The 225,978-nt window shown below is 59.2% G+C and carries 221 protein-coding genes (1 of these 221 only partly in view); 91 read left to right on the top strand and 130 right to left on the bottom strand.

Features of this window, described 5'->3' with window-relative positions; all coding sequences use genetic code 11:
- Positions 1-97 precede the first annotated feature (97 nt).
- Complete coding sequence (locus tag C4J94_RS08970; protein ID WP_057722697.1) at positions 98-1,396, top strand: serine/threonine protein kinase; 1,299 nt, start codon at positions 98-100, stop codon at positions 1,394-1,396.
- Complete coding sequence (locus tag C4J94_RS08965; protein WP_124385829.1) at positions 1,389-2,177, top strand: VacJ family lipoprotein; 789 nt, start codon at positions 1,389-1,391, stop codon at positions 2,175-2,177. The genes C4J94_RS08970 and C4J94_RS08965 overlap by 8 nt, the downstream gene beginning before the upstream one ends.
- A 55-nt stretch (positions 2,178-2,232) precedes the next feature.
- On the opposite strand, the gene C4J94_RS08960 is transcribed toward C4J94_RS08965, so the two are convergent.
- The 7 genes from C4J94_RS08960 to C4J94_RS08930 form a co-directional block, all read right to left on the bottom strand.
- Positions 2,233-3,147 carry a DUF808 domain-containing protein gene (locus C4J94_RS08960; protein ID WP_124385828.1) on the bottom strand — a complete coding sequence of 305 codons (915 nt, stop codon included), beginning with the start codon at positions 3,145-3,147 and terminating at the stop codon, positions 2,233-2,235.
- A 46-nt stretch (positions 3,148-3,193) separates the two neighbouring features.
- Positions 3,194-4,480 (bottom strand): histidine-type phosphatase, encoded by a 1,287-nt coding sequence (locus tag C4J94_RS08955; protein ID WP_124385827.1) that lies wholly within the window; start codon positions 4,478-4,480, stop codon positions 3,194-3,196.
- A 66-nt stretch (positions 4,481-4,546) separates the two neighbouring features.
- Entirely contained in the window at positions 4,547-5,824 is a 1,278-nt protein-coding gene (locus tag C4J94_RS08950; RefSeq protein ID WP_124385826.1) for a histidine-type phosphatase, read from the bottom strand.
- A gap of 16 nt (positions 5,825-5,840) precedes the next feature.
- Complete coding sequence (locus tag C4J94_RS08945; protein WP_177413445.1) at positions 5,841-6,524, bottom strand: oligogalacturonate-specific porin KdgM family protein; 684 nt, start codon at positions 6,522-6,524, stop codon at positions 5,841-5,843.
- 139 nt (positions 6,525-6,663) lie between these two features.
- Entirely contained in the window at positions 6,664-8,034 is a 1,371-nt protein-coding gene (locus tag C4J94_RS08940; RefSeq protein ID WP_124385824.1) for an MFS transporter, read from the bottom strand.
- A gap of 62 nt (positions 8,035-8,096) precedes the next feature.
- Positions 8,097-8,921, bottom strand: coding sequence for an inositol monophosphatase (locus C4J94_RS08935; RefSeq protein ID WP_124385823.1), 825 nt, complete (start codon positions 8,919-8,921; stop codon positions 8,097-8,099).
- A 147-nt stretch (positions 8,922-9,068) separates the two neighbouring features.
- The gene (locus C4J94_RS08930; protein ID WP_256657667.1) at positions 9,069-10,085 is read right to left on the bottom strand and encodes a LacI family DNA-binding transcriptional regulator; all 1,017 of its coding nucleotides are present in this window, start codon (positions 10,083-10,085) and stop codon (positions 9,069-9,071) included.
- A 143-nt stretch (positions 10,086-10,228) separates the two neighbouring features.
- On the opposite strand from C4J94_RS08930, the gene C4J94_RS08925 reads away from it, so the two are divergent.
- Positions 10,229-10,834, top strand: coding sequence for a TetR/AcrR family transcriptional regulator (locus C4J94_RS08925; RefSeq protein ID WP_124385822.1), 606 nt, complete (start codon positions 10,229-10,231; stop codon positions 10,832-10,834).
- Positions 10,835-10,966: 132 nt separating this feature from the next.
- Here the strand turns inward: C4J94_RS08925 and C4J94_RS08920 are convergent, their stop codons facing one another.
- On the bottom strand, positions 10,967-11,407 hold the full coding sequence (locus C4J94_RS08920; protein ID WP_124385821.1) for a heme-binding protein: 441 nt from the start codon (positions 11,405-11,407) through the stop codon (positions 10,967-10,969).
- A 256-nt stretch (positions 11,408-11,663) separates the two neighbouring features.
- On the opposite strand from C4J94_RS08920, the gene gcl reads away from it, so the two are divergent.
- The 9 genes from gcl to C4J94_RS08875 all read left to right on the top strand — a co-directional run bounded on the left by gcl (position 11,664) and on the right by C4J94_RS08875 (position 22,461).
- Positions 11,664-13,439, top strand: coding sequence for a glyoxylate carboligase (gene gcl / locus C4J94_RS08915; RefSeq protein WP_034118907.1), 1,776 nt, complete (start codon positions 11,664-11,666; stop codon positions 13,437-13,439).
- Positions 13,440-13,449: 10 nt separating this feature from the next.
- On the top strand, positions 13,450-14,232 hold the full coding sequence (hyi, locus tag C4J94_RS08910) for a hydroxypyruvate isomerase (RefSeq protein ID WP_124385820.1): 783 nt from the start codon (positions 13,450-13,452) through the stop codon (positions 14,230-14,232).
- 85 nt (positions 14,233-14,317) lie between these two features.
- Positions 14,318-15,208: a 2-hydroxy-3-oxopropionate reductase gene (locus C4J94_RS08905; protein WP_124385819.1), complete on the top strand. Its 891-nt coding sequence runs from the start codon at positions 14,318-14,320 to the stop codon at positions 15,206-15,208.
- Positions 15,209-15,415: 207 nt separating this feature from the next.
- Positions 15,416-16,696 (top strand): glycerate kinase, encoded by a 1,281-nt coding sequence (locus C4J94_RS08900; protein WP_124385818.1) that lies wholly within the window; start codon positions 15,416-15,418, stop codon positions 16,694-16,696.
- Entirely contained in the window at positions 16,686-18,101 is a 1,416-nt protein-coding gene (gene pyk / locus C4J94_RS08895; RefSeq protein ID WP_124385817.1) for a pyruvate kinase, read from the top strand. Before C4J94_RS08900 ends, pyk begins: the two co-directional genes overlap by 11 nt.
- Before the next feature lie 105 nt (positions 18,102-18,206).
- Complete coding sequence (locus C4J94_RS08890) at positions 18,207-19,082, top strand: urea transporter (RefSeq protein WP_124385816.1); 876 nt, start codon at positions 18,207-18,209, stop codon at positions 19,080-19,082.
- A 31-nt stretch (positions 19,083-19,113) separates the two neighbouring features.
- Positions 19,114-19,938 (top strand): ion transporter, encoded by an 825-nt coding sequence (locus C4J94_RS08885; RefSeq protein WP_124385815.1) that lies wholly within the window; start codon positions 19,114-19,116, stop codon positions 19,936-19,938.
- 96 nt (positions 19,939-20,034) lie between these two features.
- Positions 20,035-21,039 carry a sulfate ABC transporter substrate-binding protein gene (locus tag C4J94_RS08880; protein ID WP_124385814.1) on the top strand — a complete coding sequence of 335 codons (1,005 nt, stop codon included), beginning with the start codon at positions 20,035-20,037 and terminating at the stop codon, positions 21,037-21,039.
- 225 nt (positions 21,040-21,264) lie between these two features.
- Complete coding sequence (locus C4J94_RS08875; protein ID WP_124385813.1) at positions 21,265-22,461, top strand: MFS transporter; 1,197 nt, start codon at positions 21,265-21,267, stop codon at positions 22,459-22,461.
- Here the strand turns inward: C4J94_RS08875 and C4J94_RS08870 are convergent.
- The 13 genes from C4J94_RS08870 to ccmA form a co-directional block, all read right to left on the bottom strand.
- Positions 22,458-22,862 (bottom strand): type II toxin-antitoxin system HicB family antitoxin, encoded by a 405-nt coding sequence (locus C4J94_RS08870; RefSeq protein WP_124361956.1) that lies wholly within the window; start codon positions 22,860-22,862, stop codon positions 22,458-22,460. The genes C4J94_RS08875 and C4J94_RS08870 overlap by 4 nt on opposite strands.
- A gap of 11 nt (positions 22,863-22,873) precedes the next feature.
- Complete coding sequence (locus tag C4J94_RS08865) at positions 22,874-23,062, bottom strand: type II toxin-antitoxin system HicA family toxin (protein ID WP_065901605.1); 189 nt, start codon at positions 23,060-23,062, stop codon at positions 22,874-22,876.
- Between the two features lie 158 nt (positions 23,063-23,220).
- A complete protein-coding gene (gene phnN, locus C4J94_RS08860) occupies positions 23,221-23,787 on the bottom strand; it encodes a phosphonate metabolism protein/1,5-bisphosphokinase (PRPP-forming) PhnN (RefSeq protein WP_124385812.1) in 567 nt (188 codons plus the stop codon).
- Between the two features lie 288 nt (positions 23,788-24,075).
- The gene (locus C4J94_RS08855; RefSeq protein WP_124385811.1) at positions 24,076-24,471 is read right to left on the bottom strand and encodes a hypothetical protein; all 396 of its coding nucleotides are present in this window, start codon (positions 24,469-24,471) and stop codon (positions 24,076-24,078) included.
- Between the two features lie 15 nt (positions 24,472-24,486).
- Positions 24,487-25,671 carry a c-type cytochrome biogenesis protein CcmI gene (gene ccmI / locus C4J94_RS08850; RefSeq protein ID WP_124385810.1) on the bottom strand — a complete coding sequence of 395 codons (1,185 nt, stop codon included), beginning with the start codon at positions 25,669-25,671 and terminating at the stop codon, positions 24,487-24,489.
- Complete coding sequence (locus C4J94_RS08845) at positions 25,664-26,137, bottom strand: cytochrome c-type biogenesis protein (RefSeq protein ID WP_124385809.1); 474 nt, start codon at positions 26,135-26,137, stop codon at positions 25,664-25,666. The genes ccmI and C4J94_RS08845 overlap by 8 nt, the downstream gene beginning before the upstream one ends.
- A complete protein-coding gene (locus tag C4J94_RS08840; RefSeq protein WP_124385808.1) occupies positions 26,134-26,670 on the bottom strand; it encodes a DsbE family thiol:disulfide interchange protein in 537 nt (178 codons plus the stop codon). The genes C4J94_RS08845 and C4J94_RS08840 overlap by 4 nt, the downstream gene beginning before the upstream one ends.
- On the bottom strand, positions 26,667-28,652 hold the full coding sequence (locus C4J94_RS08835; protein WP_124385807.1) for a heme lyase CcmF/NrfE family subunit: 1,986 nt from the start codon (positions 28,650-28,652) through the stop codon (positions 26,667-26,669). Before C4J94_RS08835 ends, C4J94_RS08840 begins: the two co-directional genes overlap by 4 nt.
- Before the next feature lie 3 nt (positions 28,653-28,655).
- Positions 28,656-29,105, bottom strand: coding sequence for a cytochrome c maturation protein CcmE (ccmE, locus tag C4J94_RS08830; RefSeq protein ID WP_124385806.1), 450 nt, complete (start codon positions 29,103-29,105; stop codon positions 28,656-28,658).
- A complete protein-coding gene (ccmD, locus tag C4J94_RS08825; RefSeq protein WP_124385805.1) occupies positions 29,102-29,278 on the bottom strand; it encodes a heme exporter protein CcmD in 177 nt (58 codons plus the stop codon). The genes ccmE and ccmD overlap by 4 nt, the downstream gene beginning before the upstream one ends.
- Positions 29,275-30,030 (bottom strand): heme ABC transporter permease, encoded by a 756-nt coding sequence (locus C4J94_RS08820; protein ID WP_124385804.1) that lies wholly within the window; start codon positions 30,028-30,030, stop codon positions 29,275-29,277. Before C4J94_RS08820 ends, ccmD begins: the two co-directional genes overlap by 4 nt.
- 84 nt (positions 30,031-30,114) lie before the next feature.
- On the bottom strand, positions 30,115-30,783 hold the full coding sequence (gene ccmB, locus C4J94_RS08815; RefSeq protein WP_124385803.1) for a heme exporter protein CcmB: 669 nt from the start codon (positions 30,781-30,783) through the stop codon (positions 30,115-30,117).
- Positions 30,780-31,415 (bottom strand): cytochrome c biogenesis heme-transporting ATPase CcmA, encoded by a 636-nt coding sequence (gene ccmA, locus C4J94_RS08810; RefSeq protein WP_124385802.1) that lies wholly within the window; start codon positions 31,413-31,415, stop codon positions 30,780-30,782. Before ccmA ends, ccmB begins: the two co-directional genes overlap by 4 nt.
- A gap of 200 nt (positions 31,416-31,615) precedes the next feature.
- Here ccmA and C4J94_RS08805 point away from each other — a divergent pair, with 200 nt between their 5' ends.
- On the top strand, positions 31,616-33,193 hold the full coding sequence (locus C4J94_RS08805) for a flagellar hook-length control protein FliK (RefSeq protein WP_124385801.1): 1,578 nt from the start codon (positions 31,616-31,618) through the stop codon (positions 33,191-33,193).
- Positions 33,190-33,519 (top strand): EscU/YscU/HrcU family type III secretion system export apparatus switch protein, encoded by a 330-nt coding sequence (locus C4J94_RS08800; RefSeq protein WP_124385800.1) that lies wholly within the window; start codon positions 33,190-33,192, stop codon positions 33,517-33,519. The genes C4J94_RS08805 and C4J94_RS08800 overlap by 4 nt, the downstream gene beginning before the upstream one ends.
- Positions 33,520-33,631: 112 nt before the next feature.
- Here C4J94_RS08800 and C4J94_RS08795 read toward each other — a convergent pair whose 3' ends face one another.
- The 4 genes from C4J94_RS08795 to moaB form a co-directional block, all read right to left on the bottom strand.
- Entirely contained in the window at positions 33,632-33,880 is a 249-nt protein-coding gene (locus tag C4J94_RS08795; protein WP_124385799.1) for a CsbD family protein, read from the bottom strand.
- 165 nt (positions 33,881-34,045) lie between these two features.
- Positions 34,046-34,315, bottom strand: a complete 270-nt coding sequence (locus C4J94_RS08790) for a hypothetical protein (RefSeq protein ID WP_164485610.1) — start codon at positions 34,313-34,315, stop codon at positions 34,046-34,048.
- A 129-nt stretch (positions 34,316-34,444) separates the two neighbouring features.
- Positions 34,445-35,632, bottom strand: coding sequence for a gephyrin-like molybdotransferase Glp (gene glp / locus C4J94_RS08785; protein ID WP_124388943.1), 1,188 nt, complete (start codon positions 35,630-35,632; stop codon positions 34,445-34,447).
- A 22-nt stretch (positions 35,633-35,654) separates the two neighbouring features.
- Entirely contained in the window at positions 35,655-36,194 is a 540-nt protein-coding gene (gene moaB / locus C4J94_RS08780) for a molybdenum cofactor biosynthesis protein B (protein ID WP_010211803.1), read from the bottom strand.
- Positions 36,195-36,270: 76 nt separating this feature from the next.
- Here moaB and mobA point away from each other — a divergent pair, with 76 nt between their 5' ends.
- Both mobA and C4J94_RS08770 read left to right on the top strand, forming a co-directional pair.
- Entirely contained in the window at positions 36,271-36,873 is a 603-nt protein-coding gene (gene mobA / locus C4J94_RS08775) for a molybdenum cofactor guanylyltransferase MobA (RefSeq protein ID WP_124385797.1), read from the top strand.
- Between the two features lie 79 nt (positions 36,874-36,952).
- Complete coding sequence (locus C4J94_RS08770; protein ID WP_003189935.1) at positions 36,953-37,174, top strand: YgdI/YgdR family lipoprotein; 222 nt, start codon at positions 36,953-36,955, stop codon at positions 37,172-37,174.
- Positions 37,175-37,227: 53 nt separating this feature from the next.
- Here C4J94_RS08770 and C4J94_RS08765 read toward each other — a convergent pair whose 3' ends face one another.
- The 4 genes from C4J94_RS08765 to C4J94_RS08750 form a co-directional block, all read right to left on the bottom strand.
- The gene (locus C4J94_RS08765) at positions 37,228-38,118 is read right to left on the bottom strand and encodes a pseudouridine synthase (protein ID WP_124388942.1); all 891 of its coding nucleotides are present in this window, start codon (positions 38,116-38,118) and stop codon (positions 37,228-37,230) included.
- Between the two features lie 73 nt (positions 38,119-38,191).
- A complete protein-coding gene (locus C4J94_RS08760) occupies positions 38,192-38,527 on the bottom strand; it encodes a transcriptional regulator (RefSeq protein ID WP_124385796.1) in 336 nt (111 codons plus the stop codon).
- Between the two features lie 74 nt (positions 38,528-38,601).
- Positions 38,602-38,838 (bottom strand): glutaredoxin family protein, encoded by a 237-nt coding sequence (locus C4J94_RS08755; RefSeq protein ID WP_124385795.1) that lies wholly within the window; start codon positions 38,836-38,838, stop codon positions 38,602-38,604.
- Positions 38,839-38,907: 69 nt separating this feature from the next.
- Positions 38,908-40,116, bottom strand: coding sequence for an ammonium transporter (locus C4J94_RS08750; RefSeq protein ID WP_124385794.1), 1,209 nt, complete (start codon positions 40,114-40,116; stop codon positions 38,908-38,910).
- Positions 40,117-40,462: 346 nt separating this feature from the next.
- Here C4J94_RS08750 and C4J94_RS08745 point away from each other — a divergent pair, with 346 nt between their 5' ends.
- The 7 genes from C4J94_RS08745 to C4J94_RS08715 all read left to right on the top strand — a co-directional run bounded on the left by C4J94_RS08745 (position 40,463) and on the right by C4J94_RS08715 (position 48,101).
- Positions 40,463-40,777: a YqjD family protein gene (locus tag C4J94_RS08745; protein WP_124385793.1), complete on the top strand. Its 315-nt coding sequence runs from the start codon at positions 40,463-40,465 to the stop codon at positions 40,775-40,777.
- Between the two features lie 4 nt (positions 40,778-40,781).
- A complete protein-coding gene (locus C4J94_RS08740; protein ID WP_124385792.1) occupies positions 40,782-41,171 on the top strand; it encodes a phage holin family protein in 390 nt (129 codons plus the stop codon).
- Entirely contained in the window at positions 41,168-41,509 is a 342-nt protein-coding gene (locus C4J94_RS08735; RefSeq protein WP_124385791.1) for a hypothetical protein, read from the top strand. The genes C4J94_RS08740 and C4J94_RS08735 overlap by 4 nt, the downstream gene beginning before the upstream one ends.
- Positions 41,510-41,680: 171 nt before the next feature.
- A complete protein-coding gene (locus C4J94_RS08730) occupies positions 41,681-43,012 on the top strand; it encodes a deoxyguanosinetriphosphate triphosphohydrolase (RefSeq protein WP_124385790.1) in 1,332 nt (443 codons plus the stop codon).
- Between the two features lie 166 nt (positions 43,013-43,178).
- On the top strand, positions 43,179-43,565 hold the full coding sequence (locus tag C4J94_RS08725) for a response regulator (RefSeq protein ID WP_124385789.1): 387 nt from the start codon (positions 43,179-43,181) through the stop codon (positions 43,563-43,565).
- 265 nt (positions 43,566-43,830) lie between these two features.
- Positions 43,831-44,457 (top strand): response regulator transcription factor, encoded by a 627-nt coding sequence (locus tag C4J94_RS08720; RefSeq protein ID WP_124385788.1) that lies wholly within the window; start codon positions 43,831-43,833, stop codon positions 44,455-44,457.
- An 8-nt stretch (positions 44,458-44,465) separates the two neighbouring features.
- Positions 44,466-48,101 carry a transporter substrate-binding domain-containing protein gene (locus C4J94_RS08715; protein ID WP_124385787.1) on the top strand — a complete coding sequence of 1,212 codons (3,636 nt, stop codon included), beginning with the start codon at positions 44,466-44,468 and terminating at the stop codon, positions 48,099-48,101.
- A gap of 31 nt (positions 48,102-48,132) precedes the next feature.
- Here C4J94_RS08715 and C4J94_RS08710 read toward each other — a convergent pair whose 3' ends face one another.
- On the bottom strand, positions 48,133-48,615 hold the full coding sequence (locus C4J94_RS08710) for a GAF domain-containing protein (RefSeq protein WP_124385786.1): 483 nt from the start codon (positions 48,613-48,615) through the stop codon (positions 48,133-48,135).
- On the bottom strand, positions 48,612-49,502 hold the full coding sequence (locus tag C4J94_RS08705) for an ATP-binding protein (RefSeq protein ID WP_124385785.1): 891 nt from the start codon (positions 49,500-49,502) through the stop codon (positions 48,612-48,614). Before C4J94_RS08705 ends, C4J94_RS08710 begins: the two co-directional genes overlap by 4 nt.
- A 165-nt stretch (positions 49,503-49,667) precedes the next feature.
- On the opposite strand from C4J94_RS08705, the gene C4J94_RS08700 reads away from it, so the two are divergent.
- Positions 49,668-51,980 (top strand): response regulator, encoded by a 2,313-nt coding sequence (locus C4J94_RS08700; protein WP_124388941.1) that lies wholly within the window; start codon positions 49,668-49,670, stop codon positions 51,978-51,980.
- Here C4J94_RS08700 and C4J94_RS08695 read toward each other — a convergent pair.
- Complete coding sequence (locus C4J94_RS08695; RefSeq protein WP_124385784.1) at positions 51,973-52,458, bottom strand: glutathione peroxidase; 486 nt, start codon at positions 52,456-52,458, stop codon at positions 51,973-51,975. The genes C4J94_RS08700 and C4J94_RS08695 overlap by 8 nt on opposite strands.
- Before the next feature lie 125 nt (positions 52,459-52,583).
- A complete protein-coding gene (msrB, locus tag C4J94_RS08690; protein ID WP_124385783.1) occupies positions 52,584-52,976 on the bottom strand; it encodes a peptide-methionine (R)-S-oxide reductase MsrB in 393 nt (130 codons plus the stop codon).
- Between the two features lie 203 nt (positions 52,977-53,179).
- On the opposite strand from msrB, the gene C4J94_RS08685 reads away from it, so the two are divergent.
- Positions 53,180-54,391: a pyridoxal phosphate-dependent aminotransferase gene (locus C4J94_RS08685; RefSeq protein ID WP_065885153.1), complete on the top strand. Its 1,212-nt coding sequence runs from the start codon at positions 53,180-53,182 to the stop codon at positions 54,389-54,391.
- 304 nt (positions 54,392-54,695) lie between these two features.
- Complete coding sequence (gene htpX / locus C4J94_RS08680) at positions 54,696-55,583, top strand: protease HtpX (protein ID WP_124385782.1); 888 nt, start codon at positions 54,696-54,698, stop codon at positions 55,581-55,583.
- A gap of 56 nt (positions 55,584-55,639) precedes the next feature.
- On the opposite strand, the gene C4J94_RS08675 is transcribed toward htpX, so the two are convergent.
- The gene (locus tag C4J94_RS08675) at positions 55,640-56,296 is read right to left on the bottom strand and encodes a thiopurine S-methyltransferase (protein ID WP_124385781.1); all 657 of its coding nucleotides are present in this window, start codon (positions 56,294-56,296) and stop codon (positions 55,640-55,642) included.
- A 103-nt stretch (positions 56,297-56,399) separates the two neighbouring features.
- On the opposite strand from C4J94_RS08675, the gene C4J94_RS08670 reads away from it, so the two are divergent.
- Positions 56,400-57,167: a class III extradiol ring-cleavage dioxygenase gene (locus C4J94_RS08670; RefSeq protein WP_124385780.1), complete on the top strand. Its 768-nt coding sequence runs from the start codon at positions 56,400-56,402 to the stop codon at positions 57,165-57,167.
- Positions 57,168-57,256: 89 nt separating this feature from the next.
- Here C4J94_RS08670 and C4J94_RS08665 read toward each other — a convergent pair whose 3' ends face one another.
- A complete protein-coding gene (locus C4J94_RS08665) occupies positions 57,257-58,930 on the bottom strand; it encodes a DEAD/DEAH box helicase (protein WP_065885148.1) in 1,674 nt (557 codons plus the stop codon).
- A 422-nt stretch (positions 58,931-59,352) separates the two neighbouring features.
- Here C4J94_RS08665 and C4J94_RS08655 point away from each other — a divergent pair, with 422 nt between their 5' ends.
- The gene (locus tag C4J94_RS08655; RefSeq protein WP_124385779.1) at positions 59,353-60,144 is read left to right on the top strand and encodes a crotonase/enoyl-CoA hydratase family protein; all 792 of its coding nucleotides are present in this window, start codon (positions 59,353-59,355) and stop codon (positions 60,142-60,144) included.
- A 101-nt stretch (positions 60,145-60,245) separates the two neighbouring features.
- Here the strand turns inward: C4J94_RS08655 and C4J94_RS08650 are convergent, their stop codons facing one another.
- A complete protein-coding gene (locus C4J94_RS08650) occupies positions 60,246-61,001 on the bottom strand; it encodes a spermidine synthase (protein WP_124385778.1) in 756 nt (251 codons plus the stop codon).
- A gap of 125 nt (positions 61,002-61,126) precedes the next feature.
- Here C4J94_RS08650 and C4J94_RS08645 point away from each other — a divergent pair, with 125 nt between their 5' ends.
- Positions 61,127-62,473: a class II 3-deoxy-7-phosphoheptulonate synthase gene (locus C4J94_RS08645; protein WP_124385777.1), complete on the top strand. Its 1,347-nt coding sequence runs from the start codon at positions 61,127-61,129 to the stop codon at positions 62,471-62,473.
- Positions 62,474-62,568: 95 nt separating this feature from the next.
- On the opposite strand, the gene C4J94_RS08640 is transcribed toward C4J94_RS08645, so the two are convergent.
- Entirely contained in the window at positions 62,569-63,798 is a 1,230-nt protein-coding gene (locus C4J94_RS08640; RefSeq protein WP_124385776.1) for a winged helix-turn-helix domain-containing protein, read from the bottom strand.
- Positions 63,799-63,843: 45 nt separating this feature from the next.
- Positions 63,844-64,047 (bottom strand): DUF1127 domain-containing protein, encoded by a 204-nt coding sequence (locus tag C4J94_RS08635; protein WP_256657665.1) that lies wholly within the window; start codon positions 64,045-64,047, stop codon positions 63,844-63,846.
- Between the two features lie 97 nt (positions 64,048-64,144).
- On the opposite strand from C4J94_RS08635, the gene C4J94_RS08630 reads away from it, so the two are divergent.
- The gene (locus C4J94_RS08630; protein ID WP_124385774.1) at positions 64,145-64,999 is read left to right on the top strand and encodes a LysR family transcriptional regulator; all 855 of its coding nucleotides are present in this window, start codon (positions 64,145-64,147) and stop codon (positions 64,997-64,999) included.
- Here the strand turns inward: C4J94_RS08630 and C4J94_RS08625 are convergent.
- A complete protein-coding gene (locus C4J94_RS08625; protein ID WP_124385773.1) occupies positions 64,989-65,738 on the bottom strand; it encodes a sulfite exporter TauE/SafE family protein in 750 nt (249 codons plus the stop codon). The two genes, C4J94_RS08630 and C4J94_RS08625, sit on opposite strands and share 11 nt — an antisense overlap.
- Positions 65,739-65,847: 109 nt before the next feature.
- Here C4J94_RS08625 and C4J94_RS08620 point away from each other — a divergent pair, with 109 nt between their 5' ends.
- The 4 genes from C4J94_RS08620 to C4J94_RS08605 all read left to right on the top strand — a co-directional run bounded on the left by C4J94_RS08620 (position 65,848) and on the right by C4J94_RS08605 (position 69,136).
- The gene (locus tag C4J94_RS08620; RefSeq protein ID WP_124385772.1) at positions 65,848-66,798 is read left to right on the top strand and encodes a LysR family transcriptional regulator; all 951 of its coding nucleotides are present in this window, start codon (positions 65,848-65,850) and stop codon (positions 66,796-66,798) included.
- Positions 66,799-66,877: 79 nt separating this feature from the next.
- Positions 66,878-67,330 carry a MarR family winged helix-turn-helix transcriptional regulator gene (locus C4J94_RS08615; RefSeq protein ID WP_124385771.1) on the top strand — a complete coding sequence of 151 codons (453 nt, stop codon included), beginning with the start codon at positions 66,878-66,880 and terminating at the stop codon, positions 67,328-67,330.
- Positions 67,331-67,672: 342 nt separating this feature from the next.
- Positions 67,673-68,092: an organic hydroperoxide resistance protein gene (locus tag C4J94_RS08610; protein WP_010176159.1), complete on the top strand. Its 420-nt coding sequence runs from the start codon at positions 67,673-67,675 to the stop codon at positions 68,090-68,092.
- A gap of 27 nt (positions 68,093-68,119) precedes the next feature.
- Positions 68,120-69,136, top strand: a complete 1,017-nt coding sequence (locus C4J94_RS08605; protein ID WP_124385770.1) for an alpha/beta hydrolase — start codon at positions 68,120-68,122, stop codon at positions 69,134-69,136.
- Positions 69,137-69,201: 65 nt separating this feature from the next.
- Here C4J94_RS08605 and C4J94_RS08600 read toward each other — a convergent pair whose 3' ends face one another.
- Complete coding sequence (locus tag C4J94_RS08600) at positions 69,202-69,774, bottom strand: elongation factor P (RefSeq protein ID WP_017734414.1); 573 nt, start codon at positions 69,772-69,774, stop codon at positions 69,202-69,204.
- A gap of 49 nt (positions 69,775-69,823) precedes the next feature.
- Positions 69,824-70,957 carry an elongation factor P maturation arginine rhamnosyltransferase EarP gene (earP, locus tag C4J94_RS08595; RefSeq protein WP_124385769.1) on the bottom strand — a complete coding sequence of 378 codons (1,134 nt, stop codon included), beginning with the start codon at positions 70,955-70,957 and terminating at the stop codon, positions 69,824-69,826.
- 133 nt (positions 70,958-71,090) lie between these two features.
- Between earP and C4J94_RS08590 the strand changes: the two genes are divergently transcribed.
- Positions 71,091-71,462, top strand: coding sequence for a hypothetical protein (locus C4J94_RS08590; protein WP_124385768.1), 372 nt, complete (start codon positions 71,091-71,093; stop codon positions 71,460-71,462).
- Positions 71,463-71,464: 2 nt separating this feature from the next.
- Positions 71,465-71,947 (top strand): GreA/GreB family elongation factor, encoded by a 483-nt coding sequence (locus C4J94_RS08585; RefSeq protein ID WP_124385767.1) that lies wholly within the window; start codon positions 71,465-71,467, stop codon positions 71,945-71,947.
- A 31-nt stretch (positions 71,948-71,978) separates the two neighbouring features.
- Here the strand turns inward: C4J94_RS08585 and cysB are convergent, their stop codons facing one another.
- From cysB to C4J94_RS08560, 5 genes are all read right to left on the bottom strand, one after another.
- Positions 71,979-72,953, bottom strand: a complete 975-nt coding sequence (gene cysB / locus C4J94_RS08580; protein ID WP_124361903.1) for an HTH-type transcriptional regulator CysB — start codon at positions 72,951-72,953, stop codon at positions 71,979-71,981.
- Between the two features lie 97 nt (positions 72,954-73,050).
- The gene (locus tag C4J94_RS08575) at positions 73,051-73,554 is read right to left on the bottom strand and encodes a universal stress protein (RefSeq protein WP_124385766.1); all 504 of its coding nucleotides are present in this window, start codon (positions 73,552-73,554) and stop codon (positions 73,051-73,053) included.
- 66 nt (positions 73,555-73,620) lie between these two features.
- Positions 73,621-74,538, bottom strand: a complete 918-nt coding sequence (locus tag C4J94_RS08570) for a 5'-nucleotidase (protein ID WP_124385765.1) — start codon at positions 74,536-74,538, stop codon at positions 73,621-73,623.
- A 15-nt stretch (positions 74,539-74,553) separates the two neighbouring features.
- Complete coding sequence (locus C4J94_RS08565) at positions 74,554-75,516, bottom strand: putative 2-dehydropantoate 2-reductase (RefSeq protein WP_124385764.1); 963 nt, start codon at positions 75,514-75,516, stop codon at positions 74,554-74,556.
- Positions 75,513-75,899, bottom strand: a complete 387-nt coding sequence (locus tag C4J94_RS08560; RefSeq protein ID WP_124385763.1) for a thioredoxin — start codon at positions 75,897-75,899, stop codon at positions 75,513-75,515. The genes C4J94_RS08565 and C4J94_RS08560 overlap by 4 nt, the downstream gene beginning before the upstream one ends.
- On the opposite strand from C4J94_RS08560, the gene C4J94_RS08555 reads away from it, so the two are divergent.
- Both C4J94_RS08555 and C4J94_RS08550 read left to right on the top strand, forming a co-directional pair.
- Complete coding sequence (locus C4J94_RS08555) at positions 75,898-76,332, top strand: PilZ domain-containing protein (RefSeq protein WP_124385762.1); 435 nt, start codon at positions 75,898-75,900, stop codon at positions 76,330-76,332. The two genes, C4J94_RS08560 and C4J94_RS08555, sit on opposite strands and share 2 nt — an antisense overlap.
- A 131-nt stretch (positions 76,333-76,463) precedes the next feature.
- Positions 76,464-77,540: a 3-deoxy-7-phosphoheptulonate synthase gene (locus C4J94_RS08550; protein ID WP_124385761.1), complete on the top strand. Its 1,077-nt coding sequence runs from the start codon at positions 76,464-76,466 to the stop codon at positions 77,538-77,540.
- Between the two features lie 74 nt (positions 77,541-77,614).
- Here the strand turns inward: C4J94_RS08550 and C4J94_RS08545 are convergent, their stop codons facing one another.
- A complete protein-coding gene (locus C4J94_RS08545; protein WP_003233387.1) occupies positions 77,615-77,896 on the bottom strand; it encodes a GNAT family N-acetyltransferase in 282 nt (93 codons plus the stop codon).
- Positions 77,897-78,507: 611 nt separating this feature from the next.
- Between C4J94_RS08545 and oprI the strand changes: the two genes are divergently transcribed.
- Positions 78,508-78,759, top strand: coding sequence for an outer membrane lipoprotei OprI (oprI, locus tag C4J94_RS08540; protein ID WP_003172710.1), 252 nt, complete (start codon positions 78,508-78,510; stop codon positions 78,757-78,759).
- Positions 78,760-79,021: 262 nt separating this feature from the next.
- On the opposite strand, the gene C4J94_RS08535 is transcribed toward oprI, so the two are convergent.
- The 3 genes from C4J94_RS08535 to C4J94_RS08525 form a co-directional block, all read right to left on the bottom strand.
- Positions 79,022-79,987, bottom strand: a complete 966-nt coding sequence (locus C4J94_RS08535; RefSeq protein ID WP_124385760.1) for a L,D-transpeptidase family protein — start codon at positions 79,985-79,987, stop codon at positions 79,022-79,024.
- A gap of 81 nt (positions 79,988-80,068) precedes the next feature.
- Entirely contained in the window at positions 80,069-80,362 is a 294-nt protein-coding gene (locus tag C4J94_RS08530) for a hypothetical protein (RefSeq protein WP_057722836.1), read from the bottom strand.
- A 58-nt stretch (positions 80,363-80,420) separates the two neighbouring features.
- Positions 80,421-81,026 carry an arylesterase gene (locus tag C4J94_RS08525; RefSeq protein WP_124385759.1) on the bottom strand — a complete coding sequence of 202 codons (606 nt, stop codon included), beginning with the start codon at positions 81,024-81,026 and terminating at the stop codon, positions 80,421-80,423.
- 10 nt (positions 81,027-81,036) lie between these two features.
- Here C4J94_RS08525 and C4J94_RS08520 point away from each other — a divergent pair, with 10 nt between their 5' ends.
- Complete coding sequence (locus C4J94_RS08520; protein WP_065885127.1) at positions 81,037-81,720, top strand: ABC transporter ATP-binding protein; 684 nt, start codon at positions 81,037-81,039, stop codon at positions 81,718-81,720.
- Positions 81,720-84,230, top strand: coding sequence for an ABC transporter permease (locus C4J94_RS08515; RefSeq protein ID WP_124385758.1), 2,511 nt, complete (start codon positions 81,720-81,722; stop codon positions 84,228-84,230). The genes C4J94_RS08520 and C4J94_RS08515 overlap by 1 nt, the downstream gene beginning before the upstream one ends.
- Positions 84,231-84,277: 47 nt before the next feature.
- On the opposite strand, the gene greB is transcribed toward C4J94_RS08515, so the two are convergent.
- Together greB and C4J94_RS08505 are read right to left on the bottom strand one after the other, a co-directional pair.
- A complete protein-coding gene (gene greB / locus C4J94_RS08510) occupies positions 84,278-84,751 on the bottom strand; it encodes a transcription elongation factor GreB (RefSeq protein ID WP_124385757.1) in 474 nt (157 codons plus the stop codon).
- Between the two features lie 125 nt (positions 84,752-84,876).
- Complete coding sequence (locus C4J94_RS08505) at positions 84,877-85,881, bottom strand: hypothetical protein (protein WP_124385756.1); 1,005 nt, start codon at positions 85,879-85,881, stop codon at positions 84,877-84,879.
- 240 nt (positions 85,882-86,121) lie between these two features.
- On the opposite strand from C4J94_RS08505, the gene C4J94_RS08500 reads away from it, so the two are divergent.
- The 3 genes from C4J94_RS08500 to C4J94_RS08490 are packed head-to-tail and all read left to right on the top strand — an operon-like array spanning position 86,122 to position 89,525.
- On the top strand, positions 86,122-87,048 hold the full coding sequence (locus C4J94_RS08500) for an ABC transporter ATP-binding protein (protein WP_124385755.1): 927 nt from the start codon (positions 86,122-86,124) through the stop codon (positions 87,046-87,048).
- Positions 87,045-87,770 carry an ABC transporter permease gene (locus C4J94_RS08495; protein ID WP_124385754.1) on the top strand — a complete coding sequence of 242 codons (726 nt, stop codon included), beginning with the start codon at positions 87,045-87,047 and terminating at the stop codon, positions 87,768-87,770. Before C4J94_RS08500 ends, C4J94_RS08495 begins: the two co-directional genes overlap by 4 nt.
- Positions 87,771-87,785: 15 nt before the next feature.
- Positions 87,786-89,525, top strand: coding sequence for a Gldg family protein (locus C4J94_RS08490; RefSeq protein ID WP_124385753.1), 1,740 nt, complete (start codon positions 87,786-87,788; stop codon positions 89,523-89,525).
- Between the two features lie 15 nt (positions 89,526-89,540).
- On the opposite strand, the gene C4J94_RS08485 is transcribed toward C4J94_RS08490, so the two are convergent.
- From C4J94_RS08485 to C4J94_RS08475, 3 genes are all read right to left on the bottom strand, one after another.
- A complete protein-coding gene (locus C4J94_RS08485) occupies positions 89,541-89,849 on the bottom strand; it encodes a class I SAM-dependent methyltransferase (RefSeq protein WP_124385752.1) in 309 nt (102 codons plus the stop codon).
- Between the two features lie 255 nt (positions 89,850-90,104).
- Positions 90,105-90,539: a DoxX family protein gene (locus C4J94_RS08480; RefSeq protein WP_124385751.1), complete on the bottom strand. Its 435-nt coding sequence runs from the start codon at positions 90,537-90,539 to the stop codon at positions 90,105-90,107.
- Positions 90,540-90,642: 103 nt separating this feature from the next.
- On the bottom strand, positions 90,643-92,064 hold the full coding sequence (locus tag C4J94_RS08475) for a transglycosylase SLT domain-containing protein (RefSeq protein WP_124385750.1): 1,422 nt from the start codon (positions 92,062-92,064) through the stop codon (positions 90,643-90,645).
- A 236-nt stretch (positions 92,065-92,300) separates the two neighbouring features.
- Between C4J94_RS08475 and C4J94_RS08470 the strand changes: the two genes are divergently transcribed.
- The 5 genes from C4J94_RS08470 (at position 92,301) to C4J94_RS08450 (ending at position 100,536) form a co-directional block, all read left to right on the top strand.
- Entirely contained in the window at positions 92,301-93,107 is an 807-nt protein-coding gene (locus tag C4J94_RS08470; RefSeq protein WP_124385749.1) for a TatD family hydrolase, read from the top strand.
- 96 nt (positions 93,108-93,203) lie between these two features.
- The gene (locus tag C4J94_RS08465; RefSeq protein WP_124385748.1) at positions 93,204-94,685 is read left to right on the top strand and encodes a methyl-accepting chemotaxis protein; all 1,482 of its coding nucleotides are present in this window, start codon (positions 93,204-93,206) and stop codon (positions 94,683-94,685) included.
- Positions 94,686-94,883: 198 nt separating this feature from the next.
- Entirely contained in the window at positions 94,884-99,662 is a 4,779-nt protein-coding gene (locus C4J94_RS08460) for an RHS repeat-associated core domain-containing protein (RefSeq protein WP_256657664.1), read from the top strand.
- The gene (locus C4J94_RS08455) at positions 99,659-100,045 is read left to right on the top strand and encodes a hypothetical protein (RefSeq protein WP_124385747.1); all 387 of its coding nucleotides are present in this window, start codon (positions 99,659-99,661) and stop codon (positions 100,043-100,045) included. The genes C4J94_RS08460 and C4J94_RS08455 overlap by 4 nt, the downstream gene beginning before the upstream one ends.
- 128 nt (positions 100,046-100,173) lie before the next feature.
- On the top strand, positions 100,174-100,536 hold the full coding sequence (locus tag C4J94_RS08450; protein WP_124385746.1) for an Mpo1-like protein: 363 nt from the start codon (positions 100,174-100,176) through the stop codon (positions 100,534-100,536).
- 3 nt (positions 100,537-100,539) lie between these two features.
- Here the strand turns inward: C4J94_RS08450 and C4J94_RS08445 are convergent, their stop codons facing one another.
- The 3 genes from C4J94_RS08445 to C4J94_RS08435 all read right to left on the bottom strand — a co-directional run bounded on the left by C4J94_RS08445 (position 100,540) and on the right by C4J94_RS08435 (position 102,513).
- On the bottom strand, positions 100,540-101,337 hold the full coding sequence (locus tag C4J94_RS08445; protein ID WP_124385745.1) for an acyl-CoA thioesterase II: 798 nt from the start codon (positions 101,335-101,337) through the stop codon (positions 100,540-100,542).
- Positions 101,338-101,426: 89 nt separating this feature from the next.
- A complete protein-coding gene (locus C4J94_RS08440) occupies positions 101,427-102,188 on the bottom strand; it encodes a CHAD domain-containing protein (protein ID WP_124385744.1) in 762 nt (253 codons plus the stop codon).
- A 46-nt stretch (positions 102,189-102,234) separates the two neighbouring features.
- Positions 102,235-102,513 (bottom strand): hypothetical protein, encoded by a 279-nt coding sequence (locus C4J94_RS08435; protein WP_124385743.1) that lies wholly within the window; start codon positions 102,511-102,513, stop codon positions 102,235-102,237.
- A 217-nt stretch (positions 102,514-102,730) separates the two neighbouring features.
- On the opposite strand from C4J94_RS08435, the gene C4J94_RS08430 reads away from it, so the two are divergent.
- Positions 102,731-103,768 (top strand): patatin-like phospholipase family protein, encoded by a 1,038-nt coding sequence (locus C4J94_RS08430; protein WP_124385742.1) that lies wholly within the window; start codon positions 102,731-102,733, stop codon positions 103,766-103,768.
- A gap of 115 nt (positions 103,769-103,883) precedes the next feature.
- On the opposite strand, the gene C4J94_RS08425 is transcribed toward C4J94_RS08430, so the two are convergent.
- The 6 genes from C4J94_RS08425 to kdpF all read right to left on the bottom strand — a co-directional run bounded on the left by C4J94_RS08425 (position 103,884) and on the right by kdpF (position 111,998).
- A complete protein-coding gene (locus C4J94_RS08425) occupies positions 103,884-104,573 on the bottom strand; it encodes a response regulator (RefSeq protein ID WP_124385741.1) in 690 nt (229 codons plus the stop codon).
- Between the two features lie 129 nt (positions 104,574-104,702).
- Positions 104,703-107,354 (bottom strand): sensor histidine kinase KdpD, encoded by a 2,652-nt coding sequence (locus C4J94_RS08420; protein WP_124385740.1) that lies wholly within the window; start codon positions 107,352-107,354, stop codon positions 104,703-104,705.
- A 145-nt stretch (positions 107,355-107,499) separates the two neighbouring features.
- Complete coding sequence (kdpC, locus tag C4J94_RS08415; RefSeq protein WP_124385739.1) at positions 107,500-108,045, bottom strand: potassium-transporting ATPase subunit KdpC; 546 nt, start codon at positions 108,043-108,045, stop codon at positions 107,500-107,502.
- 86 nt (positions 108,046-108,131) lie between these two features.
- The gene (gene kdpB / locus C4J94_RS08410) at positions 108,132-110,195 is read right to left on the bottom strand and encodes a potassium-transporting ATPase subunit KdpB (RefSeq protein WP_124385738.1); all 2,064 of its coding nucleotides are present in this window, start codon (positions 110,193-110,195) and stop codon (positions 108,132-108,134) included.
- A 9-nt stretch (positions 110,196-110,204) separates the two neighbouring features.
- Positions 110,205-111,899: a potassium-transporting ATPase subunit KdpA gene (gene kdpA, locus C4J94_RS08405; protein WP_124385737.1), complete on the bottom strand. Its 1,695-nt coding sequence runs from the start codon at positions 111,897-111,899 to the stop codon at positions 110,205-110,207.
- Between the two features lie 9 nt (positions 111,900-111,908).
- Positions 111,909-111,998 (bottom strand): K(+)-transporting ATPase subunit F, encoded by a 90-nt coding sequence (gene kdpF / locus C4J94_RS08400; RefSeq protein ID WP_003218754.1) that lies wholly within the window; start codon positions 111,996-111,998, stop codon positions 111,909-111,911.
- Between the two features lie 412 nt (positions 111,999-112,410).
- Between kdpF and eat the strand changes: the two genes are divergently transcribed.
- Together eat and C4J94_RS08390 are read left to right on the top strand one after the other, a co-directional pair.
- A complete protein-coding gene (gene eat / locus C4J94_RS08395) occupies positions 112,411-113,775 on the top strand; it encodes an ethanolamine permease (protein WP_124385736.1) in 1,365 nt (454 codons plus the stop codon).
- A 111-nt stretch (positions 113,776-113,886) separates the two neighbouring features.
- Positions 113,887-114,054: a DUF2897 family protein gene (locus tag C4J94_RS08390; protein ID WP_110623306.1), complete on the top strand. Its 168-nt coding sequence runs from the start codon at positions 113,887-113,889 to the stop codon at positions 114,052-114,054.
- A 55-nt stretch (positions 114,055-114,109) separates the two neighbouring features.
- Here C4J94_RS08390 and C4J94_RS08385 read toward each other — a convergent pair whose 3' ends face one another.
- The 3 genes from C4J94_RS08385 to C4J94_RS08375 all read right to left on the bottom strand — a co-directional run bounded on the left by C4J94_RS08385 (position 114,110) and on the right by C4J94_RS08375 (position 116,080).
- On the bottom strand, positions 114,110-114,958 hold the full coding sequence (locus tag C4J94_RS08385) for a DUF1989 domain-containing protein (RefSeq protein ID WP_124385735.1): 849 nt from the start codon (positions 114,956-114,958) through the stop codon (positions 114,110-114,112).
- Positions 114,959-114,972: 14 nt separating this feature from the next.
- Positions 114,973-115,617, bottom strand: a complete 645-nt coding sequence (locus tag C4J94_RS08380) for a GntR family transcriptional regulator (protein ID WP_124385734.1) — start codon at positions 115,615-115,617, stop codon at positions 114,973-114,975.
- A gap of 130 nt (positions 115,618-115,747) precedes the next feature.
- A complete protein-coding gene (locus C4J94_RS08375; RefSeq protein ID WP_124385733.1) occupies positions 115,748-116,080 on the bottom strand; it encodes a ComEA family DNA-binding protein in 333 nt (110 codons plus the stop codon).
- Positions 116,081-116,534: 454 nt separating this feature from the next.
- Between C4J94_RS08375 and C4J94_RS28000 the strand changes: the two genes are divergently transcribed.
- A complete protein-coding gene (locus C4J94_RS28000) occupies positions 116,535-117,083 on the top strand; it encodes a DapH/DapD/GlmU-related protein (RefSeq protein ID WP_124385732.1) in 549 nt (182 codons plus the stop codon).
- 95 nt (positions 117,084-117,178) lie between these two features.
- Here the strand turns inward: C4J94_RS28000 and C4J94_RS08365 are convergent, their stop codons facing one another.
- The 24 genes from C4J94_RS08365 to mtnA form a co-directional block, all read right to left on the bottom strand.
- Positions 117,179-119,173, bottom strand: a complete 1,995-nt coding sequence (locus C4J94_RS08365; protein WP_124385731.1) for a nucleoside-diphosphate sugar epimerase/dehydratase — start codon at positions 119,171-119,173, stop codon at positions 117,179-117,181.
- 73 nt (positions 119,174-119,246) lie between these two features.
- A complete protein-coding gene (locus C4J94_RS08360) occupies positions 119,247-120,428 on the bottom strand; it encodes a DegT/DnrJ/EryC1/StrS aminotransferase family protein (RefSeq protein WP_124385730.1) in 1,182 nt (393 codons plus the stop codon).
- A 45-nt stretch (positions 120,429-120,473) separates the two neighbouring features.
- Positions 120,474-121,487: a ketoacyl-ACP synthase III gene (locus C4J94_RS08355; protein WP_124385729.1), complete on the bottom strand. Its 1,014-nt coding sequence runs from the start codon at positions 121,485-121,487 to the stop codon at positions 120,474-120,476.
- A gap of 4 nt (positions 121,488-121,491) precedes the next feature.
- Complete coding sequence (locus C4J94_RS08350) at positions 121,492-122,142, bottom strand: NeuD/PglB/VioB family sugar acetyltransferase (protein ID WP_124385728.1); 651 nt, start codon at positions 122,140-122,142, stop codon at positions 121,492-121,494.
- Positions 122,139-122,906 carry an SDR family NAD(P)-dependent oxidoreductase gene (locus tag C4J94_RS08345; protein WP_124385727.1) on the bottom strand — a complete coding sequence of 256 codons (768 nt, stop codon included), beginning with the start codon at positions 122,904-122,906 and terminating at the stop codon, positions 122,139-122,141. Before C4J94_RS08345 ends, C4J94_RS08350 begins: the two co-directional genes overlap by 4 nt.
- On the bottom strand, positions 122,903-123,985 hold the full coding sequence (locus C4J94_RS08340) for a 3-oxoacyl-ACP synthase III family protein (protein ID WP_124385726.1): 1,083 nt from the start codon (positions 123,983-123,985) through the stop codon (positions 122,903-122,905). The genes C4J94_RS08345 and C4J94_RS08340 overlap by 4 nt, the downstream gene beginning before the upstream one ends.
- Positions 123,986-124,028: 43 nt before the next feature.
- Positions 124,029-125,063 carry a Rieske 2Fe-2S domain-containing protein gene (locus C4J94_RS08335; RefSeq protein ID WP_256657663.1) on the bottom strand — a complete coding sequence of 345 codons (1,035 nt, stop codon included), beginning with the start codon at positions 125,061-125,063 and terminating at the stop codon, positions 124,029-124,031.
- Between the two features lie 127 nt (positions 125,064-125,190).
- On the bottom strand, positions 125,191-125,403 hold the full coding sequence (locus tag C4J94_RS08330) for an acyl carrier protein (protein WP_124385725.1): 213 nt from the start codon (positions 125,401-125,403) through the stop codon (positions 125,191-125,193).
- The gene (locus tag C4J94_RS08325) at positions 125,400-126,020 is read right to left on the bottom strand and encodes a sugar transferase (RefSeq protein WP_124385724.1); all 621 of its coding nucleotides are present in this window, start codon (positions 126,018-126,020) and stop codon (positions 125,400-125,402) included. The genes C4J94_RS08330 and C4J94_RS08325 overlap by 4 nt, the downstream gene beginning before the upstream one ends.
- Positions 126,021-126,023: 3 nt before the next feature.
- Positions 126,024-126,926, bottom strand: a complete 903-nt coding sequence (locus C4J94_RS08320; protein WP_124385723.1) for a glycosyltransferase — start codon at positions 126,924-126,926, stop codon at positions 126,024-126,026.
- Complete coding sequence (locus tag C4J94_RS08315) at positions 126,923-127,975, bottom strand: hypothetical protein (protein ID WP_124385722.1); 1,053 nt, start codon at positions 127,973-127,975, stop codon at positions 126,923-126,925. Before C4J94_RS08315 ends, C4J94_RS08320 begins: the two co-directional genes overlap by 4 nt.
- On the bottom strand, positions 127,976-128,677 hold the full coding sequence (locus tag C4J94_RS08310) for a hypothetical protein (protein ID WP_124385721.1): 702 nt from the start codon (positions 128,675-128,677) through the stop codon (positions 127,976-127,978).
- 379 nt (positions 128,678-129,056) lie between these two features.
- Positions 129,057-130,334, bottom strand: a complete 1,278-nt coding sequence (locus C4J94_RS08305) for a Wzz/FepE/Etk N-terminal domain-containing protein (RefSeq protein ID WP_177413443.1) — start codon at positions 130,332-130,334, stop codon at positions 129,057-129,059.
- 421 nt (positions 130,335-130,755) lie between these two features.
- Positions 130,756-130,992, bottom strand: coding sequence for a lipopolysaccharide assembly protein LapA domain-containing protein (locus C4J94_RS08300; protein WP_124385720.1), 237 nt, complete (start codon positions 130,990-130,992; stop codon positions 130,756-130,758).
- Between the two features lie 24 nt (positions 130,993-131,016).
- Entirely contained in the window at positions 131,017-131,313 is a 297-nt protein-coding gene (gene ihfB / locus C4J94_RS08295; protein WP_003189779.1) for an integration host factor subunit beta, read from the bottom strand.
- A 132-nt stretch (positions 131,314-131,445) separates the two neighbouring features.
- Complete coding sequence (locus C4J94_RS08290) at positions 131,446-131,730, bottom strand: hypothetical protein (RefSeq protein WP_124385719.1); 285 nt, start codon at positions 131,728-131,730, stop codon at positions 131,446-131,448.
- Positions 131,731-131,890: 160 nt separating this feature from the next.
- Positions 131,891-133,576: a 30S ribosomal protein S1 gene (gene rpsA, locus C4J94_RS08285; RefSeq protein ID WP_057722913.1), complete on the bottom strand. Its 1,686-nt coding sequence runs from the start codon at positions 133,574-133,576 to the stop codon at positions 131,891-131,893.
- Positions 133,577-133,695: 119 nt separating this feature from the next.
- On the bottom strand, positions 133,696-134,385 hold the full coding sequence (gene cmk / locus C4J94_RS08280) for a (d)CMP kinase (protein ID WP_005786302.1): 690 nt from the start codon (positions 134,383-134,385) through the stop codon (positions 133,696-133,698).
- A complete protein-coding gene (locus C4J94_RS08275) occupies positions 134,382-136,592 on the bottom strand; it encodes a bifunctional prephenate dehydrogenase/3-phosphoshikimate 1-carboxyvinyltransferase (RefSeq protein ID WP_256657717.1) in 2,211 nt (736 codons plus the stop codon). The genes cmk and C4J94_RS08275 overlap by 4 nt, the downstream gene beginning before the upstream one ends.
- Before the next feature lie 28 nt (positions 136,593-136,620).
- Complete coding sequence (gene hisC, locus C4J94_RS08270) at positions 136,621-137,733, bottom strand: histidinol-phosphate transaminase (RefSeq protein ID WP_124385717.1); 1,113 nt, start codon at positions 137,731-137,733, stop codon at positions 136,621-136,623.
- A 9-nt stretch (positions 137,734-137,742) separates the two neighbouring features.
- On the bottom strand, positions 137,743-138,837 hold the full coding sequence (pheA, locus tag C4J94_RS08265) for a prephenate dehydratase (protein WP_003172650.1): 1,095 nt from the start codon (positions 138,835-138,837) through the stop codon (positions 137,743-137,745).
- On the bottom strand, positions 138,837-139,922 hold the full coding sequence (gene serC / locus C4J94_RS08260) for a 3-phosphoserine/phosphohydroxythreonine transaminase (protein ID WP_124385716.1): 1,086 nt from the start codon (positions 139,920-139,922) through the stop codon (positions 138,837-138,839). The genes pheA and serC overlap by 1 nt, the downstream gene beginning before the upstream one ends.
- Positions 139,923-140,164: 242 nt before the next feature.
- Positions 140,165-142,819 (bottom strand): DNA gyrase subunit A, encoded by a 2,655-nt coding sequence (gene gyrA / locus C4J94_RS08255; protein ID WP_124385715.1) that lies wholly within the window; start codon positions 142,817-142,819, stop codon positions 140,165-140,167.
- A gap of 424 nt (positions 142,820-143,243) precedes the next feature.
- Positions 143,244-144,314 (bottom strand): S-methyl-5-thioribose-1-phosphate isomerase, encoded by a 1,071-nt coding sequence (mtnA, locus tag C4J94_RS08250; RefSeq protein ID WP_124385714.1) that lies wholly within the window; start codon positions 144,312-144,314, stop codon positions 143,244-143,246.
- Between the two features lie 109 nt (positions 144,315-144,423).
- Between mtnA and C4J94_RS08245 the strand changes: the two genes are divergently transcribed.
- The 4 genes from C4J94_RS08245 to C4J94_RS08230 all read left to right on the top strand — a co-directional run bounded on the left by C4J94_RS08245 (position 144,424) and on the right by C4J94_RS08230 (position 148,120).
- Entirely contained in the window at positions 144,424-145,755 is a 1,332-nt protein-coding gene (locus tag C4J94_RS08245; RefSeq protein WP_124385713.1) for a TRZ/ATZ family hydrolase, read from the top strand.
- A 64-nt stretch (positions 145,756-145,819) separates the two neighbouring features.
- The gene (gene ubiG / locus C4J94_RS08240) at positions 145,820-146,518 is read left to right on the top strand and encodes a bifunctional 2-polyprenyl-6-hydroxyphenol methylase/3-demethylubiquinol 3-O-methyltransferase UbiG (protein WP_124385712.1); all 699 of its coding nucleotides are present in this window, start codon (positions 145,820-145,822) and stop codon (positions 146,516-146,518) included.
- A 4-nt stretch (positions 146,519-146,522) separates the two neighbouring features.
- Positions 146,523-147,194, top strand: coding sequence for an N-acetylmuramic acid 6-phosphate phosphatase MupP (gene mupP, locus C4J94_RS08235; RefSeq protein WP_124385711.1), 672 nt, complete (start codon positions 146,523-146,525; stop codon positions 147,192-147,194).
- Between the two features lie 185 nt (positions 147,195-147,379).
- Complete coding sequence (locus C4J94_RS08230) at positions 147,380-148,120, top strand: YciK family oxidoreductase (RefSeq protein WP_124385710.1); 741 nt, start codon at positions 147,380-147,382, stop codon at positions 148,118-148,120.
- A gap of 137 nt (positions 148,121-148,257) precedes the next feature.
- Here C4J94_RS08230 and C4J94_RS08225 read toward each other — a convergent pair whose 3' ends face one another.
- Genes C4J94_RS08225 through C4J94_RS08200 form a run of 6 tightly spaced genes read right to left on the bottom strand, consistent with a single transcriptional unit; the run spans position 148,258 to position 154,415 of the window.
- A complete protein-coding gene (locus tag C4J94_RS08225) occupies positions 148,258-149,772 on the bottom strand; it encodes an ABC transporter substrate-binding protein (protein ID WP_124385709.1) in 1,515 nt (504 codons plus the stop codon).
- Positions 149,754-150,773 (bottom strand): ABC transporter ATP-binding protein, encoded by a 1,020-nt coding sequence (locus C4J94_RS08220; RefSeq protein ID WP_124385708.1) that lies wholly within the window; start codon positions 150,771-150,773, stop codon positions 149,754-149,756. Before C4J94_RS08220 ends, C4J94_RS08225 begins: the two co-directional genes overlap by 19 nt.
- Positions 150,770-151,726, bottom strand: a complete 957-nt coding sequence (locus C4J94_RS08215) for an ABC transporter ATP-binding protein (RefSeq protein WP_124385707.1) — start codon at positions 151,724-151,726, stop codon at positions 150,770-150,772. The genes C4J94_RS08220 and C4J94_RS08215 overlap by 4 nt, the downstream gene beginning before the upstream one ends.
- The gene (locus C4J94_RS08210; protein ID WP_124385706.1) at positions 151,723-152,580 is read right to left on the bottom strand and encodes an ABC transporter permease; all 858 of its coding nucleotides are present in this window, start codon (positions 152,578-152,580) and stop codon (positions 151,723-151,725) included. The genes C4J94_RS08215 and C4J94_RS08210 overlap by 4 nt, the downstream gene beginning before the upstream one ends.
- The gene (locus C4J94_RS08205; protein ID WP_124385705.1) at positions 152,577-153,524 is read right to left on the bottom strand and encodes an ABC transporter permease; all 948 of its coding nucleotides are present in this window, start codon (positions 153,522-153,524) and stop codon (positions 152,577-152,579) included. The genes C4J94_RS08210 and C4J94_RS08205 overlap by 4 nt, the downstream gene beginning before the upstream one ends.
- A gap of 3 nt (positions 153,525-153,527) precedes the next feature.
- Positions 153,528-154,415: a proline iminopeptidase-family hydrolase gene (locus C4J94_RS08200; protein ID WP_124385704.1), complete on the bottom strand. Its 888-nt coding sequence runs from the start codon at positions 154,413-154,415 to the stop codon at positions 153,528-153,530.
- 183 nt (positions 154,416-154,598) lie between these two features.
- Here C4J94_RS08200 and C4J94_RS08195 point away from each other — a divergent pair, with 183 nt between their 5' ends.
- Both C4J94_RS08195 and C4J94_RS08190 read left to right on the top strand, forming a co-directional pair.
- Complete coding sequence (locus C4J94_RS08195) at positions 154,599-155,363, top strand: LuxR family transcriptional regulator (protein WP_124385703.1); 765 nt, start codon at positions 154,599-154,601, stop codon at positions 155,361-155,363.
- A 92-nt stretch (positions 155,364-155,455) separates the two neighbouring features.
- Positions 155,456-156,388, top strand: a complete 933-nt coding sequence (locus C4J94_RS08190; protein WP_124385702.1) for a proline iminopeptidase-family hydrolase — start codon at positions 155,456-155,458, stop codon at positions 156,386-156,388.
- 167 nt (positions 156,389-156,555) lie between these two features.
- On the opposite strand, the gene C4J94_RS08185 is transcribed toward C4J94_RS08190, so the two are convergent.
- Positions 156,556-158,058, bottom strand: a complete 1,503-nt coding sequence (locus C4J94_RS08185; protein WP_124385701.1) for a nucleobase:cation symporter-2 family protein — start codon at positions 158,056-158,058, stop codon at positions 156,556-156,558.
- 158 nt (positions 158,059-158,216) lie between these two features.
- Here C4J94_RS08185 and C4J94_RS08180 point away from each other — a divergent pair, with 158 nt between their 5' ends.
- Positions 158,217-159,050: a nucleoside-binding protein gene (locus C4J94_RS08180; protein WP_124385700.1), complete on the top strand. Its 834-nt coding sequence runs from the start codon at positions 158,217-158,219 to the stop codon at positions 159,048-159,050.
- A 145-nt stretch (positions 159,051-159,195) separates the two neighbouring features.
- Here C4J94_RS08180 and punC read toward each other — a convergent pair whose 3' ends face one another.
- Positions 159,196-160,374 carry a purine nucleoside transporter PunC gene (gene punC, locus C4J94_RS08175; protein ID WP_124385699.1) on the bottom strand — a complete coding sequence of 393 codons (1,179 nt, stop codon included), beginning with the start codon at positions 160,372-160,374 and terminating at the stop codon, positions 159,196-159,198.
- 122 nt (positions 160,375-160,496) lie between these two features.
- On the opposite strand from punC, the gene punR reads away from it, so the two are divergent.
- Positions 160,497-161,411, top strand: a complete 915-nt coding sequence (punR, locus tag C4J94_RS08170; RefSeq protein WP_124385698.1) for a DNA-binding transcriptional activator PunR — start codon at positions 160,497-160,499, stop codon at positions 161,409-161,411.
- Between the two features lie 120 nt (positions 161,412-161,531).
- On the opposite strand, the gene C4J94_RS08165 is transcribed toward punR, so the two are convergent.
- Positions 161,532-162,701 carry an aspartate aminotransferase family protein gene (locus C4J94_RS08165; protein WP_124385697.1) on the bottom strand — a complete coding sequence of 390 codons (1,170 nt, stop codon included), beginning with the start codon at positions 162,699-162,701 and terminating at the stop codon, positions 161,532-161,534.
- 103 nt (positions 162,702-162,804) lie between these two features.
- Between C4J94_RS08165 and C4J94_RS08160 the strand changes: the two genes are divergently transcribed.
- Positions 162,805-163,710, top strand: a complete 906-nt coding sequence (locus C4J94_RS08160; protein WP_124388937.1) for a LysR family transcriptional regulator — start codon at positions 162,805-162,807, stop codon at positions 163,708-163,710.
- Here the strand turns inward: C4J94_RS08160 and C4J94_RS08155 are convergent.
- The gene (locus tag C4J94_RS08155) at positions 163,707-164,330 is read right to left on the bottom strand and encodes an HAD family phosphatase (protein ID WP_124385696.1); all 624 of its coding nucleotides are present in this window, start codon (positions 164,328-164,330) and stop codon (positions 163,707-163,709) included. The two genes, C4J94_RS08160 and C4J94_RS08155, sit on opposite strands and share 4 nt — an antisense overlap.
- Positions 164,331-164,537: 207 nt before the next feature.
- Between C4J94_RS08155 and C4J94_RS08150 the strand changes: the two genes are divergently transcribed.
- On the top strand, positions 164,538-165,740 hold the full coding sequence (locus C4J94_RS08150) for an anthrax toxin-like adenylyl cyclase domain-containing protein (protein ID WP_124385695.1): 1,203 nt from the start codon (positions 164,538-164,540) through the stop codon (positions 165,738-165,740).
- Between the two features lie 60 nt (positions 165,741-165,800).
- Here C4J94_RS08150 and fabV read toward each other — a convergent pair whose 3' ends face one another.
- On the bottom strand, positions 165,801-166,994 hold the full coding sequence (fabV, locus tag C4J94_RS08145; RefSeq protein ID WP_124385694.1) for an enoyl-ACP reductase FabV: 1,194 nt from the start codon (positions 166,992-166,994) through the stop codon (positions 165,801-165,803).
- Positions 166,995-167,269: 275 nt separating this feature from the next.
- On the opposite strand from fabV, the gene C4J94_RS08140 reads away from it, so the two are divergent.
- The 4 genes from C4J94_RS08140 (at position 167,270) to C4J94_RS08125 (ending at position 170,433) form a co-directional block, all read left to right on the top strand.
- The gene (locus C4J94_RS08140) at positions 167,270-168,094 is read left to right on the top strand and encodes an aspartyl/asparaginyl beta-hydroxylase domain-containing protein (RefSeq protein ID WP_124385693.1); all 825 of its coding nucleotides are present in this window, start codon (positions 167,270-167,272) and stop codon (positions 168,092-168,094) included.
- A 148-nt stretch (positions 168,095-168,242) separates the two neighbouring features.
- Positions 168,243-169,616, top strand: a complete 1,374-nt coding sequence (gene ppnN, locus C4J94_RS08135) for a nucleotide 5'-monophosphate nucleosidase PpnN (protein ID WP_124385692.1) — start codon at positions 168,243-168,245, stop codon at positions 169,614-169,616.
- 167 nt (positions 169,617-169,783) lie between these two features.
- Positions 169,784-170,041 (top strand): AbrB/MazE/SpoVT family DNA-binding domain-containing protein, encoded by a 258-nt coding sequence (locus C4J94_RS08130; RefSeq protein WP_124385691.1) that lies wholly within the window; start codon positions 169,784-169,786, stop codon positions 170,039-170,041.
- Positions 170,038-170,433, top strand: a complete 396-nt coding sequence (locus tag C4J94_RS08125) for a PIN domain-containing protein (RefSeq protein WP_124385690.1) — start codon at positions 170,038-170,040, stop codon at positions 170,431-170,433. Before C4J94_RS08130 ends, C4J94_RS08125 begins: the two co-directional genes overlap by 4 nt.
- A gap of 128 nt (positions 170,434-170,561) precedes the next feature.
- Here C4J94_RS08125 and C4J94_RS08120 read toward each other — a convergent pair whose 3' ends face one another.
- The gene (locus C4J94_RS08120; protein WP_124385689.1) at positions 170,562-170,891 is read right to left on the bottom strand and encodes a YXWGXW repeat-containing protein; all 330 of its coding nucleotides are present in this window, start codon (positions 170,889-170,891) and stop codon (positions 170,562-170,564) included.
- A 131-nt stretch (positions 170,892-171,022) separates the two neighbouring features.
- Positions 171,023-171,922, bottom strand: coding sequence for a DMT family transporter (locus tag C4J94_RS08115; RefSeq protein ID WP_124385688.1), 900 nt, complete (start codon positions 171,920-171,922; stop codon positions 171,023-171,025).
- Positions 171,923-172,020: 98 nt separating this feature from the next.
- Here C4J94_RS08115 and C4J94_RS08110 point away from each other — a divergent pair, with 98 nt between their 5' ends.
- Positions 172,021-172,869 (top strand): LysR family transcriptional regulator, encoded by an 849-nt coding sequence (locus tag C4J94_RS08110; protein WP_124385687.1) that lies wholly within the window; start codon positions 172,021-172,023, stop codon positions 172,867-172,869.
- Here the strand turns inward: C4J94_RS08110 and C4J94_RS08105 are convergent.
- Positions 172,866-173,762, bottom strand: a complete 897-nt coding sequence (locus tag C4J94_RS08105; RefSeq protein ID WP_124385686.1) for a LysR family transcriptional regulator — start codon at positions 173,760-173,762, stop codon at positions 172,866-172,868. The genes C4J94_RS08110 and C4J94_RS08105 overlap by 4 nt on opposite strands.
- 99 nt (positions 173,763-173,861) lie before the next feature.
- Between C4J94_RS08105 and C4J94_RS08100 the strand changes: the two genes are divergently transcribed.
- Positions 173,862-174,533, top strand: a complete 672-nt coding sequence (locus C4J94_RS08100) for an NADPH-dependent F420 reductase (RefSeq protein WP_124385685.1) — start codon at positions 173,862-173,864, stop codon at positions 174,531-174,533.
- A gap of 64 nt (positions 174,534-174,597) precedes the next feature.
- On the opposite strand, the gene mqo is transcribed toward C4J94_RS08100, so the two are convergent.
- Entirely contained in the window at positions 174,598-176,244 is a 1,647-nt protein-coding gene (gene mqo / locus C4J94_RS08095; RefSeq protein ID WP_124385684.1) for a malate dehydrogenase (quinone), read from the bottom strand.
- A gap of 481 nt (positions 176,245-176,725) precedes the next feature.
- On the opposite strand from mqo, the gene C4J94_RS08090 reads away from it, so the two are divergent.
- Positions 176,726-177,913, top strand: a complete 1,188-nt coding sequence (locus C4J94_RS08090) for an MFS transporter (protein WP_124385683.1) — start codon at positions 176,726-176,728, stop codon at positions 177,911-177,913.
- A 100-nt stretch (positions 177,914-178,013) separates the two neighbouring features.
- On the opposite strand, the gene C4J94_RS08085 is transcribed toward C4J94_RS08090, so the two are convergent.
- Entirely contained in the window at positions 178,014-178,232 is a 219-nt protein-coding gene (locus tag C4J94_RS08085) for a hypothetical protein (RefSeq protein ID WP_124385682.1), read from the bottom strand.
- 146 nt (positions 178,233-178,378) lie between these two features.
- A complete protein-coding gene (locus C4J94_RS08080; protein WP_124385681.1) occupies positions 178,379-178,744 on the bottom strand; it encodes a DUF6124 family protein in 366 nt (121 codons plus the stop codon).
- A 386-nt stretch (positions 178,745-179,130) separates the two neighbouring features.
- On the opposite strand from C4J94_RS08080, the gene C4J94_RS08075 reads away from it, so the two are divergent.
- The 3 genes from C4J94_RS08075 (at position 179,131) to C4J94_RS08065 (ending at position 181,484) form a co-directional block, all read left to right on the top strand.
- Positions 179,131-179,346, top strand: coding sequence for a hypothetical protein (locus C4J94_RS08075; protein WP_124388936.1), 216 nt, complete (start codon positions 179,131-179,133; stop codon positions 179,344-179,346).
- Between the two features lie 248 nt (positions 179,347-179,594).
- Positions 179,595-180,821 carry an AAA family ATPase gene (locus tag C4J94_RS08070; RefSeq protein WP_124385680.1) on the top strand — a complete coding sequence of 409 codons (1,227 nt, stop codon included), beginning with the start codon at positions 179,595-179,597 and terminating at the stop codon, positions 180,819-180,821.
- Between the two features lie 3 nt (positions 180,822-180,824).
- Entirely contained in the window at positions 180,825-181,484 is a 660-nt protein-coding gene (locus C4J94_RS08065) for an HNH endonuclease (RefSeq protein WP_124385679.1), read from the top strand.
- A gap of 367 nt (positions 181,485-181,851) precedes the next feature.
- Here the strand turns inward: C4J94_RS08065 and C4J94_RS08060 are convergent, their stop codons facing one another.
- Positions 181,852-182,802, bottom strand: a complete 951-nt coding sequence (locus C4J94_RS08060) for a helix-turn-helix transcriptional regulator (protein WP_124385678.1) — start codon at positions 182,800-182,802, stop codon at positions 181,852-181,854.
- A 185-nt stretch (positions 182,803-182,987) separates the two neighbouring features.
- Here C4J94_RS08060 and C4J94_RS08055 point away from each other — a divergent pair, with 185 nt between their 5' ends.
- The 4 genes from C4J94_RS08055 (at position 182,988) to tal (ending at position 185,837) form a co-directional block, all read left to right on the top strand.
- Complete coding sequence (locus tag C4J94_RS08055; RefSeq protein ID WP_124385677.1) at positions 182,988-183,230, top strand: CopG family ribbon-helix-helix protein; 243 nt, start codon at positions 182,988-182,990, stop codon at positions 183,228-183,230.
- Complete coding sequence (locus tag C4J94_RS08050; RefSeq protein WP_043047475.1) at positions 183,220-183,504, top strand: type II toxin-antitoxin system RelE/ParE family toxin; 285 nt, start codon at positions 183,220-183,222, stop codon at positions 183,502-183,504. The genes C4J94_RS08055 and C4J94_RS08050 overlap by 11 nt, the downstream gene beginning before the upstream one ends.
- Before the next feature lie 84 nt (positions 183,505-183,588).
- A complete protein-coding gene (gene dusA, locus C4J94_RS08045; RefSeq protein ID WP_124385676.1) occupies positions 183,589-184,575 on the top strand; it encodes a tRNA dihydrouridine(20/20a) synthase DusA in 987 nt (328 codons plus the stop codon).
- 335 nt (positions 184,576-184,910) lie between these two features.
- The gene (gene tal / locus C4J94_RS08035) at positions 184,911-185,837 is read left to right on the top strand and encodes a transaldolase (RefSeq protein WP_076950308.1); all 927 of its coding nucleotides are present in this window, start codon (positions 184,911-184,913) and stop codon (positions 185,835-185,837) included.
- 198 nt (positions 185,838-186,035) lie between these two features.
- Here the strand turns inward: tal and rssC are convergent, their stop codons facing one another.
- Together rssC and rssB are read right to left on the bottom strand one after the other, a co-directional pair.
- Entirely contained in the window at positions 186,036-186,518 is a 483-nt protein-coding gene (rssC, locus tag C4J94_RS08030) for an anti-sigma factor antagonist RssC (RefSeq protein ID WP_010212025.1), read from the bottom strand.
- A complete protein-coding gene (gene rssB / locus C4J94_RS08025) occupies positions 186,518-187,699 on the bottom strand; it encodes a two-component system response regulator RssB (protein WP_124385674.1) in 1,182 nt (393 codons plus the stop codon). The genes rssC and rssB overlap by 1 nt, the downstream gene beginning before the upstream one ends.
- Positions 187,700-187,975: 276 nt before the next feature.
- Between rssB and C4J94_RS08015 the strand changes: the two genes are divergently transcribed.
- Positions 187,976-188,272 carry a PilZ domain-containing protein gene (locus C4J94_RS08015; RefSeq protein ID WP_124385673.1) on the top strand — a complete coding sequence of 99 codons (297 nt, stop codon included), beginning with the start codon at positions 187,976-187,978 and terminating at the stop codon, positions 188,270-188,272.
- A gap of 62 nt (positions 188,273-188,334) precedes the next feature.
- Here the strand turns inward: C4J94_RS08015 and C4J94_RS08010 are convergent, their stop codons facing one another.
- The gene (locus tag C4J94_RS08010; protein WP_124385672.1) at positions 188,335-189,024 is read right to left on the bottom strand and encodes a VacJ family lipoprotein; all 690 of its coding nucleotides are present in this window, start codon (positions 189,022-189,024) and stop codon (positions 188,335-188,337) included.
- 196 nt (positions 189,025-189,220) lie between these two features.
- Here C4J94_RS08010 and C4J94_RS08005 point away from each other — a divergent pair, with 196 nt between their 5' ends.
- On the top strand, positions 189,221-189,829 hold the full coding sequence (locus tag C4J94_RS08005) for an HAD family phosphatase (protein ID WP_124385671.1): 609 nt from the start codon (positions 189,221-189,223) through the stop codon (positions 189,827-189,829).
- Positions 189,830-189,940: 111 nt separating this feature from the next.
- Entirely contained in the window at positions 189,941-190,207 is a 267-nt protein-coding gene (locus tag C4J94_RS08000) for a DUF4404 family protein (protein ID WP_124385670.1), read from the top strand.
- Between the two features lie 136 nt (positions 190,208-190,343).
- Here the strand turns inward: C4J94_RS08000 and queF are convergent, their stop codons facing one another.
- Positions 190,344-191,174 carry an NADPH-dependent 7-cyano-7-deazaguanine reductase QueF gene (gene queF, locus C4J94_RS07995; RefSeq protein WP_124385669.1) on the bottom strand — a complete coding sequence of 277 codons (831 nt, stop codon included), beginning with the start codon at positions 191,172-191,174 and terminating at the stop codon, positions 190,344-190,346.
- A 66-nt stretch (positions 191,175-191,240) separates the two neighbouring features.
- On the bottom strand, positions 191,241-191,753 hold the full coding sequence (locus C4J94_RS07990) for a plastocyanin/azurin family copper-binding protein (RefSeq protein ID WP_124385668.1): 513 nt from the start codon (positions 191,751-191,753) through the stop codon (positions 191,241-191,243).
- 269 nt (positions 191,754-192,022) lie between these two features.
- Between C4J94_RS07990 and C4J94_RS07985 the strand changes: the two genes are divergently transcribed.
- Both C4J94_RS07985 and C4J94_RS07980 read left to right on the top strand, forming a co-directional pair.
- Entirely contained in the window at positions 192,023-192,703 is a 681-nt protein-coding gene (locus tag C4J94_RS07985; protein WP_124385667.1) for a heavy metal response regulator transcription factor, read from the top strand.
- A complete protein-coding gene (locus C4J94_RS07980; RefSeq protein ID WP_124385666.1) occupies positions 192,700-194,055 on the top strand; it encodes a heavy metal sensor histidine kinase in 1,356 nt (451 codons plus the stop codon). The genes C4J94_RS07985 and C4J94_RS07980 overlap by 4 nt, the downstream gene beginning before the upstream one ends.
- Positions 194,056-194,170: 115 nt before the next feature.
- Here C4J94_RS07980 and C4J94_RS07975 read toward each other — a convergent pair whose 3' ends face one another.
- Genes C4J94_RS07975 through C4J94_RS07965 form a run of 3 tightly spaced genes read right to left on the bottom strand, consistent with a single transcriptional unit; the run spans position 194,171 to position 197,416 of the window.
- Positions 194,171-195,415 (bottom strand): lipoprotein-releasing ABC transporter permease subunit, encoded by a 1,245-nt coding sequence (locus C4J94_RS07975; protein ID WP_124385665.1) that lies wholly within the window; start codon positions 195,413-195,415, stop codon positions 194,171-194,173.
- A gap of 59 nt (positions 195,416-195,474) precedes the next feature.
- Entirely contained in the window at positions 195,475-196,158 is a 684-nt protein-coding gene (gene lolD / locus C4J94_RS07970) for a lipoprotein-releasing ABC transporter ATP-binding protein LolD (RefSeq protein ID WP_164484517.1), read from the bottom strand.
- A gap of 7 nt (positions 196,159-196,165) precedes the next feature.
- Entirely contained in the window at positions 196,166-197,416 is a 1,251-nt protein-coding gene (locus tag C4J94_RS07965; protein ID WP_124385664.1) for a lipoprotein-releasing ABC transporter permease subunit, read from the bottom strand.
- A gap of 94 nt (positions 197,417-197,510) precedes the next feature.
- Here C4J94_RS07965 and C4J94_RS07960 point away from each other — a divergent pair, with 94 nt between their 5' ends.
- Both C4J94_RS07960 and C4J94_RS07955 read left to right on the top strand, forming a co-directional pair.
- Positions 197,511-198,089 (top strand): PilZ domain-containing protein, encoded by a 579-nt coding sequence (locus C4J94_RS07960; protein WP_124385663.1) that lies wholly within the window; start codon positions 197,511-197,513, stop codon positions 198,087-198,089.
- A 44-nt stretch (positions 198,090-198,133) separates the two neighbouring features.
- Entirely contained in the window at positions 198,134-198,856 is a 723-nt protein-coding gene (locus tag C4J94_RS07955; protein ID WP_124385662.1) for a glycerophosphodiester phosphodiesterase family protein, read from the top strand.
- Positions 198,857-198,898: 42 nt separating this feature from the next.
- On the opposite strand, the gene sthA is transcribed toward C4J94_RS07955, so the two are convergent.
- Positions 198,899-200,293 (bottom strand): Si-specific NAD(P)(+) transhydrogenase, encoded by a 1,395-nt coding sequence (gene sthA, locus C4J94_RS07950; RefSeq protein ID WP_003189670.1) that lies wholly within the window; start codon positions 200,291-200,293, stop codon positions 198,899-198,901.
- 215 nt (positions 200,294-200,508) lie between these two features.
- Here sthA and C4J94_RS07945 point away from each other — a divergent pair, with 215 nt between their 5' ends.
- Entirely contained in the window at positions 200,509-201,042 is a 534-nt protein-coding gene (locus C4J94_RS07945) for a chalcone isomerase family protein (RefSeq protein WP_124385661.1), read from the top strand.
- 170 nt (positions 201,043-201,212) lie between these two features.
- Here the strand turns inward: C4J94_RS07945 and C4J94_RS07940 are convergent, their stop codons facing one another.
- Positions 201,213-202,676 carry a glyceraldehyde-3-phosphate dehydrogenase gene (locus C4J94_RS07940; protein ID WP_124385660.1) on the bottom strand — a complete coding sequence of 488 codons (1,464 nt, stop codon included), beginning with the start codon at positions 202,674-202,676 and terminating at the stop codon, positions 201,213-201,215.
- 340 nt (positions 202,677-203,016) lie between these two features.
- Here C4J94_RS07940 and mfd point away from each other — a divergent pair, with 340 nt between their 5' ends.
- The 3 genes from mfd to C4J94_RS07925 are packed head-to-tail and all read left to right on the top strand — an operon-like array spanning position 203,017 to position 209,744.
- On the top strand, positions 203,017-206,466 hold the full coding sequence (gene mfd / locus C4J94_RS07935; RefSeq protein ID WP_124385659.1) for a transcription-repair coupling factor: 3,450 nt from the start codon (positions 203,017-203,019) through the stop codon (positions 206,464-206,466).
- Between the two features lie 11 nt (positions 206,467-206,477).
- Positions 206,478-207,044, top strand: a complete 567-nt coding sequence (locus C4J94_RS07930) for a CsiV family protein (protein ID WP_124385658.1) — start codon at positions 206,478-206,480, stop codon at positions 207,042-207,044.
- Positions 207,045-207,053: 9 nt separating this feature from the next.
- Positions 207,054-209,744 (top strand): DEAD/DEAH box helicase, encoded by a 2,691-nt coding sequence (locus tag C4J94_RS07925; protein WP_124385657.1) that lies wholly within the window; start codon positions 207,054-207,056, stop codon positions 209,742-209,744.
- A 112-nt stretch (positions 209,745-209,856) separates the two neighbouring features.
- Here C4J94_RS07925 and C4J94_RS07920 read toward each other — a convergent pair whose 3' ends face one another.
- From C4J94_RS07920 to C4J94_RS07910, 3 genes are all read right to left on the bottom strand, one after another.
- Positions 209,857-213,144, bottom strand: a complete 3,288-nt coding sequence (locus C4J94_RS07920) for a DEAD/DEAH box helicase (protein ID WP_124385656.1) — start codon at positions 213,142-213,144, stop codon at positions 209,857-209,859.
- A 116-nt stretch (positions 213,145-213,260) separates the two neighbouring features.
- Complete coding sequence (gene nagZ, locus C4J94_RS07915; RefSeq protein ID WP_124385655.1) at positions 213,261-214,271, bottom strand: beta-N-acetylhexosaminidase; 1,011 nt, start codon at positions 214,269-214,271, stop codon at positions 213,261-213,263.
- A gap of 135 nt (positions 214,272-214,406) precedes the next feature.
- Positions 214,407-215,114 (bottom strand): TetR/AcrR family transcriptional regulator, encoded by a 708-nt coding sequence (locus C4J94_RS07910; RefSeq protein WP_124385654.1) that lies wholly within the window; start codon positions 215,112-215,114, stop codon positions 214,407-214,409.
- 263 nt (positions 215,115-215,377) lie between these two features.
- Between C4J94_RS07910 and lexA the strand changes: the two genes are divergently transcribed.
- Positions 215,378-215,986 (top strand): transcriptional repressor LexA, encoded by a 609-nt coding sequence (gene lexA, locus C4J94_RS07905; RefSeq protein WP_017137423.1) that lies wholly within the window; start codon positions 215,378-215,380, stop codon positions 215,984-215,986.
- Between the two features lie 10 nt (positions 215,987-215,996).
- Positions 215,997-216,470, top strand: coding sequence for an SOS-induced cell division inhibitor SulA (gene sulA / locus C4J94_RS07900; protein ID WP_065886339.1), 474 nt, complete (start codon positions 215,997-215,999; stop codon positions 216,468-216,470).
- 23 nt (positions 216,471-216,493) lie between these two features.
- Here the strand turns inward: sulA and C4J94_RS07895 are convergent, their stop codons facing one another.
- The 7 genes from C4J94_RS07895 to C4J94_RS07865 all read right to left on the bottom strand — a co-directional run bounded on the left by C4J94_RS07895 (position 216,494) and on the right by C4J94_RS07865 (position 224,936).
- A complete protein-coding gene (locus tag C4J94_RS07895) occupies positions 216,494-216,727 on the bottom strand; it encodes a hypothetical protein (RefSeq protein WP_124385653.1) in 234 nt (77 codons plus the stop codon).
- Positions 216,728-216,790: 63 nt separating this feature from the next.
- Positions 216,791-217,312 (bottom strand): DUF6586 family protein, encoded by a 522-nt coding sequence (locus C4J94_RS07890; RefSeq protein ID WP_124385652.1) that lies wholly within the window; start codon positions 217,310-217,312, stop codon positions 216,791-216,793.
- Positions 217,313-217,504: 192 nt separating this feature from the next.
- A complete protein-coding gene (gene topA, locus C4J94_RS07885; protein WP_124385651.1) occupies positions 217,505-220,126 on the bottom strand; it encodes a type I DNA topoisomerase in 2,622 nt (873 codons plus the stop codon).
- Positions 220,127-220,240: 114 nt separating this feature from the next.
- Positions 220,241-220,477 (bottom strand): DUF1653 domain-containing protein, encoded by a 237-nt coding sequence (locus C4J94_RS07880; RefSeq protein WP_124385650.1) that lies wholly within the window; start codon positions 220,475-220,477, stop codon positions 220,241-220,243.
- 96 nt (positions 220,478-220,573) lie between these two features.
- Complete coding sequence (gene fadA, locus C4J94_RS07875; protein WP_124385649.1) at positions 220,574-221,749, bottom strand: acetyl-CoA C-acyltransferase FadA; 1,176 nt, start codon at positions 221,747-221,749, stop codon at positions 220,574-220,576.
- A gap of 29 nt (positions 221,750-221,778) precedes the next feature.
- On the bottom strand, positions 221,779-223,926 hold the full coding sequence (gene fadB / locus C4J94_RS07870; RefSeq protein ID WP_124385648.1) for a fatty acid oxidation complex subunit alpha FadB: 2,148 nt from the start codon (positions 223,924-223,926) through the stop codon (positions 221,779-221,781).
- 572 nt (positions 223,927-224,498) lie between these two features.
- Complete coding sequence (locus tag C4J94_RS07865; protein ID WP_124385647.1) at positions 224,499-224,936, bottom strand: hypothetical protein; 438 nt, start codon at positions 224,934-224,936, stop codon at positions 224,499-224,501.
- Positions 224,937-225,041: 105 nt separating this feature from the next.
- Between C4J94_RS07865 and C4J94_RS07860 the strand changes: the two genes are divergently transcribed.
- Complete coding sequence (locus C4J94_RS07860; RefSeq protein ID WP_124385646.1) at positions 225,042-225,482, top strand: universal stress protein; 441 nt, start codon at positions 225,042-225,044, stop codon at positions 225,480-225,482.
- A 118-nt stretch (positions 225,483-225,600) separates the two neighbouring features.
- Here the strand turns inward: C4J94_RS07860 and C4J94_RS07855 are convergent, their stop codons facing one another.
- Positions 225,601-225,978 carry the end of an ATP-binding cassette domain-containing protein gene (locus C4J94_RS07855; RefSeq protein ID WP_124385645.1) on the bottom strand. It continues 1,545 nt past the right edge of the window, so only the last 378 of its 1,923 coding nucleotides appear in the window; its start codon lies beyond the right edge, outside the window; its stop codon occupies positions 225,601-225,603.

Raw genomic sequence — 225,978 nt, 5'->3', positions numbered from 1 at the left:
TTCCGACTTTTCGTGCCGAGGGCTGGCACTTCGGTGGCAACGCGGTGGTCATAGCCTGCGAATTTCATTCAGCACCTTTCCTCTTAGGGATCAAGTCATGCTCCGTTCCTTGCGCTGTGCTGCCTTGCTGGGCAGCCTTTTTTTGAGTGCGTCAGCACTGGCCGTCGATATCGACCAGGCCAGCTATGGCTACCCTTTGACCAATCCGTTCGAAGCGACCATCGCCACCACGCCGCCCGATCTTCGGCCAACCTTGCCGACCGACGACGAGATCAATCAGTCCGACTACACCTTGAACATGCGTCCCGAGCGCGAGTTCAGCCTGCCGGACAACTTCTGGGCGGTGAAGAAACTCACCTACCGCATCGCCAAGCAGGACCGCGCCGCGCCGCTGATCTTCCTGATCGCCGGCACCGGTGCGCGGTTTGACAGCAGCATCAACGAATACCTGAAGAAGCTGTATTACCAGGCCGGCTACCACGTGGTGCAGCTGTCGTCACCGACCAGCTTCGACTTCATCAGCGCCGCTTCGCGCTTCGCCACCCCGGGTATCACCCAGGAAGACGCCGAAGACATGTACCGTGTGATGCAGGCCGTGCGCGCGCAGAACGCCTCGCTGCCGGTGACCGACTTCTACCTCACCGGCTACAGCCTGGGCGCGCTGGATGCGGCGTTTGTCAGCAAGCTCGACGAAACCCGTCGCAGCTTCAACTTCAAGAAAGTGCTGCTGCTCAACCCGCCGGTCAACCTCTACACCTCGATCACCAACCTCGACAAGCTGGTACAGACCGAGGTCAAGGGCATCAACAACACCACCACCTTTTATGAACTGGTGTTGAGCAAGCTGACCCGCTACTTCCAGCAAAAGGGCTACATCGACCTCAATGACGCCCTGCTCTACGACTTCCAGCAATCCAAGCAGCACCTGACCAACGAACAGATGGCCATGCTGATCGGCACCTCGTTCCGCTTCTCCGCCGCCGACATCGCCTTCACCTCGGACCTGATCAACCGTCGCGGCCTGATCATCCCGCCCAAATACCCGATTACCGAAGGCACCAGCCTCACGCCGTTCCTCAAGCGTGCCCTGCAATGCGACTTCGACTGCTACCTCACCGAACAGGTGATCCCGATGTGGCGCGCCCGTTCCGACGGTGGCAGCCTGCTGCAACTGGTGGACCAGGTAAGCCTGTATGCACTCAAGGATTACCTGCACGCCAGCCCGAAGATCGCCGTGATGCACAATGCCGACGACGTGATCCTGGGCCCGGGCGACCTGGGTTTCCTGCGTAAAACCTTCGGCGATCGCTTGACCGTCTACCCGCTGGGCGGCCACTGCGGCAACCTCAATTACCGCGTCAACGCCGACGCCATGCTGGAGTTCTTCCGTGGCTAAATATCTTCTGCTGCTTGCCGCACTGATGTGCGCAGGCGTGGCCAATGCCGACAACAGCAAGGCCCATGAACCGGTCAAGGTCGATGCCGACGGTTTCAAGGAACCGTTGACCAAACTCAAATTCAACGCAGGCCTGGACCAGCGTGAATTCGAGCGCTCATCGCTGACCGCGCTCAACGTCTACGACCCGTTGGAGTCGTGGAACCGCCGCGTGTACCACTTCAACTATCGCTTCGACCAATGGGTGTTCCTGCCGGTAGTGGACGGTTACCGCTACGTCACACCGAGCTTCCTGCGCACCGGCGTCAGCAACTTCTTCAACAACCTGGGCGACGTGCCCAACCTGTTGAACAGCCTGCTGCAACTCAAGGGCCATCGTTCCCTGGAGACCACCGGCCGCTTGCTGGTCAACACCACCATCGGCATCGCCGGCCTGTGGGACCCGGCCACCGCCATGGGCCTGCCGCGCCAGAGCGAAGACTTCGGCCAGACCCTGGGTTTCTACGGCGTGCCGGGCGGCGCCTACCTGGTGCTGCCGATCTTTGGTCCGTCGAACGTACGCGACACCGGCGGCTTGCTGGTGGACTACACCGCCGAGTCGCAGATCAATTTCCTCAACGTGTCCGAAGTCAGCTCCAACCACCCGGAAGTGTGGGCCCTGCGCGCGGTGGACAAGCGCTACCAGACCAGCTTCCGTTACGGCCAGATGAACTCGCCGTTCGAGTATGAAAAGGTGCGCTATATCTACACCGAATCGCGCAAGTTGCAGATCGCCGAGTAAATAAAAGGCGAAAAAAAGGCCATTCAATCGAATGGCCTTTTTTATACGCGCGGGTTTATGCCCTGAGCGCTTTCCAGCCCTTGCCGGCCACGCTGACCACGGCCAGCACAACAGCGCCGGCAATTATCCCCGCCACCGCGTTCAGCAGCGTCGGCATCAACCATGCCAGCCCACCGACACTCTGGCTGACGCTTTCAATCCAGTGATGCACCGCCGGCACGCCGTGGGTCAGAATCCCGCCGCCGACCAGGAACATCGCCGCCGTGCCGATCACCGACAGACTCTTCATCATGTACGGCGCCGCGCGCAAAATCACACCGCCGATGCTGCGCGCCACCTGGCCGGGTTTCTGCACCAGCCACAGGCCCAGGTCATCCAGCTTGACGATGCCCGCCACCAGGCCATAGACGCCGATGGTCATCACAATCGCGATACCCGACAGCACAACCACCTGTTGCATCAAGGGTGCATCCGCCACGGTGCCCAGGGTGATCGCAATGATCTCGGCCGAGAGGATGAAATCAGTACGGACCGCGCCTTTGATCTTGTCCTTTTCGAAGGCCACCAGGTCTGTCGCCGGGTCGGCCACCGCTTCGGCCAACTGCGCATGTTCAGCCTGATCGTCAGCCTTGCTGTGCAGAAACCTGTGGGCGAGTTTTTCGAAACCTTCGAAACACAGGTAGGCGCCGCCCAGCATCAGCAACGGCGTGACCGCCCACGGCGCAAACGCGCTGATCAGCAAGGCCGCCGGCACCAGGATCAGCTTGTTGAGAAACGAGCCCTTGGCCACCGCCCACACCACCGGGATCTCCCGCTCGGCGCGCACACCGGAAACCTGCTGGGCGTTGAGGGCCAAGTCATCGCCGAGCACGCCAGCGGTCTTCTTGGCGGCTACCTTGGTCATCAGCGCGACGTCATCCAGGACGGCCGCGATGTCGTCGATCAATACCAATAAGCTGCTTCCTGCCATGTGCCATTCCTCGAAAAGTTTCGCCGAGGATAGGAGGCTGGCGCCGTTATGGATAGTGGTACGGCGTCAGCGCGCTGCGATCAATGTTTCGGTCCAGCCGTTGCAACGCACTGGCCAAGGGGCACAGCACCCCCACTGAGGGGTGAACGCAGCCCTCAGCCCCAGCCATATCGGCGTGCAGCGGCGGCTGGGCCGCGGTCAGCGGCGTCAACTGGCGAATCTGGTCCAGGGACTGCGCCTCGAACGCCACGCGCAGGAAGTAGCGGCCGGTCGCGACCTGCTTGTAGCGCTCCAATTGCAGGCTGCCCACTGGCGGGATATTGCCCTCCAGGTAATCGCCCAGGGTCCAGCGAAAACCCAGCAGCGTGCGCAGGTAGGAAATGTTGGTGTCATGCGCTACCAGCAAGGTGAAGCGCGCGTCAGGCGGCATGCCCAGCGGGTCGTCAATGGCCTGGGGCGTGCCTTGTTTGAGCGCCAGGGAAATCTGGTTCATCAGCTGCGAACCGCCACGGCTGGCGATGTAGAGGTTGTCGTTGATGAAGTCGTACTTGGCCTTGGTCAGCGTGGTCAGTTGGGACACCTGCTGCGCACTGCGCCCGGCGCCAAAAGCAACCTGGTCCAGCGGCAAGCCTTCGCTGTACTCCAGGCGGAAGGTCTCGCCGAGGTTGGCCTGGGTGTTCAAGCCCTTGATCGCCAGGCGACCGTCTTCGTCCTGGATCAATTGCCAGGGCTCGTCGGCGTAGGCGCACGGGTTGGAGGCGGCGCAGATGACCTTGCGCAACTGCTGTTCTGCATCGTGGTAGCGGGCTTGAGCGCCGGCCACGCTGCCGCCCATGCGCGCCAGTACGCTGTCTTCGGCGCGCTGAAGGTCCAGACGGGCGAAGGGCATTTTGTCGGCCTGGAACAGCGCATCCTGGTCGCCGTGCACCACGCTCGGTTGCAACCCACAGCCAGGGAACAGGCCATCGAGCAGCGCCGAAGCCGTGGCCCGGGTACGTTGCAGAGGGCTGGCGCGCACATACACTTGGCCAGGCGCCGGGCAGCCGTTGGACAGCAGCCCGGCGGCGCGTAGCACTTGGCCGCGGTAACGGCCCATCTCCACCGCTGCGGCATAACCGTGGCCGGTGAGGTTTCCATCCGCCACCGACCAGTTGGGCAGCGCGCGCCCGGTAACCTTGGCCAGTTTCGCACCGTCGGTGGGTGGACGCACGCCGTGGCGGCTGACCTGCACCACCTTGTCCAGCACAAAGCCGTCGACGGGTTCGGCCTGGGCCTGCAGCGAAACCAGGCTGGCCAGCAGCAACGGGGTAAAGCGTAAGAAACAAGCAAACATAACGGTGTCCTGTGTCGGGTCTACGCCGGGCCATTCCCGCCCGCGAGCGGGAACGGCCGCGCCGGGTCAAGGGTAGCGGTAAGCCGTCAGCGCCGTGCGGTCGATGGCACGGCCGGTGCGCTCGACGAACTGCGCCATGGGGCACAGCGTGCCAACGGGGGTGTGCTGGCAGCCAGGTTGATCGAAGTCGACCTGCAACGGCGGATGCTCAGTATCCAGACGTTGCAAGGCGCGTATCTGGTCCATGCCCTGGGTGATAAACCGCGTGCGGATAAAGCGCTCGCCGGTCTCGGTGTCACGGTAGCGCTCGAACGCCAGGGTGCCGGTGGGCGGGATATTACCCGGCTGGTATTCACCCAACTGCCAGGTAAACCCGAGCATGGTGCGCAAGTGCGAGATATTGGTGTCATGGGCCACCAGCATCAACAGGCGCGCCGGCGGCGGGTTTCCCAACGGATCGTTTTTCTCCCAGGGCGTGCCCTGCTCCAGGGCCAGCACGATCTGGTTCATCAACTGCGAGCCGCCACGGCTGGCGATGTGCGGCGTGTCATTGACGAAATCGTATTTGGCCCGGTGCAGGCGCCCCAGGGCCGAGACCTGTGCGGCGTCCCGCGCATGGCCGAAGGCGACATCGGCCAGGGGCATGCCCTCGCTGTATTGCAGGCGAATGGTTTCGGCCATCGACGACGCCTTGTCCAGGCCCTTGATCTTGAACCGCCCACCATCGCCCTCCTTCAAGACCCACGGCGTGTCGAAGAACGGACAGGCCTTGCCGGCTTCGCACACCGCGTTTTTCAGGCGCTCCAGGTCCGGGCGCAGACGCTCCTGGGCGGCGTGCAGGTCGCCGCCCAGGGCTTGCAGGATCTGCGCCTTGGCGACGGCCGGGTCGACCTTGGCAAACGGCATTTCATCGGTCTGGAACAGCGGGTCCGGCTTGCTGCGGGCCAAGGCCTTTTCACCGCAGCCGGGAAACATGCCGTCGAGCAGCGCGGCGGCGGTGGAGCGCGTGCGCTGCTTGGGGCTGGCCACAACGACCAGGCTGCCCGGCGGCGCACAGCCGCTGGCCAGCAGGCCGGCATTGCGGTAATACGCGGCCTGCCAGGCGCCCATGTAACTGGCCGCCAGGTAGCCGTGGCCGGTCAGCTCGCCGTCCTGCACCAACCATGGCGTCCAGGCGCGACCGGTGGCCTTGACCAGCTTGTCGCTATCGGTGGGCGAGCGCACGCCATGGCGGCTGACCTGCACGGCTTTTTCCAGCACGTAATGGTTGGTTTCGCCAGCCTGCAGGCCGGTGCATAGCGTCAACATGGCCAACGCCAGGCCCGTACGATTGAGTAGGGTCATGCTCGGGTTCCTTTCATCAGAATTCGTAGGAGAAGCCCACGCGATAGCGGGCCTGGCGCTGGTCAGTGTCTTTGTCGACATACACGTCGGCCACTTCCAGGTAGGGCGTCAGGCGTTTGGTCAGTTTGTATTCCAACAACAGCTTGTTGCTGTAGTTCTTGCGCGTGCCGTCGAAGACAATCTGGTTGCTGTAAATCTGCTTGCGCCCGACCCCAACCGATAACAGGCCGAACTTGTACTTGGCGCCCAGCTCGACCGCGTCGTCGTGCTTGTCGGCCTTGCCGGTTTCGTCATACCGCGTGAGCTTGTGGTAATAGCCCGGCGTAATGGAGAACTTCTCGGTGAGGGCATAGGACACTTTCAGCGACGGCTTATAGGACTTCTTATCCTTGCCGTCGGCGTAGGTGAACTTGGGCTTGAGTTTCCACTGGGCGCCCAGCTTGTGGCTGTACTTGACCTTGGCTTTGAGTTCGTCCTTGGTCAGGCGGGAAAACGCCTTGCCGGGTCCGCCATCGCTGTCAGGCGCAGTGGCCATCACGGCTTCGAAGGAAAAGGCCAGGCCATTGTCCAGGGCTTGGGTCAGCATCACTTTGTCTTTATGCTCACGCTCCACTTCGGAGTACTGGTGCTGGTAATCCAGCTCCAGCGCCTGGGTGGTGGTGGAGGCAATCACCAGGCCGATAAACGAGTATCGCCTCAATACTTTCCCACAATGTCCAGCGCTCAACTTCCTCATATTTTCACCTGTTATTTTTATTGTGGATGACGACAACTTTGCTGTTTTACGCGCGCAGCGGTACCGCTTCCGATGACTCGGAACTGTTGAAACCAAAGGGTGATCAGTTCGTTAACGGCGTATCGACCAGAGGCCGTTGTTTTCGCTTACGGCGGTGAACCTGCCCGGAAAACAACGCGGTCATCAGCACTGAAATCAATGAGGCGCCCAGCCAGAACAGCGACAGGGTATGAAAGTCGTACAGCTTGCTGCCGTCTTGGGCCAGGGTCGTGCCGTGCTCGATCAGCACTCCGGTGAGAATCTCGCCCGCCGCCGCCCCGGCGTAGCTGGCAATGCCGATCATGCCCAGCGCCGCACCGGCTGCACTTTTAGCGGCAATGTCCACGGCCATCAGGCCGCCGAGGAAACACAGCAGCGCACCCATGGACAGGCCGAACAGCATCATCGCCGCCGCGTCCAGCCAGTAGTGGCCACCGGGCAAAAACAGGAACATCCCCAACGACGCGCTGTTCGTCAAACCAAACAGGATCGCCAGGCCATGGCGCCGGCCGCTGAAGAAGCGGTCGGAGATCAGCCCGCTCAGGCCCGTGCCGACGATGCCGAACACACCGGTGATGGAGATCAGCGCCGAGGCCGACAGCGTGTTGTAGCCCTTGGCGTTTTCCAGGAAGAACACCCCCCAGGAAATCACCGCATACCGGCCGATGTACATCAGGCATGAAGCCAGGGCCAGCAGCCACAGCGCCGGGTTTTTCAAGAGTGCCAGTTGCGCGCCCCACTTGCCGACGGTCTTGAGCAGCACTTCCTCGCGGCCGCCGTCCACTTCAGGAAAGCCCGCGCTCTGCGGCGAGTCAGCCATGAACAGGTAGATCAGCAACATGCCAAGCACGCCCATGGCGGTCGCCAGGAAGTAGCCGTATTGCCAGCCCCAGGTCACGATCACGGCCGCGACGGCGATGTAGGTCAGCGCCTCGCCCAGACTGTGGGCAATCGACCAGAAGCCATAGAAGGTGCCGCGTTCCTTGTCGGCATACCAGCGCGACAACGACACCACGCACGGCCCCACGCCCATGGACTGGGCCCAACCGTTCAGGCCCCAGGCCAGGGTGAGAATGACCGCGTTGGTGGTCAGGCCCATGCAGGCGTTGACCACCGCACTGATCAACAACCCGAGCATCATGAAACGTCGCACATTGGCATGGTCAGCCAGAAAACCATTGACCAGCTTGCCCACCGCATAGGTAAAGAACAACGCCGAACCGATCATGCCCAGTTGCGTGGGGCTCAGCAGGTTCTGGCCCACCAGCGCTGGCTTGGCCACATTGAAAGACAACCGGCATACGTAGAACAGCGCGTAGCTCAAGGACATGGATAAAAAGGTCAGCCAGCGCACCCGGCGAAAACGTCGCCCATCGGGGTCGGCCACCAGGGGCCGCGCGGGCGCGGCGTGGAACAAGGACAGCAGGGATTTCATGGCGGACAGTCTCCTATTGTTATTATTCGCTGTACGTTGAAACACGGGATCGTGAAACGGGCTCAGGCCTCCAGTGACGGGCCGATCAATTCGGCCAGTTGCGGGTACACCTGGGGGCTGGCCACCAGCAACGGATTGCCGCCGAGCAAGCCATCGCCGCGCAGGAAATCACTGCAACGGCCGCCGGCTTCACTGACCAGCACCAGGCCTGCCGCACAATCCCAGCTATTGATATGGGTTTCGTAGTAGCCCACCAGGCGCCCGGCCGCGACGTAGGCGATCATCAACGCGCCGGAGCCGTTACGGATAAACATGCCGCCGCCCTCCAGCAAGCCACTCAGGAACGGGATGAAATGCTCCTTGCCGCGCCGATGGGAGGTGCCGACACCGGTCACGCCGTAGCGAATATCCGCAGCCGGGCTGACCCGGATTGGCGTGTCGTTCACAAAGGCGCCCAGGCCGCGGCAAGCGTGGAACAGCTCGTTGTGATTGGCGTCGGCCACGGCACCGAGCCAGGGTTGGCCGTCCACCAGCAAACCGATGGACACACACCAGGTGTGCAAGCCATTGACGAAGCAACTGGTGCCGTCGATGGGGTCCACGACCCACACACACCGCGCCTGCAAGCCGGCGGCACCGCCCTCCTCCCCTACAAAACCATCCTCGGGAAACTGCTCGGCCAGGCGTGCCTTGATAAACGCCTCCAGCTCGCGGTCGGCGATGCTGACCACGTCCTGGGGCACCGAATCCTTGTGCTCGACGTTCAGTTGCTCGCGCTGCTGGTAATACGTCATGCCACGCTGCGCGGCTTCCATCGCGACCTGACGCACCAATGCGTAACGCGCTGCCAGGTGATCCAGGTCCGGTAACGTCTGTGCTTGAGTCATAAAGCCTGCCTTCAACGCAGATTGCACACGTGTGCAATCAACTGGGAAAAAAAAAGTGAAGGCCTGCCCTTTTGCAGAAGTCAGCCACTCACCACTGCCACCCATACAACACGAAATAAATTTTCACTTCAATACAATATTGAAATTTTATTTCTGAAACTTCGTGGTGCCACGCTCGATCAAGGTGACCGGCACCGGCTCGAACTCTTTGATGCGCGTGAAATTCTCGCCCCGTGAAACAATGGCGCTGACCGCGCGTTGCGCCAGTTGCACGCTGTCCTGACGCACGGTGGTCAGGTCATAGGCCAGTTGCGCGGCCTGGGCAATATCGTCGAAGCCAATCACCTGCACCTGTTGCGGTACCTGGCGGTGCAACGTATAGCGCAGTGCATCCATGGCCCCGAGCGCCAGCATATCGGTGGCGCAGAAAATCCCATCCGGCCCATCCCCCTGACTGAAGAGTGCCAACAAGGCTTGCAGGCCGCCCTGATAACCGGGGGTTTCATTGAACACCGTCTGCACCTCGACGCCGGCCTCGGCCAGGCACTCGGAGAACCCCAGCCAACGTTCGCGGCTGCTGAAGTTGTGCTCGCCCTGACCGATGAACGCCAGGCGCCGCGCCCCGCCCCTGAGCAAGGCTTCGGCGGCCATGCGCCCGCCGGCGCGGTTATCGCTGCCCACCACTTCGGCCCCCGGCAATTCATGGCCGCGATTGATCATCGCCACCGGGATCTGTCGGTCCAGGTAATGCTGGACCACCGACAATGGCGGCGAAGCCGAGGTCAGGATCACCCCGGCAATCTGGTAGCTGAGCAGCGCATGCAACGACTGTTCAAGCTGCGCCGGGTCGTCGGCATTCATCAGCAACGGCATCAAGCCCCGACGGCTGAGGCTATGGGCGATGGGGCTCAAGAGGCTGGCACGAAAGGCACTGTCGAAACCGGCGGTGACCACGCCGACGAAGTTGCTGCTGCCTTTGTTCATGGTGCGGGCAATCATGTTGACCTGATAGCCCAGAGCCTTGGCCGAAGCCAGCACCTTCTCCCGCGTCGCCGGGGCCACACTGGCGCCAGCGGTAAATGTGCGCGACACCGCCGAACGCGAAACGCCGGCATGCCGGGCCACATCCAGGGACGTAATCACGTTTTTTTCAGAGGAGTCCATCGGCCAGTGCCCACTGCGAAAGATCCGCTACGGTAATGGCAAACGCCGCCCAGGGAAAGCGTGGCAATGCGCGTTGTTGAGGCCCGCGGATAGCCGGTGCTACCATGCGCAACCGCCTGTCATGGCAAGGAAGTTCCTGGTTTATGAGCACCATTCGCGAGCGCAACAAAGAAAAAATCCTGCGGGCGGCGAGCGAGGAGTTTGCCGACAAGGGCTTCGCCGCGACCAAAACCAGCGACATCGCCGCCAAGGCGGGGCTGCCCAAGCCCAACGTCTATTACTATTTCAAGTCCAAGGACAACCTCTACCGCGAGGTGCTCGAAAGCATCATCGAGCCGATCCTCGCCGCTTCCACGCCGTTCAACCCCGAAGGCGAACCCAAGGAAGTGTTGAGCAATTACATTCGTTCGAAAATCCGCATCTCCCGCGACCTACCGTTTGCCTCCAAAGTGTTCGCCAGCGAAATCATGCACGGCGCCCCGCACCTGAGCGCCGAACAGGTCGAACAGCTCAATGCCCAGGCCAAGCACAATATCGACTGCATTCAGAGCTGGGTGGACCGTGGCCTGATTGCGGCGATCGAGCCTAATCACTTGATGTTCAGCATCTGGGCTGCGACCCAGACCTATGCCGATTTTGACTGGCAGATTTCAGCGGTGACAGGCAAAGCCAAGCTGGATGAAGCGGACTATGAGGCGGCGGCGCGGACGATTATCCGGTTGGTGCTCAAGGGGTGTGAGCCGGATTGATGTACCGAGGCGCCTGGCCTAATCGGGGGCAAGCCCCCTCCCACATTTGACTGTATTCTCAAATAGAAATGTGTAAACCCGATCAAGTGTGGGAGGGGGCTTGCCCCCGATGCTTTTCAAGGCCACCCCAGATCAGGCTGACACCCCCGCATCCGCCATCAACCCCACCCCCTCGATCGCCGTAATCGCGCACTGCTCGTCAATATCCGACGTATCCCCGCTGATCCCGATTGCCCCCAGCACCACACCGTCCTGATTCCGAATCAACACGCCACCGGGCGCCGGCACCACACTGCCCTGCCCCAGGCTGTTCAGCGCGGCGATAAATGCCGGCCGCTGCTGCGCATCCAGCGCCAGCAGGCGCGAGCCCTTGCCCAGGGCAATCGCACCCCAAGCCTTGCCGATGGCAATCTGCGGGCGCAACAGGCTGGCGCCATCTTCGCGTTGCAGGGTCACCAGGTGGCCGCCGCTGTCGAGTACCGCAATGGTCAGCGGCGCGGCCGAAATGGTACGCCCTGCGACGAGGGCCTGGCCGGCCAGTTGGGTGGCGAGTTTCAAGGTTAAAGCGCTCATGGTGCCGTCCTTCTTTTGTTATTGGGAATGCGGTGGAGGTCTGTTTGTTCAGATGCTCGATCAAACAAATAGAACACAATGACATTTGTTTTTGTATACAATATTTCCAGACAAACCTTCCATACGTCGAAAAAAGCCGTTCCGACGAACGCAAAGGCCAGTTTACAAAATGCATTGACCTGCGTCGCTCGGCGTGAATACACTTTGTCCAGACACCACTTGTATACAATTACAAAACGCAAGAGGCACCAAAATCATGAGCAAAATGAGAGCAATCGAAGCCGCCGTCCTGGTGATGCGCCGTGAAGGGGTGGACACCGCCTTCGGTATCCCAGGCGCCGCGATCAACCCGCTGTACTCGGCCTTGCAAAAGGTGGGTGGCATCGATCACGTCCTTGCTCGCCACGTTGAAGGCGCCTCACACATGGCCGAGGGCTACACCCGCACCAAGGCCGGTAATATCGGCGTGTGCATCGGCACCTCGGGCCCGGCGGGCACTGATATGGTCACCGGCCTGTACAGCGCCTCGGCCGACTCGATCCCGATCCTGTGCATCACCGGGCAAGCACCCCGTGCCCGCATGCACAAGGAAGACTTCCAGGCCGTCGACATCACCAGCATCGTCAAGCCAGTCACCAAGTGGGCGACCACCGTGCTCGAACCCGGCCAGGTGCCCTACGCGTTCCAGAAAGCCTTCTACGAAATGCGCTCCGGCCGCCCTGGCCCGGTGCTGATCGACCTGCCATTCGACGTGCAGATGGCCGAAATCGAATTCGACATCGACGCCTACCAGCCGCTGCCCCTGGCCAAACCGTTGGCGACGCGCATTCAGGTGGAAAAAGCCCTCGCCCTGCTCGACCAGGCCGAGCGCCCGCTGCTGGTGAGCGGTGGCGGTGTCATCAACGCCGACGCCAGCGAGCTGCTGGTGGAATTCGCTGAACTCACCGGCATCCCGGTGATCCCGACCCTGATGGGCTGGGGCACCATTCCCGACGATCACCCGCTGATGGTGGGCATGGTCGGCCTGCAAACCTCCCACCGCTATGGCAACGCGACGATGCTCAAGTCGGACGTGGTGCTGGGCATCGGTAACCGCTGGGCCAACCGCCACACCGGTTCGGTGGAGGTGTATACCGAGGGCCGCAAGTTCATTCACGTCGACATCGAGCCGACCCAGATTGGCCGCGTATTCACCCCGGACCTTGGCATCGTGTCCGACGCCGGTTCCGCGCTGACGATGTTCATTGAAGTGGCCCGCGAGTGGAAAGCCGCCGGCAAGCTCAAGGACCGCAGCGCCTGGCTCCATGACTGCCAGCAGCGCAAGGCCACCCTGCACCGCAAGACCCACTTCGACAACGTGCCGGTCAAGCCACAGCGGGTGTACGAAGAGATGAACCAGGTGTTCGGCAAAGACACCTGCTACGTGAGCACCATCGGCCTGTCGCAGATCGCCGGCGCGCAGTTCCTGCATGTGTACAAGCCGCGCCACTGGATCAACTGCGGCCAGGCGGGCCCTCTGGGCTGGACCATTCCGGCGGCGCTCGGCGTGGTCAAGGCCGACCCGAGCCGCAAAGTGGTGGCGCTGTCGGGCGACTACGACTTCCAGTTCATGATCGAAGAGCTGGCCGTGGGCGCACAATTCAAGCTGCCGTATATCCACGTGGTGGTGAACAATTCCTACCTGGGCCTGATCCGCCAGGCGCAACGCGGTTTTGAAATGGACTACTGCGTGCAGCTGTCCTTCGACAACCTCAACGCGCCGGAACTCAACGGCTATGGCGTCGACCACGTTGCAGTGGCAGAAGGCCTGGGCTGCAAGGCGTTGCGCGTGTTCGAGCCGGGCCAGATCCAGCCGGCACTGCGCCGCGCCCAGGAAATGATCGAAGAATTCAAGGTGCCGGTGATCGTTGAGATTATTCTGGAACGGGTGACCAATATTTCCATGGGCACCGAGATCAACGCCGTCAACGAATTCGAAGACTTGGCCCTGGTCGGCAATGACGCTCCGACCGCCATTTCCCTGCTCGATTAAGGAGAACCCTATGCCGCGCTTTGCCGCCAACCTGTCCATGCTGTTTACCGAACAGGATTTCCTTGCCCGCTTCAAAGCGGCCGCCGATGCGGGCTTTCAGGGCGTGGAATACCTGTTCCCGTATGAGTTCAGCTCCGCCGAGATCAAGGCGCAGCTCGACGCCAACGGCCTGACCCAGGTGCTGTTCAACCTGCCGGCCGGTGACTGGGCCAAAGGCGAACGCGGCCTGGCCTGCCACCCCGACCGGGTCGAGGAATTCCGCGCCGGGGTCAAGCTGGCCATCGCCTACGCCCAGGTGCTGGGCAACACCCAGGTCAACTGCCTGGCGGGCATCCGGCCGCAGGGCGTGGATGACGAAACCGTGGAAAAGACCTTCGTCGCCAACCTCAAGTACGCCGCCGAGAAGTTGCAGGCCGCAGGCATCAAGCTGGTGATGGAGATGATCAACACCCGCGACACTCCGGGTTTCTACCTCAACAACACCGCGCAGGCTCTGTCGATTCGCGAGCAGGTGGGCAGTGACAACCTGTTCCTGCAATACGACATCTACCACATGCAAATCATGGAGGGCGACCTGGCCCGCACCATGGCCACGCACCTGGGGGTGATCAACCACATCCAGCTGGCCGACAACCCAGGGCGCAACGAGCCGGGCACCGGTGAGATCAACTACCGCTTCCTGTTCGAGCACCTGGACCGCATCGGCTACGCGGGTTGGGTCGGCTGTGAATACAAGCCGTTGACCACCACCGAAGCCGGGCTTGGCTGGCTCAAAAGTCACAACGCCATTTAACAGACACAACCCTCCCACATTTGGACCCGCTGTGTTTGGCAGACCTCACCCAGTCTGCCTATCGAATAAAAAGAGGATTTTCTTCATGGCTAAAATCGGATTTATCGGCACCGGCATCATGGGCCAACCCATGGCCGCCAACCTGCAGAAAGCAGGTCACCAACTGTTCCTCTCCGAGCATCATGGCAAGGCCCCGGCTGAACTGATCAGCGCCGGCGCCGTGGCCCTGGCCAACCCGCAGCAAGTCGCGCAGGAAGCCGAGTTCATCATCGTGATGGTGCCCGATACCCCGCAGGTCGAAGACGTGCTGTTGCGCGACGACGGTGTGGCCGCCGGCCTGTCGCCCAACAAGGTGGTGATCGACATGAGTTCGATCTCCCCCACCGCCACCAAGGCGTTCGCGGCAAAGATCAACGCGACCGGCGCGCAGTACCTGGATGCGCCAGTGTCCGGTGGTGAAGTCGGCGCCAAGGCCGGCACCCTGAGCATCATGGTCGGCGGCGAGCCGCAAACCTTCGAACGCGCGCTGCCGCTGTTCCAGGCGATGGGCAAGAACATCACCCTGGTCGGCGGTAACGGTGATGGCCAGACCGCCAAGGTCGCCAACCAGATCATCGTGGCGCTCAATATCCAGGCGGTGGCTGAAGCGCTGCTGTTCGCCTCCAAGAACGGCGCCGACCCGGCAAAAGTGCGTGAAGCGCTGATGGGCGGCTTTGCCTCCTCAAAGATCCTGGAAGTGCATGGCGAACGCATGATCAAAGGCACCTTCGACCCAGGCTTTCGCATCAACCTGCACCAGAAGGACCTCAACCTGGCCCTGGCCGGTGCCAAGGAGCTGGGGATCAACCTGCCCAACACCGCCGGTACACAACAGGTGTTCAGTACCTGCGCGGCGATTGGCGGCGGTAACTGGGACCACTCGGCGCTGATCAAGGGGTTGGAACATATGGCGAATTTTTCGATTCGCGATAAATAAGCCACACCACTTTCCCCTGTTGAAATGCATTCAAAGGTGGGAGGGAGCTTGCTCCCGATTGCGGTGTATCAGGTTATGGATGAGGTGACTGAAACACTGCTATCGGGGGCAAGTCGAATCGTCGCACCGCCCCTCCCACATTTAGCCCTATTTCAAGCCTGAAATTGATGCACCTCTAATAACAAAAATCCCCTCGGGAGCCCGCTTATGTCGGTCGATCCGCAACACCTGCTTCGCGAGCTGTTTGCCACAGCCATCGACGCCGCCCACCCCCGGCAAGTCCTGGAACCTTACCTGCCCGCCGACCGCAGCGGCCGCGTGATCGTGATCGGCGCCGGCAAGGCCGCCGCCGCCATGGCGCTGGTGGTGGAGAATTGCTGGCAGGGCGAGGTGTCCGGCCTGGTCGTCACCCGCTACGGCCACGGTGCGCCATGCAAGAAAATCGAAGTGGTCGAGGCCGCGCACCCCGTGCCCGATGCCGCCGGCCTCGCCGTGGCCAAACGCGTGCTGGAAATGATCAGCCATCTGAACGATGACGACCGCGTGATTTTCCTGCTCTCCGGTGGCGGCTCGGCATTGCTCGCCCTGCCCGCCGAAGGCATTACCCTGGCCGACAAGCAAAGCATCAACAAAGCCCTGCTCAAGTCCGGCGCGACCATTGGCGAGATGAATTGCGTGCGCAAGCACCTCTCGGCGATCAAGGGCGGGCGACTGGCCAAGGCCGCGTGGCCTGCAACGGTCTACACCTACGCAATTTCCGATGTGCCGGGCGACCAGGCCACGGTGATCGCGTCCGGCCCCACGGTCGGCGACCCAAGCACCTCGCAACAGGCCCTGGCGATTCTCAAGCGCTACAGCATCGAGGTTCCCGCCTCGGTGCGTAACTGGTTGCAGGACCCCGCGTCGGAGACCGTCAAGCCCGGTGACCCGTTGCTCGCCCGCAGCCACTTCCAATTGATCGCCCGGCCGCAGCAATCGCTGGAAGCGGTGGCGGTGAAAGTACGTCAGGCCGGGTTCAGCCCGCTGATCCTCGGCGACCTTGAAGGTGAAGCACGCGACGTGGCCAAGGTGCACGCCGGCATCGCCCGGCAGATCGTGCAGCACGGCCAGCCGTTGGCGGCGCCGTGCGTGATCCTCTCCGGCGGCGAAACCACCGTCACCGTGCGCGGCAATGGGCGTGGCGGGCGCAACGCAGAGTTTCTGCTCAGCCTCACCGACAGCCTCAAGGGCCTGCCCGGCGTCTACGCCCTGGCCGGCGATACCGATGGCATCGACGGTTCGGAAGACAACGCCGGCGCGATCATGACCCCCTGCAGCTACCGCCGCGCCGAAGCCCTGGGCCTGAGCGCCAGCGACGAGCTGGATAACAACAACGGCTACGGCTATTTCGCCGCCCTGGGCGACTTGATCGTCACCGAGCCGACCCGCACCAACGTCAACGACTTCCGCGCCATCCTGATCCTTGAGACTGCCAAACATGACGCCTGACAAAAAGGTCAAAATCCTCGCCACCCTGGGCCCAGCCACCGATGGGATCGATGACATCCGCGAGCTGGTGGAAGCCGGGGTGAATATCTTCCGGCTGAACTTCAGCCACGGCGACCACGCCGATCACGCGCAGCGTTACCAGTGGATTCGCCAGGTAGAGCGCGAGCTGAACTACCCGCTGGGCATCCTCATGGACCTGCAAGGGCCCAAGCTGCGCGTGGGGCGTTTTGCCGAAGGTAAGGTGCAATTGGTGCGCGGCCAGGCGTTGCGCCTGGACCTGGATGAAACGCCGGGGGATCAGCGTCGTGTCAACCTGCCCCACCCGGAAATCATAGCGGCACTGGAGCCGGGCATGGACCTGTTGCTGGACGACGGCAAGCTGCGCCTGCGCGTGCTCACCCAGCACGCCGACGCCATCGACACCACGGTGCTCAATGGCGGCGAGCTGTCTGATCGCAAAGGCGTGAACGTGCCGCAGGCGCTGCTGGAACTCAGCCCGCTCACCGCCAAGGACCGTCGCGACCTGGCGTTCGGCCTGGAGTTGGGCGTGGACTGGGTGGCGCTGTCGTTCGTGCAGCGCCCGGAAGATATCCGCGAAGCCCGCGCGCTGATCGGCGACCGGGCGTTCCTGATGGCCAAGATCGAGAAGCCCTCGGCGGTGCAACGGCTGCAGGAAATCGCCGAATTGAGCGATGCGATCATGGTCGCCCGCGGCGACCTGGGCGTGGAAGTGCCGGCCGAAAGCGTGCCGCAGATCCAGAAGGACATCATCAAAACCTGCCGCCAACTGGGTAAGCCGGTGGTGGTGGCGACCCAGATGCTCGAATCCATGCGCTTCTCCCCGGCACCCACCCGCGCCGAAGTCACCGACGTGGCCAATGCGGTGGCCGAAGGCGCGGACGCGGTGATGCTGTCGGCGGAAACCGCATCCGGCGACTACCCGCTGGAAGCCGTGCAGATGATGAGCAAGATTATCCGCCAGGTGGAAAACGGCCCGGATTACCAGGCTCAGCTGGACGTCAGCCGACCCAGGGCCGATGCCACGGTGTCGGACGCCATCAGCTGTGCGATCCGTCGAATCAGTAGCATCCTGCCGGTGGCGGTGCTGGTGAACTACAGCGAGTCGGGCGCCTCCAGCCTGCGCGCGGCGAGGGAGCGGCCGGTGGCGCCGATCCTCAACCTCACGCCGAACCTGTCCACGGCGCGGCGTTTGAGCGTGGCGTGGGGAGTGCACTCGGTGGTCAACGATCGGCTGCGCCAGGTGGATGAGGTGTGTTCCACCGCGCTGGAGATCGCCCAGGCCCAAGGCATGGCGCAACGGGGGGATACCTTGGTGATTACCGCGGGGGTGCCGTTCGGGCAGTTGGGGTCTACCAATTCGCTGCGTATCGAAACCCTACTGTAGGAGCGAGCTTGCTCGCGAAAAACGTCAACGATGACGCAGGCATCCTGAATGCACGCGGCGCCCTTGGGTTTTTCGCGAGCAAGCTCGCTCCTACAGGGAGCTGCCATGCACAACCCCACCTGCCCCGACTGGGCCGAAGCCCTGCTCAACGGCTTCAGCCAGATTTTCCTGCAGCGCCATCCGCTGTGCGGCCTGCTGTGCCTGCTGGCAATCCTGATCGGCGCCCCGGCGTTGCTCGGTGGCGCCTTGTTGGGTGGCGTCGCGGGTTTGCTCACGGCCCAGCGCCGGGGCTATCCCAAGACGGAACGGCAGGCGGGTTTATATAGCTACAACGGCGTATTGCTGGGCCTGTTGATCAGCCAGCACGTTGCCTGGTCGGCCCTGGTGCCGCCGCTGATCCTGGCGTGTGGCGGCCTGAGCGCGATGCTGGTGCGCCAGTGGTTGAAGCATGCCTACCGCCCCGAGGATTTGCCCGCCTACACCGCACCCTTCGTCGGCCTGGGCTGGTTGCTGCTGGGCAACCTGGCACCCGGCACCCTCGCCCTGAGCGAGCCCGATACCCTGGCGCTACTCGGTGCTCCATTCACCGGGCTGGCGCAAGTCATGCTTATGGACCAGCCGCTGGCCGGGGCCTTGATTGCGTTCGGCCTGCTGCTGGCTGACCGCCACGCCGCAGCGTGGGCACTGACCGGCGCCATCGCCGGCATACTGGTCGCCGTGCTGCTGGACGAAACCAGCGGCGCCCTGCTCGGCCTGCACAGTTATAACCCGGCGCTCGCGGCCCTGGCGCTGAGCCAATCGCGCCGCCGCCCCTGGTTGCCGCTGATCGGCATCGTGCTGGCGATCCTGCTCACACCGGGCTTTGCCGCGCTGCACCTGCCGGCGCTGACCGCGCCGTTCATTCTCGCCTGCTGGCTGGTGCGCGCCAGCCAGCGAATGCTGCGCACACCGCGCATGGACAGGCCGTTCGAATCCCCCTAGGCTTTGCCGATATTCATTTCAGGCAGCACTTATGGACAGCAACAACGACTGGCGCCAGCGGCTCTACGTCATGGTTTTTCAAAGCGACACCGTCGCCGGGCGGCGCTTTGACGGCATCCTGCTGCTGATCATCCTTGCCAGCCTGGTGATCGTGATGCTCGACAGCATCGACCAGATCCACCAGAACTACGCTGACGTGCTCGCGTATATCGAGTGGGGTTTCACCGTCATCTTCCTGATCGAGTACGGCCTGCGGCTTTACTGCTCACCCAAGCCGTTGCGCTATGCCTTCAGCTTTTATGGCCTGGTGGATTTGCTCGCCATCGTCCCCGGCATCCTCGCGTTGTACTACAGCGACGCGCAGTACCTGCTGATTATCCGCATCATCCGCATGCTGCGGATCTTCCGCGTGCTCAAGCTCAGCCCGTACCTCAAGCAGGCCAACTACCTGATGGCGGCGCTGCGCGGCAGCAAGCAGAAGATTGTGGTGTTCCTGGTGAGCGTGTGCACCCTGGTAACGGTGTTCGGTACCCTGATGTACGTGATCGAAGGCCCGGAACACGGGTTTACCAGCATTCCCAAGGGCATCTATTGGGCAATCGTGACGCTCACTACCGTGGGCTTTGGCGACATCGTGCCCAAGACTCCCCTGGGCCAAGTGATTTCCTCACTGGTGATGATCACCGGTTACTCGATCATTGCCGTGCCCACCGGGATCTTTACCGCCGAGCTGGCGAGCGCCATGCGCGGTGAACAGCTGCAGACCGACTGCCCGGTGTGCCAGAAAAACAGCCACGAGCCCCATGCAGCATTCTGCTCGCGCTGTGGCAGCAATCTGTTTAAGAAAGTGGAATAAGCAAAGTTCTTTTTAATCTTTAAGCGACTATGCGGCCCCGGCTATAGTCGCTGGCATTGTGCCTCACCCCTTCTCTCGAACAACAAGGAATGAGCAGTGAAAAACATCCTCAGCGCCTCTCTCCTGGCCGCCGGCCTGGCCCTGGCCGGCGCCGTCCAGGCTGCACCGGTCACCCTGCTCAACGTCTCCTACGACGTGATGCGTGATTTCTACAAAGACTACAACGCCGCCTTCCAGAAACATTGGGACGCCGAGCACCCGAATGACAAGCTGACCCTGCAGATGTCCTTCGGTGGCTCCAGCAAGCAGGCGCGCTCGGTGATCGACGGCCTGCCCGCGGACGTGATTACCATGAACATGGCCACCGATATCAACGCCCTGGCCGACAACGGCAAGCTGGTGCCAGACAACTGGGTCACGCGCCTGCCGAACAACAGCGCGCCGTTCACCTCGGCCACCGTGTTTATCGTGCGCAAGGGCAACCCGAAGGCCCTGAAAGACTGGCCGGACCTGCTCAAGGACGGCGTACAGGTGATCGTGCCGAACCCGAAGACCTCGGGTAACGGCCGCTACACCTACCTGTCGGCCTGGGGCTATGTGCTGAAGAACGGCGGCGATGAAGAAAAAGCCAAGGCCTTTGTCGGCAAGCTGTTCAAACAAGCGCCGGTACTCGATACCGGTGGCCGTGCGGCCACCACCACCTTCATGACCAACCAGATCGGCGACGTGCTGGTGACCTTTGAAAACGAAGCGGAAATGATCGCCCGTGAATTCGGCCGTGATCAGTTCGAAGTGATCTACCCAAGCGTTTCCGCCGAAGCCGAGCCGCCGGTGTCGGTGGTGGACAAAGTGGTCGAGAAGAAAGGCACCCGCGAGGCCGCTGAAGACTACCTGAAATACCTGTGGTCGCCGGAAGGCCAGGAAATCGCCGCCAACAACTACCTGCGCCCGCGTGACCCAAAAGTATTGGCCAAGTACACCGACCGTTTCCCGAAAGTCGATTTCCTGTCGGTGGAGAAGACTTTTGGTGACTGGCGCACCGTGCAGAAAACCCACTTCAACGATGGTGGGGTGTTCGACCAGATCTACTCCGGCCAGTAAGCGTCTCCTCAATACTGTGGGAGGGGGCTTGCTCCCGATAGCGGTGGGTCAGTCAGCACAGGTATTGACTGATGCACCGCTATCGGGGGCAAGCCCCCTCCCACATTGGTTTTGTGTGCAGTCATTATTTCGCGGCATGGCCATTATCATTACAAGCGGCCTACCCAGCATCGAGCCTTGTCTTTACCCTCTCACGCCATCTTCCTTCGCTTTTATGAGAACACCATGAACGCTACCTCCCAGGCTACAGGCACCATGACCCGAGGCATGGTCATGCTGTTTGCGTTTTGCTGCGGCGCCATCGTCGCCAACATCTACTACGCGCAGCCGATCATTGAGCTGATTGCCCCGGACATTGGCCTCACGCCGGCCATGGCCAGCCTGATTGTGTCGCTGACGCAGATCGGCTATGCCTTGGGGCTGTTCTTCCTGGTGCCACTGGGGGACCTGCTGGAAAATCGCAGGCTGATGATCATTACCACCGTGGTGGCCATCGCCAGCCTGTTGGGCGCAGCGTTCACCGAGCAGCCCAACCTGTTCCTGCTGGTGTCCTTGCTGATCGGCTTCAGCTCGGTATCGGTGCAAATACTGATCCCATTGGCCGCACACCTGGCCCCGGCCGAGTCCCGTGGCCGGGTTGTCGGCAGCATCATGGGCGGCTTGTTGCTGGGTATCCTGCTGGCGCGGCCGGTGTCCAGCGTGGTGGCGGACCACTTTGGCTGGCGTGCAATGTTCATGGCCGCCGCAGCATTAATGGCGTTTATCAGTGTGGTGTTGATGCTGACCATTCCCAAGCGCCAGCCCGCGCACAGCGCCAGTTACGGCCAGCTGTTGGGCTCGCTGGGCACGCTGTTGCGTCGCCAGCCCGTTCTGCGCCAGCGCGCGTTCTACCAGGGTTGCATGTTCGCCACGTTCAGCCTGTTCTGGACCGCTGCGCCATTGGAACTGGCGCGTAACCATGGCCTGACCCAGAGCGAAATCGCACTGTTCGCACTGGTCGGTGCCCTGGGCGCCATCGCTGCGCCGATTGCCGGGCGCCTGGCCGATGCCGGCCACACCCACCGCGCGTCACTGTTGGCGATGCTGTTTGCTGCGCTGAGCTTCCTGCCCGCCTTCGTGCACCCGTTGTACAGCGTGATCGGCCTGGCGGTGACCGGCGTGGTGCTGGATTTCTGCGTGCAGATGAACATGGTCCTCGGCCAGCGCGCCGTCTACGCACTAGACGCCCACAGCCGCAGCCGCCTGAACGCGCTGTACATGACCAGCATCTTCATCGGCGGCGCCTTCGGCTCGGCGATTGCCAGCAGCGTGTATGAGCACGGCGGCTGGCTGGGCGTGATGCTGGTGGGCAGTGCATTCCCGGCGGTGGCGCTGTTGCGCTTCCTCAGTGCGTCGCGCCAGGCGGCGGTCGCAACCGCTTAGGAACGCACCAACTTCTCCAGAGCCGCATCAGCCAGAAATGACGAGCGGCTTTTGACTTTATGCTCGCGCACGTAACGATCGATGCGCTGAATGACATAACCGGGCAAAGTCACATTGACCTTCTCGGTTTTGCCCAGATAGGGCGAGATATCCAGCTCCAACATACCCCAGCCCATGCCGGCGTAGTCTTCATGTGCGTGATGAGTGGCGACCGAGGTTGGCATCGGAATCACTCCGCCCTCTGCGGCGATCTCCTGCAGCATGATGTGTGCAACCTCCACGGCCGCGTTGTAAGCCTCTTCGAAACTGTCCCCGGCGGTGACCGCGCCTGGAATATCGGGGATCTGGATACCGGTGGCGGTGAAGTCATCGCCCCATTCGATACAGATTGGGTATTGCATGAATGCTCTCCTTAAAACTGAAACAGCCCGGCGCGCTTCCTGATGCTTCTGACGGTGCCCAAGGGAAGATCCTTCTTTGGATGAGGCACCGGGATCGTGTACGGGTTATAGCGGTGGGTAAAAATATGATGACTGCCAGTGACCCGATCCAGCACCCAACCCGCCTCTTGCAACTCCTTGATCAATAGCCTGCTTTGCACCTCTGCCTCCTTGGCTTCGACTGAATAAAAATAACCCTAGAGTTATCTTTACTCAAGCACAAAATGGGCGGGGCTGACTGGCGGTTGTTTTACCGGATGTGCACGACGAGACGTGTCAGGGCGGTGCAGTAGTCAGAATGTCGGAACCAGCGTCAGGCTCAGGCCAGGCGCCCCTGGTCCAGACAGCACAGCAAACGCTCGACCGTGTGTTCCAGTGGGCCGGAATTATCCAGCACGAATAACCCTTCGCCATGGGTGGTGATCAATTCCTCGGTGAACCGCACGTTGCGTGCCAGGCGTTCTTCGATATCCGCCAATGGCTCCCGTCCGCGCGCGACCAGACGCTGGCGCAATACCGCCTGATCAACCGTCAGCAACAGGACCAGCAGCGTCGGGTACCGCTCGCGGGTTTGCGCCAGGTGCGCGCGCGAGCCATTGACCAGCACGTCCTCCCCTGCTGCCAGCCACTCATCGATCTGCTTGGGGATGCCATAGCTCAATCCGTTGGCCTGCCAACTGAGCGCAAACGCGCCCTGCGCCTGCATCGCTGCAAACTGCGCCGGGCTCACGCCTACCGCCGCTTCACCCACCGACTCCGCGGAGCGGGTGATGACCCGGCGCACAATGCGGCAGCCTCGTTCGGCCAAGCGTGGGCGTGCCGCGTCCAGCAGGCTGTCCTTGCCCGAACCCGACGGCCCGATGAGATAAATCAACCTGCCTGCCATCACAACACCCTCTTTGCTTGTTTGCGCACTGGTTGGCCTGGTTCACAAGAGTATATCCAGCGAACGCTCGTCAGTCAGGTAAGCGCTCGATCACTGTGCGGACCCATGGCCTGAGAGCGCGGTGGTCACCTGTGGGAGGGGGCTTGCCCCCGATCGCGATATGTCAGCTGGACATTAATCAACTGGAACACCGCTATCGGGGGCAAGCCCCCTCCCACATTTGAACCTCAGCGCTTGGAAGTACGCATTGGGCTGTCATGAAAAAGGCGACCCGAAGGTCGCCTTTTGTCATTGCGCGTACTGCTTGCTCAGCCCTGGCGGAACGCCTTGCACGTTGGTCTCTTCCCACGGCCCGTTCGGGCTGATGGAGCGGCTCCAGCCGTTACTCCAGCGGTAATAGGTGCGCTGGCGGTAGAACGTGTCGGGCTGATCGTCGAGCACGTAGACCTGCATCTTGCCGTCCCAGTGACTGGCGGCGCCGGGAGGTGGGGCGAAGGTCGGCGATTTGGTCGGCAGGGGCTTCGGCGCCGGGGTGGCCGGGCCGGATGGTTTGGTGGTCGGGTGGGTCGACGGGCCGGACGGTGGGATGGTCGGGCCGGTAGGTGCTGGCGGTGGCCGATGGACCGCACAGGCACTCAAGCCCAATACCAGGCTGAGCAGGGTCATACGTGCAAATGCGGTCATGGGCGTTTCCTCGAATTACTTATCCGGACTGTCGATGGTCAGTTGCTGCAGCGCATTGGTGCTGCTGGCCAAGGGTTGGCTGCGGCCGATCCACTCGCCAGCGGTTGGAAGACCCGCCCGGGATATGCGCGCAACCAGTTGGACTTCAGGGAAGTTGGACAGTTTCAACTGCGGCATCATCGCGTCGGCATCACCCAGCTCCACGGTAATGGGCAGTTCGGCGACCGTGACACGCTTGGCCGCGAGCGGCGCAGGCGGGCCGCTGACAGCGCGGGCAAAGATGAACACGCTGTCGCCTGGCAAGGCCTTGGCTTTCACCTCGCCGGACAGGTCCACGCGCACTTTCAGCACAGCCTTTTGCGCGACAACTCCGCCGCTTTCCTTGAGCTTTTCCGCGGCCCGATCAATCCCGCCTTGCAGCGCAATGCGCGAATTGTCTTCGGGAGGCAGTTGCGCCAGCAGACGGTTCCAGTAATCGATAGCCTCCTGGTAGCGCTGGCCTTCAAAGGCGGCGATCCCCAACAGGCCAAGGCTGGTGACTTCCTTGGGGTCGAGTTTCAAGGCTTCGTCGGTCAGCGCCTGAACCTTGGGCGACCACTGCTTGTTGTCGGCGAAATACTGCGCCTGAGCCCACTGCCCGAGCAACTCGGGCTGGCGACCAGCCAAAGCCACGGTGCGCTCGAAGACTTTAGCCGCATCGACCGCACGGTCCTGGGCCATGTACGCGCGGCCCAGGAAGTAAAGGCCTTCGGCCGAATCCGGTTGCGCGGCGGCGGCGCGTTCCAGGCGTTGGGTCATGTCAGCCATCGACACCGGCGGTTGCGAGAACTCACGGGCCAGCTCGACTTTGTCGCTGGCGCCAAAATGCAGATACAAGCCAAGCCCCAGCACCGGCACCAGCACCGCCGCGAGTAACGGCAGCGGTTTGCCCAGGCGTGATTCGCGAGGCTTTTCCACGCCTTCGGTATCGGCCAGCAATTCACGCGCCGCTTCGGCGCGGCCGGTATCCAGTTGCGCGGCATTCAGCACGCCTTCGTCCTGCTGCGCTTGCAGCTCGGCGACACGTTCTTGATACAGCGCCACGTTCAGCGCGGTGCGATCTTCTTCACGTTGGGCACGACGGCCGCGCAGTACGGGGATCAACAGAAAACTCAGGGCAATCAACAGCAGCAGGCCGGCTGCGAGCCAGAAATCAATCATCAGTCTTGGTGTCCAGCAATTGGTCGAGGCGTTTGCGCTCTTCGGGGGACAGCGCGTCGCTGCCATCGGCAGGCGTGGTACGGCGACGGCGCACGATGACGGCCATGACCACCACCCCGGTCAGCAACAGCCCGGCAGGGCCGAACCAGAGCAGCGCGGTCTTGGCGGTGAGCGCCGGTTTGTAGCGCACGAAATCACCGTAGCGGTCGACCATGAAGTCGACGATCTGCTGGTTGTCCTTGCCCTCCCCCAGCATGCGGAAGATTTCCTTGCGCAAATCGGCGGCGATGGGTGCGTTGGAGTCGGCGATGTCCTGGTTCTGACATTTGGGGCAGCGCAGTTCCTTGGTCAGCTCGCGAAAACGCTCACGTTCGGTGTCGTTGGCAAATTCATAGGTGTCGATGGCGGCGTGGGCCACACCGGCCAGTCCCAGCGCCAGCACCGTAGCCGCTAACAGGCGCTTCATGGTTTGGCCTCATCAACCAGCGCCTGGTACTTGGCCGCCAGTTGCTCGCGCCACACCACTTCGTCGATCACGCCGACGTACTTGTCACGGATCACGCCCTTGGCATCGATAAAGAAGGTTTCCGGGGCGCCGTACACGCCGAGGTTCAGGCCAAGGTTGCCGTCTTCATCGCGGATATCCAGCTGGTAGGGGTTGTGGAATTCGGCCAGCCACTTCAAGGCCGCTGCATTGTCGTCCTTGTAGTTGATGCCGTAGATCACCACGCCTTTCTCGGCCAGTTTATTGAGCACCGGGTGTTCGACGCGGCAGGAGATGCACCAGGTGCCCCACACATTGACCAGCGCCGGCTTGCCCAGCAGGTCGGCGCGGGTCAGCTGCTTGTCGCCTTGCACGTTGGGCAGCGTGAATTGCGGGAACGGCTTGCCGATCATGGCCGACGGCAACTCGGCCGGGTCCAGGTACAAGCCGCGATAGAGGAACACCGCCACCACCAGGAACGCTGCCAGCGGCAACACCATCAACCAACGCTTCATACCGCAGCTCCCATACCGAGGGCTTCACGCACCCGGCTTTTGACCTTGACCCGATAGCGCCGGTCCAGCGCGGCGAGCAAACCACCAAAACCGGTCAGCAAACCGCCAAACCAGATCCAGCGCACGAACGGCTTCACATGCACGCGCACCGCCCAGGCGCCATCGCCCAGTGGTTCGCCGAGGGCCACATACAAGTCACGGGTGAAGCCCGCATCGATGCCGGCTTCGGTCATCATCGAGCTTTGCACTGTGTACAGGCGCTTTTCCGGATGCAGCACGGCGATTTCCTTGCCGTTGCGCACGACGCGCACAGTGCCCTTGTCTGACGTGAAGTTCGGCCCTTCGAAATGCTTGGCACCTTCGAAGATGAAGTGGTAGCCGGCCAGGTCCATGGACTCGCCGGGGGCCAGGCGCAGGTCGCGCTCGGCGCTGTTCTGGCTGGAGAGCACCACGCCCAGGGCGCACACGGCGATGCCGAGGTGGGCGATCTGCATGCCCCAGTAGCTGCGTGTCAAGGTCGGCAGGCCTTTGAGCAAGCCCTTGTGCCGGGTCTTGTCGGCGATGTCGCGAACGCCGGCCAGTAATACCCAGGCAGCGAGCAGGAACGTGGCGAGCACCGCCCAGTTGAAGTCGCCGTAGGCAACACCGGCTATCACCGCCAGGGCCACGCTGCCCAGCAGCACCGGCATCAGCATGCCGGCCAGCCATTTCACCGGGGTGTCTTTCCAGCGCACCAACACACCGACCGCCACCACCACCATCAACAGGCCCATCAGTGGAATGAACAAGGCGTTGAAGTACGGCGGGCCGACGGACAGCTTGGCACCGCTCAAGGCATCCAGCACCAAAGGGTACAGGGTACCGAGCAGGATCATCGAGGCGGCCACCACCAGTACCAGGTTGTTGCCTAGCAGCAGGGTTTCCCGCGACCACAGATTGAAGCCCACCTGGCTCTTGACCACCGGCGCGCGCAGGGCGAACAGCGTCAGCGAACCACCGACCACAAACAGCAGGAAGATCAGGATGAACACGCCGCGCGCAGGGTCGGAAGCAAACGCGTGCACCGACGTCAGCACGCCCGAACGCACGAGGAAAGTGCCGAGCAGGCTGAGGGAAAATGCCGCGATAGCCAGCAACACGGTCCAGCTCTTGAACACGCCACGTTTTTCGGTGACGGCCAGGGAGTGAATCAGCGCGGTACCGACCAGCCAGGGCATGAAGGACGCATTTTCCACCGGGTCCCAGAACCACCAGCCGCCCCAGCCGAGTTCGTAGTAGGCCCACCACGAGCCCAGCGTGATGCCGATGCCCAGGAAGGCCCAGGCGACGATGGTCCAGGGCCGCGACCAGCGCGCCCAGGCCGCATCCAGGCGCCCGCCGAGCAACGCGGCGATGGCGAAGGCAAAGGCCACGGAGAAGCCGACATAGCCCATGTAAAGCATCGGCGGGTGCACGATCAGGCCGATGTCTTGCAGCAACGGGTTGAGGTCATGCCCGTCCACCGGAACCTGCGGCAGGATGCGGCTGAACGGGTTGGACGTCATGATCAGGAACAGCAGGAAACCGATGCTGATCATGCCCATCACCGCCAGCACCCGCGCCAGCATGACCTGCGGCAATTGGCGCGAGAACACCGACACGGCGAAGGTCCAGCCGCCGAGGATCAGTGCCCACAGCAGCAACGACCCTTCGTGGGCGCCCCACACCGCGCTGAATTTGTAGTACCAGGGCAGCGCGCTGTTGGAGTTATTGGCCACATAGGCGACGGAAAAATCGTCGGTCATGAAGGCGTAGGTGAGGCAGCCGAATGCGAACAGCAGGAACGCGAACTGCCCCCAGGCGGCCGGCTGCGCCAGGCTCATCCACAGACGGTCGCCGCGCCAGGCACCGAGCAACGGCACCACGGCCTGGACGATGGCGAAGCACAGTGCGAGGATCATCGCCAACTGGCCCAGCTCGGGAATAAACAGTGCGGACGTCATCGCTTAGCCCTCCTTGGCGGGTGCAGATTGGCCGCTGTCTTTCAACGCTTTGGTGACTTCCGGCGGCATGTATTTTTCATCGTGCTTGGCCAGCACTTCATCGGCCACCACCACGCCATTGGCGTTGAGTTTGCCCAGGGCGACGATGCCTTGGCCTTCGCGGAACAGGTCCGGGAGGATGCCGCGGTAGGTGATGGTCACGGCCTTGTTGAAGTCGGTGACGACGAAGGTCACGTCCAGGGAGTCGCCGGAACGCTTCAAGGAGCCCTTCTCCACCATGCCGCCGGCGCGAATCCGCGTGTCGACAGGTGCTTCGCCATTGGCGATCTGGGTCGGCGTGTAGAACAGGTTGATGTTCTGCTGCAGGGCACTCAGGGCCAGGCCCACGGCAATACCGACGCCGGCCAGGATGGCAAGGATGATCAACAGACGCTTTCTGCGCAACGGATTCACTGATCGGTCTCCCGGCGCAGACGACGCGCCTCTTGTTGCAGGTAACGCTTGCGTGCCAGCAGCGGCGCGGCGACGTTGAGGGCCAGCACCGCCAGGCAGATGCCGTAGGCGGTCCAGACATACAGGCCATGATGGCCCATGGCGAGAAAATCGCTGAATGAAGCAAAACTCATGCGTGCGCTCCCAGGCTGGCTTGAACTTCAGCCTTGACCCAACTGGCCCGGGCTTCGCGCTTGAGCACTTCGAGGCGCATGCGCAGCAGCAGCACGGCGCCGAAGAAGCAGTAGAAGCCCAGCACCATCAGCAGCAGTGGCGCCCACATTTCCACGGGCATCGCCGGCTTTTCGGTGAGGGTGAACGTGGCGCCCTGGTGCAGGGTGTTCCACCATTGCACCGAGTACTTGATGATCGGGATGTTGATCACGCCGACAATCGCCAGCACCGCGCAGGCCTTGGCGGCGCTGTCACGGTTGCTGATGGCGTTGCCCAGGGCAATCAGGCCGAAGTAGAGGAACAGCAGGATCAACATGGAGGTAAGTCGCGCATCCCACACCCACCACGAACCCCAGGTGGGCTTGCCCCAGATCGCCCCGGTGACCAGCGCCACGGCAGTCATCCACGCACCAATCGGCGCGGCGCATTGCAGGGCGACGTCGGCCAGCTTCATCTTCCAGACCAGGCCGACGATGCCGCACACCGCCAGCATCACATAGCAGGACTGCGCCAGCATGGCGGCGGGGACGTGAATATAGATGATGCGAAAGCTGTTGCCTTGCTGATAGTCCGGCGGCGCGAAGGCCAGGCCCCAGACCAGGCCGATGCCGATCAGCAACACGGCGGCGACGCTCAACCACGGCAGCAGCTTGCCGCTGATGCCATAAAACCATTTGGGCGAGCCGAGCTTGTGAAACCAGGTCCAGTTCATTGCTGTTTCTCACGGTTGCTGCTTGTCGTGACAAGCAGCGTAGGGTCTTTACTGGCCAAGCGTGTATAGCCTGACCAGACCTCATTATTCGCCGACGCTGATTCTCAGGCCGGCCGCTATGGCAAAGGGTGTCAGGGTTACCGCCAGGGCGGCCAGGCTGCCAAGCCACAGCAGGTAACCACTCGCCGGCATGCCCATCAGCGCAGCCTGCAAAGCACCGCTGCCAAGGATCAGAACCGGGATGTACAGAGGCAGAATCAGCAGGGCCAATAACAGGCCACCGCGCTTCAAACCGACGGTCAACGCTGCGCCCACCGCCCCCAACAAGCTGAGCACCGGCGTACCGAGCAACAAGGACAGAAGCAACACCGGCAGGCATTCAACCGGCAAGCCCAGCATCATTGCCAGCAGCGGCGAAAGCAAGACCAGCGCGAGGCCGGAAAACGCCCAGTGTGCCAGCACCTTGGCCAGTACCAGAAGGGGTAGAGGGTGCGACGAAAGGACCCATTGTTCCAGGGAACCGTCTTCAAAATCACTGCGAAACAGCCCGTCCAGCGAGAGCAGCACGGACAAAAGCGCGGCCACCCACACCAGTCCCGGGGACAAGGTTTGCAACAGTTTAGTCTCGGGACCGACCGCCAAGGGGAACAGCGCAATCACGATGGCAAAGAACACCAGCGGGTTGGCCAGTTCTGCCGGGCGACGGCACAACAGCCGTGCTTCGCGGGCGACCAGCAGGGCAAACACACTCATGCCGACCACCGCGCCAGGTCCAGTTCACGGTAACCGGCGGGCCTGCGCGCCAGGGTGTGGTGGGTGGTGAGCACCACCAACCCGCCCTGCTCGCAATGCCGGGCCAGGTGGTCTTCCAATTGGGCCACGCCTTGCTTGTCGAGGGCGGTGAACGGTTCGTCGAGAATCCACAGCGGCGGGCCGGGCAGGTACAGACGCGCCAGCGCGACGCGGCGTTGCTGGCCGGCGGACAGGGTGTGACAGGGCACGTCTTCGAAACCCTTCAGGCCAACGGCAGCCAGCGCCTGCCAGATCGCATCGCGCGAAGCGCGGTGATGCAGGGCGCTGAGCCAGCTGAGGTTTTCTTCGGCGGTGAGCACATCCTTGATCCCGGCGGCGTGGCCGATCCAGACCAGGTTGCGGGCCAACTCGGTGCGCTGTTCATGCAGGGGCTTGCCGTTAAGCCGAACCTCGCCCGCCGTCGGCTGCATCAGCCCGGCCAGCAAGCGCAGCAGGCTGGTCTTGCCACTGCCGTTGGGGCCGCTGACTTGCACCATGTCGCCACCCGCCAGGCGCAGTTCGAGGTGTTCGAACAAAAGGCGCAGGTCGCGTTCACAGGCAAGCGCTACGGCTTCAAGAAGAGGGCTGGTCAAGAGATCGCGGGCCTTTACGGTTCAAGTCGGCGGTGCAGCGGCCGTTATAGAGAGAGGCACAATAACGGCTTTGGCGACCGATTTTAGAGAGCTGGATCAAATAGTTGTGAGGTTTTTACCGCTCTCTTTGCAGACGGGCGGCATTATACATGCGATGCCCTACTCTAAAGAGGGCAATTTCCCCAGAGACGACGTGCACGATGACCGGTGAGATCAACCTTCCTACCCTGCCTGCAACCGCGACGCCGGGCCCTGCCCCGCTGCCTGCGGCCGGTGAGTTGCTCAAGCTGCTGGAGCCGCAGACCGGGTTGATCGCGCCCGGAAAAACCGTAAACGCCGAGGTGATCGCGCTTAAACAAGGCGGCGAAGCTTTTCAGCTGTTGTTGAAGTTGACCCTCGAAGGCGGTCGCCAGACGTTAGTACAAGCCAGCAGCGCCCAGCCGTTGCCGTTGGGCAGTAACGTAGCCGTGGGCCAGACGCCGGCGGGCAACCTGACGCTTTCGCTGCAGCAGGCCTTGAGCGCCAATGTCGCCGCCCTCACCCGCATCGACACCACGCAAATGCCAGTGGGTACGTTGCTGCAAGCCAAAGTGCTGACCACCCAGATGCTGCCCCAGGGCACCGCGCAACCGGCGGTCTATCGCTCGCTGGTAAGCGTGCTCAATACCGCCATGGCCAGTGCGACCCTCACCGTGGAAAGCCCTCAGCCGTTAAGGGTCGGCAGCTTGCTCAGCGCGGTGGTGCAGGACGCGCAAACGCTGAGCTTTGTGCCGTTGAGCGGGCTGAAGGACCAACTGGAGGTCGCGCAGCAGCTCTCGACCCAGCAGAGTCGCCAAGGCTCGCTGGATGCGGTGTTCACCGCCTTGCAAAACCTGCCCCGTGGCGACAGCACCTCCACCGACCTGCGCGCGGCGGCCGAGCGTTTACTGGCGGCTTTGCCCGACCTGGCGCAAGTCAGCAACCCCAAGGTGCTGGCGCAACTGGTGCAGAACAGTGGGGCCTTTCTGGAAGCCAAGTTACTGGCCGGGCAGAACCCGCAAATACCACCGCTGGACATGAAGGGCGCGCTGTTGCGCCTGGTCGCGGACTTATTGCCAGCCCTGCCCGCCAGCACCAATCTGAATGCCATCCTTGCGGCCAATACACTGGCCCAGGTATTGCCGAATTTTGTACGCAGTCCGTTGGGCACCCTCGGCCAGGTCGGCGCGCGTCAGGCGCCCGCAAGCTTTCCGCTGCCCGAGCGGCTGATGGCCAAACTGGACGGCGAAGGCGATCTGGAAAACCTGCTGCGCCTGGCCGCCGGGGCAATTTCCCGGTTACAGAGCCACCAACTGTCGAGCCTGGAACAGACCGGCACCACCGCCGATGGCCGCCTGCAAACCACTTGGCAACTGGAAATCCCCATGCGCAGCCTGCAGGACATTGTCCCGCTGCAGGTAAAATTCCAGCGCGAGGAGCCGCCTTCCGATAAGGAGCAGCCCGAGCGCAATGAACGTAAAGACCCCAAGCAGATGCTCTGGCGTGTCGAGCTGGCCTTCGACATGGAGCCACTGGGGCCTTTGCAGGTCCAGGCGCAACTGACGCAGGGCAAACTCTCCAGCCAGTTGTGGGCCACCCGCGCCTTTACCGCCAGCCTGATCGAACATCACCTGGGCAGCCTGCGCGAGCGCCTGGTGGCCTCAGGCCTCAACGTCGGCGACCTGGATTGCCATCTTGGCACCCCGCCACGCGGGCCAAAAACCGGACTGGAACAGCGCTGGGTGGATGAGACCGCATGAAGAACCCGGCCCCTCCTCGCCAGGCGATCGCCCTCAAGTACGACGGCCAGCAAGCGCCCACCTTGACCGCCAAGGGCGATGAAGCCCTGGCGGAAGCGATCCTCAAGCTGGCGCGGGAAAATGAAGTGCCCATCTATGAAAACGCCGAGCTGGTGAAGCTGCTGGCGCGCATGGAACTGGGGGACAGCATTCCCGAAGAGCTGTACCGCACCATTGCCGAAATCATCGCGTTTGCCTGGACACTGAAGGGCAAGTTTCCGGTGGGGTATGACCCCAATGCGCAGCCGGTGGAGCGGGATGTGACGGAGCGCGGCGACGACTACTGAATAACTCCAGGCAAACACCGCTCCAAATGTGGGAGGGGCTCGCCGCCGATAGCGCAATATCAGTCACCTGATGGGGTGCTGAACCACCTCTATCGGGACAAGTTGATAAACCTCAGCGGCGCAGGAGACGGTCCAGCACCAGCAGGGCCACCGCACCAATGGCGAGTGCGGCGACTGGTTTTTCTTTAACGAACGTAGATACGCTGTCCAGTGCATCCCCATAGGTCTGGGTCAGTTGCCCGGCAGCCTGTCGACCAGCACCTTCTGCTTGGATCTGCGAGTCACCCAACAATTTCCCTACTGTGCTCTGTGCCTTGCCGGCGAGCTTTTCTGCAACACCTTCTACTTGTTCACTTTTCATGATTCACCAAACCTTTGCGCGTAATTGACCAGCTCAGGATCGACCTGAGCCAGGGGGATCTGCACAGCGTTAGGGGGACGGGCGTTGTGATTAGTTCAAAGTGATGAGCCCGGGAATCGAAGGTCCCGAGCGTGGAGAAGCTAGGGCGCCAGGCCCTAGCAGGTATCATTTTTTCTTTTTTGCCGGCTTTTCTGCTTTCTCCGACTTTTTCTCTGCTTTTTCTGACTTCTTCGCTTTTTCTGGCTTGCCGTCAGCTTTTTTCACAGACTTCTTGGGTTCGTCATCTTTTTTCTTGTCTTTCTTTTCCGAAGATTTTGAAAGAGCCGATGCCGCTGCGGATTTTTTTGCGGGTGAGGACTTTTTGTCTTTCAACTCCTTGCTGGCTTTCGAACCTTCACCTTTGCTTTTCTTCTCGTCTTTAGCCACGTTGCCCACCTCTCGGAATATGCCGATATTGGCAAATTGCCTGTGCAATTCTTCACAAGCTCATCGTTAGGTGAGCGCATTCACGGGCGGTTCAAATTTTTGCTTCATCGAAAGGCTGACCGATTTTCAGGTCGGGGATCAATTCAGGAGGTCACTCAGGGGAATGAAATTGACCTGATCGCCTACCGCTAACGTCGTCCCTTCCAACACCTCCAAAAACCCTTGCGCCCACGCTGCGCTGCGCAGCACGCCGGAGCTCTGGTTGCCGTAGATGACCGCCTTGCCCTGCTCGATGCGCCCGCGCAGATACTCACGGCGGTTGCCTGGCTTGGGCCACACGAACCCCACCGGCACTTTGAAACGGAGCGGCGCGACGTCTTCCACACCTTGGCGGCGCAGCAGGTAAGGCCGAGCCAACAGGGCGAACGTCACCAGGGTCGACGCGGGGTTACCTGGCAGGCCGATCACCGGCACGCCACGAAAATGCCCGAAGGTCAGCGGCTTGCCGGGTTTGATTGCGAGTTTCCACAGGGCCAGTTCGCCCTCTTCACGCAAGGCCATACCGAGGAAGTCCGCCTCGCCTACCGACACGCCACCGGTGGACAGGATCAGGTCGACATTGCCCAGGCTCGCCAAGCGTGCGCGGGTCTGTTCCAGGTCATCCGGAAGGATTCCGGCATCGATCACTTCGCACGCCATGCGCGCCAGCCAGGCGCACAGTACACGGCGGTTGCTGTTGTAGATCTGCCCAGGCCCCAGCGGCAAACCGGGTTCGATCAGTTCGTCCCCGGTCGACAGCACGGCCACCCGCACACGCCGCACCACGTCCAGGCGATCACATCCAAGCGAAGCAGCCAGGCCCAACTCGATCGGGCCCAGGCGCGTACCGGCGGGCAACACCAATTCGCCGACCGTCGTTTCCTGGCCTTGAGGGCGGATATTCTGACCCGCGTGCAACGGCTCGCTGAAACTCACACGTTCATCGTTGTGAATGATCGCGTTTTCCTGCATTTCCACGCAGTCGGCACCCTGGGGCACGGGTGCGCCGGTAAAGATGCGTGCGCAGGTTCCGGGCACCAACGGCTCTGGCGCATTGCCGGCAAAAATGCGCTGGCTGACCGGCAAAGGCTCGCCGGCCCAGTCCGCCAGGCGCAGGGCGTAGCCGTCCATGGCACTGTTGGGCCAGGGCGGCAGGTCGAGGGTGGCGACCAGGTCTTGTGCCAATACGCGGCCATCGCATTCGGCCAGGCTCACCGCTTCGTGCTCGTGGATCGGCGTGGCGCCGGCCACGTCCAGCAAACGCTGCAAGGCCTCGTCCACCGGCATCAAGGCGCCGGTCTTGCCGGGCTTATCCACGGGATTCGCAGGGCTCGGCCTGCTTGAGGTGAGGTACGAAATTGCACGGCCGATGACGGTTATCCAGCTGCTCCGCCAGGATGCCGTCCCAGCCGGTGCGCACGGCATTGGTGGAGCCCGGCAGGCAGCACACCAGGGTGCCATTGGCCAGGCCGGCCAGGGCGCGCGATTGCACCGTGGACGTGCCGATATCGGCGACCGAGATCTGGCGGAACAGCTCGCCAAAACCATCCACCTGTTTGTCCAGCAGGCAGCTCACCGCTTCCGGCGTGCTGTCGCGGCCAGTGAAGCCGGTGCCGCCGGTAATCAGCACGACCTGCACCACATCCTCGGCGATCCAATGGGCGACTTGGGCGCGAATTTTGTAGAGGTCGTCCTTGAGCAGTACACGTTCGGCCAGGTGGTGGCCGGCGGCGGTCAGGCGGTCGACGAAGACCTGGCCCGAGGTGTCGGTGTCCAGGGTGCGAGTGTCGCTGACGGTCAGCACAGCGATATTCAAAGGTACGAAGGGCGCATCAGCCTTGGCTTTCATGGCACGGTCCGGTTGTCGAAGGAACAGCCCGGTGTTATATCACAGAGCCCTGTTTACCTGCCGCTGCGGAACCGCCATGTCCCTTGAATCTTCACGCCTGCCTTGCTCGATTTTGTTGTTGGCCGGTGGCCGTGGCCAGCGCATGGGCGGCGAGGACAAAGGCCTGCTGGAATGGCGCGGCCAGCCCTTGATTGCGCACCTGCACCAACGGGTGCGGCCGCTCACCGATGACCTGATCATCTCGTGCAATCGCAACCATGCGCGGTATGCGCCCTATGCCGACCAATTGGTAAGCGACGACAGCCCGGACTTTCCCGGCCCCCTGGCCGGCATACGCGCGGGACTATTCGCCGCGCGTCATGAGCATCTGCTGATCCTGCCCTGCGACGTGCCGCAGATCGATGCGCGACTGCTGGCCGATTTGCGTGCGATTGCGCAACGCAACCCGCAGGTTCCGGTGATGGTACGCCACGGCGAGTTCTGGGAACCCTTGCTCTGCATTATCCCCACCGCCCTGAAAGATCAGGTGGAACAGGCCTGGAATGCCGGCGAACGTAGCCCGCGCAAAATCCTGTTGCAGCTGGGCGCCACAGGCCTGGAATGCCCGGACGATGACCCGCGCCTGGCCAACCTTAATACCCCTGAGCTGTTGCACGCACCGGCTGGCATGTCAGAATGAGCGCTGCATCAGGAACTTTGCCGGCGTTGCACACGTCACAAGGTCAGCATTTCAAACGTATTCTCTCGGAGACACACCCATGACTCAACGGACCATCGCCGCTCTCATGCTTGCACTGGGCCTCGCCACCCTCGCCGGTTGCGCTTCGCCAACAGTGATCACCCTGAATGACGGTCGCGAAATCCAGGCCGTCGACACCCCGAAATACGATGAAGACTCGGGCTTCTACGAATTCGAACAGCTGGACGGCAAGCACACCCGCATCAACAAAGATCAGGTTCGCACCGTTAAAGACCTGTAAGCCACCGCTTGCACCCAAGGCCCGCCTCGCGCGGGCCTTGTTGTTTGCGGCGTTTACCAGTCCAGCGTGATTTCACTGCGAAAGCTGCGTTCCTGGCCGCTGACCGGGTCGATAAAACGCACGCCCTGGGCCAACAACTTGAGCGGGTTGGCGTAATCGTCCTGGGCGTCCTTGATCACGTCAGGGTAGAACGGGTCATTGCAGATACTCGCCCCGAGCGCGGTCATGTGTACGCGCAACTGGTGCTTCTTGCCGGTCACCGGGAACAGGCCATAGCGCCATAGATCGCCGTGTTTCTCGCGCACTTCAACAGCCGTTTCGGTGTTGCTGGAACCTGGGCCTTCCTGCATTCGGAAGAACGGTTCACCGTCCACCAGCCGGCTTTTGTGTACCCGAGGGAACGCCAGGCCAGGCAAGGCCGGCGCAATGGCTTCGTAGAATTTATCGATGCGCCGCGTGGGAAACAGCTGCTGATAGGCCGAGCGGCTGTCGGGGTTGGCCGAGAACAGCACCAGCCCAGCGGTATGCCGGTCAATGCGGTGCAGGGGCACCAGGGCGGGATTGTCCAGACGCCGGATCAAACGGCGCAACAGCGTTTGTTCGACGTACTCGCCGGCGGGGGTCACTGGCAGGAAGTGCGGCTTGTCGGCCACCACCAGGTGTTCATCGGCGTACAGGATGCTTTCCTGTACCGGGATTACTTTCTCATTGGGCACTTCGCGAAAGTAATAGATGCACAGGCCTTCCTTGTAAGCCAGGTCCAGGCTGATGGGGCAACCGTTGATATCCAGCACGCGGCCACGGGCAATGCGGTCCAGCCAGTGTTCACGGGCGATCGCCGGGAAGTGATCGCACAGGCAATCGAGCACCGTCAACCATGGGCCAGGCGGCAGGTACAAGGTGCTGGCCTGGTGCTGCGAAGGGGAAAAACCGGAAGTGGACATGCCGATGCTCAACGCCTGGAATAAACAGGCGGGCATTATCCCGCAGAGTGCGGGATTGAGCCTAGAAGAGTTCTCAGGCCTTGGCCAATTGCGTGCGCAACACCTTCGAAGCGCTCGCCGCCTCGGTAAACTCCTTGAGCCAGCGCAGTACGTCCACGGCCTCCCAGCGGCCCGGGTCGTAGAGCGCGTAGAGCAAGCCCTGATAACCCACGACATCCAGCTGCTTGTGATAACCGGCGCGCTGGAACAGCGCTTCGATTTCGGCAAAGCAGGTATTGAAATGCACTTTGTTGAAGGGCGTCTTGCCTTCCGTGACCAGGCCATCCAGGCGCAGCTCGTTCACCGCATCGCGCACGACATCGGCGGACATGCGATTGACGCTGCTTTTCAGTTGTTCGACATTCACCACGGGCGTTCCCTCTATTCAATCGCTGTACAAACATACAGTAACGTAATAATTGGAAACCCGCCATCGCCTAAACGTCAGCGCAGAAAGGCAACCACCTGCTCGGTGTCGAACGGCCAATCCAGTTCCGCTCCCGTGTCCACCCGCCTGAGTACCGGAATCCGCAGGCCGTAGGCCTCGGTCAGGTCGTCGGGGTCGGTGATATCCACCAGCTCCACGAGCAACCCGTGCTCGACGAGCGGCATGATTTCGGCTTCGGCAATTTCACACAGATGGCAACCCAGGGTGCCGAACAGCTGGCATTCAGGAAGCATGGCAAATCAACTCGATTGGAAAACACGCCACCATTCTAAGCCCAACATTGCCCCGCAAGCGCGCACCGATCAATCCTGACTGACAGCCCCGATCTTGTGGATCGACAGGTCCGCTCCGTAATACTCCTGTTCCTGGCTCAGGCGCAGCCCGGACACACGCTTGATCACGCCGTACACCAGCAAGCCACCGACCAACGCAACGGCGACGCCAAGGGCGGTGCCGATCAATTGGCTGATCAGGCTGACACCCCCCAGCCCGCCCAGTGCCGACTGCCCGAAGATGCCGCAGGCAATGCCGCCCCAGACGCCACAGAGGCCATGCAGCGGCCACACCCCCAGCACGTCATCGATTTTCCAGCGATCCTGGGCGGCCATGAAGCACCACACAAACAAGCCCCCCGCGACCACACCGGTAACCAGCGCGCCCACCGGATGCATCAGATCGGAACCGGCGCAGATCGCCACCAGCCCGGCCAGCGGGCCGTTGTGCAGGAAGCCAGGGTCATTGCGGCCGATCACCAGCGCGGCGACGGTGCCGCCGACCATTGCCATCAACGAGTTGACCGCCACCAGGCCGCTAACGCCATTGAGGGTCTGCGCACTCATTACGTTGAACCCGAACCAGCCCACGATCAGGATCCACGAACCCAGCGCGAGAAACGGAATGCTTGAGGGCGCAAACGCCACCAGGCGCCCTTCGCGGTAACGTCCGTTGCGCGGCCCAAGTAACAGCACCGCCGCCAACGCCAGCCAGCCGCCCATGGCATGCACCACCACAGAACCTGCGAAGTCATGGAAGCTGGCGCCGAAGGTCGCGAGCAGCCAGGCCTGCAGACCGAAGTTGCCATTCCACACCACCCCTTCGAAGAATGGGTAGATGAACGCCACGATCAGTGCCGTCGCACATAACTGAGGTGCGAATTTGGCGCGCTCGGCAATCCCCCCGGAAATGATCGCCGGAATCGCCGCGGCAAAGGTCAGCAGGAAGAAAAATTTCACCAGGCCGTAGCCATGATCCGCGCTGATCACCGCCGCCGGCTGCATGAAGCTCACTCCATAGGAGATCCAATAGCCTATAAAGAAATACGCCAGGGTGGAGATCGCGAAGTCGCTGAGGATTTTCGACAACGCGTTGACCTGATTCTTCTGGCGCACCGTACCGACTTCCAGAAAGGCAAAACCGGCGTGCATGGCCAGGACCATCACCGCGCCAATCAGGATGAACAGGGTGTTGGAGCTATGGACGAGTGTGTCCACCGCGCTTTGCAAATTTTCCATGGAGGTTGGCAGGCCTGCAGTAAGGCAAAAAGCACCAAAGCGGTTCAAGCCAGGGTTGTCCGCACCAAATTGGCACCAAAGCCCGCACCCTTGTTCCAGAGGGCGTGAACCGCTTTAGCGCAGCGATCAACACAACCGGCGCTCCCCGACAGGGTATTTGCGCGAGTTTCAGTTAATTAGGGTAAGGTTTTTCAAGGCTTGCACCTCGACCGCCCGGATTCAGCGCAGGCCCCAGAGCATGCGCACCAAGGCAAAGCAAAAGCTGTACCAGACAATTGCAGTGAACCTTCGACGAAGCCCGCGACTCGAAACCACACGTACCGAACAGCCACACACGGAGATAACCATGGCCGGCAAAACAGCAAAGACTGCTCAAGAAATACTGATGGCGGATTTTCAGGCCCTCGTCAGCGATACCGAAAGGTTGCTGGACGACACCGCTACCCTGGCCGGCGATCAGGCCGATGAGCTGCGCACCAGGATCCACGAAAGTCTGCTCAAAGCCCGTGAAACCCTGCAATTGACCGAAGACTCCCTGCGCGAACGTGGCCAGGCGGCCATTACCGCGACGGAAGATTACGTGCAAGCCAACCCATGGCAGTCTGTCGGCATCGCTGCCGGCGTGGGCTTTTTGATCGGTTTGCTGGCTACCAGGCGCTAATATCATGGCTATCGACGAATCCAGCTCGTCAAAGGGCGCAGGTTCCACTTCCCGCCGTCTGGGCGCTGCCGTGCTCGGCTTGCTGCACAGCCATGTCGAACTGTTTGGCATCGAGTTACAGGAGCAGAAGGCGCGTACTGTCAGCCTGCTGCTATTTGCCGGCCTGGCGCTGGTGTTCGCCCTGTTGCTGTTGGTGGGGTTATCGACGCTGGTAATGATCCTGGTCTGGGACACCGGCTACCGCCTGACCGGCATCATTTGCCTGTGCGTGTTTTACAGCCTGGCTGCAGCATTCTGTGGGGTACGCTTGAAAGCGGCAGTGTTCGATGAGTCCACGCCGTTCCATGCCACCCTAGAAGAACTGGCCAATGACCGGGAGCGCCTGTTGCCATGAGCCTGCCTGAAATCCCGCAAAATAGCTCTCGTCGAGAAATGCGCAAGGCGTTGATCCGCCTGCGCATGGAAATGCACCGTCAGGAAATCCGTCACGAGTCCCAGCAACTGATAGCGCCGCTGCACAAGGTGCGCGATATGCGTCATAACTGGCAGGACAGCCTGGGCATCAAGCACGCGCCGCTGTGGGGTGTGGCGGCGGTGACACTGATGGGGTTCTTCACCGGCAAGGGCGCCAAGGGCGGCAGTATCAGCAGCGTGACGCGCCTGGTACGGCTGGGGGCCGGGTTGATCCCACTGATCAAACTGGCCATGCAAGGCGCCTCTCGCAGAAAGTGAGCCTCGCTTGCTGGCTCAATACTACGGCCTGACCGCCTGACAATTCTGCAACGGTGGTCAGCGCCTGCTGTTTGTTGCAATCGACACCCTCGACCTGAAGATTTCCGCTTGCCCCGCCGGCGCGGAAACGGGAAGCTGCTGGTGTCATTCACCGTACGGAGAGTACCTGCCTTGGATTGGCCCACCCTGCTGACCCGCGAACGTCTTGGCAAACCCCTGCACAGCCCGGAAGAACTGGGCCGCAGTCCTTTTCACAAAGACCACGACCGCATTATTTTCTCCGGCGCTTTCCGTCGTCTGGGTCGCAAGACCCAGGTGCATCCCGTTTCCAGCAATGACCATATCCACACGCGCCTGACCCACTCGCTGGAAGTCAGCTGTGTGGGGCGCTCCCTGGGGATGCGCGTCGGTGAAACACTGCGCGGCGCCCTGCCCGACTGGTGCGACCCTAGCGACCTGGGCATGGTGGTGCAGTCGGCCTGCCTGGCCCATGACATCGGCAATCCGCCCTTCGGCCACTCCGGCGAAGATGCCATCCGCCACTGGTTCCAGCAGGCCGCCGGGCGCGGCTGGCTGGATGACATGAGCAATGCCGAGCGCAATGACTTCCTCAACTTCGAAGGCAATGCCCAAGGTTTTCGGGTACTGACCCAGCTTGAATACCATCAGTTCGACGGTGGCACGCGACTGACCTATGCCACCCTGGGTACTTACCTCAAGTACCCCTGGACCGCCCGCCACGCGGACTCGTTGGGCTACAAAAAACACAAGTTCGGCTGCTACCAGAGTGAGCTGCCGATTCTGGAACAGATCGCCCACAAGCTCGGCCTGCCTCAACTGGAGGATCAACGCTGGGCCCGCCACCCATTGGTGTACCTGATGGAGGCGGCCGATGACATTTGCTATGCGTTGATCGACCTGGAAGACGGCCTGGAGATGGAGTTGCTGGAATACGCCGAAGTCGAGTCACTGCTGCTCGACCTGGTGGGTGATGACCTGCCGCAGACGTATCGACAGTTGGGTGCGTCGGATTCGCGTCGCCGCAAACTGGCGATCCTGCGCGGCAAGGCCATCGAGCACCTGACCAACGCAGCGGCGCAGGCTTTTGTCGAGCAACAGGACGCCCTGCTTGCAGGCACCTTGCCTGGCGACCTGGTTGAGCACATGCACGGTCCGGCAAAGCGCTGTGTACTGGATGCGAAGGACATGGCGCGCAAGAAAATCTTCCAGGACAAACGCAAGACTCTGCATGAAATCGGCGCTTACACCACCCTGGAAATTTTGCTGAATGCGTTTTGCGGTGCGGCCCTGGAGCAACACGGCGGGCGTACGCCGTCATTCAAGCACCGGCGCATTCTCGACTTGCTGGGCAACAGCGCGCCGGACCCCACCTGGCCGTTGCACGCCTCGTTCCTGCGTATGATCGATTTTATCGCCGGCATGACCGACAGCTATGCCACCGAGATGGCACGGGAGATGACCGGGCGCTCCAGCCCTCAATAGCGAAGTGATCGAGTCGCTCTGTTACCTGAGAAGAATCGCCCTACGCCGGGAACAGAGCGGCCTGATCGAATTCGTACATATTCCCGAGGAATAATCACGCACGCCATCGCGGACCAGACGAGCAATCCCTACACCCCATCGACGCTTGACTCACTGTGTGCCCTCTATGCCCAGACATCCCCTTCGTATTCTTTTGGTGGAGGATCACCCCTTTCAACTCCTGGCCACCCAATGCTTGCTCAGAAGCTTCGGCTTCCACCACCTCACTCCCGTCGAAAATGCCGAACAGGCCATACGCATAATGACCCAGTCCGAATTCCCCTTCGACTTGATGTTATGCGACCAGTGCCTACCTGACCTCCCGGGCATTGAGTTGGTGGAAATCGCCAGCCGTGGTCAATTCGTTATCAGCGCGATTCTGTTGAGCGGGCTACCGACGACTGAATTATTCAAACTGACCCTACAGGCTGCGCAGCGAAACCTTCCACTACTGGGCTGCTTGTCAAAACCATTAAACAAAGATGAGTTTGAAGGTTTAATACCTTCAACTTAAGCCTTATTGATGTAGGACTTTAAACGTTGTCGACGGCGAAAAAACAACCTGAGAGCCGTCGCAAAACATCTGTGCTCGTCAACCACACCAGCCGCCCTGAAAACATTCGAACTCCGTGTCACGATTACCTAACAACTCGTAGGCCTCTACCTTTTGTGATGTAGGAAACATCCTGTTTTGTGCTTGCCCCCCCCACGCTTCATGCTGCTGCCTCTTCTTCTGAGCTAATGTGACCGCTTTATTTGCACCTGCATGGAATGTGATTATGAACACCGTTTTTATTATCGACGACCACCCCGTTATACGACTTGCCATCAGAATGTTACTGGAACATGAAGGTTACAAAGTCGTTGGTGAAACGGACAACGGGTGCGACGCCATACAGATGGTTCGCGAATGCCTGCCGGATTTGGTGATTCTCGACATCAGCATCCCGAAACTCGACGGCCTCGAAGTACTCTGCCGATTCAACGCCATGAACACGTCGATGAAAACCCTGGTCCTCACAGCCCAGTGCCCAACCCTGTTTGCCACGCGGTGCATGCGTTCGGGCGCCGACGGCTACGTCTGCAAGGAGGGGGACCTGAGCGAACTATTGAGTGCTATTCGCGCCGTACTGTCCGGTTACAACTACTTTCCCAGCCAGGCCCTGAATGCAAATGGAGCGGACGAAGCGGATACCCAGGAGTTGGAGCTGTTCAAAACCGTCAACGATCGAGAACTCATGGTCCTGCAACTTTTTGCACAAGGCCGCACTAACAAGGAAATAGCCAAGGGCATGTTCTTGAGCAACAAAACAGTCAGCACTTATAAAAAGCGATTAATGCAAAAACTAAAAGCCCAGTCTTTAGTTGAGCTCATCGAGATGGCAAAACGAAACGCGCTAGTGTGAGAAAGCGGATGCCCAGCCGTATCAAGGACTATTTGATTATATTGAGTGCCAGTTTTTGCTTCAGCACTACCGTGCTTGCGAACGCCTCCACCGACCCGCAACACTTCACCTTATTGAGTCGCGCAGGAATCGTTCAATTGGACACTCAACTGGACAGGACCCAGCGCCAGTGGTTGCAGCACAAGCGCGAACTGGTACTGGGTACTGCCGCGCCTGATTACCCGCCGTTCGACCTCACTTCCAGTGGCCGCGATTACGAAGGCCTGACTGCAGACTATGCAGGTCTGCTGGCCAAGGCCCTTGCCCTACCGGTCAAGGTCCTGCGCTACCCTTCCCGGGTGTCCGCCATTCAAGCCCTTGAAGACGGCGACATCGACTTGCTGGGGTCTTCCAATGGCTTCGAGGCCGCAAACCCCAACCTCACACTGTCGGCACCTTATGCCGTGGACCAGCCGGTACTGGTCACTCGCGAAGGGGAAACCCGCAGCCTCAGCGATGGCCTGGAAGGGTTGCGCTTAAGCCTCGTCTATCATTACCTGCCGCTCGATGAAGTGGAAAAGCTGTACCCCAAGGCCGACATCCGCACCTATCCCTCGTATCAGAATGCCCTGAACGCAGTGGCATTCGACCAGGCGGATGTGTTTCTTGGCGACACGATTTCCACCCATTTCATGATCAACAAGGGCTACCTCAAAAACATTCGCATGGCCAATTTCGGCAAGCATGAAGCCTATGGTTTCAGCTTTGCCCTGCGCCACGACAACCTCATTCTCCTGAGCATTGTCGACACGGTTCTGGCGGCCGTGCCGATCAACGAGCGCGATAGCATCGCCAAACGCTGGAGCGCCGGCAGCGATATCCTGCTGACCGACAAGAAACTGCAACTGACACCACGCGAAGAGCGCTGGCTGCAGGCGCATCCGGTCGTGAAGGTCATCGTGAACGAAACCTTCGCCCCGCTCACCTTCTTCGATGCAGAAGGTAACTTTCGCGGTATCACCGCCGACGTTCTCGAACTTATCCGCTTACGTACCGGCTTGCGTTTCACGGTTGAGCGCGGGCGTGACGTCGAGGCGATGATCGAGCAGGTTGCCACGCAAAAAGTCGACATGATCGGCGCCATCGTGCCGAGTAACCAACGGGAGGCGCAGTTGAGTTTCAGCCGTCCGTACCTGGAAAACTCTTATGTACTGTTGACCCGCAAAGAGCCTGGCGCGCCCTTGAACCTGGAGCAGATGACCGGCAAGCGCCTGGCGGTTACCCGAGGCACCCCGCTGGCCGACTCTCTGCGCAAGGACTTTCCCCAGATTCAACTGGTGGAAACCGGCGATACCTTCAGGGCATCCGAATTGCTTGCACAAGGGCACGTGGATGGCGCAGTGAATACGTTGTTGATCGCCAACTATTTCCTGTCCTCGAAAGTTTTTCAGGACAAGCTGCAGATCACTACCAGCATCGGCACAACACCGGCAACGTTCGCCCTGGCCACCTCACGCCATGCAACCGAATTGAGCTCGATCCTCGACAAAGCCCTGCTCAGTATCGCGCCGGATGAGATGGGCGTGATCAACAGTCGCTGGCGCGGCTACACAGTCGAGTCCGACAGTTACTGGCGCAATTACAATCAACTGATTGCCAGGATCGTGATCGGTACCGGCTTGTTGCTCCTGGTTTCCCTGACGTGGAATGCCTACATGCGCCGCCAGATCAGGCAGCGAAAAATGGCCGAGCGCGCCCTCAATGATCAGTTCGAATTCATGCGCGCGCTGGTCAACGAAACGCCACACCCCATCTACGTACGTGACCGCAATGGCTTGCTGCAGACCTGCAACGACAGCTACCTGCAGGCCTTCGACGTCAAGCGCGAGGACGTGATCGGCAAAAGCGTGACCCAGATGAGCATGGCCCTGGCACCCGAAGCCGCCCAGTACCATGCCGACTACCTGCGGGTGGTGGCCGAGGGCAATCCATTGATCCTGGACCGCACCCTGCATATCCACGACAGGAAGCTGACGATCTACCACTGGATTCTGCCCTACCGCGATTCCATTGGCGAAGTCCAGGGCATCATCGGCGGCTGGATCGACATCAGCGAACGGCGCCAGTTGTTTGATGAACTGCGCGCTGCCAAGGAGCGGGCCGATGAGGCCAACCGCGCCAAAAGCACGTTCCTCGCCACCATGAGCCACGAGATCCGCACGCCGATGAACGCCGTGATCGGCATGCTCGAACTGACGCTCAAGCGCGCCGACCAAGGGCATCTCGACCGTCCGGCAATAGAAGTGGCTTACAACTCGGCCAAGGATCTGCTGGAGCTGATAGGCGACATCCTCGACATCGCGCGCATCGAGTCCGGGCGTCTGAGCCTGGCCCCGGAGCGTGTCAATCTGCGAGAGGTGATTGAGTCCGTGGTGCGCGTCTTTGACGGTCTGGCGCGTCAGAAAACCCTCAGCCTGCTATTGGAGTTCAAGCCCGACCTGAGCGACATCGAAGTCCTCATAGACCCGCTGCGCTTCAAGCAGGTGCTGTCCAATCTGGTGAGCAACGCCATCAAGTTCACCGAACATGGGCAGGTAAAGATCAAGGTAGAGCTGCAACCGAGCCAGGCGCAGGAACAGGTCGACGTGAGGCTGGTCGTGGAAGATACCGGTATCGGCATCAACCGCGACGACCAACTGCGCCTGTTCGAGCCGTTCGCCCAGGCTGACAACTCCGGGCACCTGGCCAGAAGCGGTGCCGGCCTGGGCCTGGTGATCTGCCGCAGCCTCTGCGCAATGATGGGTGGCCAACTGAGCCTGAGCAGCGTGCCCATGGTCGGTACCCAGGTGCACGTCAACCTGAGCATGCCGCGTCTGCACCCGATCACGCCCCAGGGGGAGCAAACGCCTGCCAAGCCCGCCTGTACCCCGGTGCTCAACGTGCTGGTAGTAGACGATCACCCGGCGAACCGCCTGCTGATGTGCCAGCAACTGGGCTACCTGGGCCATCAGTTCACCGCCGCCGAGCACGGCGCTGCGGGTTTCCAGGCCTGGCGTCAGGAACAGTTCGACCTGGTGATCGCCGACTGCAACATGCCTATCATGAATGGCTACGAGTTGAGCCGTTCCATCCGTGAGTATGAGCAACGCGAACAGTTGGCGCCCTGCGTGGTGTTGGGGTTTACCGCCAATGCGCAACCGGAGGAAAGACAACGTTGCGTGGAAGCGGGCATGGATGACTGCCTGTTCAAACCTATCAGCCTCACCGTACTGGAGCGGCAACTGGCGCTGATCATTCCACAACCCGCGTGCCAGCAGCTGGACCTGGAATGCCTCGACGCGCTGACAGGAGGAGATCCGCAATTGACTCGACGCTTGCTCGAAGAGCTGCTGACCAGCAGCATTGATGATCGTCAGGCCCTCATCACACTGCTGGATCGCAAGGCTTCATCTACGGACATCATCGAACAAGCCCACAAGATCAAAGGGGCCGCACGCATCGTCCAAGCCAATGCCTTGGCCGGGCAATGCGAAACACTGGAGCAAGCCTGTTCTCGTGACAATGATCGACGAATGATCGAAACAGGTATCAAGTCCGTGGAAAAACTCATGCTCGAGCTGGAACGGGCACTGCAAGCTCAACTGCATGACCTGGACAGCCAATAGGAGACAGGGGCTTGCCCCCCGCCTCGCTCGCTCAGCAATCGGTCAAGCGCAGGAAAATAGCCGCCAGTTGTTCGATACCCGTCTGGTCCTGAGGCGTAAAACGAGCCAGTGACGGGCTGTCGAGGTCAAGGACGCCGATCAGTTGGCCGTTCTTGACCAGTGGCACCACCAATTCACTGTTCGAGGCGCTGTCACAGGCAATGTGCCCGGCAAACGCATGCACGTCTTCCACTCGCTGAGTTTGCCGGGACGCCGCAGCGGTGCCGCACACGCCACGACCGAACGGGATACGCACACAGGCGATCTGGCCCTGGAACGGGCCAAGCACCAGCTCCTCATTGCGATTGAGGTAAAACCCCGCCCAGTTCAGGTCGTCCAACTGGTTGAACAGGAACGCGGAGAACTGCGCGCTGTTGGCGATGAAATCCCGCTCATCGGCCAGCAGTGACTCCAGTTGCGCGCAGAGCAGTGCATAGCCATCGAGGCCGGTGCCGGCCTGCTGCAAATCGATCATGGTTGACGCTCCAGCAATTTGAGACCCACCCAGTAACGGGCGAATTGATAGGCGCAACGGCCATTACGGTTGCCGCGCCCGGTCGCCCAGCGCACGGCGAGAATGTCCAGTTGTTCATCGCGCTGCCATTGCAAGCCGGCCTTGCCTGCCAACTCGCCGATCCAGTGCTCCACCACATTCAGGAAGTGTTCCTGGGTGAACGGGTAGAATGACAGCCACAAGCCAAAACGGTCGGACAAGGCAATTTTGTCTTCTACCGCCTCGCTCGGGTGCAGCTCGCCATCCACGCGCTTCCAATTGTCGTTGTCACTCTGGTTCTCCGGCACCAGGTGACGACGGTTGGAGGTGGCATACAGCAACACGTTTTCCGGCGCCTGCTCCAGGGAGCCATCCAGTACGCTCTTGAGCACCCGATAATCGCCTTCACCGGCCTCGAACGACAAATCATCGCAGAACAGGATAAAACGCTGCGGCAGGTTGAGCAGTTGCTCGACCACACGCGGCAGATCGGCCAGATGGTCACGCTCGATTTCGATCAACCTCAGTCCGGCGTTGGCATGTTGGGCGAGCAAGGCGCGTACCATGGATGATTTTCCGGTACCACGCGAGCCCCATAGCAGCGCATGGTTGGCAGGCAGGCCATCAAGAAACTGTTGGGTGTTACGCGCCAGTTGTTCACGCTGTTTGTCGACACCGATCAGGTCCGACAGACGCATGTCCAGGCTGACGTCCAGCGGCAACAGGAAGCCTGTGCGGCCTTCACGCTGCCAGCGGGCGGCGAGGCAGTGATTCCAGTCGATGGCTTGACGTGGGGCGGGTAACAGGGGTTCCAGGCGCGCGAGCACGGCGTCGGCCCGCTCAAGAAAGGCATTCAATCGAGAATCCACAACTATTCCTCTGGCAAGTTCTTGTAAAAGATGGCGTATTGGCAACCCCGTGGCAGACCGCACAAGGCTGCGTCAAGAAATCGATTTATGCCAGACAAGTCAGCGCTGGTGGATGTTCAGCTATGCTTGCCGGGCGAAGGGAAACGTGAAGTGGTTCAACACTCGATGGATATCAAGTTCGCCCACCGCTTGTCTTATAAACAAGCCAGATTGACTGTGCTGGTCGGTTTCGTCTTGGGAACCTTGCTCAGTTTTATCCAAATCGGCATTGATTATGCCAGTGAAGACGCATCCATCAACCGTGAAATACGCTCGCTGATCGAAATCAGCCATAACCCGGCCTCGCGCATCGCCTATAACATCGATGCCGAACTCGCTCAGGAACTGACCCTGGGCCTGCTGCACTCCCCTGCCATCGTTCACGCGCAATTGATCGACAACAACGGCGTGGTGCTGGCCGACGTCGAGCGGCCACGCAAGGAAAGCCATTATCGGCCTGTCAGCGATTTCCTGTTTGGCGCCAACCGCCAGTTCGAAGACCGGTTGTATCTCAACCATATGCCCAACGAATCCCTGGGTGTGCTGCGCCTCGATGTAGACACCTACGCGTTTGGCAGCCGCTTCCTGCGCCGCGCCGAAGTTACTTTGCTCAACGGTTTCGTGCGCAGTCTGTTGTTGACCGGGATCTTGCTGGGCTTGTTCTACGTCATGCTCACACAGCCGCTGGTGCGCATTATTCGAGCGCTGAGCACACGCAGGCAGGCGCGCCTGGACTGTCCGCCGGGGCATGAGCATGACGAAATCGGCGTGCTGGTCAACGTTGCCAACCAGCAATTCGAAAACATGGAAACCGAGATTCAGCAACGCCGCCATGCCGAAGACCGCCTCACCGAATACCTGGGCCAACTGGAACACATCGTTTCGGCGCGCACCCTTGAACTCAAGACCAGCAACCAGCGCTTGAGCCAGTTCAATGATGAACTGGAAGCAGCGAAGATGACCGCCCTGGGCATGGCCCAGGCTCGGGCGGCGTTTCTGGCCAATATGAGCCATGAAATCCGCACCCCACTCAATGGCCTGCTGGGCATGATTGCCCTGTCGCTGGACAGCCCGCTCAACGCCGAGCAGCGCCAGCAGCTGTCCATCGCGCATGACTCCGGCAAGGTACTGGTGGAGTTGCTCAACGATATCCTCGACCTGTCCAAGTTCGACGCGGGTCAACTGGAGCTTGAGCGTATCCCGTTCGACCTTGGCTCATTGGTGGAAGACACCGCTAACCTGTTGTCGCAAAACGCCGCACCCAGCGTGGAACTGACCTGCCTGATCGACCCGCTATTCCCGGCCCAAGTCATTGGTGACCCGACGCGGGTCCGGCAAATCGTCAGTAACCTGCTATCCAACGCCTTGAAGTTCACCCGCTTCGGCCGCGTGGATGTACGCCTGAGCCACCACGGCGACGGAATACGCATTGAAGTCTGCGATACCGGCATCGGGATTGCCCAGGATGCCCAGGTCAAGATTTTCCAGCCGTTTACCCAGGCCGGCGCCGGTATCACGCGCCAATTTGGCGGCACGGGCCTGGGGCTCGCCTTGACCCATAACCTGTGCGAGGCCATGAAGGGCCGCTTGAGCATCAGTTCGGAGGTCGGCTTCGGCAGCCAGTTCTGCGCCGACCTGCCGTTGCCCACCCATCTGGCGGCGGCAGCCCGCGTGCCGTTGGTGGGGGATGTGATCGTCATTACCAATCAAAGCAGTGGCCTGGGAGAGTTGCTCACCACCCTGCTGCCCCATTGGGGTTTGGCGCCGCGTTGCTACTCCATGGAAGACGACCTGAGCGGACAGCATCCCGACCTGTTGATCACCGACTGCCCGGAGTGTCTGTTCCGCCTGAGGCCGGGCATTACTGCACCGATTCTGGTAGTGGCCGCCTATGGCAACTTCATGCCCAGCGAAGAAGTCGCGGCCCTGGCGCCACTGCAGCAACAAGCCCGCCCTTTGAGCCGTAACGCGCTGTATCAAATCCTGCAGCGAAATTTGCGCAGCGATACGCAACCGATTCTGGACCCGGTCCAGATCGATGCCGCCCCCTTCAGCCATCGCGCCCGAATCCTCTTGGTCGAGGACAACCCGGTCAATCAACTGGTGGCCAAGGGCATGCTCAGCAAGCTCGGCTGCGAGGTCATCGTCGCCGCCCATGGTGGCGAAGCCCTCAAGTTTCTTGAGGATCAGCGCTTCGATCTGGTGTTGATGGACTGCAACATGCCCGTGATGGACGGCTACGAGGCGAGCCGGCAGATTCGCCGGAGCGGTCGCTGGCCGGACCTGCCAATCGTCGCCTTGACCGCCAACGCCCTGTCCGAAGAGCGTGAGCGCTGTCGTGCGGCGGGGATGAATGATTACTTGGCCAAGCCGTTTCGCCGTGAAGAACTCAAGGCCCTGCTGGACCTGTGGGCGCCTGAGACGACACGTCTCATTTGAGCAGCGCTTCGATCTCTCGGCCCAAGTCCTGGGGCTTGGTGGTCGGGGCAAAGCGCTTGACCTGCTTGCCGTCACGCCCGATGAGGAACTTGGTGAAATTCCACTTGATATTCTTCGAGCCGAGCAGGCCTGGCGCCTGCTTCTTCAGCTGAACGAACAGCGGGTGGGCATCGCTGCCATTGACGTCGATTTTTTTGAACAAGGGAAAACTGACGCCGAAGTTCAATTCGCAAAATTCGGCTATCGCACCCTCGTTGCCCGGTTCCTGCTTGCCAAACTGATTGCATGGGAAGCCCAGCACCACCAGGCCCTGGTCCTTGTACTGCTGCCAGAGCTGCTCCAGGCCTTTGTACTGCGGGGTAAAACCGCACTTGCTGGCGGTGTTGACCACCAGAATGGCCTTGCCGGCGAAATCGGCCAAGGTCTTTTGCTCACCCTTGATGGTGGTGCAACGGATGCTCAGCAAGTTGTCGCTCATGACAGTGCCTCTGATGAAGGGAAGAAGCAAAGGTAGTTCGCAATTGAATTGAGTCAATTCAATTGATGACGATGATGATAGGCGATCAACCCAAGCCCAGCTCTTTGTAGGAGCGAGCAGTTCGCCTAGCGCGGCACCAGGTCCAGGCACACCGAATTGATGCAGTAGCGCAGGCCCGTCGGCGGCGGACCGTCCGGGAACACGTGCCCCAGGTGCGCGTCGCACTTGGCGCAGGTGACTTCGGTGCGAATCATGCCGTGGCTGACGTCGCGGATCTCCACCATCGCGCTATCGGCAATCGGCTCGTAGAAGCTCGGCCAGCCGCAGCCTGAATCGAACTTGGCGGCAGAGTCGAACAGCGGCTCATTGCAGCAAATACAGTGGTAGACGCCGTCGGTCTTGGTCTCGTTGTACTTGCCGCTGAACGGCCGCTCGGTGCCTTTGAGGCGGCACACCTGGTACTGCGCGGGATCGAGCATGTCCCGCCATTCTTCGAGCGTTTTCTGCAACTTGTCCATCGATACACCTCGGCAACTGAAAAACCCTGATCTGTGTCTTTTCCGTGGATCAGGCGGCACGTATGATTGCGCCTCTTCAAAACGCCAGTCTGGCACCCGCGCCATTACCATTCAAACGTATTTATGGGTGCTAGCTGCGCAGGAATCAACCGTACGGTAGTGCTTGCACCGTCTGGATCGTTCATTTTCGGGATCACATCACCATGCAAGTCAGCAAATCGAACAAGCTCGCCAACGTCTGCTACGACATTCGCGGCCCGGTGCTCAAGCACGCCAAACGCCTGGAAGAGGAAGGCCATCGCATCCTCAAGCTGAACATCGGCAACCCGGCGCCCTTTGGTTTCGAAGCGCCAGATGAAATCCTCCAGGACGTGATCCGCAATCTGCCCACGGCCCAAGGCTACAGCGATTCCAAAGGCCTGTTCAGCGCGCGCAAGGCGGTGATGCAGTATTACCAGCAGAAGCAGGTGGAAGGTGTCGGCATTGAGGACATCTACCTGGGCAATGGCGTGTCCGAACTGATCGTGATGTCGCTGCAGGCCTTGCTCAACAACGGCGACGAAGTGCTGGTGCCGGCACCGGACTACCCGTTGTGGACCGCCGCCGTGACGCTGGCCGGTGGCCACCCGGTGCACTACCTGTGCGACGAAGGTGCCGACTGGTTCCCCGACCTGGCCGATATCAAGGCCAAGATCACCCCGAACACCAAGGCCCTGGTGATCATCAACCCGAACAACCCCACCGGTGCCGTGTATTCCAGGGAAGTGCTGCTGGGCATGCTCGAACTGGCGCGCCAGCACAATCTGGTGGTGTTCTCCGACGAGATCTACGACAAGATCCTCTACGATGACGCCGTGCACGTGTGCACCGCCTCCCTGGCGCCAGACCTGCTGTGCCTGACCTTCAACGGCCTGTCCAAGTCCTATCGCGTGGCGGGGTTCCGCTCCGGCTGGATTGCGATTTCCGGGCCCAAGCACAACGCCCAGAGCTACATCGAGGGCATCGACATGCTGGCCAACATGCGCCTGTGCGCCAACGTGCCGAGCCAGCACGCGATCCAGACCGCGCTCGGCGGCTACCAAAGCATCAACGACCTGGTACTGCCACAGGGTCGCCTGCTCGAACAACGTAACCGCACCTGGGAGCTGCTCAACGCAATCCCTGGCGTCAGCTGCGTGAAGCCCATGGGTGCGTTGTACGCGTTTCCACGGATCGACCCGAAAGTCTGCCCGATCCTCAACGACGAAAAGTTCGTGCTCGACCTGCTGCTGTCGGAAAAGCTGCTGGTGGTGCAAGGCACCGCGTTCAACTGGCCATGGCCGGATCACTTCCGCGTGGTGACCTTGCCGCGCGTGGATGAACTGGATATGGCGATCGGTCGCATCGGCAACTTCTTGAAGTCCTATCGCCAGTAAGGGAAATGATGCCGGACGACCTTCATTGGGTCGTACAGCGATTATCTGGCAACACTTCTCTGGTGCCGGCGGCCTTGAACGGGCGATAGCTCCACGCAAGCCGCCCTACCCCAGCGTTAACAGGGGGTTCGGCACCCTTGACGGCTAATCGCCAAGGGTCATTGTTGTGGGAAAATCCCTTCAAGGCGCTACATTTTCGCTGTAGGACACAGTTTGAAATAGTCGCTCGGTTGAATCACCCCATGCCGCACCTTATATACCCCGCAGTAAGCGACATATTAAGCATGAGGAGAACTCTACAACCATGATGCGCATCCTGCTGTTCTTGGCCACTAACCTGGCGGTCGTACTGATTGCCAGCGTCACCCTGAGCCTGTTTGGCTTCGACGGGTTCATGGCGGCCAACGGGGTTGATCTGAACCTCAATCAGCTGCTGATTTTCTGTGCGGTCTTTGGTTTTGCCGGTTCGCTGTTCTCGCTGTTCATCTCCAAGTGGATGGCGAAAATGAGCACCAGCACCCAGATCATTACTCAACCACGCACTCGCCATGAGCAATGGCTGATGCAAACGGTGGAGCAGTTGTCTCAAGAAGCAGGCATCAAAATGCCCGAGGTGGGGATTTTCCCTGCTTACGAGGCCAACGCCTTCGCCACCGGCTGGAACAAGAACGACGCGCTGGTAGCGGTCAGCCAGGGGCTTCTGGAGCGTTTTTCGCCCGACGAAGTCAAGGCGGTGCTGGCGCACGAGATCGGCCACGTAGCCAACGGCGACATGGTCACCCTCGCGCTGGTACAGGGCGTGGTGAACACCTTCGTGATGTTCTTTGCACGGATCATCGGCAACTTCGTCGACAAAGTGATCTTCAAGAACGAAGAAGGCCGCGGTATCGCCTACTTCGTGGCAACCATCTTCGCCGAGCTGGTCCTGGGCTTCCTGGCAAGCGCCATCGTGATGTGGTTCTCGCGTAAACGTGAGTTCCGCGCAGACGAAGCCGGCGCACGTCTGGCGGGTACCAGCGCGATGATCGGCGCGCTGCAGCGCCTGCGCTCCGAACAAGGCCTGCCGGTGCATATGCCGGACAGCCTGACCGCCTTCGGCATCAACGGCGGTATCAAGCAGGGCCTGGCTCGCCTGTTCATGAGCCACCCACCGCTGGAAGAGCGGATTGACGCATTGCGTCGTCGCGGCTGATAACCCGGCAATACAAAAAAGGGGCGATTGAATCGCCCCTTTTTCGTGGGCGTGATTTACCGCCTGGTCAGCCGATAAACACGCTCATCAAGCCGAGTAACGCCATCGGCCTTGAATTTGCTGCTTTCACTCAAAATGTCTCGCTCTTGCAGCGTGACCACATTCCAGTGCGGGCCCAGCAGCGACTGCACTTCCTCATCCGGGACAGCGAAGGGCGGGCCAGCCCTTTGCGCCTGGTCGTAGTCGACAGTGATCAACAGCCCCTCACAGACGGGGGTCAGCAGGGTATCGAGATGCTCGGTGTATCGCGGGCGAATTGGCTGCGGCAAGGCGATCAGTGCCGCACGGTCATACAACGCCGAGCAACCAGCCACAGCACTTGCCTCAAGGGCGAAGAAGTCACCGCACCACACTTCGATCAGGCCCGCCTGATACACCTTGAACACGCCTCTCTGATCGATCTGCGGCGCAAGCCCCTGTTCGCTGAAGAATGCCTCAACGGCTTTATCCGACACCTCCACACCCATCACGCGATGCCCGCGATCCGCCAACCACTTCATGTCCAGGCTCTTGCCACACAAAGGCACGAAAACCCTGGCACCGTCGACCAGGGCCAACGTTGACCAATGCCGCTGCAAGTAAGGATTAACGTCGGTCTGATGAAAACCGATCTGATTGGTTGCCCAGCGTTCCTGCCAAACTCTTGCGTCCATGCATCACCCTGAAAAATCGATCAAATGACACCAAATATTATATTAGATCTCGATTAATGATCTGAATGAAGATAGCCCGACACCAATCCTCAGGACTCTTCTCATGTTGCCCAGCCTGTTTATCTCCCATGGCTCTCCGATGCTGGCTCTGCAACCCGGCGCCAGCGGCCCGGCGCTGCAGGCCCTGGCAGCCGCGTTGCCACGGCCCAAGGCGATTGTGGTGGTATCGGCGCATTGGGAAAGCCACGGGCTGCTGGTCAGTGGCAGCGCCGCGCCCGAGACCTGGCATGACTTCGGTGGCTTCCCTCGCGAGCTGTTTGCGGTGCAATACCCTGCGCCAGGTGATCCACGGCTGGCGAATGAAATTGCCGAGTTATTGCAGGCTGACGGCCTGACTGCACAGGTCGACAACCAACGGCCCTTCGACCATGGCACCTGGGTGCCCCTGTCGCTGATGTACCCGGCGGCGGATATTCCGGTGGTGCAAGTCTCCCTCCCAAGCCGCATGGGCCCGGCTTTTCAAACCCGGGTTGGACATGCCCTCTGCAGCCTGCGCGATCAAGGTGTACTGCTGATCGGCTCCGGCAGCATCACCCATAATCTCGGTGAGCTGGACTGGCGCGCCGGGCCGGAAACCATCACGCCATGGGCGCAAGCCTTTCGCGACTGGGTGGTCGAAAAACTCGCTGCCGGTGACGAAACAGCCTTGCATGACTATCGCCTCCTGGCGCCCCATGCAGCGCGCAGCCACCCCAGCGACGAGCATTTGTTGCCGCTTTACTTTGCGCGAGGTGCCGGCGGTGATTTCAGCGTGGCGCATCAGGGCTTCACCCTCGGCGCCTTGGGCATGGACATCTATCGCTTTGGCTAACACAGGTGCCCAGCCTGAAATCCCAGGCAAAAAAAATCCCCGAACCAGTCGGGGATTTTTTATGTGCGATCAATCAGCCCGGAGGCGGATCAATCTTCGCGGTAGCGACGCAGCTTCAACTGCTTGCCGGCAACGCGTGTATCTTTGAGCTTGGCCAGCAGTTTTTCCAGACCGTCTTCCGGCAGCTCCACCAGGGAGAAGCTGTCACGGACCTGGATGCGACCAATGGCTTCACGTGCCAGGCCACCCTCGTTGAGGATAGCGCCCAGCAGGTTCTTGGCAGCGATACCGTCACGCGCACCCAGCGCAGTACGGCAACGCGCACGGCCTTCGGCCAATGGAACCGGAGCACGACGCTCACGATCGCCACGGTCCGGACGGTCGCCGGTACGCTCTGGACGATCACCGCGTGGCGCGTTGTTCGGCACCAGTGGGCGTTCCTTCTCGATCGCTGCCAGGGTCAGGGCCTGACCGTTGGTGGCTTTGCGCAGCAACGCTGCAGCCAGGGCACGCGGGGTGCAACCGATATCGGCGGTCAGGCGGTCCAGCAGGTCGCCGTGGGTCGATTCAGCGTCAGCCACCAGCGGCGCCAGGCTGTTGGTCAGTTTCTTGATGCGGGCATCGAGAACAGCCTGGGCATCCGGCAGGCGCACTTCAGCCACTTTCTGGCCGGTTACACGCTCGATCACTTGCAGCATGCGGCGCTCACGCGGAGTCACCAGCAACAGTGCACGACCTTCGCGACCCGCACGGCCGGTACGGCCGATACGGTGAACGTAGGACTCTGGATCGTAAGGCATGTCAACGTTGAACACGTGGGTGATACGCGGAACGTCGAGACCACGAGCGGCAACGTCGGTCGCCACAACGATGTCCAGGCGGCCATCCTTGAGGGAGTCGATCACGCGCTCACGCTGGTTCTGGGCAATGTCACCGTTCAGCGCGGCAGCCTTGTAGCCTTTGGCTTCCAGGGCGCTGGCCAGGTCCAGGGTCGCTTGCTTGGTGCGCACGAACATGATCAGGGCGTCGAAGTCTTCGACTTCCAGCAGGCTCAATACAGCCGAGGTCTTCTGGTCGGCGTGAACCAACAGGTGAGCCTGTTCGATCGCGGTAACGGTCTGGGTCTTGGTCTGGATCTTCACGTGTTGCGGATCGCGCAGGTGGCGTTCGGCAATGGCACGGATCGACTGCGGCAGGGTGGCCGAGAACAGCACGGTCTGACGGGTCGGTGGCAGCGCCTTGAAGATGACTTCCAGGTCATCCATGAAGCCCAGCTTCAACATTTCGTCGGCTTCGTCGAGAACCAGGTGGTTCACGGTCGACAGGACTTTCTCGTCACGACGCAGGTGGTCGCACAGACGGCCCGGAGTGGCGACAACGATCTGTGCGCCGTTACGGATGGCTTTCAGTTGTGGGCCCATAGGCGCGCCGCCGTAAACGGCCACAACGGTTACACCTGGCATTTGCTTGGCGTAGGTTTCGAAAGCGGTTGCTACTTGCAGCGCCAACTCACGGGTTGGCGCCAGGATCAGGGCTTGCGGCTCGCGCTTGGCAGGATCGATGCAGTGCAGGATAGGCAGGGCGAACGCGGCGGTTTTACCGGTACCGGTTTGCGCCTGGCCAATCATGTCCTGGCCGGCCATGATGATCGGGATCGATTGCTGCTGAATAGCCGAAGGTTCTTCGTAGCCAGTCGCGATGACGGCGGCGAGAATGTTCGGATTAAGATTAAAAGCGGCGAAGCCGCCGGTTTCCTGGGTCATGGGTCTGCCTCTAAGTGCATCCGCAAAGACCCATGCTCCAAAGCTGCGCATGCCGTGTTGAGACTCAAGAGTCGCCCTGGCTGCTTTGTCGGCGGGGATTTGCGAAAACGAATGAATGAAAAAGATTCGTCAAGGGAGAGTCCGCTGTGCGGACGTGCAGCCGAAGCTGACTTCGGGGAATTGCGCTACCTAAACGCGGCCCGGTTAAAGGCCGGCGCGCACTATACCGGAAATAGCTGAAAAAGGGAGCTTTTTTTATCGCAAAGCACCGAGAAACCGCCCTGCGTCACAGTCTTTGCACATAAGTGCGCCAGGGTCTATTTTTCAAAGGCCCGGCCCTGTTGCTCATCACGCTTAAACGGTTCACCTGTCCAGACCGCCCCTTTGGTCTGAAACCTTACCCGCGCCCGAGGGCACACCCGATGAATCAAGCCAGCAGCAGCCGCGTCACCCGTGAACTCCAGGGCCATGTCCTGTTGCTGGGGCTGGACCGAGTGGCAAAACGCAATGCTTTCGACCTGGACCTGCTCAACGCATTGAGCATGGCCTATGGCGATTTTGATCGAAACGATGACGCGCGGGTTGCCGTGGTGTTTGCCCATGGCGACCACTTCACCGCCGGGCTCGACCTGGCCAATGTCAGCGCCGTAATGGCCGGCGGTTGGCAACCGCCCCTGGGCGGCTGCGACCCCTGGGGCGTGTTCGCAGGCCCCAGGGTGAATAAACCGGTGATCGTTGCTGCTCAAGGCTACTGCCTGACCATCGGCATCGAACTGATGCTGGCGGCGGATATCAACCTGTGTGCAAGCAACACCCGTTTTGCGCAGATGGAAGTACAGCGTGGGATCTTTCCTTTTGGCGGCGCGACATTGCGCTTTCATCAAATCGCTGGCTGGGGCAATGCGATGCGCTGGTTGCTGACCGGCGATGAGTTCGATGCCCATGAAGCCCTGCGCCTGGGCCTGGTGCAGGAAGTGATGGCCAGCGAAGACCTGATACCGCGCGCCATCGAGCTGGCCAATCGCATCGCACGCCAGGCCCCGCTTGGCGTGCAGGCAACGCTGATGTCGGCGCGATTGGCCCGCACGGAAGGCGAGACTGTGGCGGCGGCCGCGCTGCCGCCGATGGTGGACAAATTGCTCAACAGCGAAGACGCCAAGGAAGGCATGCGGGCGATGGTCGAGAAGCGGCCGGGGGTGTTCAAGGGTATCTGATTGGGCAGTGCCGGCTACATCGGGAGCAAGCCCCCTCCCACACTTGGAACGCATTTCAACTGTGGGAGGGGGCTTGCCCCCGATAGCGCCGGAACAGACGCCTAGGTCGCCGGCCGAATCGCCTTGATCAGCGCCTGCAACGAATAACCCAGTCGCGGCGCCAAGGCCTCGGCGCGAGCGGACAGCGCGTCCAGGTCCAGCTCCTGATCCAGCTCCGAAGGCACCAGCAGGATCACGTTGCCCTCCTTCACCGGCAGCTCCCAGTAATGCCGGTGATACAACCCGCGCAACAATGCTGCGCCAAGCGGCTTGCCGTCGTCGGTCGCCCACTGGTTGATCACCAGCCAGCCGCCGGGATTGAGCTTCTTCTGGCAATTCTCGAGGAACGTCCAGGCCAGGTGGCCGACGCCTGGCCCCACATCGGTGTACAGGTCGACGAAAATGAGGTCGGCCGATTCAGCGCTGTCGAGCAACTCCAGGGCATCGCCAATACGGATATACAGGCGCGGATCATCGTCCAGCCCCAAGTATTCAATGGCCAGGCGCGGTACGTCGGGGCGCAGCTCGATGGCTTCGACATCGTCAAGCGCCAGGAACTTCAGGCACGCCTGGGTCAGCGTGCCGGCACCCAGGCCGAGGAACAGCGCACTTTCGGGCTGCTCATGGCACAACGCCCCAATCAGCATGGCGCGGGTGTAGTCATACTCCAGCCAGCTCGGGTCGGCCGTGAACACGCAACTCTGCTCGATGGCATCGCCAAATTCGAGAAAACGGTAATCGGCCACTTCCAGTACGCGGATCATGCCGAAATCATCATGCACTTCGGCCAGCAGGCGCTCGACACGCTCCTCGCTCATCACTACTCCTAACGGGTTGGCTGCGGGGCAAAGTGCGCGATTGTCGGCCAAGCGACGTCAGCAGGTCACGCACTAATTGCTGCTAACATTGACGCCCGAACGTCAACCTACCCAACGAGTGCATGATGAGCCAACCCTGGAGCCCCGACAGCTGGCGTGCCCTGCCGATCCAGCAACAACCCCGGTACCCGGATGCCGCGCACCTGCTGCAAGTGGAGCAGAGCCTGGCCAGTTACCCGCCGCTGGTGTTTGCCGGGGAAGCCCGCGAATTGCGTCGTCAGTTTGCCGAAGTCACCCAGGGTCGCGCCTTCTTGTTGCAAGGCGGTGACTGCGCCGAGAGCTTTGTCGAGTTTTCCGCTGCGAAGATCCGCGACACCTTCAAAGTGTTGCTGCAGATGGCGATCGTGATGACCTTCGCCGCCGGCTGCCCAGTGGTGAAAGTCGGACGCATGGCCGGCCAGTTCGCCAAGCCGCGCTCGTCCAACGATGAAACCATCGACGGCGTCACGCTGCCTGCCTACCGCGGCGATATCGTCAATGGCATCGGCTTCGACGAAAAGAGCCGCGTCCCGGACCCGGATCGCCTGTTGCAGAGCTATCACCAGTCCACCGCCACCCTCAACCTGCTGCGGGCCTTTGCCCAGGGCGGGTTTGCTGACCTGCACCAGGTGCACAAGTGGAACCTGGACTTCATTGCCAACTCTGCGCTGGCCGAGAAGTACAGCCAACTGGCCGACCGCATCGACGAGACCTTGGCCTTCATGCGCGCCTGTGGCATGGACGATTCGCCGCAACTGCGCGAGACCAGCTTCTTCACCGCTCACGAAGCCTTGCTGCTCAACTATGAAGAAGCTTTCGTGCGTCGTGACAGCCTGACCAACGACTACTACGACTGCTCGGCCCATATGCTCTGGATTGGCGACCGTACCCGCCAGCTGGATGGCGCCCACGTCGAGTTCCTGCGTGGGGTGAACAACCCGATCGGCGTCAAGGTCGGCCCGAGCATGAGCCCGGACGACCTGATCCGCCTGATCGATATCCTTAACCCGGACAACGACCCTGGCCGCTTGAACCTGATCGCCCGCATGGGCGCCAATAAAGTCGGCGACCACCTGCCAGACCTGATTCGCGCCGTGCAGCGCGAAGGCAAGCATGTGCTATGGAGTTCCGACCCCATGCATGGCAACACCATCAAGGCCAGCAGCGGCTACAAAACCCGCGACTTTGCGCAGATCCTCGGCGAAGTGAAGGAGTTCTTCCAGGTGCATCAGGCTGAAGGCAGCTATGCCGGCGGCATCCATATCGAGATGACCGGGCAGAACGTTACCGAATGCATCGGCGGCGCACGACCGATCACCGAAGACGGCTTGTCGGACCGCTACCACACCCACTGCGACCCGCGGATGAACGCCGACCAATCGCTAGAACTGGCGTTTCTGATTGCCGAAACCTTGAAACAGGTCAAGCGCTAAGCCATTAGTCGTCTGGACCATCGCCATCGGGGGCAAGCCCCCTCCCACACTGTATGCACGCCACATGTGGGAGGGGGCTTGCCCCCGATAGCGCCCTAAAGGCCGACATCGATACCCAGCATTGCCACCCTCAAACGCGCAGCACTCGGCCGCTGGCAATTGAGCAGCACCCGCTGCAGCCCCAACCAATCGGCCATCTGCCGCAGGTTCAGCGCCAACGCCACTATTCCTTGATCATCCAGCCCCAGCGCCTCCTCGTGCACCGCATGCACCGCCAGGCAACCGTTTGCCCGCTCTGCGCGCAAATCGAGGCGCGCGGCGATCCGCTCGTTGTGCAAAAACGGTAGCACGTAGTAGCCGTACACCCGCTTGTGTTGTGGCGTGTAGATTTCCAGCCGATAGCGGAAATCGAACAGGCGCTCGGTACGTGCACGCTCCCAGATCAACGAATCAAATGGCGACAACAACGCGCTGGCGGGCACGCTGCGTGGCACTTTTGGCTCCGGCAGGCAATACGCCGGTTGCTTCCAGCCTTGCACCTGGCAGTCCAGCAATTGCCCCTCCTCGACCAGTTCGGCCAGGCGCTGGCGACTATCGGCAGGATCAAGGCGAAAATAATCGCGCAGGTCTTTTTCAGTGGCCACACCTAATGCGCTCGCGCTGTGCAGCAACAAACCCCGCTGGGCCTCGGCTTCGCTTACGGAGACTTGAAGGATTTCGCCGGGGAGCACCCGCTCGGGCAAATCATAGAGGCGTTCAAACCCGCGCCGCCCCGCCACCGTAACCAGACCCGCAGCGAACAGCCATTCCAGCGCATGTTTCTCGTCACTCCAATCCCACCAGGGCCCGGCACGCTGCTCGCGGGTCGACAAGCTGCCCGCCCCTAATGCGCCCTGCTGTTCGACGGCCTGCAAAACGCGCTGGATCGTGCTCTGCCGCTCACGCCCGAATCGCGCCATTTGCGCGTAAATCCCCTGCCCCTGCTTGGCCCGCTCCATGCGCCAGCGCATCAAGGGGTACATCGCCATGGGCAGCAGCGAGGCCTCATGCCCCCAGTATTCGAACAGCGAACGCCGCCGCCCCTGGCTCCAGGCGGCCTGCTCGAGTATCAACGGGGAATAATGGCCCAGCCGAGAAAACAGCGGCAGGTAATGGGAGCGCACCACGGCATTGACCGAATCGATCTGCAGCACGCCGAGGCGCTCGATCAAACGGTTGAGGTGCGCGGCCTTTATCTGTGCCGGCGGCTGGCGCCCGGAAAAACCCTGGGCCGCCAGCGCCATGCGTCGTGCTTGCTTGAGGGAAAAGGAGAGGACGGCGGACATGAACAGCTCCTTGAATACGCACGCCCTACCCTACTGCATTCCCGCTTACTTTCGCAGCGGGTCTTCCCAGAAATGCCGATGGATCTCCTGCTCCACATCGATACGGTTGAGACCGATATCCTTGAGCGCGTCGTCGCTCATGCCCGCCAGCATCTGGCGTTCACGATGCAAAGCCTGCCAGCGCGAAATCGTATGAAGAAGCCCGAAGAACGGCCCCTTCGCCATCACAAAACCTGTTTGACCTTTCATCTTCTCGCCCTCCAGTGGGGATGGCGTCAGTGTGTGCCTGGGCTTATGATCAATCCAACGAATGTTTCTTATGCAATACATCTCGGAGATTGATTAATTGTCGACTTACCCGAGCATCGACACAGACGTGCTGCGCACCTTTGTCGCCATCGCCGATCAGGGCGGATTTACTCGAGCTGGGGAGCTGGTCAACCGCACCCAGTCGGCGGTGAGCATGCAGATGAAACGCCTGGAAGAAGACGTGCTGCAGCGCAAGCTATTCGAACGCGATGGGCGTCAGGTGCGGTTGACGCCCGAGGGCCAAGTGTTGCTGGGGTATGCGCGGCGCATCCTGAAACTGCACAGCGAGGTGTTCAACACCCTGCGCGAGCCGCACATGGTGGGGTTGGTGCGCATCGGCACGCCGGACGATTACGTGATGCGCTTTCTACCAGGCATTCTCAAGCAGTTCTCCAAGGCGTACCCGCTGATCCAGATCGAGCTGCACTGCGAGTCGTCAACGGTATTGATGCAGCGAAGGGACCTGGCCTTGACTGTAATCAGTCGCGAGCCCGGCAATGACCTTGGTGAACTCTTGCGCACTGAGCGCATCGTGTGGGCCGCATCAGCGTGCTTCTGCGTGGACCAGCATGACGTCCTGCCACTGGCGGTTTCCGGCGACGACTGCGTTTACACCCAGTGGGCCCGGGCAGCGCTGGACGCGGCCGGACGGGACTATCGCCTGGCTTACCACAGCTCCAACGGTGCGGCGATCCTGGCGGTGGTGAGCGCCGGCCTGGCGGCGATGGTCAGCATGGAAAGCCTGGTGCCCGAAGACCTGCGCATACTCGGCAGTGAAGAAGGCTTCCCGTCCTTGCCTTCGATGCACCTGCGCCTGCTGCGCAACCCGCAAATGACCTCGCCCATCACCGAATGCCTGGCCGACTACATCCTCGAAGGCTTCAGACTTTAAAGGCCAGCATCACCGCGCACACCACCAAAAAACCGCAGAACAAGCCACGCAACACCCGCTCGGGCAGTGCATGCGCGACTTTCACGCCCCAACTGATACTGAGCAGGCCACCCACCGCCAGAGGTACGCCGATCAACCAGTCCACCTGATGATGCCAGGCGTAAGTGATCAGGGTCACACCGGTGCTCGGTAGCGCCAATGCAAGAGACAAGCCTTGTGCGACTACCTGGGTAGTGCCGAAGACACTGGTGAGCACCGGCGTGGCAACCACCGCGCCACCGACGCCAAACAACCCGCCCATCGAGCCTGACGCTGCGCCAAGCACGCCCAACCAAGGCCAGGAATAACGCATTTGCGCGGTCGGCGGTGCGTTACGGGTAAACATGCGCAGCAGATTGTAGGCCGCCAGTACCACCAGAAAGACAATAAAACCAATCCGCATCGCGCCGGCGTCCAGGCCTACCGCCCAAATCGAACCCAGCCAGGCGAAGCTGAACCCCATCACCCCCAGCGGCAGGGCGTGGCGTAGTTCGATGCGGTTGCGTTGGTGATACCGCCACAGGGCCAGCATTACGTTAGGTACCACCATCACCAGCGCAGTGCCTTGGGCGATCTGCTGATCCAGGCCGAACATCACACCCAGCACGGGGATGGCGATCAGCCCGCCGCCAATGCCAAACAAGCCGCCCACTGTGCCCAGGGCCGCGCCCAATACCAGATACATCGCTAAATCCAACACCGCTGGCCACTCCACATTCCCGATGCCTGGCATGCTACGCAGTCGGCGCTGGCACGGAAACGCACAGCAACGCACAATGGTTGTGCCAATCTCGCATAAGCAAGCGCCGATGAATCCAAATACGCTGACCGATCAACTGAGCCTGTTTCTCGACGTACTGGAAACCGGCAGCTTTTCCGCCGCCGCACGCCGTCATCCGTTGACCCCTTCAGCCGTGGCGCGGCGCATCGACAGCCTGGAGAACTCCGTAGGCAGTCGCCTGTTCCAGCGTAGCACCCATGCGGTGGTGCCCACCTCGGCCGGCCTGGCGTTTGCCGAACGGGCACGACGGATTGTCGGTGAACTGCAGCTGGCTCGCGCCGAAGCCGTGTCCCTGAGCCATGCGCCGGAAGGCCTGATCCGCATGGATGCACCAGCGGCGTTTGGGCGAAGGCACCTGGCGCCGGTGATTGCAGACTTCCTGAAGGTGTACCCAGGGCTGGATGTGCACCTGCATTTGATCGACAGTTTCGTCGATATGCAGGGCACGCACTTGGGTAAGGTCGATCTGGTCTTGCGCGCCGGGCTTATTGCCGACACCCGTCTGATCGCCACGCCGCTCGCCAGCATCGTGCGCATCGCCTGCGCCAGCCCGGGCTACCTGAAAAGCCGCGGCACGCCGACGCACCCGCGGGAGTTGAGCGAACACGATGGCCTGGATTGGGACGGGTTGGCGCCGATGTTCGCCTGGCGGTTCGAACTGGACGGGCGCCGTGCCATCTACCGCCCCCGTCGTATCCGCATGAGCGCCAACAACGCCGAAGCACTGCTCTCCGGCGCCCTGGCGGGCTTAGGTATTGCGCATCTGCCAACCTGGCTGGCCAGCGAATACCTGGTACGTGGTGAACTCTTGCCACTGTTTTGCGAGAACGGCTTGCCTAGCCCAGAAACCACCGGCATTTATGCGCTACGCCTGGAACAACAACCCAACGCACGCAGCCGGCTGCTGCTGGAATACCTCAAATCCCGTTTCAGCCCGGTCCCGCCCTGGGATCTGGCCCTGCAAAGCGACTTGGTCTGACCGCAGGGACAGAATTATCTGGCGCCTTAAAGATTTGCCCGCTAGATTCCAGCCATACAGGCTTTTTCGAGGCACGCCCATGAGCAAGAACCCCACACCCTGCGAATCCTTGTTGCTGGATAACCAGCTGTGTTTCGCATTGCATTCCACCTCGCTGCTGATGACCAAGGTGTACAAGCCCCTTCTTCAAGCCCTCGGCCTGACCTACCCGCAGTACCTGGCCATGATGGTGTTGTGGGAGGAAGACGGTTTGACCGTCGGCGAAATCAGCAATCGCCTGCTTACCGACCCCGGCTCCCTGACGCCCCTGCTCAAGCGCCTGGAAGCCGAAGGCTTGTTGAGCCGCACCCGTAGTCGCGAAGATGAACGCGTAGTCGTCGTGGAATTGACCGATGCCGGGCGGGCGTTGCAGGACAAGGCCATGGGGATTCCTCAGTGCATCCTGGGGGCCAGCGGGCTGGAACTGGAGCAATTGCGCAAGTTGCAAGCGGATCTGATAGCCCTGCGCAGCAACCTGCAGAACGCAATCTAAAGAAGCAAAAAAATACTGAACATGTGGGAGGGGGCTTGCCCTAATGCCATTCAGTTAAGCGAACGGGACTCACTGTAGGAGCGAGCTTGCTCGCGAAAAACGTCCAGGCAACGCGTTCATTCTGGATAAACGCGGTGGCCCTGAGTTCTTCGCGAGCAAGCTCGCTCCTACAAAAAGCCTTAGCTGACAGGCATTAGGGCTTGCCCCCACCCACATTGCTTTCCCATCGACCGAAAAATATTTATAAATTTATCTTGCGCGCTAAACATTAGCGCTATACATTCACCTCACCAACTACTTAGCGCGCAAATATTTAGCGCAAAACACCAAGAGGACAACACCATGCAAACTCTCTATACCGCAGTAGCTACCGCCACCGGCGGCCGTGATGGTCGCGCTGTCTCCAGCGACAACATCCTCGACGTCAAACTGTCCACTCCCAAGGAATTGGGCGGTGCTGGCGGCCAAGCCACCAACCCTGAACAACTGTTCGCCGCCGGTTACTCGGCCTGCTTTATCGGCGCACTCAAATTCGTCGCCAGCCAGACCAAACGCAAAATCCCGGATGACGCTTCGATCACTGCCCATGTCGGCATCGGCCAGATCCCCGGTGGCTTCGGCCTGGACATCGACCTGCACATCAGCCTGCCCGGTCTGGCCCAGGACGATGCGCAAAGTCTGGTCGACGCCGCTCATCAGGTCTGCCCGTACTCCAACGCCACTCGCGGCAACGTCGATGTGCGTCTGCACGTAACCGTCTAACCCTCGCAGCCCTGATCGGAGAAGAACATGAACACAGTTGCCAAAGCGCTCACCGGCGGCCTGCTCGCCCTGTCCATCAGCACCGCCTTCGCCGCTACCGGTGAGGTGGAGCACAACACCCAGAGTTTCCTGGATGCGCTGAATGCCGGCACCGGCAAGCCGATCGAGCAATTGACGCCCCAGCAAGCCCGCGCAGTGCTGACGGGTGCCCAGGCCGGGGTCAAGTTGACCCTGCCCAAGGCGGACGTGAGCCAAAAGACGATTCAGGTCGACGGCCAGCCGCTGGACCTGACTATCGTGCGTCCGGCCGGGGTCAAGGGTACGTTGCCGGTGTTCATGTTCTTCCACGGCGGCGGCTGGGTGCTGGGGGATTACCCAACCCATGAACGTCTGGTGCGGGATCTGGTAGTGGGTTCGGGGGCTGTGGCCGTCTTCGTCAACTACACCCCATCACCGGAAGCGCATTATCCGGTGGCGATCAACCAGGCGTACGGCGCGACAAAATGGGTGGCCGAACACGGCAAAGAGCTCAATGTCGATGGCAAGCGCCTGGCCGTCGCGGGCAACAGCGTCGGCGGCAACATGGCTGCGGTGGTCAGCCTGATGGCCAAGGACAAAGGCACGCCGGCGATCAAGTTCCAACTGCTGCTGTGGCCGGTGACGGACGCCAGCTTCGACACGACGTCCTACAACCAGTATGCCGAAGGTCATTTCCTCACCAGGAACATGATGAAATGGTTCTGGGACAACTACACCACCGACGCCAATCAGCGTGCCGAAATCTACGCTTCGCCGCTGCGAGCCACCCCCGATCAACTCAAGGGGTTGCCGCCGGCGATGGTGCAGACCGCCAGTGCCGATGTGTTGCGTGATGAGGGTGAAGCCTATGCCCGCAAGCTGGATCAGGCCGGCGTGCCGGTCACTGCCGTGCGCTACAACGGCATGATCCACGACTATGGTTTGCTCAACGTGGTCAGCCAGGTACCCGCGGTACGTTCTGCCTTGCTGCAAGCGTCGGATGAACTCAAGCAACACCTGAAGTAAATACAGCACGCACAAAAAAGCCCGACGCATGGTCGGGCTTTTCTGTTCGTACGGCAGAGCCAGAATTACTTCTTGGCGCGACCTTTGTACGAACCGCCTTCGCGGGTATCGATCTCGATCATGTCGCCGATTTCGATGAAGTCCGCAACAGCCAGCTCAGTACCGTTTTTCAGCTTGGCAGGCTTCATCACCTTGCCGGAAGTGTCACCGCGAGCGGAACCTTCGGTGTAGTCAACCTGACGCACGATAGTGGTCGGCAGCTCTACGGAAACCAGACGGTCTTCGAAGAAGATCGCTTCGCAGATGTCTTCCATGCCTTCTTCAACGAACGGCAGAACGGCTTCGATATCTTCAGCGTTCAGCTCGTACATGGTGTAGTCGGTGGTGTCCATGAACGTGTAGGTGTCGCCGCTGATGAAGGACAGGGTCGCTTCTTTGCGGTCGAGGATCACGTCGTCCAGTTTGTCATCGGCGCTGTAGACGATCTCGGTCTTGTAACCGGTCAGCAGGTTCTTCAGCTTGGTCTTCATGATGGCGCTGTTACGACCAGACTTGGTGAACTCAGCTTTCTGAACCAGCCAAGGGTCGTTTTCGAGACGGATCACTGTACCGGGTTTCAGTTCTTTACCAGTTTTCATTGCATATATCCGAAATTTGGATGGGATTTACAAAAATCAAGGTGGCGTATCATATCCAACTTTCATAAAACTGTACCAGCGCCGTCGCAAGATCGGCCTGCAAGGCCTGTTCCAGACACCAGTTCTGCGCATGCTGGTTGAGCTCCGGCCAGTGCTCCAGCAGCATTTTCCAGGGTTGGGCCATATCGCCCTCGGTGTTCCAGGCTTGCCAGAATGCGACCAAGGCCGCCTTGGCTGCTGGCGACAACGCGGCGGTGTAGAGTTCCAGGAACGCCTCGAGCTTGTCGAGGTGAATGTCTTCGTCCTGACGGTAGATGTGCCACAGCAACGGGCGCCCGGCCCACTGGGCGCGCACGAATGAATCTTCGCCACGCACGGCATTCAGGTCACAGCACCACAGCAACTGGTCGTACTGCGCCTGGCGCACGAACGGCAGCACTTGCACGGTCAAGGCCCCGCGCTGATGAATAGCGCCTGCGGCCAGCCCTTCCTCGCCCAACCAGCGCTGCACATCACCGAGGATGCGCCCTTCTGGAACCAACAGATGAGTGGCACGCCCGTCGGTCGACAATACATCCAGCCAGCCGTCGAGCCCGGCATTTTCATAGGCGAACAGTGAGATCAGCCGCGCATCAGCGACCGGAAAAATGCCCAGCGTCTGCAGGAATTGTCGCTGCGCCTCGGCATTCTGCTGAAACGCCTGACGCTGTTGCAGCAAGCCGGCCTCACGCAACAGTCCGCCAGTGCCGGGCCGAAAGCCCGGGAAAAAGAAGTACTTCTGCACGCCCTTGAATTTTACCGACGGCAAGCGGTGACAGCCCACCACCCAGTCCTCGGCGCTGAGGTAATCCAGGTTCATCCACAACGGCGTGCGTTCACGCGCGGCCATGGCTTCCATATAGTCGGGTGGCAGCTGGCAAGCGAAGGCGGCAATCACCACATCGGCCGCGGGCGCCGCCGACCATTCGCACGGCCAGTAGCGCACATCGACACCTTCTTGCCATTGCTGCTCCAAGCCTACATCGACCTGCGGGCACATACGCTCAAAGGCGCGCAAGTCATCGACCCACAGGCGCACATCACAGGCATGCTCCGCCACCAATTGCCGGGCCAGCCGCCAGGTCACGCCAATGTCGCCGTAGTTATCGACGACGCTGCAAAAAATATCCCAGCGGGCCTTCATTCCGGGCTCCTATGCTCAAAGGCTCGATTGTCCGCATAAATGCGCGGATACAGAAGACTTGACCGCGATTATTCTGCGCAGTGGCTGTGCGACAATCACTACCCATGCCGTCAATGCCTGCCAGGAGGCCACCATGTCTGACCGTTCGCTGTCACTGCCCAAGCTTTGCCTCGCCATCGCCGCAGGGGTGTGGCTGGGGTTTATCGCCATCGCGCTGACCACCTGGCTGGCATCGCGCTACCTGTTCCCGCAGAGCCTGGCACCAGTGGCCCAGGCGGTGCAGCAATTGGGTAAGCCGACTATCGCCACACCCGAACAGCCGAATCGGATGTTCGAGCAGTACCAGCAGAACCTGCAAAAGCAGGCGCAGCAACAAGCCTTGGACCAGGCCCGAAACAATGCACGCAACCTGTCCAATCCCAAATGCCAGTTCTGGCTGCAACAGGACCAGAACGCCCCGAATGAAAAAACCAAAGCCAATGTCCTGCAATTCTGCGATGAGTGATCATGAATAAACACGCCGTCCTCCAGCTGATCCTGGAAAAACTCAGCGCCGACCTCGACATTGCTCAGCGCGCCGCGCAGACCGCCTACGAGACCGCGACACACGAAGAGAACATTGCCGAAAACAAGTACGACACCTTGGGACTGGAGGCGTCCTATCTGGCGGCCGGCCAGGCCAAACGGGTCGAAGAGATCAAGCAGTCGCTGGCGCTGTGCCAGAACCTGCAGCTGCGCGCGTACGACGATCAGCGCGGGATCGAAGTGGGTACGCTGTTAGGCCTGGAAGACGAGAACGGGCGTCAGCAATGGCTGTTCCTGGCGCCGGATGCCGCGGGGTTGAAGGTCGAGGTCGTCGGCCAGCCGGTCACCGTGATCACCCCGCGCTCGCCCTTGGGCAAAGGCCTGCTCGGCAAGCGTGTCGAGGATGAGGTAGAGATTCTGGTGGCAGGCGCCCGGCAACATTTCACGGTTACCGAGGCCAGATAAACCAATGGTTCGAGCCTTCACCTGAAAGGTATCAGTGAACCGGCAGCTCAACGCCGTCGAACAGCTCTTCGAGTTCCTGCTTGTTGTGGCACTGGATCGCCTTGGCCATCACTTCGCGGGTGAGGTGCGGAGCGAACTTCTCGATGAAATCGCACATGAAACCCCGCAGGAACGTGCCACGACGGAAGCCGATCTTGGTCACGCTGGACTCGAACAGCTCGCTGGCATCGAGCACCACCAGGTCTTTATCGAGCTGGGTATCGACCGCCATCTTGGCGACGATGCCCACACCCAGGCCCAGGCGCACGTAAGTCTTGATCACGTCGGCGTCGGCTGCGGTGAACACCACTTTTGGCGTAAGGCCACGGTGACTGAAGGCTTCATCCAGCTTGGAACGACCGGTAAAACCAAACACGTAGGTGACGATCGGGAATTCCGCCAGGGCTTCCAGGGTCAGCTTCGGCAACTTGGCCAATGGGTGCCCCTGAGGCACGACCACGCAACGGTTCCAGCGGTAGCACGGCATCATGACCAGATCGCCGAACAGCTCCAGGGCTTCGGTGGCGATCGCGAAATCGACGGTGCCATCGGCGGCCATCTCGGCGATCTGCATCGGCGAGCCCTGGTGCATGTGCAACGCCACATCAGGGTACTGCTTGATAAAGTCGCGGATCACCGGCGGCAACGCATAGCGTGCCTGGGTGTGGGTGGTGGCAATCGACAGGGTGCCCTTCTTCTCGTTGGAGAATTCCTGGGCGATCTGCTTGATGCTTTCGACCTTGCGCAGGATCTCGCCGGCCGTGGTGATGATGCGCTCGCCCGCCGGAGTGACACGGGTCAGGTGCTTGCCGCTGCGCGCGAACACTTCGACGCCCAGCTCGTCTTCGAGCAGGCGGATCTGCTTGCTGATACCGGGTTGCGAGGTGTAAAGGCTTTGAGCAGTAGCGGAAACGTTGAGGTCGTGGTGCGCCACTTCCCAGATGTAGCGCAGTTGTTGAAGCTTCATATGAATCCCTCAAAGCAGGTAGACGCCACGGGTATCAGCGACGGTATATAACTATATTAAAGGTAAGATATATAAATCTAGAACTTTTTATCGTTTTTTACCGATCACTGTCATCACTGCGTCGACGTTGCAGCGACGGCACCAGGTAAACCGGCACGCTCGCCAGTTGCAGCAACCGCGCGGCGGTACGCCCAAGCGGTGTCGCGGCTGCGCTGGCATCGCTATGACTGCCTACGATCAACAGGTCAACGGAGAGTTTACGCAGTTGGTCGAGAATCACCTCGCAAGGATCCCCCTGGATCACTCGCACCGAACGAATCAACTTCAGGTCCTGCTCGTCCCCCAGTTCCTCGCGAAAGCTGTCGAGCACCCGTTGCTCGATCGTCGCCATGACCGTGGTCAACCCCTGACTCTGCCATTCGCTGAGTGCCTTTTCATCAAGGTAGCTCTGCAACACCGATTCAGCGAACAGCCCGATGGGCTCCACCACATGTATCACGTACAAATCCGCCTTGAACGTTCGCGCCAACGCGAGGGCATGCTGCATGACGTACGGCGCATACAGGCCAAGATCCGTGGCGTACAGCATCGAACGAATCATAAAACCCCCTGGGCTGCCAGGATGGCGGAGATCAACTGAGCTTAGCAGCGCCTTGGGCAGTTCGGCTCAGCTGTCGCTGTGGATTTTCAACTCATTACTGATGCCATGGGGCACATGCCCGGTGGCCACCACCTCCCTGGCTCGTTCACAGTGGCCGGCCTGGTCATCGAAAAATACGTCGGCGGCGAATGCTTCGAGGAACGCGGATTTATCCAGGCCACCCAGGAACAGCGATTCATCCAGGCGGATATCCCATTCGCGCAACGTACGAATGACCCGCTCGTGGGACGGCGCCGAGCGCGCAGTGACCAGCGCCGTTCGAATCGGGCATGCCTCATCGGCGAACTCACGCTGCAACAGGTTGAGTGCCGCCAGGAAACCCTTGAACGGGCCACCGTGCAAGGGCTGGCGCGCCGACTCTCGCTCGCTGGCCTGGAACGCTTCCAACCCGCCCGCCTGGTAGATGCGCTCGGACTCGTCGGAGAACAGCACCGCATCGCCGTCGAAGGCGATCCGCAGTTCCTCGCTCGACGCCCGACGCGCGCCGCCCGACAGAATTGTCGCCGCGGCGAACCCGGCGTCGAGGGCACTGCGCACATCCTCGGCATGGGTCGACAGAAACAGATGGCAACCAAAGGCGGCTAGATACGGATAGGGACTACGCCCTCCGACGAAAGCGGCGCGGGAAATATCCAGACCGTAGTGCTGGATCGAATTGAACACCCGCAGACCGGTATCGGCACTGTTGCGCGACACCAATACCACCTCGACACGGGCACGTCCGAGGCTGGCGTTGAGACTCAGCAGCTTCTTGACCAACGGGAAGGCATCGCCGGGCTCGAGGATTTCCTCCTCGTGCTCGATCTGGTATTTGCGGTAGGTCTCAACCCCTTCGGCGAGGTAGACCTTGTGGCTCTCGCTCAAGTCGAACAAGGCCCGCGATGAAATCGCCAGCACCAGTTTGTCGCTCAAACCCTTCGCCATCTGTGTGCCTCCGAATCAGCGATTGTGCCGGTCAATAAAACTCAAGGCCTGGTAAAGCGCCTGCATGCCCGGTAATTCGCAGCCGGCCGCTTTGGCGGCGGCCAACGGTCGGGCATAGATAGCTGCCAGTTCCAACGGACGCTTGTGCACGTGGTCGTGGTACATGCTGGGCAGGTAGTCATCCATGGTTTCGGTCATGGCGAACATCTGCTCGGCGTAACTCGCCGGAATGTCATGGCCGCAGGCGCCTGCGCCCTGCACCACCTCGGCCATCAGCGCCTGGATCAATGCGCGGCTGGATTCATCGGCCATCATCGCGCGGGTCCCCGTGCCGAGCAACACGGAGAGGCCGTTGTACGGCACATTCCACACCAGCTTATGCCAGCGGGCCTGATGCACGTTGGCCATCGCCTGAGACTCGATCCCCGCCTGATGAAACAGCCCGGCCCCTTCTTCGACAATCGCCTGCTGGCGCGCTTCATCGTTGGCCGCCGTGCCGCTGTGATAGCCCAGGTTGACCCGCCCCAGCGCTTGATGCTCGACGACGCCCGGGGCGGAGCGATGCACACCGATGTAGCACAGGCCGCCGAGTAAATGAAGCGAAGCCGGCAGGTGCTCGCGCAGGCTGTCCTCTACATCCAGTCCGTTTTGCAGCAGCACCACCTTGGCATCCGGTGCCGCGACCTGGGCGATCGTCGGCGCCAGGTCCGCATTGCCGGTGGATTTGGTGCCCACCAGCAACCAATCGCACGGCGGCATATCCGCAGGGCTGGCGTACGCCTGGGCCGGGTGCAGGTGCAGGTTGCCATGCACGCTGCTGTTGACGCGCAAACCCTGCTCGCTGACTACCGCGTATTCGCTGCGCAGCAGAAAATGCACATCGAACCCGGCACGCGCCAGCATCAGGCCATAGAAACCGCCAATGGCGCCGGTGCCAATGATGCCAATGCGTGGCGAAGGGGGTGCAATTGCAGTCATGGCAAGTCCTCTGGGGTACGGGTCAGCGCGTGATTCAGGGCGTCGGTAAGGTCTGATTGCGTAAGACGTGTCTGTAATTGCCCAAGAAATTGACCCTCGCACACGAGGAACAACGCGGGCAAATGAAAGATCTGGTAACGTTCGACCGCGCCGCCGTTATGCCCGGCATCTACCCAACACAGCCGGTCCACCGGCAAACGCCAGCCCGGCAACTGCTGGCGGGCCCAGCGGCAACTGGAACAACCGACGCTGGTGAACACTACCAGCGAACACCCTGGCAATCCCAGCAGTTGCTGGTCGATATCCAGGTCGGTCAATTCCAGTTGCTTCACTATACTGCTGCCACTGCCGTCCATTGGACGGTGCTCGGAGTCCGTGTACATGGGTCGTTTTCTACCTCACCCTGATGATGTCGCTGTCGAGTTGATCCAACGTCCCTCTCCTGCCCTGCCCCGCCAACACCTGCGCACTATCGGTCGCGGTGGCATTGCCTGCAACTGGCCGCGTGCCTGGCGCCCTGGCACCGCGGTCGATCTGCATATCCCCTCCCTGGGTACCAGCGCACGCTATCCAGGCTATGTCGCGTGGTGCCGCAAAGTGCAGGCCGGCTATCGCATCGGTATCAGTTTTACCGATGAACATGCCCTGTTCGGCGCGCGGATGGGCGAACAAGTGTGCCAGATCGAACGCTACTGCCGCCTGCACGAAGCCACTGAACCCACACCCCAGCAGCTCGAAGCCTTGGCCCGCGACTGGGTGTCGCGCCACGCCGGCGAGTTCTCCCACGAGGCCGTTGTGCAGCCAGTGCTGGATTAAAGCGGGCTTTGCCCATTGTCGCGGGCTTGTATTACGCGCTAAGGTTCCTCCCCCCTGCATCCAAATCATGCTGTGCTCCGCCGCACGGGGATAGCTGGCGGCCGGCACCCGTGACCCTGACGAGTAACACGATGGCTGATTTACCGATCAATGACCTTAACGTTGAATCCAACGAGACCCTGATCACGCCCGATCAGCTCAAGCGCGAAATCCCCCTGAGCGACGCTGCCTTGCAGACCGTCACCAAGGGCCGCGAAGTCATCCGTGACATTCTCGACGGCACCGACCACCGCCTCTTCGTCGTCATCGGGCCATGCTCGATCCACGACCTCAAGGCCGCGCACGAATACGCCGAACGCCTCAAGGTACTGGCGGCGGAAGTGTCCGACACCTTGTATCTGGTGATGCGCGTGTATTTCGAGAAGCCGCGTACAACGGTGGGCTGGAAAGGCTTGATCAACGACCCGTACCTGGACGACTCGTTCAAGATCCAGGACGGCTTGCATATCGGTCGTCAACTGCTGCTGGACCTGGCGGAAATGGGCCTGCCTACCGCTACCGAAGCACTGGACCCGATCTCCCCGCAGTACCTGCAGGACCTGATCAGTTGGTCGGCCATCGGTGCCCGCACCACCGAGTCCCAGACGCACCGCGAAATGGCGTCCGGCCTGTCCTCGGCCGTCGGCTTCAAGAACGGCACCGACGGCGGCCTGACGGTGGCGATCAACGCGCTGCAATCGGTCTCCAGCCCTCACCGTTTCCTGGGTATCAACCAGGAAGGCGGCGTGTCCATCGTCACGACCAAGGGCAACGCCTACGGTCACGTGGTACTGCGCGGCGGCAATGGCAAGCCCAACTATGATTCAGTCAGCGTCGCCCTGTGCGAACAGGCGCTGAACAAGGCCAAGATCAAGCCAAACATCATGGTTGATTGCAGCCACGCCAACTCCAACAAGGACCCGGCCCTGCAGCCGCTGGTGATGGAAAACGTCGCCAACCAGATCCTGGAAGGCAACCAGTCGATCATCGGTCTGATGGTCGAGAGCCATCTGAACTGGGGTTGCCAGGCCATTCCAAAAGACCTGGCCGACCTGCAATACGGCGTGTCGATCACCGACGCGTGCATCGACTGGGCCGCTACCGAGAACACCCTGCGCAGCATGCATGCCAAGCTCAAGGACGTGTTGCCCAAACGCACACGCACCTGAAGCCGTGCGTGCCGTTGAATCAGGCACACACAAAAACGCCGGGCTAAACCCGGCGTTTTTTTATGGCTGTTGAATCAGAGCTTTGCGGCATGGCGCTGATGGCGCTCCATGTAGCGTTCCACATAAGAGCAGGACGGGATGACCGTGTAGCCTGACTCTTCGGCGAATTTCAATGCCTCTTCGGTCAACGCAGCGGCAATGCCCCGCCCGCGCAATGCGTTGGGCACAAACGTGCGATAGATATCCAGGGTCTGCTTTCCGAGGTCCATGTAGGTCAGATAGGCACGATGACCGTCCACATTGGTCTCGAACTGATGACCAGCCTGGTCATGGTGGATGGACAACGCCTCGCTCATCACTACTCCTCGCGGGTCTTGAATATTGACCCTACCTTACCGATGTTTTTCCGGCGAAGGAACATCTACGCCACCCCGTGCCGGTTTCGACAGCGAGAAAACCCTGAGCGCTCACACCTGCACGTAGGGAATAGTAGGCACCAATCCAGCAATTGCTCAAGGCACACTCGTCATCCCCTGCCGCGGGTGGATTAATAGAAAGCGTCTCGATCATCGGTTGATCGAAAGCCTGAACATTGCCGGCAGTTGAAGCTTGAGACGAACTGGCGCTGTTAAAGTCACCTCTAGATGAGCAAAAGATGCTTGAAGCGAGACGAGTCGCCCCAACGCAAGTACTGGCTTGGATATATAAAATTTCATCTATTCACAAAGCGTGATGCATGCGGGCCGGCGCTTTCAGCCTGGATCCAATCTTCAGCAGGATGAAAAAATCTGGCGGGTTTTTATACAAACCTCCAAAAGATTAGCCAAAATAGATTCGGTGCGAGAATTTTTTTGCTTCTTGCGCAACGTCAGTTTACTTACTACAAGTAATGGGTAGTATGTACGCCGGCTATTAGCTCACCCTGAGACAGTAGCCATCTAATAGAAAGTCCTTGAAGGGGAACACGATGAACAACGTTCTGAAATTCTCTGCTCTGGCTCTGGCCGCAGTTCTGGCCACCGGTTGCAGCAGCGTCTCCAAAGAAACCGAAGCTCGTCTGACTGCAACGGAAGATGCAGCAGCTCGCTCCCAGGCTCGTGCAGACGAAGCCTACCGTAAAGCTGATGAAGCTCTGGCTGCTGCTCAAAAAGCACAACAGACTGCTGACGAAGCTAACGAGCGCGCTCTGCGCATGCTTGAAAAAGCAAGCCGCAAGTAATAATCCTTCGGGGTTGTTATCAAGCCGATCCATTTATGGGTCGGCTTTTTTTTGCCTGGAATCTGCTGCGCCAGACAGCAAGAACGGGCTTGGGGTAATGCCGGTCAGTTAAGCGAAAGAGGGTCACTGTAGGAGCGAGCTTGCTCGCGAAAAACGTCTAGGCAATGCGCTCATTCTGGATAAACGCGGGGCCTTGAGTTCTTCGCGAGCAAGCTCGCTCCTACAAAAGGCTTTGACTGACTGGCATTAGGGCTTGGGGCGCCTATTGAAAATCAACCGGTGCGCTGGACGCTACCGGAGCGGCGCCAGGCACGCCGATTTCAGTCGGCAAACCATCTTCGGCCGCGACTACGTCACGCACCTGATCCCAGTTCACCCGCAGGTTATTGGCCAGGTCTTCGCGCTTGAGCAGCGCATTGATCACCGCCGTGTGCTTGTCGACCACCGAAGGCGTGCCATCGTCGTTCAACGGTGTATGGGCTTCGAGGTAGACCTTGCCGCCAGCGCTGCCGAACTTGTAGGCATCATTGATGATACGCACCGACGTGCCGACCGGCACCATGCCGGCCATTTCCAGCACATTGTTGTTGAACATACGGAAACAACCGTGGCTGGTACGTGTGCCGATACCGAATTTCATGTTGGAGCCGTGAATCAGATAACCCGGCGTACCCAGGGTGAACTTGAACGGGCCCAAGGGATTGTCAGGGCCAGCAGGCACCACGTTGGGCAGCGGGTCACCATTGGCGGCATGTTCGGCCTTGATCGAAGCCGGCGGCGTCCACGTAGGGTTTGGCGTTTTCGCAATAATGCTGGTGTGGGCAATCGGCGATCCCCAGCCTTCACGACCGATCCCCAAAGGAAAGGTGTAAACCACGTTCTGCCCCTTGGGGTAGTAGTAGAGCCGGTATTCGGCAAGGTTGATCACAATGCCTTCGCGCGGGCCTGGCGGGAGAATGAAACGCGTCGGCAGCACGATGTCCGTACCCGCCCCTGGAAGCCAGGCATCGATGCCGGGGTTGGCGGCGACCATTTCCGAATAACCCAGATCGTAGGTGGTGCCCAGGTCGGCAAAGGTGTCTTCGTACTTGGCCTTGATCACCTGGACCTGACCGACGATGTCCTCACCGGGCGGCGGCAAGGGCAACTGCAAGGCGTGCGCGGAACCTGCCGCACAGAGCGCAGCGAGAGACAGGCAGCAGGTAACGACGGAAAGGCGCGACAACATCCGGAAAATCCTTCGCAGAACGACGGTAGGAAAAAACTGATTGTATACGTCAAGCGAGCGCCTGGCATCAAGCCGGCCGCGCTAGAGTTCGAAGCGCAGCTCTGGCCAGATCGGCGGTGTGCCGCGCTTTTGCGACTCAAGAATCGCCCTGCACAAGGGGCACAGCCGCTGGTCCTGGAAGATCGAACGGTCCACCGATGACCAGAGCGGTTGCGCCGGCAATAACGTGCCGCAGAGCGTGCGGTCAATCGAGCCGCCCAGCTCCAGTTGACGCGCCACCAGATGCACCCGGACTTCCTGGCAGGCGAACAGATCCAGCTGCTCGTCCGGCTCGATCAGTTGATAGTTAAACAGGGACCAGGCAGGACGCGACATCAGGGGCTCCAAATCGGGGGGGCGCCACCTTAGCCGAAAGCCTGCCGGTAGAAAAGCGTCATAACAGCGGTTTTAGCGTCGGCCAGACATTTTCCAGCAACTTGCCTTGGGCCGCGACTGCCGGGTGCAGGCCGTCTGCTTGCATCAGGTCAGGATGGCCGCCCACCCCGTCCAGAAAAAACGGCACCAGCGGCACCTTTTTTTCCTCTGCCACCTCGCCGAATACCTTGGCGAACGCTTCGACGTAGCGCTTGCCATAATTGGGCGGAATCTGCATGCCCAACAACAGCACCTTGGCACCGCTGTCCTGGGACGCCTGAACCATCGAAGCAAGATTTTGTTTCAATTGCGCCGGCGGCTGACCACGCAGCCCATCGTTGCCCCCCAACTCGATCACCACCACATCCGGTTTATGCGCTGCAAGTGCCGCAGGCAACCGCGCCAGGCCTCCGGCACTGGTGTCGCCACTGATCGACGCATTGACCACTTTATCGTCAAAACCCTCCTGCTTGAGCCGTTGCTCCAGCAGCGCAACCCACCCTTTGCGGGTATCCAGGCCGAAACCGGCACTGATACTATCGCCAACGATCAGGACTGTACCCGCCGCTGCGTTCTGGGCCATGCACATCAAGGCCAGGCCAGCACTCAAAAACCACATTCGCATCGGATTCTCCATGGGCGCAAGCATTCTCACCGCGCGAAACCTCAGCAAAGTGGTTCCCAGCGCGGAAGGTGAACTGACTATCCTGCACGAACTGAGCCTGGAACTGAACAAGGGCGATAGCCTGGCTATCGTCGGCAGCTCCGGTTCCGGCAAATCCACCCTCCTCGGCCTGCTGGCGGGCCTGGACCTGCCCAGCAGCGGTGAAGTCACCCTGGCGGGTCAAGCGTTGAGCAGCCTCGACGAAGACCAGCGCGCGCGCATCCGTGCCGAACACGTAGGCTTCGTATTCCAATCCTTCCAGTTGCTCGACAGCCTCAATGCGCTGGAAAACGTCATGCTGCCGCTGGAGCTGGACGGCCGCAAGGATGCCCGCGAACGCGCCACGCACCTGCTCGAGCGTGTCGGCCTTGGCAAGCGCCTGACCCATTCGCCACGCCAGCTTTCCGGGGGCGAGCAACAACGTGTCGCCATTGCCCGCGCGTTTGCCGCCGAGCCAGACGTACTGTTTGCCGACGAACCCACCGGCAACCTCGACAGCCATACCGGCGAGCGCATCAGCGACCTGCTGTTCGAACTCAATAAAGAGAGCGGCACGACCCTGGTACTGGTCACCCATGACGAGCGCCTGGCCCATCGTTGCCGGCGCCTGATCCGCCTTGAAGCCGGCCTGATGGTCGCGCCCCTGGAGCCTTGATGGCACGCCTGCCGCTGTTACGCCTGTTCAGCCTTGCCATGCGCCAGTTACTGCGCGATGCCCGCGCCGGCGAACTGCGCGTGTTGTTCTTCGCCCTGCTGGTGGCCGTGGCCGCCAGTACCGCTATCGGCTATTTCGGTGCACGCCTGAACGGCGCCATGCTGTTGCGCGCCACCGAGTTTCTCGGCGCAGACCTGGTACTCGAAGGCAGCTCGCCGGCCCGCCCCGAGCAAATCAGATCCGGCACCGAACTGGGCCTGGATCATGCGCGCATCGTCGAATTTTCCAGCGTTATCGCCGCCGACAACGGCATCCAGCTCTCCAGTATCAAGGCGGTCAACGAACAGTACCCGCTGCGCGGCGCACTCAAAAGTACGGCTGAACCTTTTGGAGCCGAAACCCAAGGTGGTGGTCCCAAACCCGACGAAGCCTGGGTGGAAGCGCGGCTGCTGACAGCGCTGGACCTGAAAATCGGAGACAGCATCGACGTCGGCATGAAGACCCTGCGCCTGACACGCATCCTGACGTATGAGCCCGACCGCGCCGGCAACTTCTATAGCCTCACCCCCAGGGTAATGATCAACCTGGCGGACCTGGACGCCACCGGCGTGGTCCAGCCTGGCAGCCGCGTGAGCTATCGCGAACTGTGGCGTGCGCCACCCGGCAGTACAGCGCTGCAAACCTATCGCGAACTGATCAAGCCGGGCCTGGCGCCCAACCAGCGCCTGCAGGACTCGCGCGATGGCAACCAACAGATCGGTGGCGCCCTGGGCAAGGCCGAGCGTTACCTGAATATGGCCAGCCTGGTGGCGGTGTTGCTGGCCGGCGTCGCCGTGGCGCTGTCGGCCAACCGCTTTGCCAGCCGCCGCTTCGATGCCAGCGCGTTGCTGCGCTGCCTGGGGCTGTCGCGACGCGAAACCATGCTGCTGTTCAGTCTGCAACTGAGCGTACTGGGCTTGTTGGCGAGCCTGGCCGGCGCCCTCCTCGGTTGGCTCGCGCAATTTGGTCTGTTCTACTTTCTGCACGATCTGTTGCCTGCGGACGTGCCACCCGGCGGGCTGCTACCGGCCGTTGCCGGTATCGGCACCGGCCTCGTTGCCCTCGCCGGCTTCGCCCTGCCGCCCCTGGCCGCGCTCGGCCGGGTGCCGCCGCTGCGGGTACTGCGCCGCGACCTGCTGCCTATCCCTTCGAGCACCTGGATGGTCTATGGCGCGGCGCTCTTCGCCCTGGGCCTGATCATGTGGCGCCTGAGCCTCGACCTGGTGCTGACCTTCGCATTGCTGGGCGGCGGCGTGGTGGCGGCACTGATCCTCGGCGGGCTGCTGCTGTTATTATTGCAAAGCCTGCGCCGGTTACTCGCGCGCGCCTCCTTGCCTTGGCGATTGGGCCTGGGCCAATTGCTGCGACATCCACTGGCAGCCGCCGGCCAGTCCCTGGCGTTTGGCTTGATCCTGTTGTCCATGGGCTTGATCGCCCTGCTGCGTGGCGAGTTGCTCGACACTTGGCAGAACCAGTTGCCCAAGGATGCGCCCAACTACTTCGCGCTCAATATCCTGCCGGCCGACAAAGACGCGTTTGGCGCCCGCCTGCTGGAGGTTCAGGCGCAATCTGCTCCGCTCTATCCCGTCGTACCCGGCCGACTGATCAGCATCAACGGCGAACCCGTACAAGAGATTGTCAGCAAGGATTCCAGCGGTGACCGCGCCGTGCAACGGGACTTGAGCCTGACCTGGGCCGCCGACTTGCCCCAAGGCAACGTACTGACGGCAGGCACCTGGTGGACGGCGCAACCGGGCGATGACATCCCCGGGGTATCGGTGGAAGCCAAGGTGGCTGAAAGCCTGAAGCTCAAGCTCAACGACCATCTGGTATTCACCATCGGCGGCGAGAATCGCGAGGCACGGGTCACCAGCCTGCGGACGATCAACTGGGACAACTTCCAGCCCAACTTCTTCATGATCTTCCAACCCGGCACCTTGAAAGATCTGCCGACCACCTACCTGACCAGCTTCTACCTGGCGCCTGGGCATGACCAGCAGATCGTCGACCTGTCCCGCGCCTTCCCCGCCGTCACCATCCTGCAGGTCGAGGCCTTACTGGAACAGTTGCGCAGCATCCTCGCCCAGGTAACCCTCGCGGTGGAATATGTACTGCTGTTCGTGCTCGCCGCAGGCATGGCCGTGCTGTTCTCCGGCCTGCAGGCCACCCTGGATGAGCGGATTCGCCAAGGTGCGCTGCTACGTGCGCTGGGTGCCGAGCGCAGGCTGCTGGTCAAGGCACGGCGCATCGAGTTCGGCCTGCTGGGGGCGGTCAGTGGTTTGCTGGCGGCACTGGGCACGGAGCTGGTGACCTGGGTGCTGTACCGCTACGCCTTTGATCTGAGCTGGCACCCTCACCCCTGGCTATTGCTGCTGCCGCTGATCGGTGCGCTGCTGATCGGTGGCGCCGGGGTGTTCGGTACACGCCGTGCGCTGAACGCCAGCCCACTCACGGTATTGCGCGAGGGCTGAAAAAAACGGATGGCCCCTATTCCAACCAGAGTGAGGGCCATCCGTTGCTATTTCTCATATTCAATGCGGGTGATCCACCAGCACACCTCACCGCCAGGGGTCTGTACGATGGCCTCATCGTCGACCTCCTTGCGCAGCAACGCACGAGCCATGGGAGAGTCGATGGAGATGTAATCCATCCGGTCGTAGATCTCGTCATAACCCACAATGCGAAAACGCTTGGCTTCACCCTGCTCGTTTTCGACGTCGACCCACGCACCAAAAAACACCTTGCCCTCCTGCTCGGGCATGTACTCCACCACACGCATGTCTTCGAGGCGTTTGCGCAGGTAGCGCACCCGCCGATCGATCTCACGCAACAGCTTCTTGTTGTACTGGTAATCCGCGTTTTCGCTGCGATCCCCCAGGGAAGCGGCCCATGTCACCTTGCGCGTGGTGTCCGGGCGCTTCTCGCGCCAAAGGTAGTCCAGCTCCTTTTTCAGCGCCTCATGGCCTTCTTTGGTAATCAGCTTGGTACTCAAACGCGCATATCCCCAGGCAATGTCCAGTAGTGTCGACAGACCACGGCATCATACCCTGGCGTCGGCCGGCGGGGATCGATGATAAATCAATGGCACAAAGTATCCAGGCCGGCAAACTCATCGCCTCAGCCTTGCCCATCGAGGACCTGGTCCAGTTCAACGAGCGTGCCTTGCAGGCGCTTTCGCATCAGCGATAGCTGCGACATCATCAACACCATTTTTTCAGTCTTCTGGCTCACCTCAAGCTCCTGCTCCTGCAACCGCGTATGGCGCTGATCCAACGCTCGGCTTTTTTCATCCTGCTGAGTCTGCTGTTGTTGCAGTCGAGCCTGCCACTGTTCGAGCATCTCCTCACGCTCGATGACTGCCTGTTTTTTTTGCGTCAGTTCCTGGGCAACCCTTGCGAGATTGCTCAGCGTACTGTCTATCTCAAGCATGGAGGTATGCTCCCTCGCAGAGGAGGAGACCGACTGGGCTTCGACAGGTTCTGACTGAATAGACGGCGTTAGAGGTTCGGCTGGCACCTGTGTTATCTCCGGTACCCTGACCAGCGCATGCGGCTGCTCTTCAACAGAGCCTTCCTCCATAGGCGGCGCGACGGACTTTGGCTGGCTCTTGCCTCGGGGCGGTGCAACCATCTGCGATGAAAAGCGAATGGACGGCACGATGACTGCGCTGCTCTCTATCGCAGGCGCAGCGGGGGCGGACATGCCCAAAGTAATCACTTTCATCACCAATGCTTTCTTGACGATTACCGAGTGATGGTCCTCGGGCCTGGCAGGCGGCAACCTGCAACCTTTCAGATCGATGAAGTGAAACGGAACCTGAGAGCCTGTAACGGCACTTTCCTTATTGCCCGGTGCTGCCGCCATCATCAGGATTTGCTTGAAAACTTGCATCGCTACTTGCAAGTCATCTTTGGACTCAACCCCGCCCAGGAAATACCGCTCGAGCTTTTTGCGTAGGGCCGCGACATACACCCTGGAGTGGCCGGGCTCGGCTTCTTCATCAAGGCTATACACCAGGAAGTTGGAGGCCGTCTGCTCGACAGCGAATCCACACAGCAATGCACCGTTGACGGGAGCATCCTCGCCGCTGCGCTCAAGAACAAGGGTACGTAGAAGCATCATGGCAATCAGGCCTCATTGCAAAAAGAAAACCTTATATAAATATCGGACAAATATCCGACCATTATCAGGTACTCAGAACAAAACAATTGTTTCAGTGCGTAATCAATTCAAATGTAGGACTTTACTTATTAAGCGCACCCAGCGTTCCCAAGGACGGGTATTGAACGTAATCTTTTTAACGCACCGCTATACACAAACCACCCCTTCTTCAAGCACCGCCCAATTGATTCGGTAATCCCTATGATCGAAGTCAGCAACCTGACAAAGCACCTGGGCAAAAAAAGCGTGATCAACGACGTTTCGTTCTATACCCAACGCCAGGAATGCGTGGGTGTACTTGGAGAACATGGCGCCGGTAAAACAGCGTTGCTGAATTTGATTTCCGGCATGACCAAACCCACTAGTGGGCACGTCAATATTCAGGGTTTCAATACCCAGACCCATTCAGTGCCTGCCAGGCAAGCTGTTGGCTACCAGCTCCAGGAGGGCATCACCCACCACACGCTGTCGGTCAAAAGCATCCTCCATTTTGTTGCCGCTGCTCGAGGGTTCAGCGGCGCAGAAAAACGCAGGCAGGTGGACCGGGTCGCCACGCGACTTGAGCTGCTCCCCGTATTCCACTGCCCCATCGATGTGCTCAGTCCTGGCTTGAAACGTAGAGTCGCGATTGCGCAAGCCATTGTGCATTCTCCCGGTGTGCTCCTGCTGGACGAGCCCACGGAAGGTTTGAACGGTGAGCAACGGCTCAAATTCAGGGCGCTTGTCCAGTCACTCAGCGAGGAAATGAGCGTCATCATTGCCTCCCGCCATTACGACGCGATGGCCGACATCTGCACCCGCGCCCTGGTAATCGCACGCGGACGACTGGTTGCCGATTCTTCGCTGACTGATTTGCAGCGCAGCTCCAGGCACTTCCAAGCGGTGACGCTCGCCGCGGATCCGCCTCCGGATCTACTCGCACTGGCCGTGTTACCTGGGGTTGCCGGCATCGAAGAAGACCGTCAGAACCCAGGCAAAGTGACGGTTCTGGCCATGCCCGGGCACGCCATCTTCCCCGCCATCAACGCCCTCATCACCCATCGCGGCTGGAACATAACGTCACTGCATCTTGAGCCAGGTCGCCTGAACGATGTCGTTCACCATCTGAGCCACGAGGTATTCCCTTGATACTGCTGCCCCTCATTTTCAAACGCCAACTCGCCAGCTATGCCTGCTCCCCCACCACCTACCTGAGCGTGGCGTTCTTCCTGGTGCTCGGCGCGGCGCTGGGATTGCACACCCACCGCTGGATGGAGCGAGACAGCAGCGACCTGCAGGCTTTTTTCGAGCTGCACCCCTGGCTCTATCTGCTGCTGATACCCAGCTTATCAATGCAATTATGGGCTGATGAACACAGCACCGGCTTCTCCAACATGATGAAAACCCTGCCCGTCACAGCAGCCGAACGAGTAATAGGAAAATTCCTGGCTGCCTGGGCAGTATGCAGTGTCGCCCTGCTGCTGAATTTTCCGATGGTGATTGCCGCCCATTATCTCGGAACACCCGACGATGGGGTAATCGCATCGCAATTTCTGGCAAGTTGGCTACTGGCGGGAAGTTATCTATCTGTAGGTTGTTTTATCTGTGCACTTACGCACCAGCGAATTGTTATTTTCCTACTGACGATGGGTTTGCTGCTGACCATCAGCGGGCTTTCTTCAGTGCTGGATGCACTTGAACATCAGGCACCGATCTGGATAGTTGACAGCGTGATGAAACTTGACCCGATTTCTCGTTTCAGCTCAATGGACAACGGCAAGATAACACTTCATGACGGTTTATACTTTGTCAGCATGATCTTCGCTTTTCTCTGCGCAACCATTGTGACACTCAACTATAAAAACAGCTGAGAAGGAAAGTCGCTGATGCGATCCGCTCTTCGTATGGGTATGACGTTGATCGTTATATCATTACTGTTTCTGGCAACCAATCTGGTCTGGATAAACAAACTACCCAATACCCGCTGGGATGTTTCACAACAGAAAATCCATACCTTATCGCCATCGACGCGGCAACTGCTCGCGACGCTCGAAGGCCCACTGGACTTGTATTATTTCAACTCGCTCAGCGCACCGAAGAGAAGCCGAATCGTGAAACGCCTCGGACAACGCATAGAGGACGTACTCCAGGAATTCGAAGCCGCGGCCGACGGCATGATCAATTTGCATGTTATTGATCCCATTCCATTTTCAGAAGATGCCTACAAAGCGAGCTTATTCGGCCTGGATGACACACAAGGATATCTTGGCCTCATAGGCACGCGTGGCGGCCAGAGCACACAACGTATCGAAGTGTTCAACCCCGACGACGAACCGTTGCTCGAGTATCAAATCAGCCACCTGATCCATAAATTGATGCACCCTCAACGTTCCAACGTCGGGCTCCTATCCGGATTACCGTTGAATCAATCCGCCGGACACCTCGTGGAGCAGATGCGCGGGCATTTCAACCTGATGGAATTGGCACCTAAGATCACTCAGGTGCCTGCGTCGATCGACAGCTTGATGGTCGTGCAGCCAAGGGCGCTAGCCGAACAAACGCTTTACGCCATCGAGCAGTTTGTCTTGAGGGGCGGCAAACTGATGGTCTTCATCGACCCGGTGAGCGAGATGGGTACTGAAACCGTATCGGTGGATTCCAGGCTGGAGGGCCTGTTGACCACATGGGGCGTACGGATGCCCGCGAACCAGCTACTGGTTGACAGTCTTTACGCCTCCTCGGCCTCGCTCGGCCCAGACATGCCCACCGTACTGCATCCAGCCAGGTTGAAACTGCCGCGACAGGCAATGACCGCGCATGACATCAGCACCTGGAAACTCAACAGCCTGAGCGTATCAAGCAGTGGCGCCCTTTTGCGCACCCGAAAAAGCCGGACGACCTTCACCCCGCTGCTGCAAAGCTCTTGGCAGTCCGCGATGATGGATGCCGGGCGTTTCGCTTCAATGACGGAGTTCGACTCGCTCATTGAGCAAGCCTCCACTTCAGGTCAGCGCCATGTGATTGCCGCTCGTCTTGAGGGGCCGGCCTATTCGGCATTTCCTGACGGTCTCGCAGGACAGCCGCCAGGCCTGCAAAAGGCCGCCCATATCGAGGTAGTCGTGGTTGCCGATACCGATTTGCTCGCCGACGCGGTCAGCCAGACAACAGCCAATAGCAACGTGCAGTTCGTGTTGAACACACTGGATAATCTGGCGGCTCCCGCAGAACTCGCCAATATTCGCCCGCGCATTGGGCCGCGTTCACTCAGTACCCTCGAGCCCATGCGCCAAGCTGCCGCACAGGCCTATCAGGAAAAGGCAGCAGAACTGGAACGTCGTCTTGAGCGTACCGAGCAAGCGTGGCAGCGGTTGAATCCACCGGCCATACGCTTGGGCGTTCAGGCCGTGGACACCAATACCCAGTTGCAAGCGCTCAACAAAGAACGCCTGCGCCTGCCCATCGAACTCCACGCCCTCAAGACTCAGGCGTATGCGCCACTGCACCGCTTCAAACGCAACGTAAAACTGCTGATGACCGCGACGGTACCGCTGGTTTTGTGCCTGATAGCCTGGGTACGTTATCGTTGCCTGTGTCGACGCCGGTGGCCACCCGTGGCGTTTAGCTGACATATCGTGTTGGGATCAGCGACGGGCAATCAGCCCTTGCCGGGCGATACGCGTCAGCTGGCGGATTACCTCTTCGGCATTGCCCGAACTGGGCGCCTGGATGACCGCGAGGTCAAAGCTGTTACTGGCGAAACGGGCCAGGGAGTCACCGTCCTCCACGAACTGGATCAGGAACGCCGAAGGCCGTCCGGTGCGGCGTGGCCAGCCGTCCAGGTAACGCAGTAGCGTCGGCTGGTGCTTGCCGCCCAGGAGAATTTTCGGGTTGCGTTGAGTCAGGTCCGCAGTGATCGGGGCCAGGCGTATCAGGGGGCGTAGTGCATTCATCGTGTCGTGTCTCTGCCTCAAAAGTCTGCGGGCAGGTGAGAGGCAACACCGAACCAGCGCTTTAGCGGTATTTCGAGCCGTGCCTACTGATGAGTGCATGGTTCTGTCGGACTGCATCGAGCCCAGTGGCGCCCCGCAATTAGCTGTTTAAATCGGCGCATGAGCAGCATCCTAGAGAAGCTGGCGGGGCAGTGTCAAGAATCCCGAGCAACGAAAAGGCCCGCACAGGGCGGGCCTCTTTACTGTGTGGAACAGTCAGTTGGCGATGGCGCGGTCGGCCGACAGTTTGCCGGCGCCTTCGAACAGCACTGCCAGCGAGCCGCCTAGCAGAGCTAGTGCGAATTCATAACCATTGTTGGCCATGAACAGCCCGTTATGAATGTGCACCGAAAAAATCGCCACCAGTGTCAGGAAGGTCAGGCCCAATGCCGCAGGGCGTGCGAGCAGACCGATGATTAGCGCCAGGCCAGCAAAGAACTCAGTGCCGCCTGACAACACAGCCATCAGCGTGCCCGGCGCCAGACCGATACTTTCCATCCATTGTGCGGTGCCCGCCAGGCCGCCGCCACCAAACCAGCCGAAGAGTTTTTGCGAGCCGTGGGCAGCGAAGATAACGCCTACAAAGATGCGCAGAACAGTCAGGCCATAACCGGCGCGGGTGGACAGGACGCGGGTAATCAATGGGCTCATGGGGTAAATCCTTTTTCAGGTAGGGGTTGGTTGGCCGCTATATTAATCAGTTTAAACAATGATAAAAGCCAAAAAATTGCTTTATCAATATCGATAAAATCGATTATTTGCGCGATGCTATTTTCGGCGCTGGCGGCTCCAGGGACTCTCGCTCCCGGTCAAACGCCAGGTAGTACTTGTTAACACTATTAACATAGCTGACGCCGCCCATCCCTACCTGCTCCATGGCAATGCGTTCAACCTGGAAGAACCACTGATTGGGGTTGAGCCCACGACGCCTGGCTTCGGTGCGCATGCCCTGCACCCGTTCAGGCCCCATGTTGTAGGCAGCCAGCACAAAGGCCATGCGTTCACGCTCATTAAGCTTGGGGCTAGCGAAAAACTTGCGACGGATCATCGCCAGGTAGCGCGCGCCCGCCTGCACATTACTGTCCACATTCTCGATGTTATTGACGCCCACCCGCTGCGCCGCTGAAGGCGTAATCTGCATCAAACCGGTAGGACCACCGCTATTACGTGCGCCAGGGTCCAGTGCAGACTCCTTGAATGCCAGCGCAGCCAGGTTCAGCCAGTCCATGCCCTGCTCGCGCGCATGCTTTTGCAGGACCGGGCGCAGTTTTTCCAGGCGTTGGCGGTCGGCCCGGGCCAACGGGTTACGCACTTGATAGAGACGTCGATAGATACGCTGGAACGCCACATCCTGATCGGAAGGGGTTCGGTAGGTCTTGAGGAAACGATCGATGCTGGCCCGCAACATCGAGGCATCCTGACGCACGAACCAGTACTCGTCGCCTGGCTCGCTGATGGTCACCTGCTTGTCAAAGCGCAACTTGGGCAGGATTTTCGACCAGCGCTCGGCAATCGGTTTTTCGACAATGGTCAGGTGAAAGATCCCGGCCTGCACCATTTCCAGCACGTCCTCCACCGCCAGGCTCGGGTCGACCCATTCCACCTTGATCGGCGGTTGCTTGTGCAGGGCCAGCTTCTGATTGACCTGGCTGATCGCATCTGCAGCCGCACTGCCGGTGGTCAACGTCAGCGTACGGCCCGACAACTGCTCCAACTTGGTAAACCGACGCTCGCCCTTGACGCCAACCAGCCACAACGGCACATCGCTGGCGATAGGGTCGCTGGTGCTGATCTTGTGCGCGGCCTTCACATCCAGCAATTCGCCAGGGGCAACCAGATCGCCTTCGCCACGGGCCAGCGCGCCGAGCAACTGCTCCTTGGCCTTGGGAATGATCTTGAGATTGATCTCCTGGCCATCACGGGCACGGCCATTGAGGTATTGCTCGAAAGCGCGCAGGCGATGGTATTCGACACCGATGGCCTGGCCCTGCACTTCACCGGAGCTGTTGCGGCTCTGGTTGACCAATACCCGCAGGGTGCGGCTGGAGCGGATATCTGCCAGGTCACGCACCTTGCCGGGCTTTGTCACTTCCAGCGGCCCGTCAAGACGCGCGACCGCTGCCATGGGCAGCAGCAAGGTCGCGCACATTATAAGCAACGCCGAGGGTCGGATCATCCGCTCTCCGGAAAGAATACTGGCCATCACCTTCGTGAAAAACGAGGTGCTGGGCGTCAGAAACAGAGCGCTTTATGCGCTGGCAAGGCGCGCAACGGCGACACAGTGAAAGGCAATGGGCCCGGCACAATGTCGCGTGCGACGTTCAAAGACAGCTATAACGCGTTGTAGTTCTTCGTTTTTCTTATAAATCTACAGCTCTGATATGCTTTCCGGCCGCAGGCGGAGATAGCACCATGCAACTCATTGATATCGGCGTCAACCTGACCAACCCCAGTTTCGACGAGAGGCACTCGGCCGTCCTCGAGCGTGCCTACGCTGCCGGCGTGCAACAATTGGTGCTCACCGGCACCAGTGTCGAAGGCAGCGAGCGGGCCCTGGAGCTGTGCGTGAAACACGATGAAAGCGCACAGCGGCTGTTCAGCACCGCCGGCATTCACCCCCACTCCGCCAGCGACTGGAACAGCGACAGCGCCCAACGTTTGCGCGGCTTGCTCAACGAACCGCGCGTGCGCGCCGTTGGCGAGTGCGGGCTGGATTTCAACCGTGATTTTTCGCCGCGCCCACAGCAGGAAAAAGTCCTCGAGCAGCACCTGGCCCTGGCCGTCGAACTCAAACTTCCCGTATTTCTTCACGAGCGCGACGCCAACCAGCGCCTGCTGGAGATCCTCAAAGACTATCGCGATCATCTGTCCGCCGCCGTGGTGCACTGCTTCACGGGCGAACAAGCGGCGCTGTTCAGCTACCTCGACCTTGACCTGCACATTGGCATCACCGGCTGGATCTGCGACGAGCGCCGTGGGACGCATCTACACCCCTTGGTCAGGGAAATTCCCCGAGGCCGTCTGATGCTGGAAAGCGACGCGCCCTACCTGCTGCCACGCACGCTGCGCCCCAAGCCAAAAAACGGCCGCAATGAACCCGCCTTTCTCACCGAAGTGTTGCGTGAGGTGGCCCTGCATCGCCATGAAACGATGGAAGACCTGGCGATGCACAGCACCGCCTGCGCCCGCGCTTTTTTTGGCTTACCGGCCGTGGGGTGATGCGGCGCATTGACCCATGTCAAAAAGGCTTTCCTGAGTAGCGGCACAATAATGGCACCTTGCCAATGCTGTTTCCGCTATCAGAGAAAACCTTCCATGGGTGCCTGGCTTAGCAATATCTCGTTGAAATACAAATTCTGGGCCGTCAATGCGGTGGCGTTTATCACCACCCTGCTGCTGGTGTTGTATGCCGTGCAGCTCGAACAACAGGCGCGCAGCCATGGGTCCCAGCTTTCGGCCCAGGCCCAGGCGCAGTTGCTTAGCGCCTGGCCGACGGACAAGGCCCTGCCCGGCGGTGAGAACTGGCTGACCTTCAGCCGAGGCCAGGTCCCACAACGGGCGGGCCAGGATTTGTCAGCCTTGCAAGGCGCCAACGGCTGGGTCGAACTCAGCCACCTGCCATGGTTCGGCATCGATCCGCTGGTGGGCGCCGAGGTCGTCCGCCGTGCCGACGGCCAACAGGTCGCCGTACTCGCCTACGCGCCAAGCCTGCGCCAGGTGTTCGGCGAGCGCTTCGTCAACTATGCGGTGGCGGTGGCGATCCTCATGCTAGCGATGCTAGGCGCCTCACAACTGCTGATCCGCTTTCTGCTCAGTCAGCTCAACACCCTCAAGGACGTGATGCTGCATGTGGAGAAAACCGGCGACTTGTCTGCCCGCGTGCCGCTGGCCTGCAAGGATGAGGTCGGGCAGATGGCCAGCGCTTTCAACGCCATGCAAGCCGGCTACCAGCGGGTGGTCAACACCGTGGCCCGTACCGCCAGGCAATTGGACGAAGGCGCCGCGCGGCTGGCCAGCAGCATGAACGAGGTGCAGCACGGCATGCTCGGCCAGCAAAGCGAGACCGACCAGGCCGCCACGGCGATCAACGAAATGACCGCCACCGTTCACCATATTGCCCAGCACGCCGGGGCTACCCGCGACCTTTCGCAAACCGCCGACACCCTCGCCGGCAGTGGCCAGGCAGTGGTCATCCGCGTGCAGCGTTCGATTGCCGGGCTGTCCACCGGCGTGCAACAGACCGCTGAAATGATCCAGAAACTCGCCGAAGACAGCCAGAAAATCAACGGTGTGGTCGGGGTGATCCACAGCATCGCCGAACAGACCAACCTGCTCGCCCTCAACGCCGCCATCGAAGCCGCCCGCGCCGGAGAAATGGGCCGTGGCTTTGCGGTGGTGGCCGACGAAGTGCGCAACCTGGCCAAGCGCGTACAAAGCTCCACCGATGAAATCACGCGCATGGTCTCGGCACTGCAAGCCGGCACCCGCGACGCGGTGGACTTCATGCAGGAAAGCTCGTTCAAGGCCGATGACTGCGTGCAACAGGCCCAGGAAGCCGGTGCCGCGCTCGGCGAAATTACCGGCGCCGTGGCGCAGATGCGCGAGAGCAACACCCAGATTGCCGTGGCCGCCGAACAGCAGAGCCATGTCGCCGAAGAGATGAACCGTGCAGTGGTGAGCATTCGTGATGTAACCGAAAACACCGTGCAGCAAACAGTGGCTTCCGCAACGACCAGCCATGAGCTGGCGACGTTGGCGGGAGAATTGAGCAAGGCGATTGGGCAGTTGAAGCTGTAGGACCGTTTAGCCCGTAATCTGATTCCTACGACCAAGCCGCAGCTTACCTAAGCTTAAGACGAAACTTCCTCGTCATCCCTGCGAATAACGCCGACTTCTTTTACCTACGAACCGCTGCAAAGTCCCTCGCCTGATCAAACAGTGCGAGGGATTGCAGATGGTTTTTTTCGTTAGCGCCCAGGTTGTCCGGGGCGTCTTTTGATTCCGGTGATTGCCAGCTTTGTACTGGCCCCGATGGATCCCGAAGCGCTGGACGCTGAAAAGGTTCTTCGTGATTTCCGCAACTGCCTGAACACTTTCGATACGTGGGCCGACAGCTTTTTAAGTGGCTCGGCACTGGAAGTGGAGCAGGTGTTCAAGGTCGGTGACGACGTCGCACTGGTTGCGCCGATCTCTTCCGGCACGCCCAGTCGCACCGTCGCCCAGTGCAAGGCCCAGGGTGGGCTGACCCTGGTGCATCTGTTCGAGAGCACGCGGTTCGTGCCGATCGGCAACACGCCGGTCACGCTGCAAGCCATCGCACCGGACGGCACGCCCATTGGCGCGCCGCTGCAGCGAACCATCGGCCCCAGCGGCATTCTCGAAGTGCCCGAGTGCACCCGCAATCAGCAGTACCAGATCACGTTCTACCCCAACGTTTCCAGAGATCACGTCAAGGCGCTGTATGCGTCCTACCAGTCGGTGATCGCCGGGCTGGAAACTGACCTGCGCCAGCAATGGCGCGAGCACTTCGAACCTCAGTGGGCCGACTTTGCAAAGGCGCCGGCCTTCAAACGCAGCGCGAAGCAAGGGATGGCCTTTGCGAGCGGGATCGGCAAGGCCTTCTACAACCTGTGGGACAACCTTACCGAGCTGGTCGACCTGCTGGCGAACCTCAAATCCAACAGCGAGCAGTTGCTGAAGTACCTCTCCCAAGCCGAGCTGGATCAGTTGCTCAAACTGGGTAAAGACACGCTTGCCCAGGGGTTGCTGGTGCTCAGTGATGAGCCGCTGTTGTTCATTTATTTATCGGCGGTAGTGGCCTGGTTACGCCTGCTGCCGCCGCCCGAGATGTACGAGCTGGTGGGTGAGATAACCGGCGAAATCCTGATCAATCTATTGCTGATCTGGGCGACGCGGGGGATTGGGCTCCAGCTTCGGCTGGGGGCCCAGGTACTCAGTCACGTCAAATCCGGGCGGGCGCGGGCGTTGTTGGAGTTACTGGCCAAGCAGGTTGTAGGGCCGGGGCTGGAAACCCATGTTGAGGCCGCCAAGCCGGTGTTGCTGAGCAGTGCGGCGGTGCCGGTCAAGGCGGTGCCCGTTGGGCCATTGAAAGTGGGCGAGACGTTGGTTTCAAACCCGGTGCCGGCGGTGCGCAGCAAGACGCAGCGCACGGCGTTGGTTCGCCAGGAGGCGGTGGATGATGTGCCTGCTTCCGCTAAAAATCCGGCCGGGGATGCTGCTGTCTCTTCGGACAAGACCGTCACCCACGGCTGCCCGGTGTCGATGGTCACCGGGGAGGAATTGCTGACCCTCACCGATGGCGCGCTGGATGGAATTTTGCCGTTCGAGTGGACGCGCTTGTATCGCACCAGTGCGGTGGAAGTGGATTGCGGGTTGGGGTTTGGCTGGAGCCATGCGCTGGCGCAGCGGCTGGTGGTGTCGGGCGATTCGGTGGTGTGGACCGATCATGAAAACCGCTCGACCACCCTGCCCTTGCCGACGGTGGCTCGGCCAGCGATTACCAACAGCCTGGCGGAAGCGGCGATTTACCTGGGGTCGTTGCCGGATGAACTGGTGCTGGCCCAGGGCTCGCGGTTCTACCACTTTTGCGACGGTGCGCTGACGGCGATCAGCGATGTGTATGACAACCGGTTGCGCATTTTCCGGGATCGGTTGGGGCGGATTGAGCGGCTGGATAACGGTGTCGGCCGCTCTTTGTTTTTGCGCTATGAGCTGGATCGCATTGTGGCGGTGGACTACCAGGTTCATCGCGCCAAGGGCTATGAACCCTTTGTTTGGGTGACCGAGCAGAACGTCGTTTCCTACGTCTATGACGACAGTGGACGGCTGGTGTCGGCGACCAACGCTATCGGTGAATGTGAGCGTTATCGGTACGACGAACAGCACGTCATTCTCGAGCGGCAACTGGCCGGTGGCGCGAGCTTTTTCTGGGAATGGGAACGCACTGGCAAGGCCGCACGCTGCGTCCGGCACTGGGCCAGCTTTTCGCAGATGGACACGCGGTATGCCTGGGGTGAAGACGGCAGCGTCACCGTGCACAACGCCGATGGCAGCCAAGAGGTTTATGTTCATGACGATCGAGCGCGACTGGTACAGCGCATCGACCCGGACGGCGCCCGGCACTTCAAATCCTACGATGACAAGGGCCGCCTGACCGTCGATCAAGACCCGCTGGGCGCGGTGACGGCGTATCAGTACGACGACGCCGGACGCCTGGTGGCGGTGTTTCCGGGGGATGACGAGCCGACGTCCTACGAACATGACAACGGCTTCGTACGCGTGGTGCGCCGGGGTGAGGCGGTCTGGACATACGAGCGTAATGACCAGGGCGATGTCACTCGCCAGATCGATCAGGATGGAAATGCGACCGACTACAGCTACGACAAACAGGGGCAACTGACCGGCGTTTGGTTCCCCGATAACAGCTGCCATCGGTTGGTGTGGAATGAGCGCGGGCAACTCGTTGAAGAACAGCTGCCCAATGGCGGGATCAAGCGCTATCGCTATGACGACCTGGGCCGGCAGATTGCGCGAGAGGATGAACACGGCGCGCTGACTCAGTATCAATGGGACGGTGTGGGTCGGTTAACTCGCTTGGTACTGCCGGACGGTGCCACACGGGAATTCAGCTACAACCCCTACGGAAAAATCATCGCCGAGCGCGACGAACTCGGCCACGTCACCCGCTACGAATACGCCGACGGCCTGCACCTGATCAGCCGCCGCATCAACGCCGATGGCACCCAGGTCAAGTACCGCTACGACAACGCTCGCTTACTGCTAACCGCCATCGAAAACGAGGTCGGCGAAACCTACCAGCTCGACTACCACCCCAACGGCCTGATCCAACAGGAAACCGGTTTTGACGGCCAACGTACCGCCTACGCCTACGACCTCAACGGCAACCTGCTGGAGAAAACGGAACACGGCGACGACGGCCGTCAGCTAGTCACCCAATACCAGCGCGACCATGCCGGTCGCCTCGTACGAAAAACCCTGCCCGATGGCAGCACTGTCGACTATGCCTACGACCGCCAAGGCAACCTCCTTAGCGTCGACGACGGCCACTGGTTTCTGGCCTACGAATACGACAAACAAAACCGCCTCACCGCCGAACATCAGGGTTGGGGCACCCTGCGCTATGGCTACGACGCCTGCGGCCAGCTTCAACATTTACGCCTGCCCGACAACAACCGCCTCACCTTCAACCACGACAAAGGCGGCCACCTCACCACCGTCGAGCTGAACGGTGCGCTGCTCACCTCGCACCTGTTCAAAGCCGGCCGCGAACACCAGCGCCAACAAGGCCAACTGCTCAGCCACTACCACTACGACGACCAAAATCGCCTGCACGCCCACGCCGTCACCCAGCAACAAGACCACCTCTACCAACGCCACTACGACTACGACAAAACCGGCAACCTCACCCGCCTGCACGACACCCGCAAAGGCGAACACCTTTACCGCTACGACCCGCTCCACCGCCTGACCCGCGCCGATCATTCGCAAGACGCACAGGAGCGTTTCGGCCACAACCCTGCCGGCAATCTGCTCATGCAAGACAGGCCGGGGCCGGACATCGTTGCGGGTAATCGGCTCGTGATCCAAGGCGATCACCATTACGACTACGATGCCTTCGGCAACCTAATCCGCGAGCGGCGAGGCAAAGGTCACTTACTCGTTACCGAGTATCGATATGACTGCCAGCACAGGCTGATTGGTCTAACCAAGCCCAACGGCCAATGCGCCACTTATCGCTATGACCCATTCGGTCGGCGTATCAGCAAAACCGTCGATGGGAAAACCACGGAGTTCTTCTGGCAAGGCGACAAGCTGATCGCCGAACACCATGCGGAACGTCATCGCAGCTACATCTATGAGCCGGACAGCTTCCGCCCATTGGCACTGCTGGCAGGCTTCGGCCCACAAGAAACCAAGCCCTACCACTACCAACTCGACCACCTCGGCACACCGCAGGAACTCACCACGCCTGAAGGCGACATCGTCTGGTCCGCCCACTACCGCGCCTACGGCGAAATCAGCCACCTCGACGTCGGCAAAATCGACAACCCGCTACGTTTCCAAGGCCAATACTTCGATCAGGAAAGCGGCCTGCACTACAACCGCCATCGCTACTACAATCCGGATATTGGTCGTTACCTGACGCCTGATCCGGTGAAGCAGGCGGGTGGGCTCAATGCGTACCAGTACGTACCCAATCCTACGGGCTGGATCGATCCGCTAGGCTTGAACACTTGCCCAGGCGAAAATGGGTGTAAACCACAGTCAAAAACTGAGTCACCTAACGAACAAGCCAACGTTAACGAGCGGTCACCGTCTGTTCCAACCCCTCGCGGAAAGCGGAGCTATCTTTATCGAGGAGAATCAAGAGAGCCCGAGGAAATATTTGACAAAGGATTCGAAAGTAGAGGGTCAAGTACAGATCTTTTCCTACACGTTTTGAATAATGCCAGTCCTCCCAGCAACTTCATCCCTACGTCAACCTCAATGAAGCAAGCGCTGGTATTCGCGTCAAGTTTTGGATTTGAAGAAGGCTTCTTATATACACTTAAAAGAATACCCGGACGGGACGTAAATAGAGAGCTGGGCGCTCGCTCCAAACACAAGAACGAGGCAGAAATTGCTATTCCCGGACGTATAGACACCAAAGATATTCTAGGAGCCTCACCCGTCAACGAAGACGGTACGTTCAAGGGATACACGATATTGAACCCTAACAGGAAATACCCATGAAATCGCGCGAAATCATTATCATCAGAAACGGTGTCCATGAACGCGCGGTGGTCGAATATGAGGCAGGAAAAACAGCCCTTAGCGTGGTACTGAGCAACGGGTTGCGAAAAACTCACACGGCTAGTGACTTGTTCGAAAGCTTCGGTTTGTTAAGAGCAGATTTGAAAGATATAAAATTTCTATGTAAAGGATCCAAAATCAACGTCCATCCTTCCGGGATGTCCTCACATATGTCGAATGGCCTGGTCGCCTACGAGCTGACGATAGGAAAGCCAAGTGGCGAGCTCGTACATATTTTCACTTATGAGGAAAACGATCTCACTAGTGACATTCAAGAACAACGCGACTTTTGCCAGCGCTGGGCTATATCGGTGGAGGAATGAGTTATCAGCCGTCGTCTGCTGGCTGGGCCCTACACCTATAGCGGCCATAGCCAACGCTAATTCGCCGACCCGCCACCCCCAACCTACACTCTGTCCAAGTTGTTTCAACGGACAGAGGATTCACCACCATGGGCAAACGTCACCCCAATCTCCCCGCCTGGCAATGGCGTAATTACCCACAAAATCATCAGCACCCCACCAACCTGGCCTTGCACCTGATCGCCGTGCCGCTGTTCATCATCGGCTTTCTGTTGATCGTTTCCGGTGTGTTCAGCCTGAGTTTGGTCAGTTTGGCAGTAGGCGTGATCGGTACCCTGGCAGGCCTGGCCCTGCAACGTCACGGCCATAGCCTGGAAGCCCAGGCGAGTGAGCCGTTCAGTGACCGCAAAGATGCGATGCAACGCCTGGTGGTCGAGCAGTTCGTGACGTTTCCGCGTTTCGTGCTCAGCGGTGGCTGGTGGCGTGCCTGGCGCCAGCGCCACCGGCATTGAAGATCAGGCGAAGACCACCACAGTCTGGCGGCTGAGGGCGATCAATTCGCCGCTCGGGCTCCAGAGCGCGGCGGCGGCATGGCCATAGCCGTCGCGGGCATGTTCGATATTGACGTGGTATTGGCACCAGTCGAGGGTGGTCAGGTTCTGCAGTGGCTGAATGAACTCGATGGTCCAGGTCAAGGTGCTGCCCGGCGCCGGTTTCTTGAGGTACGGGAGCAGAGCGGGCGGCCAGGCATCGACCAGCGCAAGAATATGCGCCTCGGTCAGCGGCTCTTCTTTCACATCCCCACGCAAACGCACCCAACCGCCCATTTCGCGGGATTGAGTGCCGGTAAACGGCAGGCCGCCGACGCTCCAGCGCATCGCCAGGTGCCGCATGAATTCAGGCGTGACGCCTTTGATGTAAGGCAGTTCCTGGCATTCATCCCAATGCTTGAACGCAGGTGGCGGCTCGCTCGCAACGTCGATTTCCGACGCGCGGGACGCACCAAAACTGGCCTGGACCAAGGTCGCCACTTCACCGTTCTGCACCACCCGGCCCAACAATTGGCTGACCGCCTTGCCTTCGCGCAAGACTTCCACTTGATAGCTGGCGGGTACATCCGGCGCTACCGGGCCAACGAAGGTGATCGCCAGTGAGCGCAGCGGCCGTTCTGCCGGTACTTGGGCACGCAAGGCTTCGTATTGCAACGCCACGACCAAACCACCAAAGGTGGCGCGGCCTTGGGCCCATTCGGCGGGAATGGTGACATCCAGCGGTTGGCTGCGGGCAGCGTCGAGCAAATCACTAAAGCGCATGGCGACCTCACATCAAGAAAATCGATGAGGGATCTTAACCACCACCCCCGTCAGGTACAGCGCCTATTCCGGCCAAAAGCCGGACCGGTTCAGAAGAAATTGGCGCTGAGCTTGTCCAGCACCCGATCCGCCCGCGCCTCGGCCTTGACCATGGTTGCACGCCAGGTCGCCACACAGGGTTGCAGGTCAGCCTGGTGCTCGGCCTGGATCAGCCACTGCCAGCAGTCATGCCAGTCACCCAGTGCGCCTTGGGCTTTTTTCAAACCCGACAGGGCATTGGCAGGCAATTTCTCCAGCTCGGGATAGGCCTCGGCAGCGTAGCGCACGCGCTTGATCAGCAAGCGCAAACGGTGGCGATCATGCTCCGGATCCTTCAGCGCATGAGCGAGTGTCTTCCATTGCTTGGCCAGGCGTTTCTGGATACGCGAGCGCAGTCCCTTGAGCAATTTCTGATGCTGGGAGGCACGGATGAACCGGGGAAACGCATCGAGGATCAGCAGCAGGTGGGCCAGCTCGGGGCTCTGCGCCACCTGCCGATAGGCATCTGGTTGCAGGCGCAGACGCCGATCAGCCGCGTCATGGTGACCCTGCCGATGCAAATACGCCGCCAGCACCTCACGGTCACGTAGCGGTGTAGTCAATTGGCCGACCGCACTGGCGGCCGATTCCAGTTGCTCAACACCTGGCAGCCCGCGCAAAGGGCGCAATAGACTGCGCAGGCGGCGCACAGTGGTGCGCAGATCATGCAGGGCTTCATCATCGGTGACGGCGGCAAGACGAGCCTGGCAGCTCAGTATCCCTACTTCCAGGCCAATGACCTGAGCGACCAACTGGTTGATCAGCGCTGACATCCTGCCCTCCCTTTGCAATGACAAACCTTATGCGCAGCTGACGAAATCAACGCCCGGCGCGTGACTCACGGATATAGAAGCGCGCCTTCTCGGCCTTGTTGGCGCACCCTTCGAACGCTTCGAATTGCTGCTGGGTCTTGGCTCCTGTCAGCAGCGACAACGCCTTGGAGTAACTGACGGTGCCGGCAAAGCCTTCGGCCTTGGCCAGGTCCAGTTCTTTCCAGGCGGCATCCAACTGCGACCCGCAGCTGTCGCGATACGCGGTTTTCCCGGCACAGCCAGCCAAGGCCAACAGGATCACAGGCACACACATCCAGGCTTTCATTGATGACACCTCAAAATATACAAAAATCTGTCGTAGCCTGTAGACGTTGCCTACAGGGAAAAGTGCCTGTCCTTAGCCTGAAATCGGTAATACCTATTGTCAGAGCATACCCGAGCCTAGTCGCGATTCTGGAAAAATATTGCCAAGGCTTACCGAGGATTGAAGCAGCCCCCTGGATGGGTGCATTGTGGGCACCTGTTTTGCGAAGGATCTGGTCATGAAGAAACGTGTTGCCTTAGTGCTGGGCTCCGGCGGAGCCAGGGGCTACGCCCATATCGGGGTGATCGAAGAAATCGAACGACGCGGCTATGACATCGCCTGTATTGCCGGCTGTTCGATGGGCGCCGTGGTCGGCGGCATCTATGCAGCCGGCAAGCTGGACGAGTACCGAAGCTGGATCGAAAGCCTCGATTACCTCGACGTATTGCGCCTGGTGGATGTGAGCTTTCGCCTGGGCGCGATTCGTGGTGAAAAGGTGTTCGGGCAGATCCGCAAAATCGTCGGCGAAATCAATATCGAAGAGCTGCGCATTCCCTACACCGCAGTGGCCACCGACCTCACCAACCAGCAGGAAATCTGGTTCCAGGAAGGCTGCCTGCACCAGGCCATGCGTGCGTCCGCCGCGATCCCCAGCCTGTTCACACCGGTGATGCAGGGCAACCGCATGCTGGTGGACGGCGGCTTGCTCAACCCGCTGCCCATCGTGCCGGTGGTGTCGAGCCATTGCGACCTGATCATTGCCGTCAACCTCAACGCCACCAACCAGAAGCACTACCATTTGCCGGTGATCCAACACCCGCCAGCCTTCAAAAGCCGCTTCAACAGCCTGGCCAAATCACTGGGTTCGCACCTGCCGTTTCGGCGCAAACAGGCAGAGCAGTTGATGAAGCTCGAGCAGGAAGCCTTGCAGGCCCAGGCCGCCGAAATCAACCCGTGGCTGGAGTCCGCCGAGCCGGAATCCCAGCAACCCGCCGCCGCGCCGGAAAAACCCGGTGCGCCAAAGTCGGCCACGGGCTCGTTCATCATCGACAACGTGGGGCCGGCCTCACTGTTGGACCTGATCAACCAGAGTTTCGAGGTGATGCAAACGTCGTTGGCACAGTACAAAATCGCGGGCTACCCGCCAGATGTGCTGATCAACGTGCCAAAGCGGGTGTGCCGGTTTTTCGAGTTCTACAAGGCTCCGGAATTGATCGCGTTGGGGCGGGAAATTGCCAGCGATACGTTGGATCGGTATGAGAGTGAACAGTCTTGAGATTGTCGGCGTTGCTGATGGCCCCATCGCGGGCAAGCCCGGCTCCTACAGGGGAATGCATTGCAAAGGTAGGAGCTGGCTTGCCTGCGATGACGCCAGGGCAGGCGCCAACGATCTAGGCCTCTAACAACCTGTAACCCACCCCCGCCTCCGTCACGATAAACCGCGGCTGCGTCGGATCATCCGCCAGTTTCTGGCGCAAATGCCCCACCACAATGCGCAGGTAGTGGCTGTCTTCGGTATGAGTCGGGCCCCAGATATCCTTGAGCAATTGCTGCTGGGTAATCACCCGCCCTGGGTGCCGCGCCAGTTGCGCCAGCACTGCGTACTCCTTGCGGGTCAACGCCACTTCGGCGCCGTCCAGCAGGACGCGGCGGTAGGCCAGGTCGATCGTCAGCGGGCCGAAATTCAACGCCGCTTCCTGGGCCTCGCCCGCCGGCGCCTGGCGCAACAGGGCGCGCACACGAGCGAGGAATTCCTGGATGCCGAAGGGCTTGGTCACGTAGTCGTTGGCGCCGCCATCAAGGGCTTCGACCTTCTGCCCTTCGCTGGCCCGTACCGACAGCACCAGTACCGGCACCGTCGACCATTCGCGAAACTCGCGCAGCACTTGCTGGCCGTCCATATCGGGCAAGCCGAGGTCAAGCACCAGCAAATCCGGTTTGCTCAACGCCGCCTGGGCAAGGCCTTCGTTGCCGGTGCCAGCTTCAACTACCTTGTAGCCCTGGGAGGCCAGGCTGATGCGCAGGAATTTGCGGATCTGCGGTTCGTCATCAATGACTAGAATCGTCGCGGTCTGGCTCATGGTGTCCAATAAAAATTCATTAAAAACCAACCATTGTAGGAGCGAGCTTGCTCGCGAAAAACATACAGGCTCCGCGTGCATTCAGGATGCCATCATTATCGTTAACGACCTTCGCGAGCAAGCTCGCTCCTACAGGTTTTGCTCCAGCGCAGGCTGCGTCGGCAATGGCAGAAACAGGGTGATGCAGGTGCCCCGCCCGTCAATGCCATCCGCCACGCTGATATGCCCACCGTGCGCGCCAACCATGCCCTGGCAGATCGCCAAGCCGAGGCCGGTGCCTTGTCCTCCCCGATCACCTCGGGCAGCGGTGTAGAACATGTCGAAGATCTTCGCACGCTCATCCTCGGGAATCCCCGGTCCCTCATCGGCCACGGCGAAAAACAACTGGTTGTCCGCTACGCCAGCGCTCAACTGCAAACGGCCCTGGGGCGGTGAAAAGCGCGCAGCGTTTTCCATTACATTGACCAGGGCCTGCTCGATCAATGCCGCATGCACGTAGAGCAATGGCAGCTCCGGCGGTACATCGGTACTCACCTGCAACGGCGCCAGCACTGCGCGCAATCGGCCAAGCGCGCTGCCGACGATATCGCCGGGCGAGACCCAATCGCGTGCCAGCTTCAACGCGCCGTGGCCCAGGCGGGTCATGTCCAGCAGGTTCTGGATATAGCGGTCGAGACGCTCGGCCTCGTCGCGGGTGCCTTCGAGTAATTCGCGACGATCCTCCAAAGGGATTGCCTCGCCCAGCGCCAGCAGGCTGTCGATACTGCCGCGCATGGAGGTCAGCGGCGTGCGCAAATCGTGGGATACGGAGGCGAGCAAGGCGCTGCGCAATTGTTCGGTTTCGCCGTGCAAACGCGCGGACTCCAACTCCTGCCCCAGTTGTGCCCGCGCCAGCGCCTGGGCCAGCGGCTGGCTCAAGGCGGTAAGCAGCCGACGGCGTTGGCCGCTCAATTCCAGGCCCGGTTTGGCACTGACACCGAGCAAACCCAAGGGCCCCTCTTCGCCCGACAACGGCCACCACCACCAACGCCCAAACGGCAAGGTGCCGGTGCCCTTGCCTGCCGGTTGATCGTGCTGCCAAGCCCAGTCGGCAGCGGCACGTTCAGCCTCGGTAAGGGTCAGCGGGCCGCCGGTTTCGATCACCCAGCCGCCCTGGCCGTCGCGATTGACCAGGCATAAGTCCAAGTCGTTCCAGCCTTGCAGGTGATGAGCCGCCGCACTGACAACGGCCTGGCGATCCGTGGCTGCAGTAAGCTTGCGTGACAGGTCGAGCAGTTCGCTGGTTTCTTCCTGAGTATCGCGCAGCGCCTGCAATTGCCGACGTTGGCGTGCGGCCAGGTTGCCGGTGAGCGCTGCCATCAGCAGGAAAAACAACAGCGTGAGGACATCCTCCTCACGCTGGATGGCAAAGGAAAAATTCGGCGGGATAAACAGAAAGTCGTAGGTCATGAACGACAACGCCGCACACACCAGCGAAGGCCCCAGACTGCTGCGCACCGCCACCAGCAGGACCGCCGCGAGAAACACCAGCGAAATATTCGGCAACGGCAATACGCTGGACACGCCCCAGGCCACGCCGGCCGCGACAACGGTTGCCAGCACGGCCAAGGCGTAGTCGAACCAGCGCAGCCCACGCACATCCGGCAGGCGCGGCGGTGCGGGAACGTCGTCGCTGTCGAGCACGTTGATTTCCAACCCTCGCGCATTGCGCAACAAGCGCGCGGCAAGGCCGCCGCCGAACAGCCGTCGACGCCAACGCATACGTGACTGCCCCACCAGCACCAGGCTGGCGCGGCGTTCGGCGGCATGCTGGATCAGCGTCTTGGCCACCTCCCCGGCACGCAGCAACACCACTTCCCCACCCAGCCGCTCGGCCAGTTGCTGGGCGTTTTGCAGGCGCAGGCGCGATTGCTCATCCCGGGCACGACCGTTGTCCACATGCACCAGGCTCCAGGGCAGATGCCGACGCTGGGCGACTCGGCTGGCGTGGCGCACCAGCCGTTCGGCTTGGGCGTCGCCATCTATGCCCACCAGCAAACGACCACGTACCGCTGGCGCAGCTTGCCCGAGTTGGCGATACCCTTGGGCCAGGTCATCATCGACATGAGCGGCAGCCGTTTGCATGGCCAGCTCGCGCAAGGCCATCAAGTTAGTCTGGGTGAAAAACGCATCGATGGCCGCACGCGCCTGTTCTGGCACATACACCTTGCCGTCGCGCAGGCGCTCGAGCAATTCGCGGGACGGCAGATCGATCAGCAGCAGCTCGTCTGCCTCTTGCAGCACCCAGTCCGGCAGGGTTTCACGCACCTGCACACCGGTGATGCCACGCACTTGGTCATTCAGACTTTCCAAGTGCTGGACGTTGACGGTAGTGAACACATTGATGCCCGCAGCGAGCAATTCCTGAATATCCTGCCAGCGCTTTTCATGCCGGCTGCCGGGCGCATTGCTATGGGCCAGTTCGTCCACCAGCACCAGCTTGGGCTTGGCGGCGAGCAGGCCGTCGAGGTCCATTTCTTCGAGCATCACGCCACGGTATTCGCTGCGCAACAGCGGTTGTTGCGGCAGGCCGCTGAGCAAGGCTTCCGTCTCGGCACGGCCGTGGGTCTCGACCACCCCGGCAATCAACGGGACGCCCTGGCGCAGCTGGGTGTGGGCCGCCTGGAGCATGGCGTAGGTCTTGCCCACGCCGGGCGCGGCGCCGAGGAAAACTTTGAGCCGGCCACGGCCGTTGCGGGGCAGATCGGCTAGCAGGGCGTCGGCGCGGCCGGAGTCGCTCATGCGGATAGTGTCCTTCAGGTATCAAAGTAGTCAGGCTCAATGCAAATCACATGTGGGAGGGGGCTTGCTCCCGATTGCGGTGGTTCAGCTGAAATAGTGTTTGCTGAAACTCCGCTATCGGGAGCAAGCCCCCTCCCACAGGGGTTCAGAGTTTTTCCAGGGCCATGTTCAGTGCCAGTACGTTGACGACAGGCGGACCCACCAGCGGGCTTTCGATGTGTTCATCCAGCAACCGCTGCAAAGTCGACACTGGCACATTTCGCGCTGCCGCCACACGCGCCAGTTGATAGGCAATTGCCGCTGGTGGCAAGTGTGGATCAAGCCCGCTGCCGGAGGTCGTCAGCGAGGCCAACGGTACCGGCCCCTGGCCAGGCACCTGTTGTTTATTCGCATCATCGAAGATACGCGTGGCCAGCGCGGGGTTGCTCGGGCCCAGGTTGCTGGCGCTGCTGGAGACGGTCGCGTACGCCCCGGCCGAGGGGCGTGGATGGAACCAGCTATCACCGCTGAAATCCTGGGCGATCAGGCTGGAACCGCGCACCTTGCCACTGGCATCGCGCACCAGGCTGCCGTTGGCCTGGTCCGGGAAGGCGACTTGCGCGACGCCGGTCACTACCAGCGGATAGGCCACGCCGGTGATCAGGGTCATGAGCACCAGCAGGCTCAGGGCCGGGCGGATTATGTTGGTCATTTCAAACTCCTCACATTGACTCGATTGGATCGTTCCCACGCAGAGCTGGGAACGACCAAAGCACGTTCACCACAAAGGACCGCGGGTCAAACCAGGTGCAGCGCCGTCAGCAGCATGTCGATCGCCTTGATGCCCACAAACGGCACCAGTAGCCCACCCAGGCCGTAGATCAGCAGGTTGCGTCGCAACAACGCCGCCGCACTCGCCGCCTGCACCCGCACGCCGCGCAGGGCCAGGGGAATCAGCACTACAATGATCAACGCGTTGAACACGATGGCCGACAGGATCGCGCTCTGCGGGCTCTGCAAGTGCATGACGTTGAGCACGCCCAGTTGCGGGTAGATCGAGGCGAACAGCGCCGGCAGGATCGCGAAGTACTTGGCCACGTCGTTGGCGATGGAGAAGGTGGTCAGCGCGCCGCGGGTCACCAGCAACTCCTTGCCGATCTGTACCACGTCCAGCAGTTTGGTCGGATCGCTGTCGAGATCGACCATATTGGCGGCTTCACGCGCAGCCTGTGTGCCATCGTTCATCGCCATGCCGACGTCGGCCTGGGCCAGCGCCGGTGCGTCGTTGGCGCCGTCGCCGCACATCGCAACCAGGCGGCCGTCGTTCTGCTCATGGCGGATACGCGCGAGTTTCTTCTCTGGGGTGGCTTCAGCCAGCACGTCATCCACGCCCGCTTCGGCGGCAATCGCGGCGGCGGTCAGCGGGTTGTCGCCGGTGACCATCACGGTACGAATGCCCAATTTTCGCAGCTCGGCAAAACGCTCGCGGATGCCCGGCTTGACCACGTCTTTCAGGTGGATCGCGCCGAGCAACTTGCCATCGGCGCACACCAGCAATGGCGTGCCACCGCTCTGGGCGATCTTGTCGATTTCCCGCGACAACGCCGGCTGCAGGTCGTCGCGTTGCTGGCCGATAAACGCCAGCAGCGAATCCACCGCGCCCTTGCGGAAGACGCGGCCCTGGTAGTCGACACCTGACAACCGGGTTTCGGCACTGAAGGGGACCGCGGTCAGCTCTTCCAGCGTCGGCTCTGCCTGTGGGTGCAAGGCGCGCAGGTATTCGACGATGGATTTACCTTCCGCCGTGTCATCGGCCAGGGAGGCGAACAGCGCACCTTCCGCCACTTCCCGGCCACTGACGCCCGGCGCCGCCACCACTGCCGAGCAACGACGGTTACCGAAGGTGATGGTGCCGGTCTTGTCCAACAGCAACACATGCACGTCCCCCGCCGCTTCCACCGCGCGACCGGACTTGGCAATCACGTTGAGACGCACCAGACGGTCCATGCCGGCGATGCCGATGGCCGACAGCAAGCCGCCGATGGTCGTAGGAATCAGCGTCACCAGCAGTGCGACCAGGAATACCAAGGGCAGGCTGCCATTGGCGAAGTGGGCGAACGGCTGCAGGGTCACCACCACCAGCAGGAAGATCAGGGTGAGGCCGATCAGCAGAATGTCCAGCGCAACTTCGTTGGGGGTTTTCTGGCGCTTGGCGCCTTCCACCAGCGCGATCATGCGGTCCAGGGTGGACTCACCGGGGTTGGCGGTGATGCGGATCAGCAGCCAGTCCGATACCAGGCGGGTGTTGCCGGTGACGGCCGAACGGTCGCCGCCGGACTCTCGGATCACCGGGGCCGATTCGCCGGTGATGGCCGCTTCGTTGACGGCGGCGATACCTTCGATCACCTCGCCGTCGCCTGGGATCATTTCGCCGGCGGCGACTCGCACCACGTCACCCTTGCGCAGGCTGATGGCCGGTACCACTTTGAAGCTGCCATCGGCCTCCTTGCGGCGTGCGCTCAGGCCTTCACTGCCGGCCTTGAGGCTATCGGCACGGGCCTTGCCACGGCCTTCGGCCAAAGCTTCAGCGAAGTTGGCGAACAACACGGTGAACCACAGCCACACAGCGATTTGCACGGCCACGAAGGTCGGCACGGCAGTGTCGGGCACAAAGCACAGCACGGTGGTGAGGATGGCGGTCAGCTCGACCACCAACATAACCGGGGAGCGCTGCAGTTGGCGCGGGTCCAGCTTGACGAACGCCTGGACCAGCGCCGGGCGCCACAGGGCGGACATCGCGGTTTTGGCGGGTTCCTGGGCTTTGACCGGGGCCGCATTATTTACAGGCATATTCATTTTCATATCCCCTTGTTAGAAGCCCATGCTCAGGTGTTCAGCAATAGGACCCAGCGCCAGCGTCGGCAGGAAAGTCAGGCCGCCCACCAGCAAAATGGTCACGGTCAACAGGGTCACGAACAACGGCCCGTGGGTCGGGAAACTGTTCTGGCCAATCGGCGCGGTCTTCTTCATCGCCAGGCTACCGGCCAGGGCCAGTACCGGAAGGATGTAACCGAAACGACCAATCAACATGCCTAGGCCGAGCATCAGGTTGTGAAATGCGGTGTTGCCGCTGAACCCGCCGAACGCCGAACCGTTGTTGGCACTGGCCGAGGTGTAGGCGTAGAGCAACTGGCTGAAGCCGTGGGGGCCAGGGTTGCTGATGGCGCCGGCCGGGCCTGGCAGGCTGGCGGCGATGGCGCCCAGCACAAGCACACCCACCGGCATCACCAGCAGGGTCACCACCAACAATTGCACTTCCTTGGCCTGGAGCTTCTTGCCCAGGTATTCCGGGGTGCGGCCGATCATCAGGCCGGCGAGGAACACCGCGATCAACACGTTGAGCAGCATGCCGTACATACCGGCGCCGACGCCGCCGAAGATCACTTCGCCGACCATCATGTTGACCAGCGCCACCATCCCGCTCAGGGGGTTGAGGCTGTCCTGCATGCCATTGACCGAACCGTTGGACGCCGCGGTAGTGGTGACCGACCAGAGCACCGTGCCGGTGGTGCCGAAACGTGCTTCCTTGCCTTCCAACGGCGCAGTTTGTTCAACGGCCGGGTTGTTCAGGGTTGGGTTGGGCTGGTACTCGGCCCATAGCGAGGTCGCGCCGCCAATCAGGAACAAGGCCAGCATGCACGCGAGGATCGCCCGGCTCTGGCGCAGGTCTTTGACGTAGTGGCCGAAAGTGAACACCAAAGCCACCGGGATCAGGATGATCGACGCCAGCTCGAACAGGTTGGCCCAGGCTGTCGGGTCTTCGAACGGATGCGCCGAGTTCACTCCAAAGAAGCCGCCGCCATTGGTGCCCAATTGCTTGATCGCAATCTGGCTGGCTGCAGGGCCCAGGGGGATGACTTGATCCACGCCTTGCATCGTCACGGCATCAACGTAATGGGCGAAGGTCTGCGGCACGCCCTGCCACACCAGAAACAGCGCCAGCACCAGGCATAACGGCAGCAAGCCGTAGAGCGTGGCGCGAGTCATGTCGACCCAGAAGTTACCCAATGTCTTGGTGGATTTGCGACCGATCCCACGGCAAAGCGCGACCAGGACTGCCAGGCCGGTGGCGGCACTGACGAAGTTCTGCACGGTGAGGCCGACCATCTGGCTGAGGTAACTCAGGGAAGCTTCACCGCTGTAGTTCTGCCAGTTCGTGTTGGTCATGAAACTGACCGCCGTGTTGAAGGCCAACGTCCACTCCTGACCCGGCAATTTCTGCGGGTTGAGTGGCAGATAGTCCTGAAACAACAGGATTGCGAACAGCAGCAAAAAACCCGCTAGGTTGAACGCGAGCAAGGCCAGCATGTATTTCTGCCAGCTTTGCTCCTGTTGATCGTCCACGCCCGAAAGCCGATAACAGGCTTTCTCGACAGGCCCCAGCACCGGCGTCAACCAAGTGCGCTGACCTTCCATCACCTTGTAGTAGAACCGCCCCAGAAACGGTGCCGGCACCAGTACCACGGCGAAGAAGGCGATGATCAGCCAATAGTCATAACTGTGCATAGCCTGCTCCTAGTTCCGATCCGCGCGTAACAGCGCAACCAGCAGATAAATGAACAGCGCCACGGCCAATAGCAGTGACACCCCGTCCAGAACGCTCATGGAAGTTTCTCCGTTTAACGGCGAGTGCCGCGTGTGGAGCAATTGTCCGCAGGAGGGGTGTAAAGGAACGAGAGCGAGGCGGTGCGCGGGGCGTAAAGATGGCGTAAAGAGTGGCTTTATGCGGCGATTACACCCTGGGATTTCGGCGCCTGTGCAGGTGCTATCGTGAGCAATCCCCCTCCTCCACTTGCCCGAGTTTTCATGCCGAGCGCCGATCACCTGTGGGAGGGGGCTCGCCCCCGATGGCGCCAGCCAAGCCACCCTCGCACTCATCTGGTGCGCCGCCGCCAACATTCAAACGCCAAACCATCCCCCAAACGACAGCCGCGCAGCTTTACGACAGTGATTCTCAAGCTGGCATGTCCACTGCAACACCTTGAATCATTCCAAACCGTTCAGGGAACTCCTCACAATGAACACACAACTCAAACCCACCTTGGGCACCCTGCATCTATGGGGCATCGCTGTCGGCCTGGTGATTTCCGGCGAGTACTTCGGCTGGAGCTATGGCTGGGGCGTGGCCGGCACGCTGGGCTTTCTGGTGACCTCATTGATGGTCGCCGCGATGTACACCTGCTTCATATTCAGCTTCACCGAGCTGACCACCGCAATTCCCCATGCGGGCGGACCCTTTGCGTACAGCCGCCGCGCCTTCGGTGAAAAAGGCGGCCTGATTGCCGGCCTGGCGACCCTGATCGAATTCGTCTTCGCCCCACCGGCCATTGCCCTGGCCATCGGCGCCTACCTCAACGTGCAGTTTCCGGCACTGGACCCGAAACACGCCGCCGTCGGCGCCTACATCGTATTCATGGGCCTCAACATCCTCGGCGTGAAACTCGCCGCCACTTTCGAACTGGTGGTATGCGTACTCGCCGTCGCCGAACTGCTGGTGTTCATGGGCGTCGTTGCCCCGGCGTTCAGCTTCAGCAACTTCGCCCTGAACGGCTGGGCCGGCTCCGACACCTTCGGTGCCCCGGCGATTGCCGGCATGTTCGCGGCGATCCCCTTTGCCATCTGGTTCTTCCTCGCCATTGAGGGCGCGGCCATGGCAGCCGAAGAAGCGAAAGATCCCAAGCGTACGATTCCGAAAGCCTACATCAGCGGCATCCTGACCCTGGTGATCCTGGCCATGGGCGTGATGTTCTTCGCCGGCGGCGTAGGCGACTGGCGCACCCTGTCGAACATCAACGACCCGCTGCCCCAAGCCATGAAAACTGTAGTGGGTACAAACTCCGGCTGGCTGCACATGTTGGTATGGATCGGCCTGTTCGGCCTGGTGGCGAGCTTTCACGGCATCATCCTCGGCTACTCGCGCCAATTCTTCGCCCTGGCCCGCGCCGGTTACCTGCCCTCCTTCCTGGCCAAACTGTCGCGATTCCAGACACCCCACCGCGCCATCATCGCCGGCGGCGTGGTCGGCATCGCCGCGATCTACAGCGACGGCCTGATTAACCTGGGCGGTATGACCCTGACCGCGGCGATGATCACCATGGCCGTGTTCGGCGCCATCGTCATGTACATCATGAGCATGCTCAGCCTGTTCAAACTGCGTAAGACCGAACCACTGCTGGAACGTACCTTCCGCGCACCGGGCTACCCCATCGTGCCAGGTATTGCGCTCGTATTGGCCATGGTTTGCCTGGTGGCCATGGCCTGGTTCAACACACTGATCGGGTTGATTTTCCTCGGCTTCATGGCCGTGGGTTTCATCTACTTTCAACTGACCGCCCAGGACCGCGCCGATGCGCCGGCGGATGCGATGTTGACCGGGCTATAGGGCTTGCGAGGCAGAACGGGCCTACAATGAACTACTTAGAAAGCCCGTAACTCAAAGCAGTTATTACCGTGGGAAAATTCTCCCCCGGCTATCTGCCTCAAGGAGAGCCTTATGCCGTGGTATGCGTGGTTGATTATGGTAGTCGCGATCGGGTCGATCGTCGGTGGGCTGATGATGCTGCGTGACAGCGCCAACAAAGTGGAACTCACCGACGACCAACGCAAACGCGTGGCCGAACGCAATGCGCAAGCGGACGCCAAGGATGCGCAAGACCGCTAAATCGCTTACAACCCTGTGGCGAGGGAGCTTGCTCCCGCTGGGCTGCGAAGCAGCCCTACTCCCATTGCGCCTTGGCAATATGTAACCCATGTTGCCCCTTATAGGCCGCACGCTCCGGCTGGCTCCAGCCACTCAGCAATTCAGCCTCCAGCCTGTAGATCTCAACCCCCAACGGACGACACACCGTCAACGGATCCTGCGCATCCGGCCCCCACATCGGCAACGACAAATCCCCCCCTGGGCACGTCGACAAGGCACACAGCAGATCAATCTCGGCAAAGAACTCCAAGTAATCCCCCTTCTGCGCCGGACAGGCTTTCATAAAGTACATGTCATCGTGATTGAGCCCGGTGCACTGGAAGATATTCAGCACGTCATGCACGTCGAATTCCGTCAGGCCGTGGGGTAACACTGCCCGAGTCAGGTTTGAGTGGCAGTGATGATGGAAGTCCTCGCCAGTGAGCATGCGGTTTACATAGGGATCACAGCGTGTGCCGAGCAAATCGTGCAGCCGCCCGCCGTGCTCATCGATACCGTAACTTGCCAGGCTGTCGTCGGTGATTGTGACTAGCGGTCTCAGAAATGGCAGGTTCGACCACAGACGGTCATGGGTGCTGACATGGGCACCTTGAAGCTGCCGAGTACGCGCCGCCCACAAGCGCTCGCGTGGATCATTGGCGTTCCACACGTTGAAGTCACCTACCTGCGGGCCCACTGGCGTCGTCACACGAAACACATGCCCGGCCGGCACTTTCCACGCCCGGCCCGTGCGGATTGGCACCTCGAACTGTTCGATCAGCATGCGCTGGGTTTTCTGATCACGAATGCGCTCATAGAACGCCGCATCCACCTGCAACGCCGAACCTTTGCTGACCTGGTACGCGGCGGGATAATCTTTGTACATGGGGCAATCCTCCATCAAGGGTGATCAAACAGTGCCAGGGAAAGGCGCTCGGAATCGTCCAGATAAAGGCTCATCGCCTCGCTGGCGGCTGGTTTGTTATCGCTGGCTAACAGCGTGTAAATCTCACGATCACGTTCCAGCCAGGGCGATTGGAAACGTTGCTCATCAGGCGCGGCGCAAAACACCAGGCGCAATTGAGCGATCACCTGAGCGAAGAAATCATCGAACAGTGGGCTGTGCATCAGCCCGACAATCTGTTGGTGAAACACCAGGCTGTGAGTGGCCACAGAGCGCCAGTCCTCACGTTCCCGCGCCAAGGTGGTAGCGTCGATTGCGTTTTGCATGCGCTCGGATTGGTCGTTGGTCAGAGAGCCGCTTTGGGCAATGGCTTGCAGCTCCAAGGTGCGGCGGACCACAAACAGATCGCGCACTTCGTCACGTTCCAGGCGGCGCACCATCACACCCTTGTTACGCACATACCGAGTCAGCCCTTCCTGCCCCAAACGATGCAAGGCTTCGCGAATCGTATTACGTGATGCGTTGTAGGCGCTGACCAGGTCGACCTCAATCAACGGCATACCCGGTAACAGCCGCCCGCCAATGATATCGGCGCGTAGTTCCAGGGCGATCTGGTCGGCCAGGGACACATTGAGCTTCATTCAATACCTCAAGATTGTTGAACAATCGTTAATCTTGAGGTAATCACTTTTCATGCCAGATTGGGTTTAGTACACGCGTATCAAAGCGTAAGAAAGGCCGATCATCGATCGGCCTTCTGCGCTACGCCCCTTAATTGATCACCAGCCTCTCGCGATTCTTTTCCAGCAAAGCCTTGCCAATGCCCTTTACCTCCAGCAACTCATCCACCGCTGTGAATGGGCCATTGCTTTCGCGATAGGCAACGATCGCCTTGGCCTTGGAAGCGCCAATACCGAACAGATCGCGTCGCAGGGTTTCGGCGTCAGCGGTGTTGAGGTTGACCTTGGTGGACTGCTCGGTTTTGGTCATTTGGGCGGAGATGGGGTTCGGGGCTTCAGGTTTGGCGGATGGGGCTGCTGCGGTGGCGATGGAGAGGGTGGTGAGGAAGGCGAAGATGAGAGAAGAGATATAGGTGTTTTGCATTGGTGACGCTCCATGACATCGGGGAAGGAAAAGCAGCTTTTCCGAAGCTGCTTTTCTACGTTAGAAGACTCCAGAAGTTAGTCAAACCAGGGGCTGTTACAGAATATTTAGCCAAGGCCGAAAAGCCATATACAATAAGAGCGTTAAATTTAACTACAAAAAATCAAACTTCACGGCAGGCCCAACCGAGAAAAACATAAGCAGCTACAAACTATCGTGCACTACATCAACTCACTAGGCCAAGGGTAACAAATACATCTAAGAAATAATCTTCGACTCCATCAAAATCTTCGAAATTCAATTGGTAAGATGAAAACCTGGATCCGCCATTGACATTCATCAGCTAGACAATAATTCCGCCCCTTTCAACATCGACTCCGCTTAGGTATAATCTAGTAGCCAACATAAAAATAAATTAACACAAATGGAAATGGAGATCGCCATGGAACCCAGCATGAAATCCAAGTACTCAGTACTTGATTTTTTCAGACTAGCCTGGTCTGTTACAACGACAAAAATATTTTATAATCCTGCACGAATTATTCGGCAACCTACTCGAATCAGAGGGTGGGGAAACATGTCAATCGGAGATGGATTTACAACTGGTCAATACTGCCGATTAGAAGCCGCCAATCATGGAGATGGTAAAAAAACCCTTATCATAGGCAACCATGTCGAAATCAACGATGCCTGCCACATCGCAGCCCTTCACTCGATAAAAATTGGAAACAATGTATTAATCGCAAGCCAAGTCTATATAACAGACCATGATCATGGCGTAATAACTAAAGAAGAACTTTTGAAACACCCCAATCAAAGAAAGCTTGTTTACGCGGCGGTGGTAATTGAGGATGATGTTTGGATTGGTGAAAAAGTAGCAATCCTGAAGGGTGTTACTGTCGGAAAGGGGTCGGTGATAGGAGCCGGAGCTGTAGTGACAAAAGACGTACCGCCTTATTCTGTTGCAGCTGGCATACCTGCAAGAATTTTGAAAACGCTCTAAGAGTTCAGAATAAGGCAGCACATATTCCAATGATTCAGGCTGCCGAATGAAACATACAAAGGCTAGTTCACCCTCGCCTTTGTATGAATGATCAATTACGGCTCAAGGCGACGCTGCTGATAAATCCAGTCAACAATTTCACCGTCTGGAGCATAGCCGCTTACCGTATCACGTAATAATTGACGGACTCGATTATAATCATCCTCATCAACCGCTGAGAGGAGATCGGAAAGTTTGAGCTTTAGAGCATCCCAAGCTATAAAGTCTTCGTTTGCGCTCATGATCATAGGATGCTGCGTCGCTACTACATTATCTCCTATTAGCAACTCCTCATAGAGCTTCTCCCCTGGACGAAGCCCGGTAAACTCTACAGCAATATCACCGTGAGGGTTTTTTTCAGAGCGCACACTAAGCCCAGACAGATGAATCATCTTCTCAGCCAACTCAATAATTTTAACCGGTTCTCCCATATCCAGAACAAACACATCCCCTCCTAACCCCATTGAGCCAGCCTGAATGACCAATTGAGCGGCTTCAGGAATAGTCATGAAATAGCGAGTTATTTTCGGATGGGTGACTGTTAATGGCCCCCCGGATTTTATCTGTTTGTGAAAAAGCGGAATTACCGAACCGGAAGAACCAAGTACATTGCCAAATCGAACCATTGTGAAACGTGTATTATTCACTCGAGAAATATTATTTTTATCATTGAACAATACAGGGGCTGACTCTCGACTAAGGGCTTGCAGGGTCAACTCCGCCAATCTTTTAGTACTTCCCATTACATTAGTGGGTCGCACAGCCTTGTCAGTTGAGATTAGTACGAAATTTTGAACACCTACCTGTAAAGCTGCCTGGGCAGTGTTTAGCGTACCAATCACATTATTTAAAACACCTTCAGCAATATTATGCTCAACCATCGGAACATGTTTGTAAGCCGCCGCATGGTAGACAGTATTTACATGCCAGGTTCTCATAACATCAAGTAACTTTTCTTGATCGCGAACTGAGCCCAAGATAGGAAGTAACCGGACGGGTAAGGATTCGCGATTGATTCTCTGCTCTAGCTCGGACAAAATACAATAAAGATTGTATTCGCTATGTTCAAAGAGTAATAGGCTGGTGGGACGTAGCTCGAGAATCTGACGACACAGTTCTGAGCCGATGGAACCACCGGCTCCCGTGACCAATACGTTTTGATCCTTGATACACATCTCGAGCAGCTCGCCCTGAGCCGGTACAGCGTCACGGCCGAGTAAATCGCCTATGTCTACTTCTTGGATATCATCAACCTTTACCCGGCCACTCGCCAGATCCATAAACCCAGGCACGCTACGTACATGTAGTGGGAAACCTTCCAGTAACCCGAGAATTTCACGGCGACGTCCACGAGATGAGGACGGTATAGCTAGCAGCACTTCTTGGGCGCCAGTCATTTCGATCATTTGCTGAATATGCTTGGGCTTGAAAACTTGCAAACCCGAAATAACACGATCGGCGATGCTACTGTCATCGTCGATAAAAGCCACGGGCCGCATTACCCGTCCCATTCTCAAAGCCGCTACTAGCTGATTACCAGCCGCGCCGGCACCGTAGATAGCAACTTTGGACAAGCCATTATCACGACTTGTAAAAGGCACGTGCTGCACTGCTGCAAACCAATCTCCAAGAAAGTACTGACGCATTCCAAGCCGCATGCCGCCAATCATGATTAAACTCAACCACCAGTAGTTGAAGATAATAGAACGCGGCACAACATTTTCGTGGTTACTGTACCAGTAAACGACAAACGCCAAGATTAGAGCAGAAAGGCTGACAGCTTTGATAATCGCAATTAACGCATCATTACCGAAATATCGCATGACCGCACGATACATACCAAAACGTATGAATAACGGAATAGCCACAATTGGGGCACAAACGAACAGCCACAAGTGTATTCTGACCGGATTAATCATCTCATCGATGCCCAGACGCACGACGAAAGCCATCCACAACGCTACCCAGACGAGAGTAATATCAGCGACCACTTGCAAAACGCGCTTCTTACGACGCGAAAGGCTTAACAAATAAGTTCGAATGTTATCCATGTACCCTTTCAACCTTTGTTGCTCCAAAACCGATCATTCTTCACTTGTGCATATCCAACGGTCCGTAGAGATCTCATACTGACGCGGTTGCCTCGGTCATGACTTCGCTTAATATATGGCAGGTCAAGTCAATCTGCTCAACGGTTAGCGTTGGATGTACCAAAAACATTAAGCTGGTTTCGCCTAAAACTTGCGCGTTTGGTAGGCGTGATTCTGGACGCCATCCGGTACCATCGAACGCTTTTTCAAGGTAAACCTCAGAGCACGAACCAGAAAAAACCGGAACGCCACGGGCCCCCATCTCAGAAATAATTCGGTCACGCGACCATTGCGCCCGGAGCAGTTCAGGCCGGATAAAAACATAGCACTTATAAGCGGCGTGTTGAATTTCTACTGGCAGCGTAGGTACTCTTAACCCAGGTAACTTTTCAGCAAAAGTCCAAATATGCGCCGCATTTGCTTGGCGCGCGGCCTGCCATTGCGCCATTTTTCGAAGTTGAATTCGGCCGATCACAGCTTGCATTTCAAGCATGCGCCAGTTGGTACCAAAACTCTCATGCAGCCAACGGAAGCCTGGTGCATGCTCGCGCTCATAGACGGCATCCCAACTCTTTCCGTGGTCCTTATAAGCCCACATTTTTGCCCAAAGCTCACGGTCGTTAGTAGTGACCATACCGCCTTCACCGCCGGTGGTCATAATTTTGTCTTGGCAGAATGACCATGCTCCGACGTGCCCGATAGCGCCCACAGGCCGCCCCTTGTATAGCGCACCGTGAGCTTGGGCACAGTCTTCAATAACTTTCAAATCATGGGCGTCCGCCAAATCCATTATGTCATCCATATCGCAGGGCCAACCTGCCAAATGAACGCAAATAATGCCACGCGTTTTGGAAGTAAGAACCTTACGAATTGTATCAGCTGTGACATTCTGTGAGTCTAAGTCAACGTCCGCAAATACCGGAATGGCGCCCGCATTTACAATGCTAGAAACTGATGCAAGAAAAGTACGGGATGTAACAATGACTTCGTCACCAGCACCAATTCCTAACGCCTTTAACGCCAAATCCAGCGCCACGGTACCGTTTGCGAGCGCAATTGCATATTCGGTATCGGCAAAATTTGCAAACTCCTTCTCAAACTCTCGACATTCTGTGCCAGTCCAGTAGTTCACCTTGTTAGAGAGCACAACTGCTCGAACGGCATCGGCCTCTTCATTTGTAAATGATGGCCAAGGAGCGAATGGGGAATTCAGCATAACCAATACCTATAATTGAGATCGCAAAGCGCTAGCGCATAAGCATTAAAAGCGGACTGTACACGCCGCCCATGAAAGACCCACGCCAAACCCGACACACGCAACAATATCGCCTGATTTAATGTTGCCCTTTTCAAGCGATTCCTTTAGCGCAATGGGAATAGTGGAAGATACCGTATTACCACAATGCTCAAACTCTCTTACAAATTTTTCTTCAGGCAACTTAAGTCTTCGCTTCAAAGCATCGAGCATAAATTTATTAGCTTGGTGAAAGACAAAGCGATCCACCATTTCCGCAGTAAATTTTTCGTCGAATAAAGATTCGAATAGCTCAGGAACACGAGTCAGCGAAAACTCTAGAATTGCCGGACCATTCATATAAAGATTGGCATCGGTTCTAATGTTACCGCTTTCGTCCTGACGAGCCTCTAACTCGGGATTCAAAGATGCAGGGAATCTTGCCCCCCCCACAGGTACAATCAGATTTTCCGCGCCAGAGCCATCGGTACCATAACGAAAACGGTCAAGCGTTATACACTCATCACTCGCACTAATTAATGTAGCAGCCGCGGCATCACCAAACAACGTGCGGACGCTCTTATCGCCCGGATGAATATATTTACTGTAGGTCTCTGCAGTTATTAAAAGGACGTTTTTGACCTGGCCGGTCTCTATAAGACCTTTCGCCATACCTAGCCCGTAGATAAAACCCGAGCAACCCTGGTTATAATCAAATGCTGCACAGGCGGTTGGCAGACCTAGGCGGTGCTGAAGAATACACGCCGTTGACGGCAACACATAATCCGGGCTCTGCGTGCACAATATCAGGCAATCAACAGCTGCTCGATCAATGACGCCAGAGTCAAAAATTTTGTTACAGGCTCGGAACGCTAGATCAGAAGCACATTCATTTTCAGCTGCTATTCTGCGATCATTGATACCTGTCTTTCCGAATATTTTCGGAACGTCCCACTCGGGGAATTGCCTCGCCAAGTCTTCGTTACTCAACGAATGGCTAGGTAACTCATATTCAATTGCAACAATTTTTGCAAATTTCATTTTATTACCCAGCTATTTTTTTCGCAGGAACACCGAAAACGGTTACCCCCGGCGCGACTTTTCGTATCACTACGGAGGAGGCGCCTATTATAGCAAACGCTCCTACGGTGACTTTAGGTACGACTACGGCGTGAGAGCCCATGAACACTCCCTCGCCTAACTGGACACCGCCCGTAACATCACAATGACCACTTATAGTGCTGTAGCGCCCGATGGACGTGTCATGACCTATGGTGGTCGCAGAGTTTATCGTTACAAAATCACCGACTGTTAAATCTGTAGACAAAATAGTATTCGGGCAAACTACAACCCCTACACCGACAACCACTCGCGTGCCGACTATCACCGAGGGATGAACAAGAGAAAAGAACTCCGCTCCCTTAGCGATCAATCTATCCGACACAGCTTTCTTAATTTTTGGATCGGCAATTGCACATACCAAAAATACTCCGTCTTGATGCACATAGTCGTCTATCGAAGAAATAATCGATGGAACATCCGAGAAACGCCCAAGAGCTGTAGACGAATCATCTAGGAAACCTACGATTTTGTACGTTTCGGGCTTATCGCTATGATCAATCCAATCTTTTAACCAAACATAAACTTCGCGCCCAAATCCGCCGGCCCCAACGATTACGAATTTTTTGCCACTCATGCAAGATATCCTCCGTCGACAACAAGAGCAGTACCTGTCACCCACCGAGCAGCGGGGGAAAGCAAATAGTTAATTGCATAAGCGACGTCTGCGGGAGCACCAACCCCTAAAGGATGCTTTTGCTCAATCAACTCCATGGATTCTGCACCAACCAAGTCCTTAAGCGACTCGGCCATTTCAGTTTTAACAACACCAGGTGCTACGCAATTCACTCGAATACCTTCGCGCGCGAGCTCAACTGCAGCAGCCCTAACCATGGACTCTACAGCTCCCTTACTGGCGCAGTAACCCATAAGCGCAGGCTCACCGATCTTAGCCATGACCGAGGAGATTAATACAATGCTTGAGCCAGTTTGACACACACCTTTTTGTCGAAACGCTTTGATCAGCGAAAAAGACGAGGTTACGTTTGTCGATATTACTTTCTCCCAATGCGACAGACTTGTAGCGCGAATGGGCATGGGAGCCTGGATTCCCGCGGCATGAACCAGACCGTCAAAAGGTGCAGTTTCCTTCGCGATTTTTTTCATCCAGCCGGATATATCAGACTCATTTAGAAAGTCCAGGACTGCAATAGAATGACCGTGCCCTTCAAGACGTTGGAGCGTCTCCTCTAACCGTGGCATATCCCTAGCGACCAAAGCAATACGAGCGCCTTGTTTACTCAGCCATACAGCGACCTCGCGCCCAATTCCGGACGAAGCCCCTGTCACCAAGATATGTTTGCCTTGCAGAGAAAACGGATTGAAGCATGGGATATTCATACCGGATCCTTACTAACAGAGGTATAGGACATTTGACTAACCCACACGTTTTTAAAGTCTATAATACAACCGGCCCAAGAGTAACCCACGCCAAAACCAGCCAACATCATCAACCCTGTCACCCTGTTATGTTTTTTAAGATCCGCTAATGACAGTGCAAGAGGTATCGATGTACAGCTCGTATTCCCCACGTTCTCCAAGTCAAGCAGGACTTTTTCGCGAGGTAGTTTCATGCGTTTTGCCAAATGTTCAAGCATGAACTTGTTGGCTTGATGAAATACGTAATGGTCAATACCTGCGCCCAAGTCCGAACGACTTTCGTGTAGCGCCTTCACCAAAGCGGGCACTCGGGCTAAAGTGAATGCGAAAATTTCAGCGCCATTCATGAACAAGTCGAACGGCCCTCGTGCTTCCGGCTCGCTAACTTCACTTCGGCTGCCGTTACGATCACGAAACGCGCCGGCTGGGACAATGAGATTCTTTGCGCCGCGCCCGTCAGTCCCCAACGCGAAAGAAATTGGTTGAGCACTGTCATCATACCGAAGCAACGTTGCCGAACCCGCATCCCCAAATAGCGCAGCTACAGAACGATCTTCGTCAGATACCATCTTACTAATGGTATCTCCCACTAACAACAATACTCGTCGGCTCCCACCGCCCGATATCAGAGATGAGGCAAGCCAAAGACCATACACGTAACCGGAACAACCTAAAGCAACATCAAACGCCGCAACACTTACTGGAAGGTTCAATCTCTCCTGTAAAATACAAGCCGTGGCGGGCAATGTATGGTCGTGAGTCTGGGATACAAAAATCAGCGTATCAATAGAAGACCGGTCGACGGATAAATCGGAAATCAGTCGCTCAGCTGCGGCAACGCAAAGATCAGATGAGCATTCATTGTCGACTACATGGCGACGAAAAACCCCTGTACTCGCCATAATTTTTTGAATATTTTCCTTTCCGAATTTATCGGCAAGGTCTGAAACCTCTACGACCTTTTCCGGCATCGAACATGCAATGCCTTCAACACGGACGTTATTTACAACTCTGACATTATCAAAATTACTTGTTGACATAATTTCCTACCGACAGAAAAAAAAGCGCGCACAATAGAGTGAGTTACTTATTCCATCTTGAACATGACTGTCGAAAATGCGATATCTTCTGCTCTAGTGAGCTGAGGTATTTTGGAGGTGATGTGCTCCAAGAATCGCTGGGAACCCTCTGGCATATTTCATGATCTTCCTCAAAAACTTGCCGATTTAATTCAGCAGTCGACTTCGAAAATAGTCCAGTGATCTCGCTGTAACGAGGGTCGGATGTTTTAGCCGGAAAAAGCCTACTAGTAAAGAATGCGCGATCTGCATTAGGTGAAGGAAAAAAGTTTTGCATTGAATAAGAGTACCCGAATGTCGACGAAATCATCGCAAATGGGAAAAGAAAAATACTCATGTAACCTTGGTATGGATCCGTCGTTTCGAAAAACTTGCTGAGTCCCGAAAGCCGACGCTGTACCCTTTCGTCCTCTACCGGCGAATACCAAATGGAATTCTCACCTTCAAAGACGTTCTCCCCGATACCTAGCTTTAATGTCGCGAGAGTATTACGATGGATCAAAGGAATGTGATACGGTTCAAGCGCGTTCTCTAGTGCAATTGTCCAATTGCACTTAAACTCGTAACGATTAAAATCAGCACAAGGTTGTACATCGTTACTCAAACGCTCGATGACTTGGTAAATCCTGCTACCTATCTGTTCTTTAAGCGATAAGGCAGGGTTAACTGCAAAAAACACTAGCTCACCACACGTCGCCAACTCGAACTGGTTCAAGGAAGCGTTTTCTATATCACATCCAACAAACGAGGCTACGTTAGGGATTCGAAGACGACCGTCCGAGAAACTCCAACCATGATATTTGCATATAATCCCCCGATTCCCATTATCCTCGGAGAAAAACCGGCTCCCTCGATGCGGGCAACGATTGTCAAATGCAATTAAGCGCCCTTTATCATTGAAGATAACGACTTCAAAGTCCAATACATCAAAACGTAAAAAATCCCTATCACTCGGCAAATCGGAATTAAGACACAGGGGGTGCCAGTAAGACTCAACCAAATCTCGTTCGATTTTTTTCGAGTCCATTTTGTCATTCATAAACACCCCATATCTCCAATTCCTGCATAACGCTATACCGAGCAATATCGATAAACATTTAAATAAAAAACCACACTGCCCAATTTAGCAAAACATTGAGCAGCACGGATTAAACAGTTCTCACCTGTCACGCACTTTTAGCAGCGACCAAAGTTACTACATCGTCTACGGTCTCGCATTTATTTAGGCGATCGGCAGAGACACTTATGTCCCGCTCAGAAAGAAAGGCCATAAATGTTACTACAGCAATTGAATCCCAATCCAACTTATCGCCAAGCTTGACAGAACCCTCTTCAACTTCCTTGGCTTCTGCGATCAAATCTAAAATTTCATTGCTCATCTCTTTTCCCCATCAGTTATTGCATTGTCAGCGGAACCTGTGAAGGCTTCCATAGTTGCTTGCCCTTCTTGACTGATGCCCTCTCGCAAGAACACCTTCTTGAAGGTCAGAATAATGATCCTCAAGTCTAATAAAATAGACTGGTTATCTACATACCATACGTCCAATTTAAATTTTTCTTCCCAGGAAAGCGCGTTTCGCCCGCTAACCTGAGCAAGCCCAGTGACGCCTGGACGGACCGAATGCCTACGACTCTGTTCAGCACTGTATAGAGGTAGATAGGCCATCAGCAAGGGCCGAGGCCCGACGATGCTCATATCTCCTTTTAACACGTTTATCAAACCAGGCAACTCATCGAGGCTGCTAGCTCTCAGGAAGCGCCCGAAACTCGTCAAACGCTCGGAATCAGGCAAAGGAGCACCAGTCGAGTCGACCGCGTCAAGCATTGTCCTGAATTTTAGCATTTCGAAGGGCCTCCCCTCAAAGCCAGGCCTCACCTGCCGGAAGAATGCAGGTCTGCCCAAAAAGCGCCTGACCAAAAAATAGGTAACCATTATGACAGGAGAAAGTAAAAGCAAACCCAGTCCCGATATGATTATATCTATTAGTCTTTTCATATATTAAAACAACCCAAAGAAAAGAAACAAACTCAGAACGCGACTTTCAGATTTTTTACGTCTGAATGAGCTTGCGTGGCCGATAAGCTTCAAACGATCCCAAAAACCGTTTCTTCTAACCAGCTCAATAATCGCATCCTCCTTTTTACCAGCGCCGCAATGTTCTGCTATCCACAAAACATTAGACCTGTACCATCCACCTCTTACGAGCTTAACTTTTGCAAAAAGACTACCCATCGTAGTCATCGCACCGTAAACATTACTAGCATGTTGCCTGTAAAAAATGGGCGCGTAAGCGTCATAGCACCAACGCATTTGATGCGCTCGGGCGATTGCGTAAACCAACCAGTCGTGAGAACGACCTATAAAATCCGTACTTCCCAGATTCTGCGTACTCTTACGCACGAGCGTCGCTAACTTCGAGGTAAGAACATAAGTACAGCCCGCAGATGCCCCTTGGAACAAATAATCGAATTCTTTGGCCGGGTAAGACTTTTTCAAATACCGAGAATAACCTTTAGAATTAGAATAGGCTATTAGATCTGCACTGTACCCCTCGCAATCACCGTCGACGATTTTTGAAACTGCACGACTCAGCTTCTCAGGATCCCAGATGTCGTCCTGATCAGAAAAAGCCACATAGTCATATTTTTCAGTATCAACCTCAGATAAAATCTTGAAAAAATTACCAGCGGCCGATCGGGTACTAACTTTATGTGCAATGATCGTTACATTATGCAATCCGGCGAAACGCTCAATAACACCGACTGTATTATCCGTTGAACCGTCATCGCGTATATAAATATCGACATCAACATCCAATTGCGACAAGATCGAATTGACTTGAGAAACAATGAATGACTCACCATTGTAAGCTGCCAACAGCACTGCAATTTTAGCCATCATGCACCTCTCGCATTTCGAAGAATATCCATAAACACCAAGCAAAAGTATGCAACGGCAAATATGACGTCTACCTGGCGATATCGACTATCACGCTGCCCAGTAAACAAAAAGGCCCCTTTAGCCAATACACAGCTACCGAGCACATACAAAGCAAACCGAACCCCAACAACTTCACTCAACGAAAAAGAAAGGGCTGTCAATAGTATTGAACCACAGACAAAAAGCTTGGTTCGCACATTTACGGATATATTCCTAATTGTTGTATAAGCTACAACCCAAATCACAACCATAAATACTTTTTTTACAATCGACGTCTCTGGAAGTTCCAGAAAATATACCGACCTGATTCCAATGTTCAACTTTGATACGACAGAAAACAAAATATATGCAACTTGCTGCGACAGCAATATCAGCGCAAGAGAACACCACATCAAAAACCGATAAAACACCGGCCCGATTGATTTAAATAAACGCGCACCTATACAGCTAGCGGCGTACACGATTACTAATATCAAAGCAGAATCATGAAAAGAAACAGCCAAAATGGAAAGCAGCGCGACTTTAAAACCAAACCGCCCACCAGTGGCTGCGATGTAGGCTATCAATATGTAAGCAGGTGACGCGCGCAAGGCTGTTGTAATTAACAATGGCCCCAGCACGGCGGTAAAGAAAAACCATCCGCGCTTAGATATCCCTTCTTTAGATACACCAAAATAAAACACAAACAATATATAAAAAATCTGAACGATAAGTGCAAAAAAATCGACCACATGTTCCGCACTATCAAAAAAACTCAACCCGTGACTTAAGAAGAGACGAGACACCCACTCTGCCATGTACTCATCTTTACTAAATAAGTAACCACCATTATTTACGATCGTCACATAATTTGGATAATCCGGAAATGCCCACCCTCCCATAAAGTAATAGACACCAAGGAGAGCGACCACAAAAGCCAGATTTAAATAAACATACCAACTTCCCGATAAAAATCGTGAGCGCACACCGAGCTTCCCAGGGCCTCCTAAGGCATCAGCCTCAAAACTCACTTACTTCGCCCCCAAAATAAAATAAAAACAGAACACGCCCAATACCAATACAACTTGAGCAATAAGCTTTCCTGTTATAATTCTGTTAGCACACGCAAACTCGTTCCCAGCATCAAGCGCTTTGAAAAATACACGATCGACATATGTAAACATTATAATCGAGGCGCAAAAATTAAGTAATTGCCCCGTATAGGCAAGTGTCATTCTTACTTCAGGGTACCTCACACTCAACATAAAAGGCATGATAATCGCCATGTTTATAAACAAACTTACAAGAACAGAAAACCAAGTAAGCGGTGAAAAAAAGTCAAATTTAATTCGCCACCAATAAGCTTTCTTCCCCGGCTCTCCAAACACTGGCGTAAACCCTATACACTGAAGAACTCTGAGGACTGGCCCGGTGAAGCTGAACTTACAAACCAGCCCAATCATAACCAACCCAAGACACATGGAATAGCCGAACATGGCGGGCACGCCAATAGTGCTAATTTTGCTTTCTAGCAATAACGATATACTGAACACGGAAACCATATTCATGATTCTCGCCAAGTATTGAATCCAATTAGCAACAGCCAACACTTGCGTAGTACCATCGACATTCACTTTAGCTCGGACCATAACAGCGTAAACGTCAAAAACCTGCGCACCAACGAGTGTAAAAATTACTATAAACTCAAAAACACTTACAAGATTACTGTTCATTTACACTCCGAGCTGTTTTTATAACGTCAGGATTGAAACCAATCACTGGACCAAGCTTGCAACACCGCATCAGTACCGTGCCAGAAAGCACGGGTATTATGCCTCATAGGCTCAGCTCACGATACTGCTCGGAATGCTCGTGCTTCACACACCTTAGGACAGGCAAGCAAGAGATTAATTCAACAACCTGGGCGCACAGGCGAGCGAGCGCTTCCGGATTTTGAAGCAGCCTCACCGCAGCATCTCCGCCCTTCTCTTGCACCAACAAACCGGTTAGACGAGAAAACACGCAGCCAGCAGCAAATGACGACGCCACTATTTCGCCATCTCCAAAAGACAACGAACAAGCTGATATGCAGGCTCAACTACGAACGACTGTTCATACGCTATTATTTCTCGAGCGACTGAAAATATACACAGCTATTGCCCCCCCCAAGCCTAGTATCAATCCACACAGCAAACCAAGCATAATCACCAATAGGCGCTTGGGCTTTATTGGGTTAGTGGGCTCCAAAGCCTGCTTATCAATACTGACAAGTTTCAAGTCCTCCATATCAACATTCAAATTCTGCAATCGAATCATCTCAGCTCGCAGCGGTTGGACGCCACTAAGAAAAAGCTCTTCATTCGAGCGACTATTTAGAACTTCTACTTCCCGATTCGTGCGCAAAAGCTGGAGCTCTTTCGATATTTGAGCTATGCGTCCGTCAGCAAAGTCATCATTGGTCCGACGACTTAGAGCGGTACGTTCCGCCAACAATGCCTGCACCCCCATGAAGTATAAAGGTATCTGCTGATTATTGATTTCAGTCTTCATTACATTAGAACTTGGATGGTCGCTCTCCCCTAGCAATGAGGGCGTAGTAGGCTTATTAATACCCAAGGATTTCGCGATAGTAATAGCCTCGTCGATTTGTGACATCCTGTCGGCACGCAACTCTTTCAACTGAATTCTTAGCGCGCGAAGCTCGTCCTGTAACTGTGCACGTTTTACATTGTCACGCTCAAGAAGGGATGCTATTCGAGCCTGTTTTTCGTTATCATAGTTTGCTCTTGCCGCGGAGAGCTTGCTTTGTATTTCGTTTACACGATTTTTAACAATAACTCGCATGTCAGAGGCTATTTTCAAACGCTCAGACTCAACAGTATAGCTGACAAAATTATTTAGTATCGCAACTCCATCGATACCCTTCGGATAGTTAAGCTGTAATATAATTTCCGGGCTTACTACTCCAGCGCTCTGTGACTGAGACCGGCTCAAAGTTATTGAATCTCGATTAAACGCTTCGAAACTTTGCTCTAACGATTGCCCGGGGCGCACGAACGCTTCAAAAAGCTTCTGATTTTCTTTGAAAAAGCTTAGCCGTGTTTCATAAGATTCAAGTGAAACTCCAACTTTTATAAGAGCTGCTTCTGGAGGTAGTTTATATACTTCAGAGCGATTAAGGGCATCAAGCTCATTAAGCGCCGCAGGCCGCAAAACACTGCTTACAGAGTACTCAGGCGTCGCAACGAAAGCATAGGACGTTGCAAGCAAGCCTATACCCAGCGTAAAAGTCAAAATTAATTTTTTTTGCTGCCAAAGCGACCGCACAAGCTCAACGATGTCAATTTCGTCGGACTGGGGCATAGACGGAATACGAAAGCTACTACTCACAACAAAAACCTGCCTTCAAAGAGAAACTGCGGGCTCGTTATGCAGACAATTTGCGTATTTTTATTCTAATAGGATGACCGCCAAAACCCAGCGTCTCTGCCAGATTTTGAGCGCACAAAATGACCGTTATCGAGAACAGATTACATTTTGCCATCTCTCAGGCATATTACAAGACTTGACACGTCTGTAAGAGGAATCGTAATCAGCAAGCGAAATGGCTGATTTTTCGACGTCACTGAAGTCAGATAGCAGGAGATTTGAATATGCGAGATAGCACTTAGTCGTAAATGCTGGGGCTGGCCTTTATAGGGTGACTAATCGCTGTGATCCAGCATTTTAAAAAAGGCGCTACTGAGGGAATTTTATCCGACAGACGGTCATAAGACATACTCTTTAAACCTGTCGAGACACATCTGATTTTTTACCCTCTCGTCGTCGCCCTAACACGCCTGCTGCGCACAACCACCCCCAACAGAGGCCCAATCAACATCCCCACAATCAAAGCCACCACCACAAACACCGCCACCGGCATCTGCGCAGTACTCCACCCAAGGAACGACAGCGCAACACCCTGCTGATTCTCCAGCACAAACGCCAAGATAACCAACGCTGCAAGCACTGCAACCAATACCGCAACAACGCGCTTAACCCCACGCATAACCTTCTCCTACCTCAAAAACACTCAGACGCCCTCTTCCTCTTCTTCGTTCACCCGATCGCGCAATTCCTTGCCCGGTTTGAAGTGGGGAACGAACTTGCCGTCGAGGCTGACGGATTGGCCGGTTTTTGGGTTGCGGCCTACGCGCGGGGCGCGGTAGTGGAGGGAGAAGCTGCCGAAGCCGCGGATTTCGATGCGATCTCCGGTGGCCAGGCATTGGGACATTTGCTCAAGCATGGTCTTGATAGCCAGCTCCACATCCTTGGATGAGAGCAGCCCTTGATGGGTGACAATTCGTTCGATCAACTCCGACTTCGTCATATTTTTCCCTTCTTTTTCAAGCAGCTAGGAAAAGCGCTCCGAAGGTTTTAGCATGAGTTGATGAATTTGAACAGCCTGTATAACAACTTATTTGCCGGCTGGATAAACACCTTATACCTACGTCTGGAAACATTATTTACAGATCACCAGCATGGTGCGTGTCACTGCGCCAGCAGGGTTCCAGCCGAACGGAAAGTCGCCCTCCTCGTCAGACGCATCACTGGAACGTGTGATGACTTTGTATCCCTGCATCTTGCACTCGCGAGCGGCGCGCTTTTCGCACTTCTCCCACTTGTTGCCAAGCCCAGAGCAATCGACCTCAATGCCGCTGACACCGCGCTTGACGTGGGTCTTGGCGCTGGTGCTTGAGCAACCCGCAAGTATCACCAATACGAGTACGACGAGAATCCTGTTCATTCAAACCCTTATTAAATCAGTAACGCGAATTGTCTTTTTAAAGACTATAGCCAGTTCTGACCGCGGGCTGAATGCCTTGGTTCGGCATTGTTGATTCATCAAATTTCAGGCACAAAAAAGGGCGACCGAAGTCACCCTTTTCCTACAGCTTTTACAGAACTTAGTTCTGCTTAGCCATTGCTTCGCGCAGCAGGGAGGCCATGGTGGTCTCGCCAGTTGCAGCTGCCGGAGTCTCTTTCAGGCTCTGGATAGCTTCTTTCTCTTCCACTTCGTCTTTGGACTTGATGGAGAGTTGGATTACGCGGCTCTTGCGGTCAACGCTGATGATCTTGGCTTCTACTTCCTGGCCTTCTTTCAGAACGTTGCGCGCGTCTTCAACGCGGTCACGGCTGATTTCGGAGGCTTTCAGAGTCGCTTCGATATCGTCGGCCAGAGTGATGATGGCGCCTTTGGCGTCAACTTCTTTCACTGTACCTTTAACGATGGCGCCTTTGTCGTTCTCTTGAACGTACTCGGAGAACGGATCGCTTTCCAGTTGCTTGATGCCCAGGGAGATGCGCTCGCGCTCTGGGTCAACCGACAGGATAACGGTGTCCAGCTCGTCGCCCTTCTTGAAACGACGAACAGCTTCTTCGCCAACTTCGTTCCAGGAGATGTCGGACAGGTGAACCAGGCCGTCGATGCCGCCGTCCAGACCAATGAAGATACCGAAATCGGTGATCGACTTGATGGTGCCGGAGATTTTATCGCCCTTGTTGAACTGGCCAGAGAAATCTTCCCATGGGTTAGATTTGCACTGCTTGATGCCCAGGGAGATACGACGACGCTCTTCGTCGATGTCCAGAACCATAACTTCCACTTCGTCGCCGACTTGTACGACTTTCGAAGGGTGGATGTTCTTGTTGGTCCAGTCCATTTCGGAAACGTGTACCAGGCCTTCAACGCCTTCTTCCAGCTCAGCGAAGCAGCCGTAGTCGGTCAGGTTGGTAACACGTGCAGTAACACGAGTGCCTTCTGGGTAACGGGCTTTGATAGCGACCCATGGATCTTCACCCAGTTGCTTCAGGCCCAGGGAAACACGGTTGCGTTCGCGATCGTATTTCAGAACCTTGACATCGATCTCGTCGCCAACGTTGACGATTTCGGAAGGATGCTTGATACGCTTCCAAGCCATGTCGGTAATGTGCAGCAGGCCATCGACGCCACCCAGATCGACGAATGCGCCGTAATCGGTGAGGTTCTTGACGATACCTTTGACTTGTTGGCCTTCCTGCAGGGATTCCAGCAGAGCTTCACGCTCGGCGGAGTTCTCTGCTTCCAGCACGCTGCGACGGGAAACGACAACGTTGTTGCGCTTCTGGTCGAGCTTGATGACTTTGAATTCGAGTTCTTTGCCTTCCAGGTGCGTGGTGTCGCGCACTGGACGAACGTCGACCAAAGAACCTGGCAGGAACGCACGGATGCCGTTAACGTCGACAGTGAAGCCGCCTTTAACCTTACCGTTGATAACGCCCTTGACCACTTCTTCAGCTGCGAAGGCTGCTTCGAGAACAATCCAGCATTCAGCGCGCTTGGCTTTTTCACGGGACAGCTTGGTTTCACCGAAACCGTCTTCAACCGAGTCCAGAGCAACGTGAACTTCGTCACCGACATTGATTGTCAGATCGCCAGCATCGTTGTAGAACTGTTCCAGCGGGATCAGAGCTTCAGACTTCAGACCAGCGTGAACGGTTACCCAGCGAGCTTGGTAATCGATATCAACGATAACACCGGTGATGATGGAGCCTGCCTGAAGGTTCAGGGTTTTTAGGCTTTCTTCAAAGAGTTCCGCAAAGCTTTCGCTCATTTTAATTCCTGTTGATAAGGGCGAAGAATACGCCCATCTCCACACCCCAGACGGCGTGGGTCAGTTTCAATTAAAAGAAGCACCGCAGGACTATGACTGGTCCCCTGCAGCCTTCTTGGTCACCCGGCGATATCGCGAATGGCGATCTCGCTCATGATGCGTTCCAGCACCTGCTCGATGGACAACTCCGTGGAATCCAGCTGTATGGCGTCAGCCGCCGGCTTGAGCGGGGCTACCGCACGCTGGGTATCACGCTCATCGCGTGCACGGATCTCATCTAGCAGACTCGACAGACTAACACCATCGACTTTGCCCTTCAACTGCAAGTAGCGCCGGCGAGCACGCTCCTCGGCGCTGGCGGTCAGGAAAATCTTCAGCGGCGCCTCGGGAAACACCACGGTACCCATGTCGCGGCCATCGGCCACCAGGCCCGGCGGCTCCTGAAACGCGCGCTGGCGCTGCAGCAACGCTTCACGGACTGCCGGCAGAGCCGCCACTTGAGACGCGCCGGCACCGATACTCTCGGTGCGGATCACGTCACTGACTTCATCGCCTTCCAGAATGATGCGCTGCAATTGACCGTCGGTCGCCGCGATGAACTGCACGTCCAGATGGGCAGCGATTTTGGTCAGCAACTCTTCGTTGGTGAGGTCGACGCCATGGTTGCGCGCCGCGAACGCCAGCAGGCGATACAGCGCGCCGGAATCCAGCAGGCACCAGCCCAGGCGCTTGGCCAGGATGCCGGCGATCGTGCCTTTGCCCGAGCCGCTTGGCCCGTCGATGGTAATCACCGGTGCTTTGATATTCACAATTGAGCCTCTTGGGCTACACGCATGCCGACGTGGGCACACAGTGTAAGAAAATTCGGAAAAGATGTAGCGACGTTGGCGCAGTCACGGATGCGAATCGGTGCTGTCGCGCGCAAGGACGCCACGCTGAACGCCATGGCAATCCGGTGATCGCCCTGGGCGTGCACCTCACCACCGCCTATCGGGCCACCGTCAATGATAATCCCATCAGGCGTCGGTTCACACTTCACACCCAGCGCCAACAGACCGTCGGCCATGACCTGGATACGGTCGGACTCCTTCACCCGCAGTTCCTCGGCACCGCGTAGCACGGTTCGCCCTTCAGCACAGGCGGCGGCAACGAACAGCACGGGGAACTCATCGATCGCCAGGGGCACCAGCGCTTCGGGAATCTCAATGCCTTTGAGTGCCGCGGCGCGTACACGCAAGTCGGCAACCGGCTCGCCGCCTACCTCACGCAGGTTTTCCAGGGTGATGTCCGCCCCCATCAGGCGCAGGATATCGATCACTCCGGTGCGGGTCGGATTGACACCCACATGCTCCAGCAACAACTCGGAGCCCTCGGCGATCGTGGCCGCGACCAGGAAAAACGCCGAAGAGGAAATATCCCCCGGCACTTCTATATGAGTAGCGGTCAACTCATGCCCGGACTCAACCGACGCCGTCGCGCCCTCCACCACCACCGGATAACCAAAACCGCGCAACATGCGCTCGGTGTGGTCGCGGGTCGGCGCAGGCTCGGTCACGCAGGTTTTACCCTCGGAGTAGAGCCCGGCCAACAAGAGGCAGGATTTCACCTGGGCACTGGCCATTGGCAGTACATAATTCAAGCCTTTGAGCGCCTGACCACCGCGGATGGTCAGCGGTGGGCGCCCTTCTGGCCCGGTCTCGATCACCGCGCCCATTTCCCTCAGCGGCTTGGCCACGCGACTCATCGGGCGCTTGGACAGCGACGCATCGCCCGTCAGCACGCTGTCGAAGCTTTGCGCCGCCAGCAAACCGGACAACAGGCGCATGGAGGTACCGGAATTGCCCAGGTAGATCGGCCCCGGCGCAGGCTTCAAGCCGTGCAACCCCACACCATGAATGGTCACTCGCCCATGGTGCGGCCCTTCGATCACCACGCCCATGTCGCGAAAGGCCTGCAAGGTCGCCAGGGCGTCCTCACCTTCAAGAAAGCCTTCAACTTCGGTCACGCCGTCCGCCAATGAACCCAGCATGATCGACCGATGGGAGATCGACTTGTCACCGGGCACCCGAATGCGCCCGCTCAAGCGGCCACCGGGGCTGGCGATGAAGGTCAGGTCATCGGTGTTCACTGCGGTTTCCATATAGGCTCGGCGCGCCAGGATCTTGCTGAAGTGCTCACGCGCCACCCGCGCACGGGTGAACACGCCGAGCAATTGATGGCCATCGCCCGCATCCACCGCATCGCGCAGGGCATCGAGATCGCTGCGGAAGGTGTCGAGGGTGCGCAACACCGCTTCGCGGTTGGCGAGGAAGATGTCGTGCCACATCACCGGGTCGCTGCCGGCAATGCGCGTAAAATCGCGAAATCCACCGGCGGCATAGCGGAAAATCTCCAGGTTTTCGTTGCGCTTGGCCAACGAATCCACCAGGCCGAATGCCAGCAAATGCGGCAGATGACTGGTGGCCGCGAGCACTTCGTCGTGGCGCTCGACCTGCATATGCTCCACGTCCGCGCCCAGCTCGCGCCACAGGCGATCCACCACGGCCAACGCCGCAGGGTCGGTTTGCGCATGGGGCGTCAGGATCACTTTGTGCCGGCGAAACAGCTGCGCATTGGACGCCTCCACCCCGCTCTGCTCGGACCCGGCAATCGGATGGCCCGGCACGAAGCGCGGCGGCATCTCGCCAAACGCCAGTTGCGCCGCGCGCACCACATTACCCTTGGCACTGCCCACATCCGTAAGAATCGCGCTACCCAAATCCAGGCCGGCCAAAATCGCCAAGAGCTTTTCCATGGCCAGAATTGGCACGGCTAACTGGATCACGTCGGCGCCCTGGCAAGCGATAGCGAGATCTGCCTCACAGCGGTCTACCACCCCAAGCTCCACTGCCAACTTGCGCGACTGCGGGTCCAGGTCCACACCCACCACTTCGCCGCACAGGCCGCTCTCGCGCAGGCCTTTGGCGAAGGAACCACCGATCAGCCCGAGACCGACCACCACCAGGCGACCGATCATAGGCACAGCAGGTTGCAATGCAGTGACATCAACCACGGGCCAGAACCTTGGCCAATGTCTCCAGGAAGCGGCTGTTCTCGGCCGGCAAGCCGATGGTGACACGCAGGTGGTTCGGCATGCCGTAATTGGCCACCGGGCGCACGATCACGCCTTCGCGCAGCAAGCCCTGAAACACCGGGGCGGCTACCTGGCCGAGGTCGACACAGATGAAGTTACCCTTGGACGCAATCCAGCCCAGGCCCAGCTCGCGAAAACCTTCCTGCAATTGCTGCATCCCGCTTTCGTTGAGACGACGGCTTTCTGCCAGGTAGTCGGGATCCTTCAGCGCCGCACAGGCCGCCGCCAGGGCGAGACTGTTGACGTTGAACGGCTGACGCACACGGTTCAGCACATCGGCGACTATCGCGGTAGACAAGCCGTAGCCAACCCGCAGCGACGCCAGGCCGTAGGCCTTGGAGAAGGTGCGCGACACCAGCAGGTTCGGGTAGGCCGCCAGGAAGTCCAGGCCATCCGGCAGGTCGCCGCCTTCGGCGTACTCGATGTAGGCCTCGTCCAGCACCACCAGCACGTGCTCGGGCACCGCTTGCAGGAAGTCGTCCAGCGCTTGCGCGTCGAACCAGGTGCCGGTGGGGTTGTTCGGGTTGGCGATGAACACCACGCGCGTTTGCGCGTCGATGGCTGCCAGCATCGCCGGCAGGTCATGGCCCCAGTCTTTTGCCGGGATAACACGGGCATCAGCGCCTACGGCCTGGGTAACGATCGGGTAGACCGCGAATGCGTGCTCACTGAACACGGCATTCAGGCCCGGCGCCAGATAAGCGCGACCGACCAGCTCGAGGATGTCGTTGGAACCGTTGCCCAGGGTCACCTGGTTCAGCTCGACCCGGCATTTCTGCGCCAGCAGCGACTTGAGGGCAAAGCCATTGCCGTCGGGATAACGCGTCAACTCAGCCAGCTCTTCGCGAATCGCCGCCAACACCTTGGGACTTGGGCCCAGCGGGTTCTCGTTGCTGGCCAGCTTGACGATTTTGGCCGGGTCCAGATTCAACTCGCGGGCCAACTCGTCCACAGGCTTGCCCGGAACGTAAGGCGACAGTTGTTGAACGCCCGGCTGCGCCAGGGCGAGGAAGTTGCCACTCATGTTAAAGCCTCACAAAACCGCTTTCGGGTAAGAGCCCAGCACCTTGAGTGCCACGGCCTCCTGGCTGATTTTCTCCAGCACACCTTTAACCAGTGGGTCACGGTGATGCCCGATGAAGTCGATAAAGAACACGTAAGTCCATTTACCGCTGCGCGAAGGACGCGTCTCGATGCGTGTCAGGTCGATTCCGTTGTCATGGAACGGCACCAGCAGCTCATGCAGCGCGCCGGGCTTGTTGCTCATGGACACGATGATCGACGTTTTGTCGTCGCCAGTGGGCGGCACTTCCTGGCTACCGATCATCAGGAAGCGTGTGGAGTTGTCCGGACGGTCCTCGATTTTCTCGGCCAGGCGCGTCAGGCCGTACAAGCCCGCTGCCATATCGCCAGCAATCGCCGCCGAGTTCCACTCGCCCTTGACCCGCTTGGCCGCTTCCGCGTTGCTGGAGACCGCCACGCGCTCGACATTCGGGTAATGCGCGTCCAGCCACTTGCGGCACTGGGCCAGGGACTGGGCGTGGGAATAGATACGGCTGATGCTGTCGGTCTTGGTGTTCTCGCCCACCAGCAAGTGATGGTGGATGCGCAGCTCGACTTCGCCACAGATGACCATGTCATGTTCGAGGAAGCTGTCCAGCGTGTGGTTGACCGCGCCTTCGGTGGAGTTTTCCACTGGCACCACGCCAAAATTCACCGCACCGGCCGCCACTTCGCGGAACACTTCGTCGATGGCCGCCATCGGCTTGCTGATCACGGCATGGCCAAAATGCTTCATGGCCGCTGCTTGGGTGAAGGTGCCTTCCGGACCGAGATACGCCACTTTCAGCGGCTGCTCGAGAGCCAGGCACGAGGACATGATTTCACGGAACAACCGCGCCATCTCTTCGTTGCCCAGCGGGCCTTTATTACGCTCCATCACACGCTTGAGCACCTGGGCTTCGCGCTCGGGCCGGTAGAACACCGGCACTTCGCCTTCCGCCAGGGACGCCATCTTCACCCGCGCCACTTCCTGGGCGCAGCGAGCACGTTCACTGATCAGCTCCAGGACTTTCTCGTCCAGGCTGTCGATGCGTACACGCAGGGCCTTGAGTTCTTGCTCAGACATTAGCCGTGTTCCTTTTCGAACTCTGCCATGTAGGCAACCAGCGCGTTGATCGCGCGGATGTCGACAGCGTTATAGATGGAGGCGCGCATGCCGCCGACCGAACGGTGGCCCTTGAGGTTCAGCAGGCCACGCGCGTCGGCGCCGGCCAGGAAGGGTTTGTCCAGGCGGTCGTCAGCCAGGCGGAACGGCACGTTCATCCACGAGCGGTCGCTGAGGTTGATCGGGTTGCTATACAGCCCGCTGGCGTCGATGAAGTCGTACAGCGTGCGCTTTTTAACTTCGTTGAGCTTGCCCATGGCAGCCACGCCGCCCTGCTCCTTGAGCCATTCGAACACCAGGCCCGACAGGTACCAGGCGAACGCCGGCGGGGTGTTGTACATCGAGCCATTATCGGCCGCGACCTTGTAGTTGAGCATGGTCGGGCACAGCGAACGAGCGCGGCCCAGCAGGTCTTCGCGGATGATGTTGACCAGGATGCCGCTCGGGCCGATGTTTTTCTGCGCGCCGGCGTAGATCATGCCGTACTGGGACACATCGATCGGGCGCGAGAGGATGTCCGAAGACATGTCGCACACCAGCGGCACGTCGCCGACTTGCGGCACCCAATCGAATTCCAGGCCACCGATGGTTTCGTTGGCGACGTAGTGCACGTAGGCCGCGTCTTTCGACAGCTTCCATTCGTTCTGACCGGGAATGGCGAAGTAGTCATAAGGCTTGGCGGTGCCTGCCACGTTGACATGGCCGTATCGGGAGGCCTCTTCAATGGCCTTCTGCCCCCAGATACCGGTGTCGATATAGTCGGCCGTGCCGCCTTCGGGCAGCAGGTTCAGCGGGATCTGGGCAAACTGCTGGCTTGCGCCGCCCTGCAGAAACAGCACCTTGTAGTTGGACGGAATGTCCAGCAAGTCGCGCAGGTCCTGCTCGGCCTTGGTGGCAATGGACACGAACTCATCGCTGCGATGGCTCATTTCCATCACGGAGAGGCCTTTTCCATGCCAGTCGAGGAGTTCGGCCTGCGCGCGCTGCAGGACTGCTTCAGGAAGCGCCGCGGGACCGGCACAGAAGTTATAGGCTCTCTTGCTCACATCCAATCTCACTCTGATTTGGTGGGGCTGCAATCATGTCAGCAACGCCCTCTTTCTGGAGCGGACCTCTGTGGGAGCTGGCTTGCCTGCGATAGCAGCGCCGCGGTATCACTGAATGACCCGGGCGCCTGTATCGCAGGCAAGCCAGCTCCCACATTGACCGCGTCCAGCCAAAGGACGCCGTGTTTCATACGGGACAAACAACAAGGGGGCGAATCTTCATCCGCCCCCTGTGTGTCCGCTTATTCCTGCGGTTCTTCTTCGTCTGCGGCTGCATCGAGGGTTGGCTCGTCGACGTTGTCATCGCCGGTTGCGATCACCTCGCCGTCAAAATCCTCGCCTTCGAGCTCTTCACCTTCGACTTCCGAAGGCTCCTGCACACGCTCCAGGCCGACCAGTTTTTCGTCCTTGGCCAGCTTGATCAAGGTCACGCCCTGGGTGTTACGGCCCAGGCTCGACACCTCTGCCACACGAGTACGTACCAGGGTGCCCTGGTCGGAAATCAGCATGATTTCCTCGCCGTCGAGCACCTGCACCGCGCCGACCAGACGGCCGTTGCGGTCGTTGCTGACCATGGCGATCACGCCCTGGCCGCCACGCTTGTACTCCGGGAACTCGCTGATGGCGGTACGCTTGCCGTAGCCACGCTCGGAAGCGGTGAGGATCTGGCTGCCTTCTTCCGGGATCAACATGGAAATCAGCTTCTGCCCTTCCGGCAGGCGCATGCCGCGCACACCGCGGGCAGTACGGCCCATGGCGCGAACGTCGGATTCCTTGAAGCGCGTGACCTTGCCGCCGTCGGAGAAGAGCATGACTTCGCGCTCGCCGTCGGTAATGGCTGCCGAGATCAGCACATCGCCTTCATCCAGCTCCAGGGCGATCAGGCCCACGCTGCGTTGACGGCTGAAGGATTCCAGCGGGGTCTTCTTCACGGTGCCCTTGGCGGTGGCCATGAAGATGAAGTGACCTTCGGTGTATTCCTCGACCGGCAGCATGGTGGTGATGTATTCATCACTGTCCAGCGGCAGCAGGTTGACCAGTGGGCGACCACGGGCAGCACGGGAGGCTTCGGGAATCTCGTAGGTTTTCAGCCAGTACACCTTGCCCTTGCTGGAGAACAGCAACAGCGTGGTGTGGCTGTTGGCGACCAGCAGGTGAGCGATGTAGTCCTCATCCTTCACGCCGGTAGCCGATTTGCCTTTGCCGCCACGACGCTGGGCCTGGTACGCCGCCAGTGGCTGGGTCTTGGCATAGCCGCCGTGGGAGATGGTCACCACGCGCTCTTCTTCCGGGATCATGTCACCCAGGGTCAGGTCGAGGCGTGCATCGAGAATTTCGGTGCGGCGCACGTCGCCGTATTCGGCGCGGATCACTTCGAGTTCTTCGCGGATCACTTCCATCAGGCGCACGGCGCTGTTGAGGATGCGGATCAACTCGCCGATCTGGTTGAGGATCTCCTGGTACTCGGCCAGCAGTTTCTCGTGTTCCAGGCCGGTGAGGCGGTGCAGGCGCAGTTCCAGGATGGCCTGGGCCTGTTCCGGCGACAGGAAGTACTTGCCTTCGCGCAGACCGTATTGCGGGTCCAGGGTCTCCGGACGGCACGAGTCGGCGCCGGCACGTTCAACCATGGCCACCACGGCGCTGGATTCCCAAGGCGTGCTGATCAGCGCTTCCTTGGCTTCCGACGGGGTTGGCGAAGCCTTGATCAATGCAATCACCGGGTCGATGTTCGACAGCGCAACCGCCTGGCCTTCCAGGATGTGGCCGCGCTCGCGGGCCTTGCGCAGCTCGAACACGGTACGGCGGGTGACGACTTCGCGACGGTGACGCACGAAGGCTTCCAGCAGATCCTTGAGGTTCAGGATGCGTGGGCGGCCGTCGATCAGCGCAACCACGTTGATACCAAACACGCTTTGCAGCTGGGTCTGGGCGTAGAGGTTGTTGAGGATCACCTCGGGCACTTCGCCACGACGCAGCTCGATCACTACGCGCATGCCGTCTTTGTCAGACTCGTCGCGCAGTTCGGTGATGCCTTCGAGCTTCTTCTCTTTGACCAGCTCGGCGATCTTCTCGATCAGGCGCGCCTTGTTCAACTGGTACGGGAGTTCGGTGATGACGATCTGCTGGCGGCCACCAACCTTGTCGATGTCTTCGATCATCGAGCGGGCGCGCATGTAAATGCGGCCACGGCCGGTGCGGTAGGCTTCGATGATGCCGGCGCGACCGTTGATGATCGCGGCGGTCGGGAAGTCCGGACCGGGGATAAATTGCATCAGCTCATCGACGGTCAGCTCGGGGTTGTCGATGAGGGCCAGGCAACCGTCGATCACTTCACCGAGGTTGTGCGGCGGGATGTTGGTCGCCATGCCCACGGCGATACCGCTGGAGCCGTTGACCAGCAGGTTGGGAATACGGGTGGGCATGACGGCCGGGATCATTTCGGTGCCGTCGTAGTTCGGCACCCAGTCCACGGTTTCTTTGTGCAGGTCGGCCAGCAGCTCGTGCGCCAGCTTGGTCATGCGCACTTCGGTGTATCGCATGGCCGCGGCGTTGTCGCCGTCGACCGAACCGAAGTTGCCCTGGCCGTCTACCAGCAGGTAGCGCAGGGAAAACGGCTGGGCCATCCGAACGATGGTGTCGTACACCGCAGTGTCGCCGTGAGGGTGATACTTACCGATCACGTCACCGACAACACGGGCAGATTTCTTGTACGGCTTGTTCCAGTCGTTACCCAGCTCGCTCATCGCGAACAGCACACGCCGGTGCACGGGCTTCAAGCCATCGCGCGCATCAGGCAGTGCCCGACCGACAATTACGCTCATCGCGTAGTCGAGGTAGGACTGTTTCAGCTCGTCTTCGATATTGACCGGGAGGATTTCTTTGGCCAGTTCGCCCATGAGAAGCCTGATTCCTTTTTCGGGTGAAACCTCGTCACATCCATTTGGGACGAACGAAGCTCGCCGCTGCCGGCACGGTGCCTGACAACGACTTACGACAAATCAACGAGTTATGACACGGATCTGCACGTTATGGACAACCCCTCGGGGCGGCCCTGGAAACCGCCGGATGTTATCACAATCGCCGCCACGCACCTATCCCCCTGATGCGCATGGAGGCTAGTAATTTGATGAATGACAGGCTTGAGGGGGACGAGAGGGGCTCAGAGGTGGTGTGGTGCTGTTTTTTGGGGGTAAATCCGAGGGATTTATTGACTTTGAAGGCCAATCAGGGGCAAGCCCCCTCCCACACGTTGAATGTGTTCACAAATCAAATGTGGGAGGGGGCTTGCCCCCGATAGCAATTTCACCAACGACACAGCCTTCAATGCAGCCGCTTACGGCACATCAACCTGGCCAACTTGGCTGCATCCGGCCGCTCCACCACCCCTTTCTCGGTAACGATCACATCAATCAGGTCGGCCGGGGTGACATCGAAAACCGGATTGAACGCCTGCACGTCCAACTGCTGGCCACTAACCTTGAGCAACTCACCCACATCACGCTCTTCCAGGGCCACATCATCGCCAGTGGCCATCATCAGATCGAGGGTCGAGCTCGACGCCACCACCATAAAGCGTACGCCGTGGTGCATCGCACACACCGCCAACTGATAGGTGCCGATCTTGCTGATCACATCGCCATTGGCCGCGATGCAGTCAGCGCCGACGACCACCCAGGTCACGCCTTTGGTCTTGAGGATATGCGCCCCAGCGGAGTCGGCATTGACCGTCACCGGGATGCCCTCGCCCGCCAGCTCCCACGCCGTCAGGCGCGAGCCTTGCAGCCAGGGACGGGTTTCGTTGGCATAGACCTGCTCGACCAGCCCCTCCAGAAACGCCGCGCGAATCACCCCCAGGGCCGTGCCGACACCGCCCGAGGCCAACGCACCAGCATTGCCATGCGTGAGGATCGCCTGGGCATTACCCTGATGCTTGCGAATCCGCTCCATACCCAATTGGGCCATGACGACATTGGCCTCGCGGTCGCTTTCATGGATCGCAATGGCTTCGGCTTCCAGCACCGCCAGTGGGTCGGCGTGCGGCTTGATACGGTCGAGGCGGTCGCGCATGCACTTCAGCGCCCAGAACAGGTTCGCTGCAGAGGGACGACTATCGGCCAGCAATGCGTAGTCTTCTTCCCATGCCGCTTGCCAGTCGCCGCCCTCAGCCATGCGTTCGCGGGCAGCCAGCACCAGGCCGTAGGCGGCGCTGATGCCGATGGCCGACGCGCCGCGCACCACCATCGAGCGAATGGCGACGGCCACCTCGCCGACAGTCGAGCAGGCCACCCAGCTTTCCCGAGACGGCAGCGCGCGCTGATCGAGCAAGTGCAGCGCGCCATCCCGCCACTCGATGGCCTTCACCTTCTCCGCCGCCAACAGTCGGTCGCGCATCCCTTACCCCGTACTCAAGAACAAAAGCCGCCGATTATAGCGATCCGCCAGCCAGGACGCTCGGGTATACTTCGCCCTTCTTTTATAGCTGCCCAGGAAGAAGCCTGCGATGACGCCCACTGCCGCCCCGCTCGACTTATTGCTCCTGCCGACCTGGCTGGTACCCGTCGAACCCGCTGGCGTGGTGCTCAAGGAGCATGGCCTGGGTATCCGCGACGGCTGCATCGTATTTATCGGGCCGCGGGCGGCGGCACTCAAGCTTGAGGCCAGCGAAGTGCGCGAGCTACCGGGTATGCTGCTCAGCCCGGGCCTGATCAACGCACACGGGCATGCGGCGATGAGCCTGTTTCGCGGCCTGGCCGATGACCTGCCGCTGATGACCTGGCTGGAAAAACACATCTGGCCCGCCGAGGCCAAGTGGGTCGATGAAGCCTTCGTGCGCGATGGCACCGATCTGGCCATCGCCGAGCAGCTCAAGGGCGGCATCACCTGCTTCTCCGACATGTATTTCTACCCCAAGGTCGCCAGCGACTGCGTGCATAAAAGCGGCATGCGCGCACAGATCGCCATTCCGATCCTCGACTTCCCGATTCCTGGTGCCAGCAGCGCCGATGAGGCGATTCGCCAGGGCATCGAGCTGTTCGGCGACCTCAAGCATCATCCCCGCATCAAGATCACTTTCGGCCCCCATGCGCCTTACACCGTGAACGATAACAACCTGGAAAAGATCCGGATCATCGCCGAAGAGCTGGACGCCGCGATTCATATGCACGTGCACGAAACCGCCTTCGAGGTGCAGCAAGCGGTGGAACAGACCGGCGAGCGGCCATTGGCCCGCCTGGCTCGCCTCGGCTTGCTGGGCCCGCGCTTCCAGGCCGTTCACATGACCCAAATCAGCGAGGACGACCTGGCTTTGCTGGTAGAAAGCAACACCAGCGTCATCCATTGCCCGGAATCGAACCTGAAACTGGCCAGCGGCTTTTGCCCGGTGGAGCGCTTGTGGCAGGCTGGCGTCAATGTGGCCATCGGCACCGACGGCGCCGCCAGCAATAACGACCTGGACCTGCTCGGCGAAACCCGCACGGCGGCGATGCTGGCCAAGGCGGTTGCAGGTTCGGCGACCGCACTGGATGCTCACCGCGCACTGCGCATGGCGACGCTCAACGGGGCCAGGGCCATGGGACTGGAACAGCAGATAGGCTCGCTGGAAGTAGGCAAAGCCGCCGATATCGTGGCGTTTGATCTTTCCGGCCTGGCGCAACAACCGATCTACGATCCGGTCTCACAACTTATCTACGCCACCGGACGCGACTGCGTGAAACACCTTTGGGTCGCCGGCAAGCAACTGCTCGACGACCGGCAATTGACCCGCATGGACGAACCCCAGTTGACCGCCACGGCCATTGCCTGGGGCCAACGCATCAGCGGGCACAGCGAATAACGCCGCGGCTGAACCGGTGCGTTCAGCCGCGACAAACCGACTTATCAGATTCAGAGGATTCACCATGAGCAACGTCGACCACGCCGAAATCGCCAAATTCGAAGCCCTGGCCCATCGCTGGTGGGACCGTGAAAGCGAGTTCAAGCCCCTGCACGACATCAACCCGCTGCGGGTGAACTGGATTGACGAACGCGTCAACCTGGCCGGCAAAAAGGTCCTGGATGTGGGTTGCGGCGGCGGCATCCTCAGCGAAGCCATGGCCCTGCGCGGCGCCACCGTGATGGGCATCGACATGGGCGAAGCGCCGCTGGCCGTGGCCCAGCTGCATCAGCTGGAATCCGGCGTGAGCGTCGAATACCGCCAGATCACCGCCGAAGCCCTGGCCGAGGAGATGCCGGAGCAGTTCGACGTGGTCACCTGCCTGGAAATGCTCGAGCACGTACCGGACCCGTCCTCGGTGATCCGCGCCTGCTTTCGCATGGTCAAGCCGGGCGGCCAGGTGTTTTTCTCCACCATCAACCGCAATCCCAAGGCTTACCTGTTCGCGATCATCGGCGCCGAATACATTATGAAGCTGCTGCCGCGTGGCACCCATGACTTCAAGAAATTCATCCGCCCGTCCGAGCTGGGTGCCTGGAGCCGTCAGGCCGGCCTCACCGTCAAAGACATCATCGGCCTGACCTACAACCCGCTGACCAAGCACTACAAGCTGGCCAACGATGTTGACGTCAACTACATGATCCAGACCCTGCGCGAGGAGTAAGCCTGTGAAGTTGCGAGCGGTTCTCTTCGACATGGACGGTACCCTGCTGGACACCGCGCCAGACTTTATCGCCATTTGCCAGGCCATGCGCGCCGACCGCGGCCTGGCGCCGGTCAACCCGCAGCACATTCGCGACGAAATCTCCGGTGGCGCGCGGGCGATGGTCGCCGTGACCTTCTCGATGGACCCGGAGTCACCAGGCTTTGAGGAATTGCGCCAGGAATTCCTCGAGCGCTACCTCAAGGACTGCGCGGTTCACAGCAAGCTGTTCGACGGTATGGCCGAACTGCTGGAAGACATCGAGAAAGCCAAGCTGATCTGGGGCGTGGTCACTAACAAGCCGGTGCGCTTTGCCGAGCCGATCATGCAGCGCCTGGGCCTGGCCGAACGCTCGGCCGTGCTGATCTGCCCGGACCACGTGAAAAACAGCAAGCCGGACCCGGAACCGATGATCCTGGCGTGCAAGCTGCTCGACCTGGACCCGGCCAGCGTGCTTTTCGTGGGCGATGACCTGCGTGACATCGAGTCCGGCCGCGATGCGGGTACGCGCACGGCGGCGGTGACCTACGGCTACATTCACCCGGACGACAACCCCCGTCACTGGGGCGCGGATGTGGTGGTGGATCATCCGCTGGAACTGCGCAAGGTACTGGATAACGCACTGTGCAGTTGCTGATGACTCACCGATCCCGCTGACCGATGAAAAGCCAAATGTGGGAGGGGGCTTGCCCCCGATTGCAGTGGTTCAGCTCCTGCATAGGTTGGCTGACACACCGCTATCGGGGGCAAGCCCTCTCCCACAGGGGATCGGCGATGATCTGAAGTCTGTGCTGAACCTGTTGAATTTTGTCGAGGCTATTTATGTTTGATTACGCTGCACCTCCAGAACTGCTCAAAGGCCGCATCATCCTGGTGACAGGCGCTGGCCGTGGGATCGGCGCGGCAGCGGCGAAAACCTACGCCGCCCACGGCGCCACCGTGCTGTTGCTGGGCAAGACCGAAGCCAACCTGGCCCAGGTGTATGACGAAATCGAAGCCGCCGGCCACCCGCAACCGGTAGTCATCCCGTTCAACCTGGAGACCGCCCTGCCCCATCAATACGATGAGCTGGCGGCGATGATCGAAAAGGCATTCGGCCACCTCGACGGCCTGCTGCACAACGCCTCGATCATCGGCCCGCGTACGCCTATCGAACAGTTGTCCGGCGAAAATTTCATGCGGGTGATGCACATCAACGTCAACGCGATGTTCATGCTGACCAGCACCTTGCTGCCGCTGCTCAAACTGTCCCAGGATGCGTCGGTGGTGTTCACGTCCAGCAGCGTCGGGCGCAAGGGCCGTGCCTATTGGGGCGCCTATGGGGTGTCCAAGTTCGCCACCGAAGGCTTGATGCAAACACTGGCCGATGAGCTGGAGGATGTGGCCGCAGTGCGCGCCAACAGCATCAACCCGGGCGGTACCCGCACCAGCATGCGGGCCCAGGCGTACCCAGGGGAAAACCCGATGGAACGGCCGGCACCGGAAGAGATCATGCCGGTGTACCTGTACCTGATGGGGCCGGACAGTACCGGCATTAATGGGCAGGCGTTCGACGCGCAGTAACCGCCGACATAAGTGGAACAAAATGTGGGAGGGGGCTTGCCCCCGATGGCAGGGTGTCAGTCACTGTATCTGTGACTGACCCACCGCGATCGGGGGCAAGCCCCCTCCCACATTGGTATTGCAGCGTTCTGCGAAAGTTAGTTCTTCACCACTTCCTCGAGGGTGAAGCGCCCCAACGGGTTCTGCAGGAAGTTGCTGACATTCTTGCGTGAGATGTTGATGTAGGGGCTGTAATACAGATCGATCCAGTTCACGTCCTGTTTCGCCAGCTTCTGCAATTCCACATACATCTGCTCACGCTTGGCCGGGTCGGCCTCGATGCGGGCTTGCGCCACCAGCGCCTTGACCTTGTCGTTCTTGTAGCGGGTCATGTAGTTCTGGTTGGTGTCATGGCCCAGCACAAAGGTGGTCTTCTGGTCCGGGTCGAGGATGTCGTTGGTCCAGTACATCACTGAAATATCGTACTCACCGTCCACCAGCATCTGCCAGCTCTGGGTAGGGTCGACCTTTTGCAGGTTGGCGGTGACGCCGACCTTGGCCAGTTGGTCCTTGATGATCACCGCGATCTGTTCGTCGGCTTCATTGCCGGCGTTGACCACATAGTTGAGCTTCAAATCCTTGGCACCGGCCTGCTCCAGCAGCTTTTTCGCGGCGGTCGGGTCATACGGGCGCTGCAGGTTGTTGGCGTAGTGGTAGAGCGAGCCCTTTGGAATGTAGGAATAAGCCACGGTGCCTTGACCGTAAGTCGCGGTCTTCACCAACGATTGCTTGTCGATGGCCATGTCCAGCGCTTCGCGCACCTCAGGCTTGGCCAGCAGGCCGTGAGCGTGGTTGATCAGCAGGTGATCTTCGCGGGTGGACGGGTCGGCATGGATCACCACGTTCTGGTCTTTCTTCAGCTCCTCGACGCGGGAGAAAGGTACGAAGATCGCGGTATCGAGTTCATTGTTCTGCACCATACGCATGCGGGTGTTGTCGTCGGTCACCGACACCCATTCCACACCATCCAGGCTGACGTTCTTGGCCTGCCAGAAGTTCGGGTTCTTCTTCAGGATCACGCGGTCGCCCTTGCGCCATTCGTCCACGGTGAACGCACCGGACGTCACTGGGTTTTCCGAGTAGGCGTCTTCGCCCATGGTCGTCATGGCTTTTTCCGAAAGGATCGACACCGTTGGCGACGCCAATTGCGAGAGAAACGCTACCGCCGGGGTTTTCAGGGTGACCACCAGCGTCTTCGCATCGCCGGCCTTGGCGGTGTCGATCAGGCTGAACGGGTCACTCCACAGAGACGCCTTGTTATCGCGGATGCGCAACAGGCTGAACGCTGCATCGCTGGCGGTGATCGGCGAACCGTCGGAAAATTTCGCCTCGCGCAGTTTGAAGGTGTAGGTCAGGCCGTCCTTGGAGATGTCCCAACGCTCAGCCAGGCCCGGTTCCATCTTGGTGCCCAGGTTGTCCACGCGCACCAGGGTGTCGTAGACGTTGGCGAACACCCAGGTGTCGCGGTTCTGCGCGCTTTTGATCGGGTCAAAGGTGGTGCTGTCCTCTCGGCAGCCGATGGTCAGCACACCGGCGGCCTGGGCCAGGCCGGCAGTGAGGGACCACGCGGTCAACGTGGCGGCGGCGAGCAACTTCAAATGGCGCGATTGCATGTCATAACTCCTTGTTCATGATGGGCAGGAAGGGTCAAAGGTTGTTCAAGCACGCAACTGTATCGATGCTCGTGCAATGAATGGGTGGGCGGCAACACCTCGGAACACAAGGCTTGGGCATACTGGCAACGTGGGTGAAACGCGCACCCGCTGGGCAAATTCAGTGGGCTGGGCGGCTCGCCGGGCAGCGGCTGCGCAGGTAACGGACGATGCGGGTCAATCTGCGGAATCGCCTGGATCAATGCGGCCGTATACGGATGACGCGGTGCGGTGAACACCGCTTCCACCGGGCCTTCCTCGACGATCCGCCCCAGGTACATCACCGCCACGCGGTCGCACAGGCGGCGCACGATGGCCAGGTCATGGGCGATAAACAGGATCGCCAGGTTCATCCGCTGTTGCAGTTGCAGCAGCAGGTTGATGATCTGGCCCTGGATCGACACATCCAGCGCCGCCACGCATTCGTCGGCAATGATCAAGCGCGGCTCCACCGCCAGCGCTCGGGCAATCCCCACGCGTTGGCACTGGCCGCCGCTGAGGGAGCCCGGCTTGCGCGAGGCGAATTCAGGCCGCAGGCCAACCAGCTCCAGCAGTTCATCGACACGGGCGCGGATGTGCTGCGGCGCGACCTTGCGCTGCACGCGCAACACTTCGGCCAGGGTTTCGCCGACGGTGTGGCGCGGGTTCAGGGCGGCATACGGGTCCTGGAAGATCATCGCGGTTTCCTGGCGCAATCGCGCGATATCAATGGCGCTGCCCTGCGCCATGTCGATACCGTCAAACAACACCTGCCCGGCGGTGATCGGGTTCAGGTGCAAAATCGCCCGGCCCAACGTGCTTTTACCGCTGCCGGATTCGCCCACCAGCCCAAGGGTTTCCCCCGCCGCCAGGTTCAGCGAAACCCCGTTCACCGCCCTCACCCACTGTTTGTTCAAGCCGAACAGGCCGCTGCCGGACGCCGCGAAGCGCACCTCCAGGTCCTTGATCTGCAACAGGCTCATGGGCGCCCTCCGAGGGGATAGTGGCAGGCAACCCGCGCGCCTTCGGGCAACAGCTCGGTACACAGGGCGCCGGCCTGCGGGCAGCGGGGGTTGAAGCGGCAACCGTCAGGCAATGCGTCGAGCAGCGGTGGCTGGCCTGGGATCGTGCGCAGCAAGGCATGGCCGCTGCTATGGGCCGGCTGACAGTCAATCAGCCCAGCGGTGTACGGATGCTGCGGATGGGCCAGCAGTTCGTATTTGCTGCCGTGTTCGCACAGGCGCCCGGCATACATCACCGCGATGGAGTCGCAGCTTTGCGCGACCACGCCGAGGTCGTGGGTGATCATGATGATCGCCAGGCCACGCCGGTCGCGAAGGTCGAGCAACAGCCGCAGGATTTGCGCCTGCACCGTCACATCCAGGGCGGTGGTGGGTTCGTCAGCGATCAGCACCTTCGGGTTGCACCCCAGCGCCACCGCAATCATCGCGCGCTGGCGCATGCCGCCGGAAAACTCATGGGGGTAATTGTCGACCCGCGTCTGCGGGTCGGGTATGCCCACTTGGCGCAGCACGTCGATGGCCTGCCGGCGCGCGTCTTTTTTCGAGGCGCCTTGATGCAGGCGGATACCCTCGGCGATTTGCTCGCCGATACGCATCAAGGGGTCCAGGTGGCTGCTGGGGTTCTGGAAAATCATGCCCAATTGCCCGCCACGAACGGCGCGCATGCCGGCTTCATCCAGGCGCAACAGGTCCTGGCCGGCCAGCTCTACCGCGCCGCCTTGCACGCGCAGGCTGGGCGAAGGCAACAGGCGCATCAGACCGCGACAGGCCATGGTCTTGCCCGAACCGCTTTCGCCGACCAACCCCAGGATTTCGCCTTCGGCCAGGTCAAAGGACACGCGGTCGACCAGGCTCAGCTCGCGCCCGGCGTTATGGGCGATCACGCTGAGGTCGCGCACCTGCAGCAGGCTCATGCCCGATCCCCCAACACTTGGGCCACACCGTCGGCCAGCAGGCTGAAGCCCATGGCCAGGGTCACGATGGCCAACCCCGGGAAGGTGCAAATCCACCAGGCGGTGGTGATAAAGGCCTGGCCCTCGGCGACCATCGTTCCCCATTCGGCGGTGGGTGGTTGCACGCCCAGGCCCAGGTAGCTCACGGCGGCACCGTTGAGCAGCACCAGCACCGCGTCGGACATGGAAAATACAATCGAGCCAAACAGCGCATTGGGCAGTAAATGCCGGAACAGAATGCGCCCATGACCAAACCCCAGGCTCTTGGCGGCCAGGGCAAAGTCGCTTTCCTTGAGCACCAGGATCTGCGAGCGGATCAACCGCGCATACGACACCCAGCCCACCAGCGCCATGGCGATGTAAAAGCTCTGCAAGCCAGGCCCAAGGATGGCCATGATCGCCAACATCAGCACCAAAAATGGAAACGCCAGGACCACATCGATCACGCGCATGCACACCGTGTCGAAGCGCCCGCCGATATAGCCGGACACTGCGCCGATGAAGGTGCCGATCATGAACGGGAAGATCACCCCGACAATCGCCAGTTGCAGGTCGATGCGCGCGCCCCAGATCACCCGCGAAAGAATGTCGCGGCCGTAGTTGTCCGTGCCGAACGGGTGTGCAGCACCGGGGGCCAGCAGGCTCATGTCGGTGTTCTGCGCAATCGGGTCGTACGGCGCGATCCACGGCGCGAACAGCGCCAGGGTCAACCACGCAAGCAGTATCAGCAGGCCCCACGCGGCGGTCAGCCGACCATTACGAAACCCGAAGCGCAGGCGCAAGCGCCAGGGGCTCATCAACAGGCGACGGTTCATTGCATCTTCACCCGTGGGTCGAGGGCCACCGTCACCACATCGGCAACGAAGTTGACCACCACCGTCGCGCAGGCCAGCACCATCGCCACGCCCTGCACCACCATGTAGTCGCGGGTAAAAATCCCGCGCACCAGCAATTGGCCGATGCCGGGAATAGCGAACAGGCTTTCGATGACCACCGTGCCGCTGATCAGCCAGCCGATATTCACGGCCAGCAGGTTGACCGCCGGCACCAGCGAGTTGGGCATGACATGCCGGCGGAACACCGCGGCTTCAGACAGCCCCCGCGCCCGTGCAGCGGTAACATGGTCAGCCTGCAGTTCCACCAGCATGCTGGCGCGCAAGTTACGCACCAGCACCGCCGACAGCGCCAGCGCAATGGTCAGGCACGGCAGCACCATGTGGTGGGCCTTGTCCAGCCAGGTGCGACCATAGCCGGACACCGGAAACAGGCCCCATTGCACGCTCAGCAGCAGGATCAGCATCAGGCCCAGCCAGAACGCCGGCATGCCCAGGCCGACCGTGGTGAAGACGCGGATCAGGTTGTCTGTCCAGCCACCTTTATTGCGCGCCGCCAGGGTTGCCAGCGGCACCGCGATCAGCAGCGCCAGCACCACGCTGCCGAGCACCAGCACCAAGGTCGGCTCGATACGGGTGACGATCAACTTGAGGGCGTCGACCTTGTACAACAGCGATTGGCCGAGGTCGCCCTTGAGCAGGTTTTTCAGAAAGTAGAAGTACTGCAGCCACAATGGCTCATCGAGGCCGTACTGGGCGCGGATTTTCAGCAACGCGTCCGGCGTACTGCGCGAGCCCAGCAGCGCACGCGCCGGATCCCCCGGGATCGAGCGCACCAGCACGAAGGTGATCAAACTGATGCCCAGCAGCACCGGCAACAATTGCAGGGGCCGGGACAGCACAAAACGGTAGCGCGCCAGGTTCATCCATCAGCCTCGGTGACGGGCGAGAAAATCCAGCAGCACCGGGAAATACGCCTGGGGTTCTTCGTAGAACGGCATATGGCTGCTGTTGGGAAATACGTGCAATTCGGCGTGCCGGGCCGCCATCTTCATGCGCATGGCGCAGGCCGGCGTGAGTTCGTCGTGCTGGCCGGTGGTGATCAGCATCGGCATGCTGAAACAGGCCATTTCGGGGATGCGGTTCCAGTCCTTGAGGTTGCCGACATACAGGAATTCGTTGGGGCCCTGCATGGTCTCGTAGGGCCCCATGTTCCAGTCGCCGAGGGAGCGTTTGACCGGTTCCGGCCATTCATCCAGGCGGCAAACGTGGCGGTAGTTGAGCAAGGTGATGGCGGCTTGATACTGCGGGTGGTCGAGGGTGCCCATGGCTTCATGACGCTGCATCATGGCCACGGTTTCGCTGCCGAGGGCGCCGCGCAGGCGCTCAAGTTCCTGGGACAGGTGAGGAATATCGCCCACCGTGTTTTCCAGGATCAGGCTTTTCAGGTGGTCGGGGTAATGAACGGCGTACTCGATGCCCAGCCAACCGCCCCAGGAATGCCCGAGCAGGTGCACGCGGCCCAGGCCCAGGGCCTGGCGGACGGTTTCGACTTCTTCGACATAACGGCCGATTTCCCACAGCGAAACGTCGTCCGGTCTGGCTGATGCGCCCGTGCCAAGCTGGTCGAATGCAACCACTCGCAGGTTGTGTTCTTTGAGCCAGCCATGGGCGTCGCGCAAGTAATCACACGGCAGGCCCGGGCCGCCGTTGAGGCACAGCAGCACCTCATCGCCTTCGCCAAAGCTGTAGACCACGAGGTTATGGCCGTCGACTTGCACGTTGTACTGCTGGTCGGGGGCAATTTCACGCCACATGCATACATTCCTTGTGTTGTATCGGCCTGGCAGGTAGTGGCCGTTTATCAGGTCAACACTACCGAGGATGCCGCGCGTCCATAACCTAGCGTTTCTTATAGGTTTGGCCTGGCAGTCCTTCGCCGGGGCGTGGCATTCTACTTGCAGCAAGTCGAGATTCAAATGAATTCGGGAGCAGAACGGATGCTGGCCAAGCTAACTGCCTTCAATAATCGTCTGATGCCGGGCAGGAGCCTGGACGAGCAGATGGACAATACGTTTATCCTCGCCCAACAGCTGGGCTTCGATGCGCTGGTGTACGACTACACGCCGGTGCCCATCGACCTCAATGGTGCGCTGATCACGCCCTCGGTGCTGCAACTGCGCAACACGCCGACCGATTGGCACGCCTTGTGGTGCAGCGAGGGGTTCTACCAGATCGACCCGGTGCAACACCTGGCCCTGAGCAGCGTATCGCCTTTTGTCTGGTCTTATGAGGCCAAGGCCGAAACTGCACTGCAAAAGATCATCGACCCCTGCCATGCACCGGTTTCTTCCTACCTGCACGAACAGCAGCTGACCTGCGGCGTCAGCGTACCAATCCACTTGCCCCGCGGGGGCTTCGCCTCGCTGACTGGCTTGCGCACCGGCAAGGCGAGCACGGTATTGAAGGATGCACAGCAGACCTTGTCGGATTTCAGCGTGATCAGCCATGCGTTACAGGAGGCGGCTTATCCTTTGTTTAACAAAGCGTTGCGCACCTATCCGCATATCCACCTGACCAAACGCGAGCGCGAGTGCCTGAAATGGGCCGCCGACGGTTTGACCGCGGCCGAGATTGCCACGCAATTGAGCCGCTCGCTGGCGGTGGTCACCCTGCACCTGGCCTCCGCCATGCACAAACTGGGGGCCAAGAACCGTGTGCAGGCGGTGGTGCGGGCTACGCATTACCGGTTGCTGGACGATTGATCCTTCGGCAAAACCTAGCTGTTTTGCTAGTTACCTAAACGTGGCGTGCAGACTATCGTAGCCCTGATCCTTTTTTCAGAGCAGGGTACGAAATGGAATTCATCGACAAAGTCCGCGAAGGCTACGCGCCCTTCGGCGCCTATCAGACCTGGTATCGCATCACGGGTGACCTGAGCACGGGCCGCACCCCGCTGGTGATCATCCATGGCGGCCCTGGCTGCACCCACGATTACGTCGACGCGTTCAAGGATGTTGCCGCCAGCGGCCATGCGGTCATTCATTACGACCAGTTGGGTAACGGTCGCTCCACGCATTTACCTGAAAAACCTTCTGCGTTCTGGACCATCGGCCTGTTCCTCGACGAGTTGAACAACCTGCTCGACCACCTGCAAATCAGCGACAACTACGCGATCCTCGGGCAGTCCTGGGGCGGCATGCTCGGCAGCGAGCACGCAATCTTGCAGCCCAAGGGCCTGCGCGCCTTTATCCCGGCCAATTCACCAACGTGCATGCGCACCTGGGTCAGCGAGGCCAACCGCCTGCGCAAATTATTGCCCGAAGGTGTGCATGAAACCTTGCTCAAGCATGAGGCCACTGGCAACTACCAGGACCCGGAATACCAGGCCGCCTCGCGGATTTTCTACGATCAGCACGTTTGCCGCGTCAACCCGTGGCCGGAAGAAGTGGCACGCACTTTTGCCCAGGTCGACGCCGACCCCACGGTGTACCACGCCATGAGCGGCCCGACCGAGTTCCATGTGATCGGCAGCTTGAAGGACTGGAACGTGATGGGTCGCCTTTCGGCCATCCAGGTGCCAACCCTGGTGATCTCCGGCCGTCATGACGAAGCCACGCCGCTGGTGGTCAAGCCGTTCCTGGATGAAATCGCGAGTGTACGCTGGGCGCTGTTCGAAGACTCCAGCCACATGCCCCATGTGGAAGAACGCCAGGCGTGCATGGGGACGGTGGTGAAGTTTCTGGATGAGGTGTGCTCAGTGCAGCACACGGCCCTTAAAGCTGGCTAAATTCCAATGTGGGAGGGGGCTTGCCTTAGGGCTTTTTGTAGGAGCGAGCTTGCTCGCGAAAAACTCACAGGCACTGCGTTCATTCAGAAAGCACGCGTTACCGTTGACGTTTTTCGCGAGCAAGCTCGCTCCTACAGACTGGCATCAGGCCTTACTTCCTCCTACATTTAGACCTCGGTGGGCTCAGGCTTTGATGCTTTTCTCAAAGTATCCGCCACCAACGGAATCTCCTTGCCCTCGGCATCGAACAACTTCCCACCTCGGTAGTAATCCCCATCGCGCAACGCAGCCACATCGCGAAAGCACAAACTGCGCTCGGTGCCCGCCACGAATACCGACTGCTGGTCTGAGTTACCGGCGGTGAAATGGTTGAACGTCAGGTTCAGCAAGATCGCCATGATCGCCGACGAGCTGATGCCCGAATGGAAAATGGTCGCGAACCAGCTGGGAAATTGGTCGTAGAAGCTGGGTGCGGCGATGGGAATCATGCCGAAACCAATACTCGTGGCCACGATGATCAGGTTCATGTTGTTGCGGTAATCCACCTTGGACAGCGTGCGAATGCCGCTGGCCGCCACTGTGCCGAACAGCACAATGCCGGCACCGCCAAGCACCGAGGTGGGCACGGCGGCAATCACCCGGCCCATGAACGGCAGCAAGCCAAGCACCACCAGGAACACCCCGCCGGTTGCCACCACAAACCGACTCTTCACCCCGGTAACCGCCACCAGGCCGACGTTCTGGGCGAACGCACTTTGCGTGAATGAACCAAAGATCGGCGCGAACATGCTCGACAGCATGTCGGCGCGCAGGCCGTTGCCGAGGCGTTTGGAGTCGACTTTAGTGTCGATGATCTCGCCCACCGCCAGGATGTCCGCCGAGGTTTCCACCAGCGTGACCATCACCACGATGCACATGGAGATGATCGCCGCCACGTGAAAGGTCGGCATGCCGAAATGGAAAGGCGTGGGGAAGCCGAACATGGGCCCCTGGGTGACGGCAGAGAAGTCGGCCATGCCCAGGAACACCGCGATCACCGTGCCGATCACCATCGCGAGCAAAATCGACAAGCGCGAGATCGCTGCACTGCCGATTTTGCTCAGCAGCAGCACCAACACCAGCGTCAGCGCAGCCAGGCCGATATTCGACATGCTGCCGAAATCCGCCGCGCGACTGTTGCCACCCATGGCCCAGCGCGCCGCCACGGGCATCAGGGTCAGGCCGATGGTAGTAATCACGATGCCCGTCACCAACGGCGGGAAGAATTTGGTAATGCGCGAGAACACCGGGGTGATCAGCAAACCAATGAACGACGCAGCCATCACCGCGCCGAGAATCGCTGGCACGCCCCCTGCCCCGTCGCTGCCGACGATCGCCACCATCGTCGCCACACCCGCGAACGACACACCCTGTACCAGCGGCAACTGGCAACCGAAGAACGGCAAACCCAGGGTTTGCAACAGCGTCGCCAGGCCACCGGCAAACAATGACGCGGCGATCAGCAGGCCGATATCCGCAGGCGACAACCCGGCCGCCTGGCCGACGATCAACGGTACGGCAACGATGCCGCCGTACATGGTGAGCACATGCTGCAGGCCGTAAGCCATGTTGGCGGCGACGCCTAGATTTTCATCTTCGGGCCGCTGCGGTGACGCCTTCGGGATAGTCATGGTGAGGGGGTCTCTGTTTTTGTTGTGCGCTCACTGTATGCAATGTTAAGACTGTCTGTCCATAGAGTTGTATACAATCAATCGAACAAGTTACCCTGCCGCGGCGTTACAAAAACAATCCGGCCGTCATGAGCCAGAACGCCAAAGGACCCCACAGAATGAAAAAGGCATTGCAGGGCGCCACCGTCGCATTGACCCTCCTCGGCGGCGGGGAGGCAGTCGCAGTGGAATGGATGAACAACAGCGTAGGGTTTCGCTACGGCCAGCACTTCACCAACCCGAACAACCCCGACGACTTCAGCAAGCGCATCTACAGCTTCACCCACGCCAGCGGCTACCAGTACGGCAGCAACTTTCTGAACCTGGATGTGTTCCTGTCTGACAGCAAGGACCCGCGCAAGGGCAGCGAGCACGGTGGCAGCGAGGTGTACGCGGTGTATCGGCACCAACTGTATGCCTCACGGGTATTTGATACGCCGCTGGGTAGCGGGCTGATCAAGGACTACGCGCTGACGCTGGGCTTCGATGCCAACCGCAACAACAACTTCGCTTCCGCCAAAAAGCGCGCGTTGGTCATCGGCCCCACCTTGAAATTCAATACCGTCGGTGTGCTGGACCTGAGCCTGATGTACTACAAGGAAAAGAACCACACCGGCATTCCCGGCGCGAGGGAATCGAACCACACCTTCGACGACACCTACATGCTCAACCTGACGTGGATGCGCCCTTTCGAGATCGCCAACCATGCGGCCAAATTCCAGGGCTTCATCAATTACGTGGGGGAAAAAGGCGAGGACTATCACGGCCGCGATACCGCGCCGGAAGCGCTGATGCGCACCGCGCTGATGGTGGCGGTGCGGCCGGGCAAGAGCATCAAACCTAACCTGTACCTCGGCGTGGGCTACGAGTACTGGCATAACAAGTTCGGCGTAGACGGAGGCCGGGGTAGCCGCACATCGACGCCGACGGTGAATATGGAAGTGACGTTCTAGGCGTCCACTTAAATCACTGAATAAACCCAATCCAAATGTGGGAGGGGGCTTGCCCCCGATAGCGGTGGATCAGCTAGCCTAGCTGGCACTGACACTCCGTTATCGGGGGCAAGCCCCCTCCCACATTTTTGACCTTATTGTCAGCTTAAGCGTTTGCCAGCGCTGAACGCCCGGCCTTCGGCCGTGCCAGCCAATAACCCAGCACCGCCAGCGGCGCGGTCGCCAGCATCACGATGGCAGTAATCAACAGCGGTTGCTCAATCATCGAAGAAACCACCAGGCTGGCGAGAAAGCACAGGCCCAACTGCAGGGTATTTTGCAGCGCCGCCGCCTTGCCGGAATTTTCCGCAAACGGCATCAGCGCATTCGCCACTACGATCGGGTAACTGGCACCGTTGCACAGCGCCATCAGGCAGAACGGAATCAGCAAGGTGGTGAGGGTCGGCACTGTCAGGGTCGCAACCAGATACAACGCCACCATGCTCAGGCAATAGAAGCCGAGCAGCCACGGCAGCAGGGTCTTGCCCGGCAAGCGCTGCAAGGCGCTGCGGCAACTGTAGCCGCCGACGAGAAACGCCAGGGTCGGCAACACGTAGCTGAGGCCGATGTCATTCGGGCTGTAGCCCATGGCGCCAAGGATGAACGGTGAAGCGGTCAGCCAGGCAAAGAAACTGGCAGAGCAGGCGGCGAATATCATGACGTTGCCGGTGAATATCCTTGAGGTGAGCAACTGCGCGTAACCCAGGCGCACAGGTGCGTCCGTCTGACGTTTCGGCGGGCTGCGCAGGAACACGGTCGGCAGCAGCAAGAGTAACGAAACACCCAGCAACACGCCGAAAATCGCCTGCCAGCCAAAGTGATTCAGCACCATCGCGCCCAACAGCGGGGCCAAGGCCGGCGACAGCGACATCAGCGGCATGATACTGGCGAACACGCGGTGAGCCTTGTCCGCCGGGTAGCGATCAATCACCAGCGCCTGCCAGCTCACGGCGGCGGAACACACGCCGATTGCCTGGATAAAACGCAACGCCCAGAGTTGCGGCGCAGTCTGCACCCAGAACATGCCCAGGCACCCCAGCACAAACAGGCTCAACCCCGTGAGCAGCACCGGCTTGCGCCCGAGCCGGTCGGACAAGGGGCCCCAGAGCAACTGCCCCACGGCAAAACCGGCCAGGAAAATACTCAAGCTCGCGCCCACGGCCCCCGCGCCAATCTGCAACTGCGCGCCCATGGCGCCAAACGCCGGCAAATACATGTCCATGGCGAGATAACCGAGCATGCTCAGCCCCGCCAGATACCCAGTGAAACCAAAAGAATTTTTCATTGAAGCCTTGTAGATCCTGCCATCAAACTATTTGCTGACTAGTACCCATTATGAAGCTGACAGTTTCGGTGTGAAGCGATAATAATTGAACGCTCTTATCAATAATTTTGAAGGCAGCCACCATGTGGTCCGAATACTCCCTGGATGTGGTCGATGCCGTCGCACGCCACGGCAGCTTCAGCGCCGCCGCGCAGGAACTGCACCGCGTACCGTCGGCCATCAGCTATACGGTGCGTCAGATTGAAGAGTGGCTGGCGGTGCCGCTGTTCATACGGCGCCACCGCGACGTGGAGCTGACCCCCGCCGGCCGGTTGTTTATAGACGAAGCCCGTAGCGTGATGAAAAAAATGCTCGGCACACGGCGCCTGTGCCAACAGGTGGCCAATGGCTGGAGCGGTCAACTGAAGGTGGCGGTAGATTCCATCGTCAAGCCGCAGCGCTGTCGGCAGTTGGTGCTGGATTTCTATCGGCAGTTCCCCGACGTGGAATTGCTGCTGGAGTATGAGGTGTACAACGGCGTGTGGGATGCCCTGGCGGACGAGCGCACCGATATCGTGATCGGCGCGACCAGCGCGGTGCCGGTAGCCAGCCACTTCACCTTTCGCGACATGGGTTTGTTGAACTGGTTGTGCGTGGTCAGTGCCAAGCATTCCCTGGCCAGCATCAGCGGCCTGCTCAGTGACGATCAACTGCGCCCATTCGCCTCCCTGTGCATGACCGACACCTCGCGCAACCTGCCCAAGCGCGACACCTGGACCCTGGATAATCAGCGCCGCCTGGTGGTGCCCAACTGGTCATCGGCCATTGACTGCCTGCGCGATGGGCTGTGCGTGGGCATGGCTCCGGCGCATCAGGTGCTGCCGTGGATCGAGCGCGGTGAGCTGGTGGCGCTGCAGCTGCACCGGCCCTTCCCGGCCAGCCCGTCGTGCGTGGCCTGGGCGCAGAACAAACTGTCCCCGGCCATGGCGTGGTTGTTGGAATACCTGGGAGACACAGAGACCATGAACCAGGAATGGCTCAATGGTAATGATCTCTAGAAGTGACGCATCCTCCCTGTGGGAGGGGGCTTGCCCCCGATATCGGTAGACCAGCCGATGAATCGGGTGGCTGACACTCCGCCTTCGCAGGCAAGCCAGCTCCTACATTTGGATCGGGTTTCAGTCCAACAGGCGGGTGATAGCCCGCACTATCATCTCGACTTCCTTGGCGTCCAGCGTCAGCGGCGGCAACAACCGGATCACCTTGCCCCGCGTCACGTTGATCAGCAGCCCGTGCTCGTGCGCCGCACGTTGAGCCAGGTCACGGTGGGCGCTGGCCAGTTCGATGCCAATCATCAAGCCCTGCCCACGAATCGCCACGACGTGCGGGTGCTCGCTCAACTCCACCCGTAGCCGCGCCATCAGACGTTCGCCCTGCTGCGCGGCGTTCTGCAACAGGCCTTGCTCTTCGATAATGTCCAACACCGTGCAGCCAACACGACACGCCAGCGGATTGCCGCCGAAGGTGCTGCCATGACTGCCGGGGGTGAACAACTGGGCGACGGCGGCGCGAGCCAGACAGGCGCCGATCGGCACGCCGTTGCCGAGCCCTTTGGCCAGGGTCATTACGTCGGGAACAATGCCCTCATGCTGGAAGGCGAACCAGGTTCCGGTACGGCCAATGCCCGTTTGGATTTCATCGAGCATCATCAGCCAGCCGTGGCGCGTGCAGTGATCGCGCAAGGCCTGCAGATAGCCGGGAGGTGCCGGCAACACCCCACTTTCGCCCTGGATCGGCTCCAATAGCACGGCGGCGATGCGCGCGCCGAACTGCTGGGTGATGCGCTCCAATGCGTTCAGGTCGCCAAAACCCACCTTGAGAAAATCCCCCGGTAAACGCTGAAAACCAAGGCGCACCGATGGCCCGTCGCTGGCCGCCATGGTGCCCAGGGTGCGTCCGTGAAAGGCGTTTTCCATCACCAACACCAACGGTTGCTCGATGCCTTTTTTCCAGCCATGCAGCCGTGCCAGTTTCAGCGCCGTCTCGTTGGCTTCCGCCCCGGAGTTGTTGAAGAACGCGCGGTCCAGCCCGGATAACCGGGTCAGGCGCAGGGCCAGCCGCTGCTGCCAGTCGATGCTGTAGAGATTGGAGGTGTGCAGCAGCAAAGCGGCCTGCTCGCTGATGGCCGTGACGAGCCGAGGATGGGAATGGCCGACGTTGGTCACGGCCACGCCAGCAACCGCGTCGAGGTATTCGCGGCCCTGCTGGTCCCACAGACGCGTGCCCAAGCCACGGGTGAAGCTCAGGGCCAAGGGTTGATAAGTGCTCATCAGGCAGGCGGCGGTCATGGTGGCGGGCTCCAGTCAATCGTTGAGAGGGCTTCAGTATCGTTAGCCACCCTCAGTAGATAAACTGTGATCCAGTGCAATGACTTTGAAGCAGGGCTTGATAATGGACGTGTTCCAGGCGATGTCGGTGTACGTGAAAGTAGTAGAGACCGGCAGCATGACTGCAGCCGCGCAGGAATGCGGGATGTCGACCACCATGGTCGGCAATCACCTGCGCGCCCTGGAGCAACGCCTGGGGGTCAGCCTGCTCAAGCGCACCACGCGCAAACAAAGCCTCACGGAATTTGGTGGGCAGTACTACCAGCGCTGCGTGGAGGTGCTGGGGCTGGTGGCTGACTCCGAGCTACTGGCCGAGCAGATCCACAGCGAAACCCCCAAAGGCAGCCTGCGCATCACCGCACCACCAGTGTTCGGCACCGAGCGCCTGGCACCGGCCTTGAGCGAATTTTCCCAGCGCTACCCGCTGATCGACCTGTACGTGAAGCTGAGCAATGAGCGGATGGACTTGGTTGACAGCGGCTTCGACGTGGCGATCCGTCTCGGCGAACTGGAACCCTCCAGCCTGATCGCCAGGCCCATGCAGGCCTACACCCTCACCCTCTGCGCGTCCCCGGCCTATCTGGCGCGACGTGGCACACCATCAAGGCCCGATGACCTGCGCCAGCACGACTGCCTGGCGTTCGCCTACCCTGCGACCGACAACTGGCGCGACACCGGCAAGCTCTGGCGCATGACCGGGGAGGAAGGCGAAGTGGAGGTTCCGGTAACCGGCTCCTTGACCATCAACAGCTCGCAAGGCTTGCGCCAAGCGGCGGTAAACGGCATGGGCATCATCATGCTGGCCGATGCTTTGGTGCAGCCGGACCTGGAGAGCGGCAAGCTGGTGGCCTTGCTGACCAGCTATCAACTGTCCAGCCGCCCCATGCACTTGCTGTATCGCCAGGACCGTTACCGCTTGCCCAAGCTGCGCGCCTTCGTCGACTTCGCGATGGAGAAGTGGGCCCGCTAGAAGCCCACCCCCAGCTTACGCAACTGGGCGGCAGTACGCTCGGCCGAGACATGGTGGATACCCTGCCAGCCAAGGGCCACAGCCGCTTCGACATTGCCCGCGACGTCATCGATAAACACCACTTCGCCAGGCTGGACATCCGGCAAGTAGGCGCGCACCTGAGCGAGGCTGGCATGGTAGATCGCCGGGTCAGGCTTGATCAGTTTCAACTGGCCCGAGACGACGATATCGCGGAAAAACTGCAGGAACGGATAGTGCTCGCGGGCATAGGGAAAGGTTTCCGCCGACCAGTTGGTCAACCCGAACAACGGCATTTTGGCTTGATGCAATGCGGTGAGAATCGCGACACCTTCGGGCAACTCACCACGCAACATTTCGTGCCAACGCTCGTAATACGCTTGGATCAAGGCCTGATGCTCGGGATGTTGCTCAATCAGGTGGCAGGTGGCTTCGGCGAGGGTGCGGCCAGCATCCTGTTCGGTGTTCCAGGCCTGGGTGCAGATGTTATCGAGAAACCATTGCCGCTCCTGCTCGTCGGCGATGAGCTTGCGGTACAGATGTTGCGGGTTCCAGTCGAACAACACACCGCCGAAATCAAACACGACTGCACGAATTGTCATGGGTCCTCCTGTTTGCGCACATGGATGACGCAGTCTTGCATGCCGGGGCAAACAGCAAAAGGTAAGCCACGGTAGGACCGTTCTGAAAAGTGAAACGTCCACTCACATCGCCGAAAGCATCGTTTAAGGTGAGCTTCGCTCTCAGGGAAATCCATGACTGAAAGGAATCATCAATGCGCTCGCAAAACGTGACGTAGAGGTATTCCAATGATTGCCATGATTACCGCTGTAACATCACCTTCCGCGCTCAGTCTGGAAGTGCTGCAACGCAACCAGGCGCTTGTGCAGGCCAGCACTACGCTGGAGGTCGATGCCCGGCATGCACTGGTCGACCAGGTAAAAGCGCAAACCGGAATAGTGTCGAGCCACCTCGACCCCTTGCAACAGATAGCGGCAGCCACCAACTCCATCATCGGCATACGCCCGGTCGAATCCGTGGCCACAGGGCTGATAGAAGCTGGGCACCCCACCAAGGACTTTCATATCAAAGGCAAAAGTGCCAATTGGGGGCCACAGTCCGGCTTGATCTGTAAAGACCAGGCATTCAGCAAACTTGAACAGTTCGTGCACAAATCACCGGAAAAAGTGGCTAACGCCAACGCGCAGATCAAGGACTGCATCGAGCACGGCCATGCGGTCCCGATCCCCTTGAAACTCTCGCGTCATCGCATTGACGAGCTGGTAAAACTTGGCCAGATCACTGAGCGGGCAGCTCGCAGGGGTGATGGCACGCTGCAATTGAGCGCTCGCGGGCCAAGTCAGCAGCATTATGCATTCCAAGCCCATCCCGCCTCGCCTGGCGACGACAACTATCTGATCACGCACAACGGCAAGGCGCTGCAAGTGCTGGCCAAGCAGCCAGAGGGCAAGGCCTTGACCGCCGACTATGACCTGCACATGATCGCGCCCCACCTAAGTGACTTTGGCGCCCAGGATAAGCTGCCGGTACCCGATGTTGCCCACAGTGTCTTCAGGGATCGGGTTAGCCACTACCAGCGAGTTCCACGGGAATTATCGGCAGACTTTGAAAGTGCCGTTCACTTCTACCGCAAGGAAAACCCCGACCTTGGCAACATCACGCCGCGAATAGAGGAAATGATCGGCATCATCAATCGAAAGCTGGTCGGCGACGCGGAGCGGGTGATCCATCACAATGCAGACTCAGGCAGCCATGTGACGGACGTGGCTGCAAACTACCCGGCGACTTTTTTCCTGCCGGCAAAGCTCGGTAGATTCGATGAGATCAGTATCATCCATGACAGCAAGGAAATGGCTGAGCTGATAAAGACCGCCAAGGACAGCGGTTATCACGTGCCGCTCAACCCGCTATGGGAGAAGGAGGTAGTGAATGTGAGGCGGTCAGACTTCACCCTGGCAAAACAGCGCCTGTCTGGTTCCAGGCAAGCCTGACAGCTGAGCAGCAAAAAGCGGCTTGATAAGTCGATTATCAAGCCGCCACAGTGACAGCGCTTATGCCTGGACCAGACCGTTGATCTTGACGGTCGGGTTCACGTCCGCGTCGTAGTCCACACCTTCGATTTCAAAACCGAACAAGCGCAGGAATTCAGCCTTGTAACCAGCGAAATCGCTGATGTCGTTGACGTTTTCATCGGTCACCTGGTTCCACAGCGCCGCCACGGCGTCCTGGACCTTCGGTTCCAGCTCGGCCAGGTCGGCGCGCAGGCGGCCGTCGGCGTCCAGCTTCGGCTCGCTGCCGTACAGGCTGTCCTTGAACAGGCCGTAGACTTGCTCGATGCAACCTTCGTGAGTGCCCTGCTCTTTCATCACGCGAAACAGCAGCGACAGGTACAGCGGCATGATCGGGATCGCCGAGCTGGCCTGGGTGACCACAGCCTTGAGCACCGATACGCGCGCGTCGCCCTTCAACGCAGCGAGGTTTTCGCGCAGGGTCAGGACTTTCTTGTCCAGGTCTTTCTTGGCTTCGCCGATGGAGCCGTTCCAGTAGATGTCCTGGGTCAGCTTTTCACCGAGGTAGGTGAACGCGGTAGTCTTGGCGCCTTCGGCCAGTACATCGGCTTCACGCAGGGCGTCGATCCACAGCTGCCAGTCTTCACCGCCCATCACTTTGACGGTACCGTCGATTTCTTCCTGGGTGGCCGGCTCAAGGGTGGTGTCGACTACAACGCCCTTGTCGGTGTTGATACCGCGCAGGGTCACAGCCTTGCCGATCGGCTTGAGGGTGGAGGTGTGCACCACGCCTTGCGGGTCGGTACGGCGTGGCGCGGCCAGGCTGTAGACCACCAGGTCGATCTTGCCCAGGTCTTTCTTGATGGTTTCGATGGTCAGGCGCTTGATCTCATCGGAGAACGCATCGCCGTTGATGCTCTTGGCGTACAGGCCTTTCTCCACAGCAAACTTCTCGAACGCCGCGCTGTTGTACCAGCCGGCGGAGCTCAGCTTGCCTTCCTCGCCTTCTTTCTCAAAAAACACGCCCAGGGTGTCGGCGCCGCAGCCAAACGCGGCACTGATGCGCGCGGCCAGGCCGTAACCGGTGGAAGCGCCGAGGACCAGCACTTTCTTTGGGCCGCCTTCGATGGCGCCGTGCTGGGTGACGTAGTCGATCTGCTGCTTGACGTTCGCTTCACAGCCAACAGGGTGAGCCGTCACACAGATAAAGCCACGAACCCGCGGTTTGATGATCATAAAAATTCTGCCTCTTCCAAGGTGCCGAAGGCCAATGGTGGCCATTCAACTTCAATCGTACCGGTCTATGACGTCTGAAAAACCGAAGCGTCACGATAGTCGCAAATCTTCTGTTCTCAAAATTCAATCCACCCCCACCCAGCTCATCCCCGGCCACGGTTACAAATTGTGCAGCGACTTCACAATTTTCGAACTATTTAAAACGCCTGCGTTCGCCGTAAACCCTTATCATGACGATATTGTTTCATTTTGTTTCAATGTTGGAGCCGCGTTTCATGAGCAAAAGTGCCGTAGGTAAAAAGCTGATATCCCTCGCCTGGGTGCTCGGCGTTTTACTGTTCATCGCCTGTTTCCCGCGTTCCAGCCTGGTATTTTTGCTGCTGGTGGTGGTTTGCGGCTTTTATGACTTTCTGCGTAATGGCCTGTACGACCGCGACACCATCAAGAAATATTTCATCGGCAACGGCCGCAACACTTGGATACTGGCGCCGTTCAATACCCTGTTCGACCTGGTGAGCAGCCGCAACCGCCATGTCTACACGATGCGCGACCTACCGCCCGCCTGGCGCGAAGACCTGCAACAGGTGATCGACGATGCCATGGCGCGCAAGGAAGAAATCATCGGTTACCTGGACGAACGCATGGCCGAGAAGAAACGCGGCATGTTGTTTTTCCAGTGGTACGGTCGCCCGATCGAAACCACGCTGGACATCCCGCAACTGCGCAAAAAACTGCCATTCGTGAAGACCATCGGCGTGTCGGTGTTCAACGAGAACCGCTCCACGTCCTTCCATTTCGGCCCGCTGCGCATGATGTTCCGCGTGCTCTACAACATGGCGCCGGCGCCGCACCACGAGGGTGTGTACATCCAGGTGGGCAAGCACAAGCACTACTGGCACGATGACCCGCTGTTTATCTTCGATGACACGCTGATGCATGCCTCCTTCAACAAGAACGACGCGAAACGCTACTGCCTGTTCATTGATATCGTGCGACCGAGCCGCGTGCCCGCCGTGCTGAACGCCGTGATCTCGGGCTTTGCCGGCCTGGTCTTTACCCTGCGTCGGGTTTTCTACAAAAACTGGAAGCTGATCCAGTAAGTTCTGCGGCATGATGGTGCTGGACGGTATTTGCACTCGGCCCTGTGCGTGAGGTAAATACCGTCTCGTGCGACCGTATACGGCGCGCATCATTCTCAAGCCATTGCGCCTTTCGTGGATGCGGTGGCTGTGCTTTCAAGGAATCAGAATGCCCCAACGTCAAGTGATCAATGCCTCCGTCAGCCCCAAGGGCAGCCTCGAAACCCTGTCCCAACGTGAAGTGCAACAACTGAGTGAAGCCGGCAGCGGCAGCATCTACGCCCTGTTCCGCCAGTGCGCCCTGGCCATCCTCAACACCGGCGCGCACATCGATAACGCCAAGACCATCCTCGACGCCTACAAAGACTTCGAAGTGCGTATCCACCAGCAGGACCGCGGCGTGCGCCTGGAACTGCTCAACGCCCCGGCCGATGCCTTCGTCGATGGCGAGATGATCGCCAGCACCCGCGAAATGCTGTTCAGCGCCCTGCGTGACATCGTCTACACCGAGAACGAACTGGACAGCCAGCGTATCGACCTTAGCAACTCCCAGGGCATCACCGACTACGTGTTCCACCTGCTGCGCAACGCCCGTACGCTGCGCGCAGGCGTCGAGCCGAAGATCGTGGTGTGCTGGGGCGGCCACTCCATCAACACCGAAGAATACAAATACACCAAGAAAGTCGGCCACGAGCTGGGCCTGCGCAGCCTCGACGTGTGCACCGGCTGCGGCCCCGGCGTAATGAAAGGACCGATGAAAGGCGCGACCATTTCCCACGCCAAGCAGCGCATCACCGGCGGCCGCTACCTGGGCCTGACCGAGCCCGGCATCATTGCCGCCGAAGCGCCCAATCCGATTGTCAACGAGCTGGTGATCCTGCCGGACATCGAGAAACGCCTAGAAGCCTTCGTGCGTGTCGGCCACGGCATCATCATCTTCCCCGGCGGCGCCGGTACCGCCGAGGAGTTCCTCTACCTGCTGGGCATCCTGATGCACCCGGACAACCGCGACCTGCCGTTCCCGGTGGTGCTTACCGGTCCCAAACATGCGGCGCCCTACCTGGAACAACTGCACGCGTTCGTCGGCGCGACCCTTGGCGAAGCGGCGCAGAAGCACTACCAGATCATCATCGACGACCCGGCCGAAGTCGCGCGCCAGATGACCGCCGGGCTCAAGGCGGTCAAACAGTTCCGGCGCGAGCGCAACGACGCGTTCCACTTCAACTGGCTATTGAAGATCGACGAAGGCTTCCAGCGCCCGTTCGACCCGACCCACGAAAACATGGCCAGCCTGCAACTCAGCCATGCGCTACCGCCCCATGAACTGGCGGCCAACCTGCGTCGCGCGTTCTCGGGGATCGTGGCGGGTAACGTGAAGGACAAAGGCATCCGCCTGATTGAAGAAAACGGCCCGTACGAGATTCACGGCGACCCGGCGATCATGAAACCGCTGGATGAACTGTTGAAGGCATTCGTCGCCCAGCATCGGATGAAATTGCCGGGCGGAGCGGCGTACGTGCCGTGCTATCGCGTAGTGCAGTGAGCTAGCGGCGCTCAGTCATAGTTTGTATCGGTTTGGCCCATGGCCGAAGGGGTGGGAATCGCGAGTCCGGACTAGGGTTCCAGTAACGACCCCACCTTTGCGAGCAACCTATGGACCAACGGATATTGTCCTCTGTCATTCCTTACCCTAGGGTAAGGAGCATCACGATGGAGATCTTCACTATGGCGACCGCCACACTTACTTCAAAAGGGCAAATCACCATCCCCGTCCAGGTCAGGACAGCCCTCGGCCTGGAAACAGGCGACAGGGTGGAATTCGTCGAAATGGAAGACGGCAAGTTTTCCATGATCGCCGCGAGCAAAACCGTCACGGACCTCAAAGGGTTGATTCGCAAACCTGCCAATGCCGTGTCCATCGAGGACATGAACCGCGCCATCGCGGCACAGGGAGCGAACGCTGGATGATCGGGCTGGATACCAACGTGCTGGTGCGCTATGTCGCTCAGGATGAGCCGGTTCAATCAGCCAAGGCGTCCCAACTGATCGAATCATTGACCGCCGCGTCGCCGGGCTTTATCAGCCTGGTGACCATTGTGGAGTTGGTATGGGTGCTGCAGTCCTGCTACCAATCGGCCAAAAGCGACGTGGTGATGGTGCTGGAAACCCTGTTGCACACGCGCGAACTCACGGTTGAGCACGCCGATATCATCTGGCAGGCACTGCGCAAGTTCATTGCGAACAAAGCAGACTTCGCCGACTACCTGATCGAACGCTGCGCCCATGCGGCCGGCTGCGAGTACACCGCCACCTTCGATCTCAACGCGGCCAGGGCAGCGGGCATGAAGCGGATCGGCTAGGCCGTCTTTTGTAGGAGCGAGCTTGCTCGCGAGAAACGCCAACGATTACGCGAACATTCAGGTAGCACGCGGCGCCTGTGGTTTTTTCGCGAGCAAGCTCGCTCCTACAAAGGGGAGAGGCCGCTCGGTCAGCGCACCCAGCCACCGACCTGCCAGTGGTAACCATCGTTGCGCTGCACCCAGTGCGGATGCACATAGCGATAGCCCTGGCGCACCGGCTCCCAGTGGCCGTGCACTGCCACATAGCGCCCGCCTTCCCAGCGCCAGTAACCGCGTGACCAGATATAGCCTTCGCGCACCGCCGGCTCGACTTCGATCACCTGCACCGGCGGCGGTTGCGGCGCCACGACCTCTACATAGTCACGTTGTACGGGCCGGCGCTCATGCACGACACGCTCTTGCACACACCCGGATGCGGCGACGACCACCGCCGCCATTGCTGCATAACGTAGCAACATACAAAACCCTCGGGCGTAAATGCCCTGTACCTGTATCTGAAAGAAATCCCCCTGTGTTCCAGCCGGGCTCCTGCCTGGGCTTGGGTTATTTTTAACAGGAGATGTCTGTCAGATTGCTGAACCTTGAGGGCTCAGGAGGTGCAGACGACGGTCGGTCGCTTCAGGCGTAACAGCAGCAGACCGGCAATGACGACGGCGATGCCCGCGTAGGTCGAGGCCTGGATCCTGTCACCAAACATCAGCGCCGCCCATACCAGGGTGACCGGCGGCTCCAGATAAACCAGCGCCGCAACCTGGGTAGCCGTCATCACGCGAAGCAGTCTCCAGAGGCTCAAATAGGCGGCAAAGGTGGAAAACACCGTCAACCACACAATCGACACCAGTACTTCGGTGTCATGGGGAATGCTCAAGGTATCGGTATACAGCACAGCGGCGGTGAAGCCGATCAACGTCAGCAGCGATTGGATAAACAGCGGTATGAGCAGACCGGCATCCTGGCTCGGCGGCGAACGGCGCTCGTACAGCGTCGCCAGCGTCAGCCCAAGCGCCGACAGCAGCGGCAACCCATACATGAGCAGGCCAACCTCTTTTGCGCTATGGCTGTACTGCCCGGCGATCACAACCCCAACGCCGACAAAGCTGATCACCAGCCCCAGCCATTGCCAGCCGCCGCTGCGCTCAGTTGCGCTGCCTGTCGACAAGGCCGCTGTCATCAACGGCTGCAAGGCCGCGATGATCGCCGCAATGCCTGGTGGCAAGCCGTTCTGGATCGCCACATAGAGGCAGCTCAGGTACAAAAACTGCGACAGGCAGCCGACAACCGCGTAATGGCGGATCTGCGCCCATGAAATCTTCAGCAGCCTGACGTTCAGGAACATCCCCAGGCACAGCGATACCAACAGGAATCGCCAGAACAACAGGTTGAACGCACCGCCGCCTTGGGTGCCCAGCTTCGCGCCGATATAGCCCGAACTCCACGACAGCACAAACGCCCCTTGCAACAGCAGCAACCCTGAAGTTGATCGCTTCATGCAGCCTCCAGCCCTTATAGGTTGACTTGCAGGCTAAGGACGGAGGACGCTTCTGTATATTTGAATAACCCGCATCATCAATCCGAATTAATAGAATCATGGCCAAACAACTGAACATCGATCTATTGCGCACCTTTCACGCCGTCGCCCGCTTTGGCCGCTTTAACGAAGCGGCCGAGCATGTGCACCGCAGCGCTTCCACCGTGACCACACAAATCCAGAAACTGGAAGACCAGGTCGGCCAACGCCTGTTCAGCCGCAGCAACCAGGGCGTGGATCTGACGCTGTACGGCCGAAAGCTGTTGGGCGAAACCACCGAGTTTCTAAAAAGCCACGACCGCCTGCTGATCTCGCTGATGCCCCAGCGCATGCAGGGCAAGATCCGCCTGGGCGTTCCCGATACCTATGCCCCCGCCTTCATCCAGGAATTTCTGCCACGGCTGATCGCCGACAACCCGCTGCTGCAGCTGGAAATCGAAGCGCGCACCAGTGGCGAACTGTTGAACCTGTTCATGGCAAACCAATTGGACCTGACCATCACCGTCAGCGCGCAGCCGCTGGCACAGGGTGAGCGCCTGGGGCCCGTGCAACCGCTGTGGGTCGCCGCCGAGCATTTCGATTACCCGCCCAATGCGCCGCTGCCCATCACCGTACCAATCGCGGGTTGCCCGTATCGTGCGGCGGCGTTACAGGCGTTGACCGACCACGGTATTTTTCACCGGCTACTGATGGAGAGCCCCAACTCCACAGCGGTAGAGGCCTGCATTCGCAGCGGTGTTGCGGTCGGCTTGATCGAAGAAAGCCGTATGGGCGAAGGGTTGACGCAGGTGATCGCCGGTGTCGAGCTGCCGCCGCTGCCGATGCACCACCTTTACCTGCTGTGCGATAGCAGCAATGCGCTTGCACTGCATGTGTATGAACAGGTGAAAGACAGTTTCAGCGTTTAAACCGGGCCAAAACGCTGCAGCACCGCTTCGATAAAACCGCGCAATTTAGCGGTACGCTGGCGATTTGCGGTGTAAACCAAATGCATCGACCGGCTGGGCGAATCAAAGTCAGGAAGCACCTTCACCAGTCGGCCGTCCGCGAGCGCCGTGCGCAAAAAGTCTTCAGGGCCTAGTACAATACCGAAACCATCCAGGGCAGCCGACATCAGCGCCCTGCTTTCGTTGATCTGCAAACGGCTGCTCACCTGCACTCGGTGCGGGACCGTGCCCTCGTAAAACACCCATTCACGATCCGCCGGACGCGACCAAAAGGCGTAGCCGAGGCATTCATGATGAGTAAGGTCTGCTGGCGCCGACGGTGTGCCTCGTGCCTGCAAATAGGCCGGAGCCGCACACACGACCAGACGATAGGGCGCCAGCGGCCGGGCGGTCAGGCCGGTGGTCGCCAGGGGACCAATGCGGAACGCCACTTCATAGCCCTCCTCCACCAAGTCCACAAAACGATCCGTCAGGTGCAGATCGATCTGCACCTCCGGGTTGTCACGCAAGAACCCGGTAATCAACGGCATCAGGCTGTAGGAGCCGAATGTCACGGGGGCGGTGATTTTCAGCTTGCCGCGCGGGGTGTCGTTCATGATCTGCGCCAGGGAGTCCGCGGCTTCGGTTTCCATCAGGATGTGCTTGCAACGTTCGTAATAGGCGCTACCCAGCTCTGTAAGGCTTTGCCTGCGAGTGGTGCGGTTGAGCAAGCGCGCACCCAATCGCTGCTCCAATGCGGTGACATGCTTGGCCACCATCTGCGGCGATAGATTCAAACGCTCTGCGGCACGCGCATAGGAACCCAACTCAGCGGCGGTCACAAAGGCATTCATGCTCGATAGACGGTCCATCATTCCCCACTCTCAGTAACAACAGCCATTCCTGAACCAGGATTTATCGTCAAATGGTTGCCAATCATCATAGCCACTTCCGACGTTTACTGGAGCAAGCACATGAAGATTGGCGTAATTGGAGCAGGGTTTATCGCGCGTGCCGTGGCACAACTAGCGCTGGCAGCCGGACATGAGGTGATGCTGAGTAATTCCCGTGGCCCACACACCATGAGCAGCGTGGTGAGCGGCATACTCGGTGTACAAGTGGGCAGCGCAGACGACGCAGCGCAGTTCGGTGACGTGGTGCTCGTGGCGATTCCCCTGGAGCACTACCGCAGCGTGCCTGCGCAATGGTTGCACGGTAAAACGGTGATGGACGCCAACAATTACTACCCTGACCGCGATGGGCATATTCCGCAGCTGGATCGGTTTGAATCCACTACCAGCCGGCTGCTGGCCGACCATTTGCCACATTCACAGGTGGTAAAAGTGTTTAACGCGATTTTTGCACCGGACCTGACGTTGGATGCTCGCCCTCACGGTGCAGTTGATCGTCGCGCACTGCCGGTGGCGGCGGATGACGCGGCAGCGAAGGCGGTTGTGATCAAGCTGCTCGATGAACTGGGTTTCGATGCCGTGGATGCAGGCGGGCTGGACGAAAGCTGGCGGTTCGAGCGAGCCAAGCCGGCCTATTGCGTTGCCCTGAACCAGACTGGCCTGAAGGCAGCGCTGGCAGCGGCTGAACGCACGGTTGAATTGCCCCCCGTTGCGCGAAACCGAAACCGCACCTGAACGTAGGGCCGCAAAAAAGCCCGCTGACCGTCACCGGTTCAGCGGGCTTTTACTTCAGCGTTGCTTACAGCGCCAGATCAGACGCCGGCTTGCTCGGCTCAGCCGCAGGCTTGGCAGCCTCGGTGGCCTGTGGAGCCGCCAGTTGTGGAATGGCTGGCGGTGGGGTCAGTTGCAACACACCGGCCGTGTAGGCCCATTCCTTGGCAACAGCTTCTGGGCTGTCGTTCAGTTTGGTGCCGTAGCTTGGCACGATCTGGTGCAGTTTTTCCTGCCAGGCCGGGCTTGCAACCTTGTCCTTGAAGACTTTCTGCAGCACGGTCAGCATGATCGGAGCCGCGGTGGACGCGCCTGGCGATGCACCCAGCAGGCCTGCCATGGAGTTGTCGGCGGAGCTGACCACTTCGGTGCCGAGTTTCAGGACGCCGCCCTGCTCTTCGTCACGCTTGATGATCTGCACACGCTGGCCGGCTTGCCACAGGCGCCAGTCAGACTGCTTGGCGTTCGGGAAGTACTCTTGCAGCGCCTTGAAGCGGTCGTCATCGGACAGCATCAGTTGGCCGGCGAGGTACTCGACCAGTGGGTATTCACGAATACCGACTTTGGTCATCGGCCAGATGTTGTGGGTGGTGGTGCTGGTCAGCAGGTCCAGGTACGAGCCTTCTTTGAGGAACTTGGTGGAGAAGGTCGCGAATGGGCCAAACAGGATCACGCGCTTGCCATCCAGCACACGGGTGTCCAGGTGCGGCACCGACATTGGCGGCGAACCCACCGACGCCTTGCCGTAGGCCTTGGCCAGGTGCTGCTCGGCGATGGTTGGGTTATCGGTCACCAGGAACGAACCACCCACCGGGAAGCCGGCGTATTCCTTGGCTTCAGGAATACCGGATTTTTGCAGCAAGTGCAGGGCACCGCCGCCGGCGCCGATGAACACGAACTTGGCGTCGGTTTCAGTCTTGGTGCCGTCCTTGAGGTTTTTGTAGCTCACACGCCACGAACCGTCGTCGTTACGGGTGATGTCCTGCACTTCGCTCGACAGTTTCAGGTCGAACTTAGGGGTGGTTTGCAGGTGGGCAACGAACTGGCGGGTGATCTCGCCGAAGTTCACGTCGGTGCCGATCGGGGTCCAGGTGGCCGCGATTTTCTGGTTCGGGTCACGCCCTTCCATCATCAGCGGAACCCACTTGGCGATCTGCACCGGGTCTTCGGAGTACTGCATGCCAGCGAACAGCGGGCTGGCCTTCAGGGCTTCGTAGCGCTTTTTCAGGAACTTGATATTGTCATCGCCCCACACGAAGCTCATGTGCGGCGTGGAGTTGATGAACGAGCGCGGGTTCTTCAGCACGCCCTGCTGGACCTGCCAGGACCAGAACTGACGGGAGATCTGGAACGCTTCGTTGATCTCGACCGCTTTCGGGATCTCAACGTTGCCGTTCTTGTCTTCCGGGGTGTAGTTCAGCTCAGCGAGGGCCGAGTGACCGGTACCCGCGTTGTTCCAGCCGTTGGAGCTTTCTTCGGCCACGCCGTCGAGGCGCTCGACCATTTCCATCGACCAGCCCGGTTCCAGCTCGTTGAGCCAGACGCCCAGGGTTGCACTCATGATGCCGCCGCCGATCAGCAGCACATCGACTTTCTTTGCCTCTTCCGCGTGAACGGACGTGATCCCCATCGACAAAGCCAGCCCCAGCAGGGCAGTGTTTACTTTCTTAAACATCAGTAGCACCTATGATAAAACGCCATCCGCCCTACCGCCCCTGATCATGGGTGACCTTCAATCACGTTACGTCAGGCAACGTACCGCGGGGTCTACGCATTCACATGAGGACCGCAGGGTGGGCACACAAGGCCGATGGATCGACCTCACTGTTATGTCCCTTCTGCGCTGACTTCTTATCATTATTGGCTTCAGCTACCTGGGCGACAGCCAACCGCTGGGACGTATACGGGTGTACGCACCAGGGAAAGACTAGACCAGGACGGCGCGCAGAATATCACGCCGAACCGCGTTTATGCGCCGTTTGGCCAATTGACGCCGCTAAATCGCGGGTTTTATCTCACGGGTGTCAAGGCGGCCAGCCGCGACGTGGGGTCACAGGCCTGGAACTCTGCCGGACCTGGCTGTTCTAGACACCCTCACCGTCGCATGCGTAGCATCGGCGATTGTCTTTCGTGCACCTCATCCAATAGAGCAATCCATGTCTATCCAGCAAACACCCGGGCACGTGTTGCCCGCGCGCAGTGCCGCCAAAATGGAAGCGGCCATGGCCGTGGGCGCGTTCGCAATCGGCACCGGCGAATTCGCCATCATGGGCCTGATGCCCGACATCGCCCAGAACCTGGGCTTGAGCGAACCGCAAGTCGGCCACGCCATCAGCGCCTATGCCTTGGGCGTGATGGTCGGCGCCCCGCTGTTGGCCATCCTCGGCGCCAAACTGCTGCGCAAACACATGCTGTTATTGCTGATGGGCCTCTACGCCCTTGGCAACCTCGCCACCGCCTTTACCCCCAGCTTCGGCTCACTGGTGGCCTTCCGCTTTATCAGCGGCCTGCCCCACGGCGCCTACTTCGGCATCGCCGCCGTGGTCGCCTCCAGCATGGTACCCAGCGACAAACGCGCCGGCGCCGTGGCGCGGGTGATGATGGGCCTGACCCTGGCCATGCTGCTGGGCAACCCCATCGCCACCTTCCTCGGCCAACACCTGGGCTGGCGCTCGGCGTTCGCGCTGGTCAGCGTCATCGCCCTGTGCACCATCGCTCTGGTCTGGCAATTCGTCCCGCACCGCCACGATGAAGAACGCAGCGACCCGCGCAAGGAAATGCGCGCCTTCACCAAACCCCAAGTGTGGATGGCGCTGTCCATCGGCGCGATCGGGTTTGCCGGCATGTTCTGCGTATTCAGCTACCTGGCGCCAACCATGCTGGAAGTGACCAAAGTCTCGCCGCAATGGATCCCGTTCGGCCTCGCCGCGTTTGGCATGGGCGGCATCATCGGCAACATCGCCGGCGGCAAATTGTTTGACCGCATGCAATTTCGCGCCGTGGGCTGGATTCTGGTGTGGTCGATGGCCGTGCTGATCTTCTTCACCTTCGCCGCCAGTTCGCTGTGGAGCGTACTGCTGGGCATCGGCCTGGTCGGCACCATGATCGCCCTGGCCGCGCCCCTGCAAATCCGCCTGATGGACATCGCCCACGAAGCGCCCAGCCTGGCGGCAGCATCCAACCACGCGGCGTTCAACCTGGCGAACGCGCTGGGCCCTTGGCTTGGCGGCATGGCGATTACAGCCGGGCTCGGCTGGACCAGCACCGGCTACATCGGCGCGGTAACGGCCCTGATCGGACTGGGCCTCTACCTGATCGCCCGCCGCATGAAAGGCGGCAACTAACACCACAAGTCTTGCGCCGATCATAGATCCAATGTGGGAGGGGGCTTGCCCCCGATAGCAATGGGCCAGTCACCACCTCAATGGCTGACCCACCACCCCATCAATCATCATGCAACAACCCCGACCCATACTCCCCATAACTGCTGCCCAGCCCGCTGCCACCAAAATTCATCTTGGTGGCTTTGTTGGGGCTGTGGTCACCAAATGCCTGGCATCCGCCTGAGAAGCACGGGTCGCTGCTCACCGCGGGTGAAGATGAACAAGCGCTCAACAACAACGTGCCGGTGATCATCACGACTTTGACGAGGTTCGAAATCATGGTCTCAGTTCCCTGTGGGCTGGAGGCGCTGGGGTCCTCTCTTGCAGGGAATCGTAGACCTCAACGGCGCAGGGAATTATGAAACTTTGCTGCGGGACAGCATGGGTTCAGGTTGCCGCCTTGGGGTAAGGCGGCAGGGTTGGTTGTCAGGCTTTGACTGGTTTGATTACAGGCGCAACTTGTTCTTGGGCTCGGTCTACGAGGAGCGAGCTCAACTCGATTAACTGCTGGATGCCCAGGGCGATGGCGCGCTGGGAGTCGTCGAGGTCGAACGCCAAGGTGGCAGCCATTTCGTTGGCGGATGCGAGGTTTTCGGCGGCGTTGGCCAGGAGGGTTTCGGGGTCGAGGGTTGGGTTTATGAGGAATAGGTTGTTGCTTGGGCGGTCGACGGGGGTAGCGTCGTCGGACGGGGGCAAGTGATGATTGATTGCTCGCGGAGCTGCGGCTTGAAGGCTGGGGTCAACGGACGATGTGATTTGATCGATTGAAGAACTGTGCGTGTTGTTGTGCATGGGCGAAGCTCCAAATATTTTCGGGAGTTAAAACGCCTTAGCAATACGGACTTCCACCTCCGGCCGCTGGGTTTGCAGCGGCTGGATGAGGTTAGCTATGGGTGGTCCGAAGGGCAAGCCCGAGAAAGCGTGGGATATTTCCCAGAAATCTTGACCTATTCCCAGATATCGCTCTGTCGCTTAATGCGTTGCGCCGATGATGGATTGGAACGACTAATCCCACAGACCTTACAGAACGCGCACTACAGCGCCTTCGCCGCCACCCTGCACCACTTTCGTACCAGCACTATTCCCACGCACTTATCCCCTACCTTTTTTCGCTGGCTTTCGCAAATCCGAGAGTCACCACTGCTATGCTTGATTTCTTTCAAAACGAGCCGAAAACCATGGCAAGCGAGTACTCACTGACGGACGTGTTGGAACGGCTTTATCAAAATCAACTGGCCCTGGAAGCGGCTGTGATGGAGCTGACTCTTTGGGCTGAGCAGCAAAGCGCTTTGGAAGTGAGTGAGAATGTTCGGGGGGCACTCCACACGACTGGTGAAAACGCGGGCCATATCAAACAAGGCCTGGCTCGATTGGGAAGGGCAGACCTCACCTAAATATCAACTATCGGCCAAAAGCAGCCATTCAATGCTCTACACAATCAGGGGCGATTCAGTATGCTCCTTGCTGGAGCAGGAGCTCACGGTTGATGGTTGATGGTTGATGGTTGATGGTTGATGGTTGATGGTTGATGAGCGTTAAAGCCAGTTTGAAAAAGAACCACCCTAAAAAATCAGCCTTATTAAAATAAGCGCCACTTCAAAAAAAACCAATCTAAAAATTAACCATCCGCAAGCAGGTAAAAATGAAACCAATTCAAAGCATTTCCGGAAAAATAAAAAACTCAAACAAAGATGTAGATATCGAGCTCAATGGAAAAAATCTAATCATTGCTGGCGGCAACGGCTCAGGTAAAACCTCCCTAGTCAGCGCAATACATCAAACACTTAAAACTCAGATTATCCAACATCAAATTCGAAACATCCCAGGCTATGAAGGGAACGTTAAAACTTTCACAGAAGCATTAAGCCAATCAAACTTAGATCCTGCAACGCGACTAAACTATGAGCAGAGCCTTCTGCACTCTCAGCAAGCTTTAGACAGCATCAATGGACCTTTAAAAGTTACCTACAATAATGATCCAAACTTACTTATAGATAAATACATCGAAAAAAAATCGTCCATTCGTTTTTTTGCTGCAGGCCGTACGGCTGAAATTTCAAGCGTATCCTCGGCGACCGCATCTCAACCAGATATAAACTCGATAGACATAAACGCTCGGCTAGGAGGCAACCTTGAACAGCATCTTGTAAATTTAAAAGTAAGAAGCGCTTTAGCAATGCAAGCTGGCGAGGAGGGAAAACGACCTGTTCACGCTGAAGAGTGGATAGCCTCCTTTACCGAAAACCTCAAATATTTATTTGAAGATCAATCAACAGAACTCCACTTTGCGCCCGACCAGTTGAGGTTTTATATTTCGCAAAATGGTAAACCACAATACAACTTCCAAAGTTTATCCTCTGGATATCTAGCCATCTTTGAAATATATGCAGATCTACTAATGCATACCGAATACGCACAGATTAAACCATCCGAGCTCACGGGCATCGTGGTAATCGATGAAATCGATGCTCACCTTCATGTCTCTCTACAACGTAAAATACTACCTTTCTTCACGTCCTCATTCCCCGCAATACAATTTATTGTTACTACTCACTCCCCTTTCGTTCTGACATCAGTAGATGACGCAGTAATATTTGATATATCCACATGCCAAACTGTACTCGACTTATCAATGTACTCTTATGAGTCTGTTGCTGAAGGACTATTAGGCGTACCTCCCATCTCAAAAATATTTGAGGACACAATTAAAAAATTAACAAAAATTACAAGTGCTGATTTTTTCGACCTTAAATCGGCAGAAGACTTACTGAATACGATTGCACCTCACATAGACGTGCTAGACGCTGAATCAGAAATGTTCTACCAAATTGCCGCCAACAAAATAATTAAGATGAAGGCGGAGAACTAATAAATGTTTAATGTGGAACGACCAAAGCTCGCCCCACCATCTTTGATTGAAAAAAAAAGCTGGACCGGCAGCGATGTACTTCATTCGTTGAGACAAGCATTTTATGACAAATGTTATATCTGCGAAACAAAAGACCCACTCAGCCTTAATGTTGAACATTTTGACGCCCACATGGATGACGTCGACAAAATGTATGACTGGAACAACCTGTTTCTTGCTTGCGCCCGGTGCAACAACATTAAACGACACTTATTCAACAACCTCATTAACTGCACAGACGCCGGCCTAGACGCATTGCGCCTCATACGACACGCGCCCCCAGTTACGCCTTTTGCGAAAACGCTAACAATTGAACCAACAAACGTTGAAGCCAGCACAATTGAAACTGCCTTATTAATAAAAAAAGTCTTCACCGAAGACAACACGGGCAACAAAGATATAACCGGCACTTATTTAAGAAAACGTGTATACAAACGATACTCCCTACTTTTATCATTTATCAATATATATATTGATGAAGATTCTTTGGACTCAGAAAAAAGAGATGCCATCCTTAGAATTGAAAACCTAATGAAAAAAAGCCAAGAATACTCGGCCTTTTTAAGATGGGCAGTAATAGACTCACCCGAGCTATTTGAAGTTGTGAAAGATTCTATTGACTAGCCACCATAAAAACACCCTTACAAAATTTACGATAAGAGGGGGATTGCTATGCATCCCCTCCTTTGATCACAGTGACCCAAGATTAAACACAAGCTTCCCAAGCTGATGAGCAGATATCGGGGTCAGACCACGATATTCAACGCGCGACAGGGGCTCCGCAGATATCGGGTTAGACCACGATACCCGGCTTTGAGTTGACAGAGGAAAAGCAAACGATTCACTCCCAGACACGTCTCACGGCGACCAGCCGATTTGGAGAACAGGGTCAGAGCACGTTTTCAATAATGGTGGTCTGACCCCTATTTCTCCCAATAAATAATCAAAAGCAGATACAAACAACAACGAATGCAAATACTTTCATAGCCGCCTAGTGATTCCGAAGGTTATGCTCATCCAATTGAAACTCGTCGCCAATACCGAGCTTCTCCAAGATAACCGGCAGTACCTGATGAATCACCCGCATGCCCACCAAAAGTTCATTCATATATATATCAGGATGGATACGTGAGGAGTTTACCCCAAGACTCTCGGCCTCTGCTGTATGTCCGAGCCCATCATGGCTCCCATGAACAAGATCCAGAAGCTCAGCTCTCAAAGGGGTGCCTACTTGAAAGGCTCTCGTTTTCACTAAGCCAAGCCAATACTCATAATCTCTTTCGATTTTGTATTTGAACGCACTAAAATTGGGTGCAAGCGCTGAATCCACTTCAACTTTAGAGGCTGCAAGCGCTAGAAGGGATGGTTCAATATTCTCGGCTGGCGAATCAAAAAGCTCCATATCGTCAAGAATCAAATCGGCTACATACGCAACATAAAAACCATAGACATCGGTATACGCTTTAAAAATACTGTAAATCAAAGAAGAATATTGGTTATCATCTATAATATCCCAGAAAGCGTCAGCCTCTTCTTCATCTTCCCAAGTGACGTTAAGTGCAACAGGAAAGTTTTCAGGAATCTTAACCCCCATATCGCGCAGCACGTCAAATGTATGCCAACATAGCAAGTCGAGATCATCGACTAACGATTCCGCACTGTATCCAGTCTCTGCGTTAGAGTTAGCCATTTCAGCAAGCTGGCCGATAAGCGCTCTCCACTTAGTCGCATTTTCTCGGGAACCACTCCAGAGGATAAACTCCGGATTCTGATCGCCAACCCCAGAAATAACTCTTAGCTTTTCCTCCATATCAAAAGAAAGATGCTCGCCTTTTTTCCATTTACTAATCTGTGTAGCGGAGACGCCAAGCCGCTGAGATAGCTCCTTTTGGGTACATCCAAGCGCCTCTAACGACAGCTGAACAAGGGCTTCACTGTACATATTCCACCTAAATTTAGTGAATTTTCAATTTAATAAAGTAACCACTATCAATATTTAGGTCAATAAAAATTTTTTTACTAAATATCTCATTAAGATAGCTGTTGATACACCTCACGACGGACTGCTCAGTCACCCAAGCGCACCAAGGTGTAAGATGCCCACAACCGTCCACCATCGAGGCCGCCATGACTGGGATATCCCTAAACCTGCCGGAAGACCTATCCAACTCTCTCGCCGACCTGGCCAAAACCAACGGTCAGACAGCAAGCTACCTGGCAATGGATGTTCTTCGCGACTACATCGAACACGAAAAAGCGCTGACCGCTCAGGTCGAGCTGGCGGTAAAAGACGCCGACGAAGGAAAATTCGCCACCGATGACCAAGTAGCGGCCATGCGCACTAGGCGCTGGAGCAAGAATGCGGGTTGAGTGGCTTGAAAAAGCACTCAAAAACCTGGAAGACGAAGCGAACTATATCGCTCTCGAAAATCCAAAAGCCGCTGACGACTTCTCGGATGCCATTTTCGCCAGCGTCGACAGGCTGGCTCAGTTTCCTTCCATGGGCCGCGAAGGTCGGGTAAAACATACCCGCGAATGGGCAGTTCCCAACTGGTCCTATCTGATCCCGTATAGAGTGCGGGGCGATCGACTGCAGATCCTTGGCGTATTCCACACAAGGCAACGCCCTCGTTCGAAGTGGTAATGCGCGCAAAACTTGCCTCTCCGGCATCCAAGATCCGTTCCTGATAAACTGCGCCCCATTCGCCTCGCTAACTCAGATTCCTCCATGCCCCTACAATCCGCTCCTCTCTCCCGCCGCTTCTCCGTCGCACCCATGATGGACTGGACCGACCGCCACTGCCGGTACTTCCTACGCCTGCTCTCCAAGCACGCCCTGCTCTACACCGAGATGGTCACCACCGGCGCTATCCTCCATGGAGACCACGACCGCTTCCTGCGCCACAACGAAGCCGAGCACCCGCTGGCGCTCCAGTTGGGCGGCAGTGTCCCTGCCGATCTGGCCGCGTGCACCCGCATGGCCGAAGCAGCTGGTTACGACGAAGTGAACCTGAACGTCGGCTGCCCCAGCGACCGGGTGCAGAACAACATGATCGGCGCGATCCTGATGGCGCACCCTGCCCTGGTTGCCGATTGCGTGAAGGCGATGCGCGATGCGGTGTCGATTCCGGTGACGGTCAAGCACCGTATCGGCATCAATGGCCGGGACAGTTATGCCGAGTTGTGTGATTTTGTCGGCACGGTAAGGGACGCCGGTTGCACCAGTTTTACCGTGCATGCGCGGATTGCGATTCTGGAGGGGTTGTCGCCGAAGGAGAATCGGGACATTCCGCCGTTGCGCTATGACGTCGCGGCGCAGTTGAAGCAGGATTTCCCGGAGCTTGAGTTTATTCTCAACGGTGGGATCAAGACGTTGGAGCAGTGCCAGGAGCATTTGCAGACGTTTGACGGGGTGATGCTGGGGCGGGAGGCTTATCACAATCCGTATCTGCTGGCGGAGGTGGATCAGCGGTTGTTTGGCAGTGAGGCGCCGGTGGTTAGCCGGGCGGAGGCGTTGGCGCAGTTGCGGCCTTATATTGCTGAGCATTTGGCCAGTGGTGGGACGATGCACCACATTACTCGGCATGTGTTGGGGTTGGGCACTGGTTTTCCGGGGGCGCGCAGGTTCAGGCAGTTGTTGTCGGTGGATATTCATAAGGCGGCTGATCCGTTGGCGTTGTTGGATCAGGCTGGGGAATTGTTGGAGGGGCGTTGATTGGAGAGCAGCAGGGGGTAGACTTTGTAGGAGCGAGCTTGCTCGCGAAAAACCCGTAGGCGCCGCGTTCATTCAGGAAGCCCGCGTTATCGTTGACGTTTTTCGCGAGCAAGCTCGCTCCTACAGTATTGGAGCAGGCTCAGGGGCGGTGACGTGGTTATCGGGCAGTTGGGTTGAACCTGCCGGCGGTTTTGCCCTCCTATTGAGCAGTACAGCCGCCATTCAAACGGCTGTTTTCAGGTTATTGCCCTCGCAAACGACCTATCGCATTTGCGCCCTTGAGCGCCTGCCAGCGCTCGGGTAATGTCATCAGACCCACAGGACAGAGCACGCCCATGACTTCCAAGCTGGAACAACTCAAGCAATTCACCACCGTTGTAGCCGATACCGGCGATTTTTCGACCCTCGCCAAGCTCAAGCCGCAAGACGCTACGACCAACCCTTCCCTGCTGCTCAAGGCCGCGTCGATTCCGGGCTATGCCAAGCTGCTGGACGAGTGCGTGCAGGACTGCAACGGCGACGTGGGTCTGGCCAGTGACCGTTTCGCGGTGGCTGTGGGCCAGGAAATTCTCAAAGTGGTGCCGGGCCGTATTTCCACTGAAGTGGATGCGCGTCTGTCCTTCGACGAGGGCGCTATTCTCAAGCGCGCGCATCGTCTGATCGACCTGTACGACAAGGCCGGCGTTAGCCGTGACCGTGTGCTGATCAAGATCGCTTCCACCTGGGAAGGTATCCGCGCGGCGGAAAAGCTGGAAAAAGAAGGCATCCAGACCAACCTGACGCTGCTGTTCTCCTTCGCTCAGGCTGTGGCTTGTGCTGAAGCGGGCGTATTCCTGATCTCGCCGTTCGTGGGCCGTATCTACGATTGGTACAAGAAGGCCAACGGCAACGACTACACCGGCTCCGATGACCCAGGCGTGCAGTCGGTGACGCGTATTTACAACTACTACAAGGCCAATGGCTATAAGACTGTAGTGATGGGTGCGAGCTTCCGTAACCTGAGCCAGATCGAGGAGTTGGCGGGTTGCGATCGCTTGACCATCAGCCCGGATTTGCTGGAGAAGCTGGCGGCCGATGAAGGCAAGCTGGAGCGCAAGTTGTCGCCAGGCCACGCCGGTGAAGCGCGGGTGCACATGACTGAAGCGCAGTTCCGCTGGGAGTCCAACGAGGATGCGATGGCAACTGAGAAGCTGGCGGAGGGGATTCGTCAGTTTGCTCGGGACCAGGAGAAGCTGGAGGCGTTGTTGTCGGCCAAGCTGTAAAAGCGAAGGCGGCAAAAAGGGCGGCACCTTGGCGGGTGCCGCCCTTTTTTGTGGGCGCCGATCTCAAGCTTGTCGTAGGTCAAACTGTGGGAGGGGGCTTGCCCCCGATGGCAGGGTGTCAGTCAGCTTGTTCATAACTGACACACCGCTATCGGGGGCAAGCCCCCTCCCACATTTTGATTGCATTTCAAGTGGGGGTCAGTGGCGTTCGAGGGCGTTGACGAGGTCGTGGAAGGCTTCGCGATTGGACTCGTTCAAGCCCATCAGGATCTTGTGCGCTTCCAGCACCTTGACCCGTACGATTTCCTCGGACTGATCCTGGGAAGGCAGGTCGGTCAGGCATTCCGGGCAGGGGATCGGGCGGTCAACGATGTTGAACACCTGGTCAAAACCCATGGACTGCAGCAGCCGGGTGATGTCTTCGTGGGTGGTGACGACGGTCGGCAGCAGGCCGACCTTCTGCCGAGACAGAATGGACAACTTGGCCAACAGGCCCAGGGTGGTGCTATCGATGCTGCGGGTTTCGGTCAGATCGATCACGATCGCCGAGAAGTTCAGCGCTGTGAAGATCCGCTCAATCGTCGCATCCAGCGCCGAACACAAGGTCAGGCGCACTTCACCGACAAACTTCAGGACAAAGGTCCCGTCTTGCTCGGCGAATTGGATTCTTCCGGTACTCATCAAAGATTCCTGCTCAACACCAATAGGGCGATATCATCCGGCATCTCCCCTAGCGTGGCCAATCCAAAAACCTGCCGCAGACCATCCAGGCTGCCGCCCGCCGACTTGACCTTTTGGGGCAAGGCGGCTTCTTTCTCTTTGAGTGTAGGCTCTGGAAGCAGGTCCAGGATACCGTCGGACATCAGCGTCAGGCTGAAGGTCGGCGGCAGTTCCAGGATGTGGTCTTCGTAGGTGGCTTCATTGAACAAGCCCACCGGCAGGCCACGCCCTTCCAGGTAACGCACACTGTCAGGAGTGTATAACACTGGCATCGGCAGATGGCCGCCGATGCTGTAGGTCAAAAGACCGGTTTCTTCATCGATCACGCCGCCCACCATCGTCACGTGCTTGCCCAGCTTGCAGCTGATCAGGCCCCGGTTGATATGGCCCAGTACCTCGGAGGGAGTGAACTCCGGCAAGGTGCCGTTGCGCTTGGATTCAAACAATAACCGCGTTGTCATGAATTTCAACAACACGGTAACAAAAGCCGAGGAAGCGCCGTGGCCGGAGACGTCGGCCAGGTAGAACGCCACACGTCGCTCATCCACACGGAAATAGTCGACAAAATCACCCGACAGGTACAACGACGGGATGATCTGGTGGGCAAACTTGAACTCGTCAATGGTCCACGGGCTGACCGGCAGCATGTTCATCTGCACCTGGCGACCGGCGTTCTGGTCTTCCTGGAGCAGGTTCAGGCTGGCTTCGAGCTCGCGGTTGGCGGTTTCGAGCTTTTCGCGGTAACGCTGGTTTTCCACCAATAGCCGTGCACGGTCCAGGGCGCGGCGCACCGAGTGCTCCAGCACGGCCAAGTCTTCCAGGGGTTTGATCAGGTAATCGGCGGCGCCCAGGCGCAGGGCTTCAACGGCGTCATTCATGACCCCGGCACCGGACACGACAATCACCGGCGTCTGCGGGGCGAGCTCGGTCACCTGGCGAATCAGCTCAAGGCCGCCCATTTGGGGCATGCGCAAGTCGCAGATCACGAGGTCGGGCTTGTCGCGCTCGAATACCTGGAGACCCTGTTGGCCGTTGCCGGCCTGCAGGACGCTGAAGCCACTGTCTTCCAAATAGGCTGCGAGGCTCTCGCGCACTACTTCGTCGTCATCGATTATCAGCAGCGTGGCACTGGTTTTTTGCATGTGGGCAAACGGCGCCAGAATTAGGTTGGCGTAGGCGGCTCGGCAATGGCCGGGCTCACGTACTGGATTCGCTTTCTAGCCTCTCTGTCCTACAAAGCATTGGGATTTGGCCCATGCACAACGGTAAAGCAGAGGTGCCCTTCTAAGGCGCAGACGGTACTCCCATCCGTGAGGGGTTTCAAGCTCATGCCGATGGTCGCCGGGCGTCTTTACACCGCAAATCACCGGGAGTTATAAGAACGCTCACCACCACAACGCAAAGTAAGGATGGATGCTGTGAGCGAACATGAGCGCGACTACGCCGAAAAACGTGATTTCATCCGCATGCGGGTGGATGCCGATGTGTCGTTGATCCACGCCGGGCAGGAGATTGCAGGGGTCTGCCTGGACCTTTCCAGCTCCGGCATGCAGGTACAGGCACCTCGCCAGTTCAGCGTGGGCGACTTGCTGACCGTGCGCATCGATTCAGAGCACGCTGCACTTACGGGGCTTGAGGCCGATACCGAGGTGGTGTGGACCAAGGCTGCTGGCAATGAGCAGCACCTGGGCCTCAGGATTCTGAAAATGCGCTGATCAGCGCGCACAAAAAAGGCGACCGTGAAAGGGTCGCCTTTTTTATTTCAAAACATCACAGCTTAAAAGTCGTCGACAACCTTGCCGTCCTTGACCTTGAACTCACGGTTCTGCAGGTAAGCGTTACGGATGAAGGTGTACTTGTCGCCGCTGATCAGCTTCTCGCTGTCGAGCAGGCTGGCACGCACATCAACGATGTTCAGGCCGAAGGTGCTGTTGCGCCAGCCGATATCGTTCATGTAGCGGTACGGTTGGGTGTAGCTGTCCACGTACTTGGACGGCGCGTCACGCAAGGTGCTTGGGCCCAGCAGTGGGATCATCACGTAGGGACCGCTGCCGACGCCCCAGTAGCCCAGGGTCTGGCCGAAGTCTTCATCGCTGCGCTGCAGCCCCATTTTGGTGCCGACATCGATGAAGCCCAGCACGCCAAACGTGGTGTTGACCAACAGGCGGGCCGTATCAACGCCCGCATTGTGCGGCTTGAGCTGCAGCACATTGTTGGCCAGGTTGCCGACATCGCCGATGTTGCGGAAGAAGTTGTGAACGCCGTCCTGCACGAATTGCGGTGTGACAAACTGATAGCCCTGGGCGAGTGGCTTGAGGGCGTAGGTGTCAACGGTGTCGTTGAAGGTGAAGATCGGGCGGTTGACGCTTTCCCATGGGTCATCTTCCGACGCTGCTTGGGCGGCGAACGGTGCCAACAGGACGGTGGCACACACCGACAGCTGAGCGAAATACTGGCTCCAGCGCATAGCTTTTGCTCCTTGAATGGTCTGTCATGGGCGCTATGCCCTGAATAAGGCCGTCAGTATATGACGGAAGTATCGATTTAGGCAGTCGCAAGGAAACGACTTTCATGATTTGCACAAAATTCCTACAAATACCCGACAGTGTCATCCACCTGTCATGCCCTGCCGATAGCGTTGCAACTATTTCAGGGACGTTCAGATGCCACATGCCGAGATAGCCGTCGCCACTGCCCCCGCGTTGACCGCCGTGCTGTTTGGGCTGAGTGGCTGCCTGGTGGATTTCGGTTCCCAGGCCCGCAGCGACGCGCCCTCCCCCGACTCCCAGGCCACACCCGGCGCGCTGAAGATTCTGCGTAGCCTCAAGGAGCAAGGCGTGCCTTGCGCCTGGCTGGATGAGCTACCCGCCTCTATCACGACGCCACTGGCCGCCGCCCTGCCCGCCTGGCTCAAGGCCGCCTCGCCCTCCACCATCCGCTGGCCGGCGCCCCATGCCTGCTGGCAAGCCTTGATGGAGCTGAATATCGCACGCCTGGACGGCTGCGTGCTGGTCAGCGGCGAACCGCGCCTGCTGCAATCGGGCCTGAATGCCGGCTTGTGGACCATCGGCCTGGCCTCCTGCGGCTCGCTGTGTGGCGTGGCGCCTGAGCGGTGGCAGGCGCTGAGCGAAAAGGAACGCGAGCACAAACGCGCCAAGGCAACCGTGGCGCTCTATGGATTGGGCGTGCATTCAGTGATCGATCACCTCGGTGAACTCGGCACCTGCCTGGCCGACATCCGCCTGCGCCGGCTCAAAGGCGAGAAGCCCTGATCGAGATCATGCACGGTTGGCCGCAGTGGATTAATCTACAGATCAGTTCGTAGACCTTTCTCGGCGTGCCGCGGTCTATGCCAGTGACTATCGATAAAAGGAAAGAACGTCATGCCTGATCGCAAAAAGCTGGAAGAACAGGTCGAGATCCTGCGCGGGCAGTTGGAACAGGAGCCACCGCTGTCACCTGAAAAACGTGAAGCGTTGGAGGAATTGATTGCCAAGTTCGAAGTGCAACTTGAATTGGAACCGGCCACCCAGACGCCGAGCATCTCCGATGATGTGAATCAAGCGGCCATAGAGTTCGACGCTGAGCACCCGGTCATTTCCGTGACATTGCGCAATATCATGATCACCCTGGGCAATATCGGGATCTAACCTGAGCCCAAGTCCGGCACAAAAGCAAAATGTGGGAGGGGGCTTGCTCCCGATAGCGGAGTGTCAGTCACAGCATCTGTGCCTGAACCTCTGCTATCGGGGGCAAGCCCCCTCCCACATGTGTTTTGGGTGAAGGCTACTGACGCGCCAGGCGGACGTTCTGGAACGCCATATCTTCGGTACTGCGATACGGGTTGATGTCCAACCCGCCCCGCCGCACATACCGCGCATACACGGTCAGCTTCTCGGGTTTGAGCAAACGTTGCAGGTCCAGGAAGATGCGTTCCACGCACTGCTCGTGGAAGTCCGAGTGCTGGCGAAAGCTCACCAGGTATTCCAGCAGGCTGGCGTGATCCAGGGCCGCACCGCGATATTCCACCACCACGCTGCCCCAATCGGGCTGGCTGGTAACCGGGCAGTTGGATTTGAGCAGGTGGCTGTGCACGCTCTCCTCCACCATGCGCGAATCATCACAGCGCAACAATTCCGGACGCGGGTGCTCGTAGCTGCTGACGTTGATGTCCAGTTCATCGATGCACACGCCCGGCAGCGCCATCACCCCTTCAGCCTCGACCTCGGCCAGGCTGCGAATGCGCACGCTGACCGGCTTGCCGGCGGCGGCACTGAGGTCGTCGCGCAAGGTCGCTTCCAGACGCTGCGTATCGGCAAAGGCTGTCTGGTTCAACGAGTTGAGGTACAGCTTGAACGACTTGGACTCGATGATGTTCGGCGAGTCGGCCGGGATGCTGAATTCACCGATGGCCACCACCGGCTTACCGGACGGCAGCAACCAGGACAGTTCGAAGCAGTTCCAGAAGTCTACGCCCTTGTAAGGCAGGGTCTCGGCGCTCAGGCCCAGCTCAGCCCACTTGGCGGCGCGAGGGATCGGGAACAGCAACGAAGGAGTGTAAGTGGAGATGTATTCACTGGACTTGCCCAGCGGCGAATGTTCGGCTGCGGGATGCATGGCGGAAACCTGGCTAAATAAACCGCGCCAGTCTACCAGCCTTTGCTCCCGCCCTTAAGGAACGCCTTACTCAACGGTCAGTTTGCCGACCATGCCCGCCTGGTAATGCCCGGGCAGGTTGCAGGCGAACTCAAGGCCTGTGGCTTTTGAGAACGTCCAGGTCAGCTCGGCGGTTTTGCCGGGCTCGACCAGCACGCTGTTCGGGTCATCGTGCTTCATGGCGCCATGGTCCATCTTGCTGTGGTCCATTTCGCCCATACCGGTGGCCGTGAGCATGCCGCTGGCCTGCATCTGTAACATTTCCTTCTGGTGTTCGGCATGCATGGCCGCGTCGCCGAGGTTGAACTCATGCAGCAACCGGCCTTTATTGATCAGCACAAAGCGCACTGTCTCACCGGCCTTGACGTCGAGTGACGTGGGCGAAAAAGAAATGTCCTGCAGTACCACTTCCACCGTGCGCGTGGCTTTGTCAGCCGCCGCCGGCTGGCCGAATGCATAGCTGTGAGCCGCATCGGCCATGGCATTGAAACTCAGCGCCAACAGGCAGCCGGCCAGGAACAGAGGTGTACGCAACGCCATCTTTCATTCTCCAAAAGGGGTGACTCGCTTGGACAGCACTTTAAGATGGCCTCGCTGCCAGCCAACTGACTGCTAGATTACAACTTTGTAAGGTTGCGCCCACACCCTGAAACCCACGGTATAAAGCCCGATGCTTCTTGTAGGAGCGAGCTTGCTCGCGAAGGGCTTAAGCACAACACGTTAAGCCAGACAGCCCACGTTATCGTTGGCGTTTTTCGCGAGCAAGCTCGCTCCTACATAGTCCTGTACCCAACTACCAAGAGCCCTGAATGAAGCTGCTGATCGTCGAAGACCAACCGAAAACCGGACATTACCTGCGCCAGGGTCTGACCGAGGCGGGCTTTACCACCGAACTGGTGGCCGACGGCACCAGCGGGCAACACCTGGCGCTGACCGGCGACTATGACCTGTTGATCCTCGATGTGATGCTGCCCGGTCGCGATGGCTGGCAAATCCTGCAGGCGGTGCGCAGTGCCGGCCTGGACATTCCGGTGCTGTTCCTGACCGCGCGCGACGTGGTGGAGGACCGCGTGCACGGCCTGGAGCTGGGTGCCGACGACTACCTGGTCAAGCCGTTCGCCTTTTCCGAACTGCTCGCCCGCGTGCGTAGCCTGTTACGGCGTGGCAGCAGTGCGCCGCAGGAAACCCACCTGCAACTGGCCGACCTGCGCCTGGACCTGATCCGCCGCCGCGTCGAACGCAGCGGCCAGCGCATCGACCTGACCGCCAAGGAGTTCTCCCTGCTGGAGCTGCTGCTGCGCCGCCAGGGTGAAGTACTGCCCAAGTCGCTGATCGCCTCGCAGGTCTGGGACATGAATTTCGACAGCGACACCAACATCATCGAAGTCGCGATCCGTCGCCTGCGCCTGAAAATCGACGATGCCTATCCCAACAAGCTGATCCACACCGTGCGCGGCATGGGCTACGTACTGGAGGAGCGTTTCACGTGATCCAGCGCCTGTCGCTCGCCAGCCGCCTGGCGCTGCTGTTTGCCGGCTGCACCGCCGTGGTCTCGCTGCTGGCCGGCGTGCTGTTCAACCATGCCAGTGAAGTCCACTTCATCGAGCTGGACCAGCAGCAACTGGACAGCAAACTGGTGGCGCTGCGCAGCACGTTGCAGGGCGTCGACTCGCCGCAAGCCTTCGCCCAGCGCGAACCCCAACTGCGTGCCGACCTCAGCCATCAACCCGACCTCACCTTGCGCATCACCGCGGCCGGCCAGCGCTGGCTCGACGATGCGCCGGGCATGGCGTTGCCCGATGCTCCGGGCCTGCATAGCCTGCAAAACGCAGGCACCGCCTATCGCGTGTACAACGCGCCGTTGAGCCCTGGCCAACCCGGTTCAGCGCAATTGACCTTGATACTCGACATCACCCACCACCAGCATTTCCTGCAACGCATGCAGCGCCTGATCTGGCTGACTGTTGGCCTCTCGGCCCTGGCCACCGCACTGCTCGGCGCCTGGGCGGCGCGCAACGGGTTGCGCCCCTTGCGGCGCATGGCCGAAGTCGCCGCCGGGGTGTCCGCGCATTCCCTGACGCAACGCTTGCCGCAGCAGCAAATGCCGGCGGAACTGGCTGAGCTGGCCCAGACTTTCAATGCCATGCTGGGCCGGTTGGACGACGCGTTCCAGCGCCTCTCGGCCTTCTCCGCCGATATCGCCCACGAGCTGCGCACTCCGCTGTCGAACCTGCTGACCCAGACCCAGGTCATCCTCACCCAGCCGCGCCCCTTGGAGGATTACCGCGAAGCGCTGCACAGCAATCTTGAGGAATTGCAGTGGATGGCGCAGTTGGTGAACGACATGCTGTACCTGGCCAAGGCTGATCACGGTTTGCTCACGCCCAAGCGCGAGCCTCTGGCGCTGGCCGATGAGGTTGAGGCGGTGCTGGAGTTTTTTGCGTTGCTGGCCGAAGACGTACAGGTGTCACTGGGGTGCGAAGGCCAGGCCCACACAACGGGTGATCGCGGCATGTTGCGCCGGGCCTTGTCCAACCTGCTGGAAAACGCCCTCAGGTTTACCCCGGCGGGCGGTGAAGTACGGGTGCGTCTGGCAGAGGATGAACGGGGTGTGAGGCTGACGGTGGAGAACAGCGGGAAAGGCATCTCGGCGGACGTGCTGCCGAAGTTGTTTGATCGCTTCTACCGGGCCGATCCGGCGCGCCGCGAGGGCAGCAGCGAGCATGCGGGGCTGGGGTTGGCGATTACCCAGTCGATTGTGCGGGCACATGGGGGGCGGATTTTTTGCGAATCCGAGGTGGGGTGGGCGCGGTTTGTGATCGAGTTGCCCAAGGGGGATTGATGCTGGCTGGGCCGGCCCTATCGTGGGCAAGCCCCCTCACACATGTTGACCTCATTCTTCCTGCAAACGAGGGCCACTGTGGGAGGGGGCTTGCCCCCGATAGCGGCCTCAACTATTACGAATATCTCAGCGCATGCGCCGGCTCGATCTTCGCCGCCCGATACGCCGGGTAAATCGTCGCCAGAAAGCTCAACACAAACCCCGCCGAGCAGATCAGCAACACATCCCCACCCTGCAGTTCGGACGGCAGGTTGCTGACGAAGTAAACATCCGAACTGAAGATATGCTGCCCGCTCACCCGCTCCAGCCAGCCCACCAGCTCACTCACGTTCAGCGCCGCAATCACGCCCAGCACGCCGCCGATCAAGGTGCCGACGACACCGATCACCGTGCCCTGCACCATGAAGATCGCCATGATCTGGCGTGGCGTGGCGCCGATGGTGCGCAGGATCGCGATGTCCGCGCCCTTGTCGTTCACCACCATGATCAAGGTGGCGATGATGTTGAACGCGGCCACGGCGACGATCATCAGCAGCAACAGGCCGATCATGGTCTTTTCCATCTTCATCGCGCTGAACAGGCTGCCCTGGGTGTGGGTCCAGTCGTCTGCTTTGTACGCCGCGCCGAGGCTGGCAGCGATGTCCGCCGAAACCTTGGGCGCCGCGTACAGGTCCGTCACCGCCAGGCGCACGCTTTGTACCTGGTTCGGTTGCCAATGCTGTATCTCAGCCGCGTCGGCCCTGTTGATCAAGGCCATGGAGCCGTCCAGCTCGGCGCCCACCTTGAAGATACCCACCACGTTCAAGCGCTGCATGCGCGGGGTGATGCCCCCCGGCGCGGTGCTGACTTCCGGGACGATCAACGTCAGCTTGTCGCCCACGTTCAGGCGAAAGCGACGCGCGGTGATGTCGCCGATCACCACACCGAACTCACCGGGCTTCAAGTCTTCCAGTTTGCCGCGCACGATATGCTGGGCCACGATCGACACCTTGCCTTCCTGAGCCGGGTCGACGCCGCTGATCTCGATCGGCTGCATCGCGCCCTTGTAGGAGAACATGCCGTCCATCTGTGTGAAGGGTACCGCCGCGGTGACTTGCGGGTTCTTCAGTGCCGCGGCGGCCACCGGCTGCCAATCGTCAATCGGGTTCACACCTACGATGGTGGCGTGGGGCACCATGCCCAGGATGCGCGAGCTCATTTCACGCTGGAAGCCGTTCATCACCGAGAGCACCACAATCATCGCCAACACGCCCAGGGCGAGGCCGATCATCGAGGTCATCGAGATGAACGAGACAAAACGGTTGCGGCGCTTGGCGCGGGTATAGCGCGTGCCGATGAAAATCGATAACGGTCTGAACATTCGCTTGCACCGCCTGAAAAAATGAAAAAGCCGGTTTCAAAACACGGGCTTGCAACAGGTCAGATAGCGACCAGATGACCTTCCTGCAGATGCAGTACACGGTCCATCTGACGGGCCATGCTCATGTCATGGGTCACCACCAGGAACGCGGTGCGCATCTGGGTGCTCAGCTCCAGCATCAAGTCCTTGATGCCCTGGGCCGTGTGCGAGTCCAGGTTACCGGTGGGCTCATCGAGCATTACCAGGCCTGGGTTGTTCACCAGGGCACGGGCGATTGCCACGCGCTGGCGCTCGCCACCGGACAGTTCGGCCGGTTTGTGCTCCAGGCGATGGCCCAGGCCGACGCGTTCCAGCAAGGCCGTGGCACGCTGGCGCGCTTCTGGAATGGCGGTCTTGCCGATCAACAGCGGCATGCACACGTTCTCCAGGGCGGTGAATTCCGGCAACAGGTGGTGGAACTGATACACAAAACCCAGCGAACGGTTGCGCAGCTGGCCGCGGGCCTTTTCGTTCAAGGCCGACAGTTCTTCACCGGCCAGCCACACACTGCCCTGGGACGGCGTATCGAGGCCGCCCAACAGGTTGAGCAAGGTACTTTTGCCGGAACCGGAACTGCCGACGATCGCCACGCGTTCGCCGGGGTGCAGTTCAAGTTGCAGGTTGGCCAGCACCACCACGGATTCCGGGCCTTCCTCGTAGGATTTGCCCAGGTTGCGGCAGCTCAGGATTGCTTTTTCACTCATGCCCGATTCACTCATAACGTAATGCCTGTGCTGGCTGGGTGCGTGCCGCGCGCCAGGCTGGATACAGGGTGGCAAGGAAACTCAGGACCAACGCGGCGCCGCCCACCATCAGCACGTCCTGGGCCTGAACCTGGGACGGCAAGTAGTCAATGAAGTAGACGTCGGCGTTGAGGAATTTGTGGCCGAGCACTTTTTCCAGCGCGGCGATGGCAGCGCTGACATTCAGTGCCGCCAGGATCCCCACAGCGGTGCCGATCAGGGTGCCGACCACGCCGATCACCGTGCCCTGCACCATGAAGATCGCCATGATCTGCCCCGGCGTGGCGCCAAGGGTGCGCAGGATGGCGATGTCGCCCTTCTTGTCGTTCACCACCATCACCAGCGTGGAGATGATGTTGAAGGCGGCCACGGCGACGATCAGCAGCAACAGTAGGCCGATCATGGCTTTTTCCATGCGAATGGCCTGGTACAGGTTGCCGTGGGTACGGGTCCAGTCGCGGGCGTAATACTGCGATTCGCCCAGGTGCTGGGCGATTTCCCAGGCGCCGCGCGGGGCGTCGAACAGGTCATTGAACTTCAGGCGCAGGCCCTGCACCTGGTCAGGCTGCCAACGATGCAGGCGCGCCAGGTCAGTGAGGTTGGTCAAGCCGAGGTAGCCGTCGATCTCGCCGGCGCCGACATGGAAGGTGCCGACCACGGTAAACCGCTTCATGCGCGGGAACATGCCGGCCGGGGTCACGGTGACCTCCGGCGCGACGAAGGTCAGCTTGTCGCCGACACCTACGCCGAGCTTGGCCGCGGCCTTGTCGCCGATGATGATGCCGAAACTGCCAGGCGCCAGCGCGTCGAGTTTGCCCTGCAGCATGAACTTGTCGATGATCGAGACATTGCGCTCCTGGGCCGGGTCGACCGCATTGAGCAGGATTTTCTGCACCTTGCCGTCGTTGGTCAGCAATCCCTGCATCTGGGTAAACGGCGCAACGGCCACCACCTTTGGGTTCTGCTTGACCTTGTCGGCCAGGCTTTGCCAGTCGCTGATGGGCGCATCGCCCTCGATGGTCGCGTGAGGCACCATGCCCAGCACGCGGGTGCGCATCTCATGATCGAAGCCGTTCATCACCGACAGCACCACAATCATCACGACCACGCCCAGGGCGAGACCGATCATCGAGGTCAGGGAAATGAACGACACAAAATGATTGCGACGCTTTGCACGGGTATAACGCGTGCCAATAAATACGAAGAGAGGTCTGAACATGTCGGGGCTTGTTCGGAGGAAAAGAAGACGTCCCGGTGGCGGGGTCTGGTCAGCAGCTTTACACTCAGACCATTACCGTTACCTGGGGTTCGCCATGTCGACATTAGATGAAGAAGAGCGCCGCGAATACTACCGTATCGACGACATGATCGCACTCCAAATCAAAACCCTGTCGGCCCCCGACGCGGCGAGCAAGGAAGTGTTGCTGGATGATTCGCCGCTGTTCAATCTGCTCAGTGAACTGCACCTCAGCGAATTCGAAGCCCAGCACCTGCTGCGCCAGATCAACGAAAAAGACCGCAGCCTCGCAGCGTTCCTCAAGGTGCAGAACAAACGCCTGGACCTGCTCAGCCAGGTCATGGCGCGCGGGCTGCTCAGCGAAGTGGGCGCGCCGCAGCCGGTGATCCTTTCCGAAGGCGGCATCGACTTCCAGCACCCTGTGCCGCTGGCCCCCGACACGCACCTGGCGGTCAAGCTAGTGCTGATGCCCCAGGCGCTCGGCTTGCTGCTGCGCGCGCGGGTCACCCATTGCGACCCCAAGGGCGACAGCTTTGACGTGGGCACCGAATTCGAATCCATGACCGATGCCCAGCGCCAGCTACTGGCGCGCTACATCCTGCAGAAACAGGCCCAGGAACGCCGCCTGGCGCGAGAACAAAGCGACGATCTCTGAATGCGTATTCACAACGCCAGCCATCCTGGCGCAAAGGAGCAACTGTGACCCTGATTTACGGCCATCGCGGTGCCAAAGGCGAAGCACCGGAAAATACCCTGACCAGCTTTCAGGAATGCCTCAAACACGGCGTACGCCGCTGCGAGCTGGACCTGCACCTGTCCATGGACGGCGAGCTGATGGTCATTCATGACCCCACCCTCAAGCGCACCACTGACCGACGCGGCAAAGTGGTCGAGTACTCGGCGGCGGACCTGGTGAAGATGGACGCGCGCAAAGGCGGCCCAGGCTGGGTCAGCCCCTGCCCGATCCCGCGCCTGGAAGAGTTGTTCGAGAAGTGTGACTTCGACCACTGGCAACTGGAAGTCAAAAGCGCCTCGCGCACCCGTGCCGCCACTACGGTGCTGGCGATCCGCGAGATGGCCGTGCGTTTTGGCCTGATGGACAAGGTCACGGTGACCTCGAGTTCACGGGAAGTCTTGAAAGCGGCGGTTGACCTCACGCCAGACCTGTCACGCGGGCTGGTGGCCGAGTACGCCTGGCTCGACCCGTTGAAGGTCGCGCAGAACTACGGTTGTGAGTTCCTGGCCTTGAACTGGACGCTGTGCACCCCTGAGCGTCTGGAGAAAGCCCAGCGCCAGGGCCTGCACGTGTCGGTGTGGACGGTCAACGAACCTGCGCTGATGCGCAGGCTCGCCGACTTCGGCGTAGATAGCCTGATTACAGACTTTCCCGGTTTGGCCACTGCCACCCTCGGGAATTACTGAAATCGGTCTCCCCGGCCGGCTCAGGCCACCGGCCGGAGCCGCTCAAAAAAGCCGGTTGAGGCCGTCGTAGGCCGCTACCCGATAGGCTTCAGCCATGGTCGGGTAGTTGAACGTGGTGTTCACGAAATACTTCAGGGTATTTTGCTCACCCGGCTGGTTCATGATCGCCTGGCCAATGTGCACGATCTCCGAGGCCTGGTAGCCGAAGCAGTGCACACCGAGCACTTCCAGGGTTTCGCGGTGGAACAGGATCTTCAGCATGCCTTGCGGCTCACCGGCGATCTGCGCACGCGCCATGCTCTTGAAGAACGCCTTGCCCACTTCGTAAGGCACCTTGGCCTTGGTCAGTTCGTGCTCGTTCTTGCCGATCGAGCTGATCTCGGGAATGGTGTAGATCCCGGTCGGCACGTCGTTCACGTAGCGCCAGCTGCCGTTGTCGACAATGCTGCCGGCGGCCGAACGGCCCTGGTCATGGGCGGCGCTGGCCAGGCTTGGCCAGCCGATCACGTCACCGGCGCCGTAGATGTTCGGCACGCAGGTGCGGTAATTCTCGTCCACCTCGATCTGGCCACGGCTGTTGACCTTGACCCCGATGTTTTCCATGCCCAGCTTGTCGGTGTTGCCGGTACGCCCGTTGCACCAGAGCAAGGCGTCGGCCTTGATCTTCTTGCCGGACTTGAGGTGCAGGATCACGCCGTTGTCCAGGCCTTCGACGCGCTCATACTCTTCGTTGTGGCGCACGGTGATGTTGTTGTTGCTGAAGTGGTAGCTCAACGCCTGGGAGATTTCCGAGTCGAGGAAGCTCAGCAACTGGTCGCGGTTGTCCACCAGTTCCACCAGTACACCCAGGCCGCTGAAAATCGAGGCGTATTCGCAGCCGATCACGCCGGCGCCGTAGATGATCAGTTTGCGCGGGGTGTGGCCCAGGCTGAGGATGGTGTCGCTATCGTAGATGCGCGGGTGGTGGAAATCGATATCCGCCGGGCGATACGGGCGCGAACCGGTGGCGATGATGATGTGCTTGGCCACCAGCTTCTCGACCACGCCGTTGGCGCAGACCACTTCGACGGTTTGCTCGTCGGCGAAGCTGCCGGTGCCGAAGAACAGGTCAACGCGGTTACGGGCGTAGTAGCCGGTGCGCGACGCGACTTGCTTGGAGATGACCTTTTCAGCGCTCTTCAGCACGTCCGGGAACGAGAACCAGCGCGGCTCGCCAATGGCCCGGAACATCGGGTTGGTGTTGAATTGCATGATCTGGCGCACGGAGTGACGCAACGCCTTGGACGGGATGGTACCCAGGTGGGTGCAGTTACCGCCGACCTGGCGACGGCTATCGACCATCGCCACCTTGCGCCCTGCCTTTGCAGCGTTCATCGCCGCACCTTCTCCAGCCGGGCCGGAACCCAGTACCACCACGTCGTAGTTGTAGACAGCCATGCGTACTCCTCAGAACAGGCCAGGCGTACGGTTGGACGCCAGGCTAAATCATGCCGCGGCCAGCGGGCATGAAGGACAATTTGGCTCAAGTGTGTGAACCGGGGCACAGTCTATATAAGGCTCAACGCCGCGCACATTAACCCTTGGTCGCGTCATAGGCCAGCCTTGCCATACTAACAGCACGCAAATCAGCGCCGATTTCAGGATGAGCCATTATGCGACAACTCTTTATCTGTTTGATGCTGTTGCTGTCGATCACCGCTCAGGCCAGCGATGCGGACCGACTCAAGCAGGCCAACTTCGCCAGGCAGTCTCAGGAACTGACCGTGAAAAACCAGGCGGTGCTCACTTATCTTTGGGCGGATGTGTACGCCGCTGCGCTGTATGCGCCAGCCGCCACTCCTGCGAAGCAGGCCTGGGACAAGCGACAGCCGCTGCGACTGGAGCTGTATTACTTTCGTGACATCGACCGTAATGACGTGATCAAGGCGGCCAATACCACCCTGGAGCGCCAGCAGGCCGGCGCCGAGTTGAGGCCGCAGTTGGATCAGTTGCACGCCAGCTTTCGCAATATCCGCAGCGGCGATCGCTATGCCCTGGATTTTCGGCCGGGCCGTGGTTTGACTCTGGAGATCAATGGGCAGGTGGTGTTCACCAGTCGGGATGATGAGCTCGCCAGGGCCTACCTGGGTATCTGGCTGGCGCCCAAGGGGTTGTCGGATGAGTTGCGTGGCAAGCTGCTGAATTGAGTCGACTGCACCACCCTCATCGGGGGCAAGCCCCCTCCCACATTTTGACTGTGTTCACACATCAAACTGTGGGAGGGGGCTTGCCCCCGATAGGGCCTTCAGCCACAGCACAAACCCCAAGCATAAAAAAGCCCCGAACCAGTCGGGGCTTTTTCATTTACCGCTGATGCTTAGCGCGGAAACGCCGGCGGGTTGACCCCAGCCATGTCTTCCATCACGCGAACCACCTGGCAGCTGTAGCCGAACTCGTTGTCGTACCACACGTACAGCACAACGCGGTTGTCCTGGCTGATGGTCGCTTCGGCGTCCACCACACCGGCGTGGCGCGAGCCGACGAAGTCGGTGGACACCACTTCCTGCGAGTTGACGAAGTCGATCTGCTTGTGCAGATCGGAGTGCAGCGCCATGTAGCGCAGGTACTCGTTCATCTCTTCACGGGTGGCGGCTTTCTCAAGGTTCAGGTTGAGAATGGCCATCGACACGTTTGGCGTCGGCACACGGATCGCGTTACCGGTCAGCTTGCCGGCCAGCTCAGGCAGGGCCTTGGCGGCAGCAGTGGCGGCACCGGTCTCGGTGATCACCATGTTCAGCGCGGCGCTGCGACCACGGCGGTCGCCCTTGTGGAAGTTGTCGATCAGGTTCTGGTCGTTGGTGTACGAGTGAACGGTTTCGACGTGGCCATTGACGATACCGAACTTGTCATTCACGGCTTTGAGCACCGGCACGATGGCGTTGGTGGTGCAGGAAGCAGCGGACACGATCTTGTCGTCAGCGGTGATTTCGGCGTGGTTGATACCATGCACGATGTTCTTGAGCTTGCCCTTGCCAGGCGCGGTCAGCACGACACGGTCCACACCCGGGCAGGCCAGGTGCTGGCCCAGGCCCTCGGCATCACGCCATACGCCGGTGTTGTCAACCAGCAGGGCGTCCTTGATGCCGTACTGGGTGTAATCCACCTCGGACGGGTTCTTCGCGTAGATCACCTGGATCAGGTTACCGTTGGCGGTGATGGTGTTGTTTTCTTCGTCGATGACGATGGTGCCGTTGAACGGACCGTGTACCGAGTCACGACGCAGCAGGCTGGCACGCTTGGTCAGGTCGTTGTCGGCGCCTTTGCGCACCACGATGGCCCGCAGGCGCAGGCCGTCGCCGCCACCGGTTTTTTCGATCAGGATGCGTGCCAGCAGACGGCCGATACGACCGAAGCCGTACAGCACCACGTCGGTGCCTTTGCGGGCAGCGGCGTTTTGCTGGCCGACCACATCGGCCATTTCTTCACGCACGAACTGCTCGGCGCTGCGGCCAGCGCCTTCTTTGCGGAATTTGTACGCCAACTTGCCCAGGTCTACCGAAGCCGCGCCGAGCTTGAGCTCGCTCATGGCTTTGAGCAGTGGGAATGTTTCGTGGACGGAGAGTTCGCTGTCGTCGGCAGAGCGATGGCGCGCAAAGCGGTGAGCCTTGAGAATCGCGATGACGGACTGGTTGATCAGGCTGCGGCCATAGATCGAGCTCACCACATTGTTATTGCGGTACAGCTGGCCGATAAGCGGAATCATCGCTTCTGCGAGTGCTTCACGGTCGATCCATTCACCAAGACACTGGTCGGGCTTCTGAGTCACGGGAACCTTCCACATGTAGGGGCAGAAAAAAGGGGCTACATTATGTCGCCCGAGTGCCGGTTGAGCAATGCGCGACAGGCAACAAAAAGCCCTTGCAAAAAAATACCACCGCGCTACAGCCCAGGAAACACGCGGGTTCCAGAAGGCCACTAGTTTGGCGAAGCGGCTAACTTGTCCGTAACCCTCCTAAACATTCGCGCGTTTTGGCACTACATATTGAGTCAAAACCGACGATTGTTTGTCTTAGCCACTACATTTCCTACAAACCGTAATAGGCACAGTCAGCAACTGACAGGCGGCACCTCTGGCCGTTACAATTACCGACTTTGTCGCAACGCTTGGAGCTCAACCTTCCGTGCCCGTTCTGCGTCTACCGCTACTCCCTGCCGCGGCAGGTAAACAGCACTGGGGCAACCTGCCCGGTGCCGCCCTGAGCCTGGCCATTGCCGAGGCTGCCAGCGCAGCCAAGCGCTTTACCCTGCTGCTCACAGCCGACAGCCAAAGCGCCGAACGGCTGGAGCAGGAGCTGAGCTTCTTCGCCCCGGATTTGCCGGTGCTGCACTTTCCCGACTGGGAAACCCTGCCCTACGACCTGTTTTCGCCGCACCAGGACATCATTTCCCAGCGCATCGCCAGCCTGTACCGTTTGCCGGAACTGGCCCACGGCGTGCTGGTGGTGCCGATCACCACGGCCCTGCATCGCCTGGCGCCGACCAAGTTCCTGCTCGGCAGCAGCCTGGTGCTGGATGTCGGCCAGAAACTCGACGTGGAGCAGATGCGCACGCGCCTGGAAGCCACCGGCTATCGCTATGTCGACACGGTGTACGAACACGGCGAGTTCACCGTACGCGGTGCGTTGATCGACCTGTTCCCGATGGGCAGCAAACTGCCGTATCGCATCGACCTGTTCGATGACGAAATCGAGACCCTGCGCACCTTCGATCCGGAAAACCAGCGCTCCATCGACAAGGTCGACTCGATCAAGCTGTTGCCGGCGCGGGAGTTCCCGCTGCAAAAAGATGCCGTTACACGCTTCAAGGCACGCTTTCGTGAACGCTTCGATGTGGACTTCCGCCGCTGCCCGATCTTCCAGGACCTGAGCAGCGGGATTACACCGGCCGGTATCGAGTACTACTTGCCGCTGTTCTTCGATGAAACCTCCACGCTGTTCGATTATCTGCCCCAGGACACCCAGGTGTTCTCGCTGCCGGGTATTGAACAGGCCGCGGAAAACTTCTGGAACGACGTGCGCAACCGCTATGAAGAGCGCCGCGTCGACCCGTCCCGGCCTTTATTGCCGCCCGCCGAATTGTTCCTTCCGGTGGAAGACTGCTTCGCCCGCCTGAAAAACTGGCCACGTGTGGTTGCCAGCCAGCAGGATGTGGACGCCGGCAGTGGCCGCGAGCGCTTCCCGGCGAGCACGCTGCCGGACCTGGCGATTCAGGCCAAAGCCACGCAACCCCTGGAAGCGCTGTCCAATTTTCTTGGCGACTTCCCTGGCCGCGTGCTGTTTACCGCCGAATCCGCCGGGCGCCGCGAAGTGCTGCTGGAGCTGCTGGAACGCCTCAAGCTGCGCCCGAAAACGGTCGATAGCTGGCCGGACTTTGTCAACAGCAAAGAGCGCCTGGCGATCACCATCGCGCCATTGGATGAGGGCTTGTTACTGGACGACCCGGCCCTGGCGCTGATCGCCGAAAGCCCGTTGTTCGGTCAGCGCGTGATGCAGCGCCGCCGTCGCGAAAAACGCGCCGACGCCAACAACGATGCGGTGATCAAGAACCTCACAGAGCTGCGTGAAGGCGCGCCGGTGGTGCACATCGACCACGGTGTGGGCCGCTATCTCGGCTTGCAGACCCTGGAAATCGACAACCAGGCCGCCGAATTCCTCACCATGGAATACGCCGAGGGCGCCAAGCTCTACGTGCCGGTGGCCAGCCTGCACCTGATCGCGCGCTACACCGGCAGCGATGACGCATTGGCGCCCCTGCACCGCCTGGGCTCCGAGACCTGGCAGAAAGCCAAGCGCAAGGCCGCCGAACAGGTGCGCGACGTCGCCGCCGAATTGCTCGACATCTATGCGCGCCGTGCGGCGCGCGAAGGTTATGCGTTCGCCGACCCGAAAGCCGACTACGCCACGTTCAGCGCCGGCTTCGCCTTCGAAGAGACTCCCGACCAGCAAACCACCATTGAAGCGGTGCGTGCCGACATGCTCGCGCCCAAGCCGATGGACCGCCTGGTGTGTGGCGACGTCGGCTTCGGCAAGACCGAAGTAGCGATGCGCGCCGCGTTCATTGCGGTGCACGGTGGCCGCCAGGTGGCGATCCTGGTGCCAACCACCCTGCTCGCCCAGCAGCACTACAACAGCTTCCGCGACCGCTTTGCCGACTGGCCGGTGACCGTGGAAGTGATGAGCCGCTTCAAATCCGCCAAGGAAGTGAACGCGGCGGTCGCCGACCTGGCCGAAGGCAAGATCGACATCGTGATCGGCACGCACAAGCTGTTGTCGGACGACGTGAAGATCAAGAACCTGGGCCTGGTCATCATCGACGAAGAACACCGCTTCGGCGTGCGTCAGAAAGAACAGCTCAAGGCCCTGCGCAGCGAAGTCGACATTCTTACCCTTACCGCCACGCCGATTCCGCGCACGCTGAACATGGCGGTGTCGGGCATGCGCGACTTGTCGATCATCGCCACGCCGCCGGCACGCCGCCTGTCGGTGCGCACCTTCGTGATGGAGCAGAACAAAAGCACGGTCAAGGAAGCGCTGCTGCGTGAACTGCTGCGCGGTGGCCAGGTGTATTACCTGCACAACGACGTGAAGACCATCGAGAAGTGCGCCGCCGACCTCGCCGAACTGGTGCCGGAAGCGCGTATCGCCATCGGCCATGGGCAGATGCGCGAGCGCGAACTCGAACAGGTGATGAGCGACTTCTACCACAAGCGCTTCAACGTACTGATCGCCTCGACCATCATCGAGACCGGTATCGACGTGCCCAGCGCCAACACCATCATCATCGAGCGCGCCGACAAGTTCGGCCTGGCCCAACTGCATCAACTGCGCGGCCGCGTCGGGCGCAGTCACCACCAAGCCTATGCCTACCTGCTGACGCCACCGCGCCAGCAGATTACTTCCGATGCGGAAAAACGCCTGGAAGCCATCGCCAACACCCAGGACCTCGGCGCCGGCTTTGTGCTGGCCACCAACGACCTGGAAATCCGTGGCGCCGGCGAACTGCTCGGCGACGGCCAGAGCGGACAGATCCAGGCGGTGGGGTTCACCCTCTACATGGAAATGCTCGAGCGCGCGGTGAAAGCCATTCGCAAGGGCGAACAGCCGAACCTCGATCAACCGCTGGGCGGTGGGCCGGAAATCAACCTGCGCTTGCCGGCATTGATCCCCGAAGACTACCTGCCGGATGTGCACGCGCGGCTGATCCTGTACAAGCGCATCGCGTCGGCCACCGACGAAGAAGGTCTCAAGGACTTGCAGGTGGAAATGATCGACCGCTTCGGCCTGCTGCCGGAGCCGACCAAGAACCTGGTGCGCCTGACCCTGCTTAAACTGCAGGCCGAGCAACTGGGTATCAAGAAGGTCGACGCCGGACCACAAGGCGGGCGTATCGAGTTCGAAGCGCAGACGCCGGTGGACCCGTTGGTGCTGATCAAGTTGATCCAGGGCCAGCCCAACCGCTACAAGTTCGAAGGGGCTACGCTGTTCAAGTTCATGGTGCCGATGGAACGCGCCGAAGAACGCTTCAATACCCTGGAGGCGCTGTTTGAGCGCCTCCTTCCGAAATCTGCTTGAAGGACGCCTCCATGCGCGTGTTCCGCATTCTGAGCTTGTTGTTGGTGGTACTCGCGCCCTCGGCATTTGCCGACAGCCTTTACCAGGTGGAAATGATCCTGGTGCGCCAGAATGCAGAACCGGTGATCAACAGCCGCGCCGCCCCGGAAAACTGGGATGGCGGTGCGCAGCATCTGGGCGAGCGGATGAGCCCGCCGCGCCTGGGCAATATCGTCGACAAACTGCGCGCCGACACCAACTACACCGTGCTCGCGCACAAAGCCTGGGAACAGAGCCTCGGCGAGCAGCCGGTGAAGATCGCGATCACAGACGGCCCGGAGCAATTCGGGCAATTTCCCATCGAAGGCGTACTCAACCTGCAACTGGGCCGTTTCACGGACATCGACGCCGATTTCTGGATCAATCAGTTCGACGGCAACGGCAGCGTGATCGCCAGCGAACACTTGAGCCAGACGGATGTGCGCACCAAGAACAACCAGCTCAATTACCTCGATGGCGGCCACCTGGCGCTGCTGATCAAGATTACCTCGCTGACCGCCAAGCCCCCCAGCGCGCCGCCGCCCGACATGCAGGACTGATCCAGCGCCATGCCCCTGACAGCGTCGCTGACCAAACCCCTGGCCCCTTCCTGGGCCAATCGCTTCAAAGAGCAAAGCCTGGAGCGCGGGCGGCGTTACGCGCTGGAGAATCGGGTGCGTATCGTCGAATCCGGCGACAGCACCATCACGGCCTACTGCGAAGGTTCGGGCGGCAACGTTTACCGGCAGACCATCTCGTTGCGCGAATCGGCCAAGGGCATGCTGATTCTGGTCGACAGCCGCTGTACCTGCCCGGTGCATACCAATTGCAAACATATCGCGGCGGTGCTGCTCAAGGTCCAGGAAACCCTGGCCTACCCGGCAGCGGCCCAGGATGTCGAGCTACTGGGAAAACTCCAGGCGGTCCTGGATAAGCGTGAGGTACTGCCGCAAGTGGTGATGGAGGACGTGCACCCGGTGCCGCGCCTGTGGCTGGCCAGCGTGGAGTTCAGCGCGTTCGAGCCGCGCAACGGCAAGATGCAGCGTTATATCCAGCATCGCGCGGCGCTGTCGTTCAACTACCTGGGCAATTATGTCAGCGGGCAAAAGAACGCCGATATCATCGTGCGCCAGGAAACCCAAAGCCTGCGCATCAAGCGCCATCCCGAGCTGGAGCAACCTTATCGCGAACAATTGCGCCTGCTCGGCTTCAAGATCGCCACGCGCCAGAGCAAGGCCCTGCCGGAAAGTGCCGGCGAGCTGTTCGAGATGGTCAACGACAGCGCCTGGTTGAATTTTACCCTCAACTCATCTCCGACGCTGCGGGCCGAAGGCTGGGAGCTGCAAATCGATGAAGATTTCGGCTTTGACCTAAGCCCCGTGGACGACTGGTACGCCAGCGTCGATGAAGCCCCCGAGCGTGACTGGTTCGACCTGGAGCTGGGTATTATCGTCAACGGCGAACGGCTGAGCCTGCTGCCGATCCTGCTGAACCTGATGCGCTCCCATACCGAAATCCTCAACCCGGAAAAGCTCGCACGGCGCCGCGATGATGAGTTGATTCTGGTGAATATTCCCGGCCTGCCCAACGGCCACGGTCCGCTGCAAGTGGCGCTGCCATACGGACGATTGAAGCCGGTACTGGCGACCCTGGGCGAGTTCTACCTGCAGGAATCCGGCGCCACCACGTTGCGCCTGGCAAAAGCCGATGCGATCCGCTTGAACCCACTGGAAGACCTGCCGCTGCAATGGGAAGGCGGCGAGAAAATCCGCCATTTCGCCCAGCGCCTGCGCGATATCCAGGATTTCACCTGTGCGGCGCCTGAGGGTCTGAATGCAACCTTGCGCCCTTACCAACTGGAAGGCTTGAGCTGGATGCAGTCGCTGCGCCAGCTGGAGGTGGGCGGGATTCTGGCGGACGACATGGGCCTGGGTAAAACCTTGCAGACCCTTGCGCATATTCTTACGGAGAAAAATGCGGGACGCCTGGATCGACCGTGCATGGTGGTCATGCCGACCAGCCTGATTCCCAACTGGCTGGATGAGGCCGCGCATTTCACCCCGCAACTGAGGGTGCAGGCACTGTATGGCGCAGGGCGTAAGAAACATTTCGCCGATCTGCAAGACTATGACTTGCTGTTGACCACCTACGCGCTGCTGCCCAAGGACATCGACACCCTCGCCGCCCAGCCCTTGCATGTGCTGATTCTCGATGAGGCCCAGTACATCAAGAACCCTGCCAGTAAGGCGGCTCAGGCGGCCCGCGAGCTGAATGCGCGCCAGCGTCTGTGCCTGAGCGGTACGCCGCTGGAAAACCACCTGGGCGAGCTATGGTCGCTGTTCCACTTCCTGCTGCCGGGCTGGCTGGGCGATGTGAAAAGCTTCAACCGCGATTATCGCGTCCCCATTGAAAAACGCGCCAGCGAGGTGCGATTGCAGCACCTCAACGGTCGGATCAAGCCGTTCCTGCTGCGCCGTACCAAGGAACAGGTGGCCACCGAACTGCCGCCCAAGACCGAGATTATCCACTGGGTCGACCTTAACGAAGCACAGCGCGACGTGTACGAAACCATGCGCCTGGCCATGGATAAAAAGGTGCGCGACGAGATTACCCGCAAGGGCGTGGCGCGTAGCCAGATCATCATCCTCGAGGCGCTGCTCAAGCTACGCCAGGTATGCTGCGATTTGCGCCTGGTCAACGACGCCACCCTACCCGCCCGCGGCAGCAGCTCGGGCAAACTCGACAGCCTGATGGAGATGCTTGACGAGTTGTTCGCCGAGGGGCGGCGCATTCTGTTGTTCTCGCAGTTCACCTCAATGCTGAGCCTGATCGAGGCTGAACTGCAGAAACGTCAGATCGCCTACGCCCTGCTGACCGGCCAGACCCGTGATCGGCGCACGCCCGTGAAGGAGTTCCAGAGCGGCACACTGCAGATTTTCCTGATCAGTCTGAAAGCGGGCGGCGTCGGTTTGAACCTGACCGAAGCCGACACCGTGATCCACTACGACCCGTGGTGGAACCCCGCAACCGAAAACCAGGCCACCGACCGTGCGTACCGCATCGGGCAAGAGAAACCGGTGTTCGTCTACAAGATGATTGCCAGGGGCACGGTGGAGGAAAAAATTCAGCACTTGCAGAAGGAAAAATCCGATCTGGCTGCGGGCGTGCTGGATGGGCGTACGACTGGGGATTGGCAGTTGGGCAATGAGGATATCGAGGCGCTGTTTGCACCGTTGCCGAATAAGCAAGAGAAGCGCTGACTGTCGGATCGACATCGGGGGCAAGCCCCCTCCCACATTTGCACGCGTTCACCCTGAAGAAAAGCGGTCAAATGTGGGAGTGGGCTTGCCCGCGAAGGGCGCGCCGCGGTCGTTAGCCAGGCAACGGCGCAAACAGCGCCTCAATATCTCGCTGTTCCAGCTTCCAGCCCGCACTGGCGCTCCCCTCAAGCACGCCGTCGGCCAGCGCTGCCTTTTCCAATTGCAGCGCCTGAATCTTTTCTTCCACCGTGCCCCTGGCAATCATCTTGTAAACAAACACCGGCTTATCCTGCCCGATCCGGTAAGCCCGATCCGTGGCCTGGTTTTCCACGGCCGGGTTCCACCAGGGGTCGTAATGAATCACCGTATCCGCCGCCGTCAAATTCAAGCCCGTTCCGCCCGCTTTCAGACTGATCAGAAACAACGGCGTCTTGCCGTCCTGAAAGTCTTTCACGGGGGTGCGCCGGTCCAGGGTGTCACCAGTCAGGATTGAATAGTCGACCTCACGCAGCTTCAGTTCCTCTTCGATTAACGCCAGCATCGAGGTGAACTGCGAGAACAGCAGGATGCGCCGCCCTTCGCTGAGCAACTCGTCGAGCATCTCCATCAAACTGCCAAGTTTGCCCGTACCCGCTCGCGCCAGTTTGGACGCTGGTGCCGTCTTGACCAGGCGCAAGTCGCAGCAGACCTGGCGCAGCTTGAGCAGCGCTTCAAGAATAATGATTTGGCTGCGGGCGACACCCTGCCGGGCAATCTCGTCGCGAACCTTCTTGTCCATCGCCACGCGCACGGTTTCATACACGTCACGCTGGGCGTCGCTCAAGTCCACCCAGTGCACGATCTCGGTCTTGGCCGGCAACTCGGTGGCGACCTGTTCTTTTTTGCGGCGCAACAGGAAGGGTTTGATCTTCGCCGTCAGGTGCTGCATGCGTTGCGCATCACCGTGCTTTTCAATCGGTGTGCGGTAATTGCGATTGAAGGTTTTGCTGTCACCCAGCCACCCCGGCAACAGGAAATGAAACAGCGACCAGAGTTCGCCCAGATGGTTTTCCAACGGCGTCCCGCTCAGGCACAGCCGCTGGCCGGCATCCAGTTGGCGAGCGGCCTGGGCCGCCTTGCTGTTGGGATTTTTGATATTTTGCGCTTCGTCGAGGATCAGCACGCTCCAGCGCTGAGGCTGCAAGACTTCAAGGTCTCGTGGCAACAGAGCGTAGGTGGTGAGTACCAGGTCGTAATCGGTCAAGCGTGCGAAGTCAGCCTGACGCTGTGCACCGTGCAGCGCCAGGACTCTGAGCTGTGGCGTGAACCGTGCGGCTTCGTCGATCCAGTTCGGGATCAGGCTGGTAGGCATTACGGCCAATGCGGGCGTTTGCAATCGACCTGCCTGTTTTTCCAGGAGCAGGTGCGCAAGGGCTTGCAGGGTTTTGCCCAGGCCCATGTCATCCCCGAGAATCCCGCCGACTTCCAGCTCGCGCAAAGTCTGCATCCAGTTCAGGCCTTCGAGTTGATAGCCACGAAGTTCGGCTTTCAGGCCCTGGGGAGCCGATACCTGAGCATGGGTGGAGTCCTTGAGGCGCTTGGCGAAATCGCGCAGTCGCTCGCCACCCCGCCATACCAAGGGCATTGTCTCCAGATGACTGAGCCGAGCCGCATCGGGCGCGCTCAGCCGTAATGCATCCCCTTCGGTTGCCCCCAGGTAGAGTTCGCCGAGGGTTGCCATCAGGGGCTTGAGTCGCCCGTAAGGCAGCGCAACCTTTGTTTGAGTGCGGGCGCCCAAACTCACCAGCACTCGCTCATCGTCGTTACGTTCGGCCAAGTAGGTGGCATCGAGCAGCTTGGGCTGACGCCGCATCAAGTCGAGCATGATTGGCAAGAGGCTGTGCCGCTCGCCATTGACCTCAATGCCCAGCTCTAAATCGAACCATTCATTACCCGACGCTTCTTCGATGTCCGCATACCAATGGTCCACCGCTTCCACGTCGTAGTAAAAGCCCGGCTGGACCACAATGTCCCACCCTGCTTCACGCAAAGCCGCCAGATCGTTTTCAACGAAACCCAGCCAGGCTTCATCGGTGGGCAGATCGAACATTTCCCCAGCGCTTTCAGGCAGCGCACGGGTTTGGCGATTGATCGCTTTGAATCCGATCTTGGTGAGCGCCTTGCGCAGCGCTTTTTCAGCCGCTGGCTTGCGTTGGATACGCTGGGTTTCGGTGCCCTTGAGAAGATGGATATCCTCAGTGCCCTTGCCGCTGGTCAGGCTGGTGTCATAGCGGAAAGCCAACGCAGCGCGATGCTCCCTATGGAACCGGCCGTAACCGTAGGCTTCGTCGCTTCCCAAGGTAAGACATCCTTGGGGTTCTAACGTATCCACGACACGCTCGGTCAGCTCGCGCGGTGGAGGAATTACCTTGGACACCGCACTGATGCGTTGACTGAATAACGCGGCTTGATCAGCTGGAATCAGCGGCAAGCCGCAAAGATGCATGGCCAGATTCTCATCCAGCCCATGCTCGAGTACCCCGACTTCCATGTTGTCGAGGTCAAGATAGTGAAGCGGTTTGAGCGGGAACACATCATCCAACTCACGGCCATCGCTGATCCAGTGGGGAATGTAATCGCCATCGGGTGTCACCGCCCAATCGAAACGACCGGCGCGAGCCGGACCGGGATTAAGCGCTAGTCTTGGGCCCAGCTCAAGAAACAGGCGTTGGGTTTTTAACGCCAATTGGAGAATTTCGGCCCCCGTTTCGCCGGCCAACTGGAAACTGTTGCCATAGCGGCCATAGGATCGACCCAACAACAGCAATCGACCAATGCGCGTATCCAGCTCATGCATGTAGCTTGGGGCACGCCGTAATGTCTCATCTATCGAGTACAAGGGCTTGATATCGCTGTACTCACCTTTTTTGGTCACGCGCGCCCGGTACACCTCGAATGTCCAGCCACTGGAATAAACCTCGGGAGTGACTTGGTACAGCAAACAAGTACCTGTGTTCCTGGGCGCAGCCTCACCTGGCGGGGTAGGCTTGGGGATACTTTCAAGCCAGTTTTCGAGCTGCGGACTCAGGCGATCAGCCACCGGCTTTTTCGGCTCGTTCAGCTCTTCGTACAGCACAGTCAACGTAAACAAGACCGCAGCCGCGTGCTTGCAATTGATCGCCACCGGGCAAGAACACACACACCTGATGCCCGTCAAACGGGATGGTGCATTCTCCAAGGCAATCGACAGGCTATAGACATTACGGCCCGAGCCCTTGCAACGTGCGATCAACCTGTGAGGCCCGAATTCCTTTATATCAATGCGATTTTCGCCAGCGTACTCAAACCCACGCTCCAGCGAGCGAGGTTCAAAGTACGCTTGCCAATCCAACTCGACGATACGGGCAATCAGGTCATTCATGAAGATGAACTCTACAGCCACCAGCAATGGGACTTAAGCAAGACAACTCTGACACTACGGCAAGAGACAGCTACAGCCTTATTCGGATGTTTCCTACACCAAGCTTTCAAAAATACTTATTCGATCAGTTGAGCATCCCGCAACGCTCCAAGCGCTGTCAGCCAACGTGGATCCTGTTTGTATTGCGTCGAGGCAATCGCCTGCCCGCGCATGCGCGCAATCCGCGCCAAGGGTTTGACCTTCATCCGCTGCGCCGCACTCAGCGCCAGTTCGGCAGCCGCACGATCGTTGCACACCAGCCCCATGTCGCAGCCCGCCGTCAGCGCGGCTTCGATGCGGCTGGCGGCATCACCCACCACATGGGCACCGGCCATGGACAGGTCGTCACTGAAAATCACCCCGTCGAACTGCAATTCGCCGCGCAGGATGTCCTGCAGCCAGCGGCGCGAGAAGCCAGCAGGCTGGGCATCGACCTGCGGGTAGATGACATGAGCGGGCATCACGGCCGCCAATTGCTTGCTCAGGCGGGCGAACGGTACGAGGTCGTTGGCGCGAATCTGTTCCAGGCTGCGCTCGTCATTGGGAATCGCGACGTGGGAATCGGCCTCGGCCCAACCGTGGCCAGGGAAGTGCTTGCCGGTGGCGGCCATGCCGGCGCTGTTCATGCCGCGGATAAAGGCACCGGCAAGCACGGCGGCGCGCTCGGGGTCGCCTTCGAACGAGCGAGTGCCGACCACGGCGCTGCGCTGGTAATCCAGGTCCAGCACCGGCGCGAAGCTGAGGTCCAGGCCCACGGCCAGCACTTCGGTGGCCATGACCCAACCACATTGTTGGGCCAGGTATTCGGCATTGGGGTTATCGGCCAGCGCGCGCATGGCCGGCAAGCGCACAAAGCCTTGGCGCAGCCGCTGCACGCGACCGCCTTCCTGATCGACCGCCAGCAGCAGGTCCGGGCGCACCGCGCGAATCGCCGCGCTCAACTCGCGGACCTGGCGCGGGTGCTCGATATTGCGCGCGAAAATGATCAAGCCGCCCACTTCCGGTTGGCGCAACAGATGGCGATCCTCGGCCGTCAGCCAGGTACCCGCCACGTCGACCATCAAAGAACCTTGCAGGGCAGCAGTCATAAACCTTCCTTAAATAACGCGCGCAACCCATCACCCCTACCGGTTCCGGTAAGCAGGAGGGGTTGCACGTAAATAGCTGAAATCGACATGGCGGCTAGCTTAGCGGATGCAAGCGGCCGCGCACACCCGCTGCGGTCAAACCTTGGCGAGGGCGGGTGTGGATTTGCTGCGCGGGCGCAATTGGGCGACGGCCATGGCCTGGTCGGTCACGCCGGTTTCGGCGCGCATGCCCGCGGCGAGGAACGGCACCATCAGGCGCATCACTTGCTCGATGGACGTGTTGACGCCGAAATCGGTCTCGGCAATCGCGCGCAACGCCTTGATCCCGGACATGCTGAAGGCCGCAGCGCCGAGCATGAAGTGCACGCGCCAGAACAGTTCGATCGGCGGGATACGCGGGGCGGCTTCATTGACCAGCAGCATATAGCGGCGGAATACCTTGCCGTACATGTCTTCCAGATAACGGCGCAGGTGGCCCTGGCTCTGGCTGAACGCCAAGCCCAGCAGGCGCATGAAGATAGACAGGTCATTGCCGCTGCGCGGCTGCACCACCAGGGCCTGTTCAACCAGGATCTCCAGCAGCTCTTCCAGGCTTGGCTTGTTGTCCGCCTTGCCCTGGCGACGCTCCAGCTCACGATCGAGACTGGCACAGAACGGCCCCAGAAAGCGCGAGAACACCGCCTGGATCAGGGCTTTTTTCGAGCCGAAATGGTAGTTCACGGCGGCCAGATTGACCCCAGCCTTGCTGGTGATCAGCCGCAATGAAGTTTCAGCAAATCCTTTTTCCGCGAACAGTTGCTCGGCAGCATCGAGAATGCGTTCAACGGTTTCCGACTGGGCCATGGCTACTCCGCCTGACAAACACTTGTTTGAAACATACGTTTCAGGGTATGTCTTGTCAAGCCTGCAGGTCCGTTTTCCGGCCGGCCAGTCATCTATTTCGTTGCTATTTAATCACATCCTGAACGGTCTGTAGGCAGCGCTATCCGTGCCTCGTAGTACAGACGATGAATGACCGTCCAGCGGAGCCGCGCAAAAGGATGATTGCCAAGCGTCGTTCACTGTATATAATCCCAGTCACTGTATAAAAAGACAGAGCGATCAACATGCTAAAACTGACGCCACGCCAAGCTGAGATTCTGGCTTTTATCAAGCGCTGCCTTGATGACAACGGTTATCCGCCGACACGCGCCGAAATTGCGCTGGAACTGGGTTTCAAGTCCCCCAACGCCGCTGAAGAACACCTAAAGGCCCTCGCTCGCAAAGGCGCGATCGAGATGACCCCAGGCGCTTCACGCGGTATTCGCATCCCTGGCTTCGAAGCCAAGGCTGACGAATCGACACTGCCGATCATCGGTCGAGTGGCCGCCGGTGCGCCGATCCTGGCGCAACAGCACGTCGAAGAATCCTGCAACATCAACCCGACCTTCTTTCATCCGCGCGCCGATTACCTGTTGCGGGTGCATGGCATGAGCATGAAGGACGTGGGCATCTTCGACGGTGACCTGCTGGCCGTGCATACCACTCGCGAAGCCCGCAATGGCCAGATCGTCGTGGCGCGGATCGGCGATGAGGTCACCGTCAAGCGTTTCAAGCGTGAAGGCAGCAAGGTCTGGCTCATGGCGGAAAACCCGGAGTTCGCGCCAATTGAAGTGAACCTGAAAGACCAGGACCTGGTGATCGAAGGCTTGAGTGTCGGCGTCATTCGCCGCTAAAGGAGACATCATGCAGCTCGTGCACACCCCACAACACACACAACTGTCGCTGTTCGAGGCCTTCATGGCTCAACCCCTTGCGCCCATCCTCAAGGAAACGGTCGAAGCTCCCTGGAGCTGCGAACCCGAGGTATTCAGTGAATTGTCGTTGCGTGGGGCTGCCGGGAGCTGCTTGAGCCTGCTGGCGCCGATCCTGCGCGAACTCAGTGAAGAGCAGGACGCACGCTGGTTGACGCTGATCGCCCCGCCCGCCAGCCTGACCCAGGCCTGGCTACGGGATGCCGGCCTCAACCGTGAACGTATCTTGTTGCTGCAGCCACGGGGCGCGCAAAGTGCTCAACAGTTGACCTGCGAAGCCTTGCGCCTGGGTCGCAGCCATACGGTGGTGAGCTGGCTGAACCCGCTGAATGCAACGGCCAAGCAACAGTTGATCAGCGCCGCACATACGGGTGATGCGCAGAGCTTGAATATTCGACTGGGATAAGGGCTAAGCGGGTTACACAGGACTCAGTGAAGAATCCGTGGCCCATCTTCCTTTTCAGACTCGCCTTCAGCCAGGCGACCTGCCATTTGCACCCCAACGCTCAACATGGCTTTGGCCACTTCCACATGCTGGCCTTGCAGGAATGCTTTTGCGTCTTCGGAAAAATCCAGGATAACCAGAGAACCTTCGTCCTCAGCCCGGCGCAGCTCGATTCGGCCGTCAGGCAGTTCAACAATTTCCAGAAAGGACGTTGGCATAAAAGTCTGTTCTCCACGAAAGCGCGGGATTATATCAGTGTTGTCGTGCGCAGGCGTGCCCGCTCAGCACTCGCTCAAGCCTTCGCGAAAGCGCAATGCCAGCTTTTTCAGCTCCTGGCGCCAGCTTTCCAGCTCTTCTCGGCTCAACGGCTTGGGCTCATCCGCTTCCAGCGCAACCGCCACGATCAACGGCTGCGTCACATCACCTTTAGGTACATGAGGAACGCGTGGCGGCTGGAACATATCGGCATGTGCCTTGAGCAGGCGGGCTACCCAGCTGTCCGGGCTCTGAGCCATTTCCACCAGTTCGGCCAGTTCCGGGATGGCCATGGTTTCCAGTACTTCCCGGGTCATGATCATTTCGGCGCGAGGCGAACCTGCCTGGGGCAAGCGATAGAACCCGGCGATTTCATGGCACAGCCCCAGCAAGGCGCCGTACAGGTGGAACAGAGCGGCCTCGCGCCCCGCCTGGACCAGCGCGATGGCATTCATCTCCTTGCCCGTCTCGGCGCGACCAAGCGCCTCCAGGGACAAACCCGCAAAGTAAATTTTCTGATTGGTACGGGTATAGAGTTCGTTGGCCATGACGGCAATCTCCACAACGAATTAGGCGTGATGCTGGCTGTGTAGGAGCGAGCTTGCTCGCGAGAAACCTTAAGACACCGCGGGATGTCAGACCTTCCGCGTTTTCGTTAACGACTTTCGCGAGCAAGCTCGCTCCTACAGTAAGCAAAAGCCGCCTATGCAGACGGCTTTTGAAGTTATCAGACTAGCGGATCAAGCGCCCTGGCGCTTGTCCTCAACCTTCCACTTCCCACCGTCATAGAAGGCTTTCCAGCCGGTAGGCTTGCCGTCCACTTCGGTCTGCACGTACTGCTCCTTGGTTTTGCGGCTATAGCGGATCACGGCTGGGCGACCATCCGGGTCCTTCTTCGGCGCTTCACACAGGAAGTGGTACTTCGGATCGATCTCATCCTTGTGCGGTACGATTTCCATCACCAGCGGTGCACGGGTCTCGCGGTTTTTCGGGAACTGGCTGGCGGCCAGGAACAGGCCCGAGGCACCGTCGCGCAGGATGTAGGTGTCGTTGACCTTCTCGCACTTGAGCTCGGGCATCTTCACCGGGTCCATCTTCGGCGGCGCCGCGTCACCGCTTTTGAGCAGCTTGCGGGTGTTCTTGCAGGTCGGGTTGGTGCAACCGAAAAACTTGCCGAAACGGCCGGTCTTGAGCTGCATCTCGCTGCCGCACTTGTCGCATTCCAGGCTCGGACCTTCGTAGCCCTTGATACGGTAGGTGCCCTCTTCGATCTCGTAACCATTGCAATCGGGATTGTTACCGCAGATATGCAGCTTGTGCTTCTCGTCCAGCAGGTAGGCGTCCATCGCCGTGCTGCAGATCGGGCAGCGGTGCTTGCCGCGCAGTACCAGCGACTCGGATTCACCCTCGTCATCGGCGGCGATTTCATCACCCGGCACCAGGTTGACGGTGGCCTTGCAGCGCTCTTTGGGCGGCAGGCTGTAACCGGAGCAGCCCAGGAACACGCCGGTGGACGCCGTACGAATCTGCATCGGCCGGCCACACGTGGTGCACGGAATATCCGTCATCACCGGCTGGTTGGCACGCATGCCGCTCTCAGGACTCTCGGCCACTTCGAGTTTTTTCTTAAAGTCACCGTAGAACTCGTCCAGCACGCTTTTCCAGTCGCGCTCGCCCTGGGCCACGTCATCGAGGTTCTCTTCCATGCCGGCGGTGAAGCCGTAGTCCATGAGGTTGGAGAAACTCTCGGACAGCCGCTCAGTGACGATATCGCCCATTTTTTCCGAGTAGAAACGACGGTTGTGCAGCGCCACATAGCCACGGTCCTGGATGGTGGAGATGATCGCCGCGTAGGTCGAAGGACGACCGATACCGCGCTTTTCCATCTCCTTGACCAGGCTGGCTTCCGAATAACGCGCCGGCGGCTTGGTGAAGTGCTGGGACGGGTCAAGCTTGATCAGCTTGAGGCTATCGCCCTGGGCCATGTCCGGCAGCACGTCGTCATCGCCTGGCTTGGCGATCTGCGGCATCACCCGGGTGTAGCCGTCGAACTTGAGGATACGGCCCTTGGCACGCAGCTCGAAGTCGGAGGCCGCCACGGTGACGGTGGTGGACAGGTACTGCGCCGGCAGCATCTGGCAGGCCAGGAACTGGCGCCAGATCAGCTCGTAGAGGCGCTCTGCATCGCGCTCCATGCCGCTCAGCTTGGCAGGCGTGGTGTTGGCGTCAGACGGACGAATCGCTTCGTGAGCCTCCTGGGCGCCTTCCTTGCTGCTGTAGACGTTTGGCTTTTCCGGCAGGTACTTCTGGCCGAATTCGCCTTCAATATAGGTGCGCGCCATCGCTACCGCGTCTTGCGACAGGTTGGTGGAGTCGGTACGCATATAAGTGATGTAGCCAGCTTCGTACAGACGCTGGGCCATCATCATGGTTTTCTTCACACCGAAGCCCAGGCGGTTGCTCGCCGCTTGCTGCAGGGTGGAGGTGATGAACGGCGCCGACGGCTTGCTGCTGGTTGGCTTGTCTTCGCGCTTGACGATGCTGTAGCTGGAGGCCTTGAGCTTCTCCAGCGCGGCCATGGCCTGGGCTTCGTTCAGCGGCTTGAAGGCCTCGCCTTTCTCGCGGGCCACTTCAAAGCGCACATTGGCGCCCTTGGCCGTGCCGAGGTCGGCGTGGACTTCCCAATATTCCTCAGGGATGAACGCACGAATCTCACGCTCACGCTCTACCACCAGCTTGACCGCTACCGATTGCACACGGCCGGCGGACAAGCCACGGGCGATCTTGGCCCACAACAGTGGCGAAACCATATAACCGACCACGCGGTCGAGAAAACGCCGGGCCTGCTGGGCGTTGACGCGATCGATGTCCAGCTCGCCCGGCTTGGAGAAGGCTTCCTGGATGGCTTTCTTGGTGATTTCGTTGAACACCACACGTTTGTAGCGGCTGTCGTCACCGCCAATGGCTTCCCGCAGGTGCCAGGCAATGGCTTCCCCTTCGCGGTCCAAGTCCGTTGCGAGATAGATGGTGTCGGCATCTTTGGCGAGCCGGCGCAGCTCTTCGATGACCTTTTCCTTGCCCGGAAGGATTTCGTACTTGGCCTTCCAGCCGTGATCCGGGTCCACACCCATGCGTGAGACGAGCTGCTTGCGCGCTTTCTCTTTAGGCGTGAGCACCGGACCTTCGCCCGCGGCGGCCTTGCCGCGCTTGGCGGCAGGCTCCTTGCTGGCGCTAGCCGAACCGCTGGTGGGCAGGTCTCGGATATGGCCGATACTCGACTTCACCACGTACTCGTTGCCCAAGTACTTGTTGATGGTCTTGGCCTTAGCCGGGGATTCCACAATGACCAGCGATTTGCCCATGGATCGGAAAATTCCTGAATTCGAGAAGTGAAAGGCAGTTGGCGCCTGACGCGGCAACGCTATATATAGTGGCAACCGGGTGAGGTCAAGCGCAGCATTCTGCGCGACCTGCCGTTATTGCCCTTTAAAAAGACTGGGTTCGGCTTGAACCAAAGCAAAGCGCGGGACCTGCTCGCCGTCAACTTCGACGGACTCCAGGAACATGCTCAAGGGGCGCACCCAAAAGCCGTATTCACCATACAGAGCTTGGTAGAACACCACTTCTTCTTCGGTTTCGGAGTGCCGCGCTACACTGAAAACGCGGTACTGCGGGCCCTTATAATGTTGGTAGAGCCCGGGTTCGACTTTCATGCTCTGACCTCCCTACAAAATTTGTCGAAAAAAAATTTAAAATTTCCAAAAAACAAAAACCGGGGCACTGGGCCCCGGCTTCCGTCAACCCAACGCTTAGACGCGTTCGAAGACGGTGGTAATGCCTTGGCCGAGACCAATGCACATGGTTGCAACCCCAAGGTTGCCGCCATTTTGCTTCATCACGTTCAGCAATGTGCCGGAGATACGCGCACCGGAGCAACCGAATGGGTGGCCCAGGGCAATCGCGCCGCCGTGCAGGTTAACCTTCTCATTCATCTTGTCGAGTACTTTCAGATCTTTCAGCACTGGCAGGGCCTGTGCGGCGAAAGCTTCGTTGAGCTCGAAGAAGTCGATATCAGAGATGGTCAGGCCCGCTCGCTTCAAGGCTTTTTGTGTGGCCGGTACTGGACCATAGCCCATGATCGCCGGGTCCACACCCGCCACGGCCATCGAACGGATCACTGCCAACGGCTGGATCCCCAGGTCCTGGGCACGCTGCGCCGACATCACGATCATGCACGAAGCACCGTCGGTGATTTGCGACGAGGTACCGGCAGTCACGGTGCCGCCCTTTGGATTGAAGGCCGGTTTGAGTGCCGCCAGGCTTTCCAGGGTGGTGTCCGGACGAATGGTTTCGTCGTAGTCGAACAGTTTCAGGAAACCGTTCTCGTCGTAGCCGTTCATCGGGATGATCTCATCCTTGAACTTGCCTCCCACGGTCGCCTTGTGGGCGAGCTGGTGGGAGCGCAGGCCGAACGCGTCCTGGGCTTCGCGGGTAATGCCGTGCATCTTGCCGAGCATTTCCGCGGTCAGGCCCATCATGCCGGAGGCTTTTGCCGCGTACAGCGACATGTGCGGGTTAGGGTCGACGCCGTGCATCATGCTGACGTGGCCCATGTGTTCCACGCCGCCGACCACGAACACATCACCGTTACCGGTCATGATCGCCTGGGCGGCGGTGTGCAGCGCGCTCATCGACGAACCACACAGGCGGCTCACGGTCTGGCCGGCCGCGGTGTGCGGGATCTGCGTCATCAAGGAGGCCATGCGCGCGATGTTCCAGCCCTGCTCCAGGGTCTGGTTTACACAGCCCCAGATCACGTCTTCGACTTCGTTCGGGTCAACCTTGACGTTGCGTTCCAGCAGCTTGCTGATCAGGTGCGCCGACATGTCTTCGGCGCGGGTGTTGCGGTGCATGCCGCCCTTGGAGCGGCCCATCGGCGTACGACCGAAGTCGACAATCACGACGTCTCTTGGATTCAAGCTCATAAATATTCTCGCTCTAGTCGATTGGGCGCTTAACCGAAGAAGCTCTGGCCGTTCTTGGCCATTTCACGCAGCTTCGCGGTCGGGTGGTACAGCGGGCCCAAATCAGCGTATTTGTCAGCCAGGGCAACGAACTCGGCCACACCGATCGAATCGATGTAGCGCAGCGCACCACCACGGAATGGAGGGAAACCAATGCCGTACACCAGGCCCATATCGGCTTCGGCGGCGGTCTCGACGATGCCGTCTTCCAGGCAACGCACGGTTTCCAGGCACAGGGCGATCATCATCCAGTTGATGATGTCCTCGTCGGACACCTCACGCTGCTCGTAGATGACTGGCGCGAGTACTTCGTGAACCGACGGATCGGCCACTTTCTTCTGCTTGCCCTTCTTGTCGGCCTCGTAGGCGTAGAAGCCCTTGCCGTTCTTCTGGCCCAGGCGCTTGGCCTCGTAGAGCGCGTCGATCGCCGAGCGGCGGTCGTCTTTCATGCGGTCCGGGAAGCCTTCAGCCATGACGTCGCGACCGTGGTGGCCGGTGTCGATGCCGACCACGTCCATCAGGTACGCCGGGCCCATCGGCCAGCCGAATTTTTCCATGACTTTGTCGATGCGCACGAAGTCCACACCGGCGCTGACCAGCTTGGCGAAACCGCCGAAATACGGGAACAGTACGCGGTTGACCAGGAAGCCCGGGCAGTCGTTGACCACGATCGGGTTCTTGCCCATTTTCTTGGCGTAGGCAACGGTGGTGGCAACGGCCAGCTCACTGGACTTCTCGCCACGGATCACTTCCACCAGCGGCATCATGTGCACCGGGTTGAAGAAGTGCATGCCAACGAAGTTTTCCGGACGCTTGAGGGCCTTGGCCAGCAAGCTGATGGAAATGGTCGAGGTGTTGGAGGCCAGGATGGTGTCGTCTTTGACCTGGGCTTCGACTTCAGCCAGCACCGCCTGCTTGACCTTCGGATTCTCGACAACCGCTTCGACCACCAGGTCGACGTGGCCGAAATCGCCGTAGGACAGCGTAGGACGAATGCCGTTAAGCACTTCAGCCATTTTTGCAGCGGTCATGCGACCCTTATCAACGCGGCCCACCAGCAGCTTGGCGGCTTCCGCCAGGCCCTGCTCGATACCGTGCTCGTTGATGTCTTTCATCAGGATCGGCGTGCCTTTGGACGCCGACTGATAGGCGATACCGCCGCCCATGATACCGGCGCCCAGTACGGCGGCCTGCTTCACGTCCTTGGCGATCTCGTCATAGGCCTTGGCTTTTTTCTTCAGTTCCTGATCGTTCAGGAACAAGCCGATCAGGCTCTGGGCAGCCGAGGTTTTCGCCAGTTTGACGAAGCCTGCCGCTTCCACTTCCAGGGCTTTGTCGCGACCGAAGTTCGCCGCCTTCTGGATGGTCTTGATCGCTTCGACCGGCGCCGGGTAGTTAGGGCCGGCCTGGCCCGCAACAAAACCTTTGGCGGTTTCGAACGACATCATTTGTTCGATGGCGTTGAGCTTGAGCTTTTCCAGCTTCGGCTGACGCTTGGCCTTGTAGTCAAATTCGCCGCTGATGGCGCCCTTGATCAGGTTCAGCGCAGCTTGCGCCAGTTTATCCGGCGCAACCACCGCATCGACAGCACCGACTTTCAGTGCGTCTTCAGCTTTGTTTTCCTTGCCGGCGGCAATCCATTCGATGGCATTGTCGGCGCCGATCAGGCGCGGCAAACGCACAGTGCCGCCAAAGCCTGGGTAGATGCCCAGCTTGACTTCAGGCAAGCCGATCTTGGCGGTAGCGGACATCACACGGAAGTCGGCCGCCAGACACATTTCCAGGCCACCGCCCAGCGCGATGCCGTTGATCGCAGCAACGGTAGGTACGTTGAGGTCTTCGAAATCGCTGAAAATCTTGTTGGCTTCGAGGTTGCCAGCCACCAGCTCGGCATCGGGCAGCTTGAAGTTGTCGACGAATTCGGTGATGTCAGCGCCGACGATAAACACGTCCTTGCCGCTGGAAACGATCACGCCCTTGACCGAAGCATCTGCTTTGATGGTGTCTACGGCCTGACGCAGTTCGTTCAGGGTTAGACGGTTGAACTTGTTGACGGACTCACCCTTGAGGTCGAATTTCAATTCGACGATGCCACTTTCAAGAGCCTTAACCGTGATGGCTTTACCTTCGTAAATCATCAACTGATCTCCACGATATGGAAGCTGAACAGTACACACCGGACGCTGGCCTCTGGTTTGACATTGACAGTTGCATCAATGCTCACGCCAATCCGCCAGGCACACCCGCCAGTGCGATAGTCGGGGTTATGTCAGAGTCGCCTGTAGGACAAACGCTCAATTCATACGCCCGTTTGATTTGGGTACGCCACCTTCATCCAATTCCGGGCAATTGTCAATCGCTCCAAAGGCTAGGAAAAACGCGACTTTCCAGTCATTTCAGAACCCCGACCCACAGCTCGCCAGCCGTCAATATTCGAATATTCACAGGATCAATAATAGAAAAGTTGTCGGAAAAGGCTGTACGCAGTGGAATATGCGGCTAGGCTAGCTGCAACCAAATGCCTTCGAATGAATTTACCGGCCTGCCTGGCCAACTCCAGCCCGATGATATGTCGGGCTTTTTATTGCCTGGCTTTTTGTAGGAGCGAGCTTGCTCGCGAAAAACTTGAGGACGCCACGTATACCCTGAATGCGCGAGTCATCGTTGACGATCTTCGCGAGCAAGCTCGCTCCTACAGGGGGGCGGGGCGTCAGGCCAGTGCCTTGAGCAGCGCATCAATAGCCTTCAGCACACTCGCGTCGCCCTTCTCACCCCAATACAGGGCGATCATTTGCTTGTCGGCCTCGACCTTGTAGACGTTGGCCGGCAGCGTTGCAAAATACGGCAACAACTTTTCATCCACGCAAACCTCACGCCATTGGTTGACCCACACCCCCGCTTCCAACTGCCAGTAACTCCAGATGGCCGGCGTGCTGCCGCGTCGTGGCCGGCAATACTGCGCGCAGGGGCTCGGCGGTTCTTGCTTGAGCCAGTGCGGCCACTCCTGGGGCGCAAGCTGCATGGCCAGCCCGATGCGGCGCGCCTCCATGCGCAGGGCCATGCGCCCGCTCTGATGGCGCGACGGGCGCAACCATGCCAGAGGGCTCAGAACCACCACAAGGATTGACACCACTATCCAGACCGTCATATGTGTACTCCCGAATTTCCTGATGAGCGGATTTGATCTGACGCAAGCCGATCCGCTCGAAAGCAGCCATACTGAATTTATTGCAGTCCCCTGGAGGAACGCCCCATGCCCTACGAACATATTCTGGTCGCTGTCGACCTGACCGAAGAGTGCGATCCAGTGATCAAGCGTGCACGGGAGTCCGCCGTTGCCAATGGCGCCAAACTGTCCCTGGTGCATATCGTCGAACCCATGGCCATGGCCTTCGGTGGCGACGTGCCGATGGATCTTTCCCAGCTACAGCAACAACAGTTCGATCAGGCCAAGGAGCGCCTGGAGCGGTTGATCCTCAAGTATCCCGAGGTGACCAAGGAAAACTCCCACCTCACCTACGGCCAACCGCGCCAGGAAATCCACCACATCGCCAAAGAGCAAGGCTGCGACCTGATCGTGGTGGGTAGCCATGGCCGACACGGTTTGGCGCTGCTGCTGGGCTCTACCGCTAATGATGTACTGCACGGTGCGCCGTGCGATGTGCTGGCCGTCAGACTGGTAAAAAATACCTAAGTACGCTGTAGATCCAATGTGGGAGGGGGCTTGCCCCTCCCACATTTTGACCGCATTTCATATAAAAAAGCCCGGCGCTCATAAAAGAGCGCCGGGCTTTTCATTGCGCGAAGATCACTCAGGCATCCAGCTCGGCCCAACGCTCAACCAAGGCTTCCAGCTCCTGATTCAACGTCTCCAGGGAAGCGATGACCGCAGCGGTTTCCGCCGCAGGACGCTGGTAGAAACCGGCGTCAGCCATTTCTGCCTCTACTGCGGCGATCTGCTGCTCCTTGGCGTCGATATCACCCGGCAAGGCTTCCAGTTCACGCTGCAGCTTGTAGCTGAGTTTCTTCTTGCTAACCGCCGGCGCGGCTTCCGGCGCAGGGGCCGCAGCCGCCACAGGCGTCACCACTGCCGAGTTCAAGTCGGCCTTGCCGGACTTGCTCTCGGTCACGCCCAGCAGACGCGGCGAGCCGCCCTGGCGCAGCCAGTCCTGATAGCCACCGACGTACTC

Origin of the sequence: Pseudomonas sp. R5-89-07, assembly GCF_003851685.1 — a bacterium.
In the GTDB taxonomy this organism is placed as follows: domain Bacteria; phylum Pseudomonadota; class Gammaproteobacteria; order Pseudomonadales; family Pseudomonadaceae; genus Aquipseudomonas.
This window is presented reverse-complemented; position numbering and strand designations above follow the sequence as displayed.

What these genes read in the sequence shown, in the direction of transcription:
- C4J94_RS08970 (WP_057722697.1), top strand. Translation starts at nt 98, where the DNA reads ATGCTCCGTTCCTTGCGCTGTGCTGCCTTGCTGGGCAGCCTTTTTTTG.
- C4J94_RS08960 (WP_124385828.1), bottom strand. Translation starts at nt 3,147, where the DNA reads ATGGCAGGAAGCAGCTTATTGGTATTGATCGACGACATCGCGGCCGTC.
- C4J94_RS08955 (WP_124385827.1), bottom strand. Translation starts at nt 4,480, where the DNA reads ATGTTTGCTTGTTTCTTACGCTTTACCCCGTTGCTGCTGGCCAGCCTG.
- C4J94_RS08950 (WP_124385826.1), bottom strand. Translation starts at nt 5,824, where the DNA reads ATGACCCTACTCAATCGTACGGGCCTGGCGTTGGCCATGTTGACGCTA.
- C4J94_RS08940 (WP_124385824.1), bottom strand. Translation starts at nt 8,034, where the DNA reads ATGAAATCCCTGCTGTCCTTGTTCCACGCCGCGCCCGCGCGGCCCCTG.
- C4J94_RS08935 (WP_124385823.1), bottom strand. Translation starts at nt 8,921, where the DNA reads ATGACTCAAGCACAGACGTTACCGGACCTGGATCACCTGGCAGCGCGT.
- C4J94_RS08930 (WP_256657667.1), bottom strand. Translation starts at nt 10,085, where the DNA reads ATGGACTCCTCTGAAAAAAACGTGATTACGTCCCTGGATGTGGCCCGG.
- C4J94_RS08925 (WP_124385822.1), top strand. Translation starts at nt 10,229, where the DNA reads ATGAGCACCATTCGCGAGCGCAACAAAGAAAAAATCCTGCGGGCGGCG.
- C4J94_RS08920 (WP_124385821.1), bottom strand. Translation starts at nt 11,407, where the DNA reads ATGAGCGCTTTAACCTTGAAACTCGCCACCCAACTGGCCGGCCAGGCC.
- gcl (WP_034118907.1), top strand. Translation starts at nt 11,664, where the DNA reads ATGAGCAAAATGAGAGCAATCGAAGCCGCCGTCCTGGTGATGCGCCGT.
- hyi (WP_124385820.1), top strand. Translation starts at nt 13,450, where the DNA reads ATGCCGCGCTTTGCCGCCAACCTGTCCATGCTGTTTACCGAACAGGAT.
- C4J94_RS08905 (WP_124385819.1), top strand. Translation starts at nt 14,318, where the DNA reads ATGGCTAAAATCGGATTTATCGGCACCGGCATCATGGGCCAACCCATG.
- C4J94_RS08900 (WP_124385818.1), top strand. Translation starts at nt 15,416, where the DNA reads ATGTCGGTCGATCCGCAACACCTGCTTCGCGAGCTGTTTGCCACAGCC.
- pyk (WP_124385817.1), top strand. Translation starts at nt 16,686, where the DNA reads ATGACGCCTGACAAAAAGGTCAAAATCCTCGCCACCCTGGGCCCAGCC.
- C4J94_RS08890 (WP_124385816.1), top strand. Translation starts at nt 18,207, where the DNA reads ATGCACAACCCCACCTGCCCCGACTGGGCCGAAGCCCTGCTCAACGGC.
- C4J94_RS08885 (WP_124385815.1), top strand. Translation starts at nt 19,114, where the DNA reads ATGGACAGCAACAACGACTGGCGCCAGCGGCTCTACGTCATGGTTTTT.
- C4J94_RS08875 (WP_124385813.1), top strand. Translation starts at nt 21,265, where the DNA reads ATGAACGCTACCTCCCAGGCTACAGGCACCATGACCCGAGGCATGGTC.
- C4J94_RS08870 (WP_124361956.1), bottom strand. Translation starts at nt 22,862, where the DNA reads ATGCAATACCCAATCTGTATCGAATGGGGCGATGACTTCACCGCCACC.
- phnN (WP_124385812.1), bottom strand. Translation starts at nt 23,787, where the DNA reads ATGGCAGGCAGGTTGATTTATCTCATCGGGCCGTCGGGTTCGGGCAAG.
- C4J94_RS08855 (WP_124385811.1), bottom strand. Translation starts at nt 24,471, where the DNA reads ATGACCGCATTTGCACGTATGACCCTGCTCAGCCTGGTATTGGGCTTG.
- ccmI (WP_124385810.1), bottom strand. Translation starts at nt 25,671, where the DNA reads ATGATTGATTTCTGGCTCGCAGCCGGCCTGCTGCTGTTGATTGCCCTG.
- C4J94_RS08845 (WP_124385809.1), bottom strand. Translation starts at nt 26,137, where the DNA reads ATGAAGCGCCTGTTAGCGGCTACGGTGCTGGCGCTGGGACTGGCCGGT.
- C4J94_RS08840 (WP_124385808.1), bottom strand. Translation starts at nt 26,670, where the DNA reads ATGAAGCGTTGGTTGATGGTGTTGCCGCTGGCAGCGTTCCTGGTGGTG.
- C4J94_RS08835 (WP_124385807.1), bottom strand. Translation starts at nt 28,652, where the DNA reads ATGACGTCCGCACTGTTTATTCCCGAGCTGGGCCAGTTGGCGATGATC.
- ccmD (WP_124385805.1), bottom strand. Translation starts at nt 29,278, where the DNA reads ATGAGTTTTGCTTCATTCAGCGATTTTCTCGCCATGGGCCATCATGGC.
- C4J94_RS08820 (WP_124385804.1), bottom strand. Translation starts at nt 30,030, where the DNA reads ATGAACTGGACCTGGTTTCACAAGCTCGGCTCGCCCAAATGGTTTTAT.
- ccmB (WP_124385803.1), bottom strand. Translation starts at nt 30,783, where the DNA reads ATGAGTGTGTTTGCCCTGCTGGTCGCCCGCGAAGCACGGCTGTTGTGC.
- C4J94_RS08805 (WP_124385801.1), top strand. Translation starts at nt 31,616, where the DNA reads ATGACCGGTGAGATCAACCTTCCTACCCTGCCTGCAACCGCGACGCCG.
- C4J94_RS08800 (WP_124385800.1), top strand. Translation starts at nt 33,190, where the DNA reads ATGAAGAACCCGGCCCCTCCTCGCCAGGCGATCGCCCTCAAGTACGAC.
- C4J94_RS08795 (WP_124385799.1), bottom strand. Translation starts at nt 33,880, where the DNA reads ATGAAAAGTGAACAAGTAGAAGGTGTTGCAGAAAAGCTCGCCGGCAAG.
- glp (WP_124388943.1), bottom strand. Translation starts at nt 35,632, where the DNA reads ATGCCGGTGGACGAGGCCTTGCAGCGTTTGCTGGACGTGGCCGGCGCC.
- moaB (WP_010211803.1), bottom strand. Translation starts at nt 36,194, where the DNA reads ATGAAAGCCAAGGCTGATGCGCCCTTCGTACCTTTGAATATCGCTGTG.
- mobA (WP_124385797.1), top strand. Translation starts at nt 36,271, where the DNA reads ATGTCCCTTGAATCTTCACGCCTGCCTTGCTCGATTTTGTTGTTGGCC.
- C4J94_RS08770 (WP_003189935.1), top strand. Translation starts at nt 36,953, where the DNA reads ATGACTCAACGGACCATCGCCGCTCTCATGCTTGCACTGGGCCTCGCC.
- C4J94_RS08765 (WP_124388942.1), bottom strand. Translation starts at nt 38,118, where the DNA reads ATGTCCACTTCCGGTTTTTCCCCTTCGCAGCACCAGGCCAGCACCTTG.
- C4J94_RS08755 (WP_124385795.1), bottom strand. Translation starts at nt 38,838, where the DNA reads ATGCTTCCTGAATGCCAGCTGTTCGGCACCCTGGGTTGCCATCTGTGT.
- C4J94_RS08750 (WP_124385794.1), bottom strand. Translation starts at nt 40,116, where the DNA reads ATGGAAAATTTGCAAAGCGCGGTGGACACACTCGTCCATAGCTCCAAC.
- C4J94_RS08745 (WP_124385793.1), top strand. Translation starts at nt 40,463, where the DNA reads ATGGCCGGCAAAACAGCAAAGACTGCTCAAGAAATACTGATGGCGGAT.
- C4J94_RS08740 (WP_124385792.1), top strand. Translation starts at nt 40,782, where the DNA reads ATGGCTATCGACGAATCCAGCTCGTCAAAGGGCGCAGGTTCCACTTCC.
- C4J94_RS08735 (WP_124385791.1), top strand. Translation starts at nt 41,168, where the DNA reads ATGAGCCTGCCTGAAATCCCGCAAAATAGCTCTCGTCGAGAAATGCGC.
- C4J94_RS08725 (WP_124385789.1), top strand. Translation starts at nt 43,179, where the DNA reads ATGCCCAGACATCCCCTTCGTATTCTTTTGGTGGAGGATCACCCCTTT.
- C4J94_RS08720 (WP_124385788.1), top strand. Translation starts at nt 43,831, where the DNA reads ATGAACACCGTTTTTATTATCGACGACCACCCCGTTATACGACTTGCC.
- C4J94_RS08715 (WP_124385787.1), top strand. Translation starts at nt 44,466, where the DNA reads ATGCCCAGCCGTATCAAGGACTATTTGATTATATTGAGTGCCAGTTTT.
- C4J94_RS08710 (WP_124385786.1), bottom strand. Translation starts at nt 48,615, where the DNA reads ATGATCGATTTGCAGCAGGCCGGCACCGGCCTCGATGGCTATGCACTG.
- C4J94_RS08700 (WP_124388941.1), top strand. Translation starts at nt 49,668, where the DNA reads ATGGATATCAAGTTCGCCCACCGCTTGTCTTATAAACAAGCCAGATTG.
- C4J94_RS08695 (WP_124385784.1), bottom strand. Translation starts at nt 52,458, where the DNA reads ATGAGCGACAACTTGCTGAGCATCCGTTGCACCACCATCAAGGGTGAG.
- msrB (WP_124385783.1), bottom strand. Translation starts at nt 52,976, where the DNA reads ATGGACAAGTTGCAGAAAACGCTCGAAGAATGGCGGGACATGCTCGAT.
- C4J94_RS08685 (WP_065885153.1), top strand. Translation starts at nt 53,180, where the DNA reads ATGCAAGTCAGCAAATCGAACAAGCTCGCCAACGTCTGCTACGACATT.
- htpX (WP_124385782.1), top strand. Translation starts at nt 54,696, where the DNA reads ATGATGCGCATCCTGCTGTTCTTGGCCACTAACCTGGCGGTCGTACTG.
- C4J94_RS08675 (WP_124385781.1), bottom strand. Translation starts at nt 56,296, where the DNA reads ATGGACGCAAGAGTTTGGCAGGAACGCTGGGCAACCAATCAGATCGGT.
- C4J94_RS08670 (WP_124385780.1), top strand. Translation starts at nt 56,400, where the DNA reads ATGTTGCCCAGCCTGTTTATCTCCCATGGCTCTCCGATGCTGGCTCTG.
- C4J94_RS08665 (WP_065885148.1), bottom strand. Translation starts at nt 58,930, where the DNA reads ATGACCCAGGAAACCGGCGGCTTCGCCGCTTTTAATCTTAATCCGAAC.
- C4J94_RS08655 (WP_124385779.1), top strand. Translation starts at nt 59,353, where the DNA reads ATGAATCAAGCCAGCAGCAGCCGCGTCACCCGTGAACTCCAGGGCCAT.
- C4J94_RS08650 (WP_124385778.1), bottom strand. Translation starts at nt 61,001, where the DNA reads ATGAGCGAGGAGCGTGTCGAGCGCCTGCTGGCCGAAGTGCATGATGAT.
- C4J94_RS08645 (WP_124385777.1), top strand. Translation starts at nt 61,127, where the DNA reads ATGAGCCAACCCTGGAGCCCCGACAGCTGGCGTGCCCTGCCGATCCAG.
- C4J94_RS08640 (WP_124385776.1), bottom strand. Translation starts at nt 63,798, where the DNA reads ATGTCCGCCGTCCTCTCCTTTTCCCTCAAGCAAGCACGACGCATGGCG.
- C4J94_RS08635 (WP_256657665.1), bottom strand. Translation starts at nt 64,047, where the DNA reads ATGAAAGGTCAAACAGGTTTTGTGATGGCGAAGGGGCCGTTCTTCGGG.
- C4J94_RS08620 (WP_124385772.1), top strand. Translation starts at nt 65,848, where the DNA reads ATGAATCCAAATACGCTGACCGATCAACTGAGCCTGTTTCTCGACGTA.
- C4J94_RS08615 (WP_124385771.1), top strand. Translation starts at nt 66,878, where the DNA reads ATGAGCAAGAACCCCACACCCTGCGAATCCTTGTTGCTGGATAACCAG.
- C4J94_RS08610 (WP_010176159.1), top strand. Translation starts at nt 67,673, where the DNA reads ATGCAAACTCTCTATACCGCAGTAGCTACCGCCACCGGCGGCCGTGAT.
- C4J94_RS08605 (WP_124385770.1), top strand. Translation starts at nt 68,120, where the DNA reads ATGAACACAGTTGCCAAAGCGCTCACCGGCGGCCTGCTCGCCCTGTCC.
- C4J94_RS08600 (WP_017734414.1), bottom strand. Translation starts at nt 69,774, where the DNA reads ATGAAAACTGGTAAAGAACTGAAACCCGGTACAGTGATCCGTCTCGAA.
- earP (WP_124385769.1), bottom strand. Translation starts at nt 70,957, where the DNA reads ATGAAGGCCCGCTGGGATATTTTTTGCAGCGTCGTCGATAACTACGGC.
- C4J94_RS08590 (WP_124385768.1), top strand. Translation starts at nt 71,091, where the DNA reads ATGTCTGACCGTTCGCTGTCACTGCCCAAGCTTTGCCTCGCCATCGCC.
- C4J94_RS08585 (WP_124385767.1), top strand. Translation starts at nt 71,465, where the DNA reads ATGAATAAACACGCCGTCCTCCAGCTGATCCTGGAAAAACTCAGCGCC.
- cysB (WP_124361903.1), bottom strand. Translation starts at nt 72,953, where the DNA reads ATGAAGCTTCAACAACTGCGCTACATCTGGGAAGTGGCGCACCACGAC.
- C4J94_RS08575 (WP_124385766.1), bottom strand. Translation starts at nt 73,554, where the DNA reads ATGATTCGTTCGATGCTGTACGCCACGGATCTTGGCCTGTATGCGCCG.
- C4J94_RS08570 (WP_124385765.1), bottom strand. Translation starts at nt 74,538, where the DNA reads ATGGCGAAGGGTTTGAGCGACAAACTGGTGCTGGCGATTTCATCGCGG.
- C4J94_RS08565 (WP_124385764.1), bottom strand. Translation starts at nt 75,516, where the DNA reads ATGACTGCAATTGCACCCCCTTCGCCACGCATTGGCATCATTGGCACC.
- C4J94_RS08555 (WP_124385762.1), top strand. Translation starts at nt 75,898, where the DNA reads ATGGGTCGTTTTCTACCTCACCCTGATGATGTCGCTGTCGAGTTGATC.
- C4J94_RS08560 (WP_124385763.1), bottom strand. Translation starts at nt 75,899, where the DNA reads ATGTACACGGACTCCGAGCACCGTCCAATGGACGGCAGTGGCAGCAGT.
- C4J94_RS08550 (WP_124385761.1), top strand. Translation starts at nt 76,464, where the DNA reads ATGGCTGATTTACCGATCAATGACCTTAACGTTGAATCCAACGAGACC.
- C4J94_RS08545 (WP_003233387.1), bottom strand. Translation starts at nt 77,896, where the DNA reads ATGAGCGAGGCGTTGTCCATCCACCATGACCAGGCTGGTCATCAGTTC.
- oprI (WP_003172710.1), top strand. Translation starts at nt 78,508, where the DNA reads ATGAACAACGTTCTGAAATTCTCTGCTCTGGCTCTGGCCGCAGTTCTG.
- C4J94_RS08535 (WP_124385760.1), bottom strand. Translation starts at nt 79,987, where the DNA reads ATGTTGTCGCGCCTTTCCGTCGTTACCTGCTGCCTGTCTCTCGCTGCG.
- C4J94_RS08530 (WP_057722836.1), bottom strand. Translation starts at nt 80,362, where the DNA reads ATGTCGCGTCCTGCCTGGTCCCTGTTTAACTATCAACTGATCGAGCCG.
- C4J94_RS08525 (WP_124385759.1), bottom strand. Translation starts at nt 81,026, where the DNA reads ATGCGAATGTGGTTTTTGAGTGCTGGCCTGGCCTTGATGTGCATGGCC.
- C4J94_RS08520 (WP_065885127.1), top strand. Translation starts at nt 81,037, where the DNA reads ATGGGCGCAAGCATTCTCACCGCGCGAAACCTCAGCAAAGTGGTTCCC.
- C4J94_RS08515 (WP_124385758.1), top strand. Translation starts at nt 81,720, where the DNA reads ATGGCACGCCTGCCGCTGTTACGCCTGTTCAGCCTTGCCATGCGCCAG.
- C4J94_RS08505 (WP_124385756.1), bottom strand. Translation starts at nt 85,881, where the DNA reads ATGATGCTTCTACGTACCCTTGTTCTTGAGCGCAGCGGCGAGGATGCT.
- C4J94_RS08500 (WP_124385755.1), top strand. Translation starts at nt 86,122, where the DNA reads ATGATCGAAGTCAGCAACCTGACAAAGCACCTGGGCAAAAAAAGCGTG.
- C4J94_RS08490 (WP_124385753.1), top strand. Translation starts at nt 87,786, where the DNA reads ATGCGATCCGCTCTTCGTATGGGTATGACGTTGATCGTTATATCATTA.
- C4J94_RS08485 (WP_124385752.1), bottom strand. Translation starts at nt 89,849, where the DNA reads ATGAATGCACTACGCCCCCTGATACGCCTGGCCCCGATCACTGCGGAC.
- C4J94_RS08480 (WP_124385751.1), bottom strand. Translation starts at nt 90,539, where the DNA reads ATGAGCCCATTGATTACCCGCGTCCTGTCCACCCGCGCCGGTTATGGC.
- C4J94_RS08475 (WP_124385750.1), bottom strand. Translation starts at nt 92,064, where the DNA reads ATGATCCGACCCTCGGCGTTGCTTATAATGTGCGCGACCTTGCTGCTG.
- C4J94_RS08470 (WP_124385749.1), top strand. Translation starts at nt 92,301, where the DNA reads ATGCAACTCATTGATATCGGCGTCAACCTGACCAACCCCAGTTTCGAC.
- C4J94_RS08465 (WP_124385748.1), top strand. Translation starts at nt 93,204, where the DNA reads ATGGGTGCCTGGCTTAGCAATATCTCGTTGAAATACAAATTCTGGGCC.
- C4J94_RS08455 (WP_124385747.1), top strand. Translation starts at nt 99,659, where the DNA reads ATGAAATCGCGCGAAATCATTATCATCAGAAACGGTGTCCATGAACGC.
- C4J94_RS08450 (WP_124385746.1), top strand. Translation starts at nt 100,174, where the DNA reads ATGGGCAAACGTCACCCCAATCTCCCCGCCTGGCAATGGCGTAATTAC.
- C4J94_RS08445 (WP_124385745.1), bottom strand. Translation starts at nt 101,337, where the DNA reads ATGCGCTTTAGTGATTTGCTCGACGCTGCCCGCAGCCAACCGCTGGAT.
- C4J94_RS08440 (WP_124385744.1), bottom strand. Translation starts at nt 102,188, where the DNA reads ATGTCAGCGCTGATCAACCAGTTGGTCGCTCAGGTCATTGGCCTGGAA.
- C4J94_RS08435 (WP_124385743.1), bottom strand. Translation starts at nt 102,513, where the DNA reads ATGAAAGCCTGGATGTGTGTGCCTGTGATCCTGTTGGCCTTGGCTGGC.
- C4J94_RS08430 (WP_124385742.1), top strand. Translation starts at nt 102,731, where the DNA reads ATGAAGAAACGTGTTGCCTTAGTGCTGGGCTCCGGCGGAGCCAGGGGC.
- C4J94_RS08425 (WP_124385741.1), bottom strand. Translation starts at nt 104,573, where the DNA reads ATGAGCCAGACCGCGACGATTCTAGTCATTGATGACGAACCGCAGATC.
- C4J94_RS08420 (WP_124385740.1), bottom strand. Translation starts at nt 107,354, where the DNA reads ATGAGCGACTCCGGCCGCGCCGACGCCCTGCTAGCCGATCTGCCCCGC.
- kdpC (WP_124385739.1), bottom strand. Translation starts at nt 108,045, where the DNA reads ATGACCAACATAATCCGCCCGGCCCTGAGCCTGCTGGTGCTCATGACC.
- kdpB (WP_124385738.1), bottom strand. Translation starts at nt 110,195, where the DNA reads ATGAAAATGAATATGCCTGTAAATAATGCGGCCCCGGTCAAAGCCCAG.
- kdpA (WP_124385737.1), bottom strand. Translation starts at nt 111,899, where the DNA reads ATGCACAGTTATGACTATTGGCTGATCATCGCCTTCTTCGCCGTGGTA.
- kdpF (WP_003218754.1), bottom strand. Translation starts at nt 111,998, where the DNA reads ATGAGCGTTCTGGACGGGGTGTCACTGCTATTGGCCGTGGCGCTGTTC.
- eat (WP_124385736.1), top strand. Translation starts at nt 112,411, where the DNA reads ATGAACACACAACTCAAACCCACCTTGGGCACCCTGCATCTATGGGGC.
- C4J94_RS08390 (WP_110623306.1), top strand. Translation starts at nt 113,887, where the DNA reads ATGCCGTGGTATGCGTGGTTGATTATGGTAGTCGCGATCGGGTCGATC.
- C4J94_RS08385 (WP_124385735.1), bottom strand. Translation starts at nt 114,958, where the DNA reads ATGTACAAAGATTATCCCGCCGCGTACCAGGTCAGCAAAGGTTCGGCG.
- C4J94_RS08380 (WP_124385734.1), bottom strand. Translation starts at nt 115,617, where the DNA reads ATGAAGCTCAATGTGTCCCTGGCCGACCAGATCGCCCTGGAACTACGC.
- C4J94_RS08375 (WP_124385733.1), bottom strand. Translation starts at nt 116,080, where the DNA reads ATGCAAAACACCTATATCTCTTCTCTCATCTTCGCCTTCCTCACCACC.
- C4J94_RS28000 (WP_124385732.1), top strand. Translation starts at nt 116,535, where the DNA reads ATGAAATCCAAGTACTCAGTACTTGATTTTTTCAGACTAGCCTGGTCT.
- C4J94_RS08365 (WP_124385731.1), bottom strand. Translation starts at nt 119,173, where the DNA reads ATGGATAACATTCGAACTTATTTGTTAAGCCTTTCGCGTCGTAAGAAG.
- C4J94_RS08360 (WP_124385730.1), bottom strand. Translation starts at nt 120,428, where the DNA reads ATGCTGAATTCCCCATTCGCTCCTTGGCCATCATTTACAAATGAAGAG.
- C4J94_RS08355 (WP_124385729.1), bottom strand. Translation starts at nt 121,487, where the DNA reads ATGAAATTTGCAAAAATTGTTGCAATTGAATATGAGTTACCTAGCCAT.
- C4J94_RS08350 (WP_124385728.1), bottom strand. Translation starts at nt 122,142, where the DNA reads ATGAGTGGCAAAAAATTCGTAATCGTTGGGGCCGGCGGATTTGGGCGC.
- C4J94_RS08345 (WP_124385727.1), bottom strand. Translation starts at nt 122,906, where the DNA reads ATGAATATCCCATGCTTCAATCCGTTTTCTCTGCAAGGCAAACATATC.
- C4J94_RS08340 (WP_124385726.1), bottom strand. Translation starts at nt 123,985, where the DNA reads ATGTCAACAAGTAATTTTGATAATGTCAGAGTTGTAAATAACGTCCGT.
- C4J94_RS08335 (WP_256657663.1), bottom strand. Translation starts at nt 125,063, where the DNA reads ATGAATGACAAAATGGACTCGAAAAAAATCGAACGAGATTTGGTTGAG.
- C4J94_RS08330 (WP_124385725.1), bottom strand. Translation starts at nt 125,403, where the DNA reads ATGAGCAATGAAATTTTAGATTTGATCGCAGAAGCCAAGGAAGTTGAA.
- C4J94_RS08325 (WP_124385724.1), bottom strand. Translation starts at nt 126,020, where the DNA reads ATGAAAAGACTAATAGATATAATCATATCGGGACTGGGTTTGCTTTTA.
- C4J94_RS08320 (WP_124385723.1), bottom strand. Translation starts at nt 126,926, where the DNA reads ATGATGGCTAAAATTGCAGTGCTGTTGGCAGCTTACAATGGTGAGTCA.
- C4J94_RS08310 (WP_124385721.1), bottom strand. Translation starts at nt 128,677, where the DNA reads ATGAACAGTAATCTTGTAAGTGTTTTTGAGTTTATAGTAATTTTTACA.
- C4J94_RS08300 (WP_124385720.1), bottom strand. Translation starts at nt 130,992, where the DNA reads ATGCGTGGGGTTAAGCGCGTTGTTGCGGTATTGGTTGCAGTGCTTGCA.
- ihfB (WP_003189779.1), bottom strand. Translation starts at nt 131,313, where the DNA reads ATGACGAAGTCGGAGTTGATCGAACGAATTGTCACCCATCAAGGGCTG.
- C4J94_RS08290 (WP_124385719.1), bottom strand. Translation starts at nt 131,730, where the DNA reads ATGAACAGGATTCTCGTCGTACTCGTATTGGTGATACTTGCGGGTTGC.
- rpsA (WP_057722913.1), bottom strand. Translation starts at nt 133,576, where the DNA reads ATGAGCGAAAGCTTTGCGGAACTCTTTGAAGAAAGCCTAAAAACCCTG.
- C4J94_RS08275 (WP_256657717.1), bottom strand. Translation starts at nt 136,592, where the DNA reads ATGATCGGTCGCCTGGTGGTGGTCGGTCTCGGGCTGATCGGTGGTTCC.
- hisC (WP_124385717.1), bottom strand. Translation starts at nt 137,733, where the DNA reads ATGAGTGGCAACTTCCTCGCCCTGGCGCAGCCGGGCGTTCAACAACTG.
- pheA (WP_003172650.1), bottom strand. Translation starts at nt 138,837, where the DNA reads ATGTCTGAGCAAGAACTCAAGGCCCTGCGTGTACGCATCGACAGCCTG.
- gyrA (WP_124385715.1), bottom strand. Translation starts at nt 142,819, where the DNA reads ATGGGCGAACTGGCCAAAGAAATCCTCCCGGTCAATATCGAAGACGAG.
- mtnA (WP_124385714.1), bottom strand. Translation starts at nt 144,314, where the DNA reads ATGCGCGACCGACTGTTGGCGGCGGAGAAGGTGAAGGCCATCGAGTGG.
- C4J94_RS08245 (WP_124385713.1), top strand. Translation starts at nt 144,424, where the DNA reads ATGACGCCCACTGCCGCCCCGCTCGACTTATTGCTCCTGCCGACCTGG.
- ubiG (WP_124385712.1), top strand. Translation starts at nt 145,820, where the DNA reads ATGAGCAACGTCGACCACGCCGAAATCGCCAAATTCGAAGCCCTGGCC.
- C4J94_RS08230 (WP_124385710.1), top strand. Translation starts at nt 147,380, where the DNA reads ATGTTTGATTACGCTGCACCTCCAGAACTGCTCAAAGGCCGCATCATC.
- C4J94_RS08225 (WP_124385709.1), bottom strand. Translation starts at nt 149,772, where the DNA reads ATGCAATCGCGCCATTTGAAGTTGCTCGCCGCCGCCACGTTGACCGCG.
- C4J94_RS08220 (WP_124385708.1), bottom strand. Translation starts at nt 150,773, where the DNA reads ATGAGCCTGTTGCAGATCAAGGACCTGGAGGTGCGCTTCGCGGCGTCC.
- C4J94_RS08215 (WP_124385707.1), bottom strand. Translation starts at nt 151,726, where the DNA reads ATGAGCCTGCTGCAGGTGCGCGACCTCAGCGTGATCGCCCATAACGCC.
- C4J94_RS08210 (WP_124385706.1), bottom strand. Translation starts at nt 152,580, where the DNA reads ATGAACCGTCGCCTGTTGATGAGCCCCTGGCGCTTGCGCCTGCGCTTC.
- C4J94_RS08205 (WP_124385705.1), bottom strand. Translation starts at nt 153,524, where the DNA reads ATGAACCTGGCGCGCTACCGTTTTGTGCTGTCCCGGCCCCTGCAATTG.
- C4J94_RS08200 (WP_124385704.1), bottom strand. Translation starts at nt 154,415, where the DNA reads ATGTGGCGTGAAATTGCCCCCGACCAGCAGTACAACGTGCAAGTCGAC.
- C4J94_RS08195 (WP_124385703.1), top strand. Translation starts at nt 154,599, where the DNA reads ATGCTGGCCAAGCTAACTGCCTTCAATAATCGTCTGATGCCGGGCAGG.
- C4J94_RS08190 (WP_124385702.1), top strand. Translation starts at nt 155,456, where the DNA reads ATGGAATTCATCGACAAAGTCCGCGAAGGCTACGCGCCCTTCGGCGCC.
- C4J94_RS08185 (WP_124385701.1), bottom strand. Translation starts at nt 158,058, where the DNA reads ATGACTATCCCGAAGGCGTCACCGCAGCGGCCCGAAGATGAAAATCTA.
- C4J94_RS08180 (WP_124385700.1), top strand. Translation starts at nt 158,217, where the DNA reads ATGAAAAAGGCATTGCAGGGCGCCACCGTCGCATTGACCCTCCTCGGC.
- punC (WP_124385699.1), bottom strand. Translation starts at nt 160,374, where the DNA reads ATGAAAAATTCTTTTGGTTTCACTGGGTATCTGGCGGGGCTGAGCATG.
- punR (WP_124385698.1), top strand. Translation starts at nt 160,497, where the DNA reads ATGTGGTCCGAATACTCCCTGGATGTGGTCGATGCCGTCGCACGCCAC.
- C4J94_RS08165 (WP_124385697.1), bottom strand. Translation starts at nt 162,701, where the DNA reads ATGACCGCCGCCTGCCTGATGAGCACTTATCAACCCTTGGCCCTGAGC.
- C4J94_RS08160 (WP_124388937.1), top strand. Translation starts at nt 162,805, where the DNA reads ATGGACGTGTTCCAGGCGATGTCGGTGTACGTGAAAGTAGTAGAGACC.
- C4J94_RS08155 (WP_124385696.1), bottom strand. Translation starts at nt 164,330, where the DNA reads ATGACAATTCGTGCAGTCGTGTTTGATTTCGGCGGTGTGTTGTTCGAC.
- C4J94_RS08150 (WP_124385695.1), top strand. Translation starts at nt 164,538, where the DNA reads ATGATTGCCATGATTACCGCTGTAACATCACCTTCCGCGCTCAGTCTG.
- fabV (WP_124385694.1), bottom strand. Translation starts at nt 166,994, where the DNA reads ATGATCATCAAACCGCGGGTTCGTGGCTTTATCTGTGTGACGGCTCAC.
- C4J94_RS08140 (WP_124385693.1), top strand. Translation starts at nt 167,270, where the DNA reads ATGAGCAAAAGTGCCGTAGGTAAAAAGCTGATATCCCTCGCCTGGGTG.
- ppnN (WP_124385692.1), top strand. Translation starts at nt 168,243, where the DNA reads ATGCCCCAACGTCAAGTGATCAATGCCTCCGTCAGCCCCAAGGGCAGC.
- C4J94_RS08130 (WP_124385691.1), top strand. Translation starts at nt 169,784, where the DNA reads ATGGAGATCTTCACTATGGCGACCGCCACACTTACTTCAAAAGGGCAA.
- C4J94_RS08125 (WP_124385690.1), top strand. Translation starts at nt 170,038, where the DNA reads ATGATCGGGCTGGATACCAACGTGCTGGTGCGCTATGTCGCTCAGGAT.
- C4J94_RS08120 (WP_124385689.1), bottom strand. Translation starts at nt 170,891, where the DNA reads ATGTTGCTACGTTATGCAGCAATGGCGGCGGTGGTCGTCGCCGCATCC.
- C4J94_RS08115 (WP_124385688.1), bottom strand. Translation starts at nt 171,922, where the DNA reads ATGAAGCGATCAACTTCAGGGTTGCTGCTGTTGCAAGGGGCGTTTGTG.
- C4J94_RS08110 (WP_124385687.1), top strand. Translation starts at nt 172,021, where the DNA reads ATGGCCAAACAACTGAACATCGATCTATTGCGCACCTTTCACGCCGTC.
- C4J94_RS08105 (WP_124385686.1), bottom strand. Translation starts at nt 173,762, where the DNA reads ATGATGGACCGTCTATCGAGCATGAATGCCTTTGTGACCGCCGCTGAG.
- C4J94_RS08100 (WP_124385685.1), top strand. Translation starts at nt 173,862, where the DNA reads ATGAAGATTGGCGTAATTGGAGCAGGGTTTATCGCGCGTGCCGTGGCA.
- mqo (WP_124385684.1), bottom strand. Translation starts at nt 176,244, where the DNA reads ATGTTTAAGAAAGTAAACACTGCCCTGCTGGGGCTGGCTTTGTCGATG.
- C4J94_RS08090 (WP_124385683.1), top strand. Translation starts at nt 176,726, where the DNA reads ATGTCTATCCAGCAAACACCCGGGCACGTGTTGCCCGCGCGCAGTGCC.
- C4J94_RS08085 (WP_124385682.1), bottom strand. Translation starts at nt 178,232, where the DNA reads ATGATTTCGAACCTCGTCAAAGTCGTGATGATCACCGGCACGTTGTTG.
- C4J94_RS08080 (WP_124385681.1), bottom strand. Translation starts at nt 178,744, where the DNA reads ATGCACAACAACACGCACAGTTCTTCAATCGATCAAATCACATCGTCC.
- C4J94_RS08075 (WP_124388936.1), top strand. Translation starts at nt 179,131, where the DNA reads ATGGCAAGCGAGTACTCACTGACGGACGTGTTGGAACGGCTTTATCAA.
- C4J94_RS08070 (WP_124385680.1), top strand. Translation starts at nt 179,595, where the DNA reads ATGAAACCAATTCAAAGCATTTCCGGAAAAATAAAAAACTCAAACAAA.
- C4J94_RS08065 (WP_124385679.1), top strand. Translation starts at nt 180,825, where the DNA reads ATGTTTAATGTGGAACGACCAAAGCTCGCCCCACCATCTTTGATTGAA.
- C4J94_RS08060 (WP_124385678.1), bottom strand. Translation starts at nt 182,802, where the DNA reads ATGTACAGTGAAGCCCTTGTTCAGCTGTCGTTAGAGGCGCTTGGATGT.
- C4J94_RS08055 (WP_124385677.1), top strand. Translation starts at nt 182,988, where the DNA reads ATGACTGGGATATCCCTAAACCTGCCGGAAGACCTATCCAACTCTCTC.
- C4J94_RS08050 (WP_043047475.1), top strand. Translation starts at nt 183,220, where the DNA reads ATGCGGGTTGAGTGGCTTGAAAAAGCACTCAAAAACCTGGAAGACGAA.
- dusA (WP_124385676.1), top strand. Translation starts at nt 183,589, where the DNA reads ATGCCCCTACAATCCGCTCCTCTCTCCCGCCGCTTCTCCGTCGCACCC.
- tal (WP_076950308.1), top strand. Translation starts at nt 184,911, where the DNA reads ATGACTTCCAAGCTGGAACAACTCAAGCAATTCACCACCGTTGTAGCC.
- rssC (WP_010212025.1), bottom strand. Translation starts at nt 186,518, where the DNA reads ATGAGTACCGGAAGAATCCAATTCGCCGAGCAAGACGGGACCTTTGTC.
- rssB (WP_124385674.1), bottom strand. Translation starts at nt 187,699, where the DNA reads ATGCAAAAAACCAGTGCCACGCTGCTGATAATCGATGACGACGAAGTA.
- C4J94_RS08010 (WP_124385672.1), bottom strand. Translation starts at nt 189,024, where the DNA reads ATGCGCTGGAGCCAGTATTTCGCTCAGCTGTCGGTGTGTGCCACCGTC.
- C4J94_RS08005 (WP_124385671.1), top strand. Translation starts at nt 189,221, where the DNA reads ATGCCACATGCCGAGATAGCCGTCGCCACTGCCCCCGCGTTGACCGCC.
- C4J94_RS08000 (WP_124385670.1), top strand. Translation starts at nt 189,941, where the DNA reads ATGCCTGATCGCAAAAAGCTGGAAGAACAGGTCGAGATCCTGCGCGGG.
- queF (WP_124385669.1), bottom strand. Translation starts at nt 191,174, where the DNA reads ATGCATCCCGCAGCCGAACATTCGCCGCTGGGCAAGTCCAGTGAATAC.
- C4J94_RS07990 (WP_124385668.1), bottom strand. Translation starts at nt 191,753, where the DNA reads ATGGCGTTGCGTACACCTCTGTTCCTGGCCGGCTGCCTGTTGGCGCTG.
- C4J94_RS07985 (WP_124385667.1), top strand. Translation starts at nt 192,023, where the DNA reads ATGAAGCTGCTGATCGTCGAAGACCAACCGAAAACCGGACATTACCTG.
- C4J94_RS07975 (WP_124385665.1), bottom strand. Translation starts at nt 195,415, where the DNA reads ATGTTCAGACCGTTATCGATTTTCATCGGCACGCGCTATACCCGCGCC.
- lolD (WP_164484517.1), bottom strand. Translation starts at nt 196,158, where the DNA reads ATGAGTGAAAAAGCAATCCTGAGCTGCCGCAACCTGGGCAAATCCTAC.
- C4J94_RS07965 (WP_124385664.1), bottom strand. Translation starts at nt 197,416, where the DNA reads ATGTTCAGACCTCTCTTCGTATTTATTGGCACGCGTTATACCCGTGCA.
- C4J94_RS07960 (WP_124385663.1), top strand. Translation starts at nt 197,511, where the DNA reads ATGTCGACATTAGATGAAGAAGAGCGCCGCGAATACTACCGTATCGAC.
- sthA (WP_003189670.1), bottom strand. Translation starts at nt 200,293, where the DNA reads ATGGCTGTCTACAACTACGACGTGGTGGTACTGGGTTCCGGCCCGGCT.
- C4J94_RS07945 (WP_124385661.1), top strand. Translation starts at nt 200,509, where the DNA reads ATGCGACAACTCTTTATCTGTTTGATGCTGTTGCTGTCGATCACCGCT.
- C4J94_RS07940 (WP_124385660.1), bottom strand. Translation starts at nt 202,676, where the DNA reads ATGTGGAAGGTTCCCGTGACTCAGAAGCCCGACCAGTGTCTTGGTGAA.
- C4J94_RS07930 (WP_124385658.1), top strand. Translation starts at nt 206,478, where the DNA reads ATGCGCGTGTTCCGCATTCTGAGCTTGTTGTTGGTGGTACTCGCGCCC.
- C4J94_RS07925 (WP_124385657.1), top strand. Translation starts at nt 207,054, where the DNA reads ATGCCCCTGACAGCGTCGCTGACCAAACCCCTGGCCCCTTCCTGGGCC.
- C4J94_RS07920 (WP_124385656.1), bottom strand. Translation starts at nt 213,144, where the DNA reads ATGAATGACCTGATTGCCCGTATCGTCGAGTTGGATTGGCAAGCGTAC.
- nagZ (WP_124385655.1), bottom strand. Translation starts at nt 214,271, where the DNA reads ATGACTGCTGCCCTGCAAGGTTCTTTGATGGTCGACGTGGCGGGTACC.
- C4J94_RS07910 (WP_124385654.1), bottom strand. Translation starts at nt 215,114, where the DNA reads ATGGCCCAGTCGGAAACCGTTGAACGCATTCTCGATGCTGCCGAGCAA.
- lexA (WP_017137423.1), top strand. Translation starts at nt 215,378, where the DNA reads ATGCTAAAACTGACGCCACGCCAAGCTGAGATTCTGGCTTTTATCAAG.
- sulA (WP_065886339.1), top strand. Translation starts at nt 215,997, where the DNA reads ATGCAGCTCGTGCACACCCCACAACACACACAACTGTCGCTGTTCGAG.
- C4J94_RS07895 (WP_124385653.1), bottom strand. Translation starts at nt 216,727, where the DNA reads ATGCCAACGTCCTTTCTGGAAATTGTTGAACTGCCTGACGGCCGAATC.
- C4J94_RS07890 (WP_124385652.1), bottom strand. Translation starts at nt 217,312, where the DNA reads ATGGCCAACGAACTCTATACCCGTACCAATCAGAAAATTTACTTTGCG.
- topA (WP_124385651.1), bottom strand. Translation starts at nt 220,126, where the DNA reads ATGGGCAAATCGCTGGTCATTGTGGAATCCCCGGCTAAGGCCAAGACC.
- C4J94_RS07880 (WP_124385650.1), bottom strand. Translation starts at nt 220,477, where the DNA reads ATGAAAGTCGAACCCGGGCTCTACCAACATTATAAGGGCCCGCAGTAC.
- fadA (WP_124385649.1), bottom strand. Translation starts at nt 221,749, where the DNA reads ATGAGCTTGAATCCAAGAGACGTCGTGATTGTCGACTTCGGTCGTACG.
- fadB (WP_124385648.1), bottom strand. Translation starts at nt 223,926, where the DNA reads ATGATTTACGAAGGTAAAGCCATCACGGTTAAGGCTCTTGAAAGTGGC.
- C4J94_RS07865 (WP_124385647.1), bottom strand. Translation starts at nt 224,936, where the DNA reads ATGACGGTCTGGATAGTGGTGTCAATCCTTGTGGTGGTTCTGAGCCCT.
- C4J94_RS07860 (WP_124385646.1), top strand. Translation starts at nt 225,042, where the DNA reads ATGCCCTACGAACATATTCTGGTCGCTGTCGACCTGACCGAAGAGTGC.